The following is a 230,686-nucleotide window of genomic DNA, read 5'->3' as shown; positions in this document are numbered from 1 at the left end:
GTCGGAAACCAACAGGTAGCGGCTGCCTAAAATTAACGCGAAGATAATATTAAACAGGGCAAACCAGTGCCCCCAGCTGATCATCTGGGAGACTTTTTCACGGTAGCGCTGCCGGTTGGTTACCATATTATAAGGTCAAATCTGCAAATTAATGGGCGTTGTCATCGCGAACCGATGCTTGCAAAGCCTCGGCAAAAGATCGCGCCAGGCTGCGGCGCTGCGCCGGAGAGACACTGGTGTTGATCAAATTGGTTACCATATTTCCCAGTACCATCAGGGAAAGGTCGGTTGGCGCTTTGTCTTTTTCAAGAACCTGCGCCAGTTGCGCGAGGAGTTTCTCTACGCGTTCGTCACTGTAACGGGATGATTGTGGCATATCGTCGACTAATCAAGTATCAAAAGGCGGTATATTACCGTAACAACGCGATTTTTTCCGCAATTTTATCGAAAGAGAAATGTTCGCGTTATGCATGGAGTTGAAAGCTACGGCGGGCGGTGTTTGAATACGCGCCTGAGCTTAAAGGAGAGTCTATCATGAGTCTGGATATCGACCAGATCGCCCTGCATCAGTTAGTCAAACGTGATGAAAACCAGCTGGAGCTGGTGCTGCGCGACACTCTGCTGCCTGCCACCCAAGCGGTGGAGGCGATGGCAGAGGAGTTACATCGGGTTTATAGCGCCAAAAACAAAGCCTATGGGCTGTTTGATGCGGAAAGCGAGCTGGCTGCTGCATTGCGTAATTGCCGCAAAGGGGAAGATGATTTTCTGGCTTTCAGTCGTGTGGCAACCGGCCGTCTGCGCGATGAGCTGAGCAAATACCCGTTTGCTGAAGGCGGTATTGTGCTGTTTATCCATTATCGTTACCTGGCGGTGGAGTATCTGCTGGTGGCCGTGCTTAACAGCCAGTCCAGTATGCGCGTTAACGAACAGCTGGATATCAGCAGCACCCACTATCTTGATATCAACCATGCGGATATCGTGGCGCGGATTGATCTCACCGAATGGGAAACTAACCCGGAATCCACCCGTTATCTGACGTTTTTGCGTGGGCGAGTCGGGCGCAAGGTCGCTGACTTCTTTATGGATTTCCTTGGTGCCAGCGTCGGTCTGGATACCAAAGCGCAGAACCGTGGTTTGTTGCAGGCGGTAGATGATTATTGCGCGGAATCGAATCTGGATAAAAATGAGCGCCAGAATTATCGTCAGCAGGTCTACAGCTACTGCAACGATCAGCTACAGGCGGGTGAGGAGATTGCGCTGGAAGATCTCTCGAGTGAACTGCCGCCACTGGGCGAGAAAACCTTTCAGGCGTTTACCCAGGAGCAGGGCTATGAACTGGAAGAGCACTTTCCTGCCGACCGCAGCACGCTGCGTCAGTTGACCAAATTTGCCGGTAGCGGGGGTGGCTTAACCCTGAATTTCGATGCCATGCTGTTGGGCGAGCGTATTTTTTGGGACCCGGCGACCGACACCTTGACCATCAAAGGGACGCCGCCGAATCTGCGCGATCAGTTGCAACGTCGCACCGGTGGAAACTGATTTTTGCCCATAAAAAAACGCCGCAGATGCGGCGTTTTTTCTTCAACTCGTCAGGCGATTAAGCGCGAACGAAGTCGATGTGGTGCAGTTTCGGCTTGAACGGGTGACGCTGTACAGCCTGAACTTTAACCTTGGTTTCTTTACCGTCAACAACGATGGTCAGAACTTCAGAGTAAAAACCTTCTTTAGCCTGCATGTTCATGATTGAATCGTGATCCAGTTCGATAGAAACCGGTGCTTCAGTTCCGCCATAAACGATGGCCGGGAACTTGTTAGCGTGGCGCAGGCGGCGGCTCGCACCCTTACCCTGCTCTTTACGTGCTTCTGCGTTGATAGTGAACATCTTAATGTCTCTTCGTTGATTCCTGCTACAGGCGACCCAGCAACAGGACGATTATTCAAACGCTCTTGCGGATGCAAAAGCGGGCGGCATTATAGCCGCTATCCCCGCAGCGGGCAAATGATTCCGTGGTTTATCGCAGCTCGTTGGCGCGCCGAAAACGGCCCTGATAATCAAACACCTTTTCACGCACCTGCCAGAAATGGCCTTTGGCACGCGCCACAACAAAATCAGGGTGACGTAACAAGGGTTGTAACGCCACGACATCAGCGGCGGTCTGCCATCCCAATGGCACGCCAGGCGCGCGTTGGTGCGGGCGCATAAACAGCTGCTCAAAGGCTTTGCGCTGTGCGGGCGTATGCAGACGGAAGCGCTCACTTACGTCCAGCCCATCTTCATCGTAGTAGGTGGCCTTTAACCATTCGCCTTTCTCGTCTCGTCCTTGCGTCAGTGTCATACCGCCACAGCGTAATACCCGGGCATCTTTCAGCTTCAGCGCCGCTTTCAGCATATCGTCGGGATCGACCAGCACCTTGTCACATTGCTGGCAGCGACGCGCAGCAATATCGTTTTCTACGCCACAATCCGGGCAGCTTTTAAAGCGGAAGCGGTAATCACATTGTTCGCGCAGGCCGTCATCATCTTCCAGTACCCCCTGACAGCGGCGACCAAAATGCTCAATCACATGGCCATCGGCGGTGGCTTTGCCCCAGAAGGTGTTGGCGAAGCCGCAGGCCGGACAAAACACCTGCACGGGTTGATTGTCACTGGCACCTTTAGGCGCACCGACTTCTGGCGTAAAAAGATCATGCGGGTTGCCAGCGTAATCGAGGATCAGGCAATCGGTTTTGCCGGGGGCAAGCCGCAGGCCGCGCCCGACAATCTGTTGATACAGGCTGACGGATTCGGTCGGACGCAGGATGGCGATCAGATCGACATGGGGGGCATCGAATCCGGTGGTCAGCACCGCAACATTGACCAGAAATTTCAGTTGCTGTGCCTTGAAAGCGTTAATCAGCCGGTCACGCTCTTTCACGGCGGTTTCTGCCGAGACCAGCGCACTGTTCTCCGGCAGTAACGACAGCACTTCCCGTGCATGCTCGACGGTAGCGGCAAAAATCATCACCCCACGTCGATCTTCGGCAAATTCCACGATCTGCTGGATGATGTGCGGCGTGACGCGTTGTTGTTGTTGTTGCAACTCGCGATTCAGATCGGCTTCGCTAAACAGGCCATTGTTTTGCGGGATCAGGCGACTGAAATCATATTGCACCACCGGCATATCTAATCGCTCCGGCGGCACCAGGAAGCCGTGCTTGATCATATAGCGCAGCGGCAATTCGTAGATGCAGTCACGAAACAACGCGTTTTCGTCACCGCCTACCATGCCGTGATAATGAAACTGATAGATCCAACCCTTACCCAGGCGGAAGGGCGTCGCCGTCAATCCCAGCAGGCGGAGCTGTGGATTATGCTGACGCAGATGGGTGAAGAGTTGCTGATACTGGCTTTCGCTCTGGTCGCTGATGCGATGACACTCATCGACAATCACCAGCGAAAAGGCGCTATCGAAACGGTCAAGATTACGCGCCACCGACTGTATGCTGCCAAACACCACTTTGCGTTCGCTCTGTTTGCGTTGCAGACCGGCGGCAAAGATATCCGCGTCCAGACCCCAGGCCTGATATTTGCTGTGGTTCTGCTCCACCAGTTCTTTCACATGCGCCAGTACCAACACGCGTCCACGCGCCAGCCGGGCCAGTTCGGCGATGACCAGACTTTTACCTGCCCCGGTGGGCAGCACGATGACGGCAGGCGAGGCATGCTGGCGGAAATGGGCGATGGTCGCGTTTACCGCCTCTTGTTGATAGGGGCGTAGGGTGAAAGACATCGGCAAAAACTTTTTTCTGAAACGGACGCGCATTATGCCATGAAAGGGCGTGAAACGCAGGATCAGCTCTGTTAGCCGCCGATGGTTCAGGCTATACTGACCTCACATTTTCAACGGATAAAAACACCGTTTCAGTTTCCCTCCGCAGTAACAGGCAAAGCGAATTCATGCGACTCGACAAATTCATATCTCAGCAACTGGAAATCAGCCGTGCCATCTCCGCACGTGAAATCCGCGCGAAAAAAATCACCATCAATGGCGAAGTGGTGCGCGATACCGCCTATAAGGTACTGCCGGATGACGACGTCGCCTATGACGGCAACCCGTTGGCGCAGCAGCACGGTCCGCGTTATTTCATGCTGAACAAGCCGCAGGGTTATGTCTGCTCCACCGATGACCCGGATCATCCAACCATTCTGTTCTTTATTGAAGAGCCGATGGTCGGGAAGCTGCATGCGGCGGGGCGTCTGGATATCGACACCACCGGACTGGTACTACTGACCGACGACGGCCAGTGGTCACACCGTATTACCTCACCGCGTCACCACTGTGAAAAAGTCTATCGCGTTGGCGTTGAGTCGCCGATAGATCCGTCACTGGTGGAAAAATTTGCTGCCGGGATACAGCTGCACAACGAAAAAGATCTGACCAAACCGGCAACGCTGGAGATTGTGGGGCCGCAGGAAGCCCTGCTGACCATTAGCGAAGGACGATATCACCAGGTAAAACGCATGTTTGCCGCATCAGGTAACCATGTGGTGACGCTGCACCGTGAACGTATCGGCGATATCGTGCTTGATGCGGACCTCGCGGAAGGTGAGTACCGTGAATTGACCGAGGAAGAAGTTGCCAGCATTGGCTTGCCTGACGAACTAAAACAACCGAAATAGCGGGAGCATGTGGTGCCAAAGGAAAAGAACTCACCGGTCGGGTTAGTGGTTATTCTCGGATTGCTGGCGATGTTGATGCCGCTCTCCATCGATATGTATCTGCCAGCCATGCCGCAAATTGCGCGTCAGTTTGCGGTGTCATCCGGCAGCGTACAGATGACGTTAAACCTGTATATCTTCGGTTTCGCGATTGGTCAGTTGGTGTATGGCCCGCTGGCCGACAGCTATGGCCGTAAGCCGGTGATCGCCCTTGGTACGCTAATTTTTGCCTGTGCGGCGGCGGCTTGTGCGTTGTCACAAACCATTGATCAATTGATTTTCATGCGTTTTCTGCACGGGCTGTCGGCGGCGGCGGCCAGCGTGGTGATTAACGCCCTGATGCGCGACAGTTATTCGAAAGAGGACTTCTCGCGCATGATGTCATTCGTCATGCTGATCACCACCATTGCGCCGTTGATGGCACCGATTATCGGTGGCTGGTTGCTGCTGTTGTGGAGCTGGCACGCTATCTTCTGGACCCTGTCGGTGGCCGCTATCGTGACCACGGTATTGGTGGTGACGCAGATCCGCGAGACGCTAAAACCGGAGCAACGACAGCGGTTTCATCTGCGTACCACGCTGGGCAATTTTGTCGCGCTGGTGCGCCATAAACGCGCCTTCAGTTATATGCTGGCGAGTGGCTTCTCCTTTGCCGGGCTGTTTGCCTTTCTCAATGCCGGTCCTTTTGTTTATATCGAGATTAACCACGTTTCGCCGCAGAATTTTGGCTACTACTTCGGCCTCAACGTGGTGTTTCTGTTTGTCATGACGCTGATCAACAGCCGTGCCGTGCGGCGTTTTGGCCCACTGGCAATGTTCCGCATCGGCCTGGTGATCCAGTTCTGCATGGGCATTTGGCTGCTGGTGGTGAGCGCGCTGGGGCTCGGGTTTCTGCCATTGGTGCTGGGCGTGGCGATGTTTATCGGCTGCGTCTCGACCGTCTCTTCCAATGCGATGGCGGTGGTGCTGGATGAGTTCCCGCATATGGCAGGCACCGCATCCTCGCTTGCGGGCACGCTACGTTTCGGCGTTGGCGCGCTGGTCGGAGCCTTGTTATCAATGGTCAATGTCAGCAGTGCCTGGCCGATGGTAGCGACCATTGCGTTGTGCGCCACCGTTTCCATCTTGCTGTTCAGTTACGCGTCACGCCCCCGTCACGCGATTGCCTGATCTGACAAGGCCTCCAGACTCGTAACAGCGCGATTTATCGCGTAATGCTTGTCAGTTAAGGCCATATATGGGGTAAGGCTGTCATTTTTTAAGGAATTGCAGCCTTTTTCATGTGTGCTCTGCTGTGGGCCATAGCCCCTCTGCTGCTGCCGGGCAGTCCTCGCGCCGCTGACGCGGTGCCTTCGGCTCCAACGTCGTGCCGACGGACCGTTCGGGGAAGTCCATCCCTGTCCACCCCGAACTGACACACGCATCCCTGCGTGTGTCTCCTGGCACAACGTCAAAGCCTCAGCGCTGCGGATAGCCCTTTGCAGCAGCAGAGGAGCGATGGCCATCACGATTGTGCCCTTTCTGACAACACACACCGATGCTTTGGAGCAGGCTGGGGCCGCTCAGGGGCAGGCAATCCGCAGCGCTGAACAGAGTGAGTCTGCCAGGAGAGTGCGCATGGATGCGCGCGAAAGGCGGGGTGGGACAGGGATGTGCCATCGCCGCCGGTCCGTCAGGCAGACGAATGACGTGAAGGCACCGCGTCAGCGGCGCGAGGACCGCCAGCCCCTGAGCGACACCAGACGGCGTTATCACCGATTGCTTAACTGACAAGCATTACGCGATTTATCGCGCCGTTACGGTTTATGGAATACCTTTCCCGCCAGTAATGTTTCCATATTGTGAAAATTAATAAGTAAAAAAGTAACGGTATTGCGTCTAAAATGATTGTTAACTGCCGCTGAACAGGGTACATATAGCGATAAATGCGAGCAAACTCGCAAATAATAACTCTGCTATAGGCTTTGTGTTTAAAACGAGAAGGCTAACCTTGACGTCCATATTCTGAGTTAACCAGGAAAAAGGATTCACTGCGTGTACGCCGTTCGTTGTGAATAACGTTAACGTCTCTGGGGATGACATATCTATGCTGCAACTTTCCGTTGTGCATCGACTGCCGCAACACTACCGCTGGTCGGTTGATCATGTGGGTGAGATTGAGCGCCAGGAACCTGCCGATGCTGCTAACGACCAGGACCTGGTCGCATTACGCTTGCTTAGCCATGATGGTCATCCGGCGATGGAAATTCTGCGCCAATTGCAGGACACGCTGGCGCAGATCCAGGTGGAATGCAAAATCGCGCAATGTGAAGGGCAGCCCTGCCTGCTGATTCAGCGCGGCGATGAAAGCGCCACCAACTGCTGCCTGAAGAATCAGGGTGTGGCCATCGCGGAAACCTTTGACGGCCATTAATTCAGGCTTTCACCTTGTGCAGACGCCAATAGCTGACGTGTATACGCTTGCGTCGGCGCGTCAAACAGCGCATCACATGCACCTTGCTCTACCACTTCTCCCTGGCGCAGCACAATCAGCTGATGGCACAGGGCGCGTACCACCTGCAAATCGTGGCTGATAAACAGATAAGCCAACTGATGCTGCTGCTGTAAGCGGCGTAGCAGGTTGAGGATCTGTTTCTGCACCGAACGATCAAGTGACGATGTTGGCTCATCCAGCACCATCAGTTGTGGTTCGAGAATAAGTGCCCGGGCGATGGCAATGCGCTGGCGCTGACCGCCAGAGAATTCCGCCGGATAGCGTGAACGGCTCTCTGCTTCCAGCCCGACTTCTTCCATCACCGCAATCACTTTAGCCTCCTGTTCGGCGGCACTGAGTGACGGGCGATGCACCGCCAGGCCTTCAGCAATAATCTGCTGCACCGTCATCCGTGGATTGAGTGACGAGTTCGGGTCCTGAAACACCACCTGAATTTTTTCCCGTAACGGCAGCAACTGCCTGGCTGACAGTTGGTGCAGCGGCTGCTTGTCGAACCAGATTTCCCCACGCGCCGCAATCAGACGCAGCAGTGCCAGCCCGGTGGTGCTTTTGCCGGAACCAGACTCACCCACCAGGCCAAGGCTTTCACCGCGTCGCAGGGTAAAGCTCAGATCGCTGACCGCCATTTTCTCCGCCACGGTACGTTTTAACAGGCCACGGCGTACCGGAAAGCCGACATGCAGGTTCTTCACCTCTAGCAGCGGATCGCTCTCGCTCAGGGGCGCGGGTCGGCCATCGGGTTCAGCCGCCAGCAATTCGCGGGTATAGGGCTGCTGCGGCTGACTGAACAGGTTCGCACAGCGGTTATGTTCGATTTCCCGGCCATTGCGCATGACGGTCACGTTATGTGCCAGCTGACGCACGATGTTGAGGTTGTGGGTGATAAACAACATCCCCATGTTCAGTTCGCGTTGCAGTTCGCGCAGTAATTGCAGAATCTGCGCCTGCACCGTGACATCCAGCGCCGTGGTCGGTTCATCAGCAATCAACAATTTGGGCTGCGTCAGCAGTGCCATGGCGATCATCACACGTTGACGTTCACCGCCAGAGAGTTGATGGGGGAAATCCTGCAAACGCGTAGCCGCCTGGCGAATACCGACGCGATCAAGGCAACTGAGAATCTCCGCCCGCGCCGCTTCACGTCGCATTCCCCGGTGCAGCGACAGCACTTCATACAGCTGCTTTTCCACGTTATGCAGCGGATTGAGCGACACCATCGGCTCCTGAAAAATCATCGCCATCTGGTTGCCACGCAAACCGCGAAGCGTGCGCTCACTGGCCTGAAGCAGGTTCTGGCCATTAAACAGAATCTCACCGCGCGGATAGTGGACGGGGGGCTGCGGCAGCAGGCGCATAATCGACAGCGCGGTGACGCTTTTACCTGAGCCAGATTCGCCAACCAGCGCCAGGGTTTCACCCGCGTCAACACGCAGCGAAATATCGTCCACCACGGTGCGTTGCTGGAACGCGACGGCGAGGTGATTAACCGTCAATAAGTTGCTCATTTATCTCCCCCGGCTCGGATCGAAGGCGTCACGCACCGCTTCACCAATAAAAATCAGCAGCGACAACAAAATCGCCAGTGCAAAAAAGCCCGCCAGCCCAAGCCACGGTGCCTGCAAATTATTCTTGCCCTGTAACAACAGTTCACCCAGGGAGGGCGAACCCACTGGCAGGCCAAAGCCAAGGAAATCGAGTGAGGTTAGCGTGGTGATGGAGCCACACAGGATAAACGGCAAAAAGGTTAAGGTCGCGACCATCGCGTTGGGCAACATGTGGCGCAGCATGATGCGGCTATCGCTCACGCCCAGTGCCCGGGCAGCACGGATATAGTCAAAGTTACGGGTACGCAAAAATTCTGCACGCACGACACTGACCAGGCTCATCCAGCCAAACACCACGGTTACCAGCAACAACCACCAAAAACCCGGCTGAATAACGCTGGAGAGCAAGATTAATAAAAACAGCGATGGCATACCGGACCACACTTCAATCAGGCGTTGCCCGACTAAATCGACGCGCCCCCCGAAATAGCCCTGTACTGCGCCTACCACAATGCCAATCACGCTGGAGAACAGCGTCAGCAGCAGGCCAAACAACAGCGAAATTCGTGTGCCATACAACAGGCGCGCCAACACATCACCACCGTTAGCATCCGTACCGAGCCAGTTCTGCGCGGAGGGTGGCGAAGGGAAGGGGACGTTGGTGGCAAAGTTGATGGTGCTGTCGCTGAAACGAATCGGTGCCCAGATGGCCCAACCTTGTTGGTCAATACGCTGTTTCAGCCACGGGTCCTGATAATCTGCCGGGGTCGAAAAATCCCCGCCGTAATCGCTTTCGCTGTAGTTAAACAGCAGCGGGACGTACCAGCGCTGCTGATAATGCACCAGTAGCGGTTTATCGTTAGCCAGTAACTCAGCGCCCAACGACAGCAGGAAGATGATCAGGAAAATCCATAACGACCAGTAACCCCGTCGGTTATGGCGAAAACGCTGCCAGCGCTGCTGGTTTAACGGAGACAAGCGCATCAGCGACCCTCAAAATCAATGCGTGGATCGACCAGGGTGTAGGTCAAATCACTGAGAATGTTCATCAGCAAGCCAATCAGGGTGAAAATGTACAGCGTGCCAAACATCACCGGGTAATCGCGCTGGATGGTGGCATCGTAGCCCAACAGGCCAAGTCCGTTCAGCGAGAACATGACTTCAATCAGCACCGAACTGGTGAAAAACATGCTGATAAAGGTGGCGGGGAAACCGGCGATGACCAATAGCATCGCGTTACGGAACACGTGACCATACAGGATGCGTTTTTCATCGAGGCCTTTCGCGCGCGCGGTAACCACATATTGTTTGCGGATCTCATCGAGAAAGGAGTTTTTGGTCAGCATGGTCAGGGTGGCAAAGCCACCGATCACCGTCGCCAGCACCGGCAGCGTGATGTGCCACAGATAATCAGTGATTTTGCCGTACCACGGCAAGGTGTCGAATTGCGGCGATGTCAGGCCACGTAGCGGGAACCAGTCGAGATAGCTGCCCCCGGCAAACAACACAATCAGCATCACGCCGAACAGAAATGCCGGGATGGAGTAACCAATAATAATGAAACTGCTGCTCCAGATATCGAAAGCGCTGCCGTTACGTACCGCTTTTTTAATACCCAGTGGGATCGACACCAGATAAATGATCAGCGTGCTCCATAACCCAAGGCTGACAGAGACCGGCAAACTCTCTTTGATCAACTGCAGCACTGACGAACTGCGAAACAGGCTATCGCCAAAATCAAAGCGCACGTAGTTCCACAGCATCTCCACGTAGCGCTGCCACATCGGTTTGTCGAAACCGTAACGTTTTTTGATTTCGGCAATCACTTCGGGATCGAGACCACGGGCACCGCGATACTGGCTATCACCGGGATTATCGCGACTCAGTGCTCCGCGCGCGCCACCCCCGCTGTCGCCAGCTGCCGCGCCGGGAATCCCGCTACTGTGACCAAACTGGATATTCGCCAGCGCCTGATCCACCGGCCCGCCGGGCGCGATTTGCACGATAAAAAAGTTAAGCGTGATAATTGCCCACAGGGTGGGGATGATCAGCAGTAGTCTGCGCAGGAAATAAGCACCCAAACCGCACTCCTCAGCGTCGATCGGCCGGCAAACGCGCGGCTTTGTTCACATCGTACCACCAGTTTTCCAGCCCGGTGGCGAAGGCGGGCTTAATTTCGGGGTGCGAGAATTTATCCCAGTATGCCAGCCGTTGTTCGGCGTTGTACCACATCGGGATCATGTAAGCGCGCCACAACAGGATGCGATCCAGCGCCTGACCCAACGGCAGCAAGGCTTGCTCATTGCCCTGGTCTGCGACGATCTGCTGCACGAAGTGATCAACGATGGGATCTTTAACCCGGGCGGTGTTCCATGTTGATTCGATATATTCGGACTGCCAGATAGTTTGCAGATCGGTCGATGGCCACGGCATCGCATAATAGGTTGAGGGCGTCATATCGTAATCGCCGTGACGCAGGCGACGCAGATATTGTGAGCTATCCACCTGACGCAGCGAAACCTGGATACCCAGCCGCGCCAGGCTGTGCTGGAACGGCAAGGTCCAGTCATTGGTTGAACCGCTGTTCAGCAGCAGCTCAAAGCGGAATGGCTGACCGGTTTTCGTATTGACCAACTGCTGGTTTTTAATCTCCCAACCGGCCGCTTTCAGCAGGTTCATCGCTTTGAGCAAATTGCCCCGATCGAAACCACTGCCGTCGGAGCGCGGTGGGGTGTATTCATTGTTAAACACCTCGGGCGGCAGCTCGGCTTTGTAAGGTGCCAGCAAAATGAGCTGGGCGGCATCCGGATACCCTTTTGCCGCGTAAGCGGTGTTCTGGAAGTAGCTGCTGGAGCGTTTATACGCGCCGTAAAACAGCGCCTTATTCATCCATTCAAAATCAAAGGCAAGGCTTAGCGCCTGGCGCACCCGCAAATCCTGAAACAGGGGTTTTTCATTATTAAACGCCAGCCAACTGGTATTGGTGGAGACATCATTTGGCGTGACCTGCTTGACGATGGCGCGGTTGTCAAAATTTCGGCCACGATATTGCGTCGCCCACTTCTTCGCGGACCCTTCAACGCGCAGGTCGAAAGCGCCCGCTTTAAAGGCCTCAAACGCCACGTTATCGTCGAGATAATAGTCATAGCGGATGGTGTCGAAATTGAAACGCCCGCGATTGACCGGCAGATTGGCGGCCCAGTAATTTTTCACCCGACTGTACTGAATAAACTGCCCGGATTTATACGACGTAACGCGGTAAGGACCGCTGGCAAGCGGGGGATAACCAATCGGCTCGTTGAATTTTTTATCCTGCCAGAACTTTTGCGCCAACACTGGCAGCGTCAGCCAACTGAGGGCTAAATCTTTATCCGGCTTCGGCAAATCAATGCGCACCGTCAGTCGGTTTAGCGCTTTGACTTCGACGCCGCGAAACGCCACGCGAAACTGCGGTACACCTTCGGTCATAAACTTCTGAAAGGTGAAGGCCACATCCTGCGCAGTAATCGGCGTGCCATCCTGGAACTGTGCGTGTGGGTTAATGGACACTTCCATCCAGTGAAAATCGCTGGGATAACGCGCGGATTCAGCAATCAGGGGATAATAGCTGGCGGGTTCATCATCAGAAGTGGTAAACAGGCCGTCATACAGGGTGTCAGTTGCTGCCCCCGGATTGCCGCGCGAGGCATAGCGGTTGAAGTTATCGAACGTACCGATCATCGCCAGCGTCAGCTTGCCCCCTTTGGGCGCCGCCGGGTTAGCATAATCATAGTGGGCGAAGTTCACCCCGTATTTAGGCTCGCCCAGCTTGGCAAAGGCATAGCTTTCGTTGATGGTTTCCGCATGTACCGACGACATGACACAGCCCAGCAATAATGCTGTGATTAAACGAAGCAGCATAAGAGGGACGCTCTCCTTTCGTTATCCGCACCTTATGGTAGCAGTTTCATGACACGCGCGTGACGTTAACCGGCGGTGGCTAGCTGTTGCTGTTGATAATAATTCACCAGATTTTCCGGTTTCAGCGGGCGACTGAACAGATACCCCTGCAAATGCGTCACCCCACGATTAACCAGCCAGGCTGCCTGGTCACCGGTTTCCACCCCTTCCGCCACGGTTTTCAGATTCAATTTTTTCGCCAGCAGCAGCACCGCATCCAGCACCGGTGACGTAACGGTTTCAGTGCCAATGCTTTGCACAAAACCACGGTCTATCTTGAGATAATCGAAGGGATATTTTTCCAGGTAGATCAACGCGCTGTGTCCGGTACCAAAATCATCAATCGCAATTTTGATGTCGTTTTCATGCAGCCAGGCAAAGATTTCACCGGCATTTTTCTCCTTCACCATGGTGCGTTCGGTAATTTCAAACACGTAGTTGAAGTGATTCGGCGGCATGTCGGCAATCCAGTCTTTCACGTCCTGCTGAAAGCTGTCGGCGGCGAGGTGTAACGGCGACAAGTTCAGGCCCATCCGCGTGCCGCGCGGCAATTGATGACACATTTGGTGAGCGTCGCGCGCGACCAACTTAAACAGATGACGGGTGAGGGGGATAATCAGATTCTGGGCTTCGGCGTAACTGATAAATGCATCAGGCGGGATCATGCCTTCGCTGGGATGAGTCCATCGTAGCAACGCTTCAACACCATAAGGTTTTCCGTCTTTGGCCGTGACCAGAGGCTGATACTCAACATGAAACTGGCCGCGTTTGATCCCCTGCATAATCTCTTTGCGAGGGTGTTGATGCATCATCAACAGCAACCAACAGGCACCGCCCACCAGCAGGGAAAATAACAGACCGCTGAGAATAATCAGATGATAATCACGTGAAGCGAGTGTCGAGCCATAAAGTACAAACTGCATGGTGCCGTGATTTAAGGTGATACTCGCCAGCGCCGCAGGTAAATCGCTGACCCGTACCACCCGGTTACTGCCGCTTAATATCGCCCGATCACCGACAATCAACGCCATACCGGTGATCTCCGGGTGATAAGAGGCGAGTAACTGGTAAGGCGTCAGGCTGAGGTTCATGGTGGTGAGAATGCCGGTCTCCTCATTGCCGGGATTTTTCATCCACAAGGCCAGCGCCGGTTTGGTCGGTTGCAGCGGCGTGCCTTCCAGTAAGCGTAAATCGCTATCACGTTCCAGCTCAGATTCGGGAGAGATATCCCCCACTGGCAGCAGGAAAGCGCCGGTGGCAGACGAGCAATAGGCATTACCACCCCGCACCAACAGAATGGCGCGAATATTACCGGCAAAAGCGGCGCGTGAGGTCAGCTCCCGGCCAACGCTGTTACACTCCAGCTGAGTATATTGCTGCAGCGGATAAAGGGTATTGACCAGGGTTGTCATCACCTGTTGTAAATCGTCCCGGCTGTGTGACAGCAATAATGCATGCTGCTGAACTCTTTTTTGCCAGGTCATCGTTAACAGGACAGTGACAAACAACAGAAAGAACACGGCGCCGACGATCACGCTGCTCCAGGCGATTCGGCGCGAATAGGTTGCATGACGTTTCAACGTCCCCGACAGTGGCATGGAGTGAATTCCCCTTGTCTTGCCATTTTATTATGTTAACCGCGCACTACTGCTATCTGGTGTCTTCCCGTCTTTCGTCCGGTTGCTGCTGCGTTTTTCGTCGCGGTGCAACCCGATTGAGTGAGGGTAAGTAAGTGAACGAGAATATAACGAGAGCGCGAGAAAAGTCTCGTTATATTTTTGATTCTCAATTACTTTTTATCGATTCTGATGGGTAAAAAAAAGCACGGACGAAAAAAAACGCTGCCGGGGCAGCGTTTTCTGATTCTCTGGCTGAGAGGATCTTCAAAGGGGATTGATTAGCTGGGATTGCGCCCTAAAACACGCCGTGCTTCACGATAACGTGCCTTCCAGTAACTCTCGTTGAGACTGGAGATCATCACACCACTGCTGGTGGATGCGTGCACAAAATTGTCGTTACCCAGATAGATGCCGACATGGCGACCGGTGGAACCGGCGCGGAACAGCACTAAATCGCCAGGACGCAGTTTTGTACGAGAAACCTGCTTGCCGGTATCTTCCTGTTCATAGGTGGAACGGGGAAGATCTAACCCAAACTGCTCACGAAAGGTGCGCTGAACAAAAGCGGAACAATCGATGCCACGTTTGGTGTCGCCGCCTAAGCGATAACGCACACCTTTCCAGTCATCGTATTGGTCCATGATGCGGGATTTGATATCCACGTTCCGCACCATCTGTTCGAATTCATCCTGAGACGCCTGAAGTAAAAAACCATTCTGGTTGTTAACTTCATGATTCTCGTTATTCGCGTTCTGCCCGTTATGGGTACTGCTACATGCTGATAAGAGTGTTGCTAATGCTACTGCCGGAATAATCCGTCTGAGGTATCTCAGTATTGGTTGAGACTTGACCATTATGGGTGTTTTCCTTCGAAATCCTTACGACAAAATGTCGCCAGCCAGATGACAAAACGAGTCGAGATTAATAAGAGCGACCAGCTAAGACAATTCCTTATTTACTAAAATGTGTTAAAGCACACATTTTTGTTGCCTTCGGAACCACATTTTATGCTGTTCAGCTACTAATTGCGTTTGAGGTTAACCGATTACAGACCGCGTGGCGAGTGCTTTTATATAAATTTTTATAGGTTTTTTCGATGTGAAATCAATCTGTAACACAATGGCTACTTTATCGACAACTGGCAGTGATTAAACAGGGAAATAGCGGTGGGATCAGGGGCTAATTCTGGCGTTAAGGCCGATTTTAAGAGGGTTCTGACTGGACAGCTTAGGAAAAAGCCGAATCGCCAGTCGATCACATCATAATCTTTTCTTTTCACCGATAACTACTTAGCGAGCTAATAATCTATTTAAGGTTTCATTAAGCGCGAGCGATCACTATTTTGTGGTTTGATCACTCGCGCTAAACAATTACGCCTGTGGCTTATATTTGCCCGGCAAGGTTCGATACAACCAGTTAACTAATTTGTCACTGGCCGGGGTTAATAACCACCAGCTCAGACCCACCAGCACCACCGACAGCGAACCAACAGCGATGTCAGTGAACCAGTGTGCACCGGCCATCACGCGTGGTAGACCAAATACCACCACAATCACCAGCCCCAGCAGGAAAGGGCGGAAGCCGAAATAGCGCCACATAAAGCAGGCGAAGATAATCAGCATCATGCCGTGGTCGCCCGGGAAGCTATTACTGGACGCATCTTTCGCGGGAATACCGGTCAGTTCGCTGACGCGATGGACGTTCTCGAAAAACAGCGTCGGACTGACGTGCTGCACGGGGAGCAGGTGGCCCAATTGGTTCAACACCACCGCGGTCAGCAGCATGGTGATACCGATGGCCAGCATACGTCGACGGCCCGGCGGCGTTTCGCGACGCCAGAACCACAGATAAAGCAGCCCCATTGCCAGCAGCGACACCAGGTCAAAACCGCGAAAGTTGGTGATTGCCACCAGGATGGCAAAACCATGATGCACCACCATTTGATCGTTGAAACCAAAGAAAATGGCTTTATCGAGACCAAACCAGAACCCGTGGTCGGGCGGCAGATACCAGGAAAAGAAAATCACCACACCCAGCACATTCAATAGCAGGATGGTGAAAAGACGAGAAGCGCGCATAGTTCAACTCAAAAAAAGAAAAATAACGGGAAAACCTACCGCAATTATTTTAAACGAATCTTCAACAAGCCGGACTGCAAAATGTTCCAGTCGACAGGCTGATGGTGGATTAATTCAATACGACTATCCGGGGGTGTCGTTGGCCGCGTTTCGATAAACAGGTCTTCGCCCTGGCGATTAACCGTCACTAACCCGTCGGGGGTACGCAGTACGCCTTTAACCCGATCCACCGGCGCAAGCCGCGCCCACTCAAGGGCCGGGAGGGTATCGAACACCGTGTCGGCATCGAAAATCCAGCCACAGGAGGCATAACCCTGGCCTTCATTTAACGCACGTCGCCAGCGCGCCTGACCGTCCAGCTTTAACGCTGCCAGACCTTGCGGTCGTGATTCTGTGTGATGATGTTGCGCGGCAGGAACCGCACGATCCGCCAAAGCCTGCTGCCTGAGCAGCGCGGGATCGATCTGCCCCAGCGCCATCTCCACCCACTGACGATCGCCAAGGTTTGCTTCGCGCCACGTGGTGAGGCGTTGACGATCCTGTTCATTCCAGCGGTCACTTTTGCTGGCAATGACGATATCAGCGGCAATCAGTTGATCGCGGAAGTTTTCATTCTGCACGATACGTTCGTCAGCGAGGTGTTGTGGATCGAGGAGTGTCAGCGTCGCATCCACTTCTATCCACGGCTGATAGACGGCGGCGCGCAACATATCGAGTAATTGTCTGGGATGGCCCAGCCCGGTGGGTTCGATCAGCAGGCGATCCGGTTTGGTCTGCTTCAACAGCATATTCAGGCCAACCTGCAAGGGCAGGCCATTGACGCAACACATACAACCGCCAGGAATCTCTTTCAGCGTGGCTCCGCGATCGGCGAGCAGTGCGCCATCGATGCCTATTTCGCCAAACTCATTCACCAGTACCGCCCAGTTCTCGCTGGCAGGTTTATTGGCGAGCAGATGCAGCAGGGCGGTGGTTTTGCCGCTGCCGAGAAATCCGGTAATAAGGTTTACGTGCGTCACAATTCGGCCTCAATAAAAACGAGAACAACGTGCGCGGGGAAGGACCATCCGGCGCACACCACAGACTGTTATAATATAACGTTTGTGCGGGGCCGGACAGCGAGGAATGCTTAATCAGCACGTCCCATGTAACGACGTTCAGCAATATGAATGCGGATGCGTTCACCGTTGCTGAGATATTCCGGCACCTGGATCACCAGACCCGTGCTCATCCCGGCAGGTTTGGTACGGGCGCTGGCCGACGCACCTTTAATGCCCGGAGAGGTGTCAACGATTTCCAGATCGACGGTTTGTGGCAGTTCCAGGGCCAGCAACTGACCGTCCATCGTCAGTACCTGCATGCCAGGCATGCCGCCTTCAGGAATAAACAGCAGTTCCTCTTCAATCTGATCTTTCTTGAAGGTGTATGGCGTGTAATCTTCATCATCCATAAACACGTATTCGTCACCATCTATATAAGAGAAAGAGACGAAACGGCGGGTCAGGGTGATGGCTTCCAGAATGTCGTCGCCTTTAAAGCGTTCTTCGACTTTCATACCAGTACGTACATCGGTAAAACGCATCTTGTACAGGGTAGACGCGCCACGCGCGCTGGGGCTTTGAATATCGATGTCTTTCACCAGCAACAGTTTGCCGTTCCAGGTGACAGCCATTCCTTTTTTAACTTCGTTTGCCTTTGGCATCGTGTGTTACTCGCTCAGAGAGAAATAGATCGCGCCACGTTACTCGCGCCGGTAAAAACAGGCAAGCGGGCGGGCGCAAATTTTGTTGAGATAAAGAGAATGGCATTCCTTCAGGCAGCCTGCTATTGTCGCCGCGAAATCCCGCAGCAGGAGCCTGTGATGTTGTGTCGTGACCAATGCGGTGCGTGTTGCACAGCCCCTTCCATCTCTTCCCCGATTCCAGGCATGCCCAATGGCAAACCGGCCAACACGCCCTGCGTTCAGCTTGATGCCCAACAACGCTGCAAAATATTCGGTTCACCCCTGCGTCCGACGGTGTGCGCCGGCCTGCAACCCAGCGTCGAGATGTGCCGGAGCAGTCGCGCTGAGGCCATGATTTATCTGCTGAAATTGGAAGCGGATACCGCGCCCTGAAGATTTGCTGATATTTTGCTGAAATATTTGCCTTAAGTGGGGTGGGTGTTACAGCAAAACCGTCAGCCTTGCATCTGGCGAAAGTCCTAAATCACATCTGAAGTGTGCGTAGCGTCAAAAATCTGCTACGTGGTTTACGCATTTTCTTGCCTGGCTGGCAGAGCTGTACCATATTCCCTGAAACGTTTCAGCGTTGTCGTCCCGGCTAAGCCGGTGTCGTACAGCGTATTTTTTCGCCATCAAGCTGAAACGATTCAATTCAGCAAGCGAGGAGAGATATGTTCCAGCTCGAAGTTCAGGCCATTCATACCGGTGCCAGCGCACAGAACAAAGAAGAGGCCATTCGTCAGGTCGCGGCGGCATTGACCGCAGCAGGCAATGTAGCGGAAGGCTACGTTAATGGCATGCTGGCGCGTGAACAGCAAACCACCACCTTTCTGGGGAATGGCATTGCCATCCCGCATGGCACCACCGACACCCGCGATTTGGTGCTGAAAACGGGCGTGCAGGTGTTCCAGTTCCCACAGGGCGTGGCATGGGGCGACGGTCAGACGGCGTATGTCGCTATCGGTATCGCCGCAAAATCCGACGAACATCTCGCCTTATTGCGTCAGCTGACCCATGTACTCAGCGATGACAGCATTGCTGACCAGTTGAAAACCGCCTCAGCGGAAGATCTGCGTGCGCTGCTGATGGGTGAAAAGCAGGCGGCGGAATTTAAGTTCGATACCTCCTTAATTGCGGTCGATGTCGCAGCCAGCGACCTGATCACCTTACAGGCGCTGAATGCCGGTCGTTTGCAGGCCGCAGGCGCAGTGGATGCGGGTTTCGTTGCCAGCGTGGTGTCAAATGCACCGCTGAGCCTCGGCCAGGGGATCTGGTTAAGCGACAGCGCGATGGGCAACCTGAACAGCGCTGTGGCCGTCAGCCGTGCGGCGACGCCCTTTGACCACGCAGGCGAAAACGTGGCTCTGCTGGTCACTGTGGCGGCCAGCGACGATCGTCCGCTGGAAGTGCTGGGTTATCTCAGCAGCTTACTGCATGCCAATAAAGCTGAACGTCTGCTGAAAGCGGATGCCGCCGGGATTCTGGCGTTGCTGACCAGCGAAGTGGACGAGCAGGCCGATATGCTGACTGCCGAATTCACCATCCGTAACGAACACGGTTTGCACGCCCGTCCGGGCACAGCGCTGGTCAGCGTGATCAAACAGTTCAACAGCGACATCACGGTCACCAACCTTGACGGCAGCGGTAAACCGGCTAACGGTCGCAGCCTGATGAAAGTGGTGGCACTTGGCGTGAAGAAAGGTCATCGCCTGCGTTTTACCGCCAGCGGCGAAGATGCACAGCAGGCATTGAATGCCATTGAAGAAGCCATTAATAGCGGTCTTGGCGAGGGGGTAGCATGAGTCGTCGCGTAGCCACCATCACTCTAAACCCGGCTTATGATCTGGTCGGCTATACGCCGGAGATCGAGCGCGGGGAAGTCAACCTGGTCAAAACCACCGGCCTGCATGCCGCAGGTAAGGGCATCAATGTTGCTAAGGTGCTGAAGGACTTAGGCATTGATGTCACCGTGGGCGGTTTTCTCGGCAAAGAGAATCAGGATGGCTTTCAGCAACTGTTCAGCGAGCTGGGTATCGCCAACCGTTTTCAGGTGGTGCAAGGCCGTACCCGTATCAACGTCAAGCTGACGGAAAAAGACGGTGAAGTGACCGATCTGAATTTCTCCGGTTTTGATGTCACTGCGCAGGATTGGGATCGCTTTACCGCAGACTCCCTGACTTGGCTGGGTCAGTTCGACATGGTGTGCGTCAGCGGCAGTCTGCCAGCAGGCGTGGCACCGGAAGCCTTTACCCAGTGGATGAGCGACCTGCGTACCCAATGTCCGTGCATCATTTTCGACAGCAGCCGTGAAGCGTTAGTTGCGGGGCTGAAAGCCGCGCCGTGGCTGGTGAAACCCAATCGCCGTGAACTGGAGATTTGGGCGGGTCGCAAGCTGCCAACGCTGAAAGATGTGATTGATGCCGCGCATGAGCTGCGTGAGCAGGGCATAGCCCATGTAGTGATTTCACTCGGAGCAGAAGGGGCGCTGTGGGTGAATGCTTCAGGCGAATGGATTGCCAAACCGCCTGCGTGTGAAGTGGTCAGCACCGTAGGTGCCGGGGATTCAATGGTTGGTGGACTGATTTATGGCCTGCTGATGCGCGAATCCAGTGAACACACCCTGCGTCTTGCAACGGCAGTGGCGGCCATGGCCGTCAGCCAGAGCAACGTTGGGGTTACCGATCGTACCCAGTTGGCCGCGATGATGGCGCGTGTTGACTTACAACCCGTTAACTAACAGCAGGAGAGGTATAATGAAAACGCTGCTGATTAAAGATTCTTCCCTGGGCCTCGCCTCAGGTCATTTAGCGATGGAAAGTTTGCGTGCAGTCGCGGCGCAGGCTGGTCTTACCCTCACAGAAAATGCCGCTGACGCCGACCTGGTGCTGGTGGCGGGTCACAATGCCCCGAGCGATGCGCAGCTGGCCGGTAAAGCGCTGGCACTGGTGGATGTGCAGCAACTGCTGCGCGATCCGCTGGCGACAATCAGCCAGGCGAAAGCCAACGCCCAGCCGGTGCAGAACGCGGTTGCCGCCCCAGCTGCCGTACAGAGCAGCGGGCAGAAACGCATCGTTGCCGTCACTGCCTGTCCGACCGGCGTGGCGCATACGTTTATGGCTGCCGAAGCCATTGAAGCCGAAGCCAAAAAACGTGGCTGGTGGGTGAAAGTGGAAACCCGCGGTTCCGTTGGTGCTGGCAATGCCATTACCCCGGAAGAGGTGGCAGCTGCCGATCTGGTGGTGGTCGCGGCGGATATCGATGTCGATCTGGCGAAATTCGCCGGTAAGCCAATGTACCGTACCTCAACCAGCCTCGCGCTGAAGAAAACCGCGCAAGAGTTGGATAAAGCCCAGGCCGAAGCCAAAACTTACCAGCCGAGCGGTGCGCGTGCTTCCGGCGGGCAGGAAGATAAGCAGGAGAAAACCGGTGCTTACCGTCACCTGTTGACCGGCGTATCTTATATGTTGCCGATGGTGGTCGCAGGCGGTCTGAGCATTGCGCTCTCGTTCGCCTTTGGTATCACCGCGTTTAAAGAGCAGGGCACCCTTGCCGCTGCCCTGATGCAGATCGGTGGTGGTAGCGCCTTTGCCTTGATGGTGCCGGTGCTGGCAGGCTTTATCGCCTTCTCGATTGCCGACCGTCCGGGTCTGACGCCTGGCCTGATTGGCGGTATGATCGCGACCAGCATTAACGCCGGTTTCCTTGGCGGTATTATCGCCGGTTTCATTGCCGGTTATGCCGCGAAGATGCTCAGCAGCAAAGTGAAGTTGCCGCAGAGTATGGAAGCGTTAAAACCGATTCTGATTATTCCGCTGGTTGCCAGCCTGATCACCGGCCTGCTGATGATTTACGTGGTGGGCAAACCGGTGGCGGGCATCATGAGCGGCCTGACTCACTGGCTGGCGAACATGGGCACGGCGAATGCGGTCCTGCTGGGCGCGATCCTTGGCGGCATGATGTGTACCGATATGGGTGGCCCGGTGAACAAAGTGGCCTACGCGTTTGGTGTGGGACTGCTGAGTTCGCAAACCTATGCACCGATGGCGGCGATCATGGCGGCCGGTATGGTGCCGCCGCTGGCAATGGGTCTGGCGACGATTGTCGCGCGTCGTAAATTCAACAAAGGTCAGCAGGAAGGTGGCAAAGCGGCGCTGGTACTGGGACTGTGCTTTATCTCTGAAGGTGCGATTCCGTTCGCGGCTCGTGATCCGATGCGTGTCCTGCCATGCTGTATCGTTGGTGGCGCGGTGACCGGTGCCATTTCGATGGCGATTGGCGCGAAGCTGATGGCACCACACGGTGGCCTGTTCGTGCTGCTGATCCCGGGTGCGATTACGCCGGTGCTGGGTTATCTGCTGTCCATCGTGATTGGTACGGCGGTGGCGGGTCTTGGCTACGCTATCCTGAAACGTCCGGAAGAAGAGCTGGCAAAAGCCGCCTGATTTAACGCCAACACCAGGAAAAGCAAAGGGGCGAACCGCAAGGTCGCCCCTTTTTTTATCCCTGCTGTTCTGATTTCAGCCACGCAATTTCGTCTTTCCAGATATCCGGATTGATGGTTTCCAGAATCATCGGGATGCCATCAAAGCGCGCATCTTTCATCAGCCAGCTAAACACGGTTTTGCCGATATTGCCCTCGCCGAGGCTGTGGTGACGGTCCACTCGGCTGCCGAGGGTGCTCTTGGCATCATTCAAATGCATACCGCGCAGATACTGAAAACCCACAATGCGTTCAAACTCAGCAAAGGTGGCAACACAGGCTTCTTCCGTGCGCAGATCGTAACCTCCGGCAAAGGCATGGCAGGTATCGATGCACACGCCAACACGTGATTTGTCCTCAACGTGTTCAATAATGGCCGCCAGATGTTCAAAGCGGAAACCGAGGTTGCTGCCCTGACCGGCGGTGTTTTCAATCACCGCGGTGACGTTGTGCGTCTGATCCAGCGCGATATTGATCGATTCCGCGATGCGTTTCAGACAGGCGTCTTCTGCAATTTGTTGCAGATGGCTGCCCGGATGGAAATTCAGCAGTGTCAGGCCAAGTTGTTCAGCACGCTGCATTTCATCAATAAAAGCATCACGGGATTTTTCCAGGGCATCCATCACCGGATGCCCAAGGTTAATCAGATAGCTGTCGTGCGGCAAAATCTGGCCGGGTGTGAAGTGATAAGTCTCACAAGCGGTTTTGAACGCATCTATCACCTCGCCGGAGAGGGGCGCGGCGCGCCACTGGCGCTGATTTTTGGTGAACAGCGCGAAGGCTGTGGCTTCCAGTTCATGGGCACGGATCACTGCCTGGTCTACGCCGCCTGATGCACTGACATGTGCGCCGATATATTTCATGCCGCTCTCCTGAATGGGCTGGGTTTTGCAAAACGCCCATCATAGCGGATGTACCTGGGCCATGAAATGTTGCACCAGCACATTCAGTGCGCCGCCACCGACGATCAGCCAGATAAACACCAGCATGCCGAGCAAAAGCGGTTTGATACCGGCCTGCTTCAGTGCACTAAACCGGGTGGTCAGGCCAAGCGCGGCCATCGCCATGGCCAGCATCAGGTTGGCGAGCTGATTTAAGCCTCCGACGACACTGGCGGGCAGCAGGTGCAGTGAATTAAACAGCGCCACGCCAATAAACAGCAGGGCAAACCACGGAAAGGCCACCGGCTGAGAACGCGTGCTGCTGTGGCTGCGCTGACGACGTAACCAACTGCCCAGCACCAGCAGAAAAGGGGCCAGCATCATCACGCGCAACATCTTAGTGATCACGGCGTTGTTTTCTGTTTCCGCGCCGATGGCATGACCGGCAGCCACCACCTGAGCCACCTCATGCAGGGTTGACCCGGTGTAGACACCAAAATGTGCCTGGCTGACCTGGGGCAACAGTGACCAGATCAGCGGATACAACAGGATGCCGACGGTGCCAAACAGCACCACCGTGGCAACCGCGACAGCCACTTTTGACGGTGCGGCCTTGATGATCGGTTCGCTGGCGAGGACCGCTGCTGCCCCACAGATACTGCTGCCCGCACCAATCAGCCAGACGGTTTCGCGATCCATTTTCAGCAGGCGGATGCCAAGAAAGCAGGTCAGCATGAACGTTGAGCTGAGCACCAGCACATCAATCAACACGCCACTCAGGCCAACATCCCCAATTTGCTGTAGGGTAATGCGAAAGCCATACAGGATGATACCGAAGCGCAACAGACGCTGCTTAGCCAGCAACACGCCACTGTCGCACGGGGTGGCGAGGCGAGGATAGAGGCTATTCCCGAGCAGGATGCCCAAAATAATCGCCAGCGTTAAGGCACCAAAACCCGCTCCCGCCAGCCACGGTTGCTGGGCGAGTAAGGCTGCACAACCCGCAATAGCGGCAGTCAGCAGCAAGCCGGGTAGCCAGTGGTGAAACGGAAACGGGGTTTTGCTAACACTAATCTCAGCCATACTCTTCTCCTTTGTATGGCTTTAGCGTGCGCCTGGCTGGCTTAAAAGTGAAATTGATAATATATTTATAATTAACCATTATAAGTGGTAAGCAATGTGAGGAGGACGCGTGCACATTACGCTGCGTCAGATCGAGGTTTTTACCGAAGTATTGAAAAGTGGCTCGACAACGCAGGCGTCGCAGGTTTTGGCGCTGTCGCAGTCGGCGGTCAGTGCCGCGCTGGCGGATCTGGAAAGCCAGCTTGGCGTACAACTGTTTGACCGCGTCGGCAAACGGTTGGTGTTAAACGAGCATGGCCGACTGCTTTATCCACGAGCGGTGGGGTTGCTGGAGCAGGCCGGGGAAATCGAGCAACTGTTTAAAGAGGACAACGGAGCGATCCGTCTGTTCGCCAGCAGCACCATCGGCAACTACCTGCTGCCGGGGATGATTGCGGCGTACCGGCGCGATTTTCCCACGCTGCCGCTGGAGCTGAGCGTCGGCAACAGCCAGGATGCCATCAATGCGGTGGCCGATTTTCGCGTCGATATCGGTTTGATTGAGGGGCCATGTCATGTGCCGGAACTGATCAGCGAACCCTGGCTGGAAGATGAGTTGGTGGTGTTCGCCGCGCCAGATGCTGCCATCCTGCAACAACCGATCACCCTGGCAAGCCTGGCGGCTGCGCCCTGGATCCTGCGCGAGCGCGGTTCCGGTACACGTGAAATCGTCGATTATTTGCTGTTGTCCCATTTGCCACAGTTCCAGCTGGGCATGGAGTTGGGTAACTCCGAGGCGATCAAACATGCAGTGCGCCATGGGATGGGCATCAGTTGTCTGTCGCGGCGCGTGATTGCCGACCTGCTGGAGGCAGGCACGTTGGTTGAGGTGGCGGTGCCGTTGCCGCGCCTGACGCGCACGCTGTATCGCATCCATCACCGGCAGAAACATCTGTCTAAAGCCCTCAATCGTTTCCTTACCTATTGCCGCGAGTAAACGCGGCTGGCTAATAATTTGGTAACGATTATGAACGTAACTAATAACCCGACGTGAATGCTATACAGAGCAGGCTTAGCTGCTACAATCGCGCCTTATTTTTATTCAGCATAGCGTTTACACATGCATAATGACTCAAAAACAACACAACAACCTGGGCTGCGCCGTGAATTAAAAGCGCGCCATCTCACTATGATCGCCATTGGCGGATCGATTGGCACCGGCCTTTTTGTCGCCTCGGGTGCCACCATTTCCCAAGCCGGTCCGGGCGGCGCGTTGCTCTCCTATGCGCTGATTGGCCTGATGGTTTACTTCCTGATGACCAGCCTCGGCGAGCTGGCTGCCTTTATGCCGGTATCCGGTTCCTTTGCGACCTACGGTGCAAAATACGTGGAAGAGGGCTTCGGCTTCGCGCTGGGCTGGAACTACTGGTACAACTGGGCGGTGACCATCGCGGTTGATCTGGTGGCCTCTCAACTGGTGATGAACTATTGGTTCCCGGATACCCCAGGGTGGATCTGGAGTGCGCTGTTCCTTGGCCTGATGTTCCTGCTCAACTACATCTCGGTCAAAGGTTTTGGTGAAGCGGAATACTGGTTCTCGCTGATTAAAGTCGCTACCGTCATCATCTTTATCGTGATCGGTGTGCTGATGATCGTCGGCATTATGCGCGGTGCGGAAAATGCTGGCTGGCATAACTGGACCGTAGGGGATGCGCCCTTTGCCGGTGGTTTTGCCGCGATGATTGGTGTGGCGATGATTGTCGGTTTCTCCTTCCAGGGCACCGAACTGATCGGTATCGCCGCAGGTGAATCGGAAGATCCGGCGAAGAACATCCCGCGTGCGGTGCGTCAGGTGTTCTGGCGTATTCTGCTGTTCTATGTGTTCGCCATTCTGATCATCAGCCTGATTCTGCCGTATACCGATCCTAAGCTGCTGCACAATGACATCACCGATATCAGCATCAGCCCGTTCACCCTGGTGTTCCAGAATGCCGGTTTGTTGTCGGCAGCGGCGGTGATGAATGCGGTGATCCTGACGGCGGTGCTGTCGGCGGGTAATTCAGGTATGTATGCCTCCACCCGTATGCTGTTCAACCTGGCGCGCGAAGGCAAAGCCCCGCGTATTTTTGCCAAACTGTCAAAAGGCGGGGTGCCGCGTAACGCGCTGTACGCCACCACCGTGGTTGCCGGGCTGTGCTTCCTGACCTCGAAATTTGGCAACCAGGAAGTCTATCTGTGGTTGTTGAACACCTCGGGCATGACTGGCTTTATCGCCTGGCTGGGGATTGCCATCAGCCACTACCGTTTCCGTCGCGGCTATATGGCGCAGGGCAGGGATTTGGCGGATTTACCGTATCGCTCAGGCTTCTTCCCAATCGGACCGATTTTTGCTTTTGTCCTGTGTCTGATTATTACCCTCGGGCAGAACTATCAGGCCTTCCTCGCGGACCGTATTGACTGGTACGGCGTGGCGGCAACCTATATCGGTATCCCGCTGTTCCTGGTGATTTGGTTGGGTTATAAGTTGGTGCGCGGCACCCGTTTGGTGAAATACAGCGAAATGGATTTCCCAACCTTTAAAGAGTGACGGTAATAAAGAGAAAAGCGCGGCAATGTCCGCGCTTTTTTTTTGCCGCTTTGTAACAGAGATAAAATTGATAATTATTATCACCTGCTCTATTGTGGCAGCCGTTATGATTGCAACGGGGAACAGGTAGATCAATGCGTACCACGGAAGCCGCGCTGGTGGCGGAAAACAGCAACGATATCGATACCATGGCGCGCTATCGCCAGGTGCTGCGCCAGCGGATGTTGCTGATTGGCGTACTGGTGCTGGCGATTCTGGCATCATTAATTCTCGACTTTACCCTCGGCCCGGCCGGTCTTTCATTAGACACCCTGTGGCAAACCCTGACGCAACCTGACAGCGTTGATGCGGGGACACGGGTGATTGTCTGGGATATTCGCCTGCCTTATGCGCTGATGGCGATTGTGGTGGGCTTCTCGCTCGGTCTTGCCGGTGCGGAAATGCAAACGATCCTGAATAACCCCCTTGCCAGCCCCTTTACCCTTGGCGTCTCTTCTGCGGCTGCGTTTGGCGCGGCGCTGGCGATTATTCTCGGCATTGGTATTCCCGGTGTGCCAGACCAATGGTTTATCTCGGCAAATGCCTTTATCTTCGCGCTGTTTGCCGCCCTGATGCTGGATGGCGTTACGCGCTGGACACGGGTTTCCACCTCGGGCGTGGTGTTGTTTGGTATCGCGCTGGTATTCACCTTTAATGCGCTGGTGTCGATGATGCAGTTTATCGCCAGCGAAGACACGCTCCAGGGATTGGTGTTCTGGACGATGGGCAGCCTGGCGCGCGCCTCCTGGGAAAAACTGGGGGTGCTGACCGCCGCATTTGCCATTCTGCTGCCTTTCTCAATGCTCAGTAGCTGGAAGCTGACCGCGCTGCGCCTCGGCGAAGATCGTGCCATCAGCTTTGGTATCGACGTGCGTCGTCTGCGCCTCGCGACGCTGCTGCGCATCAGTATCCTTTCCGCGCTGGCGGTGGCGTTTGTCGGGCCGATTGGCTTTATCGGCCTGGTGGCACCGCATATCGCGCGTATGATGTTCGGTGAAGACCATCGTTATTATCTGCCTGCCAGTGCCCTGACCGGCGCGCTGGTGCTGTCGTTGGCTTCTGTGGCATCGAAAAACCTGATCCCCGGTGTCATCATTCCGGTTGGCATCGTGACCTCGCTGGTTGGCGTGCCGTTCTTCCTGAGTATTATTTTGCGTCACCGGGGGAATGTGTGATGGAGCAAGGATTACGTCTCAGCCACTTTTATGCGGGTTACCCCAAACGTAAAGTCATTGAAGACCTCAACGTGCCACAGCTGCCACGCGGCAAAATCACCGTGTTGTTAGGGCCAAATGGTTGCGGCAAATCGACGCTGCTGCGTGCATTGGCAGGGCTGAGCAAAGGCGAGGGTGAGCTGTGGCTGAATGGGGAAGAGCTGATGACGCAGCCGTTTGCCCGCCGCGCTCAGCGTGTGGTGTATCTGCCGCAAACCCTTCCCGCCGGGGTGCATCTGCATGTGCTGGAGTCGATCATTGTGGCGCAGCGCGCCTCGGGTGGCCTGCACAGCGCAGCCAGCGAAGCGGAAATCATGCATCTGCTGGACCAATTGGGCATCGCGCATCTGGCGATGCGTTATCTCGATCAGCTTTCGGGCGGGCAAAAGCAGTTGGTCGGCCTGGCACAGTCGCTGATTCGTCGTCCGGAGTTGTTGTTGCTGGATGAGCCGCTGAGCGCGCTGGATCTTAACTACCAATTCCACGTGATGGATTTGGTGCGCCGCGAAACGCGGTTGCGCAATATCGTGACCGTGGTGGTGGTGCATGATATCAACATCGCGCTACGTCACGCTGATCATGCGCTGATGCTGAAGGATGGCAACCTGTTGGCCGACGGCGAACCGGTGCAGGTGATTACCCCGGAGACGCTGGCGCAGGTTTATGGCGTGCGTGGACGGATTGAATGCTGTTCGCGCGGGATGCCACAGGTGATGATTGATGGGCTGGTCGCTGAGTCGATCGTCTGAGTAATGCGTAACGGCGCGATTAATGGCGCCGCTACGTGTAGGTTTTGTCAGTTACACCAGCAGATGCTTCGCGTGAAAACGCAGATGGTCTTCAACAAAGCTGGCGATAAAGAAGTAGCTATGGTCATAGCCCGGTTGGATACGTAACTCCAGCGGGAAACCCTGCTCACGTGCCACCTCTGCCAGACGTTCCGGACGCAGCTGATCGGCGAGGAACTGATCGCTGTCACCCTGATCGATCAGGATCGGCAGACGATTTTCCACCTCACTCATCAACAGACAGCTATCGTACTCACGCCATGCCGCACGGTCCTCTCCCAGATAAGCGCTGAACGCCTTCTGTCCCCACGGCACTTCCGTCGGATTGACGATCGGCGCAAAAGCGGAAACCGATGAGAAACGACCGCCAAGGCGCAATGCCAGCAGTAAGGCACCGTGGCCCCCCATCGAATGCCCCATGATCGACTGACGCTCGCTGAGCTTGAAATTATCGGCGACCAGCGCCGGTAACTCCGCACTAAGGTAATCGAACATCCGGTAATGCGCCGCCCACGGCTGCTGGGTGGCGTTGAGATAGAATCCTGCCCCCTGGCCCAGATCGTAAGCACTGTCATTCGCCACATCGTCACCGCGCGGGCTGGTGTCCGGCATAATCAACACCAGACCCAACTGCGCCGCCACGCGCTGCGCACCCGCTTTAGTGGTGAAGTTCTCGTCGGTACAGGTCAATCCGGCGAGGAACCACACCACCGGCGGCGGGGTGTCGTCTTTCGGCGGCGGCAAAAAAATGCTGAAGATCATCGGGCAGTTCAGCACCGCTGAATGATGCCGCCAGCGCTGTTGCCAGCCGCCAAACATGCGATGTTCTTCCAACAATTCCAGAGTGGATGCCATAACGCCTCCTGCTTATTTGTTGAAGTGCACCACCGAGCGGATGGATTTTCCTTCGTGCATCAAGTCAAAGGCGTCGTTAATCTCTTCCAGCGGCATGGTGTGGGTGATGAAATCGTTGAGTGCGAATTTACCGTCGAGGTAATCCTGCACGATACCCGGCAGTTGGCTACGGCCTTTCACGCCGCCGAACGCGGAACCACGCCATACGCGACCGGTCACCAGTTGGAACGGACGGGTGGAGATCTCTTCACCGGCACCAGCTACACCAATAATCACGGATTCGCCCCAGCCTTTGTGGCAGCATTCCAGCGCGGAACGCATTACGTTGACGTTGCCGATACACTCGAAGGAGTAATCCACGCCGCCATCCGTCAGCTCAACAATCACATCCTGGATCGGCTTGTCATAATCTTTCGGGTTGATCAGATCGGTCGCACCCAACTTGCGTGCCAGATCAAACTTGCTGGTGTTGAGATCGATACCGATAATGCGTCCGGCTTTTGCCATCTTCGCACCGATAATGGCCGACAGACCGATGCCACCCAGACCGAAGATCGCCACGGTATCGCCTTCTTTCACTTTGGCGGTGTTCATCACTGCGCCCATACCGGTGGTGACGCCACAGCCCAGCAGGCACACTTCTTCCAGCGGCGCTTCTTTGCTGATTTTCGCCAGCGAAATTTCCGGCACCACGGTGTACTCAGAGAAGGTTGAGGTGCCCATGTAGTGGAAAATCGGCTGGCCGTCTTTAAAGAAACGGGTGGTGCCATCCGGCATCAAACCTTTACCCTGGGTGGCGCGGATCGCCTGGCACAGGTTGGTTTTGCCCGACAGACAGAACTTACATTTGCCGCACTCCGGGGTGTACAACGGGATCACGTGATCACCCACGGCCACGCTGGTTACACCCTCGCCAACCGCTTCGACCACACCGCCGCCTTCATGGCCGAGGATCGCCGGGAACACACCTTCCGGATCTTTACCCGACAGGGTGTAGGCATCGGTATGGCAGACACCGGTCGCCACGATGCGTACCAGCACTTCGCCTTTCTGTGGCGGCATCAGATCCACTTCTTCGATTTTCAGCGGTTCACCAGCTGCCCAGGCAACGGCGGCACGGGTTTTAATCATGTTCATGCAATTCCTCTTCCTGTAAAGATGCGGGCCAGACAGACGGCCCGTTGGTCGTGATAACGGTTAAAATTACTCGGCTGCATGCAAAGGATGCATCAACTCATCATTCAGCGGCCGGTCGTCAAATTGTTCAATAATCAAATACTTCAACGCTTCCACATTGGGGGTGAAAGCATCACGTCGCCACATCAGCCAGGTGGCGGTGTCGCGATATTCTGGTGGTAGGGCGTGTTCCTGCACCCGAACTTTACCGGGCATTTGATGCAGTACCGACGCCGGGATCATCGCCACTCCGGCCCCCCCAGCCACACAGGCCATCATCGCGTGATAAGACTGGATTTCCATCACGCTATCCGGCGCGGTTTGGCTGTCGCGATACCAGGATTCAAGTTTGACGCGATACGAACAACTGTTGCGGAAGGCAAACAGCGTATCGCCCTGAGTGTCTCGGGCATTGATAATCGGTTTGTGTTCAAGGCTGGTGATCAGCACCATCTCTTCGCGAAAGGCGATGCAGCCGTTTAAATCATCGTGGGTGACCGGGCCATCTACCAGCGCGGCGGCCAGCGTGCCTTCGCGCACTTTATCGATGATCTCACCCGAAGTGCCGGTGATCAGCGACAGCGCCACCGCAGGAAAACGCTGATGATAGGCCGCCAGCAGACCTGGCAGACGGGTCGCGGCGGTGCTTTCCATCGAACCGAGGGCAAAATTGCCACCGGGTTCGCCTGCGCGTGTCATACTCATCGCCTCGTCGCTCAACGCCAGAATACGCTGGGCGTAATTCAGAAAGTTGTGGCCCATCGGCGACAAACGGATACGTTGTTTCTCGCGGATAAACAGGTCCACGCCCAACTCTTCCTCCAGCTGACGCAGACGGGTAGTGAGGTTGGAGGGGACACGGTGCAGTTGCTCCGCCGCGCGAACCAGCGAGCCGGTTTCGGCCACAGAACAGAACATGCGTAACTGGACTAAATCCATATTCTCTTCTCGTAAACAACTTAGTTAATATTATTCACTTTTCGTGAGTTTAAACATCGCGCATGCTTGAAGCAAGTGATAAAACAATATCAGGGGTTGGTTATGCCATTTCGCGTCGCGCTCAGCGCATTCTTAAGTTTAGTGGTTGCTATGGGGATTGGGCGATTTGCCTTCACCCCGCAGGTACCGTTGATGATTCAGGATCATCAACTGACGCTCACCAGCGCCAGTCTGGTGGCCGCGCTGAACTACCTGGGTTATCTGTGCGGTTCCTTTGATGCGATGCGTGCCCGCAGCCGCGTTGAGTGGCGCTTGCAGATGGGGGTGTGGGGCGCAGTGGTGCTGACGTTGCTCTCCGCGGGTGTCAGTGGGCCGTGGTTACATGGCCTGATCCGTTTCCTGATTGGCTGCGCCAGCGGCTGGGCGATGGTGCTGGTGGCGGCGTGGAGCAATGAGCAACTGCTGCATCATGGCCGTCCGGGGTTGTCAGCCGCGGTCTTTGCCGGGCCGGGCACCGGCATTTTCCTCAGCGGTATGCTGGCGGTTGTGCTGCATGCCAGCGGTGCCAGTGCCGCCCTGGCATGGGGCGCTTATGGTCTGCTGGCGCTGGTATTGATTGCCGCCATCGCCCGTTTTTTACCGCGTAAAGGTCAGCTGCATCGCCCCGATCAGGCACCCGCACCGCTGATCCTGAATGGCAACCTGAAGCGCCTGGTGTTGAGCTACAGCCTCGCCGGGTTTGGTTATATTCTGCCCGCGACCTTTTTATCGCAAATGGCGGCCGCCCGTTTTCCGCACAGCGCGTTTGCACAGTTTGTCTGGCCGGTGTTTGGCGGTGCGGCGGTGATCGGCATTGTGCTGGGCATAGTGACCCGTCACTGGGGCAGCAGCCATATCCGCCTGGCACTGGTGCTCTGGGCGCAGGCGCTGGGGGTGATCGCGGCCAGTGTGATGCCAGGACTGAATGGCCTGATGATCGGTGCTGCGCTCATTGGTGGCGGTTTCCTGTGCGTGGTGCAGCTGGCGTTACAGTATGGCCGTGAGCTGGCACCGCAGCATACGCGCTATCTGGCTGGATTGCTGACCACCGGTTACGCCGTCGGGCAACTCGGCGGGCCACTGTTGTCGTGGATCTCCTCGCTGCTGTGGCATCAACTCGAACCGGCGTTATGGGTCGCCGGCGCGGGCCTACTGTTGGCCGGGGCACTGGTCCTGCGTCGTGCGGCTCCATGAAAAGCTTTCATCTCCAATCGGATTGATTGCTGGATTAAGGGCGCGGAGTGTTTCACAATACGCGCTCAGAATTTCCCCCGCAGGCTCCCACCTGCGGGCGCATCACCTGCCGGAGAAGAGTACGATGAGCACCTTAAGTCAGGAAGCCGCCCTGGTTCATGAAGCGCTGCTGGCGCGTGGCCTGGAAACGCCGTTACGCGCCCCGGTGCGCGAGATGGACGACGAAACCCGTAAGCGTCAGATCGCCGGTCATATGACCGAAATTATGCAGCTGCTGAATCTTGACCTGGAAGATGACAGCCTGATGGAGACGCCACATCGCATTGCCAAAATGTATGTGGATGAAATTTTTTCAGGTCTCGACTATGCCAATTTCCCGAAAATCACCGTTATCGAAAACAAGATGAAGGTCGATGAAATGGTGACGGTGCGCGATATCACGCTGACCAGCACCTGCGAACATCATTTTGTGATTATCGACGGGAAAGCCACCGTGGCTTACATCCCGAAAGATAAGGTGATTGGCCTGTCGAAAATCAACCGTATCGTGCAGTTCTTTGCCCAGCGTCCGCAGGTGCAGGAGCGCCTGACCCAGCAGGTATTGGTGGCGCTGCAAACCCTGCTCGGTACCAACAACGTGGCGGTATCGATCGATGCGGTGCATTACTGCGTGAAAGCGCGCGGCGTCAAGGATGCGACCAGCGCCACCACCACCACATCTCTGGGTGGTTTGTTCAAATCCAGCCAGAATACCCGCCAGGAGTTTCTGCGCGCGGTACGTCACAACTAAATTAATTTGGGCGGCTTTTGCCGCCAGTTTTCATTTCTCTCTCAGGACACCGGATGCAACGCTATCTCGCGCTGGATTTCATTCGTGGTTGCGCCATTCTGGGCATTCTGTTGCTCAATATTGTGGGTTTCGGTTTGCCGTCGGCTGCCTACCTCAACCCGGCCTGGCAGGGTGAGATATCGCTATCTGACGCCTGGACCTGGGCGATCATGGACGGGCTGGCACAGCTCAAATTCCTCACGCTGTTTGCGTTGCTGTTTGGTGCGGGCCTGCATCTGCAAATCCCACGCGGCAGTCGCTGGATAACCTCGCGTTTATCGCTATTGGTGCTGCTGGGGTTTATTCACGCGGTGTTTTTCTGGGAAGGGGATATCCTGCTGGATTATGGCCTGGTCGGGCTGATTATCTGGCGGATGTTGCGCGAAGTGCCATCGGAGCGCGCCTTGCTCCAAACCGGCGTACTGCTCTATCTGGTCGGCTGTGGCGTGCTGCTGGTGTTTGGCGCGATTTCCACGCCACAGCCCAGCCGTTCCTGGTTGCCCGGAGCGGCCGATCTGCAATATGAACGGTACTGGAAACTGCTGGGCGGCTGGGAGACGGTGCAAAACCGGCTTGATCATCTGTCATCCAGCCTGATGGCGTTGGCGTCGCAATACGGTTGGCAGTTGGCGGGGTTAATGCTGATCGGTGCGGCGCTGATGCGCAGTGGCTGGCTGAGCGGCCAGTTTAGCGTGCAGCATTATCGGCGTGCTGCGGTGATCCTGCTCAGTGTCGGCTGGCTGATAGCCATTCCCGGCATCATCGCACAGTGGCATCTGGGCTGGGAATTTATCTGGAGCGGCTTTTATTTACAGGTGCCGCGTGATGTGGCCAGCCCGTTTATCAGCCTCGGCTATGCGGCACTCTGCCTCGGCTTTTGGCCGCAAATCGCCCGCACGCGTCTCAGCTTCGCCATTCAATGTGTCGGGCGCATGGCGCTCAGCAATTACCTGCTCCAGACGCTGATCTGCACCACGTTGTTCTACCGTTTCGGTTGGTTTATGAAGTTTGACCGCCTGCATTTACTCGCCTTCGTCCCGGCTATCTGGCTGGTTAATATCCTGTTTTCCGTTCTGTGGCTTCGTGCGTTCCGCCAGGGGCCGATGGAGTGGTTATGGCGCAAACTGACCGCCCTGGCCGCCGGGAAATCAAGTAACGCGATCTCGTAAAGATAATGACGGCCATCACAAAGGTTGCAGAATTGTATGTAACCGTTTTCATCCGTGTGACGTGATTCACGCTGTGCCCACTAATGCCCTGACAGAATAGCGCCGTTACGCGCACCAGGCGCATTTTCTCCTCTGTGGAACAGCTGCATGATAACGATTCGTGATGTCGCCCGTCAGGCCGGTGTGTCGGTAGCCACCGTCTCACGAGTGCTCAATAACAGCAGTGCCGTTACGCCAGATACCCGCGACGCCGTCCTACAAGCGGTGGAAACCCTGGGCTATCGGCCCAACGCGAACGCTCAGGCGTTGGCAACGCAGGTCAGTGATACCATCGGCGTGGTCGTTATGGACGTGTCCGATCCCTTCTTTGGCGCGCTGGTGAAATCGGTGGATACCGTCGCCCAGCGCATGCACAAACACGTGCTGATTAGCAATTCCTGGCATCAGGAAGAGAAAGAGCGTCATGCCATTGAGGTATTGATCCGCCAGCGTTGTAACGCGCTGGTGGTGCACGCGAAAACGCTTTCAGACGCTGAGCTGGCGCAATTTCTCGAACAAGTTCCGGGTATGGTGTTGATTAATCGCACGATTCCGGGCTATGAAGACCGTTGCGTCTGCCTCGATAATGTGACCGGTGCGCTGGTCGCCACGCGCATGCTGTTACAACAGGGCCACCAACGCATTGGTTTTCTCAGCTCCAGCCATCCGATTGAAGATGTCGCCCAGCGCCGTGAAGGCTGGTTACAGGCGCTGGCAGAGCAGGGGATACGCCCACCGGAAAGCTGGATCGCGCAGGCGGAGCCTGATATGCAAGGCGGTGAAGCGGCCATGGTGGAGTTACTTGGCCGTAACCAACATTTAACCGCCGTTTTTTCCTATAACGACGGCATGGCCGCCGGTGCGCTCACGGCCCTGAAGGACAATGGCATCCAGGTGCCACAGCATTTCTCCGTCATCGGTTTCGATGACATTCCCATCTCACGCTATACCGATCCGCAATTGACAACTGTGCGCTATCCCATTGTTTCTATGGCAAAACTGGCGACTGAGTTGGCGCTGAAAGGCGCAGCCGGTGAGCTTGATCACAACGCCACCCATTGCTTTATGCCCACGCTGGTACGTCGCCATTCCGTGGCCCAGCGGCAAAATGTGGAGTCCGTCACTAATTCAGGCGATGGGCCTGTGTAACCGTTTTCAATCTGTGATTGTATTCACAGTTAATTAACATGGCGCTCACTATGATGGCAGCGTCTTACCGGACTGAAACATTATGTAACGCCGGGTTTTCCTTCCCCGGTATGGTTTCAGCAGCCGATTGAAATGGTTCACAACATTCTTCAGGAAGCGGTTACGTACAGGGAAGTCAGGAAAACGGTGGGGTTCGGCTTAAGCGTAACGCAACCACCCATCAGAGAGTTTCAACCGACTGCGTTGTCTGCCGCAGAGCAGCACGGCGCGATGAAATACCCTGCATAAAAAAACCGGAGATACCATGAATAAGAAGGTTTTCACGCTCACAGCACTGGTTGCCAGCATGATGTTTGGTGCGACTGCACATGCCGCCGATACCCGAATTGGCGTCACCATCTACAAATATGACGACAACTTTATGTCCATGGTGCGTAAGGACATTGAGAGCGAAGCGAAGAAAGTGGGCGGCGTACAGCTGCTGATGAATGACTCGCAGAATGACCAGTCAAAACAGAACGATCAGATTGACGTACTGATGGCCAAAGGCGTGAAAGCACTGGCAATCAACCTGGTGGACCCGGCGGCTGCCGCAGTGGTGATTGATAAAGCGAAAGCGAACGATGTGCCGGTGGTGTTCTTCAACAAAGAACCGAACGCTAAAGTGCTGGCCAGCTATGACAAAGCCTACTACGTAGGGACTGACTCCAAAGAATCTGGCGTTATCCAGGGCAAATTGATTGAGAAGCACTGGAAAGCGACCCCGGCCTGGGATCTGAACAAAGACGGCGAAATTCAGTATGTCCTGCTGAAAGGCGAGCCGGGCCATCCGGATGCGGAAGCCCGTACTAAATACGTTATCGATACGCTGAACAAAGACGGTATCAAAACCCAGCAGTTAGCGATGGATACGGCGATGTGGGATACCGCGCAGGCGAAAGATAAGATGGACGCCTGGTTGTCTGGCCCGAACTCGAAGAAAATCGAAGTGGTGATCGCCAACAACGATGCGATGGCGATGGGTGCGGTTGAAGCGCTGAAAGCGCACAACATGACCTCTATCCCGGTGTTTGGTGTTGACGCCCTGCCGGAAGCGCTGGCGCTGATCAAATCTGGCGCGTTGGCCGGTACGGTGCTGAACGATGCGGAAAACCAGGCCAAAGCCACGCTGGATATGGCGAAAAACCTGGCTGACGGCAAACCTGCTACCGAAGGCACCAACTTCAAGATGGTTGATAAGATCGTCCGCGTTCCTTACGTACCGGTAGATAAAGATAATCTGTCTCAGTTTGTGAAGTAATCCGTCCCGGGCGCGGCGTTTCGCCGCGCCTTATTGCATCTGACCAACGCTTTTTTTAGCCAGGTAAATTATGGCCAGTGATAATCCGACCACACAGCGTGAATATCTGCTGGAGATGACGAATGTCTCAAAATCATTTCCAGGGGTTAAAGCCTTAGATAATGTGAATTTAAAAGTGCGCCCCCACTCGGTTCATGCATTAATGGGTGAAAACGGTGCCGGGAAATCCACATTATTAAAATGCCTGTTTGGGATTTATAAAAAGGATACGGGGAGCATCCTGTTTCAGGGTGAAGAAATTGATTACAAAAGCTCCAAAGAGGCGCTGGAAAACGGCGTGTCGATGGTGCATCAGGAATTAAACCTGGTTCTGCAACGCAGCGTCATGGATAACATGTGGCTGGGCCGCTATCCGCGCAAAGGTGTGTTTGTTGATCAGGATAAAATGTATCGCGATACGAAAGCGATCTTTGAAGAGCTGGATATTGATATTGATCCACGCGACAAAGTGGCCAATCTTTCCGTCTCGCAAATGCAGATGATTGAAATTGCCAAAGCTTTCTCCTATGACGCCAAAATCGTTATTATGGATGAGCCAACGTCGTCGTTGACGGAAAAAGAAGTTAATCATCTGTTCACCATTATCCGTAAGTTAAAAGATCGTGGCTGCGGCATCGTATATATCTCGCATAAGATGGAAGAAATTTTCCAGCTGTGCGATGAAATTACCATTCTGCGCGACGGACAATGGATTGCTACCCAGCCGCTGGAAGGGCTGGATATGGATAGGATCATCGCCATGATGGTGGGGCGTTCGCTTAACCAGCGCTTCCCGGACAAAACCAACGTGCCGGGCGAAGTGATTCTGGAAGTGCGTCATTTGACGTCGCTGCGCCAGCCGTCGATTCGCGATATCTCGTTCGATCTGCACAAAGGTGAAATTCTGGGCATTGCCGGTCTGGTGGGGGCAAAACGTACCGATATCGTCGAGACCCTGTTTGGTATTCGCGAAAAATCGGGCGGCACCATCAAATTGCATGGGAAAGCAATTAATAACCACTCCGCCAACGAAGCCATTAACCATGGCTTTGCACTGGTAACGGAAGAACGTCGCTCAACCGGTATTTATGCTTACCTTGATATTGGTTTTAACTCGCTTATTTCAAATATCAGAAAGTATAAAAACAATATGGGGTTGCTGGACAATAAACGCATGAAAAGCGACACCCAATGGGTGATTGATGCGATGCGGGTAAAAACACCCGGCCATCATACTCAAATTGGATCGCTCTCTGGTGGTAACCAGCAAAAAGTGATTATTGGCCGCTGGTTATTAACTCAGCCGGAAATTCTAATGCTGGATGAACCGACGCGAGGAATTGACGTTGGTGCAAAATTCGAGATTTACCAGTTGATTGCGGAACTGGCGAAGAAAGAAAAGGGCATCATTATTATCTCTTCTGAAATGCCAGAGCTGTTGGGCATTACCGATCGCATTCTGGTGATGAGTAATGGACAGGTAGCGGGCATTGTTGATACCAAAACGACCTCGCAGAATGAAATCCTGCGTTTAGCGTCATTACACCTTTAATGAAGCAAGGGCTTTAACATGAAAGCGACTACTAAAAAGAATGCGCTAACCTGGTTAAAAGAGGGCGGCATTTACGTTGTCCTGTTGGTACTGCTGGCTATTATTATTTTCCAGGACCCGACATTTTTAAGTTTGATGAACCTGAGTAATATTCTGACCCAGTCATCGGTGCGTATTATTATTGCGCTCGGTGTCGCCGGGCTGATTGTCACTCAGGGTACTGACCTGTCGGCTGGTCGTCAGGTTGGCCTCGCGGCGGTGGTGGCTGCCACTCTGTTGCAGGCGATGGATAACGCAAACAAGGTGTTCCCGCACCTCGACACCGTTCCGATTCCGCTGGTGATCCTCACCGTATGCGTGATTGGCGGTATCATCGGCCTGGTAAACGGTGTCATCATCGCTTACCTGAAAGTGACCCCGTTCATCACCACCCTCGGTACCATGATCATCGTTTACGGTATTAACTCACTGTATTACGACTTTGTGGGCGCATCACCGATTGCGGGTTTTGATGCTGGCTTCTCGAAGTTTGCCCAAGGCTTCTTCCGTTTTGGCGATTTCAAACTGTCGTACATTACGTTCTACGCCATCATCGCCATCGTGTTCGTCTGGATTCTGTGGAACAAAACACGTTTCGGTAAAAACATCTTCGCGATCGGTGGGAACCCGGAAGCGGCCAAGGTCTCTGGTGTGAACGTGCCGCTGAACCTGATTCTGGTATATGCACTGTCGGGCGTGTTCTATGCCTTTGGCGGGATGCTGGAAGCGGGGCGCATCGGTAGTGCTACCAACAACCTTGGTTTCATGTATGAACTTGATGCCATCGCGGCCTGTGTGGTCGGCGGTGTCTCCTTCGCCGGTGGTGTGGGTACGGTAGCGGGTGTGGTAACCGGTGTGATCATCTTTACCGTTATCAACTACGGTCTGACTTATATCGGTGTTAACCCTTACTGGCAGTACATCATCAAGGGCGGCATCATTATCTTCGCCGTGGCACTGGATTCACTGAAATACGCACGTAAGAAGTAACCGTCAGCCAGGTGAACAAGGGGTCGGGATTATTTCCCGACCTTTTTTATTTCTTCAGTTTCTGTTCCAGTTCCAGCAACTGTTCCGGTGTGACTGCCGGATAACTCTGCGCATCGTCCGGGACTTCATGTACTGCCGGGATGGGCACCAGCGGCCCCAAAAAACGCGGTTCACGTTTCATCAGATACAGATCCGCCAGCGCGCCGAGGCGGGCACCCACCTCACGGAAACGGACGGTGAGCATATTTTTGGGTGAGGGTACCGCATAACACTGCGCCTGAATTCCCAGATGCAGGGCAATAAACAGCGCCCGCTCGCAGTGGAAGCGCTGGGTAATGATAATGAAATCATTGGTATCGAAAACTTTACGCGTGCGAACGATCGAATCCAGTGTGCGGAAGCCAGCATAATCGAGCACGATATCCGCCGGATCGACACCCGCTTTGATCAAATCCCGCCGCATGGTCATCGGCTCGTTGTAGCTTTGCAGCGCATTGTCGCCACTCAACAGCAGATAATTAACCTTGCCACTGTTGTAAGCGTTAAGCGCGCCCTGAATACGGTACAGGTAATACTGGTTAATGACGCCGGTACGATAATATTTGGCCGTGCCCAACACCACCCCTACCTCGCGATGCGGTAATGCGGCGACATTTTCATAGATGAAGGGAGCCGTTTTCCAGCTAATCCAGCGATCGAGGCCAAGCGCGGTCGCCATCATCAGTAAGATGATGAAAAGCAGACCAATGAAAATGCGTTTAATCATGCACGCAGGCACTCGGTTGGCGAAAAAAGGAATGGTTCAAGGCTACTTTAGCCCTCGGCGGGAAGCAAGTTAACGCCAGTTGGCTGGCGTTTTTTTAAGCATTGCCGGGTCTGTATCACAGCCCGGCAAGGTTACTGCATCAGATAGAGGTACGGCGATAGTGTCGATACTGCGGCAGCCAGAAGTTGTTATTCACTGCCAGCGACAGCACATCTTCAGAGGTCACCACGGCAACACCGGCCAGTTGCGCGGCTTTGCCCACTTCCATCGCAATAATTTTCGATACACCCTGAATATCTTTGATCTCCGGCAGCACCGGGCCTTCGCCGTCATTCACCAGCGGTGAACAATCGGCCAATGCACGGCTGGCGGTCATCAGCATTGAATCGGTGACACGCGACGCACCCGCAGCGATCACGCCCAGACCGATGCCAGGGAAGATATAGGAGTTGTTACACTGCGCAATCGGGTAGGTTTTGCCTTTCCAGCTCACTGGCGCAAACGGGCTGCCGGTGGCGACCAGTGCAGCACCGTCGGTCCAGGCGATGATATCGGCCGGGGTCGCTTCGACACGTGACGTCGGGTTTGACAACGGCATCACAATCGGACGTTTACAGTGCTTGTGCATTTCACGGATGATCTCTTCGGTGAACAAGCCCGGTTGGCCGGAAACGCCAATCAGGATGTCCGGCCTGGCGTTGCGCACCACGTCCAGCAGCGAAATGGAATCACTGGTGATATCCCAGCTTTGCAGATTGTCACTCTTCTGGACCAGACGGCTCTGGAAATCGAGCAGGTTTGGCAATTTGTCGGTCAGCAGACCGAAGCGATCCACCATCAATACCCGGGCACGTGCTTCATCATCGCTCAGGCCTTCCGACTTCATCTGCGCGATGATTTGTTCCGCGATACCGCAGCCTGCTGAACCGGCACCGAGGAAAACCACTTTCTGTTCGCACAGACGGCTGCCTGCGGCGCGGCTGGCGGCAATCAGGGTGCCGACAGTGACTGCTGCGGTGCCCTGGATATCATCGTTAAAGCAGCAGATCTCATCACGATAGCGCTCCAGCAACGGCATAGCGTTTTTCTGTGCAAAATCTTCAAACTGCAACAGCACTTTCGGCCAGCGGCGTTTAACCGCCTGGATAAAATCATTCACAAATGCTTCGTACTCTTCGCCAGAAATACGAGGATGACGCCAGCCCATGTACAGCGGGTCATTCAGCAATTGCTGGTTATTGGTGCCCACATCCAGTACCACTGGCAGCGTGTAGGCCGGACTGATACCGCCACAAGCGGTATACAGCGACAGCTTACCAATTGGAATGCCCATGCCGCCGATGCCGAGGTCGCCAAGACCAAGAATACGCTCACCGTCAGTCACCACGATCACCTTCACATTCTGTTTGGTGGCGTTTTGCAGCATATCTTCGATGCGATCGCGGTTGTTATAGGAAATAAAGACACCGCGCGCGCGACGATAAATTTCCGAGAAATGTTCACAGGCAGCACCGACTGTCGGGGTGTAGATAATCGGCATCATCTCTTCCAGATGATTGTCCAGCAGACGGTAGAACAGGGTTTCGTTGGTGTCCTGGATATTGCGCAGATAAACGTGCTTGTCGTTATTGTTTTTGAAATCCTGGAATTGACGCCAGGCACGTTCTGCCTGTTCTTCAATGGTTTCAACTGCTTCGGGTAGCAGGCCATTAAGATTGAATTCATTACGTTCTTCGAGGGAGAAGGCGCTGCCTTTGTTCAACAGCGGAAATTCCAGCAGGATCGGTCCCGCGTAAGGGATATACAGCGGACGTTTACTTTCGTACTCGAGTTCCATGCAATGTTTGCTCCGGTTGCAGTGTTTTCTGGCGTGTCGCCGGGAAAGGTAACGCCAGCCTTTCTTATTGTGAAGTGATTTCTGGCGCTCGATCCTATGAAATTTCCTGCAGATGTACAGCTTTTGTTAATAAAAGGTCACAAAAGCGGTAAAAGGATCACTTAACTGCGATGGCTGACAAGATTTCTGTTGCAAAGGTATGACATCCCAGCGCTGCCAGGGTGGCGCGCGTGGCATCCTGTTGGCTGAGGGTGGCCGCCTGACACTCTGCCAGCACTGCCTGCTGCACGCTCTCCAGCGCTTCGTTATGCATATTCATCAGAATCAGGGCCGCCTGTAACGGAGGCAGGCTGGGGTTGAATGCGGCATTTTCGGCATAGCGTCCGGTAAAAATTTGCCCACTGCGGCTGCGCAGGGCGACCCCGCTGTAGCTCCGGCTGTAAGGCGCATGGCTATGATTAGCCGCCTCAATGGCGGCCTGTTGCAGGCTATCGCCCTGCAAAACAAAACCATGATTAACCGGACTGAGCAGGCGTTCAGCAATATTCAGATCTGCCGGGCCAAAGGCATCCGGCAGATAATCGCCCAGCGTGCTGATTGCCCGACCCGGCAGGCTGATGCGAATGGCGGTGCCGCTGTTCAGTTCATTCATAAACTGACGGCAGTGGCCACAGGGCGTGTAGTTGACCGTGATGGTCTCCAGCCGGGTTTCACCCCGTAGCCAGGCATGGGTGATGGCACTCTGCTCGGCATGGACCGTCTGCTGCAACGGGGCATCGCGGAACTCCATATTGGCACCGAAATACCAGGTGCCACTGATGCCACGCGCGATAGCACCCACATTAAAATTCGACACCGGCGCTATCGCACAGGAGGCTGCCAGCGGCAACAAGGCGAGGGCGAGGGCATCTGCGTCCAGACCGGTTGTTTGTTGTATCTGCGTCACTTCATGTGGCTGCACCACGCCGTGAAAATCGGCCGCGTCCAGCAAGGGTTGCAACGCCTGCTGTAAATCCTGCGGCAGGGCAGAGAAAGCGGAAGTGAATCTTGGATGCATGATGGCCTCATTACCTCGTCAGCGGCGGCGCGCCGCCTGAAGGTTTATATGTGATCTATATCGCTATGACAATGTAAGACGTTTTGCTTGTTTCAACTTTGCGAGATCTCTCGCAAGTTTCAGCCCAGCCAATGCATCAGAACCGGATACAGGAACGGTGCCAGTAACGACGTAATAATGCCGCAGATCACCAGTGCCAGAGAACTGAAAGCACCTTCCTGATAGTCAATTTCTGCCGCACGTGCGGTGCCCAGCGCATGTGAGGCATTGCCAATGGCTAAGCCGCGTGATGCCTTGCTTTTTACCTTCAGTAAATTCAGCAGCATATGACCGAACACCGCCCCCAGCACGCCGGCGATAAGTACGCAGATAGCGCTGATGGCAGGAATGCCATGCAACGAGCCGGAGACCGCCATGGCAATCGGCGTGGTGACTGATTTTGGCATAATCGTGGCCGCGATTTCCGGTGTCGCACCCAACCATAAGGCAATCGCCGTGCCGGAAATCATCGCGGTCAGGCTGCCGATAAAGCAAACGCTGATGATGGTTTTCCAGCGCGCGCGGATTTGATGCATTTGCTCATACAACGGCAATGCCAGCGCAACGACGGCCGGTTGCAGCAGCTGATTCAGCAGGGCACTGCCAGCAAAGTAACGCGCATAGGGCATATGGGTGACTAACAAAATAGGGATGACTATCGCCATCGCCACCAGCAGCGGATTAATGATGGAGATATTGATTTTCGCCGCCAGCTTACGAGCCAGAAAATAGGCCGCGAGGGTGAGGGGCAATGACCACCAGATATCACTCATCATCTGACTCCTTTAGCGTCTTCGGCCGCTGCATCCGTTCAGCGCTTAAACTCACCACCACCAGTACCAGAAAGGTGCTGACCAGGCAGGAAACCACAATGGGACCGAATTGGGCCGTCAGGATGTCGGTGTAACCCATGACGCCAACGCTTATGGGTACAAACAACAACGCCATGTAGCGAATCATTAAATGGCAGCCTGGTTTGACCCAGTCAACCGGCAGAATTTGCAGCGCCAGCAGCGTAAACAACAGCAACATACCGATGATGCTACCGGGGATAGTGATCGGGAGAAGGGCGGCAATGCCGATTCCGGCATAAAGTGCAGCGTAAATAATGACAAAGGCACGTAAATAGCGCCAGCAGACAGACAGCACGGTGGGCATGACAGGCTCCTGTTTTCTCAGGGCTTCATCATACGCATTAAGCGCTTAGCGTGCCAGAGATCACATTGCGAGACAGATTCCGGGTTTGGCGGCATTTCCAGATTTGTGCGCTAAAAGAGCATAGTCTGGTGGCCTTCATAAGGAGGTGAGGATGAAAAGATCGATTCTGCTACGCCGCGAGCTTCGCAAGAATATGACAGAGGCGGAGCTACTGCTATGGCGTTTTTTGCGTGACCGGAATTTAAGCGGGGTTAAGTTCCGTCGGCAATACGCAATCGGACGTTACATTGTCGACTTTGCCTGTATCGAGCGTTTACTGGTTATCGAGCTTGATGGTGGTCAGCATGCTGAACAATCGACGTTGCACTACGATGAAGTCAGGACAGCCTATTTGCATCGTTGCGGATGGCGGGTGATTCGCTTCTGGAATAATCAGGTGTTTTGCGAATTAGATGCGGTGATGGAGGAGATTTACCGGCAGCTTAATCCGTCACCCTCACCCTAACCCTCTCCCGCTTGCGGGAGAGGGGACGAATCGCGCCGGAGTTGCACATCTCACTCTCCCGCAAGCGGGAGAGGGCCGCACACACATCTCCCTCTCCCGCTTGCGGGAGAGGGCCGGGGTGAGGGTAACAGCAGTGTATTATTTTACCGGCATCCCTGGTTGTGCGCCGCTGTCTACCGACAACACGAACAGGTCTTTGCCACCCGGTCCGGCTGACAGCACCATGCCTTCCGACACACCAAAACGCATCTTACGTGGTGCGAGGTTGGCAACGATGATGGTCATCTTGCCGACCAGCACAGACGGGTCTGGATAGGCGGCACGGATGCCGGAGAAAATCTGGCGCTTCTCACCACCCACATCCAGCTCCAGGCGCAGCAGTTTATCCGAACCTTCCACCAGCTCAGCCTTCTCGATCAACGCTACGCGCATATCGACTTTCGCGAAGTCATCAATGGTGATGGCTTCACCAATCGGTGCATCCGCCAGTGGACCGGTAACGGCCGGTTTGTTGGCTGCGGCAGCGTCTTCTTTGGAGGCTTCGACCAATGCGTCAACTTTTGCCATCTCAATGCGGCCATACAGCGCTTTGAACGGCGCTACGTGGTGATCCAGCAGCGGTTGCTGGATCGCATCCCAGCTCAGTTCACTTTGCAGGAAAGCCTCGGCACGTGCACTCAGCGACGGCAGCACCGGCTTCAGCCAGGTCATCAATACGCGGAACAGATTGATGCCCATGGAGCAGATAGCTTGCAGGTCAGCATCACGGCCTTCCTCTTTCGCCACCACCCACGGTGCCTGTTCATCAACATAACGGTTGGCGAGATCGGCCAGCGCCATGATTTCACGGATCGCACGGTTATATTCACGGCTGGCCCAGGCTTCACCGATCTTCTCAGACGCATCGGTAAAGGTCTGATACAGCGCCGGATCGGCCAGTTCAGCCGACAGTTTGCCGCCAAAGCGTTTGGTCAGGAAGCCCGCATTACGTGACGCCAGGTTCACCACCTTGTTGACGATGTCCGCGTTGACGCGCTGCACGAAATCTTCCAGGTTGAGGTCGATATCGTCGATACGTGACGAGAGTTTCGCCGCGTAGTAATAGCGCAGGCTGTCGGCATCCAGGTGCTGCAACCAGGTGCTGGCTTTGATAAAGGTGCCACGCGATTTCGACATCTTCGCGCCATTCACCGTCACATAACCGTGTACGAACAGGTTGGTCGGTTTACGGTACTGGCTGCCTTCCAGCATGGCTGGCCAGAACAGGCTGTGGAAATAGACAATGTCCTTACCGATAAAGTGATACAGCTCGGTGGTGGAGTCTTTCTTCCAGAACTCGTCAAAATCGATATTGCCGCGTTTGTCACACAGGTTTTTGAACGAGCCCATGTAGCCGATGGGAGCATCAAGCCACACGTAGAAGTATTTGCCTGGCGCGCCAGGGATTTCAAAGCCGAAATACGGCGCATCGCGAGAGATGTCCCATTGTTGCAGACCGGACTCGAACCACTCCTGCATCTTGTTCGCTACCTGTTCCTGCAATGCGCCAGAACGGGTCCACGCTTGCAGCATTTCGCTGAACGACGGCAGATCAAAGAAGAAGTGTTCGGAATCACGCATCACCGGTGTTGCGCCAGAAACCACGGATTTCGGCTCGATCAATTCTGTCGGGCTGTAGGTCGCACCACACACTTCGCAGTTGTCGCCATACTGATCCGGCGATTTACATTTCGGGCAGGTACCTTTTACGAAACGATCAGGCAGGAACATGCCTTTTTCCGGATCGTACAGCTGAGAAATGGTGCGATTTTTGATAAAGCCGTTCTCTTTCAGACGGCCATAAATCAGCTCCGACAGTTGGCGGTTCTCTTCGCCGTGCGTCGAGTGATAGTTGTCATAGCTGATGTCGAAGCCGGCAAAGTCGGTTTCGTGCTCTTGCTTCATCTCAGCAATCATCTGCTCAGGCGCGATACCAAGCTGCTGGGCTTTCAGCATGATCGGCGTACCGTGCGCGTCGTCTGCACAGATGAAATAAACCTGATTGCCACGCATTCGCTGGTAACGCACCCAAATGTCTGCCTGGATATGCTCGAGCATGTGGCCGAGATGGATTGAACCGTTCGCGTATGGCAGCGCGCACGTTACCAGAATTTTTTTAGCGACTTGAGTCATAGTTTGCGTAGCTTTCTGTAAATGAAAAATCGGGCTTAAGATGTTAACCGAAGCACTCTCTGGCGACAACCACGGTCACATTTAGTGCCCATCTGATATTATTGAAAACACATCGCTGAAATTCAGCGCCAGAAGAAAGAGTAAGGAGCGGGGATGACTTCACTATCCCGGGAACAATATTCACCCGAGGCCCTGCGCGCCGTGGTGATGGGCGTGCTGAGTGGCTTTGAACACCCGACACTGCAACACAATCTGACCACCCTGAAAGCGCTGCGTCACGTGGCGCTACTGGATGGCAAACTGCATCTTGAGCTGGTGATGCCTTTCGCCTGGGCGAGTGCGTTTGAAGAATTAAAAGCGCAGACCAGCGGTGAACTGCTGCGCCTGACGCAGAGCAACGCTATCGACTGGCGTCTGCGCCACGACATCGCCACCCTGAAGCGGGTGAAGAATCATCCCGGTGCCACCGGGGTGAAAAACATCATCGCCGTGAGTTCAGGGAAAGGCGGTGTGGGTAAATCGAGCACGGCGGTGAATATGGCGCTGGCGCTGGCGGCAGAAGGGGCGCGCGTCGGAATCCTCGATGCGGATATTTACGGTCCGTCGATCCCCAATATGCTCGGCACAGAAAACGAACGGCCCACTTCGCCGGATGGCACCCATATGGCACCGATCATGGCGCACGGGCTGGCAACTAACTCCATTGGCTATCTGGTGACGGATGATAATGCGATGGTGTGGCGTGGACCAATGGCCAGCAAAGCGCTGATGCAGCTGTTGAATGAAACGCTGTGGCCGGATTTGGATTATTTGGTGCTGGATATGCCGCCCGGTACCGGCGATATCCAGCTGACGCTGGCGCAAAACGTGCCGGTTACTGGCGCGCTGGTGGTCACCACGCCGCAGGACATTGCGCTGATTGATGCCCGGAAAGGGATTGTGATGTTCGAGAAGGTCAACGTGCCGGTACTTGGCGTGGTGGAGAATATGAGCATCCACATCTGTAGCGAATGCGGTCATCATGAGCCAATCTTTGGCACTGGCGGTGCGCAAAAGCTGGCGCAGGACTATAACACCCGCCTGCTGGCTCAACTGCCACTGCATATTAATTTGCGTGAGGATCTCGATGATGGTGAACCCACGGTGATCCGTCGTCCCGACAGCGAATTTACGGCGCTGTATCGCCAACTGGCAGGCCGTGTCGCCGCCCAGCTTTACTGGCAGGGGGAAGTGATCCCTGGCGATATCGCTTTCCGCGCGGTTTAACGGGTCAGACTCCGCTGGTGCCTGTCGCCAGCGGATAGTGCATCAACAGATATTTCCCCTGTTCGCTTTCGCCCTGCGCCACCTTTTGCCAGCCATGGTGCAGGTAAAACCGCTGCGCCGGCAGATTTAGCAGCAAACATTTCAACGCGCCGGTACTGGTAAAACGCGCCTGGACGGCTTGCAGCAACGCGCTGCCGACGCCCTGGCCCTGAAAAGCCGGATCGACATACAGGCTGTGCAGGAAATTATCATTGTCCAGCACCCCGGCAAAACCGGCACGATGCCCCTCCACTTCTGCCACCAGCACAGTTTCACCGAGGATCACCCGGTCAAAATCTTCCAATTGCCACTCTTCACCCTTGAGCCAGGTCCAGTTGGATCGGCGGGTCGCGAGAAACAGCGTGCGTAGAAAAGGGCGATCAGCTTCCTGAAAAAATCGAATAAGCACAGATAAACTCCAACAGGCGATTACCTCAAAAGTAGCAGCGATGCGGTAAAAAGATAAACCACGTTAAATCAAGGTGATTTCTGTGTAGAATGCCGCGGCAGGCCGCACCCTTCGGGCCTTACCGCGTTTGATAGCTTTTGTTTATCTAATTGATAACGGCTGCATATTAGATGTTGGCCCGAAAATTATGTAACCTGCATCACATCTTTTAACGGAGGTCACCCGATGTCTATCATTAACACCAAAATTAAACCGTTCAAAAACGCAGCATTCAAAAACGGCGAATTTATCGACGTAACCGAGAAAGACGTTGAGGGTAAATGGAGTGTTTTCTTCTTCTACCCAGCTGACTTTACCTTCGTTTGCCCGACCGAACTGGGCGACGTGGCTGATCATCACGAAGAATTCCAGAAACTGGGCGTAGATATCTACTCTGTTTCTACTGACACCCACTTTACCCACAAAGCCTGGCACGGTTCTTCTGAAACCATCGCGAAAATCAAATACGCGATGATCGGTGACCCGACTGGCGCACTGACCCGTAACTTCGAAATCATGCGTGAAGCAGAAGGTCTGGCAGATCGTGGCACCTTCATCGTTGACCCGGAAGGCATCATCCAGGCTATCGAAATCACTGCAGAAGGCATTGGCCGTGACGCATCTGACCTGCTGCGTAAAGTGAAAGCAGCCCAGTACGTGGCTTCTCACCCAGGTGAAGTGTGCCCGGCTAAATGGCAGGAAGGCGACGCGACACTGGCTCCGTCACTGGACCTGGTTGGCAAAATCTAAGCAACCTCCCAGCTCTTCGATTTTTCTCCAATCGGGTGCTACGGCACCCGATTTTTCGACCAGCAACAGGAACTTATTATGCTCGACACCAATTTAAAAACCCAACTCAAGGCGTACCTTGAGAAATTAACGAAACCGGTTGAGTTAATTGCCACACTGGATGATGGCGCCAAATCTACAGAGATTCGGACCCTGCTGGCAGATATCGCGACCCTGTCTGACAAAGTCAGCTTCCGCGAAGAGAACGATCGTCCGGTACGTAAACCTTCGTTCCTGATTACTAACCCTGGCAGCCACAGCGGTCCGCGTTTTGCCGGTTCGCCGATGGGCCACGAATTTACTTCACTGGTACTGGCTTTACTGCAGACCGGTGGACACCCTTCTAAAGAAGCGCAAAGCCTGTTGGATCAGGTTGCCTCGCTGGAAGGTGAGTTCCATTTCGAAACTTATTATTCCCTGTCATGCCACAACTGCCCGGATGTAGTGCAGGCGCTGAACCTGATGGCGATCCTCAATCCGAACGTCAGCCACACCGCAATTGACGGTGGCATGTTCCAGAATGAAATCACCGATCGCAACGTAATGGGCGTCCCGGCGGTGTTCCTGAACGGCAAAGAGTTCGGTCAGGGCCGCATGAGCCTGGCGGAGATCGTTGGCAAAGTCGATACCAACGCTGACAAACGCGCGGCGGAAGAGCTGAATAAACGTGATGCTTATGAAGTGCTGATCGTCGGTAGTGGTCCGGCGGGTGCCGCGGCGGCGATCTACTCGGCGCGTAAGGGCATCCGCACTGGCCTGATGGGTGAGCGTTTTGGTGGTCAGGTACTGGATACCGTCGACATCGAAAACTACATCTCTGTGCCAAAAACCGAAGGCGCGAAGTTGGCCGGTTCGCTGCGTGCCCACGTTGATGATTACGATGTGGATGTGATCGACACGCAAAGCGCGATCAAACTTATCCCTGCCGCCAAAGAAGGTGGTCTGCATGCGATTGAAACCGCATCGGGTGCGGTGCTGAAATCACGCAGCATCATCCTGGCGACGGGTGCCCGTTGGCGCAACATGGGCGTGCCGGGTGAAGAAGAATATCGCACCAAAGGCGTAACCTACTGCCCGCACTGTGACGGTCCGCTGTTTAAAGGTAAGCGTACCGCTGTGATCGGTGGCGGTAACTCCGGTGTTGAAGCGGCGATTGACCTTGCCGGTATCGTGGAACACGTGACGTTGCTGGAATTCGCCAGCGAGATGCGTGCAGATAAAGTGTTGCAGGACAAACTGCGCAGCCTGAAAAACGTGGATGTGATCCTCAACGCACAGACCACTGCAGTCAAAGGCGACGGCAGCAAGGTGACCGGTCTTTCCTGGATCGATCGCAACACCCAGACCAGCCATGATATTGCACTGAGTGGCATCTTCGTTCAGATCGGTCTGCTGCCAAACACCACCTGGCTGGAAGGCGCGGTTGAACGTAACCGTATGGGTGAGATTATTATTGATGCCAAATGCGAAACCAGCCTGAAGGGCGTATTCGCTGCGGGCGACTGCACCACGGTGCCGTACAAGCAGATCATCATTGCCAGCGGTGAAGGGGCGAAAGCGTCACTGAGTGCCTTTGATTATCTGATCCGCACCAAACCGGCTGAATAAGTTTTCTTGCGATAGCCACGCAACCGCCCCGCAACCTGTGTTGCGGGGCTTTTTTTATCGCTGGCGCTACCGGATAAAATAACGCGGTTGCTGCTGACGAGCGATTGGTCAAAACGAATCAGACAGAGGCCAAAAATAAGAGGGCTAAAGTGGAGCCACCCGGCAGAACGGATGACTTAATGTCTTGAACAGATAGGCTATCGCAGCAATATTGCCACAGATTGAATATCTTGCAGATTACCATGCCATCCCATTGCGGCAGCCTGAAATCCACCTTTTACTGACCGCTTATCCCAGCCAACGACGTGCTTCTGCATCGCTAATATCGCGGTAATAGATGCGATGAATCCGTTCACCACAGCCTTTGCAATGCGCATGGACATGGGTTGAGTGGTAATGACGACCAGAGGGTGAAACGGCACCTTTACGAGAAACCGTAATATTGCGCCATTTATGGGCATGCGGAATAAAACTGAATAATTTTAATTTCATCATGTCTGCCGGAATTATAAGTTATTAGTCCGGAGCGAAATTAGGCCGTTTTTTGCTCTGTAGTGATTTGATATTAATCAACTTACAGTGATGTCGATCCCATTTCTTTATTGTTTGTTATTCATAAATAAAAATAAGTGACCTGGCTTGATGTGTATCGGTAAGGTTTTTTGATCTTGTCTATTTTAATTATTTAATCTGTCTAACTATTAGTGGTTAATTTATTGTGCCAGCTCTTTTTTGATTTTTCAGGTGGTGAACGGTAATTTGCGCTGGACCCGTTATCGCAGGTCTGTCGATGTCTGGCCTGAATTGATCCAGCGCAATGTAATGATTACAGCATCTCTTCGCGGCTGGTCCGCTTACCGTCTGGGCTGAGACTACGCACCATCACCTTGTCGTTAGCGCCAATCTCAGGATGTATCTGCGGGTTATAATCCAGCCAGTTGCTGCCGTTATCGATACTGTATTGCAGCGGCAGACCGGGTAGGGCGACGTTCATTTCCAGCTTGCCTTCTACAATGCGGGCACCGGGCACCGGCAAACGGTAATGGATACCGGCTTTATCCATTTTGCCGAGTTCGCGTTGTCCCAGCAGGTTGGCAAAACGTTGCCAGTCGCGATTGAGCTGTCGCTGATTGACGTGATGGGTTTCGCCACCTTTAAAGTTGCGACCTTGCTGATAATCCAGCTCCCAATTGGCGCGATGCCAGCCACGTTCAGCCACGGATAGCAGGCGGGGGAAGATCATATATTCCATCTGCTGATCGGTACGCACGGTTTCGCTCCACAGCTGGGCAGAGAGGCCATAAGCGCCACCCCAGGGTTTCTCCGAGGTGGTGGCAAACGTGTTGCCATCGCGGTCGACCGATGTTTCCGCATTTTGCGGCAGGTTATCAGGTGCGAAACTGAACATCTTACGCTCATCACTGAAACGGGTTCCCCAGTAATAACCGCGTTCCAGCGGGTTGACCTCATACGGGAAGTCCATGTAGACGTAATCTGGATTGGAAATGATCACATCGTAATTTTTCTGCGTCCAGTCGTTGGCGCTGGCAAAACCGCCCCAGTAGAGGGTATCCCAGAAATTCACGCGGGTGCGGGAGGTGGCAAAGGCCTGCGCGTTGGCCGCATCTTTCAGACCATCCTGCCATGCCTGCATCACCGGGATACCATGCGCCTTCACCAACTGGCTAACTTCCAACGCGAAGTGACTCGGCAGATGTTCCAGATCCTGTACCTTGCCGGACTTCACCAGAGCCTGGCAAACCTGAGATTTCGCCCAAGGCTTGTCCTCTTTGCTCTGGTCGAGAATACCTTTGCCCGGTTCCGGATGTTTGCTGTCGGTATAACCTGCGCCAAGGCGAATGTTTTTCGCTTCATCGCCGCCAAAATGCCAGGTGGTCAGCGGCTGGCCGGCTTCACGATGCATACGCTGGATCTCACCGATCACCTTATCCACAAAGCGTTGCGACGAGTCGAGGCAAGGATTGAGATAACTGGTGCGATCGTACAGTTGAACTGACGTGGTGTTAGAACTATCGGTGGGATCGACCAGACGGAATTCGCTCGCTTCAAGGGGTTTACCGGCCTTCATCAGAGCGTTATAGCGCGCTTCCATTGCGATGACCGCTGCACGGGCGTGCGCGGGCATATCGATTTCCGGGATCACTTCAATATTGCGTGCCTGGGCATATTTTACGATATCGATGTAGTCGGCGCGGCTGAAATACCCGCTGCCATTGTTATCGCTAAATGGACCGGAACCGAGTTGCGGCACCAGACAGCGTTGTTCGCTCAGATCGTGGCAACGTTTACTGCCGACATCCGTCAATTCCGGCAGGCCTGGGATTTCAATGCGCCACCCCTCATCGTCACTCAAATGGAAATGGAATTTGTTCATCTTCCATGCGGCCATCTGATCCAGCATTGTGAGCACCGCTTGTTTACTGTGGAAATTACGCGCGACATCGAGGAACGCTCCACGATAGGCAAAGCGTGGGGCATCCTGCGCTTCCAGCGTGGCGATCACCGGTTTGCCTTCAGCCGGTATCAGAGACAGCAACGACATCAGCCCATAGAAAACCCCTGCGGTATCGTAGCCGACGATATCAGTACCGCGTGGGGTGATGTTTAACTGATAAGCGCCCGACACCGCCTCTTCGCCCTGGAAGTGCCGGGCATCAATTTGCGTCGTAATACCATATCCTGTTGGGTTCTGATGAATCCCCAACAGGTAAAAACGTTGTTGAACCGCCGCCGCCTGGTTGGTCGGCAGGGTATCCAACCGGAGTGTGACGCCCTGGCTCAGGTCAACATCAGCCGTATGGATTTTCACCGCGCGTGGCGTTGGCGTAATTTGCCCACGTAATGAAGCCGCTGGCAGCAGGTTGATATCGGCATTTTTCGCGAAGCGACTGGTGGGCTGCATCAGTACGTTTTTATCATCAGCAGTGCGTTTCCATTGATCGCCAAACGGCAGCACGAAATCGGCTAAATTTTCGGTGTTGGTGCTGGTGATAATCTTGGGGGATGCACCTTCTGCGCTGACGTACCAGCGGGGCATCACATCGGTAATAAACAATTGCCAGTATTCATTCACGATAGGAATGTCTACCGTTGCTCCGGCGGCAAAGCCGGTGAACTTATCGGTGGGTTCCAGCCGGGTTAAATCTCCGACAATATGCGTCATCTTAAACTGGTCGTTATCAACGCGCAGCGTCTCATGCACGTTGCTCATATAAATCGCCCAGTTTTTGCTGGTGATGGCCGGGCCATGGTTGGTTAATTTGATGGTCGCCCGGTTACACGATGCCCAGTCAGCGCCCAGTTGCGCGCAATCTACGCCATGGCTGGCGGCCTGATTATCGGTGATTTGGTACTGCACCCCGAACTGGCTGATTTGGTCCACGACTTGCTGCTGATTGTGCGGTACGGCACTACAGGCGGTGATGCCCATCATACTGAGTGCCAGAAAGCTTAACTGTAACGTTTTCATGCGGTTATCCTTATGCATGGATGACAAAAGCAGGCAGTGCCCGCTCAGGGTCAGAAAATGGTAAACGGCGCTATGACCATAAATTTGATGTCTTTCTCATCCTGAAAGATATTGCCGTAGCCACCGCTGTAGCTGGGCAGGTCGCTATGGTTGTCATATTGGGTGTAATGCAATTTGAACTGCGTACCTTTGGCGCGTGTATCCTGCAAGGTATACACCAGGTCAAGACTCCAGGCGGACTCTGTCAGCCGCTGCTGCTGGTTGTAGATGGGATTGGTGGAAGGTCTTGCATCCCAGCCATAGGCGTAGGAGCCTCCCACCTGCCAGCCGGGCAGCTGCCAGTGGCCGAGGTCTGCCATCACTCCTGCAAACACCGCTTTTTCGCCGTTGGCGTTCCAGTCCGAGCGTGAATCCCACCATACGTCCATCCGGCCATTAGAGCTGGCGTAAGCCGGGGTCATCCGTTGTAAAAAGAAGCCCTGATTGCCTTCGGCTTTTACCCAGGTGCCTTCCAGGCGGAAATCAAATGCGCCAAGGGTGTAGCCGAACGTCATCGCCTGGAGCCAGGCTAAACCGTCATACACATTGTTGACGTTGCTGCTGCCTCCACCTTCGCGATCCTGTGCCCCATAAAATTGATAACTGGTGCGTAATGGCGAGCCTGCCAGCGGCAATTGATACGACGCTTTCGCGAAGTATTGGTCCATGTAGTCAGCGGCCTGACCGTAAGCCCCCTCCAGCACCAGACTGTTTTTAAAATCGTACTTCGCGCCAAAAGATTGCAGCCACGGAATGTCGGTGGTGCCGTCCGCTTTGCGGAAGTTGTACATATGTTGGTACCAGGGGGCCTTGTATTGATCGGTCCACATCCATGAGAAGGAGAGTGCGCCTGCATCATCGAAGTCATAGGTGGTTCCGGCTTCCACACCACGATACGTTCCCGGCAGGAAACTCCAGTGAGGTGCCAGCAGCGTTTGGCCAGAGGGTTGCAGATAACCCGCACGTAACCAGTAATCCTGCCATTGAGTTTTCAGTGCGGCTTTGTAGAAGCTGACCCCGCTTTTGTCGCCGGTCCATTGTTCATCCCAGCGATTGCTGGCGTCACTGAAACCGATTTCGTTGGGTGCGGCTGGCCCGCCATTCGTCAACTCCAGCGCGCCATAAGCGGCGAGGTCAAGGCCGATGAAATTTGCCAGATAGCCAGACGAAAAATCGAGGCTGGCATTGCCGGTTGCATGGTGCAGGTTGGCATCATACTGACCGTACTTACCGTGTTGGGGGTCCATTTCTTTACGATCACGCTGGCGTTGCCAGTAATAGAGGCCACCGGTAAGGGATGCGTCATCAATGAAGCCTTCCGCTAAAGCGGGGGAGACAGGGACAAACGATGTGATGAGTAGTGCGGCAGTTATGGCGGTGGCGAGCGACGTGCGAACAGTTCTGCGCATGATAAATCCTCCGTGATAATTCCTGTGGTGATGATGCTTTCCATTTACTGTTACTTCATGTAACCAGTGCGCTGATGCTATTTTTCGCTGCGCGAATTATCAATGCTGATCATTAGGATTTATGACGCAGGACGCAAAATAAGCATTTAATGCAATAAAATCATAATGTTAATTAAATGTTGTTTTTGTGTGTTGATTGTTTGCCAGTGCCCGGCTCTGTTGATGCGCTAAAAGCAGAAACAATCGCAACCTCCAGAGGCAGCAAAAAGTTCTATTTTGTTGTGCCTTGGTATAGTGACTATACCTTGATATCGTCAGCTATATTGTCTAGGATTTTTTGCGGAAGCCAGCGCTGTGCTGGCTCCTGGCCTTAAGTAGAGGCTGTGAGGCAGTCATCGAACGACTAACATTCTTCGGTAAAGCTAACGAGTTACTCTTCTTAAGAAGCGATAGTCATGTTTTCAGGATTAACCTCAGGAGCTGCAAAATGGCTGATGATTTAAAGAGAAAACAACCGGAAGACAAACGCTTTATTAGTCTCAGTGAAACCTGGGAAGTTGAGTATTGGACGCATACCCTGGAGGTCAGCGCGACACAATTACGCACCGCGGTTGCAAACGTCGGTAATGGTACTGAGAAAGTTAAGCAGTATCTGAATCAGTATTTGCGTAATTAAGTCTCCTGTCCCGGTATCTGACTAACCCCGTTCTGCGGGGTTTTTTATTACTTATGGTTTTTCAGGTTAAGTTTTCAATCTGATGAAATGGCACAGACTTAAACAGGTAGCCTTGCAGTCCCCATATCTGGGCAACTTTTAATGCTTCCATATGCAGCCGGTTCTCGATGACGGCACACTGTTGATTTAATAGGGTTCGTGTGTTGCTCAAATCCCATGATGAAATCACAACTTCTGGATTCAATGGCCTTTTCTCATCCGAAACCAGGCGGGTCAGGAGTTCTATGCCGAGTAATTTTTCATCAATATTGACTATCGGTTCTGCAATAAATCCTATGTTCATACTGTCCCTCATTCCCTGTGTAACAAGCTGATAATGAACCTTTAAAATTGACTAATCAATATTTTCGATCAATAATTGAAAAATGATCGAGAATAACGATCATTTGTAACATCATGAATTTATTTCATTTTTATAAAATTTACACATTTATGTATTGACATTTCAATATTTTACATTGCGATTTGTGCAGTACCTTGATTCCAAGGAGTGATAGGGAAGATGGTGTGGAAGAAGAGAACCGCAAGTCCCCGTCCTGGTGCCAGGATGGTTGGTTGTTGACAGAACAGCAGCGTCGATTTATTGAATCATTTCCTGAAAACATGCAAATTCATCATGCTGTTAATTACTCAGGTTGTCATATTAAGAAAATGAGATGTGACAAGCGAAAGGAGCAATAAAAAGACGGTAGCGCTTTTAATTTTGTAATCATATCGAAGTTGAAATGATGAAATATTAAAAATGAATAAAGTTATCAATGTGTTGATTTCGCTGGAAAGGTTACGGGTTAACAAACACAGTTCTCGCGAAGAGCTCAGAAAGCAGCTATTTAAATTGGAGAACTCCTCGGCAGCGATCTCTGATGAAATAGAGAGAATCAGAAGAATTAAGCATCAGGCAGAGTTTTCTTCCGCCCCGGTTAAGGGAGGAGAGATATCAAGGTTGGCTTTACATATTTTTTCTATTTTGGCTACGGGTGTTTCCTGGCCTTTTGTTCAGAAATGGCTGGGGTTCTGATTTAATTGCTTTGATATTCTATCTTGTCACATTTAATGATTGCTGCATCCTGGCTTTCTTCAATGCTATATGGGTGGCGTTGGATCTTTGATGTGGTGAGTTTTTTTAATTTATTGTTTTGTATGGGTTTGGTGTGGTGGTTGCAATGGTTTTTATATAAGGGATTGATTGTTGTTTTATAGCGACGCTATGGTGCAAAAGATGATAGTGACTAATGTTGAGAATGGGAAGTACAGGACGATATCTTCCGGAAGCCTGAGAATATTAATTTATTTGACTGGCGCAGTACGAGAGGTCTGTGCTGACAAAAAACAAGAAGGGTGTTTTTTCTTTACACAGAAACAAATTGGTAGCGCACTGGGGTATTCTGCAAGTTGGGCTAACATCCATCTGAGGCCGCTTATCTACATTGGACTGGTCGAAGTCCGGCGTACCGGAAGAGCATCAGTGTTTCGGGTGAGTAAGAATTTTAGGATAACGGATCTCTGTTAATTGTAACCTTGAGAAAACTTAATCATCATTTGCAGAGAACGGGTTATGGTTGGCCCGGTGGTTTTAACTTAATACAATTACCCAGCAGTTATTTGCGCCTTTCTGTGCTGCGAGAAAATGAATCCGGTCAGGTAAGCTTGCTTTGCCAGTCGCATTTCCCTTATTCTTGATAAAAGTAAAGAGAGTGTTGCTTTACTCAATGACTAGGGGTGCCGTTTACGGCTGAGAAATACCCTTCGAACCTGATCTGGATTAATGCCAGCGTAGGGAAGTCAGATGCCTGACCGCATTCGCCTTCTTGATCGCCGGTTGGGAGCCTTATGAAACACCCTAACCTTCTTTCCTCCGCGCAGCTCGCGCAGTCACTTCAATTACTCCATCAGCATGCGCCCTTAGTGCACTGCATGACCAATGACGTGGTGCAGACGTTTACCGCCAATGTGCTGCTGGCGTTACGTGCTTCACCCGCCATGGTGATCGACGTCGAGGAGGCCGCGCAGTTCAGCGCTGTTGCTGATGCTTTGCTCATCAATGTTGGTACTCTGACACGCGAGCGCAGCATCGCTATGCTGGCCGCGGTTGAGGCGGCAAATCGTGCCGCTACACCCTGGACGCTCGATCCGGTTGCTGTCGGTGCGTTAACCTTGCGCACCGAATTTTGCCAGCAGCTGTTAAACCAGCAACCGGCGGCTATTCGTGGCAATGCATCGGAGATTCTTGCTCTGGCAAACCAGGCGGCGGGTGGACGCGGCGTTGACAGTTTGCATCAGGCTGATGCCGCACTGAGTGCCGCGCAACAGTTGGCAAGCGATTACCACTGCATCGTGGCGGTTACCGGGGAGGTGGATTACGTCACTGATGGTCAGCATACCTTTGCCATTCCTGGCGGTAGCGCATTAATGACACGTGTCGTGGGAACGGGCTGTGCACTGTCGGCGGTGGTGGCGGCGTTCGCCAGTCTGCCGGGCGATCGTTTGCAGCATGTGGCGGCCGCCTGCCGCGTGATGTCGCTGGCCGGTGAAAGGGCGGCTCATCAGGCGCAGGGACCAGGCAGCTTTGTGGCCGCTTTTCTTGATCAGTTGTGGACGCTGGAGGTGGCACCATGAAACAGATCAACGCCCTGACCATTGCCGGCACCGATCCCAGTGGTGGTGCAGGCATTCAGGCTGATCTCAAAGCGTTCTCGGCATTAGGCGCTTATGGCACCAGCGTGATCACCGCGCTGGTGGCGCAGAACACCTGTGGTGTGCAGGCGGTATATCGTATCGACCCGGCTTTTGTCGGCGCGCAGTTGGATTCGGTGCTTGATGATGTGCGCATCGACAGTGCGAAAATCGGTATGCTGGCGGAAACGGCGGTGGTGGAGATTGTCGCTGACAAGCTGAAGCGTGCCAGCCTGCCGTTTGTGGTCCTCGACACCGTTATGATTGCCAAAAGCGGTGACGCGTTGTTGTCACCCGATGCCATCGCCAGCCTGCGTGAGTTGTTGCTACCGCAGGTCTCGCTGATCACCCCGAATTTACCGGAAGCCGCGGCATTGCTTGGCCGCAGCGTGGCGCAGGATGAGAAGACGATGCTGATGCAGGGCGATGCATTGCTCGATCTCGGCTGTGAAGCGGTACTGATGAAGGGAGGACATCTGAGTGATGCTGAGAGTCCGGACTGGCTCATCACCCGCAACGGACGCCAGCGTTTTACCGCGCCGCGTGTCAACACTCGCCACACGCACGGCACCGGTTGTTCGCTGTCAGCTGCGCTGGCGGCCTTGCGTCCGCGGCATGATGACTGGGCGGCGACAGTGTCCGAGGCCAAGGCGTGGTTGCAGCAAGCGCTACTGCATGCGGATGCTCTGGAGGTAGGAAAAGGTATTGGGCCGGTGCACCATTTTCATCGTTGGTGGTAGGGCGTAACGCCCAATTGCCATTTTTTGCCTGCGCATCTGTCTGAAAAATGGAGTCAGCAATTTGCCAGTCTGGCGTATCCCGGTCCAGGCTGTTGGGGGCGAATCGGCAGGTGCCGGTTCCAATCCAGCCATTTATCAGGAGCTAGTATGACGGACATCGTTCAGTTATTGGGCAAAGAAGCGGATAGCCTTCTTCAACATCGCTGCATGACCATTCCAGCGGAAAGCCTTTATTTGCCGGGCGCGGATTATGTTGATCGCGTCATGACCGATAACAATCGTTCTCCTGTTGTATTACGTAATATGCAAACGCTGTACAACACTGGCCGTCTGGCGGGCACTGGCTATCTGTCGATCCTGCCGGTGGACCAGGGGGTTGAACACTCCGCAGGAGCGTCGTTTGCTGCCAATCCTCACTACTTCGACCCGAAAAATATTGTTGAGCTGGCAATTGAAGCCGGCTGCAATTGCGTGGCGTCCACCTATGGCGTGCTGGCTTCGGTCGCGCGTCGTTATGCGCACCGAATTCCGTTTATGGTGAAGCTGAACCACAATGAGACGCTAAGCTACCCGACACAATACGATCAGACGTTGTACGCCAGCGTCGAGCAGGCGTTCAATATGGGTGCCATCGCGGTCGGGGCCACCATCTACTTTGGCTCTGAGCAATCACGTCGTCAGATTGAAGAGATCTCTGCGGCATTCGAACGTGCGCATGAACTCGGCATGGTGACCGTGTTATGGGCTTACCTGCGCAATAACGGTTTCAAGAAAGATGGCGTGGATTACCATGCCAGTGCCGATTTAACCGGCCAGGCCAACCATCTGGCAGCCACCATTGGCGCAGATATCGTGAAGCAGAAAATGGCAGAAAATAATGGCGGTTATACCGCAGTGAATTTCGGCCACACCGATGAGCGCGTTTACAGCAAGTTGACCACGGAAAACCCCATCGACCTGGTTCGCTACCAACTGGCGAACTGTTATATGGGTCGTGCCGGGTTAATTAACTCCGGTGGTGCTGCCGCAGGGGCAACCGATGTGGCCGAGTCTGTGCGCACGGCGGTGATTAACAAACGCGCCGGTGGCATGGGGCTGATTCTGGGGCGTAAAGCATTCAAGAAGTCGCTGAAAGAGGGCGTAGAACTGATTAACGCGGTGCAGGATGTCTATCTGTCCAAGGATGTCACCATCGCATAATTAAACCTGGGTTACTGGTCATTTCGCGTCGTAGCGGCGCGATTTATCGCGCGCCCTTTAAAACCGCGCGATAAATCGCACCGCTACGGCACATCATGTGGTTTAAGGTGCCTCAAACCACTCGCTATTGCGTTCCGCAATCGGCGTAATGGTCATTATCATCTCCTGCAAATGGCGACGCATGGCGGATTCTGCGGCCTCGACGTCATGCGCCTTCAGTGCCGCATAAATCTCTTCATGCTGTTGAATCAAGTTCTCCGGCGGAGAAACTTCGCTCAGCGTCAGAAAGCGCACGCGGTCCATGGTCGCCTTGATGTTTTCCACCGTTTCCCAGGCCAGCAGACAGTTAATACTTTCCGCAATCAGGCGGTGGAACTCATCGTCGAGGGCGAGAAAAGCCTGGCTGTCGTGACGTTCGGCCGCTAAACGTTGCAACTGGAGGTTATGTTCCAGCGCCATCAGGGCGACGGGGGCAATCTCCTGCGCGGCTCTGCGTACCACGGCGATTTCCACCGCTTCGCGGATAAAACGGCCATCGGCGACGCGTTGAGCGGAAATCTTGCGTACAAAGGTGCCACGCTGCGGCAATACCTGCACCAGGCCAGCTTCTGCCAGCTTAATAAAGGCTTCGCGCACCGGCTGACGTGAGACGTTAAAGCGCGCAGAAACCTCTTTTTCCGACAGCAGCGAGCCAGGATGAATGGCACAGGTGACGATGTCCCGGCGCAGATAGCGATAAATCTGCTGGTTCACCGGTTCGCTGGTGGTGATGGTATAGGCAATTGACATGCAGCAATATCCGTATTTATGGCTGGTACACACCAGCCCTTATGGGAAAGATTCAGTCTAATCAGCACGCTGCATCTGCGCTACCAGTTTGTTGCAGGCGTTAACCCTGTCGCGTGAGGGCATGCACCGTGGCACGCGCCCCCTCGGCACACAGTTGCTGATAAAGCTGCGTCACACGCGTCACGAAGCCCGCGTGTTGCAGTAAATCTTCGCCGAACACCGCTTTCAGCCCCAGCAAGGCACGGACACGCGCAGCACCCTCATCACTGGTCGCGACAATCCGCGCCAGTTCCTCTTTCAGCGGGTCACGAATCTCAATTGGCTGACCATGTTCATCGACACCGCTGACATAGCGCATCCAGCCTGCGACCCCCAACAGTAAAAAGTCACAGTCAGAGCCATTGCGCAGATGCCAGCGCACGCTATCCAGCATGCGCTGCGGCAGCTTCTGCGTGCCGTCAGTGGCAATCTGATACGTGCGATGTTTGATGGCGCGGTTTTCATAACGGGCAATCAGTGAATCGGCATAGGCAGCCAAATCAACCCCAGTGGTGCGCAGCGTCGGAGCCTGATCTTGCATCATCAACGCGCGGGCAGCGCTGCGGTAATGAACATCGGCCATACAATCGCTGATATGCTCATAGCCCGCCAGATAACCGAGGTAAGCCAGAAAGGAGTGGCTGCCATTCAGCATGCGCAATTTCATCTCTTCGAACGGCAGCACATCGGGCACCAGCTCAGCACCGGCGTTTTCCCACGCCGGGCGGCCACTGACAAAGTTATCCTCGATCACCCACTGGAAAAAGGGTTCGGCTTCCACCGCCACCGGGTCCTGGCTGCCCAGACGGGCTGCCAGCGTTGCAAACGCCTCATCGGTCATCGCCGGGACGATACGATCCACCATGGTGGAAGGGAAGGTGATATGGCGCGTGATCCACTCCGCCAGATCAGCACTGTGCCGCTCTGCCAGCTGTACGATCACGTTGCGTGTCACATGACCATTCTCTGGCATGTTATCGCAGGACATCACGCTAAAGGGCGGCAGCTGGCGTTCGCGACGACGGATAATTGCCGCCAGAATCAGGCCCGGCAATGAGTTCGGCTGCTGCGGATGCGCCAGATCGTGGACGATATCGGGATGATCCGGGTTGAGATTGCCACTGGCGGGCAGGTGGCAGTAGCCTTTTTCGGTGACGGTCATGGAGACAATCGCCACGTCTGGCTGACACATGGCCTCAATGACGGCGTCAATCCCGTCACCTTTGCCGTGCAGCGCGGCGGTCACCACGCCAATCACCCGGGTATGCAGGCTGTCATCAGCCATTTCGGTCAGGGTGTAGAGCAAATCTTGCTGGCGCAACGCCTGAATTAACGCGCCGCTGTTGAGGTTCACCTCGCAATAACCCCAGTCGCTGCCCTGCGCTGCCAGCTTGTCAGTCGCCAGTGCCTGATGGGCACGATGAAAAGCGCCAAACCCGATGTGTACCATGCGGGTTTTCAACTGACTGCGATCATAGTTTGGCCGCTGTACGTCGGCGGGAAGCCTGTCAATCTCTAACATAATCATTCCTTTTAGCAAACGGGGCGGAGAGCCACCCCGTAATGGTCAATCGTTTAGGCTGAGACGGGTTTGTTGCTGGTTTTCGGGCTGCGGATAACAAACAGCACCAGCAATGCGCCCAGACCGGCGACGATACCCGCCAGAATGAAGGCGCTATCAAACTTGCCTGTATGCTGGACGATAAAACCGGTAACGATAGGGCCGATAATGCCTGACAGGCTGCCGATCAGATGAATAAAGCCACTGATGCTGCCAACACGGCTTTTGTGCACCACGTCCTGAATAATCGCCCAATAAATTGCGCCGGTGATGTAGAGGAAGAAGATGGAGATCGACATCATGATCACCGCTGAATTCACTTCTTTTATCGTACCGGCCAGCGCGACACAAATTGCCGCTGCCAGCAGTGAGACCACCAGCACAATTTTGCGTGACAACAGTAACTTACCGGTAATATTGAAAATCTTATCGGAGATCCAGCCACCCAATGCCAGGCCGACGAAACCGACAATCCACGGGATCATGGTGGTGATACTCATGGCTTTAATATCCAGACCATGTGCCTGCACCAGATAGGCCGGGAACCAGCTCAGGAAGAAAAACAGGATGTAGTTGTAGCAGAAGAAGGCGAAGGCGGTGACCAGGATGATTGGCTGGCGCAGGTAATAACCCATACCGTGCGCGGCACCGGACAGGTCGGCTTCTTCGCCGGGCTGTTCCGCTTTCAATTTTTCGACCAGCGCGCGTTCTTCGGGCGACACGCGTTTGCTTTTTGCCGGGTTGTCAGCAGCAAAGAAGAACCAGATGGCCATCCACACCAGACCAATCAGGCAAATTGCCACAAAGGCGGGACGCCAGCCGAATGACAGCGCCAGATAACCGATAATCGGCCCGGCGACCGCACCACCCAGTGGCGAACCGGCACTCAACAGACCCATCGCGGTAGCGGCCTGTTTTTTCGGGAACCAGCCGTTGATGGCTTTATTCGCCGAGGCGCAGATCGGGCCTTCTGCCATGCCGAACAGCACGCGCAGAATCATCATCGACCAGAAGCCGGTGGCCAGCGCCGTCATCCCGCAGAACAGCGACCACATGCCGACCGCAGTGCCGAGTACGATGGTCGGGCCGAATTTATCGGTCGCAAGACCACCGATAAAGTTAAACAGCGCATAGCCGAAGAAGAAACTGCCGAAAATCATGCCGAATTGTTCAGCATTGATCATCAGATCTTTTTCCACCAGCGGTACGGTCAGGGACAGGGCAATACGATCGAGGTAGTTGATCATATAAACCAGAAATAACAGCAGTACGAGGGTCCAGCGCAGATTCTTCAACATAGAAACTCCGACATCTTACTTTATTGTATTGTTGCCGGCGGGTACGCACCGGCAAGAGGACACCTGGTGTGAAGGTTAACTCAACCCATGTGCAGAATCACTTTGCAGCAGGTGCGTGGGTCTTTTTCGAACAAGGTCATGGCACGTTCAATATCTGCCAGCGGGAAATAGTGCGTGACCAGCTTCTCTGGCTGGATCTGGCCTTTCTCCATCCACTCAATCACCTGCGGGAAACGGTTGCTGTTCAGACGTGAGGTGAACAGCGACAGCTCTTTACTGGTCAGGCTTTGCTGCGTAATGCTGCAGGGTTCGCCGGAGAAACCGAGTAAGCCGATGCGCGCAGCCGGAGAGGCGAGGGCGGCGGCTTCCGCCAGAATGCTGGGATGGCAGGCGGCATCGATGATCAGGGTCGGCTGTACGCCTTCTAACTGCGCCGCCAGCGGGATTTCGCTGTTGTTGAAAACCCGATCGGCTCCGTTTTGTTGTGCCAACAGCAAACGTTCCGGCAGGCGATCCACCACCAACACCTGTTCAACGCCATAGACGCCTTTCAGCACCTGAATCGCGGTCAGGCCCATCGGACCCGCACCGTAAATCAGCGCCACATCCTGCGGCTGTGGTTTAAGGAATGCGGTGATGTTGGCGGCAATGGTGAAGGGTTCCACCATGCTGGCGAGTTTATCGGGAATCGCTTCCGGCAGACGGAAGGCGTTTTTAGCTGGCGCGACCGCGAACTCGCTGAAACCACCATCGCGATGGACGCCAATCACCTGAAGTTCTTTGCAAACGTTGGGGCGGCCAATTGAGCAAGGATAACAGTGACCGCAACTGACCACCGGATCGACCGCTACGCGCTCACCAATCCGCTGCGCCGCCACGCCCTCGCCGACGGCATCAATCAGGCCAAAGAATTCATGGCCAATAACCCGGGGATATTTGGCGAAAGGGTTGTGGCCGTGCCAGATATGCACATCAGAACCACAGATACTGGCAAACTGAACTTTCACCCGTACTTCACCGGCCGCGGGTTGGGGTAAGGGACGTTCTGCCAGTACCAGTTCACCCGGTTGTTCAATCACGACACTTTTCATCATAGCTCCTTGCCCTGGGCCGACATTGACGGTCGAGGGGCTGCAACGGGAAATCAATGATGAAAAAATACGTGCTCAAATACTACCATACAAGTCGACGTTGCAGAGTTGTGAAGAAGGTCACAGGTAGCGGTGCGATTTATCGCGCGGGGTTTTCTGGCAACGCGCACAGAACCGCGCGATAACGGCAAAGGTCAAAAACGCGCGATAAATCGCGCGCTACGAAATGTGCCAAAAATTATGCCAGCAGCGGGCACTGCGGTGGCAGACGGCAGCTCAGCGCCCCTGGCAGTATCTCAATCTGGAACTCGCTGCCACTCAGCGGTTCGCCGTCCAGGTTAAAGGTCATCTCATGCGGGGAGCGAATGCTCAGCGATTGCAACGTCGCCGAGACGATATTGGGGTTTTCATCATCGCGCGTTAGCGAATGCAACAAGGTCGGCAGCAATTCCTGGGCGGTCACGATACTCAGGTTGAGCTGTCCATCGTTAATCAGCGCATCCGGGCACAATTTCTGGCCGCCACCGGCCTGACGTCCGTTGCCAATGCCAATGACCAGCGCATCACCCTGCCAGTCAAAACCCGGCCCGTTGATTTCACAGCGGTCCGGTTTGAGTGCATCAACGCGCATCAGACCATGAATGAAATAGGACACCCCACCCAGCGCAGATTTCAATTTTTCCGGCGTTTCGGTGGTGATTCGGGTACCAAAACCCCCGGTTGCCATATTGATAAAGTAACGATCGTCGTTAACACGTGCGAGGTCAATGGCTGTCGCCTTGCCCAGCACCGCCAGACGCAGTGCGGGTTCCATCTCCGGTGGAATACCTGCGCTGGTGGCAAAATCATTTGCGGTACCCAGCGGCAGAATGCCCAGTGCCGGACGCTGGGCTGCGGGTAACGCAGCCAACGCGGTGGCAATTTCATTGATGGTGCCATCGCCACCACCGGCCACCACCGTTTCCGCTTGTAAACTGACGGCCTCCTGCACATAACGGTCGCCGTCACCTTTCTCCCAGGTGACACGGATTGCCAGATTAAAGCCTTCCTCACGGAGTTTATTTACTGCGGTGCGTAATTCTTCGTTTCCGGCACCTTTACCATTGAGGATCAATAACGTAAGCGATGGGTTTTGCATAATCTGTTCCTTGACGCATTCCAGAGAAAATTGGTTATAGCATAGCTGGAACAGGAACTTTATCGGTGAGGGGATGAAAAAAGAAAACCCGCACGGGGGAGCCGGGCGGGTGAATGAGGTGGTTCCTGGTACTACCTGCTGATTATTGTTACTCGTTAGCAGCGGAAGCGAGTTTACGCCAGGGCGAAACGGCGGTCTGTGATCCTGTTCTAATTTCGCCCATTTCTTTTCATTAAGTGCGGTCGTTGGCGTGCGGATCGCGCGTGCTGTTACCGTCGGTGAAATTACGCAGCAGCAGGGCGAAATTGAGATCGACATGCTCAGGCACTGGCAGCCAGACGCGATGACCATCACCCGGTGCGACATCGACGGCGTGGCCTTTATCATTCTGCATGGCTTCCAGACGACAATTCAGGTTGCCGTTGGGCGTCATGATCTCCAGTTGATCGCCCAGCAGGAATTTATTTTTCACCGCCACCTGTGCCCATTCGCCACGGCGTTCACCTGTAAATTCACCGACAAACTGCTGGCGTTCTGACACCGAATAGCCCTGCTGGTAATTCTGGTAGCTGTCATGGGTATGACGCCGCAGAAAACCTTCGGTGTAGCCACGATGCGCCAAGCCTTCCAGGGTTTCCAGCAGTGAAGGATCGAAAGGTTTCCCGGCGGCGGCATCATCAATCGCCCGGCGATACACCTGGGCGGTACGCGCACAGTAATAAAATGATTTGGTACGCCCCTCGATCTTCAGCGAATGGACGCCCATCTGACTCAAACGTTCGACATGTGCCACGGCGCGCAAGTCTTTGGAGTTCATGATATAGGTGCCATGTTCATCTTCGAAGGCGCTCATGACCTCGCCCGGCTTCATCTTCTCTTCTAGCAAAAAAACACGGTCTGTCGGCGCGCCGAGCCCCAGTGTCGGCGTGGTGTCCTGCACGGCAACCGGTTGGTGGAAGCCGACGATATTGCCGACCTCATCCTGCTGACCTTCTGCCACCTTGTACTCCCACCGACAGGCGTTGGTACAGGTGCCCTGATTAGGATCGCGTTTGTTCAGATAGCCGGACAGCAGACAACGGCCAGAATAGGCCATGCACAGCGCGCCATGTACGAAGATCTCGATCTCCATGGCCGGCACCTGTTGGCGGATTTCAGCGATCTCGTCCAGTGACAGCTCGCGTGAGAGAATCACGCGCGTTAACCCCATTTGCTGCCAGAACTTAACGGTCGCCCAGTTAACCGCGTTGGCCTGCACCGAGAGATGAATTGGCATGGCCGGGAAAGCCTCGCGCACCAGCATAATCAAGCCAGGATCGGACATGATCAACGCATCCGGCTGCATGGCGACGACCGGCGTCAGATCACGGATAAAGGTTTTTAGCTTGGCGTTATGCGGCGCGATGTTCACCACCACATAGAATTTTTTCCCCAACGCATGGGCTTCATTGATGCCCTTGGCGAGGTTTTCATGGGTGAATTCGTTATTACGCACGCGCAAGCTGTAGCGCGGTTGTCCGGCATACACCGCGTCGGCACCATAGGCAAAGGCATAGCGCATATTCTTCAGCGTTCCCGCTGGAGAAAGCAGTTCAGGTTTAAACATGGGATCTCACTGATGTCAGGTCAGCATGCCATCGTCGATGGCAGGTGCAGTGGCCGTGTCAGACGGCCCTGCAAAAGGTGGGGAATTTTAGGCAGGGCCAGCCACGAAGTAAATTGACCTGGATCAAGGTAAAGCGCGGTCTGCTACAGGATGCGGCAGACGTCGGCCTCCCAGCGATAGCCCATACCGTACACCGCGCGGATAAACGGTTGTTCGGCGTCGAGGCTTTCCAGCTTACGGCGCAAATTTTTGATATGGCTGTCGATGGTGCGATCCGTGACGACGCGATAGTCGTCGTACAGATGGTTGAGCAGTTGCTCACGTGAAAACACTTTGCCCGGCTCCAGCGCCAGGGTTTTCAGCAGACGAAACTCGGCGGGTGTCAGCTCCAGCTGTTGCTCACGCCAGCTGGCCTGGAAGCGGCTTTCATCAATCAGTAAATGCGAGGCCTGCTGTGCTTCCTCCGGCGAGCGCTTGACGCGACGCAGAATGGTTTTCACCCGCGCCACCACTTCACGTGGGCTAAAAGGCTTACAGATGTAGTCGTCAGCACCAATCTCCAGACCGAGCAGACGATCAATCTCTTCGGTGCGCGCGGTCACCATGATGATCGGCAGATCGGAGAAACGGCGGATTTCACGACACAAGGTTAAGCCGTCGCGACCCGGCAGCATTAAATCCAACAGCATCAAATCGGGTGGTGTTTGCTGCACATAGCTCAGCACTTCGCTGCCGTCGCCAATGTGATGGGTGCGATAGTTGGACGCTTGCAGATAATCAATCATCAGCTGCGCCAGTTTCGGCTCGTCTTCAACAACAAGGATTAAAGGATCGTGCTTTTCCATGCTCATAGGCTGCATTTAATGGGGAACATAAGGCAAGTTTAGCGTGATTTGCAGGCCACCTAAATCAGAGAGATCTGCACTAATGCTGCCGCCATGCGCTTCCGCAATATTTTTGCAGATCGCCAGGCCAAGGCCCGAACCGCCGCTGGCGCGATTGCGCGAACTTTCAGCGCGAAAGAAGCGCTCAAACAGCCGGGCCTGATGGGCAGGATCGACGCCGGGCGCGCTGTCGGCAAAGCAGAGCTGCCAGCTGTCGCCGAGGTTTTTCATCGTCAGACGCACCTGACCACCGGCATCGGTATAACGCAGGCTGTTTTCCAGCAGGTTGGTGAACAACTGCATCAGCCGATCTGGATCGCCAAAACCTGGCGCCTCAGCAGGCAATACCAGTTGCAGGGCTAACTGGCGACTGCGATAGCGTTCACCGAAGCTACCCGCCACCACTTCGAGCAGATGAACCAAATCCACCGCCTGTTTGCGGTAGGCAAGGGCACCGGCATCGGATAGCGACAACTGGTGCAGATCGTCCACCAGTTTGGTCAGCACCACCACTTCGCTTTGCAGCGAGGTGATGGCTTCCGGTGTCAGCTTGCGAACGCCATCCTGCATGGCCTCCAGTTCGCCACGCAGGATCGCCAGCGGCGTGCGCAATTCATGGGAGATATCCGCCATAAAGGCGCGGCGATTGCTCTCGTTTTTTTCCAGCGAACTGGCGAGCTGGTTAAAGTCGCGTGCCAGTTGGCCGAGTTCGTCACTGCTGCCCACTTCAACCCGGGTGGCGAAATCGCCCGCCGCCAGATGATGAGTGCCATCCACCAGGCGTTTCACCGGGGCCAGTAAACCTCGCGCCATCAGCCAGGTCGCCAGCGCGGCCATCAGTGCGGTAAACGCCACAATAATCCAACTGGTACGGCGCTGCTGCTGGTCAAAATTGATGTCTGTGCTGCGGGTTAAGCGCTCGGCCGGTGAGCCAATCACCCAACCGACCACTTTGCCATTGCTGGTGGTGATATTGCGCCGCGTGCCTTCGGGCGGGACCGGGGAACGTGGGCCTGACAGCACCTTGTATTGTTGGTCAATAATCCAGAACTGGGTGCGCCAGCCATGTGGCGGCAGTTGATTTTCACTGCCGGGGTTTTGCTCCAGCGAACGCAGGATGGCGAAAATCAGGCGGTCATTGTTGCGCAGGAAATCCCAGTTGCCGTGCTGTTCGTATTGATCGGCCAGCGCATCGCTCAGCAGAGTCAGCCGCTGCTCGTTCCCTTTGCGGATGTAATCGACGAAGCCATGTTCAAAACTCAGCCGCACGCCCCAGTGCATGATGATAATCACCAGCATGCAGGTGGAGAAAATAGCCATAAACAGTTTGGGACCAATGCCGAGTTTCAGCGCTCGCTTCATCCTTCACTCCTTTTGCGTCGCAGATCGACGTTTTTGCTTACATCTTTCGGCACACGCCAGAACACCAGTGCAGGCAGGATAATCACCAGCGCCATGCTGAGGTAAGCGTAGATAAAGGTTTGATGGGCTGCGGCGCTGTTGGCGATGGCACCATGACCGAACGCACCGAGCAGCAGACCGGCGATGGTGACCCCGATACTGGTGGAAAGCTGCATGATCATCGAGAGCAAACTGTTACCGCTGGAGGCCAATTCATCCGGCAGTTCTTTCAGCGTCAGGGTGTTCATCGAGGAGAAGCGAATGGCGTTAACCATTCCCTGTAGCAACAACACCACCGGCAGCAGCCAGGTCCAGCCCAGCAGCGCGACCGTCGGGAACAGCAGCACCACCAATGCCAGCGCGCAGGTGCCGCCGACCAGCGCATTGCGGTAGCCGAACATATTCACGATGCGCACCACGACACGTTTGATCCCCATATTGCCGAGCACCATCGGGATCATCATCAGGCCAGCATGGAACGGGCTGAAGCCGAGACCCACCTGCAAAAAAATCGGCGTCATAAACGGCAGCATGCCACTACCGATACGGCCAGTAAAACTGCCGAGCAGGCCAATCGAGTAGATACGGTTATCAAATAATTTCAGGCTAAATAAGGCGTTGTCGTTGTTACGGCCATGCATCAAATAAAACAGCAGGGAAAAGACGCCAATCAGAATCAGCAGGCCGAGCAGCAGTGCGGAGCCTGCGGTGCTGCGCTGCCCATCGAGCGCCAGCGTCAGGGTTGCCATACCCACGGCGAGTAAACCGAAGCCGAGAAAATCGAAGCGCCGGGTTTGCATGGTGTAGTTGGGCATGATGGCGAGGGTGGCGATGGCACCCACAATGCCGACCGGAATATTGATCAGAAAGATCCAGTGCCAACTGGCGTACTGCACCAGAATACCGCCCAGCGCCGGACCAAGCAGCGGGCCGACCTGACCGGGCAGCGTCACAAAGGTCATCGCTGACATATATTGTTCGCGCGGGACGATTTTCATCACCGTTAAGCGCCCGACGGGCACCATCATCGCGCCGCCCACCCCTTGAATGACGCGCGCCAATACTAGCTGATCCAGCGTGCTGGAGAAGGCACAGAATATCGAACCGATGCTGAACAACACGATGGCGGTAAAGAAGATATTCCGCACACCAAAACGATCGGCCAGCCAACCGCTCAACGGCAGGGTGACGGCCACGGTCAGGACGTAGGAGACAATCACCGAATGCATATGCAGTGGGCTGACGCTCAGGTCGCGTGCCATGGAAGGAATGGCGGTGTTGACGATGGTGGTATCCAGCGACTGCATAAAAAAGCCAAAAGCGACAATCCACAATTGCCAGCGAACGGTCGCGTTCTGAGTGGTCATAGTCTCTTCATCCCGTTAATTCTCCTGAATATTGATCAGCGCCGGACGTTTCCTGCGGCGCAGCTTATCCATCATCAGATACACTACCGGCGTGGTATACAACGTCAGCAGTTGGCTCATCACCAGCCCGCCAGCGATGGTGATACCGAGCGGCTGGCGCAATTCCGCGCCATCGCCCGTGGTCAGCACCAGTGGCAGCGCACCAAACAGTGCGGCCAGCGTAGTCATCAGAATCGGCCGGAAACGCAACTGGCACGCCTGAAAGATGGCATCACGTGCCGTCAGGTTGCCGTTCCGTTCTGCTTCCAGCGCAAAGTCGACCATCATAATCGCGTTCTTCTTCACGATGCCAATCAGCAGCAGAATGCCGATCAGCGCAATCAGGCTAAACGGCGTGTTAAACAGCTCCAGCGCCAGCAGCGCGCCGACCCCGGCGGAGGGCAGGGTAGAGAGAATGGTCAGGGGATGGACATAGCTCTCATATAAAATCCCCAGCACGATATACACCGCCGCAATCGCCGCCAGAATCAGGTAGAGCTGGCTGGATTGTGACTGCTGGAACACCTGCGCCGTCCCGGCAAAGCTGCCCCGCACGCTGCCGGGTACGCCCAGTGCTGTCATGGTGCGGTCAATAGCATCCGAGGCCTGCGACAAGGATACCCCTTCTGGCAGGTTAAAAGAGATAGTCGAAGCGGCAGATAAGCCCTGATGGTTAACGGAGAGTGGCGCATTGGCCGGTTGCCAGCGGGCAAACCAACTCAGCGGGATAGCTTTGCCGTCACTGTTGATGACAAACATTTGCTCCAGTGCGCTGATATCCTGGGTGTAGCGCGGCTCCACCTCCATCACCACTTTGTACTGGTTCAGCGGTTGATAGATGGTCGAAATCTGCCGCTGACCAAAGGCGTTATTCAACAAGGCGTTGGCGGCGGAAACATCAATCCCCAGCCGCGCCATGCTTTCGCGATCATAGGTTAGCGCCATCTCGCTGCCGTTATCCTGTTGATCGGAGTTGACGTCGGCCAGCTCCGGTAACGCCGCAAATGCGGTGCGGATTTGCGGCTCCCAGGTGCGCAAATCTGCAAGGTTATCGGATAGCAGGCTGTACTGGTAACTGGCGTTTGACTCGCGTCCGCCAATGCGAATGTCCTGCACTGCATTGAGATACAGATTGGCGCCTGGCTCTTTCGCCAGCTTCATGCGCAGGCGGGCAATCACCTGCTGGGCAGTTTCGCTGCGTTCGGAAAGCGGTTTGAGGGAGATAAACATCGAGCCGCTGTTGGTGCGTGAGCCACCGGTGAAACCGGTGACGTTATCCACCGCCGGATCCGCCTTGATGATGTTCATAAAGTCCTGCAATTTCCCGCGCATCGCCTGGAAGGAGATGCTCTGGTCGGCAGAGATAAAGCCGGTCAGACGTCCGGTATCCTGCTCAGGCATAAAGGTTTTGGGTATCGAGATAAACAACCAGATGGTCAGCCCGACCGTTGCCAATAGCACCAACAGGACCCAGCGTGCATGATCCAGCACCCAGCCGAGTGAACGACCATAACCTTGTTGCACCGCCATCAGCACGCGCCCGGCCCCGCGCAGACGTGTTTGCGCGCGCGGTACATGCGGTTTTAGCAGGTACGCGCACATCATTGGCGTCAGGGTGATAGAGATAAACAGCGATATCAGGATCGCCACCGAGAGCGTAATGGCGAATTCGGAGAAGAAGCGACCAATAATACCGCCGAGCATCAGCAGCGGCAGGAACACCGCGATCAGCGACAGGCTCATCGAGAGTACGGTAAAGCCGACTTCACGCACCCCCTGTAGCGCTGCCTGTAACGGTTTCATGCCGGCTTCAACGTGACGCGCGATATTCTCCAGCACCACGATGGCATCATCCACCACGAAACCGGTCGCGATGGTCAGCGCCATTAACGACAGGTTATTCAGACTAAAGCCGCACAGATACATGGCAGCGAAGGTGCCAATCAGTGAGACCGGCACGGCGGCAGCGGGGATCAGGGTGGCACGCCCGTCACGCAGGAAGAAAAACACCACCAGAATCACCAGCGCAACGGCGATGATGAGTGACTGCTCGACTTCCTGTAAGGAAGCGCGGATGGTAGGGGAGCGATCCTGCGCGACTTGCAGATCAATCGATGCCGGAATGACGTCATGCAACTCGGGTAATTCGGCGCGGATGCGATCAACCGTGTCGATCACGTTGGCTTCCGGCGATTTGCGGATCACCAGCAGCACCGCCGGTTTGCCATTGGTCATCCCGGCGTTGCGCACATCCTGCACCGAATCCTGCACGTTCGCCACATCACGCAACCGTACCGCCGCGCCGTTGTTGTAATGCACCACCAGTGGCTGATAATCGCTGGCGGTTTGCAGTTCATCGTTGGTACGCAACTGCCAGCGTTGCTGCTGGTCATCAATCGCGCCTTGCGGACGGCGTTGGTTGGCGTTGGCGATCGCGGTGCGTACCGCATCCAGCGACACTCCCTGATTAAACAACGCCTGTGGGTTCAGTTCGACACGGACTGCGGGCAGTGAGCTACCGCCTACCGTGACATCGCCGACCCCCTCAATCTGCGACAGCTTCTGCGCCAGTTGCGTTGACGCGTAATCATACAGCTGACCGGGATTATAAATATCCGAGGTCAGCGTCAGGATCATAATCGGCGCATCAGAGGGGTTGGCTTTACGGTACGTTGGGCGGCTTGGCATCCCGGTGGGTAACAGGCTTTGTGCGGCGTTGATGGCCGCCTGTACATCACGTGCGGCACCGTTGATGTCGCGGTCAAAATCAAACACCAGAATGATACGCGTGCTGCCCAGCGAGCTGGTGGAGGTCATCTCACTCACCCCGGCGATACGCCCGAGCGAGCGTTCGAGCGGGGTGGCGACGGATGAGGCCATGGTTTCTGGTGAGGCACCCGGCAGCGAGGCAGAGATGACGATCACCGGAAAATCGACCTGCGGCAGCGGCGCGACCGGTAGCAGACGGAAACCGAGAATACCCGCCAGCGCAATCGCCAGCGTTAACAGCGTGGTGGCGACCGGTCGGTGGATGAACAGGGCAAAGAACTTCACGGCTGCGCCTCCGGACGGCGGAAGCGGCGACGGGTGATCTGCGCCAGACGGTCAAACAACAGGTAAATAACCGGGGTAGTGAACAAGGTCAGGATTTGACTGAGGATCAGGCCACCGGCCATGGCAATCCCCAGCGGACGGCGTAACTCCGCCCCCGCACCGGTGCTGAGCATCAGCGGCAGCGCGCCCAGCAGTGCCGCCAGCGTGGTCATCAGTATCGGGCGGAAACGCAGCAGACAGGCCTGATAAATCGCCTCACGTGGGGCCATGCCCTGTTCCCGTTCCGCCGCCAGCGCAAAGTCGATCATCATGATGGCGTTTTTCTTCACGATGCCGATCAGCAAGATGATGCCGATAATCGAGACGATGTCCAACTCGTTGCCGCTGATCATCAGAGCCAGCAGCGCACCCACCCCGGCGGTGGGGAGGGTGGAGAGGATCGTGACCGGGTGAATAAAGCTCTCGTACAACACGCCCAGCACGATATACATCGCCACCACGGCGGCGATGATCAGCCACACCGTGCTGGTGAGCGCAGCTTCAAATGCCAGCGTACTGCCCTGGAACTGGGTCATCATCTCGGCGGGCATCCCCACCTGATCTTCGGCGGCACTGACCGCTTTAACGGCGTCACCGAGCGAGTAGCCGTCGGCGACGTTAAACGAGAACGTGGCCGACGGAAACTGGTCGAGATGGTTGATGCTCAGCGCGGCATGCCGTTCTTCCACTTTGGCGATGGCACTCAACGGCACGCTGCCGCCATCGGTGCTGGTGAGGCGAATACCCTCGAGGCTGGCAAGGCCCGGTGTGGCCTCGTTGTTTTGCCCTAACACCACGCGATACTGATTGGCCTGGGTGTAAATGGTGGAGATCAGGCGCTGGCCGAAGGCGTTGTACAGCGCGTTATCGACATCCGCCATGGTGATACCCAAACGGCTGGCACTGTCGCGATCGACACGGATAAAGGCTTCCAATCCCTGATCCTGCCAGTCGCTGCTGACATCGCGCAGTTCAGGCAGGGTATTGAGCTGATTAAGCAGCACCGGCACCCAGGTGCTCAGCGAGTCAAGCGAACCGGATTGCAGCGTGAACTGATAAGGGGTACGGCTGGCCTGGGTATCGATGGTCAGATCCTGTACCGCTTGCAGCCATAACGAGACACCTGGCACGCTGGCTACCGCGTCCTGCAAGCGTTTCTGTACTGCCGGAATACGATCGTCACGTTCTGCCAGCGGTTTGAGGTTGATTTGTAAGCGTGCGCTGTTCAGGGCGGCATTGGTGCCATCCACCCCGACAAACGAGGTCAGGCTCTGTACCGCAGGATCTTTCATGATGATTGACGCCACATCACGCGTGCGCTGCGCCATGCTGGCATAGGAAACGGACTGCGGTGCCTGTAGGGTGCCCTGAATAATGCCGTTATCCTGCTGCGGAAAGAAACCTTTAGGAATAACGATCCACAATAGAACCGTCAGGAGCAGGGTGCCGAGGGCGACGGACAGCGTCAGCCACGGGTGTTGCAGTACCCGCGTTAGCCAGCGGCCATAACCGGCAACCACCCGGTCAAACATCGCTTCACTGGCGCGCGAAAAGCGGTTCTGTTTGCGCAATGATTCCGCACTGAGCATGCGTGCGCACATCATCGGCGTCAGCGTCAGCGATACCACGGCGGAGATCAGGATCGCCACGGCGAGGGTGACGGCAAACTCACGGAACAGACGACCAATCACATCGCCCATAAACAACAACGGGATCAGTACGGCGATCAGCGAGAAGGTGAGGGAGATAATGGTGAAACCAATTTCACCGGCCCCTTTCAGCGCTGCGGTGAGCGGTTTTTCCCCTTTTTCCAGATAGCGGGAGATGTTCTCAATCACCACGATGGCGTCATCGACCACAAAGCCGGTGGCGATGGTCAGCGCCATTAACGTCAGGTTGTTGATCGAGAAACCGAGAAAATACATCGCAGCGAAGGTGCCCACCAGCGACAGGGGCACGGCCACCGCCGGAATAATGGTCGCTGGCACATTGCGCAGAAACAGGTAGATGATCATCACCACCAGCCCAATCGCCAGCATCAGCTCATGCTGCGTATCGGCCACCGACGCGCGGATATTGGTGGTGCGGTCGGTGAGCATTTTGACTTCAACCGATTTGGGCAGTGTGGCAGTTAACGACGGCAGCAATGCCCGAATATTATCCGCCGTGGCGATAATGTTGGCACCAGGCTGGCGTTGCACATTCAACACAATGGCGGGCTGGCGGTTAGCCCAGGCCCCAAGCCAGCTGTTTTCGGCACCCTGTTCGATGGTGGCGACATCGCCTAAACGTACCGGCGCACCGTTGTTGTAGCTGATGATCAACTGGCGATAATCCTCCGCCGAGGTCATCTGGTCGTTGGCCGACAGGGTGATAGAACGGGTGGGACCGTCGAGGCTACCTTTTGCCGAGTTGACGTTAGCGTTGCTGATGGCGGTACGCACCGTCTCGCTGGTCAGTCCCAATGCCGCCAACGCCTGGGCGTTCATCTGCACGCGCACAGCGGGCCGTTGTCCACCGGAGAGGGTGACAAGACCGACGCCGCTGACCTGAGAAATTTTCTGGGCCACACGGGTTTCCACCATGTCCTGCACCTGGGTTAACGGCATGCTGGTGGTGGTAACGGCGAGGGTCATGATCGGCGGATCGGCCGGGTTAACTTTGCTGTAGACCGGTGGATTGGGCAGATCGCTCGGCAAAAGATTGGTGGCGGAGTTGATCGCGGCCTGCACTTCCTGTTCGGCGACATCCAGTGACAGCGTGAGCTGGAATTGCAGGGTAATCACCGAAGCGCCGCCGGAACTTTGCGAAGCCATCTGCTTCAACCCGGACATCTGGCCGAACTGGCGTTCGAGTGGGGCGGTGATGGAAGAGGTCACCACATCCGGGCTGGCTCCGGGATACAGGGTGACGACCTGGATGGTCGGATAATCCACCTCCGGCAACGCGGAAACCGGCAGGAAGCGGTAACCGAGGATCCCGGCCAGCAGAATGGCGATCATCAACAGGGTGGTGGCGACCGGGCGCAGAATAAACAGGCGTGACGGTCCGCCGCTGGCGTCAGGAGGCATAACCTGCATTATTGACGATCCCCACGTGCCGGTTGTGTGGCACGACTGCTGTGGGTGGCGGTGCTTTGCGGTGCGACAATCTCTACGGTTGCGCCTTCGGTCAGGCGATCCAGGCCGTCGGTCACCACACGTTCACCTGCTTCCAGCCCGGCGCTGATCACCACTTTCTGGCTATCCTGCAAACCGGCGGTCACGCGTTTTTTGCTGACCTTGTTCTCGCTGTTCACCACCCAGACAAAATGTCCGTCGTTGCTCATTTGTAGCGCAGCGGTCGGGATCACCACCGCATCCTGCAAGGTATCGACTTTCAGCCGCGCATTAACAAACTGATTGGGAAATAAGGTGTCATCCTGGTTGCTGAAGCGCGCTTTTAATTTGATGGTGCCGGTGGTGGCGTCGATCTGGTTATCGAGACTCAGCAATGAACCGGAGGTCAGCAGGGTCGTGTTGCTGCGATCCCAGGCATCCACCACCAGCGGCTGACCACTTTTCTGCGCCTTCAGAATCTGGCTGATGTTGTTCTCGGCCACGCTGAATACCACATCAATCGGGTGCGTTTGCGTGATCACCACCAGGCCGGTGGTGTCGCCGGAGGTGATGTAGTTGCCAACATCGACCTGCTTCAGGCCGACACGACCGGAGATGGGAGCGGTAATCCGGCTGTAGGTCAGATTCAGCTGTGCGCTGGCGACGTTACCTTCGTCCGCTTTGATGGTGCCGAGGGTTTCACTCACCAGTGAGCGTTGGGTATCCAGCTCCTGCTGCGAAACCAGTGCCGTTTTTGCCAGCTTTTCATAGCGCGCCAGATCGCGTTTTGCGTTGGCGAGCGTCGCCTGATCTTTGGCTAACTGGCCCTGTGCCTGGATTAGTGCGACCTGATAAGGGCGCGGATCGATCTCTGCCAGCAATGCGCCAGCGTCGACCTGTTGTCCTTCATTGAAATGCAGCGCCATTAACTGACCATCAACCCGGCTGCGTACTGTAACGGTGTTCGCTGCGGTCACGGTGCCTAATCCGCTGAGATAATGCGGCACGCTTTGTAAAACGGCGGTGGCGGCTTGTACCGGAGCCAGGGGACGGCGGTTGGCACCGGCAGCCCCTCCTGCACCGCGCCCATGATGGCGCTGCCCTTCAGCTTGCGGCTGCTTGTTGGGTTCTGCCGGATGCTGCCACCAGTAATAGCCGCCCGCCAGTACAGCAACGATCGCCAGAGTAATAAGGCTTTTTTTCAACAAAGGACGTCGGGTGTTCATGAAGTTATGTGCTCTCCAGCGAATTCGTTTTCCCAAAATGCGCCGCCCAACCTGCCGGAGCGCAAACGAAAGAATTGTAGTCGCCTGGCATGGGCGAAAATTGAAGGAATTAAGAATATCGTCCTGTGCACGCTAAGTATTCATATTCTGTACGAATTTTATCAGGATTTTTTCATAAGCCGTTTCCCCCCTTTGCTAAGCTGGAAAGCTGAGCCGTCTCGTTTCAATTAAGGAGAAATAAAATGAGTCAACAATCAACTCGCCAACTTGGCGACACGGGTATTGCAGTGCCGGTTCTTACTTTTGGTGGGAATGTGTTTGGCTGGACCGTGGATGAGAAAACGTCCTTTTCCCTGCTGGATGCGTTGGTGGAGAAGGGGTTGTGGTTTATCGATACCGCCGATGTGTATTCGCGCTGGGCACCCGGCAATCAGGGTGGTGAATCAGAAACCATTATCGGTAAATGGCTGAAAAAAACCGGCAAGCGCGACAGCATCGTACTGGCGACGAAGGTCGGTATGGAACTGTCGCCGGACAAAAAGGGCCTGAAACCGCAATATATTCGTCAGGCAGTAGAGGATTCACTGCGCCGCCTGCAAACCGATTATATCGACCTGTATCAGGCGCACCGCGATGACCAGGATACTCCGCTGGCCGATACACTGGCTGCGTTTGACTCCCTGATCAAAGAAGGCAAAGTGCGGGCGATAGGTGCGTCAAACTACAGCGCCGAGCGTTTGCAGGAAGCGCTAAGTGTCAGTGAGCAACAAGGGTTGGCGCGTTATGAAACGTTACAGCCAGAGTACAACCTCTACGATCGCCAGGGGTATGAAAGTGCGCTTGAGCAAGTGGCGGTAGCGCATGGGCTGGGCGTGATTAACTACTATTCACTGGCGAGCGGCTTTCTCAGTGGGAAATATCGTACCGCAGCAGATGCCAGCAAGAGTGCGCGTGGTCAGGGCGTGGTAGCCAAATACCTCAATCCGCGTGGTTTGCGCATTCTTGATGCCCTCGACACCGTTGCTGATTCTCATGATGTTTCGCCAACCCAGGTCGCGTTGGCCTGGCAAATTGCCCGTCCCAGCATTACTGCGCCGATTGTGAGCGCCACCTCGCTATCGCAGATTGATGAGTTGGCTAAAGCCACCCAGCTCACGCTGAGTAAACAAGAGATTGAAGAATTATCGCGTGCCAGTGCTGAGTGATCATTGTTTTCGAAGCGGCGCGATTTATCGCGCTGTTTTTTTGCGCTGAAAATAGCGCGATAAATCACCGCGTTACCCTGCGCTGCTGATGTTAACCGGAGTGTGATTTTTTCCAGTCAAAAAATGCCATTTTCGACAAAAGATATTCATTCATAGATCGTTGTCACAATTGCGTTAATTAACTGTCACTTCACGGAACTCTGAGCACATATTTGCAAAAACCACCCCCGCCTCAGCACTATTCTCTGCTCGATCTTTCCAGTAACTCACAAAAGAATAATCATTATGAACAGAAAAGAAGCAGTGCAGCGCATCCCGAGCCGTCTGGCCGCGGGTACTATCATGTTCGCTCTGCTGAGCGCATCTGCCGTGGCAGCGGATGCATTCAGCTACGATTCACCCTACATGTTTGGCGACTGGGGCGGTTACCGAACGCAACTTGAGAATGACGGCGTCAAATTCGACGTTAACTACACGATGGAAAGCGCCTCCAACCTTGGCGGCGGTTATGACAAAAACACCTCAATGCGTTACAGCGACCAATGGGCGTTTGGCGTCAACCTTGACCTGGAAAAACTGCTGAACTGGCAGGATGCTGAATTCCAGATGACCATCACCGACCGTAATGGCCGCAACATCTCCGACCAGGTTGGCGACCCACGTAGCGGAATGCTCTCTTCAGTGCAGGAAGTGTACGGTCGTGGTCAGACCTGGCGTTTAACCCAATTCTGGTTACGTCAGGGATTGTTTAATGATGTGGTCGATATCAAAGCGGGTCGTGTCACCGTCGGTGAAGATTTTGATAACTTCGACAGTAAGTTCCAGAACCTGGCGTTCGGTAGCGGCCAGGCCGGTAACTGGCGTGGCGACCGTTGGTACAACTGGCCGGTTTCTCAATGGGGCGGCCGTATCAAAGTTAACTTCACGCCGGAAGTGTTCTTCCAGGTGGGCTTCTATAACGACAACCCGAAAAACTACGATACCGGCAATGGCTTCCGTCTTGATATGAACAATTCACTCGGCAACATGGTGCCGGTGGAACTGGGCTGGAAACCGACCTTTGGCCCGGACAAACTGCCGGGTAACTACCGTATCGGTTATTACTACTCATCGGTTGATGGCGATGTGTACGGCAGCTGGCGTAACGGCGCTTACCAGGATCAGGCTCACGCCTACGGTGGTTATGTGCTGTTGCAACAACAGTTGACTGCGCAGGGTGGCGATGCCAGCCGTGGTCTGGGTGTTACCGTCCAGGCGGTAATGAACGACCATAAAACCTCAAAAACCGATAACTACCAATCCATCAGCTTTACCTGGAAAGGGCCGTTTGATGCACGTCCTGCCGACGAAATTGGTATTGGTGCGGCGCGTATTCACGTGAACAGTTCCTATACCACCGCCTTACGTCAGCAGAATGCCGCGAATGGCGAAACGGACTATAACAGCCCGACGTATCTGCCGATCCAGGATGGTTCAGAATATAACTATGAAATCTATTACAACGCTCAGCTGACCAAATGGCTGCAACTGCGTCCGAACCTGCAATATGTTGTAGCACCGGGGGCGGTAAGCGAAGTGAAAGATGCGTTTATCGGCGGTATTGCGGCGAATATCAATTTCTGATGTTTTCTGATTGCTGCAAAAACGGTCGCCATTGATGGCGACCGTTTTTTTTAACCGAACAGTATTTCGGCCCAGCGCGCCAGACCGGCGGTGACCGATCCAAAGTCGTCGCCGCTGGCAATCGGCGTATCCGGTAACGCCTGCTGTAAGGCGGCACGGAGTACCGGCGAACGGGCGCTGCCGCCCGTCAGATAGATGACTTCCGGCTTGGTGGTGCACGTCGCCAGCGCCAGGTGGACCTGTTCCAGAATGCGTTCCAGCGGCTGATTGATCGCCTCTTCCAACTGTGCCGCACTGGTTTCTGTCTGCAATTGTGCCGCAATAAATGCCAGCGAGGCTGAGGTAACCGGCTGATCGGAGAGGGCGATTTTGCTCTCTTCCGCCGCACGCACCAGACGATAACTCAGCTTCTGTTGCCATACCTTCAGCAGATGAGCGACCTGTTCAGGATCCTGGGCATCACGAACTAAGTCACGCAGTAGCTTGCCGCAGGCGGCAGAGTAGAACTCGCTTTGCGCCGGGACATCGTTGATCGCGACCGCATTCCACCACGGCAGGGCGGGAAGGGCGATGCCTTTCTGCGTACTGCCACCGAGGCCGAGCAACGGCATCAGGGTTTTAAACGCCAGCATAATATCCAGATCGTTACCGCCCACGCGGCAACCGCTATGGCCCAGCAGACTGTCGCGGCGATCGGCTTTTTTGCGCCACTCCGGCCCCATTAACAACATGGAACAGTCGGTGGTGCCGCCGCCAATATCGACCACCAGCACCCGCGTTTCTTTATTCAGCGTGGCTTCAAAATCCAGCCCTGCGGCCACCGGTTCAAACTGAAATTCCACATCGCGGAAACCCGCGCGTTTGGCTGCGCGCAGCAGAATGCCCTGCGCCTGCTCATTGGCCTCATCGCCGCCCAGTCCCTGGAAGTTGATTGGACGACCAATGACTGCCTGCTCAATCGGCTGATCTAACTGGCTTTCACCCTGTTGACGGATATGCAGCATCATGGCGCAAACCAGATCTTCAAACAGCGCGATTTGCTGCGGCTTCAGGCCGCTGGCACCGAGAAAAGATTTGGGTGATTTAACAAACCACACCTCTTCGGGATCGACCATATAGTTTTGCAGCGCAGTCAGGCCAAACTGGACGCTGCTGGCGGTCACATCAATGTCTTCTTCGCGGTTAAAACGCAATGCCCGTTGCAGCAGCGCCTGTCCTTCGCTGTCGGGGGTCGGCACCTGATGGTGACGATAAAGCCATTCGCTGATGGCTTCGCGCGTTGGCGCGCAGATCATGGAGGGAAGCAGGCGCTGGCCATTCTCCAGCGTCAGCAGCCGTGGTGTGCCTGCATCGCTGACTGCGATGGAACAGTTGGCGGTGCCATAATCGAATCCGATAAACATCATTGTCCCCCATGCCGGAAAAAAGGGGGCGACTTTAGCGCAGCTCGCGTGGGCAGGCAAGGCAGATTACATCTGTATTTCCTGATAAACATGATATTGGCCGCGTCCGGCATGTTTGGCGCTGTAGCAGGCGACGTCGGCTTGCGACATCACCAGATTGCTGATGCAGTTATGCTCGTCAATCTGCGTCATACCGGCGCTGGCACCGACCTGATAGAAGCTGTCCAGCCACATAAAGCGATATTGATTGATCGCCGTCACCAGCCGTTGCACCACATCGCGCACGTCGTCGACGTCGCAGTCAGGCAGCAGCAAGCCAAATTCGTCACCTCCGAGGCGGGCGAGAAAATCACTGCTGCGGATATGGTGTTGCATCAGTTCACCTAGCTCACGCAACAGCGCATCGCCAGCCGCATGGCCTGCGGTATCGTTGACCGCCTTAAATTTATCGAGATCGATAAACACCAGCACGTGCTGATGTTGATTCACGGTCGCATCACTAAGCAGACGTTTCAACTGCCTTTCGAAGCTGAGTCGATTGGGTAAACGCGTCAGCATATCGTGGGAGGCGCTGTAGCTCAGGCGTTTCATCATTTTGCGCGATTCACTGACATCCTGAATGACCATCACCGCACCGATGCTTTCGCCGGTCAGCGTTTTGAGTGGGGTAATGCTGTAATGGATCTCAAATACGCCGCCGTCTGCGGTATGCAGTACCAGTTCTTCTTCCAGGTCCGGGGTGGTTTTTTCTGCGGGTAAATGACAGAGCAGCAAATTTTGGATTCTTGGGCCAGCCGGACCATGCGTGATATTGAGCAGCTCGGAGATCGCCATGCCTGCCGCCGCATCCTGCGTCCAGCCGGTCATCTTTTCCGCCACCGGGTTCATAAAGGTGACCTGCATTTCATCGTTGGTGCTGATCACCGCTTCGCCGATCGAATCCAGGGTAATCGCCATGCGCTCTTTTTCCTGGAATAACGCATCGTTAAGGGCGCGCAGGTGAGTGATATCCTGGCAGATACCCAGCATACGTTCGATTTGTCCATCCTGACTGAGGATGCGGTTGGCTTCGGTACGGACATAACGCATATTGCCGGGCAGGCCAATGCGGTACTCCATGTGAAATGCGCTGCGACGCTCGATGGCTTGCTGCACGGTCAGAGCAACGTATTCCTGATCGGTCGAATGCACGCGCCGTAACCAAAGGTCGTAAGTGGGAAGTTCATGTGGTGCCAGCGCAAACAGCTCATACATGCGTTTGTCCCACATCAGCTCGCCGGTGGCCAGGTTCCATTCCCACACGCCAATGCCGCCCGCTTCATTGGCCAGTGTGATGCGTTCCATCAGGCGGCGATTCACCTGTTCGCTCTGCTTAAGTTCAGAGATATCGACGATTTGCGAGATGAAATAGAGCGGTTGTTGCTGGGTATCGCGTACCACGGAGACCGTCAGACGCGCCCAGACCGTTTCACCGTCTTTGCGGAAATAGCGCTTTTCGAGGGTGTACGTCATAATTTCCCCCCCCAACAGCCGCTTGAGTTGCTGCAAATCGTTGTTCAGATCATCAGGGTGGGTGATTTGCTGAAACGTCAGCTTGCGCAACTCCTCCGCCGGAAACCCCAGGGTGCGACAGAGCGATTGGTTGACCTGCAACCAATTGCCCTGCGGGGAGACCAGCGCCATGCCGATGGCGGAATACTCCATGGCGTTACGGAAGCGGGTTTCGCTTTCCGCAATATGATTTTTTTCGCGCTGGAACGCATCCATCACCAGCGCCATAACATGGCTGGGGATTAACACCAACAGAAAGGGCAGCCAGGTACCGGCCTGGCCCAACATCCGGTCATCGTGGCTGAGGTTGACCAGGTTGAATGCCAGCAGCAGCGAAATAAAGCTGGAGTTGAGCAGGAAAAGTAAAAAGGCTTCGAACTTGGGTAGACGTATCGCGCACCAGAACAGGATCACCACAATGAAGGTGAAGGGCCACGGCAGGTAGCGCAGGCTGAGGTAGCTGGCCAACAGGGTAAACGCCAGGGTCAGAACGGTTTCGATGCTGCGATGGCGTGCGACCGGATTTTCCTGCTTGCCTAACGGCCATAACAGCAACACCGGCCCGAGCGCCAACATACCAATGACTTCGGAAATCACCCACGTGGAGAAGAACGGTAGCGAGGCAGTGCCACTGACTTGTAACAACCACAGCGCCAGCAAACCGCCGACAAAGGGGGCGATCAGGCCAGCACTGACGACATAGCGTCCCCAGTCGAGCAGTGAATCAAGCGGTGCGCGACGATCAAGCAGCACACGCAGCATGATGCCGCCCATCAGCGCCTGTAACAGGTTAAGCAGGGCAAACTTGAGATTACTGATGGCCGGGCCAATCACCATCAAATTGGCTAATGCGGTGCCCAGCAGGCAGCCAAACAACAGCAATGGCACGCGTTGGGCCGGGGCGCGGAACACCACAATGGTCATTAACGCCGTGGAGAACCACAACGGGGAAATGCGCCCACTGACAATGATCAGTTCCAGACAGAACAATGTCAGCAGAAACGCGACTACCCCCAGGTAGAGGGCATTGAGCCAATGTTTCTTTGAGCCATCCTGCGAGGTCAATATTTCGAGGGTCATGCACGAATCCAGCAGCGCGCATTCGCAACACGACGAAAAATGCGCCAGTCATTCTCTAACTGGCATGCTAGCACATCTGGCAAAGATGTCTGCCGCGAATTCACTTTTCTACCTTATTCAATGCATTGAATCGCCCTTTGTTAACAAAGGGCTGACCGTTCACTGTCGAAACAGATCCGCACGGGTATAGGGTTTTTCCAGCCCGGCAAGGTCAGCAGAAAAGCGCTCAAGGAATTGCTGGGTGGTGGCGACGCGGCCATGGCTCATCAATAACAATGGCACCAGGAACGCCACGCCCATCTGTGGCAGGCTAAAGCCTTTCAACGCCGTGTCGCGCTGGCTGAGCAGGAAGGCGCTGCTGAGGGTAAAACCCAGCATCAGGCCGGCAAGCACTTCACTGAGTGAATGTGCGTGAATAACCAGACGCGAAAACCCGACCATCAAGGGGATCAGGTAGCCAATACCGATGGTGATCAGCCGCCCCAGGGTTGACCAGCGGCCGGATACCAGCCACATCATCACCGGCCAGAGCGTGGCAGACATCGCGCTGTGACCGCTAAATCCGGTGAAGTTAAATCTGGCGCTGCCGATGCCAAAACCAAGAAACAGGATTTTAGAAATGCTGACCAGCAAACCGGCGAGGCCAAACGCCAGCAACCAGTACCAGACGGTACGTTGATTGTCGCTTTTCCACGGCAACACCAGTGCGATGATCACCGCTGTGGGGATCAACAACATACTGTCACCGAAATAGGTCAGGGTTTTCCAGCTCATACTTCTCCTTGCGGGATGGCGATCAAACAGGCACAACCCTGGATACAGAGTCGGCAGAATACAGTGTATCCATTAACTGTCCCGCTGCAAAAGGGGATAATCTGAAAAGGCGTCGGCTGCTTTTCTCTGGCATCAAACCGGTGAAATCCCTATAATTGCCGCCAACCAAACCCTCTCATTATCGGCCGGTCGAAGCATGTGCTTCAACAGGCTCCAGTTATCAGGTCTTAAAAAAGTATGACTGACAAGTCTCATCAGTGCGTGATCGTTGGCATTGCAGGTGCATCCGCATCCGGAAAAAGTCTTATCGCCAGCACGCTCTATCGTGAAATCCGTGACCAGGTCGGTGACGAGCATATCGGGGTGATCCCGGAAGATGCCTACTACAAAGATCAAAGTCACCTCACCATGGAAGAGAGGGTAAAAACCAATTATGACCATCCCAGCGCGATGGATCATGACCTGTTGCTGCAACATTTGCAGGCGCTGAAGGCGGGACAAGACATCGATCTGCCGGTTTATAGCTATGTTGAACACACCCGTACCACCGAATGTATCCATCTGAAGCCCAAGAAAGTGATCATTCTGGAAGGGATTTTGTTACTCACCGATGCGCGCTTGCGTCAGGAGATGAATTTCTCCATCTTTGTCGATACCCCGCTGGATATCTGCCTGATGCGTCGTATGAAGCGTGATGTAAACGAGCGTGGTCGTTCGATGGATTCGGTGATGAGCCAGTATCAGAAGACGGTACGTCCGATGTTTCTGCAATTTATCGAGCCTTCCAAGCAATACGCCGACATTATTGTGCCGCGCGGCGGGAAAAACCGCATTGCTATTGATATCCTCAAGGCAAAAATTAACCAGTTCTTCGAATAAACCGCGTCCGGATGGACGTGCGCGGCTGAGGTTGTCACAACAGCGGCAACCTTTCGCTACACTTAAATCATGGAGTCACAGCGATGAGATTATGCGATCGCGATATAGAAACCTGGCTGGACAGCGGTAAGCTGGCGATCTCGCCGCGTCCCCCGGTTGAGCGTATTAATGGGGCCACCGTGGATGTGCGCCTGGGCAATCAGTTCCGCACGTTTCGTGGACACACCGCTGCATTTATCGATTTAAGTGGTCCCAAGCATGAAGTCAGTGCTGCGCTGGACCGCGTGATGAGCGATGAAATTGTGTTACCGGAAGGGGAAGCCTTCTTCCTGCATCCGGGCGAACTGGCCCTGGCGGTCACGCTGGAGTCGGTGACCTTACCGGATGATCTTGTCGGCTGGCTGGATGGACGTTCATCACTGGCGCGTTTGGGCTTGATGGTGCATGTGACCGCACACCGTATTGACCCGGGCTGGCAGGGGCGTATTGTGCTGGAGTTTTACAACTCCGGTAAGCTGCCACTGGCGCTGCGTCCCGGTATGCTGATTGGGGCATTGAGCTTTGAACCGCTCTCCGGCCCGGCAGCGCGTCCGTACAACCGCCGTGAAGATGCGAAATATCGTGGTCAGCAGGGTGCTGATGCCAGCCGTATCGACAAAGATTGATCGTCAAACTTTGAGGATGTAATGAGAAGATTGATAACCACGCTGGCCATCCTGTTAGTGGTGGTCGTCGCGGGAATGACCGCACTGGTGTTACTGGTGAATCCCAACGACTTTCGTACCTATATGGTACAACAGGTGGAACAACGCAGTGGTTATCGGCTTCAGGTTAACGGTGATTTGCGTTGGCATGTGTGGCCGCAACTCAGCATTCTCGCTGGCCGCATGAGCCTGACCGCGCCGGGTGCCAGCCAGCCGGTGATAACCGCAGAGAATATGCGTCTCGACGTCAATCTCTGGCCGTTACTTTCTCACCAACTCAGCGTCAGTCAGGTGATGCTGAAGAACGCCATCATTCGCGTCACCCCGGAGAGTGATGCGCAGAAACCCAGTGGATCGCCGGTGGGGCCACGTGATGCCGAACCGACGGCCAGCAGCAATGGCTGGTCTTTCGATATCGGTAAGCTGCGGCTTGCTGACAGCCTGCTCATCTGGCAACAGCAGGGGGGCGACGAGTACAACTTTCGCGATCTCAACCTCAGTCTGAATCAGGATGCCAGTAAACAGGCCAGCATCGATCTCAGCACGCGCATTTCACGCAATCAGCGTAATCTCACGGTCAGTCTGAAGGGGCAGCTTGATGCGGCGCAGTATCCGCACCGTCTCAATGGCCGTATTGATGCGCTGGATTATACCCTCGACGGTGCGAATCTGCCGACGCAGGGTATCAAAGGCACATTAAGTGGCGATGGCGAGTGGAACAATGACCGTCAGCAATTTGCGTTAAACAAACTGCAACTGAGCGCCAACGACAGCGCGCTGGATGGTAGCGCGGAAGGGAGTTTGCTGCTGCCACAACAGCTCAATTTGAAACTGCATGCGGCGGCGCTTAACCTCGATAACCTGATGGCGAGCGCGCCAGTCAGTGACAGCAGTGCTCCGCAACATGCCAGCGTGATACGTACCCCGGTGATTGCGGAACCGCGTGAACGGGATAATAGCGACTCTCCGCTGACGATGATGGATTTGACCCTCAACCTGACAGCGGATCAGGCGGTATGGCGTGGCCTGACGCTCAATGACCTGCAACTGACGGCCAGTAATCAGGAAGGATTAATGACGCTGAGCCAGCTCCAGGGCAAGTTGGGCGAGGGCGAGTTTTCCATTCCGGGTTCAGTCGATATCCGTCATCCGATCACCACGGTGACGCTCCAACCGGAACTGCGCCAGGTGGCGATTGCACCCTTGTTGAAAGCGTTCGAACTGCCCGAGGCGATCCAGGGAACAGTATCGTTGCAGGGGGATGTGAGCGGCAGCGGTTTAAGCATCGATGATGCTAAGCAGAAGTGGCAGGGGAGTGCAGAGTTGACGGCCAACAACCTGCAACTGGCGCAACTTAATCTACAACAGATGGTCAGCCGCGCGGTGGCGCGCGTCAGCAATCGGGTCAGCAACGATGCGAGTGAGGACCAGAGCATCCAGCAATTAAGCGGCCGTATCAGCCTGAATAAAGGTGTGATCTCGCTGCCTGATTTGCAGGGCGGCAGCAATCACCTGGCGGTGCAGAGCCAGGGGAATATTAATATGCTGACCCGGCAACTGGACGTGACCATCAATATGATGCTGCGTGGCTGGAAAGGGGATGAGAAGTTGGCGGCGGTGATGAATGAGCAGACCATCCCGTTACGTATGTACGGGCGCTGGGATAATTTGCAGTATTCATTGCCGGTGGATCAGGTACTACGTCAGCAGTTGCAAAATGAGGCCAAGAGCCGACTGGATCAGTGGCTGGATCGGCAGCAGCCGTCACAACAGAAACCCTAATTGACCAACGTAGCGGCGCGATTTATCGCGCTGTTTTTCGTAAAAGGCGCGCGATAAAACGCGCCGCTACGCAAGGGGATCGCCGATGCTGTCTACCGGTACAATCTCGACCTTCTGTACGCGGTGATTTTCCACCCGCAGCGTGCGCAGCAAATAATCCCCTACCTGTAGCTCCTCACCTTCCTGTGGCACATGTTGCAGGCTATCCATCAGCAATCCCGCCAGGGTGTGATAACTGCGCTTCTCATCCAACGGCAGCCTGACATAGACCGCTAAATCTTCCAGCGGCATATGCCCGTTGGCAATCCAGCCGCCTTGTGGACCGGGTTGGATGTCGTAGCGGGGATCAATCTCTTCCCCTTCATTAGGCAGATTGCCAGCAATGGTTTCCATCACATCGCTGAGGGTGACGACCCCCTCTACGGAGCCAAATTCATCCACTACAAAGGCAAAATGGGTACGCGCCTGACGGAATTGCTCCAGCGCCTGCAATAACGTGACGCGTTCGGGAAAAACCAGCGGCTGGCGAATCAATGAACGTAAATCCAGCGATTTTTCATGCAGCGACTGATGCATTAAATCAATCACGTGAACGACGCCGAGGGGTTCGTTGCCTTTTTCGGTAATCAGAATACGCGTGTGTTGATTGCGGTCGAGCTTGGCCATGATTTCCACGGGATCTTCCGTCAGATCAATATGCTCGATATCGTGACGTGAGGTCATGATGCTGCTGATTTGGCGCTGTCCCAGCCCCAGCACGCGGGCGATCATGCGTCGCTCCTGACGGTTAAATAGCGCGCCTTCCTCGCTGTCGCTGAGCAATGAGGCGGTATCGGCATCCAGTTCCGCTCGTTGTGCCTCGCCGCGCAGAATACGCAGTACGGCTTCGGCGGTGCGCTGGCGTAACGGGCGGCCTGCGGAGAGGAAACGACGACGATTGAACATCGCCAGCTGGTTGAACATCTCAATCAGAATGGAGAAGCCAATGGCGGCATACAGGTAGCCTTTCGGAATGATAAAGCCGAGTCCCTCAGCGACCAGGCTAAAACCAATCATCAGCAGAAAACTGAGGCACAGAATCACAATGGTGGGATGGCTATTGACGAAGCGGGTGAGCGCTTTGCTGGCCATAAGCATTAGCAGGATAGCGATGGTCACCGCCGTCATCATCACCGGCAATTCATTCACCATGCCCACGGCGGTAATCACCGCATCCAGCGAGAAGATGGCGTCCAGCACCACAATTTGCGCGACCACCGGCCAGAATTTAGCGCCATTTTTAGTTTGACCGTTGTCCTCGTCACTCCCCTCAAGGCGGTCATTCAGTTCGGTGGTGGCTTTATAAAGAAGAAACACCCCTCCGGCGAACAGTAATAAATCGCGGGCGCTGAAGTTGTGTTGCCACAGGGTAAACAGCGGCTGTGTCAGGGTAACCAACCACGAAAGCGATGCCAGCAGGACCAGGCGTAACAACAACGCCAGCAGCAGGCCAATCACGCGCGCGCGATCGCGCACCACCGGCGGTAATTTTTCCACCAGAATGGCAATGAAAACCAGGTTATCAATGCCAAGAACCAGCTCAAGAACGATTAGCGTGACTAATCCTGCCCAGAGCGAGGGATCAGCGATCCACTCCAACATGCTTTCATCACCTGAATGTCTGAGAATGAGCTTAGTCTTATCATAGTTAATCCCCGCAGGGGGAACAAATACCCAGACGTTGTTGTGTTACAGGGGGCTGCCGCGTAATAAGGAATAATCCGAATGGGGTTTTTTGACGGATAAGTTGAATGTATGGATAAACACGCCACACCTGAATTTGCTGCGATTAATTGTTTCTGGCGCATGACAGCGTTCGTTTTTAATGCGAATAGCTCAGAATTTGAATATCGAACTTTTCTGAATTTTAGGTGGGAATGGCCTGAAAGGGATGGCATCAATACTAATGACTGGTAGTCTTTTTCCTAAAATAGAGCAGGGAACACGGGGTCTACTTGTAAACAAGCCAGTAATAACTAGTATAGCAACGTGTTAGTAAATGTCTGCGCTTATGTTGTTAATAGCGTCTTGTTTAGCTTCTTAATGTTGAGAATTGTGATCGTGTCCCGGTTAAGGCCAGTTATTGTCATGGCAAACCGGTAACCACAAACAGGAAATTAGGGCAACCAGAGCGGTATTGGCAGCGACAGCCAAGGGCGGTAGCGTGTCCGAAGTGCTTTTTAAACCGGGAGTCTGGTCGGAAAATATGTTGAAGGAAGTCAGACTAATCTGTTGGTATTTATCACAATTTTCTTGCAGGGCAGGTAAGAAGATTGACATAAACACCGAAGATTCCCCTGCAGATAGCCTGTTCTAAGCCAGTTTCAATATCGCTCGTTTATTACACAGGGTTGAGGCGTTAAGGATTAGGGAAATAAAATAAAGAGTTAATTATGCGCGATAACGAATTTACCTATAAAAGTCTTCTCACTAAAATTTTACTGGCGTGCTCGGATTTAATTTGTTTCAACGCGGCGTTGTTTATTGCTCTGGCGCTCATTAATTCGCTCACGAATTCCCCACTGGCAGATATTTCTGAAAAAGACCTCAATTTAAAAATCGCCACGCACCTCTGTCTGTCGATTATTTGTGTTGGCTGGTTCTGGGTGCGGCTGCGTCATTTCACCTATCGCAAACCTTTTTGGTTCGAGCTGAAAGAGATCTTTCGTACCATTCTTATTTTCTCTGTCATCGATTTGTCCATTACCGCCTTGTCACAGTGGCAGATGTCGCGTTTTGTCTGGGTACTGACCTGGTTGCTGGCGTTAATACTGATTCCGCTGGGACGCGCCATGGCAAAACGCGTACTGAACCGTTTTGGCATGTGGAAAAAGCAGACCATCATCATCGGCAGCAGCAAGAATGCCGTGGAAGCCTGGCAAGCGCTGCAAAGCGAAGAGGTGATGGGATTTGATGTTATTGCCTTTTTCGATGTCGATGGTAGCTGTCCGCAAGCCAGCCTTGAAGGTGTGCCGGTACTGCGCAGTGAGCAAGAGCTCTGGCAGCTCACCAACAATGAAACGCAGTTTATTGTCGCGGTTGAGTTTGAGCAGAGCCAGTACCGCGATAACTGGCTGAAGACGCTGGCTATGCACAACTGTCGCTCGGTATCGGTCATCCCGACCTTACGTGGCGTTCCGCTCTACGGCACCGATATGGCGTATATCTTCAGCCACGAAGTGATGATTTTACGGGTTAACAACAACCTGGCGAAACGGACTTCACGCTGCCTGAAGCGCGCGTTCGATATCGTCGGTGCGCTCAGCATCATTATTGCGCTGTCACCGGCTTTGCTGGTGTTGGGTTTCCTTGTCGGACGTGACGGTGGCAACCCGATTTACGGTCATGAACGTGTTGGTTTTAATGGTCGCAAATTCAAATGTCTGAAATTCCGCTCGATGGTGATTAATTCCAAAGAGGTGCTGGAAGAAGTATTACGCACTGATCCAGTGGCACGCGCTGAGTGGGATAAAGATTTCAAACTGAAAAATGACCCGCGTATTACCAAAGTCGGTCACTTTATCCGCAAAACCAGCCTGGATGAATTACCGCAGCTGTGGAACGTGGTCCGTGGCGATATGAGCCTGGTGGGGCCGCGTCCGGTTATCGAAGATGAACTCTGCCGTTATGCCGGTGACGTTGATTATTACCTGATGGCGAAACCAGGCATGACGGGATTGTGGCAGGTCAGCGGTCGTAACGACGTTGATTATGAAACGCGTGTCTATTTCGATTCGTGGTACGTCAAAAACTGGTCGCTTTGGAATGACATCGCGATTCTGTTTAAGACCATTGGCGTAGTGCTCAAGCGCGATGGCGCCTATTGATAGACGCGAGGGCAGGGTGACAACAGAAAGCATAGGGAGCAAATGATAATGACCCACAGTTTCGGTGTTTAACCCGTCAGACTTTGTTTTGTAAGACGCTTACACAGCGGCGTTTTCGCCTCTATCAATCATTAACTGATAGCGAAGATCCAGATGATTACAATGAAAATTAAAATGATACCGTTACTGGTATCCGCGACGATTCTCTCCGGGTGCACGATCGAACCAGGTCAGCGCCTTTCCACTAGCGGAAAAGATGTCATTGAACAACAGGATAGCAATTTTGACATCGACAAATACGTTAACGTCTTTCCTTTAACGCCGCGTCTGGTCGAGCAGATGCGGCCGAAACCCCTGGTTGCGCAAACCAACCCGATGTTGCAGAACGAAATTCAGGGTTATGAATACCGTGTCGGCATTGGCGACGTGCTTAACGTGACCGTCTGGGATCACCCGGAATTGACCACGCCAGCCGGTCAGTATCGTAGCGCCAGCGACACCGGTAACTGGGTGCAGGCAGACGGTACGATCTTCTACCCGTATATCGGCAAGGTACGCGTCGCCGGTCGAACCGTGACCGAAATCCGTGCGGAAATCGCACGCCGTCTGGCGCAGTACATTGAAAGCCCGCAGGTGGATGTGAATGTCGCGGCCTTCCGCTCACAAAAAACCTACATCAGTGGCTCGGTCACGACCTCAGGTCAACAAGCGATCACCAACGTACCGCTTACCGTACTGGATGCCGTCAACGCCGCCGGTGGCCTGACCGCAGATGCCGACTGGCGCAACGTGGTACTGACCCACAATGGTCGCGAGCAGCGTATTTCGTTGCAGGCATTGATGCAAAACGGCGACCTGAGTCAGAACCACTTGTTGTATCCGGGCGATATTCTCTACGTACCGCGTAACGATGATCTGAAGATTTTCGTGATGGGCGAAGTGAAGCAGCAGACCACGCTGAAGATGGACCGCAGCGGCATGACGCTGGCCGAGGCACTGGGCAATGCTCAGGGTATGGATCAGACCACGGCAGACGCTACCGGCGTGTTTGTTATTCGTCCAATTCGTGGCACCAACCGCACCAAGATTGCCAACATCTATCAGTTGAATACCAAAGATGCGGCATCGATGGTGATGGGAACCGAATTCCAACTGGAGCCGTATGACATTGTGTATGTCACCTCCACTCCGCTCACCCGCTGGAACCGTGTGATTTCCGCGCTGTTACCGACCATTGTGGGTATCGACGATGCCAGCTCCGCAGCACTGCGTTTCCGCAACTGGTCAGACTAAGGTTTAACCATGATTACGTCCGTGTTAGTCGTCTGTGTCGGCAACATTTGCCGCTCCCCAACCGGGGAGCGATTGTTCCAACGCGCTTTACCTGAAACCAGGGTCGCGTCTGCCGGGTTGGGTGCCTTGCGTGGCTCCCCGGCAGACCAGACCGCCAGCGATGTGGCCGCCAAACACGGCCTCTCCCTGGCGGGGCATCATGCTCAGCAGTTAACGGCCGACATGTGCCGGGACTATGACCTGATCCTGGTGATGGAAAAACGTCATGTTGAACAGGTAAATCGCATCGATCCGGCCGCGCGCGGGAAAACCATGCTGCTTGGGCACTGGCTCAACCAACAGGAAATAGCGGACCCGTACAAAAAAAGCCGTGAGGCTTTTGAAGAGGTTTACGGGTTACTGGAACACGCTACCCAGAAATGGGTCAACGTATTAAGCCGATAGTTGGGATTATCCATGAATATAAAAAACAAGGTTATGACAGCGCCGAAAGAGGATTCGAATGGATGGGATCTGGCGCATCTTGTGGGACAGCTCATTGACCATCGCTGGATCATTGTCGCTGTCACCGCCTTCTTCATGTTAGCGGGCACCCTTTACACACTGTTCGCGACACCGATCTACAGCGCCGATGCCATGGTGCAGGTCGAGCAAAAGAATACCAACTCGGTATTGAATGACCTCCAGGACATCCTGCCGTCAACACCGGCCTCTGACACGGAGATTCAGATTCTTGAATCTCGCATGGTGCTGGGTAAGACGGTGAATGACCTCGGTCTGGATACCGTGGTGCAGCAAAACTATTTCCCGATTATTGGTAAAGGCTTGTCGCGCCTGATGGGCAACAAACCGGCGCAAATCGCCATTACCCGTCTGGAAATCCCGCGTTCAATTGAGAAACGCACCGTACAGCTGGAAGTGACCAGCCCACAGACCTACACCGTCACCAGCAATGGCGATGAGCTGTTTAAAGGCCGCGTGGGGCAGTTGGAGCAGCACGGTGAAGTGACCATGTTGGTAAGCGGTATTGAGGCTGATACCGGCACCAGCTTTGATGTCACCAAGCTGAGCGATCTGCAGGCGATCAAAGCGGTGCTGGCTAACCTGACGGTTGCAGACAAAGGGAAAGACACCGGCGTGCTGGGTCTGGAATACCAGGACGAAGATCAGGATCAGGCCAGCCGGGTCCTGAACCAGATTGTGAACAACTATCTGTTGCAGAACGTTGATCGCAAATCGGAGCAGGCGGCGAAGAGTCTCGATTTCCTCAAGAATCAGCTGCCAGAAGTGCGTGACAGCCTGAATGTGGCAGAAGACAAGTTGAACGCTTACCGTCGTGAAAACGAATCGGTTGATATGTCGCTGGAAGCGAAATCGGCGTTGGACTCGTCTGTCAGCGTGCAGAGCCAGCTCAACGAGCTGACCTTCCGTGAAGCGGAAGTGTCACAGCTGTATACCAAAGATCACCCGACTTACCGTGCGCTGCTGGAAAAACGTAAAACGCTGGAAGGTGAGCAGGCCAATCTGAACAAGAAAATTGCACAGATGCCGCAAACCCAACAGGAGATTTTACGTCTGACCCGTGACGTGCAGGCCGGACAAGAAATCTACATGCAGTTACTGAACCGTCAGCAAGAGCTGGGGATCAGTAAAGCCAGTACCGTCGGCGATGTCCGTATTATCGACCAGGCTGAAACGGCCGCTTCACCTGTGGCACCGAAGAAGCTATTGATTATTGCCGCCAGCCTGATTGTCGGTCTGATGTTGTCGGTCGGTCTGGTGCTGCTGAAAGCCCTGTTCCACCACGGTATCGAGAACCCGGAACAGCTGGAAGAGCTGGGCATGAATGTCTACGCCAGTGTCCCCCTGTCGGACTGGCAGCGTAAAAAAGACACCGAAGCACTGGCACGTCGTGGTCACAAAGAGAAAAGCGACCCGCACAACACACTGCTGGCGCTGGGTAATCCGACTGACCTCTCCATCGAAGCGATTCGTAGCCTGCGTACCAGCCTGCACTTCGCCATGATGGAAGCGAAGAACAACATTCTGATGATCACCGGTGCCAGCCCGGGTATTGGTAAAACCTTTATCTGTGCCAACCTCGCAACCCTGGTGTCAAAAGCTGGTCAGCGCGTGTTGTTTATCGATGGTGATATGCGCCGTGGTTATACGCATGAACTGCTGGGGGCGGAGAATAAAGTCGGTCTGTCTAACGTGTTGTCAGGTAAGAGCGAATTCTCACCTGCCATGATTCAGAAAGGCGTGTATGGCTTCGACTTCCTGCCGCGTGGTCAGGTGCCGCCGAACCCGTCTGAGCTGCTGATGCACCGTCGCATGGGCGAGCTGCTGGAGTGGGCCGGTAAGAACTATGACCTGGTGCTGATCGATACCCCACCGATTCTGGCGGTCACCGATGCTTCCATTATCGGTAAGCTGGCGGGCACGTCGCTGATGGTGGCGCGTTTCGAAACCAACACCACCAAGGAGCTGGATGTCAGCTACCGTCGCTTCGCCCAGAACGGTATCGAAATTAAAGGCGTCATCCTCAACGCCGTAGTACGTAAAGCGTCGAATACCTACGGATATGGTTACGACTACTACAACTACGAATACGGCAAAGAAACGAAAAGTTAAGCAAAACTAAAAATTCCGGGGCGGTTTAACCGCCCCGTTTTTATGTAGCGGCGCGATTTATCGCGTGGGTTTAAAACCCATGAAAATGGCGCGATGAATCGCGCCGCTACGGATTGATACAGTTCATCTTTTTTCATGCCATTTGGCATGTCATTTACACACAGCACACGCTTAGGTAATTCCGTAATGGTACGTATCTGCTCATGAAGAATGGAACTAACGGTATGATTTTTAGGAATAAAGCCGATTCCCCTCTTCAGCCTGCGGAGGTTACCGTTGAACCTGGAACAGCTGTTTAAGAGGTGCTGGCAATGCAGGACATCCGTTTCTCAATTGTAATTCCCGCCTATAACGCGTCGAAGTCGATTGTGACGACGCTGGATTGCGTCAATGCGCAAAGCTATCGCAATTTTGAAGTCATCATTGTGGATGACAAATCGGCCGATGCGGCCGAACTGGCGCAGGTAGTACATAGCGATCGCTATCAGGATCTGGACATCAGACTGGAACTCTCTGAGGTCAAACTGAACGGTGCCGGTGCGCGCAATAAGGGCATTGAACTCGCCTGCGGGGATTTTATCAGTTTCCTTGATGCGGATGATGAATGGCATCCGGACAAACTGTTGGAAGTCAGCCGCACGATCGCCAACCTTGAAGCGCAGGGTAAATCCCGCTATGTCATCTTCAGCCAGGTCAATATCCATCAGGATGGCCACTTCCTGAAAGTGATGCCGATGCAGCCGCCCGGTAAAAATGAGACGGTGGCTGAATATCTGTTTGGTTGCTATGGCTTTATTCAGACCAGCACCATCGTGCTGAAACGTTCTGATGCGGAAAAGATCAAGTTTGATGCCCGGTATATTCGCCACCAGGATTATGACTTTTGTATTCGCGCCGATCGCATGGGCTATGCCTTTGTGATGATTGATAAACCGCTGGCGACCTACCATCTGGTGACCAAATTCGGCTCGAAGCATAAAGGGGAGTCAGTGAAATACTCCTTCTTCTGGCTCGACACCATGAAACCCTATCTGACCGCGCGGGATATTCACACTTACAAGGCGTTTAAATTACCGCTGCGTTACAAGATGGACGGTAATTCACTGCAGGCGAGCCTCAGTTTTGCGCGTTACTTCTTCCTGACCAACAAGGACAACCAGGCCTACTTTATGAGCCGTCTGCTGGATAAAGTTAAAGCCCGGTTTTTCGGCAGCAGAGCCGTTTCTTAATTGCGTACTTTTTGACTCCAGTTTCTGGAGCATTTTTTTGGTTCCTGTCATCTCCTCTCACGGGTATTCAGATGAAAAATCATGTTGGTACCATCGGCATTGTCATGCCGATGTATAACGCACGTCAGACCATACTGCGTGCCGTGCAGTCGGTAATGAAGCAAAGCTATAGCGACTGGCACATCTACCTCATCAACGATAAGTCGACCGATGACTCCCTGGCGCTGGTGCGTGAGCACTGCCAGGATGCGCGCATTACCCTGCTGGATAACGAGATGAACCTCGGTGCCGCAGAAACCCGTAATGTCGGCTTGCGTGCCGCGCAGGAAGAGATCATTGCCTTTCTCGACAGTGATGATGAGTGGCATCCGGAAAAACTGGCCGAACAGGCCGCGGCGCTGGCAGCGGGTGACGACTTTGTTATCACCCAGTACCACTACAAAACCAAAAGTGCCGACCACGATATCAACTACAGCAAACCCTATCTGCAACAGGAAAACTTCGTGAAGAAGCAGTACCGCGTCTGCTTTTCTTCCGTCTGTTTTCGCCGTCCCCCGCAGGGCATCTTCTTCCAGCGTAAAGGCCATGAAGATTTCCTGTTCCTCTACGAACTGTTTCTCCGCTACAAGCAAGCCAGGGTGATCCAAAAAACGTTGGTGAACTATTACGAGTTGGGTGATTCGTTGTCTCGTAATAAAAACAAAGCGGCGAAATGGCATCTGGAATTATTAAGAATTATCTATAAAAACAATCCGTTAAAAATTTATTACTATTACGGCTGGTATATGGTGAATGGTGTGCTTTTCACCCTGAAACATCGTTGATACCCGTCATCCTTCACGTTGCAGCTGCGTTGGCTGCGTGAATGATTAGGGTCTCAATTAATCAGAATCAGCCTTTTGAGGTGGAAAGTCTTTCATGAAAAAAATTGCTCTGGTGATTAAGGATGCCTATTCGTATGCGGGGACGGAAAACATCTGCAATTTTATGTCCGAGTGTCTCGGCGAGCAGCATGATGTCACCGTTTATTCGCTGGAAGGCAGTGGTAAGCCGTTCTATCCGTTCACCCATGCGAAAGAAATCGTCAGCTTTGCCGGGCATAGTAACCCGATTAAAAGCGCGGTGGCGCGTATTCAGCAGGAAGGGTTCGACAGCGTTTTCCTGATCAGCATGGGTCGCCTCAGCGTGATGTTCGCGTTCTGGAATCTGATGTCGATGAAGAAAAAAACCTTCAAAGCCTATGCCTGCGAACACATTGCAATTAACTCATTCAGTAAACCAATCAAACTGCTGAAGTGGCTATTGTTGCGCTTCTATGACCAGGTGATTGTGCTAACAGACAAAGACCATCAGGTCTTTAGCCGCTGGAATATTCCCAGCCAGCAAATCCCGAATCCGGTGGTGTACAAATCATTCCAGCGTAACGTGCGCAGCCGCCAGGCGCTGGCGATTGGCCGTCTCGAACACCAGAAAGGTTTCGATTTGCTGCTGGATATCTGGGCTGATTTCAGCAAAACCCACCCGGAGTGGAAACTGGTGATTGCCGGTGATGGCGAATTGCGTCAGACGTTGCAGGATCAGGCTACCCAGCTTGGCCTCAATGGCAGCGTCAATTTTGTCGGCAGGGTCAGCAATATCAACGATTACTACCGCGACAGTGACATGGCGCTGATGACCTCGCGTTATGAAGGCTTGCCGCTGGTGCTGCTGGAAGCGAAATCCTGGTCATTACCGGTGGTGGCTTATGACTGCCCAACCGGACCGCAGGAGATCATCAATCAGGGTGAAGATGGCTTCCTGGTGCCGATGAATGACAAAGCGGCCTTCCTGGCGCGTATGGAGCAGCTCGCCAGCGATGATGCCCTGTTCTATGCCATGAGCGAAAAAACCAAAGACACCGCGCTGAAGTTTGACGGTAAACAGATCAAACAAAGCTGGCTGGCACTTGTTTAGCAAGCCGTAACGATTGACGTGCCTCGGGGATACCTTCACCGCCCATTGACCACGGGATTTGACGCATGAAAAGAAGAGAAGTCTTGCAAACCGCAGCCTCCTCCATTGTTGCTGCACTCTCGGTGAGTGCGTTTTCCAGTTACGCAGCAAAAAATGGCCAACCGGCACTGAAAACGGTAGATCCTGCCAGCCTGCCGCAGGGGGATGTGCCGATTCTCACCCCGGAAAATGTTTACACCATGCCGCCGCAGTTCTGGCAGAACTTCGAGGGCAAATTGTGGATTGGTAAAGCCGGGAGCGATGCCAGTAAAGCGGGGAATCAAATCCCGGTTTATCTGCGCGATGCCAGCGGCAAAGTGTCACAAATCAGTCAGCCCATTGCATTGAATAAGGGCAACTTTGCGCAGTTTATTCACGATAATGCGGCGTTAATTGCCGATCCTGCGCATTCCATGGTGGTGGAAGATAACAATGGCAACACGCTGTTTGCCATTGATGACGTCAGCCGCCCCAACCAAAGCAATTTCAGCCAGCGCCTGGCACAGCCGAACGGCTATCAGCTGATTGGCGAAATCCCTTCGGTTGAAGAGCTACGCAAAACGCGTCCGCTGTTTGCCGGGGCCAAAATCAAGCTGAAAAGCTGGCATGAAGGGCTGGAAGTCGGAGGCGGTGAGTTCGTCGGGGCGTTTGGCGCAGGCAAGGACGATAACGGCGTGAACTTTGCCGGTGAAGGTTTCACCTGGCGTCGCGTGGTGGACGATTTTAATCGCCTGACATTGTTTGATTTCGGTGCGATTGCCGACGGCAAAACCGATGCTGCACCCGCCATCAAAGCGATGTATCAATGGTCGCAGGATGCCAATCAACCGATATGCGTGCAGTTTCCGGCGGGCACGTTCTTCGTGTCTGGTTGCGATTTTGGCGACCAACAGCAGCGCTTCTTCCGCATTTCCGGTGCGATGGTCAACTTTGGCTACTTCCCGGCCACCACACTGGTGTCAGACGGACGTTCCGATTTCCTGTTCCAGGTGAATGCACGTTGGACCGAAATCTCTAACCTGATTTTTAACGGCAACACTGACAAACGCCCCAACAAGCAAGGGTTATTTCGTAACACCTGCCCTGGCGGTCAGTTCTTCCGTGGCGCCTGTTTGCGTTTCAACCAGGTGGGTGGCGTCTCGTTGAGTCTGCTCGATACGCTGGATTGCAAAATCGACCAGTGGTACGCCAATGCCTGTACCGGTGATGTCATCAAAGCCAGTTGGTCCGGGCAGAAAGCCGGTAGCTGGGATCATAGCACCGCGATCGAACTGTCCAACTTCAATGCTCAGCACTGTAAAGGCGGCATGGTGTTGAATCTGCCGCGTTGCAGCCAATCGATTATTCACAATGGCTGGATCGAGCACACGGAACACCCCGGAGATATCTCCAATGGGCAGTGGATCATCGATGCACTGAGCCTTGAGGATTGCAAAAACCCGCTGATCGCCCATAACTCGCGCCTGAATATGCGTCAGACCAATTTGCAGGCGGGGAGTTGGATCGACAATTCGCTGGAAGGCGAGCGCTGGCTGAATATCTGGGAGATGGGGTCGACGCGGGTGGAGTCTTACGGCGTGGCGATCGACGGTAGCCTGAAATACAACTACGTCACGTCGCGTTTCCGTCTCACCAATAACACCAACCAGGAAACCTGGTTTGAGCTGGGGAATTTCTATTCGCCGACAGTGGGGGACAGCTGGGAAATTGAGGTGTTTGGTCAGTCGCAGTTTAACAACGGCACCGACAATCAACCGCTGATGAATCCGATCGACGGCAAAGGGACCGGTGGCAGGGCGGTGATCCATCTGCAACGCAAGACCAGCAAGGCTGAGGCCAGTTGGTCGGCGGAAGGCAGTTCACCGGTGGTGGAGGTGCGCTTTGAACCGCGTACCGACACGGACACCAAAGTGTTCGTCAAACTGGCGGGCTGGACACCGACCAGCGCTGTGCTGATCAAAAGCACCGGCAAAGATCGTTTCCTCGCCGGTCGCTGTGCGCGAGTGGATGCCACCATGACACAAGGTAATCCGACCAGCGCCAGCAAACCTGCTCCGCAGCGTTTCAGCCTGCACAACGGTAAAGCCGGGATTGGCGGTAATGAGCAGGGGGATCTGCTGATGGCATCACGCCTGCTCAAACCTGAACAGGTCGATACGCGTGAGCCAAAAGGTTATGTCTCCGTGGTGATTAATGGGGAGCCGTGCGCGTTGCCGTATTTCGCTATTAAGTCGTAATGATCAAACCGGCCGCACCGGGACGCGGCCGGAATGCCAGGAGCAGGACTTTTCCAGGCGTTTCGCCTCTATTGCAGTCTTTTTAATACAGAGTTCACCTTGCCAGTTCAGGAAATGGCGGCTTGTAGAATTACAAAAATTTATCTGGAGTTTTTATGAAGATTTTATTGGTGGGTAACCATACCTGTGGAAATCGTGGGGATGGCGCGATTTTACGTGGACTGATCGATTCACTTCAGTCTGCGCGTGGTGATCTGGATATCGACGTGATCAGTCGCTATCCAACCAGCTCCGGGTACTTATTACAGCAGGAGATTCAGCAAGATTCTCTGTTTCTGCACAACAGCAAATCAGCGAAAGGGTTGGTAGGCAGCGTCAAGCGTAAAGTGGCGAACCGACTGATGCCGGATATCATGATGGCGCACCTTGGGAAGGGCGGATTATATAAATCCTTCTCCGTGCCGCCGCATCTGGCGGAATTTACCAAAAGCCTTGCTCCTTATGACGCGATTATTCAGGTGGGCGGTTCTTTCTTTGTTGATCTGTATGGGGTGACGCAGTTCGACCATGCACTGTGTGCGCTGATGGCCAAAAAACCGCTGCATATGATCGGTCACTCGGTCGGGCCGTTTGAAAATCCGCGGGTTAACGCCCTGGCAAACTTCGTGTTTGAGCGGGTGGATAGCCTGGTGCTGCGCGAAGAGGTGAGCCATGACCGCCTGAAGCAGGATGGCGTGACCACCAGCAAGGTGAAAAAGGGCGTCGACACGGCCTTCCTGGTGAAAGCCCGCGCCGTGGCGAACCCCAGTCATAACCTGTTGCACTGGCAAGAAATTATCAGCGCACGCAAAACGATCGCCATTACCGTGCGTGAACTGGCACCGTTCGATAAACGTCTCGGCGTGACGCAGCAAGAGTATGAGGCTGCGTTTGGTCGGGTCATCAACGCGATGATCGCCGAGGGGTATCAGGTGGTGGCTTTCTCAACCTGTACCGGTATCGACAGCTATGCCAAAGATGACCGTATGGTCGCGCTACAACTGCGTGATCGTGTCGATCATCCTGAGCATTATCATGTGATTATGGACGAGTTTAACGACCTCGAACTCGGCATTTTGTTAAGTCATTGCCATCTGACGATCGGCACTCGCCTGCATTCCGCCATTATCTCGATGAATTTCGGTACACCTGCCGTTGCCATCAATTATGAGCACAAGTCACTGGGGGTGATGAACCAGCTTGGCTTGCCGCAAATGGCGACCGATGTGCAAAGCCTGATGGATGGCTCGCTCATCGATAAAGTGCAGACGGTACTGGCGGACTACGACAACGTGAAACAGAAAGTTGGCGCAGCGGTGGCGCAGGAGCGTGAGATTGGTAACCGAATCACTGAAGAAATTCTCAACGTCTTAGGGTGAAGTGATGAAGCTAACCTTTTTCACCATGCGTTTCCCGGTTGCCTCTGAGACGTTTGTCCTCAATCAGGTGACGCATTTTATTGATGCCGGTTACGACGTGGAGGTGATCTCCGTGTTTCCGGGCGACATGATTAACCGCCATGCCGCGTTCGATGATTACAATCTGGCCGCGAAAACACACTATTTGCTGCCGGAAGAGAAAGTATCGAATCTCGATAAGCTGACGCAGCGCATCGGATTGATGCTGCCGAAAATTGCTAAGCCCTCGCTGATTAAATCCCTCAATGTGCGCCGTTATGGCGCACAGTCCAGCAAACTGCTGCTGCCGGCGATTGTTGCCAATACCAAACAACCCTTTGTCGCCGATGTGTTTCTGGTGCACTTCGGCTATGCCGGCGCGCTGGCGAACAAACTGCGCGAGCTTGGCGTACTGAAGGGCAAGCAGGCAACGGTGTTCCACGGTGCCGACATCTCGCGGCGTCACATCCTCGAAGAACACAAGCTTGATTACGTCAACCTGTTCCGCCAGAGCGAACTGATGCTGCCAATCAGCCATTTGTGGGAGAACAAGCTGATTGAGATGGGGTGCCCGGCGGAGAAGATCCACGTTACACGCATGGGCATTGAACCGGAAAAGTTTAATTTCCGCCCGCGTGCCGCCTTTCATTCGCCGCTACGCATTGTGTCCGTGGCGCGCCTGACGGAGAAAAAAGGGCTGGATGTGGCGGTGAAAGCCAGTGAAATCCTGCGTGATCAGGGCGGGCAGTTCCAGTTCACTATCATCGGCAACGGGGAGCAGGACGGCATGATGCGTGAACATATTGCGCGCGCCGGTCTGGCAGATTGCGTCAGTATGCCGGGCTTTAAGCCGCAGGATGAGATTCGCCAGGCGCTCAACGAAGCCGACATCTTTTTGCTGCCTTCCAAAACCGCCGCCGATGGCGATATGGAGGGGATCCCGGTGGCGCTGATGGAGGCGATGGCAGTGGGTTTACCGGTTGTCTCAACCTTCCACAGCGGGATTCCTGAGCTGATCCAGAACAACGTGAGCGGCTGGCTGGTTCCTGAGAACAACCCCGATGAACTGGCGCAAACCTTACTGCGCCTGTCGCGCGGGGATGTGGATGTTGCACCGGTTGTCGCCGCTGCCCGCCACAAAGTGGAAACCGAGTTCAATCAGCATATCGCCTATGGCGAGCTGGCAAAAATTCTGGAGCGCATGGTGTGAGCGGATTAAAGTCACAGGCCATTTGGTTATTTGGCAGCACCTGTTTTGCTGCGGTGTTGCAGGTGTTACAGCTCAGCGTGCTGGCACGTAAGCTGGAAGCCCATGAGCTGGGATTGCTGGCGATCATTAACGCCATTCTGGCGGTTGCTTCGGTGCTACAGGACATGGGGATGAGCAGCTACATTGTGCATCGTCAGAACATTACGCGCCGTGAGCAGAGCACCATCTACTGGGTTAACGTCTCGCTGAGTTTCTGTACCGGGTTAATCATGCTGATGATTGCCTGGCCGGTATCCTGGTTCTACCATCTGCCCGAGCTGACCGGGCTGATTATGCTGACCAGCCTTAACTTCCTCGTACTGGGGCATCTCTCGCAATACCAGGCGCATTTTGTCAAAACCAAACGCATGGTCACGCTGGCGAAAATTGAGATGGCCACCAAGTTGTTTGCCTTCCTGTGTACCGTGGCGATGTTGTATTTCACGACGCTGACGGTAGCGGCGGCGATCCTCGGGCTGTTTATCAACGCCTTCACGCGTATCCTCTGCATGATTTACTTCGGGGAGAAATCCTGGCGGCCAACCTGGGAGTTTGACCGGGCAACCTTCATTGCTGCGGTGCGCTACGGTATCTATCAACTGGGATCGCAGACCATCAACCAACTGCGTACCCAGGCAGATGCGCTGATTGTCGGCAAGGTGATGGGTGCCGATATGCTGGGCATCTACTCGTTGGCGAAAGAGCTGATTCTGCAACCGCTGAAGCTGGTTTCGCCGGTGATTAACCGTCTTGCGTTGCCGCGCTTTGCGGAGAAGCAGCATGATCCTGAGCAACTGAAGAAGCTGTTCCTGAAAGGCACTTTCGTCATCATGTTGTTTAGCAGCGTGATGTATCTGGCGATCGGTATTCTGTCACCGGTGATTGTCCGGGTGTTGTACGGCACGTCCCATGAGCAGGTTTACCATCTGATCCCATTGATGCTGCTGTTCGGCATGCTGCGTCCCATGGGGGGACTGACCGGCGCGATTTCTCAGGCCAATGGACGTACCAACGTCGAGTTCTACTGGAATATCGTCGCCAGTTTGGTGGTGGTGGCGGTCCTGGCGACCACCTTGATCTGGCCGAACGTGATCTACGTGGCGCTGACGCTATCGATTTCTCAGGTGTTAATTTCAGCCTTTGCCCATCCGTTCTTCATCAAACCGGTGATTGGCATCCGCTTTATGCCTTATGCCCGTCAGTGGGTCTCGGTTTCGGTGGTCTTTGTCGGCCTGATGCTGCTGGTAAACCATTTTAACCTGTTTGTGATGCCGGAATGGTTTGCGGGCTGGCTGTAACCTCGTGGCGCGATTTATCGCGCCGCGACCCCTCGATCTGTCTGAAAATGACTGGTCTTAGTAAATCCGACTTTCTCTGATCCCTTCTGCTGTTTTACAGTGGTTTAGCGATTTAATTTTCCTGCCAACTGGCGCATCGGTGGGTGCCGAAAAAAGCGATTTTTTATGCTGTGACAGAGAGTTAGTGCCGGTTTTTCAGATAAAGATTATACTTGCTGTTCCGGCCGATCCTGCATAATCGACCCCACGTATTCACTTCATGAAATGGAATAAATATGACCAAGCTTAAAGCTGTAATCCCGGTTGCGGGTCTCGGTATGCATATGCTCCCTGCGACGAAAGCAATTCCAAAAGAGATGCTGCCTGTCGTCGACAAACCGATGATCCAATATATCGTTGATGAGTGCGTGGCTGCAGGCATCAAGGAGATTGTGCTGGTCACTCATGCTTCCAAAAATGCAGTGGAAAACCACTTTGACACCACCTATGAGCTTGAAGCCTTGCTTGAAGCGCGTGTTAAACGTCAACTGCTGAGCGAAGTGCAATCAATTTGTCCTCCGGGCGTGACCATCATGAACGTGCGTCAGGCTAACCCGCTTGGGCTGGGCCACTCCGTTCTGTGCGCACGACCGATGATTGGTGATAACCCGTTTGTTGTGGTGCTGCCGGACGTACTGCTGGACGACTCCACCGCTGACCACCTGCGCTACAACCTGGCGGCCATGGTCGCTCGTTTTGAGGAAACCGGCCGCAGCCAGGTATTGGCAACACATATGCCGGGTGCCGATCTCTCTGAATACTCAGTGATCACCACGGAACAGCCATTGGATAACCCTGGCGACGTCAGCACCATCACCAACTTTGTTGAGAAGCCGGAAGAAGCCAACACGCTGGATTCCGATCTCGCGGCGGTCGGTCGCTATGTGCTCTCTGCCGATATCTGGGCAGAACTGGAGCGCACCGAGCCAGGTGCCTGGGGCCGTATCCAACTGACTGATGCCATCGCTGCGCTTGGCAAGAAAAAACCGGTTGATGCGACGTTGCTCACTGGCACCAGCTTCGACTGTGGCCGTAAACTAGGCTACATGCAGGCTTTCGTCTCTTACGGTCTGCGTAATAACAGCCAGGGCCGTGACTTCCGCGCCGCAATTCAGAAAATCCTGGCGAAATAACCTTTCTCATGATGTGCCGCGCCATTGCGCGGCTTAAAGGAGTACGCATGGCTATTTTGGTAACGGGTGGGGCAGGGTACATCGGTTCTCACACGGTGCTGGCGCTGCTGCAGCGCGGTGACGACGTTGTGGTGCTGGATAACCTCTGCAATGCCTCGCGTGAAGCGATTAATCGCGTGGAAAAACTCGCGGGTAAGAAGGCGGTGTTTGTTGAGGGCGATATTCGCGATCGTGCCTGTTTGCGCGACCTGTTCGCCGCCAATGACATCTCAGCCGTGATCCACTTTGCCGCGCTGAAAGCGGTGGGTGAATCCACCCGTATACCGTTGGAGTACTACGAGAATAATGTGGCAGGCACCGTGGTGTTGCTGGAAGAGATGCGCAGCGCCGGTGTGTGGAACTTTATCTTCAGCTCCTCTGCCACCGTCTATGGTGCCGATGCGCCGGTTCCTTATGTGGAAACCACACCGATTGGCGGCACCACCAGCCCATACGGCACGTCAAAGCTGATGATTGAATTGGTGATGCGCGACTTCGCGAAAGCCGATAGCCGATTCAACGCGATTGCACTGCGTTATTTTAACCCAGTGGGTGCGCATGAGTCGGGGGAGATTGGCGAAGATCCAACGGGTATCCCGAACAATTTACTGCCGTACATTGCTCAGGTCGCCATTGGTCGTCTCGACAAACTGGGCGTGTTTGGTGATGACTACGATACGCCAGATGGTACGTGCCTGCGTGATTACATTCACGTGGTGGATCTGGCCGAAGGCCATCTGAAAGCGCTCGACCATCTGCCAAAAGTGACGGGCTACAAAGCCTACAATCTTGGCGGTGGGAAAGGTTTCTCGGTGCTGGAGATGATTAACGCGTTTGAGAAAGCGTCCGGTAAACAAATTCCGTTTGAGTTTAAGCCGCGTCGTGATGGCGATCTGCCGGCATTCTGGGCGGATGCATCGCTGGCAAATACCGAACTGGACTGGCGTGTGACGCGCGGTATCGATGAAATGATGCGCGATACCTGGAACTGGCAGTCAAAAAATCCTAATGGATTTAAGTAATCCCTTCTTGTTGGCGGGCTGTTTAGCCCGCCCATTCCCCATGATTCCTCGTTATGCCTATACTCCTCTTTCATCAAAATCTGATTGAGTTGATTGTATGACTCAGTAAGCTCCAGTGACGCAAATTGACGCCTGGCATTTACACTAACTCCCCGATAATAATTGCAATTTATTCGTCATTGATCTTCGTGAGTGGTAGAATTCACTATTGCCTTGTGATGATCCTTCTTTATTAATTTCGATAATAAATGATAGGTTATTCAGTGACATAGCTGCATGGGTGTTTGAGGTGCTGCTTCAACATTTTGACATTGTCTCAGCGACGTGGGAGCTGTAAACCCAGGGGCGGTAGCGTGCCTGTTCCACAGGCATTTTCCATTTCATTTGGTGTAAGTCTTACTGAGTAAGTCGGGATAAACGAGACGTTATGAAAATCTTAATTACAGGTGGTGCCGGGTTTATCGGTTCAGCAGTGGTTCGCCACATTATCAACAATACCAATGATGAAGTAATCAACGTTGATAAATTAACCTATGCTGGCAATCTCGAATCTCTTGATGCAGTCAGCCAGAGCGAACGCTATAGCTTTAAAAAAGTGGATATTTGTGATGGCGCGGCCTTACAGGCGGTATTTAACGAATTTGCACCGGATGCGGTCATGCATCTGGCGGCTGAAAGCCATGTTGACCGCTCCATTACCGGACCGGCAGAATTTGTGCAGACCAATGTCGTCGGCACCTATGCGTTGCTGGAAGCCAGCCGCCAGTACTGGTCTGCCTTACCTGCCGACAAGAAAGCCGCTTTCCGCTTCCACCATATTTCGACTGATGAAGTGTATGGCGATCTGCCGCATCCGGATGAAATGGCTGGCGAACTGCCGCTGTTCACTGAAACCACCCCGTATGCGCCAAGCAGCCCTTATTCATCAACCAAAGCAGCCAGCGATCATTTAGTGCGTGCCTGGGGCCGTACTTATGGTCTGCCTGTTATCGTCACTAACTGTTCTAACAACTATGGCCCTTATCACTTCCCGGAAAAACTGATCCCTCTGATTATCAGCAATGCGCTGGAAGGTAAACCGTTGCCAATTTACGGCAAAGGCGATCAGATTCGTGACTGGCTGTATGTTGAAGACCACGCCCGTGCACTCTATACCGTGGTAACCAAAGCCGCGACCGGTACCACCTACAACATCGGCGGACACAACGAAAAGAAAAACCTTGATGTGGTATTGAAGGTGTGTGAACTGCTGGATGAGCTGCGTCCAAAAGAGACGGCCTATGCTGAGCAGATTGTGTATGTTCAGGATCGTCCGGGTCACGACCGCCGTTATGCGATTGATGCCGATAAAATCAAAAAAGAGCTGGGTTGGTCACCGCAGGAAACCTTTGAAAGCGGCTTAAGAAAAACGGTTGAATGGTATCTGCATAATCAGACCTGGGTTGAGCACGTGAAAAGTGGTGCTTATCAGAACTGGCTGAAAGAAAACTATGAGAATCGCAATTAATGAATATTTTGCTTTTTGGTCGCAATGGTCAGGTGGGTTGGGAACTGCAACGTTCGCTTGCGCCACTCGGTAACGTGACGGTGCTGGATCGACATTCTGTCGACTATTGCGGCGATTTTGAAAATCCAGCAGGCATCGCGGAAAGTATCCTGAAAATTAAGCCCGATGTGATCGTCAACGCGACCGCCTACACTGCCGTCGATAAAGCGGAAACTGACGTTGAAAAAGCACGCCTGGTTAACGCGACCAGTGTGCAAGCCATGGCTGAAGCCGCCAAGAAAATCAATGCGTTAGTGGTTCACTACTCAACAGATTACGTCTTTGATGGCAGCGGCACGACGCCCTGGACGGAAACGGATACCACTGCGCCATTGAACACCTACGGCTTGACCAAGCGCGAAGGTGAAGAGGCGATTATTGCGGCGGCCAGCAAATATCTGATCTTCCGCACCAGCTGGGTCTATGCCGCAAAGGGCAATAACTTTGCGAAAACCATGATTCGGCTTGCCCAGGATCGTGAAGCGTTATCCGTTATTGATGATCAGTATGGCGCACCAACCGGTGCCGAGCTGATTGCAGATTGCACAGCGCATGCCATTCAACTCACCCTGGCGGACCCCAATAAATCAGGTGTTTATCACCTTATTGCATCGGGAATCACCACCTGGCACGCTTATGCTGAAACCGTGATTGACTACGTCAGACAAAAAGGTCTGCCGTTGAAAGTTGAGGTCGTGAACAAGGTTGCAACGTCGGCTTTCCCGACGCCGGCAAAACGACCATCCAACTCAAGGCTCAATACTGAAAAGTTCACTTCAGCATTTCAGCTGAACCTGCCGGATTGGAAACTCGGTGTAATACGTATGCTTGACGAGCTATACCATTAAGACGAGTGAAACCAGATTAACAACATGAAGGGTAAACGTTGTGAAAAGTAAAAAAGGAATAATTCTTGCTGGCGGATCAGGAACACGCCTTTATCCTGTGACAATGGCTGTAAGTAAACAGTTATTGCCTATCTATGATAAACCGATGATCTATTACCCGCTCAGTACCCTGATGTTAGCGGGAATTCGTGATATTTTGATTATCAGCACGCCGCAAGACACTCCGCGTTTTGAAAGTTTACTGGGTGATGGTTCCCAGTGGGGCCTGAATCTGCAATATAAAGTCCAGGAAAGCCCAGATGGTCTGGCTCAGGCGTTCATCCTGGGTGAAGATTTCGTGGGCGATGATAATTGCGCACTGATTCTTGGCGACAATATTTTTTACGGACATGATCTGTATAAGCAACTGGAGGAGGCGTCGAATAAAGAGAAAGGCGCGACGGTGTTTGCTTATCACGTTCACGATCCAGAGCGTTACGGCGTTGTCGAGTTTGATAAAACCGGTAAAGCCATTTCACTGGTAGAAAAACCGAAAGAGCCAAAAAGTAATTATGCGGTAACGGGTCTGTATTTCTATGACAACAGCGTTGTCGAGATGGCCAAAAATCTGAAGCCTTCACCGCGTGGCGAATTGGAAATTACAGATATCAACAACCTTTATCTTGAAAAAGGTGAGCTTCAGGTTTCCATCATGGGACGTGGGCATGCCTGGTTAGATACCGGTACCCATCAAAGTTTGATTGAAGCCAATAACTTTATTCAGACTATTGAAACACGCCAGGGTTTGAAGGTTGCATGTCCGGAAGAGATTGCCTATCGCATGGGCTTCATTGGTGCTGAGCAATTGAAAGAACTCGCTCAACCAATGATGAAAAACAACTATGGCAAATATCTGATGGCATTATATGAAGGCAAGCTTTAATGAAAATAATTGAAACCGAGATCCCTGATGTAAAGATCATTGAGCCAGCCGTTTTTGGCGATGAACGCGGTTTTTTCATGGAAACTTGGCAACAGAAAAAATTTGAAGAACTGGTAAGTCCGCGCACCTTCGTTCAGGATAATCACTCTAAATCTTCGAAGGGTATTCTGCGTGGTTTACATTATCAGACCGTCAATACGCAGGGAAAACTGGTGCGTGTGGTGGCCGGTGAGGTTTTTGATGTGGCAGTAGATATGCGCCGATCATCTCCGACCTTTGGTAAATGGGTTGGCGTTTTGCTCTCAGCTGAGAACAAACGTCAGCTTTGGGTGCCGGAAGGATTTGCTCACGGTTTTTATGTCACGTCTGACAGTGCTGAATTTGTTTACAAATGCACCGACTATTACAACCCACAGCATGAACATTCACTGCTCTGGAATGACCGCGAATTAAATATCAACTGGCCGATCAATTCAGATAATCCTCCCTCTTTGTCTGCCAAAGATGCAGTGGGAACGCCATTCTCTGAAGCTGTAAAATTTGATTAATCCAATAAATTAAGGGTGGGAATTTTTCTCATCCTTTTCTATGTATAGCTAATGATGATGAGCGATAAAGGAAATATAAGTATCTTAATGGGTACTTATAATGGCGAGAAATATCTAGAGAGCCAATTGCAATCTATTGCTTCTCAAACCTATAAGAATTGGACATTAATTGTTTCAGATGATGGTTCAACCGATCGCACATGCGAAATGATTGAAGCTTTTGCTAAACAATGCACTGAAAACAAGGTCGTTTTATTAAAGGGGCCGGCTCAGGGTTTTGCCGCTAATTTTCTATACTTACTTAGAAATCCCAGTATTGTTTCAGATTATTATGCTTTTTGTGATCAGGACGATATTTGGTGTGATGATAAACTTGAAGTTGCTATAGAAAAATTATCTTCTCACCCAGCGCCAGAGAATCAACTCCAGTTGTATGGTTCACGTACCAGCCTGGTAAACTCCGAGGGGGAGTTTATTGGTATGTCGCCCTGTTTCGAAAAAGCGTTTAATTTTCAGAACGCGCTTTTGCAGAGTTATGCTGGTGGCAATACGATGGTTTTCAACCGGGCCCTTAAAGAAGTCTTTGAAGGTTTTCCTCCCAATATCACTATCGTATCTCATGACTGGATTCTTTATATTATTTGTAGCGCCATGAATGGTGTCGTGATCTATGATAAAGAACCCAGAATTCTATACAGGCAACATGGTCAGAATCTGGTAGGAAGCAACATTGGCTTCCTTTCGAAAGTGACACGCTTTCGTCGACTTTTCGCGGGGGAGTTTAAATCATGGTGTGCAATAAATTGCGTTGCCCTGGATTTAATTAAGAGTGAAATGCCTGTTGATAATAAAGAAAGATATCTACACTTTCTTAATTTGAATGATAACTTTTTAAAACGCATAAGAAGTTATTTTCTTGGAGGTTTTTATCGGCAAAGCTTTCTGGAAACCTGTGCATTTTTTGTTATGAATTTATTTAGGAAGTTAGTTTAACCATCGATGGTGTAAATATGAAAAGAATTGTTTTCATGACTATCAGATTTTTTCTGAAGATCGTTATCTATATGTACTATGGCGTATTGTCAATACGCGATGATATCAAAACAAAAAAATATACAGATGTTAAGGTAAAAAAGGAGTTTACTGGTGGCAAGGTAATGCTCCTGGCTTTGTATGAAAAACATGCTCTCAGGAATGACACACTGGAGCTACTCAAAGAAGCAAAGCGTAATAATATTTTTATCATCGGTGTGAACACATTAAGACTGGAGAAAGATAATTATCCTCTGGACTTAATCGACGTTTACATTGAACGTGATAATTATGGCCGAGATTTTGGTAGCTATAAAGCTGGCATGAAATACTTCTTCGAGTCTAACTTTCAGGAGAAGTGTGAAAGGCTGCTGATCATTAACGATAGTGTATTCTTTTCCAAAAATACGCTCGCGGATTTTGTACATAACCTGTTTGAGACCAATATTGAGGTGCTTGGCGCTACCGAGAACAGCCAGCACTCGCATCACTTGGGTTCATTTTGTATTTCCGTTGCCGGGAAAATTACCAGAAATAAAAAGTTCAAAGATTTCTGGTATGACTATAAATCCTCGAATGTTCGCCCATTGGTGATTAAAAGAGGTGAGTTTGGTCTGAGTAAACTGCTCAAGTCATTGGTGAGTTCAGAGCAACACTTTAAGTCCTTATTTAATGTTTCTTTTATGGAAAGAAAACTCAGCACGGATGATGAGTTTTATAAAAGTTACTATTATTACCGCCGCGAGGGTGAGCGCTCTTGGGCAAATAAATCCATTACGCAACTGCTGGCAAATGATGAAATTATTTCGTCTTACTATTACCAGTACTTGTTGGAGCATGGTAAACCTGAAGAAGCTACGCTGGTCAGAACAGAAGCGGCGCAAGCCTCAAAAACCAGGAGTCTGGACTCTTATGCTGAAAGGAATAAAGTTGACTACCTGGACGTCGTCAATTTCTTTGAAAGCTACCATCATGAGAAACCTTTGTTAAATGATCAGTTCAAGCAAAGACTGATTTCACTCTATCTTGATGAATTTACGCTTGGCTCGCAGATTCATATTAACTGCCTTGCTCTGCATAAGTGTGGTTTACCGATAATAAAGCTTGATCTCATGTTCAGATGTGTTTGCAGCATGAATGATATTATTAAGCTGAGAGATCAACTTGATGAGTCTCAAAGAGAAGAATTTATGACGCTTATTCTGGCACGCCTGTGCGGTGATAAGTTCCTCGTAGGCTTGAACCGTCTCGCATATCAGTTTGGAATTTTGTAATGTCTAATAAAGTTAAGTCGGTTGGCTGGGATGATTTCACCTCCGCCATCAAAAACTTTCATATCGTCAAAGTGATGGGTGGTCAGGACATACGAATGCGGTATAAGCGGTCCAAAATGGGACCGTTCTGGATTACCATCAGTATGGCCGTCATGATTACCACCATGGGCCTGGTGTTCGGCAACCTGTTTAAGACAGATGTGAAGGAATTCTTGCCCTATCTCACCTTGGGGCTGATCACATGGAGCTTTATTCTCAGCTCAGTATCGGAAGGATGTGATGCACTGATCTCTTCCGAAGGGATTATTAAGCAACTTCCGGTGCCCTTGCATGTGCATGTCATGAGGGTGATTTGGAAAAACTTCATCATTTTTCTCCATAACATTGTGATTTTCCCTCTGGTGCTACTGGCGGTGCAAAAAGGAATTAGCTGGACGGTGTTACTTGCCATTCCGGGTTTCCTGTTACTGACACTTAATCTGACCTGGTTGTTAATGGTCCTGTCGATGATTTGCGCCCGCTTTCGCGATATGACACAAATCGTGTTGAGCATCATGCAGGTCATTTTTTACCTCACGCCAGTCATCTGGATGCCAAAGTTATTGTCACATAGCGCGGCATTGATGTTGCTTAATCTTAATCCGTTATATCACCTGATTGATCTTGTCCGCAGTCCCTTGCTGGGAACTGTGCCAATGATGAGTAGCTATATCGTCGCTGCTGTGATGGCAGTCGTGGGTCTGGCTTTCTCAATTTTCATGACGAGTAAATATAAATACCGAGTTCCTTATTGGGTGTAGGAAAAATGGCACTAATCAAATTTGAAAATGTTGGTATTGATTTTCCTATATTCAATGCCCAGGCTAGATCGATTAAAAAGAACTTTATCAACTTTGCCACCGGTGGCAAAGTTGGCCAGCATGATGGCAAGGTCGTTGTCTCTGCACTGAATAATTTGAACTTTGAAATCAACGATGGTGAGAAAGTTGGCCTGATTGGACATAATGGCGCGGGTAAAACCACGTTACTGCGTATGTTCAGCAAGGTTTATCATCCGACAAGTGGTACCGCAACCATTGAAGGCGATATCGGCTCGTTGATCTCCATTTCTCTGGGTATTAATGCAGAGTTCACGGGCAGAGAAAATATTTATATCCGTGGTGCATTACTCGGTCTGAAGAAAAAAGAGATTGATGCAAAAATCGAAGAGATTATTGATTTTACCGATCTCGGCGATTTTATTGATATGCCCGTTCGAACCTACTCATCAGGCATGCAAATGCGCTTAGGTTTCAGTGTCAGTACCATATTCTCTCCGGAGATTCTGCTGATGGATGAATGGTTATCAGTCGGTGACGAAGGATTTAAAGAAAAAGCAGAAGCACGGTTAACCAAAATTATTAATGCCACGAAGATTTTGATCCTGGCGAGTCATAGTAATGAATTGTTGCGCAAAACGTGCACACGAATTTTGTGGCTTGAGCACGGTACGGTTAAAATGGATGGCAAACCTGAGGATATTCTTCCCCTGTACTTTAAATCGAATATCAAGACAGGTGATTTGTTAACCAATACATAATTTAGCCATGCATTTTATGGCGTTATGTTATCGCACCATTCACTACCTCATCTGGGGCCAGATGAGTTAACATATTTGCCACTTTGCTCACAAACCTGGCTTTGTGATGGTAACTTCAGACAGGAGTAGATGATGTCCAAGCAACAAATCGGCGTTGTAGGTATGGCAGTGATGGGGCGCAACCTGGCGCTCAATATTGAGAGCCGCGGCTACACTGTATCTATCTTCAACCGTTCTCGTGAAAAGACTGACGAAGTCATCGCCGAGAATCCGGGCAAGAAACTCGCACCTTACTACAGCATTGAAGAGTTTGTTGAATCACTGGAAAAGCCACGCCGTATCCTGCTGATGGTTCAGGCTGGTGAAGCAACGGATAAAACGATTGCCTCACTGACCCCGCATCTGGATAAAGGTGACATCCTGATCGACGGCGGTAACACCTTCTATAAAGATACCATCCGTCGTAACAAAGAACTGTCTGATCAGGGCTTTAACTTTATCGGTACCGGTGTTTCAGGTGGTGAAGAGGGGGCCCTGAAAGGCCCATCTATCATGCCTGGCGGCCAGAAAGAAGCGTATGAGCTGGTTGCGCCGATTCTGGATAAAATTGCCGCACGTGCTGAAGATGGCGAAGCCTGTGTAACCTATATCGGTCCGGACGGTGCTGGTCACTACGTTAAAATGGTGCACAACGGCATCGAATACGGCGATATGCAGCTGATTGCTGAAGCTTATGCGCTGCTGAAAGGTGCGCTGGGTCTGACCAACGAAGAGTTGGCGAAAACCTTCACCGACTGGAACAACGGTGAGCTGAGCAGCTACCTGATCGACATCACCAAAGATATCTTCACCAAGAAAGATGAAGACGGTAAATACCTGGTTGATGTGATTCTGGATGAAGCCGCCAACAAAGGTACCGGCAAGTGGACCAGCCAAAGTTCACTGGACCTGGGCGAGCCGCTGTCGCTGATCACCGAGTCAGTTTTTGCGCGTTACCTCTCTTCACTGAAAACGCAGCGTGTTGCCGCGTCTAAAGTGTTGAGCGGCCCGCAGGCAAAAGCCTTCAGCGGTGACAAGGCCGAGTTTGTTGAGAAAGTGCGTCGCGCATTGTATCTGGGTAAAATCGTCTCTTACGCGCAGGGCTTCTCTCAGCTGCGTGCTGCTTCAGAGCAGTACAACTGGGACCTGCAGTATGGTGAGATTGCGAAAATCTTCCGTGCCGGTTGTATCATTCGTGCCCAGTTCCTGCAGAAAATCACCGATGCTTACGCTGAAAACGCGAACATCGCTAACCTGCTGCTGGCTCCGTACTTCAAAAACATCGCTGATGAGTACCAGCAGGCGCTGCGTGATGTGGTGGCTTATGCGGTACAGAACGGTATCCCAACTCCGACCTTCTCAGCAGCGATCGCCTACTACGACAGCTATCGTTCAGAAGTGCTGCCTGCGAACCTGATCCAGGCTCAGCGTGACTACTTCGGTGCGCATACTTATAAGCGTATCGATAAAGACGGTGTGTTCCACACCGAGTGGCTGGACTAATAATGTTAAGGCTTCCTGCGGGAAGCCTTAATTTTTTAACCTACCAGCAAATCGCCTTCACGCCCGGCATTTTCACCTGCCAGACGTACTACCAACATTCCTGCTGTCGCAAATTTCATCAGATTACGTGCATATAAAATGCCGCCGAATTCGGCCAGCAGCGGTGTTACCTGATCCGTAATGGGATCGACAATCTCTGCCACCACTTCACCAGCCTCAATTCTCTCCCCAATCTTGCGCCGGTTAAGAATCAGTCCCGAATGCGGGGCAAAGATATACTCACACCCTGCCAGCGCCGTTGCCGGATTAATCAGGGCAGGGGACTCGCCGATCTCACCAGCAATATATCCACCTTCAATCAGCGCATTAATTATTGCATCAGCATCTCTCTCGGCCTGTTCAGGCGAAACATCAGCCACCCCACGCAGTTCGAGTGTCACGGGCAATAATCCGCGCGGCATCGGGTATTCATCACCATAACGGGCTGCCAGCGTCAGCCATGGCTCGCAGCAGGCTTCATCAAAAGGCTCGCCACCAGAAATTTGTGCCAACAGTTGCACCTCGCTTCCCAGCCAGCGTGCCAGCGGTTCAATGTCTGGCCATGCATGAGGTGTGGTGTAAAGATGCGGGACAGCGTCCCAGTCGCAGTGCAGGTCAATCATCAGATCAGCCTGACTCGCCATGCGCATCAGCGTAAAGCGTTGGGCATCCAACTCTGTTTTGGCAATTTTGTCACGGTAATGGCGATCAATGGCATCGCGAATCAGCCGTTTGTTTTCATACTCACTTTGTGTCAGTGAACCGGCTAACTCAGCGACTAACGTGTCGCCCAGCGCGGGAAAACGACGATTAAAGTCCTGACCAGAGAGCGTATGAAAACGTCCCAGATGCGTACCATGCCAGTGTTGCCCCAGGGCTAACGGATTGGCGACCGGCACCAGCGTAAAGGAGGCTTTAAGTTGCCCGGTCGATTCCAGATTCAGCAGCTTCTGTTTCAGATACCAGGCTACCGCCATGCCCGGCAGCTCATCCCCATGTAAAGCCGCCTGAATATAGACACGTTTATGTGCATCGCCGCTGAAGTGGAAACTATAGATTTCACGTTGTGTACCCAGTGAAGCACTCAACAGGGGGTGATGTTGTTGTTGCATGGCGTTAATAATGTCCTGTTATTCACCTGGCGTGAGATGTGCGCAGGCAATCGTGTTTCGAATGGCAATTATTATAGTGCGACTGAAAAGAAGGGCGGCTAATGCCGCCCTACATTTACTGCTGAATGGAGATATCTGTCGCGAAGTATTTTTTCTGGATCTTGTCAAAGGTGCCGTTCTTTTTGATTTCGGCGAAGGCGTCATCTAACGCTGTTTTCAGCTCGGTATCGCCCTTACGCAGACCAATCGCTGTTCCAGGTCCGATAATAGGATCCTGTACCGTCGGCCCTGCCAGTTCAAAATCTTTACCTTGCGGTTGCTTCAGGAAGCCGATCGCAGCTTGCGCGGCATCAGTAAATACCGCATCAAGGCGGCCAGAAACCAGGTCGCTTTCAACTTGAGCCTGATCGCCGTAAGGGACGACGTTCACCCCGTTAGGTTGCCATTTCGCACGCGCATAGCGTTCCTGCACGGTGCCTTGTTCCACACCAACCGTTTTCCCTTTCAGCGATTCGGCAGTTGGCAACAGCCCGGAGCCTTTACGTGCGATCAACTGAGTTTTGGTATCGTAAAGCGGCACGGTGAAGTCAATCTGCTTCAGACGTTCTTCTGTGACACCCATATCCGAGAGGATCGCATCAAACTTACGCGCTTTCAGGGCCGGGATCATGCCATCGAACTGGCTCTCTACCCATACGCATTTGGTTTTCATCTGCTCACAAAGCGCGTTGCCAAGATCGATGTCAAAACCGACCAGTTTGCCCTGCGGCGTTTTGGATTCAAACGGAGGATAGGTGGGGTCAACGGCGAAACGGACTTGGTCAATTTTCGCCTGTGCGCCAAACGCGCAACCTGCCAGCACAGCCATTGCCAGCGTCTGGCGCAGGCGGGAGGTAAAACGTGAACTTGCCATAAATCGGTCTTCTTTTAACGTGATGTGGAGTCAGGAAGAATACATCGCAGGTAAACTGAGATCAATTTAAGTCATTGTTTCAGTAAGTTACAATAATGCTGGCGGGAGCGTGTCAATCAAATTAAACCTTCTTTGAACGAAATAATGAAATCTCGCATAAAGTTCAGCAGCAAACAGCGTCATCGGGACGTTTTATAATCGCAAGATTCTCCTATTTTCCTAAAAATGGGAGGTCAGTTGCGTCACTATTACGATCATGGTAGAAAGCCACAATTGCAGCGCTTATAATTAGTTCGAAACTGTGAGCACAATAAAGAGACAAAAAATAATGGGATTAAAGGCAACAAATATTCTCTTTGTGCTTGAAAGACCTAAAGGCCAGGGTGGTATGGAAAACGTTACCAGTCAGGTACTATCGCAGTTGAAGTCTGATGGGTCCTTTGATGTTGGTCTTTTTTTATATGATTCAGCTGAAAAAGATGATAGCAACCCTTGGTTGGATGAGCATCTCTGGGGAGTGAGTGCTCATTTTATAAGCAATCCGAAGATTTCTCGTTTTGTCCATGCACTGCGTTTGGCCTGGACCATTTGTAAACGAAAACCCGACCATATCATTGCGCTTAATACGATCCCCTGTCAGATTTCACGTTGGGCAATTATGATGAGTTGCCGCAAAGTGAAACTCTTTTCATGGATGCATCTGCCGCCTAAAGACCGTTATCGGCCACAGTACCTGATGCTGGCTGATGAACATTTGGCGATTAGCCGGGAAATAGGCAAGCAGCTGATTGAGCTGGGTGCGCCACCGTCGCGTGTCCATGTGATTTTCAACCCGGTAAAAGTTTCGCAAACCGTCATCCCCAGACCCAGGGGGGCAGCGCGCTTCCTGTTTGTTGGCCGGGTGCATTTTGAAGAACAGAAGCAACTCAAAGACCTGTTTGATGCACTGCAACAAACGGCGGGTAACTGGTCGCTGGATATTGTGGGGGATGGTGATGATCGCCCACGCTGTGAGGCTTACACCCGTGAGTTGGGTATCGCAGACAAAATTTGTTGGCATGGTTGGCAGGAGAACACCTGGGACTACATTGCGGCTAATATTAAAGAAACCACCAGTCTGGTGTTAACCTCTAATCATGAAGGATTCCCACTCATCTTGCTGGAAGCCATGGCTCGCGGCATCTTTTGTGTATCTTCTGATTGTGTCAGTGGTCCGTCAGAGATAATTGTGGAAGGCATCAATGGTCACCTTTATCCTGTCAATGATACTCATGCGTTGACGAAGTTTTTACAGGCACAGGTTGATGGCGAGCAACTTCCTGGCGCTCAGGTTATCAAGGAAAGTATTGCTGAATTTTATGAGCCACGTTACATGGAAAGAATCAAAGGGATTATAGGACAGGATAATGCTATTGAAAAATTATAAGTCAGCCAGTCAGGGAAATATAATAATTATTGCAGTTAATCTTGTGGTGTTTTTATTGTCCCTTTCAATGCCGCTGACGCTTTTTTCTTATGGCTTTTCTCAAAAGATTTTCTATATCGCATCCTATCTTTCTGTCGTTTTATTTTTCGTTACGCTGGCAAATAAGCATGCCAGAACGTCTATCGACAAATATACCTGGCTATTGTTTATTGCAATTTTTGCGCTGGGTCTGGTCAGGCTTGGGTGGGCGTTGGATATTCGCGCGAATTATACCGACTTTACCGGTCCAACTGCGAATATCATTAGCAATTACCTGCTGGGTGGCAAGCGCTTATTGCTCGGCGCGTTTATCATCAGCGTGATAAGCATTCATCATCAGAAAATTACCCCGGCAATGGTAGGGTGCAGCAAAATCTTTCTTTGGTTGGGAGCCTTAGCGACATTAGGGTTTGGTGTGCATGAGTATTTGCTGACCGGTGACAGAATCAAGCTGACAGCAGACGCGGCCTCCAGCTCTTCCTACATGGTATTGTTTTTATACTGTGCCTACCTCTGGCTTTCCGCCAAAGATGTCAGTCGCTTATGGATTACTATCGATCTGGCGTTCGTTGCTATTATCTTTAGCCTTGTCATTTTAACCGGTACGCGTGTCTCACTGCTGGCATTCCTGTTTATTACGCTGTGTCAGATAAGTCGCTTTTATGGTCTGCTTACGGTATTAAAATCCAGACGTAACCGAGTGATTACCCTGATTCTTGTTGCCGGTCTGGTGATGAGTACCGGTGAACGTTGGATGCAGGCGTTCAATAATATTGAAAATTACAGCAACGATAGCTCCACATCAGTTGGGGCGCGGGTTGCTATCTGGGACAGTGGTTTGCATTTTCTGCCGGAGCATTTAGGGTTCAGCTCGCCAGATGTGCGGACGGTCACTGCCCGCGCCTATATTGCGGCGTTCCATCCTGGTAATACCGAGGGCTATACCAACGTAAAATACAATATGCACAATGAGTTTCTTGAGGTTGTGACATTAGAGGGTATTGTTGGGCTGGTCTGTCTCGTTTTTCTTTACGTCGCGACATTCTGGATTTGGTCTAAACGCAGCGCATTACAGGGTATTTCTCTTCCCGTTGCGGCCCTTTTTATCATGGGCTTAACCGACTCGGTGCTGATTTATCCACAAACCACCACTCTGTTTGTTATTGCGTTGGCGCTCTGTGCCATACGTCCTAAACTACCGCAATCCTAATCGTCAGGATTAAAAGGCGCGCTTAGTTAGCCTCAACTAATTAAACGCGCCAGTTCCCCGCCACAAATTGCACGATAATCCTCGGTATTCAGCACCACGGATTTCTCCAGCAGCCCGGCATTAAAAGCAATTTGCTCATAGCGTTCGAACAGCATCGGATCCACCACCAGCCGCAGGTCCGGGTGAAAGCTGAAAGGCGGAATAGCACCAAACACGCAGCCGGTGAGCACATCAACCTCCGCCGGGCTGGCGAGCGAGGCGCGACGGCCTCCCACCGCTTGAGCAACCTTACTCAGGTCTGCTTGTTGATCGGCAGGGAGCACGGCCAGTACATGTTGCTTGATACCATTACCTTTGACATGACACACCAGCGCTTTCGCACCCTGGCCAACTTCGGTGCCACGGATAGCGGCCACGGCTTCACATTTGCCGGTCGCTTCATGCACCATTAACTGGTAGCGAGCACCATGTTGATCGAGGAGAGCGAGCAGTTTTTCATGGGTGGTCATGCTGTGGGATCCTTTGGCGAGAGGGGCGTATGCTGCTCAATGGTTTTGAGCAGCATACTGCACAGTCACTTACTTATGACGTGCACGCAGATTGTTGATGATGGTGCTCAGATCAAGATCCTGATCCTGCAACAACACCAACAGATGGTAGATCAAATCTGAGGCTTCGTTGGTCAGCTCATGACGATCATTGACGGTCGCAGCCAGCGCGGTTTCAACGCCTTCTTCACCAACTTTCTGTGCGATACGCTTGGTGCCGCTGGCATACAACTTCGCGGTGTAGGAGCTGGCGGGGTCAGCACTTTTACGCTCCGCCAGCAGTTGTTCCAACTGATAGAGGAAAGTCCAGTCCGGTGCTGCCGGAGAGAAACAACTGGAAGTACCGAGATGGCAGGTGGGGCCAATCGGGTTCGCCAGCACCAGCAGCGTATCGTTGTCACAATCGGGAGTAATGCTCACCACTTTCAGGAAGTGGCCTGAGGTTTCACCTTTGGTCCACAGGCGATTTTTGGTGCGCGAGAAGAAGGTGACATTGCCCTCCGCGAGGGTTTTCTGCAACGCTTCCTCGTTCATATAACCGTGCATCAGCACTTCGCCAGAGACGTTGTGCTGGACGATAACGGGCATCATGCCCGCGGTTTTGACCCAATCCAGACGGGTCAGTTGTTCTGCAGTTAACACGCGCGAATCTCCACACCGTTGTCAATCAGGAAGCTTTTCAGCTCGCCGATATTAATAATCTGTTTGTGAAACACCGATGCCGCCAGCGCGCCATCGACGTTAGCTTGTTCAAACGCTTCGAGGAAGTGTGCCATGGTGCCAGCGCCACCGGAAGCAATCAACGGTACCTTACAGACATCGCGGACTTTCTTCAGCTGTACCAGGTCATAACCGTTGCGCACGCCGTCCTGGTTCATCATATTGAGAACGATTTCGCCCGCGCCCAGCTTCTGCACTTCCTGCACCCAATCCAGGGTTTCCCATTGCGTCACACGGGTGCGGGATTCATCACCGGTATACTGATTAACGTGATATTTGCCGGTCGCGTCGTCAAACCAGGTATCGATCCCCACCACAATACATTGCACGCCAAAGCGATCGGCCAGACGGGTAATCAGCGAGGGATCAGCCAGCGCGGGTGAGTTGATGGAGATCTTATCCGCACCAAATTCCAGAATGCGCGCGGCATCCGCTTCGCTCTTGATTCCCCCTGCTACACAGAAAGGAATATCAATCACTTCCGCCACACGCGAGACCCAGCTTTTATCCACGACACGGCCATCAGACGAGGCGGTGATATCATAAAACACCAGTTCATCCGCCCCTTCCTGCGCATAACGTTGCGCCAGTGGCACGATGTCACCAATGATTTCGTGATTGCGGAACTGAACCCCTTTCACCACCTGCCCGTCACGCACATCGAGACAGGGAATTATCCGTTTTGCCAGCATGCAATCGCCTCCGAAACCGTAAATTTACCTTCCAGCAGTGCACGACCGACAATCACACCCTGGGCACCGCTACCGCGCAGGGCGGCGATATCGTCCAGCGAACCAATGCCGCCGGAGGACTGAAATGCGATATCCGGGAAGGCATCAGACACTTCCTGATACAGGGCGACGTTGGAGCCGCTCAGCGTGCCATCACGCGAGATATCGGTGCACAGCACATGCTTCAGACCGACTGGCTGATACCAGCCAATCACCTCTTCCAGCGTCACACCTGCCGCTTCCTGCCAGCCGCTGATCGCCACTTCTTTGCGATTGTCGGCATCAATACGCACATCCAGCGCCAGCACGATGGCATCCGCGCCGAACTCGCGGAACCAGCTTTTCACCTCTTCCGGTTGTTTCACGGCAGTGGAACCCACCACCACGCGGCTGGCACCTGCCGCTAAAAGCGCCGCGACATCCTCACGATTGCGGATACCGCCACCCACTTGCACCGGCACACTGACGCCGCGCAGCAGAGTTTGCAGCAAGGGGATCTGACGTTTGGCCGGATCTTTGGCACCGGTCAAATCCACCAGATGGAGTACCTGCGCCCCCTGGCGTTCGTAATCCTGCAAGCGTGGCAGCGGATCGCTGCCGTAGTCACGCTGCTGGCCGTAATCGCCCTGATGCAGACGCACCACTTTGCCGTCGATTAAATCTAAAGCAGGAATAATCATTACATCTCCAGGAAATTTTTCAGCAGTTGCGCGCCCGCTTTGCCAGAACGCTCCGGATGGAACTGCACGCCAAAGAAATTATCTTTTTGCAGTGCGGCGGTGAAGGGCAGTCCGTATTCGCACTGGGCGATGGTATTGGCGTTGACCGGCATCGCGTAACTGTGCACGAAGTAGAAATAGCTGCCATCGTCGATGCCACGGAACAGATGGTTTCCGGCCTGTGAGGTGATCTGATTCCAGCCCATATGCGGCAGAGGTAAACCTTTGGTATCCATCAGGGTAACGGGTTCATCGAGAATACCCAGCGTGGTGATGCCGCCATTTTCGTCGCTGCCGCGACCCAGCAACTGCATTCCGAGGCAGATACCCAGCACAGGCTGGGTACAGGCTTTCACCAGTTCGATCAGATCACGTTCCTGCAACTGGTTCATGGCCGCCTGGGCGGTACCGACGCCGGGCAAAAACAGTTTGTCGGCGCGCAACACCACATCAGGATCGCGGCTCACTTCCGGTGTATAGCCGAGGCGCTCAACCGCCCACTTTACCGACGACAGGTTGGCGCAGCCGGTGTCGAGAATCACCACGTTCATCACAGCACTCCTTTCGAGCTCGGCAGGGTATTACCGTCGACACGGATGGCCTGGCGCAGGGTACGGCCAAAGGCTTTAAACAGGCTTTCCACCCGGTGATGATCGTTGCGACCTTTGGTTTTCAGGTGCAAGGTGCTCATCATCGCGTAGGAGAGCGAACTGAAGAAGTGCTCAACCATTTCGGTGCTGAGATCGCCAACCCGCTGATAGCTGAACTCGGCTTTGTATTCGAGGTGCGGACGGCCCGAAATATCCAGCGCACAGCGTGCCAGACATTCGTCCATCGGCAGCACAAAGCCAAAACGACCAATGCCGCGTTTATCTCCCAGCGCTTTCAACAGGGCTTCGCCCAGCGCCAGCCCGGTATCTTCCACCGTGTGGTGATCATCGATATACAGGTCGCCTTTCACATCAATATTCATGCGTAAGCCGCCGTGTACTGCAATTTGGTCCAGCATATGGTCAAAGAAGCCGACGCCGGTATTGATCTTGCTGCCGCCTTCACGGTCCAACCACACCTCAACTTTAATCTGCGTCTCTTTGGTGTTGCGATTCACCAGCGCATAGCGATCGCGCTTGGTCAGACGTTGCTGGATGGCATTCCAGTCCTCGCCTTCAGCACCGTAGCGCAGGCCCTGAATCCCCATATTTTGCGCCAGCTGGATATCGGTGTGACGATCGCCGATCACATAGCTGTTAGTCACATCCAGTGCGCCTTCTGCCAGCCAGGCTTCCACCATTTTGGTTTTAGGCTTGCGGCAGTCGCAGTTGTCTTCTGGTTTGTGCGGGCAGATCAGAATGTCACTGAAACGGATGCCCTGCGACGTCAGGATCTGCATCATCAGGTTGTGCGGCCCGTCAAAATCGGCCTGCGGGAAGCTGTCGGTGCCGAGACCATCCTGATTGGTGATCATCACCAGCTGGTAACCGGCGCTTTGCAGCGCCAGCAGGGCAGGGATCACGTTTGGCTCCAGGGCCAGCTTGTCCATGCGGTCCACCTGAAAATCCACCGGGGGTTCAGAGATGATGGTGCCGTCGCGGTCGATAAAAAGGGTCTTCTGACTCATGCTTGCTCCACAGGTAAGGCTTGCAGCGCGGCGATCAAACGCTCGCACTCTTCACGGGTGCCAATAGAGATGCGCAGGCATCCCGCCAGGCCGGGGTTTTTGTTCTGGTCACGCAGGATAATGCCTTTATCCCACAGGGTTTTAAACACTTTCGGTGAATCGGTGAAACGCGCCAGAATATAGTTAGTTTCGCTTGGGAAAACCGCTTCCACACAACCGATCTGCGGCAGTTGTTCCAGCAGCCAGCTGCGGTTGTCATTCAGTTGCAGTGCGTGTTCACGCATCAGCGCCAGTCCCTGATCGCTCAGCGCCTGGGCCGCCACATCGGCTACCGGTGTGGCAAGCGGATAGGGCGCAATCACTTTCAGCAGCAGGTCAATCACCGGTTTGTTCGCCAGCGTAAAGCCACAACGCAGGCCTGCCAACGCAAAGGCTTTCGACAGGGTACGCAGAATCACCAGATGCGGATAATCCTTCAGCCAGCCTGCCAGCGTCGCTTGTGGGCAAAATTCGATATAGGCTTCATCCGCCACCACCAGCGCTTTGCCAGCGGTCATTTCCAGCAGGGCGCGAATGTCATCCGGGTTGATCAGGTTGCCGGTCGGGTTGTTCGGGCTGCACATATACACCACTTTCACCCCGTCGAGCTGATCGGCGATGGCAGGCAGATTCAGCTGCCAGTTGTCCAGTGCAGCCACGGTACGGTATTCAATACCGATGGTTTCGGCACTGACGCTGTACATGCCATACGTTGGCGGGCAGAACAGAATCGCGTCTTTGCCGGGTTCGCAGAAAGCCCGCATCACCAATTCAATACCTTCATCCGCACCACGACTGACCAGCACCTGCTCCGGGCTGACACCGGCATAACCGGCGTAGCGTTCGATTACCAGCTTGGGCTGACATTCCGGGTAACGGTTGAGCGTTTGCTGTGACAGTTCAAACGGCACCGGCAGCGGGAATTCGTTGGCGTTCAGCCACACATCACCATTCCCCCCCAGACGACGGGCTGATTGATACGGCGTCAGCGCACGCACATTGGCGCGGGCCAAATCTTCAACATTCAGGCTCATGCTTGCTCCTTCAGGGCTGCAACTCGCAGGGTAACGGCATTCTTGTGGGCTTCCAGCTGTTCAGCGGCGGCCAGGGTTTCGATGGTGGCTGCAAGGTTAAGGAAACCTTGTGGCGTCAGTTCCTGCACGGTCATACGCTTCTGAAAATCGGCCAGACCGAGGCTGGAGCAGGTCGCTGTGTAGCCATAGGTCGGCAGCACGTGGTTAGTCCCGGAGGCATAATCACCGGCGGATTCCGGCGACCAGTCACCGAGGAACACTGAACCGGCGCTGCTGATGCTATCGACCAGATCGCGCGGGCTACGTGTCTGGATAATCAGGTGCTCAGGGCCGTATTGGTTAGAGATGGCTACGCACTGTGCCAAATCGCGCGCCACAATCAGACGGCTGCTTTCCAGCGCCTGACGTGCCGTTGCCGCACGCGGTAACTGTGCCAGTTGTTCTTCAACCGCAGCGGCAACACCGTTTGCCAGTGCCAGCGAAGGTGTCAGCAGGATCACCTGGGAATCCGGGCCGTGCTCGGCCTGGGACAACAAATCGGAAGCCACAAATGCCGGGGTTGCGCCCTCGTCGGCAATCACCAGCACTTCAGACGGACCGGCAGGCATATCAATCGCTGCACCGTCCAGACGTTGGCTGACCTGACGTTTGGCTTCGGTGACATACGCATTGCCCGGGCCAAAAATTTTGTCCACTTTTGGCACGGTGTCCGTACCGAAGGCGAGGGCGGCGATCGCTTGTGCACCACCCACCTGGAACACTTCCTGTACGCCACACAGCTGCGCGGCATACAGAATCTCATCAGCAATCGGCGGCGGGGAGCACAGCACCACACGGCCACAACCGGCGATGCGCGCCGGGGTTGCCAGCATTAACACGGTGGAAAACAGCGGCGCGGAACCACCGGGAATGTACAGGCCAACCGATTGCACCGGGCGGGTAATTTGCTGGCAGCGCACGCCGGGTTGTGTCTCCACATCCACCGTCGCCAGAATCTGCGCGTTGTGGAAGGTTTCGATATTGCCCACGGCGACGGCCATGGCCTGCTTCAGCGTATCGCTCAGGCGGCCGCTGGCGGCTTGCATCTGCTCGGCGGTCACACGCAGGTTTTCCACCTGCGCTTTATCAAAACGCGCGCTGAATTCACGCAGCGCCGCGTCACCGTTTTCTTTTACTTGTGCCAGCACATCACGCACCACCTGGCTGATGCTGTCGGAGGCGGAAATCGCCGGACGCATCAGTAACGCCTGTTGCTGCTCGGTGCTGCATTGCTGCCAGTCAATCGGGGTCATCAGGGTGCTCATTCGGTCACTCCAGCATTTTTTCAATCGGCAGCACCAGAATTGAGCTGGCACCCAAGGCTTTCAGTTTTTCCATCGTTTCCCAGAACAGTGTCTCGCTGCTCACCATGTGCATCGCCACACGGCTCACTTCACCGGCCAGCGGCAGCACGGTCGGACGTTCCGCGCCTGGCAGCAGGGCGATCACTTCTTCCAGACGTTCGCTTGGGGCGTGCAACATGATGTACTTGGATTCGCGTGCCTTGATGACGCCCTGAATACGCGTCATCAGTTTGTCGACCAGCTCTTGCTTGGCACCCGACAGCTCGCCGTCACGTTGGATCAGCACCGCTTTGGAGCGATAAATGACTTCCACTTCGCGCAGGCCGTTGGCCTCCAGCGTGGCACCGGTGGACACCAGGTCACAGATAGCGTCGGCCAGACCGGCACGAGGGGCGACTTCTACTGAGCCATTCAGCAGACAGGATTTGAACGCAACACCTTGTTTATCGAGATACTTTTTCAGTAAGTGAGGATAAGAGGTGGCAATGCGGGATTTATCGAGGCATTGCGGACCGGTGTACTCGGCATCGACGGGCATCGCCAGTGACAGACGGCAACCGCCGAAATCGAGGCGACGCAGGGTGAAGTAACGGGGGTCTTCGCCCTGGGCGCGACGTGTCAGCAGCTCCTCTTCCAGCACGTTTTCACCCACGATGCCAAGATCCACCACGCCATCCATTACCAGGCCAGGGATATCGTCATCGCGTACACGCAGGATGTCGATCGGCATGTTCTCCGCAAACGCAATCAGACGCTGTTGCTGAAGGTTAATTTTAATGCCACAGCGCGCCAGCAGTTCGCGTGATTCATCACTTAAACGGCCAGATTTCTGCATAGCTATGCGTAAACGGGTGTTATCTAACATGGTTCCTGTCCTCTTATTCATTCCTGTCTGAACTCAGTTGGGTTGCGTCAGCCCATAAAAAAACCCCCGGAAGATGATCTTCCGGGGGCTCTCTTTGCGCTCACACCACTGGAAGATCCTAAACGTCTTCCAGCACACATCGCCTGAAAGACTAGTCAGGATGATGGTGATGATGGTGGTTGAACTGAACGCGTGTCATAAAAAATTCCGTTGCTGAATGGGTATTCATTTGCGTGCTGATTAACCTAACGAAGATAGCGCCGTGTGGCAAGCCTTTTTTAATGTCAGTTTCCGGAATCTCCCGAAACAGTTAGCGCTGGTCTGGCACCCGCGACAGCACTAAGATGAAGTGTCTTTGAGCAGCGAAGCCGGGAGTCAATATGAAAAAGGTCGCGATTGTAGGGCTGGGATGGCTGGGCATGCCGCTGGCGATGGCGCTGGCGACACGCGGCTGGCAAGTGACAGGTAGCAAAACTTCGCCAGACGGCGTGGATGCGGCACGTCGGTGTGGCATCGAAGCATGCCAGCTGGTGCTCACACCGGAGCTGGAGTGTGAGGCGGAGGATCTGGCGGCGCTGATGTCGGTGGACGCGCTGGTGGTGACTTTACCTGCCAGCCGCACGGTGCAGGGCGGCGAGGATTACATGCAGGCGGTACAAAACGTGGTGGATACCGCGCTGGCCTTTAAAGTACCGCGGATTATTTTCACCAGTTCCACCTCAGTGTATGGCCCGGGTCCGGGGGTGATGAAAGAGCACAGCCCGTTACATCCCGAAACCGTGGCCGGTAAAACGCTGGTGGCACTGGAAAACTGGCTACATGATTTGCCGGGAACCTCGGTAGATATCGTTCGCCTGGCCGGGCTGGTGGGGCCAAACCGTCACCCGGGGCGCTTTCTCGCCGGAAAAACCGACTTACGCGATGGCGCGCACGTGGTCAATCTGGTGCATCTGGATGATGTGGTGGATGCGATCGTACTGTTATTGCAGACACCGAAAGGTGGGCGTGTTTATAACCTGTGTGCGCCGAAACATCCGACGCGCGATACCTTCTATCCGGGTGTAACCAAACAATTGGGTTTAACCCCACCGCAATTTATCGCGGAAAGTGAACGTGATGCCGGCAAGGTAATCGATGGGGAAAAAATTTGTAACGAGCTGGGGTTTGAGTACAGCTATGATGACCCGATAAAGATGCCACTGGAGTAGCCGGGTGTTTTAAGTTCAGCAATATAAATTCTCCCTAAAGTGACATCTACTTTAGGGAGAAAGCGTAACCGAAGAGGCGTTATCCGTTATTTCTTGATCAGTTCCATCGTCCACCCAGGTGGATTGATGCGCAATGTCACATGTTCACCCTGACGCGCATTTTCGAACTTAACCAGGTCTTCCTGGTATCCGACGTTCGCCAGCTTCGGAATTCTGAATCCTGATGATACTGTGGCAAGTGTTACTAACGACAACACGACAAGGGCCATATTTTTGTATCGGGTCATTTTGCTTAGCAAATACAGAACAAAACAAAAGAACGCGAAGTTAGTGACAAAGAAATAACGTTCACCATTGCCCGGTCCAAAGAAAACTGGCCACTGTGGGTCAGTGATGCTCATCATAGGCTTTGCCAGCGCGAAGCCTATCATCAGAACAGGGAAAATAGCCGCAGCTTTAAATTGCCAGCCGGATTTGATCAGGAGATAGACTAATGAAATCAGGAAAAGGACGAAAAGAATCAGGCAGAGATAATTATTCTCTGGCATGAACGCAATGACGTCGTTATTAAAGAACGTGCCGCCAATGATTCGATACGAAATGATTTTAATTAATACGCCGACAGAGGCACCAAGGGGCGCAGATGATCGAGCTGTGTCCGGAGAGATCAGTATGGCTGCTACCTGGATGACACAGCAGGTCGCCATAACAATGTCGAACATATTGATTTGGCGAATAGCAGCAATGATCCCACCGCGCGTATAAATTCTCTTTAATAAAAGGCAAGGCGCAATAAACACCACAAACGGACCACTTAGCCCACTGATTATCAGCACTGCAAAATCGTGCACTTTCCCCAGCGTTGATTCCGCATCATTTGCCATGACCACGGCAAGCAGATACATGGAAAGATACCAGTGAACATTGGTGATGTTCACAAATCCTTCTGCAATGTTCGGCATTAAAATCAGATATAGCGCGGCAACCACCCTGAATTTCATGTCAATAAAATTCATTCTGCTGGAGAGAATAAATCCAACAAAGAAGCAGCGAATGAGGATGGCAATTATGTTGGCAACCAGAGCTGCATGAGAAAAGCCAAATAGCAGTGAGATGCCATAAGTCAGGCGAGAAATGGTCTGGTAGTAACCATTTTGTGGCAACAGCAGCGAAGACCAGAAGCCCTCATTATAGATTCCCGCCATCCAAATTTTGCCATCTTCAGCCCAGGGTTGAGCATGAACCACCAAATCCGGTCGACGCAGAACCAGCAAAACAAAAGCCAAAAACATCAATCCAATAAGCGCAGGGGTTTTAAATTGAAAGCGTTCCTTATCCACCGGGATCCTCATCTTATAAGCACTATCCTGAATCTGCATGGGTTATTTTCTATCCTGTGTTCTTTTCACGATATAACGGGGCCGTTTTTTGGTCTCAAGATAAATCCTGCCAATATATTCCCCAAGAACACCAATTCCGATCAGCTGAATACCGCCCAGAAAAAGAATTGAGACGAAAATTGAAGGGTAACCACGTACCGGGTTACCGAAAATAAGGGTGTCCAGCACCATATAGGCACCATAAATAAACGATAAGCCAGCGACAAACAGGCCGATGTAAGTCCACATCCGCAGCGGAAACGTGGAAAAGGAGGTAATACCTTCCAGTGCCAGGTTCCACAGTTTCCAGCCATTAAACTTGGTGGTGCCAGCAACGCGCTCAGCTCGGGTGTATTCAATCACTTCAGTTTTGCCACCGACCCAACTGAGCACCCCTTTCATAAACAGGTTTCTTTCCGGTAGCAGTTTGATGTTCTCCACCACTTCACGTGACATCAGGCGGAAATCACCGACATTTTCCTCAATCTGCGGCTTACTGATTTTATTGTGCAGATGGTAGAACCATTCCGCACTTTTGCGCTTCAGATGGCTGTCTGATGACCTGTCGATACGTTTAGCCAGTACCACATCTGCACCGTTGCGCCACTTCTCAATAAGCTGGGGAATGATATCGATAGGGTCCTGCAAGTCGACATCAATCGGGATAACCACATCTCCCGTAGCGGCTTCAAGCCCGGCGAACAGGGCGGGTTCCTTACCGAAGTTTCGCGTGAAGCAAACATGTTTGACCAGCGGATCGCTGTGTTCAATGTTCTGGAGGATCTGTGCGGTGCCGTCACTGCTGCCATCATCAATAAAGACGATTTCAACATCGTCATCACCAAAGCCGTTGAAATTGCGGATAGCAGCATAAAAGACCGGCAGCGCCTCTTCTTCGTTAAGAACAGGAACTATCAGGGATATCTTCATTTACTCTCCCTGAAGACAAAGAGTTTTGAATAAGCGAACCCACAAACCAGGCTGACGACGGAGAACAGGATCAGGGTGAAGATCGGGTTGATATGGGCATGGTCAGCAGCCCATCCCACAGCCAGCGCCATCGCACCCATAAATACCGTGTAGAAGAGATAACGAGACGTTGTGGCCTGAGCGTTGAATGTCCAACGCGCGTTGGCGAAAAATGAAAAGGTGACAGCAGCGCAAAACGCAATGAAATTCGACACGGACTGTTTAAAACCAAGATTGTACATTGCGCCAAAAATCACCCAATGAATCATGGTGTTAATCACGCCGATAGAGGCATATCTGGTGAAGCGTTTGAACATTTTGCCACCCATAATCAAAAACGACCCCGATCTTGTCACCAGAACACGCATATGGCAAGTTTTGGTAAAGATAGCGTCATTAACTGTAAGACAGGGTGGCATTTACCACGGCATAAGCGAGCCAAACGTCCTTGTCACACTCCCAATCTATCCCGTAACGCGTACCAGGCTGCGCCCATCGCGGTGAGCGGCACCTTAAAGCGTCTTCCGCCAGGAAAGGGCAGATGCGGCAATCTGGCAAAGGCATCAAAGCGTTCGGCCTGGCCGCGCAGCACTTCTGCGATCAGCTTGCCGGACAAGTGTGTACAGGTGACACCATGCCCGCTGTCGCCCTGCATAAAGTACACATTTTTCTCCAACTGGCCGAACTGCGGCATGCGTGACAGGGTCAGCAGGAAATTGCCGCTCCAGCGATAGCTCAGTTTCACCTCGCGTAACTGCGGGAAGGTGCGCAACAGTTTCGGGCGGATCAACGCGTCAATATCCTCCGGTTCACGTGCGCCATACACCACACCGCCACCGTATAACAGGCGGTTATCCGCCGTCAGGCGGAAATAATCGAGCAGATAATTACAATCTTCTACGCAATGATTGTTCGGCAGCAGGCTGAGTGCCAGATCGCGGCTCAGTGGCTCAGTGGTGACGATTTGTGAACCGCACGGCATGCTTTTGCGGCTCAGACGTGGCTCCAGTTGGCTGGGGAGATAGGCGTTGCCCGCGAAAATCACAAAGGTGGCGTTGACATCGCCACGCGCTGTTTTCACGCGATGCGGTGCGCCATATTCCACTTTTAACGCGGCAGATTGCTCATAGATTCGTCCGCCATGTCGGCGGATCGCTTCCGCTTCTCCCAGCGCCAGATTCAAAGGATGCAGATGCCCACCGCGCTTATCCAACAACCCGCCGACATAACGATCGGTCGCCACCTCGCGGCGGATACCGCGCTCATCAAGCAACTCCAGGTCATGGTTGCCATACCGTGTCCAGCTGGCTTTTTGGTTACGCAGATGGCCCATCTGACGATTATTCAGCGCGGCGAAAATGCCGCCAGGGCGGTAGTCACAGGCGATGGCATAGCGATCGATGCGGTCGCGAATAATCTCCGCGCCTTCAAACATCATGCTGCCGAGCATTTGGGCCGTGTCCTTGCCGTAGCGTTGTTCAATCACATCCACATCACGACTGTAAGAATTGACCACCTGACCGCCATTGCGACCACTGGCACCAAAGCCAATTTTTGCGGCTTCCAGCACGACCACATCGTAACCGGCCTCAGTAAGGTAGAGCGCCGATGACAGGCCAGTGAAACCGCCGCCGATGATGCAGACGTCACATTGAATGCTCTCCTGCAATTCGGGCCAGGGTTCATGCGCGTTCGCTGTTGCGGCGTAATAACTCTCCACATGTTGCATTACAACCTCCTTCTGCGCGTGACCTTAGAAATTTGCCGGCGAATGGGCGCTCACAATTCGGCACGGCTGATCGGACGTATTGGTAAAACTGTGCGGCAAACCGGTATCGATAACATAGCTTTCACCGGCATACAGGTGATAACTCTGACCGTTCACCACCAGGGTGATTTCGCCCTCCAGCACCGTTCCGGTCTCTTCACCGGGATGGCGCAGTTTTTCACCGGTACTGGAGCCGGGCGCATAATGCTCCAGCAGCATCGCCAGCGCGCGTTCTGATGCGCCATTATCAATTAGTTGCAACGATACCCCGAGGCTGCCAATTTCCACCCGGTCATTAGGGCGAACAATCACGCGTGGCGTAGGGTCCTGCTTCGGTTCCGAGAAAAATTCCGACAGCGACAGCCCGTACACCTTAAGCAACTTTTGCAGGGTACTCACCGCCGGGCTGACTTTGTCCTGCTCGATGGTGCTGATCGCGCTATGGGTCAAACCTGACAACTCAGCGACGCGACGCTGAGACAATCCCAACTCCTGCCGGATTTGCGATAAACGTCGTCCGGGCGCCAGAGTGGCGTCGTTCATGGTCGTTTTTCCTTGTGATAACGAACAGCGGCGTGAATAAATGCCTCGAACAACTGGCGCGAAACCGGGTCATCGGTCGAATGCCATTCCGGATGCCACTGTACTGCCAGGGCGAACGGGTGGTGACGTAAACTCACCGCTTCTGGCAGGCCATCGGCTGCGCGCGCCTCGATGCGCAATTGGGGGCCGGCTTCACGGACTCCCTGTTGGTGGAGCGAATTCACCGCAAAAGCGGCATCGCTACCGAGCAAGTGGCTGAGCAGGCCATCGGCTTCCGGTTTTACCTCATGGACGGGGGCATACTGTTGCTCCAGCGGCAACGCATCATCCTCGCGATGCTCCTGGAATTGATGAGTGAGGTGGAGATAGCGATGCAGCGCCCCCCCATTCGCCACCACCAGCTCCTGCAAACCGCGACAAATGCCAAATATCGGCATCTTTTTACCCACGGCATGGGTAATCAGTCCGAAGGCGAGGCGGTCGCGTGCCGGATCGGCATGAGGCTCCACACCTTCCTCACCATAATGCCAGGGTTCGATGTTGCTTGGGCTGCCGGTCAGCAGGATGCCATCCAGCAACGTCATACTGTTTTCTAATAGATGAGGGGCCTGCATCAGTTGATGCGGCAAAGGAAGAGGCAAGCCACCGGCGAGCACAATGGCATCAAGATACTTGTTATGGACGGTCTGACCCGGATGGCTGCCGATGTTGTTCTGACACATCACTACGCCAATCAAGGGTTTGTCAAAAATAATGCCCATTGCGTCTCCGCGTCACTGTTCAATATTTTCGCCGATAAAGCGCACCTGACGTAAAAGTGTGCAATATAATGTCAATCTAGCAACCGTCTGGCTAATCTTCAAACAGATTTGTTACATTTGCACACTTTTTCTCCAGGAGCTATCTTAGATTTGTGGCTGTTATTTTGAGCATTGCGCAAACCTGACAAACGGTAAAGGGCGGGTGGGATCATGACGAACCTCGTAGAAGTAGAAGACTTCACGCGACATAGTGAAGAGAAGCGAACCAGCGCGTTCCAGCTGGAGGTGAAAGCCTGGCTGGAACGCCATCCTGAAACGCAGTATGTCGATATTCTTCTTAACGATCTGAATGGGGTATTTCGCGGTAAGCGCATTCCCGTCTCAGCACTGGCAAAACTGGAAAAAGGGTGTTATTTCCCGGCTTCGGTTTTCGCTATGGATATTCTGGGTAACACCGTCGAAGAGGCCGGACTGGGACAGGCACTCGGCGAGCCAGATAACATCTGCTTTCCTGTTCCCGGTTCCTTAACACCTTCCGCTGCCGACCCACAACGCATCGCGCAACTGATGCTGACCATGTGTAACCAAGATGGCACTCCCTTTGACGTTGAACCCCGTAATGTCCTCAACCAATTGTGGCAACAGCTGCGCAATCGGGGACTTTTTCCGGTGGTAGCGGTAGAGCTGGAGTTCTATCTGGTCGATAAAAAACGTGATGCGGAAGGATACATCCAACCGCCATGCGCGCCAGGCAGTGATGAGCGCAACATGCAAAGCCAGGTCTATTCGGTCGATAACCTCGATCACTTTGCTGATGTGCTACGTGATATTGACTCTCTGGCGCAGCAGCAGGGGATACCTGCGGATGGTGCGCTGGCGGAGGCCTCTCCCGGGCAGTTCGAGATCAACTTGCATCACACGCGCGATGTGCTGAAAGCCTGCGATCATGCGATTCAGCTCAAACGTCTGGTCCGCCAGGTGGCAGAAAACCATGGTATGACGGCGACCTTTATGGCGAAACCCTATGAGGAGTACGCCGGAAGTGGCATGCACGTCCATATCAGCATGCTGGATGCAGCTGATCACAACGCTTTTTCGCTGGACGATGGCAGCGATTCACCGTTGCTGAAACGCGCTCTGGCGGGGATGATCGATTTGATGCCCGCTTCAATGGCGCTGCTGGCCCCCAACGTCAATGCCTACCGCCGCTTCCTGCCGGATGCCTTTGTCCCACTACAGGCATCATGGGGACACAATAACCGTACCGTGGCGTTACGTATCCCTTGCGGCGATAGCGATAATCATCGCGTGGAATACCGTGTCGCCGGGGCTGATGCGAATCCTTATCTGGTGGTGTCAACCATTCTTGCCGGTATTGTGCACGGACTGGACAATCAGCTGCCGCTGCCGCATCCGGTGAAAGGCAACGGCCATGAGGCGGAAGGGCTGGCATTGCCGATTCGTCAGAGCGATGCACTGTACGAATTTGAGAACAGCTATCCGCTCCAGAAGCTGTTGGGCGAGCGTTTCAGCGCGGTATGGCACAGCTGCAAACAGTATGAACTGATGCAGTTTGAACGGCTTATCACCGCCACTGAGATTGACTGGATGCTGAAGAACGCCTGACGCGGGAAGATTTACTGCAACATCTTGTATTGATGCCAGTAATTAAGGCAAAATATGCGCCCTGCAAAATGCCAACATAACCGACGCTTATCGCGTCGGTTATTTTTTGCATAGTGATTTTACTCTACTTCAACCGAGGCCGGACACGCATCCGGATAGATAGACACTACAAACACGCGTTGTGCGTGAGATTTTGAGGAAAAAAGATGGGGATGTTTTCAACTGCACCAGCGCTGGCTGGTTCTCGCTTTCGTGATGACTACGGCGCTGTGATGGGCACTCTTGCTTATCAACCCACCTCCTGTCGCAATTTGCGCAGTTTCCCTGTGGTACAACCCAGTCAGGTTGTTGCTGTAGGGGGGCTGAACGATGTCGCTTAATACCTCCGCCGCACCACAGCGTGCACATCTGAAAAAATCCCTGACACTGATCCCGGTAGTCATGATGGGCCTGGCGTATATGCAGCCAATGACCCTGTTTGATACCTTCGGCATCGTATCGGGTTTGACCGACGGCCACGTCGCCACTGCGTATGCGTTCGCGCTGATCGCCATTCTGTTCACTGCTATTAGCTACGGTAAGCTGGTACGCCGCTTCCCATCTGCGGGCTCCGCTTATACCTATGCACAGAAGGCCATTAGTCCCCACGTTGGCTTTATGGTGGGTTGGTCATCCCTGCTGGACTATCTGTTCATGCCGATGATCAATATCCTGCTGGCAAAAAGCTATTTTGAAACGCTGGTGCCGGGTATTCCGTCGTGGATTTTTGTCGTGTTGCTGGTGGGCTTTATGACGCTCTCCAACCTGCGCGGCATTAAGACCGTGGCTAACTTCAACAGCGTGATTGTGGTGTTGCAGGTATTGGTGATGATCGTGATTACCGGCATGGTGATTTACGGTGTTGCCCACGGTGTTGGCGCAGGTACGTTGACCAGCAGCAAACCGTTCTGGTCACAGGATGCCCATGTGGTGCCGATGATCACCGGTGCGACCATTTTGTGTTTCTCGTTCCTCGGTTTTGACGGCATCAGTTCGCTGTCAGAAGAGACCAAAGACGCTGAACGTACCATTCCACGCGCGATTTTCCTCACCGCGTTGATTGGTGGCGTGATCTTTATTGCGGTGTCGTACTTCCTGCAACTGTACTTCCCGGATATCTCGCGCTTCCAGAATCCGGACTCGTCACAGCCAGAAATCATGCTGTTTGTTGCGGGTAAAGCCTTGCAGATTGGTATTCTGATCTTCTCGGTGGTCACCGTGCTGGCATCCGGCATGGCGGCGCACGCCGGTGTATCCCGTCTGATGTATGTGATGGGGCGTGATGGCGTGTTCCCGGAGCGTTTCTTCGGTTATGTTCACCCGAAATGGCGTACTCCATCGCTGAACGTGTTGCTGGTCGGTGCCATTGCGCTACTGGCGATCAACTTTGACCTGGTCACGGCGACTGCGCTGATTAACTTCGGTGCGCTGGTGGCGTTTACCTTTGTGAACCTGTCGGTGATTGCCCAGTTCTGGATCCGTGAGAAGCGCAACAAAACGCTGAAAGATCATCTGCACTATCTGGTGCTGCCGGTGCTGGGCGCGATGACGGTTGGCGCACTGTGGATTAACCTGGAAGAGACGTCAATGGTATTGGGTCTGGTCTGGGCCGCGGTGGGGATTATTTACCTCGCGTTTGTCACGCGCACCTTCCGTAACCCGGTGCCGCAGTACAGCGAAGAAGTTTAATTAGCCTTGGCCCAGCCCTCTCCCGCAAAACGGGAGAGGGTGCTCGATCGGTCCCCTCTCCCGCCTGCGGGAGAGGGTCAGGGTGAGGGCTACGACACCAGTTCCTGCGCATACAAATACAGCGCTTTTAACAAGCCCAGTTTCTCCGCATTCCCTTCATGCAAACTTGCCAACGACTCCAGCTCCAGCAGAAATGCCTGCACGCGCTCAGCATTCAACGCTTCACGACGATGCTGTAACCAGCGTTGCTGCTCGGCGTCATCCAGCGTGCCGGGGAAGTTGCGCGCCCGATAGCGAAACAACAGCCTGGCGATACGCTTGTCATCAAAGGTTAAATCCAGCGCGGGTAAATTCTGTGCCGGGGTCTGGCGCACGATATTCATTGCCGCACGATCGGCATCGCTGAAAAAACCGTTATACAACTGGGCATCGACATCATCCGATGGGGTGAAAGGTTCCGCTTCGGCAAACAGCGTCACCACGTTCTCGCGCACTTCCGCATGCTGGCGCAGCAGGGCGAGGTTGGCGAGGCAGTGTTGACGATCGATATTCAGACGTTCCGCATCTTCCGGGCGCAGGGTATTCGCCGGGGCCAGCACCGGGCATTTGTTGATATGCACCAGTTTGATCGGCACCGCGGCCTGGTCGCCCAACTCACTGTGGCGGGTATACAGCCGTTCGCGTAGTTCATCCGGTGACAGTGTCAGCAGCGGACTCATATCACCCGCCAGATCGGCGACAATCAGCGCATTACGGTTATCCGGATGCCACGCCAGCGGGACCACCCAACTGGTATTGCCGCGTGCCGCGCCGAACATCCCGGAGACGTGCACCAGTGGCTTCATCTGAGGGATATCGATCAATGTCATCAGTTTCTGTTTATTACGGTGGCTAAACAGGAACTCAAACAGTTTGGGTTGTTTCTCTTTCACCAGCTTCGCCATGGCTAATGTGGCGTAGACGTCAGACATCGCATCGTGCGCCTGCTCGTGTGCCACGCCGTTAGCTTTGGTCAGATGCTCCAGTTTAAAGCTGGGGAAGCCGTCATCATTTTCCGGCCAGACAATGCCTTCCGGGCGCAGCGCATAACAGGCGCGCATCACATCGAGCAGATCCCAACGTGAATTGCCGTTTTGCCAGCTCCAGCCGTAGGGATCGAAGAAATTACGATAAAAAATGTTGCGGGTGACTTCGTCATCGAAACGCACGTTGTTGTAACCCACCACACAGGTCTGTGGCTCGCTAAACAGGCCGTGGATACGTTCGGCAAAGGCGGCTTCCGTTACGCCACGTGCCTGCGCGGTTTGTGGCGTAATACCGGTGATCATCACCGCTTCCGGCTGGGGCAGGTAATCATCCGCGGGCTGGCAATAAAACACCTGCGGTTCACCTATGGCATTGAAATCTTTATCGGTACGTAACCCGGCAAACTGTGCCGGACGGTCCAGCGACGGACTCTTGCCGAAGGTTTCATAATCGTGGAACAAAAAGGTGAAGTCGGAGGCGGACACGGCGTTATCCTGGCAGTGGAAAAATCAACGCACAGGATAGTCGCCCGGCCAACGCAGTACAACCTTCCTCCGTTGCTCTGCGTGCCAGCGCGCAGAATTTGTCCTCAGTTCATACTTTTTTTCAATTTATTCAAACCTCTTAAAGCCATTTGCCGTAAAACGTGCGGCGGTAAATTCATTTTTTGAGGAAGAAGTGTTGAAAAGGCGTCTGTTGGTTACTGTTTCTGGAATGATTGTTTGGGCATCGCTGGCGCAGGCTGACGACGGCATGCCGTTCCCCCTGACGCCTCCGTCAATTGATGCGGCTTCCTGGGTCCTGATGGACGCCACTACCGGTCAGATTCTCACCGCCGGGAATCCCGATGAGGAGCGTAACCCGGCCAGCCTCACCAAGCTGATGACCGGCTATGTGGTGGATCGCGCCATCGATCAACACAAAATCAGTCGCGACGATGTGGTGACGGTCGGTAAAGATGCCTGGGCGGCAGGCAACCCGGTATTCAAAGGCTCTTCGCTGATGTTCCTTAAACCGGGCGATAAGGTCACGGTACGTGATCTGAGCCGTGGAGTGATCATCGACTCAGGTAACGATGCCTGTGTGGCGCTGGCCGATTATGTGGCCGGTAGCCAGCAAAACTTCGTCACCATGATGAACAGCTATGTGCAGAAACTCGGCCTGACACATACCCACTTTGAAACCGTCCACGGTCTCGATGCGCCGGGCCAGCACACCACCGCCCGCGACCTCGCCGTACTGTCACGCGCTATCATCAGTGGCGAACCTGATTTTTATGCCATGTACAGCGAGAAAACCCTGACCTGGAACGGCATCACCCAGAACAACCGTAATGGCTTGTTGTGGGATAACAACCTGCACGTTGATGGCCTGAAAACCGGCCATACCGAAACCGCCGGTTTTAACATCATCGCGTCCAGTATCGTCGGTCAGCATCGCCTGATTGCGGTGATCATGGGCGGGAAAAGCTCGAAAGGGCGTGAGGAGCAGGCACGTAAGCTGCTGGTATGGGGACAGAATAGCTTTGATACCGTTCAGTTATTCCACGCCGGAAAGAAAATCGGTACGGAAAACGTGTGGTACGGCAACCCACATCAGGTTGACGTCGGTACCACGCAGGATATCTACCTGTCACTGCCACGCGGTGAAGTGCAGAACGTCAAAGCCAAATACATTATCGACCGCAAAGACCTGGAAGCGCCGTTAAAAGCCAATGAGCAGATTGGCGAAATTCAGGTGATCGATAAAGATAAACAGTTGGCAAGCTATCCGCTCTACGCGCTAAATGCAGTAAATAAAGCGGGTATCGTGACGCGGATTGAAGATTACCTGAAGCAAAAACTGTAAGCATGGGCTAACTTCGGTAGCAGTACCGTATTGGTTCTCTGCTACCGAGGTTCATCATGAAAACGTCTATCGTGGAACGTCCGGCCCAGCATTGGGTCGGGTATCGTCTGCAAGGCCCATGGCAGGAAACGGTGCCGCAGGGGTTTGCTCAGCTGAAAGATTGGGTGGCACGCCACGCGTTGCAAGGGGAGTGGATGGCTATCTATTATGGCAATCCGCAGGTGGTACCCCCGCAAGAACTCAGCGTGGAAACGGTGCTGACCGTCCCGGCTGACTTTGCGTTGGCGGTGGGTGAGGGTATTCAGCATGGCACCTTAGCCGGTGGGCATTATTTCCACACCTGTACGGAAGTGCAGAACAATGACTTCTTTTCGGCGTGGAACGCCTTTTTCGCGCAATTACAGCAACGCAGTGACTGGCAGGTTGATGATCGTCCCTGTTATGAACACTATCTTTCCGACGGATCGCAAAGCGGCAACTGGTTACTGAACATGTACATCCCGGTCAGGCCGGTTTAAAAAACGTCTGGCGTTACATCTATGTTTCTATTGGGAAAAATCGATGTTGCGCTGATGTTGATTTTTGTAAGCAGCGGTCAAAAAGTCAGGAAAAACGCGTGTCAGGTGTTAAGGGATCTGGTTTCGCCAGGGTAACATAGCGCGCAAAATGTTCCCGTTCCCGGATAATCATGTTACGCGCCGACAAGCCCATTTCGCCGATTGAGTTCTGGTTCTACCGCCATTATCGCGCCGTACACGGCGTGCGTATCGCTATCGCTTTTATCCTGAGCTTTTTGTTTGTCCGTCTGACTGACATTCCGGAAGGTACCTGGCCGCTGATTACCCTGGTGGTGGTGATGGGGCCAATCTCAACCTGGGGCAACGTCTTTCCCCGCGTGGTGCAGCGCATCATTGGCACGTTTGCCGGGGCGATCTCCGGGTTGATTGCGCTGAAGCTGGAACTGATGTCGCTGCCGGTGATGTTGGTCTGGTGTTTTGCCGTGATGGTCATCTGCGGCTACCTCACCCTCGGCAAACATCCGTACATGGCGTTGTTAATCGGTATCACCCTCAGCGTGGTGGTTGGCGCGCCAGCGGGCGATTTTACCGTGGCGTTATGGCGTGGTGGCGATGTAATTCTGGGATCGTTGATGGCGCTGCTGTTTACCGCCATCTGGGCACAGCGCGCTTATACCCACTGGCGTATCCAACTGTCGGATGCCTTTATCAGCATGGCGAAAATTCACCACACCGGCTTCTCGGCTAACCTGGTGGATAAACCGCGTCTGAACAAACCGTTCCAGAAGCTGCTCACCAGCGTGATTAAGATGCGCGCCTTACTCGAACCCGCCAGTAAAGAGACGCGGATTCCAAAATCGGTGTTTGAAGCCATTCAGACCATAAACCGTAATATGGTTAACACCATGCAGATGCAAATTGATGCGTGGTGGGCGTCGCGCGAGAGCCACTATTTGCTGCTCAATGCTCCGACGCTGCGCCGCACGCAGCAAATGACGGAAAACACCCTGAATGCGCTGGCGGCGTTGATGGTTAAAGGCGAGACGGAACAGGTCACGGCCAACAGTCACGAACTGGGCAGTATCATGCAGGAACTGGAGCAATTGATTGCCAATGGCAGCCAACAACTGGAAACCACCTCAATCTATGGCTATGTCTGGTTGAGCCTTGAACAGGCACGTCAACTGGAGCGTATGACCGACCTGGTACGTCTGGCGTTACGTAAATAGTTTTTCAGGGCAATGGCTTAATGTGAATCGCCCTTTCTTTGCGCTAAGATAAGTGCCAGTCCGATTCATGCTGTGACAATTGCTTTTAAGGCTGGCAAGCCGCTAAGCTGAGCTTATGACTATTCCGCCTGCCGAGGCAGGCCCAAAGAAAGGTGCCAACATGGAAAATGCCAAGCAATCATTTCAGGACGTTCTGGAGTTTGTGCGTATGTTTCGTCGTAAAAACAAACTACAGCGCGAAATTACGGATAACGAAAAGAAAATCCGTGATAACCAGAAACGTGTGTTGCTGCTGGACAACCTGAGCGAATACATCAAACCGGGCATGAGTGTTGAGGCGATTCAGGAAATTATCGCCAGCATGCGCGTGGATTATGAAGATCGCGTTGACGAATACATCATCAAAAATGCCGACCTCTCCAAAGAGCGTCGCGAGCTGTCGAAAAAGCTCAAAGCGATGGGCGAACCTAAACCGCAATAAGATTCAGGGGCCATTTGGCCCCTGAGTTTTTTGCCGATACTGCACTCACTAACATATTGCACCTCTCCCTCTCCCGTCTTGCGGGTGAGGGTTAGTTGCGCATCAGGCGTCGGGCCAGCGCCTGTAACTGCTGGGCCACCTCTGCCGCATCCAGCCGGTTTTGCTGCGGGGCAGCGGTGGTGGCTCTGATCACCAGTTGCGTTTCCAGCGGGGGCATGTCTGCGTGGACGCCATCGAGTTGTGCCAGCAGCCGATCCACGCTCTCCGCGCCTAACTGCTGTAAATCCTGACGCACCGTAGTCAGAGGGGGCTGATACCAGGCGCTCTCCGCGGTGTCATCATAGCCAATCAACGAGATGTCGCCGGGAATAGCCACGCCATGTTGATGCAGCGCGCGCATCGCGCCCAGCGCCATTTGGTCGTTCGCCACTAACAGCGCCTGTGGCAGGGCGTTAGGCAGCAGGCTGAGTATGGCCTGATAACCTGACGCTGCGCTCCAGTCCCCCTCCAGCACACAACAGGCGTCCAGTTGATGCACCGCCAGCGCCTGTTGCCAGGCCTGAAAACGGGCGCGCGCCGAGGCGGAACGCGCCGGGCCATTCAATACGCCAATCTGTCGATGGCCGAGCGCCACCAGATGATCCACCGCCTGGTGCGCACCTGACTCGCTCAGGTACTGGCATTGTGCCACCCTGGCACGGCGTTCGACATCAAGAAACAGCACGGGTTTTGTGCCACACTGCTGCTGAATTTGCTCCGCTTCGGCCGCATCCAGCGGCAGATTAATCAGCAGCGCATCGACCCGCTGCGCCAGCAGCTCATGTACCGTGTCTTGTGCGTTGCCAGCGGTCATCGCCATCACCAGATGGTAACCGAGTGCCGTCGCGCGTTGCTGGATGGCGGAGGCAATCTGCGCCGGTGCCATCAGCGCCAGATCGCTGGTTGCCAGCCCCAGCGTGCGTGTAGCTTTACCTGCCAGTTGCTGTGCCACCCGGTTCGGCACATAGTTGAGTTGCTGCATCGCCGCTTCCACTTTGGCACGAGTCTGGGGTGAAACCTGAGCGGCGCGGTTAAGTACACGGGAGACAGTCTGGTAAGAAACCCCCGCCAGTTGGGCAACGTCATCGAGGGTTACGGAGCGCGAAGTCATTGATCTCTCCTGAAGATGAAGCTGCGAGTGTAGCAAAATTTCCCAATCGGCGTGGTCTTAAGCCAGTATGAAAACCTAAGGAGAATGGCATGAAGCTTAATGGTGAACATATTCAGGATATCAATACGCTGGCGGCATGGCTGGCGTTGGATCATATCCCGCAGGAAGGCACGCTGGAGGCCGATTTGGCGATACTGGCCGGGCATGCGGTGTTGCCGAATATTGAAGGTGTGGTGGCGCTGGCAAAAAAATACCAGTTACCGTTACTGATCAGCGGTGGCATCGGCCACTCCACGCCACTGCTGGCGCAGATGATGGCAGCGCATCCGCTGTACCGGCAAATCGACACCCAGGGTAAAAGCGAAGCGGAGATGCTCGGTGCGATGGCGCGCCTGTTTGCCGCGCTGCCGGACGACCAACTGTTGCTGGAGGATCAATCACGCAACTGTGGCGAAAATGCCGCCTTCAGCCAGCAGTTATTGGATCAGGTGGCGTGGCAGCCGCAGCGGGTGATTTTGGTTCAGGACCCGCTGATGCAGCGTCGTACCTGGGAAACTTTCCGCTGGCAGTGGCGTGATCGAGCCGATGCGCCAGAATTTATCAGCTGGCCGGTGTTCACCCCGCAGGTAATGATGGACGCCGGTATGCTGCGCATTATCGGTGCGCCGCCACAAGGGTTATGGTCAATGGAGCGTTTCCTCTCGCTGCTGATGGGGGAAGTGCAGCGTCTGCGTGATGATGAAAACGGTTATGGCCCGCGTGGCAAAGGCTTCTTTGGCCATGTTGAGGTGCCGGAAGAGGTTGAGGCGGGCTGGCAAAGATTGATGCGCCTGCCGGGGGTGCAGTCGCGCATCAATGGATAATTAATCGGCTACGCCGTTAACACGATTTTTCCAACGTTCAGGCCCTCTTCCATGCGCTGATGGGCCGCCGCTGCTTCTGCAAGGGGATAGACACTGTCGATAACCGGTGTCAGTCCCTCTTTCCCGAATTCGGACAGCCAGCGTTCACGGAAGCGTTGTGACATCGCATGTTTAACCTCCTGACTGCGCGATTTCATCACCGTGCCGAAAATTTGCAGATGGCGATACAGCAACCGATCCAGCGGGATTTTTGCGTTTTCGATACCGCCCATAATACCGATTTGTACCAGACGGCCACCGAAGTTGAGCGCATTGATGTTGCGTTCGAAGTAGGGCGCTCCGATAAAATCGAGGATCAGGTCAACCCCCCGTTGCTCCGTCAGGCTGTCGACCACCGTGGCAAAATCTTCATGCACGTAATCAATGACATAATCTGCTCCCATGCGCCGTACTAACTGGTGGGCACTGGCCTGAGCGGTAGTGATCACCGTTGCCCCGATGGCATGTGCCAGCTGAACGGCCGCACCGCCCACACCACCGGCACCGGCATGGATCAGCACCGTTTCCCCGGCCTGTAATTTACCGAGATGCACCAGCGCTTCATTCGCGGTGACGAACACTTCGGTGATGGCCGCCGCCTGGACGTAGTTAAGGCTGTCGGGGATCGGCATCGCCATACGGTAATCAATACGCGCCACTTCTGCGTAAGCGCCGCCACCGACAATCCCCATCACCCGGTCGCCGACCTTGAAGCCGGTCACCTCGGCACCGACGGCTATCACATCACCGGCGATTTCGAGGCCCATCAGGGTGGAATCACCGAAATCAGGGCGGCCATAGCCGCCACGGCGATGGGTGAGATCGGCTCGGTTGACGCCAGCGGCACGGGTACGCACCAGTAAATCCTGTGGACGCAGTACCGGTTCTGCGACGTCGCTCAGGGTCAATACCTCGGCCGGTCCAAACTGATCAAATGTAATGGCTTTCATGGTCTTTTCCTTAAATATCAATTGGTCTGGTCGTCGGCAAAGGTCGCGTTGGCATAGGCAGACGCGGTTATGGCGGCCGGGAAACCGGCATAGAACGCCATATGGGTAATCACTGCACTTAACTCAGTTTGTGTCAGGCCATTTTCGATGCCTCGGCGCAAATGCGCGGGCAGTTCATTGGCATGGTTCAGCGCAATCAGGCAGGCGATGGTGATCAGGCTGCGGTCACGCGGGGCCAGATCCGCATCTTTCCAGACGTCTGAATAGAGCGGCTGTTCAACAAAGTCCGCCAGTTTCGGGGTAAACGGACGAGCGGCAGCGCGCGGGCTGGTGAAATCAATCGGTTTCATGGTCATCTCCTTAAATCTGGCTGATAAATTTGTTGGTCAGGTAATGTTCAATGCCTTCAGTGCCGCCCTCTGAACCATGTCCGCTCTCTTTCATCCCGCCGAACGGCAACTCGGTGGCGATGATGCGGTACTGGTTGATGCCGATCATCCCGGCTTCGAGGCCATCGCCGACATCAATGGCGGTACGGGCATCACGGGTAAAGGCATAGGCTGACAACGCGTAGGGCAGGCGATTGGCTTCTGCCAGGCCATCTTCCAGCGCGTCGAAGGGGCGCATTACGGCAATCGGGCCGAACGGTTCTTCATGCATGATGCGGGCGCTCATCGGCACATCCGCCAGCACGGTGGGTTGGAAGAAATAACCGGGACCAGCAATACGTTTCCCGCCGATCAACACTTTGGCCCCCTGGGCGACGGCATCCGCCACCAGCAATTCCATCTTCTCCAGTTGGCGTTGGTTCGCCAGCGGGCCAACCTGGGTTCCGGCCGCCATACCGTCACCGATCACCAGCTTGGCGGTCGCTGCGACGAAGGCCGCGACAAAGCGCTCATACACCGGACGCTGAATCAGAAAACGGGTGGAAGAGATACAGATTTGGCCGGTACCACGAAAACGGTTGGCGGCACCCCCTGCGGCGGCGGCATCGATATCGGCATCGGCAAACACCAGCACCGGACCGTGCCCACCTAATTCCAGGGTGATGGGTTTCACCCCGGCAGCGGCACGTTCTGACAGCAGACGACCGACCGGAACTGAACCGGTAAAGGCCACCTTGCGAATGATCGGTGAAGCGATGAGCTGGGAAGAGACTTTATCCGGCACGCCGAAGACAATTTGCAGCACCCCTTTTGGCAGACCGGCCTCGTCAAGGCAGCGCGCCAGCGCCAGGGCAGTTGCCGGACTTTCTTCGCCAGGCTTCAGGATCACGCTGCATCCGGCGGCCAGCGCGGCAGACAGTTTGCGTGCCGGGGTGATGGCCGGGAAGTTCCACGGGGTGAAGGCGGCTACCGGACCAATTGCCTGACGTTTTACCAGTTGCTGCACCCCTGGGCGGTTGGCGGGCACCACGCGGCCATGAATGCGGCGGGCTTCTTCAGCGAACCATTCGAAATACTCGGCGGCGCGCAGCACTTCATCACGGCTCTCTGTCAGTGGCTTACCTTCTTCGAGTGTCATCTGTGTGGCGATATGTTCAGCGCGGTCACGCATCAGCTCTGCCGCACGTTTCATAATGCGCGCCCGTTCGGCCGGGACGGTGTGACGCCAGACATCAAAGCTGTCACGCGCGACATCCAGCGCCAGCGCCAGGTCGGCTTCGGTTGCCAGTGGCAGGCGGCCTAGTACGCTACCGGTGGCTGGGTTTACCACCGCTGCGGTATCGCGGTCGTCTGCGCTCAGCCATTTGCCATTGATGAACAGGTAAAGTGAATCATAGGTTGGGTTTTGCATGGTCTTCTTCCTCAGATGGATGATGTTGTTGATTTGCGTTGAGAAGAAGGTTAAGCCCGGAGCGCTTCGCTGATAAGATGGCTTCTCCCCACAACAGCTATGCAAGAAATGCACAGATGCAATCAGAGAAATTTGCCGAGTTCCTTGGCGTCTTCGTTGATGTCGCGCGTGAGAGTAGTTTTTCTGCCGCCGGGCGGCGGCGTGGCCGCACGCCCTCGTCGATTGGTCGGCAGATTGATGCGCTGGAAGCCCATCTCGATACGCCGTTGTTTCTGCGATCCACCCGCCATCTCACCCTGACGGATGCTGGTGAGGCCCTGTTGATCCGCGCCCGACAGATTCTGGACTCGCTGGTGGATGTGCAGCAGGAGCTGGCGTCGATGAAAGGGGAAGTCACCGGGATTTTGCGTGTGGCCTGCTACCCGACCTTTGGCAAACGCTATGTGCTACCGGTGATGGGCGAACTGGCCCGCCAGCACCCGGACCTGCGTCTGGAGTTGGATCTCACTGAACGGCTGGCCGACCCGGTCGCTGAGCGACTGGATCTGGTGATCCGCATCGGTGATATGGCGGACAGCACCCTGATCGGTAGCCGCATTGCCATGCAAACCCGCGTGCTGTGCGCCAGTCCGGCCTATCTGGCGCAGCAGGGTATGCCGGCCTCACTGACCGACCTCAACGCGCATCGGCTGATCGACAAATTGCATGGTTCGGACCTGCTGTGTTGGTCTGCGGTGCTGGGGCATCCGACACGGGCATCCAATACCGCCCCGGTATTTGGCTGTGATGATTTTGAAGGGATGCGGCTGGCGGCGGTGGAAGGATTAGGGATCGCTTATCTGCCCGACTGGGTGGTGGGTGAGGATATTCAAGCCGGGGTCTTGCAGCAGATTTTCCCGGAGTGGTCGGCACAACCACAGGCGACAACCGGGATCTATGCATTACGCGCCTTACGCCATCCCCCGGCGCGTGTCACCCTGTTCCTTGATGCGCTGCGCGCCCGTATCGGCAATCCGGCGATCTGGTCAGTGGCGTAGCGGCGCGATTTATCGCGCGGGTATTTCCTGCACAGCACACGAAAATGCGCGATAAATCGCGCCGCTACGGTTGGCGATTACCGATTCTTCAGATACACCTGCAAATTGACATACACGGCATTCAGCAACGGCGCGGCAACACCGTTGCGCGTGGCGCGAGCCACCAGGTCGCCGATGATCTGATCTGCCTCGATATCGAAGCCTTGGGTCAGATCGCGGTACATCGATGACGTCATCGGGGTGGCCGGGTTATTCAGCGTCTCAAAAATCTTCGCCGTCACGGCCGGACGCTCCAGGTAACCCTCGGCGCTGATCACTTGCAGTACCTCACCGAAGATAGCCTGCAACAATGCTTCACCGCCCTGTGAAGTCAGGATCTGCTGGGTATTACCCCGTCCGAGGCAACACACGGCCCCCAGGGTGCTGAGCAGCAGCCACTTCTCCCACAGCTCGCTGCTGATGTTGTCGGCAAACACGGTATTGAACTGCGCACCGCGCAACGTCTCATCCACCCGTTGCAGACGCGCATCGTTAACACCGTTCAGCGCCCCGTAATACAGAATATGCAACGGCGTCATCTGAATCACTTCGCCGTGCTCACCCAGGGTGGCGTTGATTTTACACAGGCCGCCAATCACTTTGTCGCCAAAGCGCTTTTGCAGCGTATCGATATGACGCATCCCGTTGAGGATCGGCATGATCAGGGTGTCAGCACCCACGGCCGGGGCGATATCGTCCATCGCCTGCGCCAGACCAAAACTTTTCACCGTCAGAATAATCAGGTCATAGTGACCGTCCAGCGTACCGGCCTGCACCAGTTGCGGATGCAGCGTCTCGGTGCTGTCGGGGGTTTTCAGTACCATCCCGTGAGTTTTTAACTGTTGAAAACGGCGCTCGCGCACCAGAAAAGTCACATCACGTCCTGCTTGCGCCAGACGCGCACCGAAATACCCGCCGGTTGCGCCGGCGCCGACTACCAGAATGCGCATGGTTATGTTTCCCGTTGTGAATGAGACCCCTACCTTAAAACGCAGCGCAGAGGGATGCCAGCGGTCAAATGCCCAGACAGGTAAAGGATTGATGAAAAACAGCTCAATCTGTTCGCATTTCTTCCGGCGCGAGGTCTAAGCTGATGGGCAACGGCGGGCAATGGTGCCCGCCTTTTTCCGTCAAACTGACTAAGGACGCATCATGCCCCGACCGCTACCCATCGAACGTTATCGCAATATCGGCATTTCCGCGCACATCGATGCCGGTAAAACCACCACCACCGAGCGCATCCTGTTTTACACCGGGATGAGCCATAAGCTGGGTGAAGTGCACGATGGCGCGGCAACCACCGACTGGATGGCACAGGAGCAGGAGCGAGGTATCACCATCACCTCGGCAGCCGTGAGCTGCTACTGGCCCGGTATGGATGGCAGCTTTGCGCCGCACCGTATCAACATTATCGATACCCCCGGACACGTCGATTTCACCATCGAAGTGGAACGATCGATGCGTGTGCTGGATGGTGCCGTGATGGTGTACGACGCCGTCGGCGGCGTGCAGCCGCAATCAGAAACCGTCTGGCGTCAGGCCAACAAATACCATGTGCCGCGCATCGCCTTCGTCAACAAAATGGACCGGCAGGGCGCGGATTTCTTCCGTGTGGTGCAGATGATGAAAGATCGTCTGCACGCCCATCCGGTGCCGATTGTGATCCCGATTGGTGCCGAGGAGCATTTTACCGGCGTGGTGGATCTCACCAAAATGCGCGCCATCTACTGGGACGATGCGACCCAGGGCATGACCTTCAGCTATGCCCCGATCCCGGACGAATTGCAGGCGCTGGCCGCCGAGTGGCGTGAAAACATGGTAGCTGCCGCAGCGGAAGCCAGTGAAGCGTTGATGGATGCGTATCTTGAGCAAGGTGATCTGAGCGAAGAGCAGGTGATTGCCGGTCTGCGCCAGCGCACCTTGCAGAACGAGATCCAGCCGATGTTGTGCGGCAGTGCCTTCAAAAATAAAGGCGTGCAGCGCATGCTGGATGCGGTGATTGAGCTGATGCCGTCACCGATCGATGTGCCGCCGGTGGCGGGAATCGATGAGCGTGGCGAACATGCTGAACGCCATGCCGACGATGACGAGCCGTTCTCCGCACTGGCGTTTAAATTAATGAGTGACCCCTATGTCGGTCAGCTGACCTTTGTGCGCGTCTATTCCGGCGTACTGCGTAAAGGCGACAGCGTATGGAATGCGGTGAAAGGGCGCAAAGAGCGTATTGGCCGCATTGTGCAAATGCAGGCTAACGATCGTATCGAGATCGAAGAAATTCGCGCCGGTGATATCGCCGCCTGCGTCGGCCTGAAAGAGGTCACCACCGGGGAAACCCTGTGTGATCCCAACGCGGTGATCACCCTGGAACGTATGGATTTCCCGGATCCGGTGATTTCGCTGTCGATCGAGCCGAAAACCAAAAGCGACCAGGAAAAAATGGGGCTGGCGTTGCAGCGTCTGGCGGCAGAAGATCCGTCGTTCCGTCTGCATACCGATGAAGAATCGGGCCAGACCATTATCTCCGGTATGGGTGAGTTGCATCTTGAGATCATCGTTGACCGCATGAAGCGCGAGTTTGGGGTGGAAGCCAATATTGGCCGTCCGCAGGTGACTTACCGCGAAACCATCCGTAAAACGGTCCGCGATGTGGAAGGTAAGTTCGTGCGCCAGTCCGGGGGTAAAGGTCAGTACGGCCATGTGGTGCTGACGCTGGAACCGCAGCAGCCAGGCGCCGGTTTTGCCTTCGAAGATGCCACCAAAGGCGGCGTGGTACCGCGCGAATTTATTCCTTCGGTCGAGAAGGGCATTCGTGAAGCGTTAAACAGCGGCGTGCTGGCGGGCTATCCGGTGGTGGATGTGAAAGCGACCCTGACCTTTGGTTCGTATCATGATGTCGACTCCTCGGAGATGGCGTTCCGCATGGCGGCCATTTTCGGCTTCAAAGCGGCAGCAAAACAGGCCGATCCGGTGATTCTGGAGCCGGTGATGCAGGTGGAGGTGGAAACCCCGGAAGAGTATGCCGGTAACGTCATGGGCGATCTCTCTTCACGGCGTGGCACCTTGCAGGGTATGGAAGAACGCTTTGGCGCGCGCATTATTCACGCCGAAGTGCCGCTGGCGGAGATGTTTGGCTACTCCACCACGTTGCGCTCGATGTCGCAGGGCCGGGCGACCTACAGCATGGAATTCAACCACTACGCCGAAGCACCGAAAAACGTCGCGGATGCGATCATCGCGTCACGTCATTAAACTCACAGTGCCGTCACGCCCAGCGTGGCGGCCTGCTGCTCCCACTGCAATACCTCATCATAAAAAGCGCGTTCCGGCGTGGCAAAGCCGCCAATCAGGCTGGCAGTGCACAGTTCCCGATAAGCCTCATCCTGCACCAACTGCGTTAAGGCGCTGCGTAACGCGGCCAGGGTCGGTTGATCGGTGCTGGCGGCGGTGATCAGCGGCAGCGCTGCGCACAACGGCGTTTCACCGATGATCGTCAGCCCGGCCAATTCTGCGGGATGGTGATACTGCAACAACGCCCAGGTGATGCAGTCAATGGCAGCGATATCCGCCTGCCGCTGGCGCAACGCCGCCAGTGACTGGCGATGGCTGCCACTGAAGTGCGTCTGTGCAAAGAAAAGTCCCTGCTGTGCCAGGGGGGCCACCACATAACGCAGCGCGTTGTAGCCGGAGTGCGAATCATCGCTATTGCATACTGCCCGACGGCCACGGAAATCGGCCAGCGTCAGTGCCGCATCTTCCTCGCGCACCACCAGCCAGCTGCGATAACGCCAACCTTCACAACCCGGTGCGCAGGATTGAAATGCGCCCACCAGTTGCACATCCGGCAGCAGTTTGACCAGCGGATAGCCACAGGTCTGGCTCAGCAACAAATCGTTATCGCGCCAGTGCGGCAGCAAGTGGTGGTGCCACTCCACGCTGGCCGCTATATCGCGCGCCGCCAGCAACTGCACCAGTGCATCCGTTAATGCCAGGGTTGTGGTGTGGTTAATATCGTACATCGGTAGCGACAGCCGTTTAGTCATGACGAGCGTCCTGTTTTCGGCCCGGATGGGCGTTAACTTCTACCGGCCTCGCCCAAAAGCGACGCAGCCATTCACCATAGCCCGCGACCCGAAACCCCTGGTTGCGCTGGAAATAGTCATCGCGATTGAGCAGGTAAACACGGCGCAGGCCATACCATGGCAGGCCCGGTAGATCGTGATGTACTGAATGATAGTTGAGGTTGAGAAACAATAAGCGCCACACCAGCCCCGCTTCATTGTTCACTGAACGTGCCAGCGGTTCCTCCTCCGCGCGATGCTCATAGAAAGAACGGACTTTGGTCAGCGCCAGCGCTGGATAACTCACCGCCAGCACCCACCACAGCGGTGAATAACCCCACTGTGCCAGCCACCAGAACAGCGCACCCAACAGGCTAAGATGAATCACCCACATGACGATGGCGGGCCGGTCGCGTTGGCGAAACGCCTGTAACAACGACTGCAACGTGGCAAAGATATCCAGCCAGGGTCCCAGCAGCAGCCGTCCGGGAAAGGTGTTACGCAGATGGATTACCCGACGCTGCCAGGGCCGCAGTCGCGCCCAGTGTTGCGGCGTCAGGTAATAACTCTCTGGATCGTCATCCGGATCGGTCAGGGTGTGGTTACGATGATGGGCCAGATGTGAGTCGCGGTACAGGCCATAGGGATACCACACCGCCAACGGCAGGGTGCCAAACAGCTGATTGAGACGCGGCCAGCGGGTAGGGTGACCGTGAATCAATTCATGCTGCAACGACATATACCAGGTGGTGAAAAGAATCATCAGCAGGGTGGTTGGCAGCCCGCCAAGGGACTGCCCGTAATACAAGGTCGCAAACCAACCGCTATACACTACCAGCATCAGCAGCCAGGTGGGCAGTTCACTGCGCCACCACCAGCTGCGCGCCAGTTGCTGGATCTGTGCACGTTGTTGGGTGCTGAGGTAAGCGGAAGAACCTTTGGGCATGATGATCGCGTTGTCCTGCTGAGTGTGATCGTTGCGTCAGACGATGCGATAAGGTCGAAAAAAAGACAAAGACCTTAATTTTCTTACTTATGTCGAAAAACTTGATGAAGCGGGTGAAAACAATTGGCTATCAGTACGGACGTGGCTGACGTAACCTTTCAGCATCGAAAACGACTTACTTACGCCGGGGCGTAACCCGCCCGCGAGGAGAACAGTTCCATGAAAAAGATTGGCTTTTTATCCTTTGGTCACTGGACGCCATCATCACAGTCCGCCACCCGTTCTGCGCAGGATGTGTTGTTGCAGTCGATTGATTTGGCTGTGGCCGCTGAAGAGTTAGGTGCCGACGGCGCTTACTATCGCGTGCATCACTTTGCCCGTCAGCTGAGTTCTCCGTTCCCATTGCTGGCGGCAGTGGGTGCGCGTACCAAAAACATCGAGATTGGTACTGGCGTGATTGATATGCGTTATGAAAACCCGTTGTACATGGCGGAAGATGCGGGAGCCGCTGACCTGATCTCCAATGGCCGTCTGCAACTGGGTATCAGCCGGGGTTCGCCGGAGCAGGTAATTGAAGGTTATCGCTACTTTGGCTTCAACCCGAAAGACGGTGAAAGCGATGCCGATATGGGACGTCGCCATACCGAAGAGCTGCTGGAAGTGCTGCGTGGTGAAGGTTTTGCTAAACCTAATCCGCAGCCAATGTTCCCGAATCCACCCGGATTATTGCGCCTGGAACCGTTTTCTGAAGGGCTGCGTGAGCGTATCTGGTGGGGTTCTGGCTCGAACGCGACCGCCATCTGGGCTGCACAGCAGGGGATGAATCTGCAAAGTTCTACGCTGAAAGATGATGAGACCGGCGAGCCGTTCCACATCCAGCAGGCGAAACAGATTCGTGCTTACCGCGAAGCCTGGCAGGCGGCGGGGCATCAGCGCACACCGCGTGTCTCGGTGAGCCGCAGTATTTTTGCCCTGACTAACGATATCGACCGTGCCTATTTCGGTCGCAGCGGTCAGGAGCAGGATTCGGTTGGTTTCCTCGATGAGAAAACCCGCGCCATCTTTGGCCGTAGCTATGCGGCGGAACCGGAGCAGCTGATCAAACAGCTGGCGCAGGATGAAGCCATTGCCGAAGCCGACACGCTGCTGCTGACCATTCCGAACCAGCTCGGGGTGGATTACTGTGCCCACGTGATGGAAGCCATCCTGACCCATGTGGCACCGGAACTCGGCTGGCGTTAATCAGGCGGTAGCGGCGCGATTTATCGCGCATTGGTTGGGAGGCTTGCGGGCCTCCCGTTTTATTTATACCGGCGGATATTGGGCAAATATTGCCGTGCCTTCCAGCTGCGCGGCCACCTGCTGCAAACGCGGATACTGTTCTGCTGGCACCACCTGCGGAATAATCGACTGAATAAATCCCCAAATCACCGCACTGCTGATCGCCACCTGATCCGGTTGCTGCGGATTGATATCACGTTGCTCCAGCGCGGCATTCCAGGCGGTGCAGGCGGCCAGTAGTTGTTGTGTCACGCGGTCGAGCCACGGCTGATGCTGCTTCTCTTCCGGTCGCAGCGTGCGCTCGTAATAGAACTGCACCGCTTTATCGCTGGCGGCCAGTGCCAGCCCGAGAATCTGCGTATCTTTAGCCAATGCGGCTGCCGTGATGGGGAGCAACTTGCGCGGCGTATCCGCCAGGCTTTCCAGGTAGTGCAAAATCAGCGACGAATCCATCAGCGTGCTGCCATCTGCCAGCACCAGCGTGGGGGCTTTGACCACCCCATTAATCTGCGCGAACTGATCAAAATGACGAAATACCGACAGCGACTGATGTTCAAACGCCATCCCGTAGTGTGCGAGTGAAATGGCGACCCGGCGTACATAAGGGGAATCCAGCATACCAATAAGTTTCATCGTGACTCCTTGTAAATTCGCGGTTTCTTTGCCCAGACAGTACGCCAGCCCCCGCGATTCAGCCAGCTATTGTTTACCGATACGCTGGTGGTCGTAGCATCCCTTCAGTTTAATGGTGGCAATCTGCCGCAGACGCCACAACAAATTGCCGCCAGTGAACGCCTTTTCATCCTCGAATCCTGGGATAACTGGTGTCAGGCGGCGGGTTTGAGCCAGCCCATCGTCGCGAATGGCCTGTTCACCAATGACTCCAACGTGATTTTACAGGCGGTACGACTTGGGCAAGGCATTGCGCTGGAACGGCGATCGCTGGTTCAGGACGCGCTGGATCGCGGTGAAATGGTGCAACTCAGCCCGGTCAGTGTGGATTAGCCGAGGAGATTGAGCAATTCACAACTTCATAGATATCTAATTGAAACATCAGGATATAGCCAGCGTGGATGGGGTATAACCGGGGGAGCAGCGATGGAGTTGCGCGCTGTTTACAGGAAGTAAACTCTACTTATTCCAGCAAGGAAATGCTTATGATTGATGCACCCTCTACTGCGCAAAATATCAGAAATTCTGGGGCTTCCGACATCGTTGAGAGCGGGAAAAGAGATGATGGTTGGATTAATACTATTCTCGACATTGGCGCATCGCTGGTTCAGCCATTATCCGTTGCCGGTTCATCCATATGTTTGCCCCGATCGCCACATGCAGCGCTACTTTGTTTACTGGACAATATCACCCATTTTTTCGCCCATCCGGCGATTTATGGCGGGGTGACCACCGCCTCGGCACCCTTCGCGATGATCGGGAGTGGTGCACACCTGTTAGCATCCGGTGTACATCGGGCAGGGATCAGCAACGTCAGATCCTTTTTACGTGACCTGCCCGGATTACGTCATTATCAGGTGGCGGTGCGTAAGGCACTTACCGTTGTTGTGGGCAGAATCCGGGACGGACTGCAATCACCTGAAGACGTTAACCCCCAGCTTGATAGTCTGAGCCGTTTTCTTAACCACCCGGATTTGAATCTGCTTAACCTGGTACTGCAAGTCTTTGCTCCGGGCGCAACCCGGCAAAAGCCTGTCTCCATGGATCAACTGGCTTTACGGGCACGGAAAGCGCTGGCGCTGCTTGAGCAACAACAAGAGTGGGTAGCTAAATGCTACCCACAATTAATTGCATTAAATAATCTCCCGCTGAGAACCGGGCGTATTTCCTTTAATAAGCAAAAGAAAAACGCCGAAGTACTGATAGCAATCAAGGAAAGCTGGAATACCTTTATCAACCAGTGGTTCCGACACGCTGAGTTATTAAAAACAATTCTCACCAGGTTAGCTGATTCGAGAACACATACTCATCCACTGCTGCCACTATTAGAGGATGCTTTGCCTTTGGTAAATCACCTTGGTGATGAATCCTATCAACAATCTTTGTCAATATTTAGCCAGCTAAAGGCGCAGCCGGAACCTCAGCACCTGTTTGGTAGCGATAAAAACCCCACACCCACTCAAGAGGATGAATTCCAGGATGCTGAGCTAAACGACTCGCCAGAACAGCATGATATTTACGCAACCGTAATACAACAACCCATAATAGCGATGGGGCATTCGGTTGGGTTTTCCCAGCTGGCTACACCGGGATGGAGTGAAATAATTTTTGCTGAGATTAGCGGTTTGGTCAGTAAAATCTCTTTTCCCACCCTGTTGCCAGCGACAGAATGCTTTGAGATAGACGATCATCTGGCCACCACGGTTGCCTCCTGGTCTGAATCTGGCGATACATTCCCTATCCTCAGCAATGTAACGCAGTCTGCAATCGCGCCGGAAGCCGACCTGCAAGCGATTATCTGGCACGATATTTTTATTACATCACCAACGGAAAAGATTTTCGCGTACTCTCTTCTTTCTCAGAATGGAGAGAATTTACGGCTGCCTGGTTTACAGGACTTTATACTTGATGCATCAGCGATAAAAGTGGCGGATTTACTCAATGCCTATGTAAAGTTGTACCCCAACGCGAATGCAGGTGACTATGAAAATATCAATGAATATGAGTTTGGATTATTCGTGCGGACAGTGGTTGGGCGAGGGAGATTTAATGTTTCTGAAGAAGTGTTGATTAATACCATTATCAACCACTCTGACAGAAATGAATGGGTGGGTGATATATTCCGCCGTGCCATTATTGCGATTGATGAAGACGTCATCAATTATGGAATGCGTTGCTTTTATAACAGTTTGCGTGGGGATGTGAAAATAGCCAATCTGCCACGCTTAAAAAAACAAACATTAGGATCATTACATATCAGCCCCGATATTTCTGAGCGGCATGCCAATATTCAGGCGGAAAAAATAGCAAATTTCAGCGCAAGTCAGTCAGAAGCCATACGAAATCTGATTGGTGAGAAAATCTCTGAACAGTTCCCTCTAGCAGATCTTAATCATACGGACGGGATGAAAAAGGATAGCCATCCTTATATGGATTATAATATCTTCTCTGTTGAGGGGTTTCAGTTGATGTTGGGAGCATCTTTTGCCAGAGCCTTTGGGCTCGACATCGGCCTGGATAATAATCCGCAAACGTTAAATTTAGTGAGTTTGCATACTCTGCTTAATGCGGAACATGAGGTTTTACCGCCAGACAGTGATGTTCTTTTTGACCTTTATTTTGAACACCAGCATAAAATCAACTGGGGAGGCAGCCTGAAGAGCGAAAGGCATGGGGAAAATTTAGCTGTTGCGGGCTGGCAACGGTTTTTATTTGATTTATACCAACGTTATCGTTCCGCCGGTGAACTCTTTTCGGCATTTGAAGAACACGCGTCTTCAATGGGCGGGTTGGATAAAGATCATCCTGATGTTGATCAGGTGGTGGCGATCAGGGAAAAGTTTGCCACACAGTTGTCCACAATCTGTAAAGCAGCGCTTTCTACTCTAAGTAACACGCAAAGAGAGCTTATTAATAGTGCCTTTTACTCTACAGATAATCCGCTGGAAATACATCGTCTGATTATTAGTGTTAATAATGATGAAGGGAATGCGTTATTAAATGCAGGCAGCCTCTTATCGGTTAAAGATGATGGCGGTTTTTTTACTGCGCTTTATCTGTTAAGTCCCTCCATGATAATAAATGATTTAATCAACCCTGGGGTTTGTGAAATTCCGCTTCCGCGCACTAAAGAAAAAGACATAAAAGAATTTATTGCAAACAATAGTCTGTATTTTCTAAATAAATTCCTCCCGCATAGAATGGCAGGGAATGAAAAAATAAATTGTTCATTTGCTGTCTCAGAGAGTCAACGTTTGCAACCAGCTTCGGAGACGGCAACGCATGCAGACTGGTTATCGCAGGCGGCAGATTTCACCGCGGAAACATCCCGTGCAGATATCTTTTCTTCTCCGGAGAAAAAACCGGAAGCTTTGCCGCAGCCAGAAGCACGTATTTATTTCTGGAGTCAGGTCTATCATGAAAGCCCATTGCAGGCGGCACAAGGATTGATTGAACGCTTTTCAAACGAACTGTCAAGTAATACTAAAGAGGTTGTCACGCAAATAGCCCATGCCATCCCTTTCGCAGCCTGTGTCGGTATCTTAGTTGACCTCAAACGCTTCTTCTCTGCAGCCAATAATGTGGCAGAAATAGATGCGGCGCTGGAAGAGAGCGCACAGGATGGGCTAACCTGTGCCATGGATATCACCACCAATGGGATGGCTTCTCCGTTAATCGCCTTTAAGAAATTCAGTGAAGATGTGTTGAAAAAAATTGTGGCGAATAAATATAGCCGGGATAACGATCCGCTGGCGATGAGAAAAAGCAGTAAGTTAAAAAAATCCAAAACCTCCCCCTGGATTGAAAATTTTAAGCAAGATCCACTGATGGTGCCATTTGTGAAGAAAGCTGTCCCTGTTGCTGTGACACCAAAAGAGATGATTACGGCCGACAATATTCCTGCAAGCTACGTTTATAGTGGTGTAATTTACAACCATCCCGATGAATCATGGTCTCTGGTCTTTCGTGAAGGCAATGAGGAAAGGTTTTATCGTATCGGGGACCAGGATAAAGCGCTGACCAGAGAATCGAGCAGTTATGAAATAAAATACTCAAACAGTAAGATGACAAGTGAAAAGATTGATAACACCGTCCGGGCCGTTTTACAAGGTCATGCCAGCTGCGAGACGCTTAAGCAAGTTGGCAGAGAAGAGATAAAGTTGCAACGTCTGGATGGCTACGCCATCCCGGAAGATGCATTTGAAGATGCTTTTCCTTTGGCTAAAAAGTTAAAAAATGTCCCGGTGTTTTTTGATAAAACCTCTGGCAGTTATTTCTTGAAGCGCAATGATGGCTATTTGCGATTTGAGAAAAGTGAAAAAAAATACACCGTGACTGTCACTGGCGAGTATGCGCCAGCGGATCTGTGGCTGACATTAGAGATACGGCCCGATGGTCGTTACCAGGTTACAGATGATGACTTGATAAGATTCAGAACACTGGATGAAGGACTGGAAATCTTAAGCGAAACGCATAAGGCAAAACCTGTCTTTAAGAGTGACATTATTCTTTCCCGAATGGCGGCGGGGCAAGGGCTCGAAATGCAACTGAATGAGGTGGTCCCCTCACCGTTTAAATATGTCAGTGGTTCAACCGGCAACGTAAAGTTCATTCTTACACTAGAAGATTCACAAGGTGCGTTACATCGTCGTATTGGCCCTGATGGGGAGGGCAAGTTCGTTCCTTTAGACGATGAACAAGGGGACGCAATCGGACTTAGCTGTCGGAATACCCGGGGTGGGAAAGGGCGGAGCGTGAATAAGTGCAACGTATTGAGTTCGGCAGGTAAAGCAATCAAAGCGAGCACGACAGCACGCGAGCAAAAATTGAATAAACTTTATAACGCTTTTGAGGAACACAGGAACAGTGAATCAGCGACCTTCGCGGTGCTGCAAAGCCTGAATAAAGTGGATAAGCTTAAGACTGAGCCAGAGATCAATGATCGCATCAGGAATATTATTGATAAAAACAGTGATAGCGAAGGTGCCGAATGGATTAAACATAGCCAGGCTAATGATTACCTCTTCAACGTGATTGATGCTAATCAATATTCTCTACAGCTCAACAAGGATTTTTGGAAGAGCGTGGAAAAAATAAAAAAATGGATGCAAATGATAAGGCGCTGGCGAAAGAACTCCAGGGGATTTGTCACGGTTTTTTGGCGGGTAAAAGTAACAAAAAAACCGCCAAATTCAGGCAGCTATTGGCAGAGTATAAAAAGGAATATTTGAACGCTGAGCAAAATAGCGCATGGCAGGCCGCCGTGGTGGATGCAAAGACAAAAGCGGCTGATGATAACATGGGTGATAAAGGAATCGTCTATGACGAAGATTCAAATGCCTTATATAAGAAGCTGGGGCGCGCCTCTGATGAAACCTTCTCGTCTGAATATCCTGAAGTGAAAAGTCTGATTAATCAAGGGATTGAAAAAACCCGAAAAATTGCTACTGATGCGATTGCGAATGGAAAAAAAGAAGCGGATTTCTGGCAGCGTTTCACCGATTTGACGGCTATCCATCCCGATCATTTGTCACCTAAAACCAAGGCAGATATACGGGGTAAATTTGACGATATCACACGTCTCTCATCCGAGCTGCACCCAGGTCATATCGTGGCTTTTGAAGAATATCATCAGCTCACCACGCACCATTTAGCTGACAAATCGACACTTGCCCTCAAGAAGGAGTTAGAGATTTGTGGTGCTGATGTCTATGGTTATGTTGGGGAAAACAAAAATGATATTCATCTTAGTGTGAATAATTTCAGAGAAGATTTGACCAAAACCTTACTGCATGAAAATGGACATCGTCTCGGTGATAACATGTTAGATGCCGAGTTCTATATCGATTTGGATACCGATATGGCTCCGAATAGCCATCAGAACTTGCCCACGGTGGTAAAAACGCTCTGTCACTCGCCTCTCGCATTCACTCATTATCTCAACGAAATTGGTGAAGGCGTCGATATCATCTGCCAAAAAGTTTTGCATTCTTTGAAGAATGAAATCAACGAAAGGCATGTCGAGCTGGCGAACTTAAGCCGTGACTCAACTCCGGACGGTTTAGCTCGCGCTCATCATCATCGTGAGCGGATAGACTATCTTGAAAAATTTAAAACGGATCTTGTGAAGAAGATTAAAGCGAAAACCTTTGATAAAGGTGCGATCAAAAATTTAATGGAATTTCTTTTCCAGCCGGAGAATCAAGACCACAAGGTGGCAGGGCTGATTAATTATCCCGACATGTTTACGGCATTGATTCAGAATCTTGCCTCCCCTGCACGCGTTCGGAGAGCCATCCAGCATGATGCAACAGCGGAGAGCGGCCCTGATCAATTAGGCAAACGCTTTATACATGCGCTCGCGAGGCGGGTTTTCAGTCATAGTGCGCAGAACAGAAGTATGGCTAATGACGGGCAATTACTGACGCTTAATTTCTTTACCTCACCCTCTGTTGCCGGGTTGACGACAGAGTAGGGAGGAACGGTACCGCGACAGGCAAAAAAAAAGCAGCCTTTGCAGGCTGCTCTTTCTTCGAATTTGGCTCCTCTGACTGGACTCGAACCAGTGACATACGGATTAACAGTCCGCCGTTCTACCGACTGAACTACAGAGGAATCGTTTGAACGGGGCGCATAGTAACGAGCGGGCTGCGCCTTGTCAAAGCCCTTTTGCACAAATTGTTCTGACTGCTGAATAAAGCAGCATCCTCTTAGGCTGGCAGAGAAAAATCCCGATCATGGTCAGTCAGCGAAATGGAATACAAAATCCAGAAAGAAGAAAAATGGCTGGATGAATTGTGATGCTCATCACTAACTATATGAAATATTACATTCTGATTTGTCGGTTTTGTCAGATTCATCGCAGGCATGATCACAGATATTTCATTTGGCCGTTGTGGCTGCACAGGGTGAAATTTATATTCCGTATCACTTCTTCTGTGAACCCAGGATGTGCAGTATGAACAAAGTCAGAATCGGAATGATTGGCAGTGGTTACATCGGTCGTTGTCATGCTATCGCCTATGCGCAGGCACCCACGGTGTTTGCCCTGAAAGGGGAAATCGTGCGTGAGATGCTGGCGGAGGTTAACCCGGAGCTGGCTGCCAAACAGGCGGCAACGTTTGGTTTCGCGCGTTCAACTGGCGACTGGCGTGAGTTGGTCCGCGATCCCAACATCGATGTGGTGGATATCTGTGCCCCAAACTTCCTGCACAAGGAGATGGCGCTGGAAGCCATTCGCAATGGTAAGCATGTCTATTCCGAAAAGCCGCTGTCGCTCTCTGTCGCCGACGCAGAAGAGATGGTCCAGGCTGCACAGCAGGCCGGGGTCAAAACGCTGGTGGGCTTCAACTATATGAAAAACCCCACCAGCCAGCTGGCACACGAAATTATCGCCCGTGGCGAAATCGGTGAGGTGGTGCATTTCTACGGCACGCACAACGAAGATTATCTGGCCAAAGCGACCACGCCACTGGACTGGCACTGCCAGAAAGCGCTGGCAGGGCTGGGTGCACTTGGCGATCTCGCGGCGCATATCGTTAATATGGCGCACTATCTGGTGGGCGATATCGAAGAAGTCAGCGGGGATATGATGACGGTGATTAAACAGCGCCCGGACCCGAAAGATCCCAGCCGTCTGTTGCCGGTAGAAAACGAAGATCAGGCCAGCGCGCTGCTGCGTTTCAAAAATGGTGCGCACGGCGTATTTGAAACCTCACGTATCGCCTGCGGCAGTAAAATGGGGCTGACCTATGTGGTAACGGGCACCAAAGGGACGTTGCGCTATACCCAGGAGCGAATGGCGGAGCTGGAACTGTACATCCACGATGATCCGGCCGGACGTCAGGGCTTTAAAACCATCCTCACCGGCCCGGCGCACCCGGATTATGCCAACTTCTGCGTTTCTGCCGGACATGGCATTGGCTTTAACGATCAGAAAACCGTTGAGATTCGCGATTTGATTAACGGCATCGCCGCTGGCGATCGCATGTGGCCGGACTTTGCCGAAGGATTACAGGTGCAGAAGGTGCTGGAAGCGGTAGCAGTGTCTGCCGCAGAACGCCGCTGGATGACGGTGTAATATTCTGCGTTTCGTCGCGGTGCGATTAATCGCGCCGCGACGAAGCCATCTGCCACCACAACTTATCCAGCGCGTAATAGCGGTCGCGCTCCATCTCCGGTTGACACAGATCCCGTTTCCACGGTTTCGCCAGAATATAATGCAGATTCTTCACCTCATCGGCGTGCCACATCTGTGGATGCTGAAAGGGCAAGGTTTTCAAGGCATTGTAGATGTAAGGCAAGGGTAACCAGCGCCCGGCAAACACTTCATTCAGCAAATCCTGTTCGGAAAACGGATAACGGCGCAGATCGTCAATCGCCGTAACTTTCTCCTGCAACTGGCGGAATACCGCCTCGTCGGGCTTGAGCACTAAAAAACCGCCATTGAGATACAGGTCCAGATTAGCCGGGGCGGGTTGTTGGCGTTCCTGCCAGGTGTAGTGGCAATGCTCTGGCTGCCAACTGGCGGGATAGCTGGCAATCTGATTCGGATTACAGCGGCAGGCATGGCAGGCGGCGAGGGCATAATCACCCAAATCGAGGGTGAAGAGTTCATCCATATTGCGCAGTACCAGCATATCCGCATCGAGAAACACCACGCGCTCACAACCGGTTAATTCCCAGACACGCAGCTTGCTCCATACCTCGCCAAACTGCGCCGAGGCATAGTGCTGTGCCAGATCGTTACGTGGCATCAAGGGAACCACTGGGTGGATGACGCAGCCGTCGGCCTGCAAGGCTTCGCGCGTGCTCTGATTAATCGCGTCAGTGACCATCACCACCAGCGGCCAGCGACTGCCGCTTTTCTTCAGTGAGCGATGCAGGGTTTTTACCCCGACCAGGTAATCGGGTTGTGTTAATAAAGTGACCCAGGCAAACATACTTTCCTCTCGTCAGGCTTAATCGAAAAGGGCGGTAACGTAGTCATTGCTGAAACGGTGTTGGGGATCGAGCTGCTGGCGCACGGCACGAAACGCCTCCCACTGTGGGTAGATAGCACGCCAGTGATAACGTTGTGCATCGTAATATTTCCCCCAATGCGGGCGACCGCCCTCGGCAGCGAGCAGTTTTTCCACTTCGGTGAGAAAATGCAGCCCTTCCTGCGACAATGAGCCGTCATCGGCGTAATACACCACGAAACCAAAAAAGCAGGTGGCCTGTTGCGAGGCCGGGCTGAGCCACGCCGACGATGGCCCGGTACAGCGCAAAATGATCGGATAATGCATATGCGGATGATTGGCCGCGTACCAGCTCTTTATTTTGTCGATGATATGCGGGGTACGTGCCAGCGGAACACCAATCTCCACATTGATCTGCGGCACCGCGATGCCGCGGCAAAATAACTGATAAATATCGCCGCTGATGTCGGTGAAGTCGCGAAAACGCGTCACGGTGCGGAATTGTTTGCCGCCTTTGCCGTGGATCTGCGTATCCCGATGCATCTGCGCCAGTGTCTGTTCGATGGTTTCATTCAGGCTGCTGTCGGTCTCGTCGCCATGCTCAATCACTTCACGCTGGTTGGCGTAATAACGTTGTTGATCGTCTACGTTAGCCTCTTCGGCATTCCACACATGCAGCAGATTGTCGTCAACGAACCACCAGGCTTTGCTCAGTTCATATTGTTGATTCCACGCCAGCAAATCCTGCCCGAGATTATCAGCCGGAACGGCATATTTGTGGCAGGTAAACAGGCGAAAAGGGCGGGTGCGTAACGTAACGGCGGTAATAATGCCTAATGCGCCCAGCCCCACCTGCGCGGCGGGAAAATCGGCATCATCACGGGTAAACTCACGCAGGCTGCCATCTGCCAGCACCATGCGGATGCGTAGCGCTTCGTCTGCCAGTGAACTTTGATCCAGACCCTGGCCGTGGGTGCCGGTCGACATCGCACCTGCCAGCGTTTGTACCGCAATCACGCCAGGTGAGGAGGCCAGCATGCGATCCATCCCGGTCAGGGTGGCATAGATCTGCGCCAGTGGCGTGCCGGCTGCAAAGGTTACGCTCCCTTCATCGACAGCGAGTACCCCCTGCATGGCACTGAGATCCAACAGCAAATCCTCCGCACCGACATTCAGCATTCTGCCGGGTGACAGGCGGCTGCCGAGCACGCGCACTTTGCCGCCAGACTGGCGCAGGATCTGTTGTAATTCAGCTTCATGGGTGGGTCGATGTAACTGGGTACGCAGGCCGACGATGCTGTTTTGTGCCCAGTTCCACAGGCGGCTTTCGTTATCGATATTGGCGGTGTGACGTAACGGATAAAGGTGGGCGTCTTTCACTACGGCGTTCCTTAGTCTGAGGTCTGTGATGGTCCCATTGCCTCACTAAAGCGTAGACCATCACAGCGTAGCCGCAGACTAGGGCGCTTTGCGGATGTAGCGGAGTGTGGCGGTAACAGCCAGTTGGCGATTACGGCGAATACTCTCCTCTTCGGTGTTATCCGGGCTAAACAGCGCATTAAAGGTATAGCGGTTGGACACATGATGGACACAGATACTGCTGATTAAGCGGTGCACATCGATGGTATTGATGTCGGTAATAAACACGCCCTGCTGTTGTCCGCGTGACAAAATATCCTCCAGCAGGTCGAGGGCACTTTTATTCAGCGCCTTGATGCGTTCCGACTGGGTGATATAGCGCCCGCGCAGCAAGTTTTCGGTACAAACCAGCCGCATAAAATCCGGGTGCGAAACGTGGTAATCGAAGCTGGCCTCGACCAGTTTGATCATTGCTTCTTCCGGGGCCATTGCTGCGAGGTTCAACCCGGTTTCATGTTGACGAATCGCCTGATAAACCTGCTCCAGCACTTCGATATACAACTTCTCTTTATTAACGAAGTGATACACCACCATACGTTTGGTGGTCTGAGCATGCTCGGCGATTTGCTCCAGCCGCGCGCCCTGCATACCGAATTCGGCAAAGGTCTTCAGTGCGCCAGCGAGGATGCGTTTTTTTAGCCCTTCAGGGTCATTTTTACGTTTGGTCGTTTCTGACATAGTGCTCAATAACAAGGTGCAAAAGGAAGATGTTAGCACAGCATGACGCGTGATAATGCAGCGCTGTGCGCTTTATATGCTTTTTGTGAATAACAATTCTGAAATCGAGATTAAGCGATAATAAGGTGCTGCGTATACTGCGCTGATTCCCGGCCTGTGAGCCGGGCCATACGTGCCCGATGCAGGATTCGCTATGACACTACTCTTTCCCGATGACATTTCATTATCGCGCCGTGCGGTCAGTGATGCGGCAGACATTGTGCACCGTTCACCGCTGGTGGTTAACGTAAGCGATCTTTCGCGGACGTTTGGTGCAACTCATGCGCTGCGTAAGGTCTCTCTGTCCGTCAATCAGGGTGAAATCCTCGGCATTATTGGCCGCAGCGGTGCCGGAAAATCCACGCTGATTCGTTGTCTTAACGGCCTGGAACAGCCGGACGAAGGAGTGATTGAAATTGAAGGGCGCGCCATCAACGGCTTATCGGAAAAAAACCTGCAAGCGGTGCGCAGTCGGGTTGGCATGGTGTTTCAGCACTTCAATTTGCTGTCAGCGAAAACCGTGGCGCAAAACGTGGCTTTGCCACTGAAAATTGCCGGCGTGGCTAAAGCGCAACGCCAGCAACGTGTTGCCGAGCTATTGCAACTGGTGGGGCTGTCGGACAAAGCAGATCACTACCCAGCGGCATTGTCGGGCGGGCAAAAACAACGAGTGGGCATTGCCCGTGCACTGGCAGCGGAGCCGGCATTGCTGCTGTGTGACGAGGCGACATCGGCGCTTGATCCTGAAACCACCCGATCCATTCTGGCGCTACTGAAATCGCTCAATCAACAGCTCGGCATTACCATTCTGTTGATCACCCATGAAATGGAGGTGATCAAATCCGTCGCCCATCGGGTGGCGGTGATCGATGCCGGTGAAATCATTGAAAGCGGGCCGGTGTGGCAGGTGTTCGCCCATCCGCAAACCCCGCTGACACAAACCTTGCTGCGCGGTCTGTTGCCACAGCTGCCGGAAAATCTGGTGGCGCGTCTCCAGCAACAGCCCGCCGATGAAGCGATTTATCGTGTCAATTTTGCCGGTGAGGACGCCCAGGGGGATTTGCTGACGCGGCTGGCAACGCACTGGCCGGGCGCGTTCCGCTTGTTGCAGGGTGGGGTCGACCATATTCAGCACTACGCCGTAGTGCGCTTCTTTATTGCGCTGCCGCAGGCACAGCAGCAACCCGTCATCAGCTGGCTGCAATTGCAGCAGGCGCAAGTGGAGTTAATTGGCTATGTCACCGGTAATGATTGATTTAATGCTTAACGCCATTGGCGAAACCTTGTTGATGACGCTGGTATCAGGCTTGTTTTCACTGATTGCCGGACTGCCATTGGGGTTGATTTTGGTGGTGACCAGCCCTGGTGGCATTGCCGAGCACCGGTTGGTGAATCGGCTACTCGGGATCATTATCAACGGTTTTCGATCCTTACCGTTCATTATTCTGCTGGTGGCGCTGATCCCCTTTACCCGTTTTCTGGTTGGCACGTCGTTAGGGACCTGGGCAGCAATTGTTCCGCTCTCCATCACCGCAACGCCTTATTTTGCCCGTGTCGCCGAAGTGTCATTGCGTGAGGTGGATCGCGGGCTGATCGATGCCGTGCGTGCGATGGGAGCCAGTAAGATGCGTATCGTCTGGGAAGTGCTGGTGCCGGAAGCGCTACCGGGCATTCTGGCAGGATTCGTTGTTACATTGGTGGCGCTGGTCGGGGCATCCGCGATGGCCGGGGCAATTGGTGCCGGAGGCTTAGGCGACCTCGCGATTCGTTATGGCTATCAGCGGTTTGAAACTAATGTGATGCTGGCGGTGATCGCGGTGTTGATCATTCTGGTGTGTGGTATTCAATGGCTGGGCGATCGTTTGGTCGCTAAAGTGGATAAACGCCGTTAGTGACGATTTCCCTGTAATGGCGCGATTTATCGCGCCATTTTTTTATCTTTCTTCCGTTCATTCCTGCCTGAACCATCCATTCATTTCATTCCCTTCACATTCATGTCGGGCGTTTCTGTCTAAGAGACAGGGCGAAATTCTGCACCTTACAGACTAAATAGCCGCTTCGTAATGTTTTGTAAGTATAAAAACCTGACCTGTCGTACTTAACCCAAATTGAGTAAACACTTCCTCAATCAGTGCCACTTTGTTTGTGAAATTTTATGAATTTTAATGGATGATTTTTCATCTTTAGTGGCAATTTTCTTATGAATTTTATGTTTTTTTGAGAGGATTCTGATTTCACCTGTGCAAAACGAGGTTAATTTCCATTAAATATATTTGTTAAGTATTGTTTATGAATGTTTCCAGGAATACCGCACGTTGATATTTTGTCAGGCTTATGTAAACCTTTGCCGGATGTTTACACATGGATGATGATTTATGCTCACGAGCGGGTTTTGCCAGGCTCGTGCGGTAGCTATGATGCTATCGGTTGATCTTAACTCATTGATTTAGATCGATTGCGATCCATGTTGCTCGCGATTAATATTCGTCACGACTTTTGCACCCTGATTGAGCGGTTTCATTAGGCAGGGTGGATTTCAGACCAGGAATGTCATAAGTAAATCTTGTGTACGCTGCTTTACCCTCTTTGAGTTGCAAATATTGATCACTTTGGTGAATGTTTTGCTTGCGACTCACTAGCCCCCTCCTGGTCTTGCGCTCCCTTTTATTGCATCTGAAATACTTAATTGGAACTGATCAATTTTCTGTTGATATTGGGTCTATTGGTTCCAGTAAAGATTGTGGTCAATTTTTCAAATGGTCCTGAATGTATCGGTACGCCCTGTATTCAGTGATTTATTTTGCTAACAACCGGCCAATGGCCATTTTTTAGAGATTAATGGAACTAAACATGAAGAAAATGGTGAATCTCCGCATTGCGTTAAGCCTGCTGTTTGTCTTTGCTGTTGCAGGTTGTAAAGCGCCACCGCAAATCACTGATGACACCCTGGTAACCAGCACTGTTGACGGTGTGGCGTTGGTCCACCGCCATGCTGTCGCTCCGCCTGCGCAGTTCAGCCCCATCAACGATACCTATCGTGCGCTCTACCCGACCTCGGTTATGACGCGCCCTGACTATGGCGGCAAAGTGGTGACCACGCTGAAAACCGGTGAAACCTACACCGTACTCGGCATGGTAGAGAACAATTGGCTGGCGATCGGCGAACAGCCGCAGGAGGCGCAAGCCGCCCCGGCGGAGGGACAAAAAACTGCCGATGCGCCAGCCGCAGCCACGCCAGCCGCAGCCCAGCTCACCGGTTATGTGCCGTTCCGTGCGCTGGTGAAAAGCGATCTGTACGATCAAACCCTGAAAGCTGACCAACCGAAACGCCGCGTGCGTAGTGCGAAGAAAAAGACCTGCGTCTCGGTTGATGGCGACAGCAAAGCCTGCCAGAACGGTAACAGCGGAACCTGGATCATCAACTAAGTGCGTTGAACATGGAGGGACAGGTGATGTTGCTAAGTCGCCTGAGAAAGTGGTGTTTGCCGCTGTTCGCCTTGCTACTGGCCGCATGCAGTAGCGGGCAGACCTCAGTGGCGCGTTACAACCTGCATTTCCAGGCGCATCCGCAGATCAATGCGGGTGCGCCGCTCAAAGTTCGAGTGATGTTATTAACCTCTGACGCCGCATTTATGTCTGCGGATTTCTATTCGCTGCAAAACCAGCCAGCCACGGTGCTGGGCAGTTCACTGTTGAACAATCAAGAGCTCTTCCTGCGGGCAGGGCAGCTTAGCAACACGCTCAGTGGCAAGAGCCTGGCGGAAGCGCGCTTCATCGGCATCATGGCCGAATATCAGACGTTGGATGGCAAAGTCTGGCGTCTGGCGCTGCCCTTCCCGGATGGGGATGACAGTGCGTTCTGGCAGTTCTGGAAAAGTAATGATGGCGAGCTGGATGCCAACATCGTTGCCGATATCAACGGCCTGCGCCTGGTTAAGCAGTAAAGGATGATTATGAACAGAGCCGAAAAGGTGGTGTGGACGGAAGGTATGTTTCTGCGCCCACATCACTTCCAGCAGTCGGAAAATTTTCTACACAGTACCTTACGTGAATGGGGTCAGTCCCAGCGCGTCTACACCTGGGGATTTTTTGACGTTGAGTTTGACGAGGCGTTGTTGCGTCAGGGCAAGCTGGCCTTAAATGCGGCCAGCGGCTGCCTGCCAGATGGCACTTTTTTTGCCTTCAGCCAGCCTCAGCAGGGACCGGCTCCGTTGGATCTGCCAGACAATGTCGATCGGGCCAAAGTGGTGCTGGCAATCCCGACGCGGCGCAATGGCCGCGAGGCCGTGACCTTTCAGGATTCGCAGGACTCGCTGGCACGTTATCTGGCTTGGGAAAGTGAGGTGGAGGATGACAACGCACTGGCGGTCGGTGCGGCCACGGTTCAATTCGGTAAATTGCGCCTGCGCCTGATGCTGGAGCAGGATCTCACCGCAGAATGGACGGCGATGGGGGTGGCGCGCGTGGTGGAAAAGCGCAGCGATAATCACCTGCGTCTCGACAGCGATTACATCCCGCCGATGCTTACCCTGACCGGGAGTCACGGGCTGCAAAGTATGATGAACGACCTGCATGGCCTGATCCAGCAACGCAGTCAGCAACTGAGTCAGCGCACGCCGGGCACCGGCCGTTTTAACAGCGCCGATATGGTCGACTTCATGCTGCTGGCCTTGTTAAACCGGCAGTTGGGTCTGCATGCACATCTGCAAAGCTTACCGTTACTGCATCCTGAATCCCTGTTTAGCCACTGGCTGCAACTGGCGTCAGAGCTGTGCACCTGGTCACCCGCCCGCACGCCAGATGTCTTCCCGCGTTATGACCATGACGATCTGCATGGCTGCTTTACGCGATTGACCTTACAACTGCGCCAGGCCTTGTCGCAGGTGATGGAGGAGAGCGCCATTCAACTGCCACTGACCCAGCGTTCGCATGGGTTGAATGTGGCAACGGTGCCGGAAAGCAGCATGGTGCGCGAGTTTGGCTTCGTGCTGGCGGTAAAAGCCAGCGTACCTGCCGAGGCGTTAAAAACCCATTTCCCGGCGCAGATGAAAGTCGCGCCTGTCACCAAAATTCGCGATCTGGTGCAACTTCAGTTGCCAGGCCTGTCGCTGATCGCCATGCCGGGTGCGCCACCGCAAATCCCGTGGCATGCCGGCTACAGCTACTTTGAACTGGATAAAAACAGTGAGCTGTGGAAGGAGATGGAGCGATCAGGCGCCTTTGCGCTTCATCTCGCCGGAGAATTTCCAGGCCTGAATATGGAGTTCTGGGCCATTCGCAGTCAGTCAGAATAATCAAAACTGAGCACGCATGATGCAGCCACAACAGAAACCGAATAGCGATGCCGCACAGCCCGATGTTAGCCACCAGAATGTGTTGGTGGCGGCGGCCAACCCGCTGATTAACGCCATCCCGCAGATCCGGCACTCCGTTTCCCATGACGATCCCGCGCGTCTGCGTCAGCAATTGATTGATCAGATCCGTCACTTTGAACTGAGTTGTCAGCAGTCGGGCCTGAGTTATGAAGTGATCATTGGTGCGCGTTACTGCCTGTGCACCGCGCTGGATGAAGCCGCCGCACTGACGCCCTGGGGCAGTCGTGGCGTCTGGACCAGCAACGGTTTGCTGGTCACTTTTCACAATGAAACCTGGGGCGGGGAGAAGTTTTTCCAGTTGCTGGCCAAACTGTCGCAGAATCCGCGTCAGCATATCCTGTTGCTGGAATTGATCTACTTTTGCCTGCTGCTCGGTTTTGAAGGGCGCTATCGGGTGCTGGACAACGGGCGCTCGCAGCTGGAAACCATCAAACAACGACTGTTGCAGATGATCAAAAGCGTGCGCGGCAGCTATGCGGCGGCACTGTCGGTGCATCCGACCGATCAACCGGTGTTGCGCAAGTTGTGGCGTCCGATGATCCCGCTGTGGGCCTTTGCTGCGGTGGCGGCGCTCGGTGCCTGTCTGTTCTATATCATTCTTAACTGGCGGCTGGGTGATTACACCACGCCGGTACTGGCCAACATCTATCAAACCTCATTACCGGAAATGCAGATCCGTAATCCGGCACCGCCGCCGCCTGCTGCGCTTAATCTGAAAACTTTCCTCAAGCCGGAAATTGATGCCGGTCTGGTGGCGGTGCGTGATGAGGCCGATCAAAGCGTCGTGACGCTGAAAGGGGATGGCTTGTTCACCTCCGGCGCGACCACAGTGCGTGGCCGTTATGAAGCGGTTATCCAACGTATTGCGGCGGCGATGAATAACGTCAGCGGCAAGATTCTGGTGGTGGGTTACAGCGATAACGTTCCGATCCGCAGCGCCCGTTTTGCTTCCAACTATGAACTCTCCCTGGCACGCGCTCAGTCGGTTCAAACCTTGTTGCAACAGCAACTCACCCAACCGGCACGCGTGAAAGCAGAAGGGCGCGGCGAGAGCAATCCGCTGGTGCCAAATACCAGTGCCGAGAACCGTGCGCGTAACCGCCGTGTGGAGATCACGCTGCTGGTGGCACCGGATGCGACGCAAGCTGAACTTAACGGCCTGGCGAGAGGGAACTAATCCATGCTGAATCTGCTTTTTGCCGTACTGACCAGCCGCCTCGCCTGGGGTTTTGTCGGTATCACGGCGCTGTCATTTATCATCTGGGTGATTGGCCCGGTGTTCTCGATTGTCGATTCGCGGCCGCTCGAACCGGAGCAGAATCGCGTGATCAGTATTGCCTTGCTGTATCTGGTGTGGGGGTTGAGCCAGGCGATTCCTCGCCTCTACAACATGTGGCTCAACCGTAAACTGATGTCGAGCCTGGAAACCACCCCGACCGGTGAGCCTGAACAGGATCGTAAACGCCTGACCAACGAGGAGCAGGTGCTGGCGAGCCGTTTTGGCGAAGCTACGGAGATGCTGAAAAAAGCGCATTTCCAGCGTCACAACAGCAAAGGTACGCCGTTTTGGGCGCAGCGTTTCAGCCGCCAGTACCTCTATCAACTGCCGTGGTACATGATCATCGGCGCACCGGGTGCCGGAAAAACTACCGCGCTGGTCAATTCCGGTCTGCAATTCCCGCTGGCTGATAAGTTCGGTAAGGCGGCGCTGCGGGGCATTGGGGGTACGCGCAACTGCGACTGGTGGTTTACGAATGACGCGGTGCTGCTGGACACCGCCGGGCGCTACACCACCCAGGAAAGCCAACAGGAGCGCGATGCCAGCGAGTGGCACCATTTTCTGGCGTTGCTTTGCAAATACCGTGGCCGCCAGCCGATCAATGGTGTGATCGTCACCCTGAGCGTGGCGGATTTATTAAGTCAGACGCCGGAAGCCTTGCGCAATCAGGCGCTGGCCTTACGTCAGCGTCTGATGGAACTGCACGACCGTCTCGGTATTCGTTTCCCGGTCTACGTACTGGTCACCAAGGCGGATTTGTTGAAGGGGTTCCGCAGCTATTTTGCCGGGCTGGATAAAACCCAGCGCGAACAAATCTGGGGCTTCACCTTCCCCTGGGCGCAGGCGTCTACGGCAGATTTCGAACTGAGTAGCCAGTTCCAGCAGGAGTATTCGCTGCTGCAACAACGTCTGGATGCCGGGTTAGCCGATACCTTGCTGACGGAAAGCGACGCCCAGGCGCGAGCGGAAAGTTATCTGTTCCCGCAGGAGTTTGCCGCATTACGTCCGTTGCTGGCCGAAGCACTGGATACCTTATTCGCCCGCTCCGATTTTGAAACCCAGTTCGCCCCGCGCGGCATCTACTTTGCCAGTGGCACCCAGGAAGGGCTGCCGTTTGACCGCGTGATGGGGGAGTTAACCCGCGCGTTGCATTTGCCGGGACAACAGGACGGCGAATCAGGCCGCTGGGATCAGGTGGGGAAAGATGCACCAATCCCGCCGACCAAAGGGCAAAGCTTTTTCCTGAAAGACATGCTGGAAGATGTGGTATTTCAGGAGTCCGGTCTGGCAGCCAGCAATCGCTGGTGGGAACTGCGCAATCGCGCGGGATTATGGTCCGGCTATCTGGCGCTGTTGGTCATCGTGGTGATTGCTGGTGCGTTGTGGCTGACCAGTTACAGTAAAAACAAAGCATATTTGCAGGAGATGGCCGCCAAAACGCCGCAGGTTGAGCAACTTGGCGAGCAGTTGCAACGGCAGGGCAGCGGCGATTTGTTTGCGCTGGTACCGTATCTCAACACGCTGTTGCATCTGCCGGAGAGCAAAGACTTTTCATTGCAGGACCCGCCGCTGACGCATCGTATGTGGTTGTACCGTGGCACTGAAGTGAGTGACGCCAGCCAGGCACTGTACAACAAAGCGCTGAAGCAATTGTTGCTGCCACAGGTGGCGCAAAACATCACCCGCTGGCTGCGTAATGACAACGGCAGTGATGCGGATTACAGCTACGAGGCGCTGAAAGCGTATCAGATGCTGTATCAACCGAAGCATTATGATGGCAAGTTCCTGCAAGCCTGGCTGATGCTGAATATCTCGCGTGAGCTGCCGCAGAACGTGACCCAGCAGGAAGTCCAACAGCTGGCGTGGCATCTGCAACAGCTGCTGGAAACGCAAATCCAGTCCTCGCCGTATGCGCAGGATGATGCGCTGGTAAAGCGCGAGCAGGCGCTGATTAATCAGATGCCGCTATCACAGCGCGTTTACGGACGCCTGAAGCGCCTGCTACAACGTGATGGCAGCTTACCCACGGTCACCCTCGCCGCGCTCGGCGGTCCACAAAGCGAACTGGTGTTCTCACGTAAAAGCGGTAAATCGGTCAACGATGGCGTCCCCGGCCTGTATACCCCGGACGGATACTGGCAGCATGTTGATAAGCAAATTGCGCCGGTGACGCAGGCACTGTACCAGGACGATCGCTGGGTACTGGGCGGCACCACGCAGCAGGAAAACAGCCAGCAGACCGACTTAGCGGTGCGCCAGCTTTATATGCAGGATTACATTCGCCAGTGGGAACAATTCCTCAGCGATATTCAGCTCAATAACAGCGCCGACCTTGCACAGCGCATCAACACTGCCCGTCTGCTTTCTGGCAACCACTCACCGTTACGCCAGTTGGTCATCAACCTGAGCAAAGTGCTGACGCTGACGCGTGCATCAACGGATGACAAAGCGGCACAAACTGCGCCGCCAGCGTCAGACAACAGCGCCACCCGCACCTTACAGGCGTTATTCAGTGCGCCGAAGGCCAATGCGGCGCAGAGCGACGCTAACCCGGCACCGGAACAAGTGGTGGGTGCGCATTTTGCCTCGATCATCGAACTGGCGCAGCCGTTACAACAGGGCAGTAAAGTATTGGCGGTGGATGATTTTCTGCACCAGATTGACGATCTCTATCGTTACCTGACGGCGGTGCAGGATGCGGCCAACAGCGGGATGCCACCGCCATCGAGCGATGCCATCAGCCGCGTACAGGCCAGCGCAGGTCGTTTACCCGGAACGTTACAAAACATGGTCTCCAGCATGGCGGTGGGGGCCAGTTCGGACGCCCAGCGTCGCGATATGGATAACGTGCGTAAACGTATCCAGATGGAGGTGGGCAGTTTCTGCCAGCAGGCCATCGCCGGACGTTATCCGCTGGTGCGCACTGGCCGCAACGAAGTGACACCCGACGATCTGGCGCGCATGTTTGCGCCGGGAAGCGGTCTGATGGACAGCTTCTTCCGTGACAATCTGGCGAGCAAAGTCGATACCACCCACGCGGCCTGGCGTTTCACGCCGGGGATTGATGGCAAAACCTTGCCGGGTGGTGAGGCGTTGCTGCGTCCGTTCCAGCAGGCCCAGTCAATTCGCGATGCGTTCTTTACCAATGGTGCCACCACGCCATCCTTCCGCGTCACACTGCGCACGGTGAAAATGGATAACGATATCCTCACCCTGACGCTGGATGTCGATGGACAGATCCTGCGCTACAGCCATGGCCCACAGGCGGTACAGATGGTCAGTTGGCCGGGGCCTGGTGGCACCAGCCAGGTGCGTATGCAGCTTGGCTTAACCAATGGCACCACCTCCACGCTGGTCACCAGCGGTCCCTGGGCACTGAATCGCTTTTTCGATCGCGCCCGGCTGACCCCGTCCGGCGGCCTGACGCGCGAAGCCAGCTTTAACGTCGAAGGACATCAGGTCACGCTGTCGTTTACGCCCGGCAGTATTCGCAACCCGTTCCAGCTTCCCGCTTTTAGCTGCCCCTGAATCGGAGTCTTACGATGACGCAATACGCAGCACCCGGCTGGTACGGCAAACTGCCCAGTGCGGGTGATTTTGTTAAGCGGCGCTTTCCCGATAGCTTGCTACGGCAATGGTCACACTGGTTTCAGGTGGGGTTACACCACTGGCAAACCAGTGCCGAAGGGGAGAGTGCGCCTTCGCGCGCGTTTCTCAGCGCACCGGTATGGAATTTTGTCGTGCCACCGATGCTCGGTACTCAACTGGTGCAGATGGGGAGCCTGACTGCCTCACGCGACAGCGTTGGCCGCCACTATCCACTGTGCGCTCTGCGCCACTTCAGTCCAACAGAATGGTCGCCTGCCATGCTGGGCCGCGCGGGTGACTGGTATCAACAGGTCGGCAATACGTTACTGCGTGTGGTGCGCGACGGCAGCAGCCCGGAGCAGTTGGATCAGGCGCTGCTCAGCATTCCTCTGCCGCAGCCGACGGAGGGGGGAGAGTCATCAGAGATTCTGGCGATTATTGGTGAAGGGAGCAGTGTGTCGAACCTGAGCTGGCAACTGCCTGCCGACAGCTTTGACCCCCAATTTTACACCAGTTTCTGGTGGACCAATCAAAGCGACGGCTTTCCGCTCTACACCCATGTGCATAGCGGCAACTTCACCGCCCAGCTGTTTTCGTTGCTGTTTGATCCGGCAGGCGGCGCGAAGCCCGGACGAAATGGACTTTATCCCCCGATGTTTGAATCCTGAGGTGCAACCCGCATGACAATCAATCTCGATGCGTTGCTGGAGCCGATCAGCAACGACGACCCCTGCGGCGACAACCTGGAATATCACGCCGATTTCCAGGCGATGGAACAAGCCAGCGCCGGTAAAGCTGAGCAACAATTTGGTGAAACCATTATCCCGGCAGAGCCGGCTGACTGGAACCGGGTGGAAAAGCTGGCAACGGAGTTGCTGAGCCGCAGTAAAGATTTGCGCGTAATGCTGTCCCTCACCCAGGCGTGGACCCATCTTAACGGTCTGCCAGGCTATGCGCAGGGGCTGGAACTGATTGAGCAGGCGCTATTGCGCTACTGGGAACCCCTCTGGCCCCGGCTGGAAGAGGACGGCGAACAGGACCCGTTCTATCGCATCAACGCGTTGGCACTGCTTGAGGACGCGTCTACGTTAACGGCAGCGGTGCGGCAGGCCTGGCTGTTACGTCACGCCTCGGACGCCATCACGCTACGTGATGCCATCGCCCTGTGTGATGGCAGCAAAATGGAGACACCTGACTACCCGGGTGGGATGGCGCGTTTGCGCGACGAACTGGCGCAGCAGGGGCAACCTGCCGCCGCCACCTTGCAGCACATTCATCAACACCTGCAAAGCCTGCATGCGCTCCTCGCTGAACGTCTTGGTGAAAGCGCGGTGCCTGATATGGCGCAATTGCAGAAAAGTTTTGCGTTGCTGGTCAGCCTGACGCAATCCGCTGATACCGCGGAAGCACAACCTGATGTCACCGATGATCAGCACGCCGACGCGCCAGCGTCGATGGCGACCCGCCATGCACCGGACTGGCGCACAGCACAGTTAACCAGCCGCGCGGATGCCCAATTGATGCTGGAAAAGGTGAAGCAATACTTCGCCCAGCATGAGCCAAGCCATCCGGCTCCGTTAATGATTGACCGCGTACAGCGGCTGATCGAACTCGATTTTATGGACATCATCCGCGATCTGGCACCGGATGGCGTTCATCAGTTGCAAAACATCTTCGGACGCCACGACTAACGCCGCGTCCAGCGCTTCATCACGCAGTGACACCTGCGCGCCTTAACCCGCGCATCATTTATGGAGAAAATCATGGCCACAATGAAATCCAGCGGGCAGAAATTTATCGCCCGCAATCGCGCGCCCCGCGTTCAAATCGAATATGACGTGGAGATCTATGGCGCGGAACGCAAAATCCAGCTGCCGTTCGTGATGGGTGTGCTGGCAGACCTCGCTGGCAAGCCACTGGAACCGCAGGCTGCCGTCGATGACCGTAAATTCCTTGAGATCGATATTGATAACTTTGACGAGCGCATGAAGGCGATGAAACCGCGTGCGGCGTTTCAGGTTGATAACACCCTGACGGGTGAGGGCAAACTCAATGTCGAACTGACCTTCGAAAGCATGGATGACTTCTCGCCCGATGCGATTGCCCGCCACGTGGAGCCACTGAACAAGCTGCTGGAAGCACGTACCCAGCTTGCCAACCTGTTGACTTATATGGATGGCAAAAACGGTGCGGAAGAGTTGATTGGCAAAATTCTGCATGACCCGACGCTGTTGCAGGCGCTGACGCATCTGCCGAAGCAGGCCGACGTGGCAGAAGGTAAGGAGGAACAATAATGAGCGAGAAATTGCAGCAGCAGCCGCAAGGCGCATCCAGCTTCAGCCAGGATGAATTCAGCGCTCTTCTCAGCAAAGAGTTTCGTCCGAAGAACGATCAGGCACGGGAAGCGGTTGAAAACGCGGTCAAAACCCTGGCACAGCAAGCGCTGGAGAACAGCGTCACCATCTCCAACGATTCGTACCGCACTATCCAGTCACTGATCGCGGAAATTGACGAGAAATTGTCGCAGCAGGTTAACCAGATTATTCACCACCAGGAGTTCCAAAAACTGGAAAGTGCGTGGCGTGGCCTGAGTTATCTGGTGAACAACACCGAAACCGATGAGATGCTGAAAATCCGCTTTATGAGTATCTCCAAGCAGGAACTGGGACGGACCCTGAAGCGTTACAAAGGCGTTGGCTGGGATCGCAGCCCGCTGTTTAAGAAAATCTATGAGCAGGAATATGGCCAGTTTGGCGGTGAACCTTTCGGTTGCCTGGTCGGGGATTACTACTTTGACCATGGTCCACAGGATGTGGAACTGCTGGGTGAGATGGCACGTATTGGCGCAGCGGCCCACTGTCCGTTTATCACCGGTGCGGCACCGGAAGTGATGCAGATGGAATCATGGCAGGAACTGGCGAACCCACGCGATCTGACCAAGATTTTCCAGAACACCGAATATGCCGCCTGGCGCAGCCTGCGTGAGTCGGAGGATTCACGTTACCTTGGCCTGGTGATGCCACGTTTCCTTGCGCGCCTGCCATACGGTATCCGTACCAATCCGGTGGACAGTTATGATTTTGAGGAGCAAACCGATGGCTCTGATCATAACAATTACGCCTGGAGCAACGCCGCCTATGCGATGGCTGCCAACATCAACCGTTCATTTAAAGAGTATGGCTGGTGTACCTCGATCCGTGGTGTGGAGTCGGGCGGGGCGGTCGAAAACCTGCCGTGCCATACCTTCCCCAGTGACGATGGTGGTGTGGACATGAAATGTCCGACCGAGATCGCCATCAGTGACCGTCGTGAAGCTGAGCTGGCAAAAAACGGTTTTATGCCGCTGGTGCATCGTAAGAATTCGGACTTCGCGGCCTTTATTGGTGCGCAGTCACTGCAGAAACCGGCGGAATACCACGATGCTGATGCTACTGCCAATGCGCGTCTGGCGGCACGTCTGCCGTATCTGTTTGCCTGCTGCCGCTTTGCTCACTATCTGAAGTGCATCGTGCGTGACAAAATCGGCTCCTTCCGTGAGCGCGATGAGATGGAGCGCTGGCTGAACGACTGGGTGATGAACTACGTAGACGGCGACCCGGCTAACTCTTCGCAGGAAACCAAATCACGCAAACCGTTGGCCGCAGCCGAGGTTAACGTTGAGGAGCAGGAAGACAATCCGGGTTATTACGCGGCGAAATTCTTCCTGCGTCCGCATTATCAGCTGGAAGGCCTGACGGTATCGCTGCGTCTGGTGTCGAAACTGCCTTCGCTGAAGACCAATGATAAGTAACACGCGCTTTACCCAGAGAACCTGTATCACGGGTTCTCTGAACCTTTTTCTTATTCACTTTCTGTGCAATGAGAACCCCTCTGAATAAACATGTAGCAATCTATTCAGAAAACGAGGCAGAGGTAAAATATGGATGGTTTTATTCAGCCCCATGCTTTCCTGTTTGCCATAACGATGCTTTTTAAAGCAGAACGTAAATCAAGCAAGAGAAGATAATTATGGCTATTGATATGTTTTTAAAAGTTGATGGTGTGACGGGTGAATCTAAAGATTCTAACCACACCGGTTGGACCGATATTACCTCCTTTAACTGGGGCGCAACTCAACCGGGAAATATGGCGGTTGGCGGTGGCGGCGGTGCGGGTAAAGTTAATTTTAATGATCTGAATGTCAATGCGTTGATCGATAAATCCACATCCGCCATTCTGAAATATTGCGCTAATGGTAAGCACGTTACCAAAGTTGAGTTGTCCATTTGCAAAGCGGGTGGTTCTCAGGTTGAGTATGCGCGTATCACCCTTGAAGATGTACTGGTTTCCCGCGTAGATTATACCGGTGCTGATAATGGCGATACACTGAGCATGGCTTACTCATTCCAGGCCGCGAAAGTGAAACAGCAATACTGGGAGCAGAGCTCTTCCGGTGGTAAAGGTGCAGAAAGCAGCGCAGGCTGGAATATCAAGGAAAATAAAGAGGCGTAATGCGCTTTATTTATTAACTCTGCATTAATTTGTAGCGGCGCGATAAATTGCGCCGCTACAGCACCTGATACAAAGTCATTAAAGGCATTGAATTGCAAAAGGAGATTGTGATGAGCGGCAAAAGTATGATCGAACCAGGCTTCTGCGTGGTACAGCGTCCGGGAAGACTTACAGAACAGGCGATGTTTTTGTTTGGCAATCGAAATATTGCAGCCGCAAATTATTTTTTGCAATTAAATGCTGATGTTACCTGGGCAAAACCGGGGCAGATATTGATCGTGGCCGATCCTGAAGGCAACAACAATCCGACAGCGATGAATGTACTGAAGGCGGCGAAAACGACCACGAATAATAGCCTGAATCATCTTTCATCAGATGAGGCGACTTTTTTCCAGCGCCACTTTGCTTCTATCGCCGCGATCACGAATTTTATGGATAAGTCTTCTGGTCTGATTGGCGATGCCGGAGAGAAATACTTTGCTGAGATAGGCAAGAAACTGACAGCCATCGAGACGGCTTACCGTAACCAATATCTCACATCAGGTACGCTATTTGGTGAGCAGTTCTTTATCGAACGCCGCCGCCTGTTTGCTGAGCTAGAAGTATTGTTGAATAAATTCTCTCGCCTGGTATTAAGGTTGCAGCCTTACGAGAAGCTAAAACATGCGTTGAATCTCTCCAGCTCATCGATTGTGCATGATTGGGAGACTGCGGGTGTTGGCGCTATTCGTGGTTACTCCACGTATGTAGATGGGGCAGCTAAGGCTGCTAAATTTATGAAAATGGGTGGATGGGTATCGATTGGTTTTAGTGCACTGAACACGACCAACGATGTCTACAATAGCTGTACTACCGATCGTGAAAATGAATGTGCTAAGGTGGCCGTGAAAAAGTATGCAGAATTTGGTGCGAGTACAGCGGCTGGGATCTATGGGGGGATCGGTGCTGCATTAGCGCTTCGGGGGGCGTGCCTGGCAGTTGGTGCTGTTACTGGACCAGTAGGCCTCCTGACATGTACTATCGTCACTTCAGCTGCCGGGGGCTATCTGGCCGCGAAAGGTGCTGAGGTGACTGTTGGTACATTGATGGAAAAAATTTTATGAATAGGTTTGATTTTTTGTTTTATTTGTCTTTACTACTCTATTTTATTGCTTTTATCTCTCAGGTTGTTTCATACTTTATATTCAAACGTAATCAGGATAAATACGATTCGTTACTTCGCGATTTCAGACAGAGAGGTCTAAGGTTAGATCTGATTACAGATATAGCCTCTTTTCTCGGTCCAATGTTTAATGCGCATAAAATAGCTTATTTTGTCAGTCTGTATCGCGGTCAGAAAATTATCCTGGATAAAAAGAAACCGGCTAATGATGAATCCTGTGCTTTTATCAGGAGTCAACCAATGGAAAGGGTGGGATGGCTATTGTCTCTCCATAAATTAAATGTTGCTAGTTTTGCAGTTCTTTTTCTGGCGGTTGCTTTGAGTCTTATTAATCATTCCCTTCAAGGTTAATTTTTTCTCAGGAAAAGTGAGCGAATGTCACAATCAGATGCATACACGGATGTGAATGATGAGAATTAATTTTTGGTTTGCGATCTTGCTACTATTGTTGAGTAGCCATTTTGCAAGTGCATCTGTCTCTCTCTTACAGCCAAAATCCCTCGCCTATCAAAAAAATATCATCGCAGAAGCTGAACATAGCGGTTTGAGCCGGGTTGAGTTGGACAAGAGCCAGACATTTGATGTCGTTAAAGACGGCAAGTTGCAGGGTACGCTTATTCAGGGCAAAGGATGGGTAAGAGAGGTTCAGCCAGTATGCTTTATAGGCTGGAGCAAAGATGGTGAGAACATCAATCAGTTTATCCAAACGATCGGGCAGGGTGACTGGGAAACGGTAGGTTGCCATAAAGTGGATTCGGTAGGTTTCATTTCTAAGAAAGATGATGAAAATGAAAAAATTGCCGTGATTTATACAATTGAAGCGCCGGATCACTACGGTACTGACTACTATGTTATGGGGCTTAAAGCGGGTGACGGTGTTTACTATGATAATAGTACGACAGAAAAATTCCAAAACTCCTCGCTGAAAACTATTGCTGAATTACGCAAGGCCTATCAAAAGTAAAACCCAGCGGTCTTTATAAGGCCGCTGAATAATTTCAAACGATAAGGATGTTGGCGTGAAAAAGGGAATCATTGTCTTTCTGTTTTTCGGTGTGCTACAGAATTACGCTAATGCTCAGGATGTTTGCGGCAAAGCTGTGAATGATGGTGAGGTTTTCTCCTGCTTTAATTCCGCAAAACAGGCAGCAGAAAAAACGTTAAATGAAGAGTATATCGCAGCAAAGAATAGAATCGCGGCTGAGTATTCCGCCTCACCAGCAGATTTGCAAAGTTATACGTCAACCTTAACCGAGTCACAGCGCGGCTGGCTAAAGTATCGTGATGGTCAATGTAACCTTGAGTCTTTTATGGCTGAGAAAGGAACCGTTACTTACGATACGCTTAAGGATAAATGCGTTGCCAGAGTTGACCTGGAACGTGTTGAGCAACTTAAAGCTATTCCCTATGAATAATAACTGCTAAGTTGTTTTTCATTCTAGTCTCATTTTAAATGGGGCTAATGTATACATTAATGTTGTGTTTTATACAGAGAAGCAGAAAGTGAATAAAATCCTTGTGATGTTCTTTATTTTTCTAACATCCACTTCAGCTTATTCAAAATCCACATCTCATTTTATCGGTAAAAAATTTAAAGCTGAAGTTACATATGCCTGCGAAGAAGGGGAGTTAACTTGTGACAAGGTTTACCTCAAATCAACCAGAATTAAAGATGATTCTGCCATCTCACTAAAAGGCTCGACAGTTAACAGTCATTGCCCAGATGTATGTGATTTCCAGGGATATCGCTTCACTAACGGTAAATATGAGTATTCATTTTATCCATCGATTAAGGGACATGATCTTTGGGACTATGTGATTACTTTAGATGCTAAGGTCATAGCAAGTGATGTGGGTGTGATGAAATAAAAAATATAAATAATCAATGATAATTACTCCCTGATTACTTAGCTCCTTGTTAATACCACGGCAAAACATAAATTCGCTTCCTATATTTCGCCACTTTTCCGAGAGAGGCGAGATATAGATGCCGAACAGCTAACCGCAGGAATCCGTTATGCGCTTTACGATAATAACGACTAAACCCGGCCATCAGCCGCCGCAAACTCTTTTTGACTTCTTACCCCCCGGTGGCACCATTGGTCGTGGTGTGGATAACAATCTGGTATTACCCGATGACGATCGTACTATTTCCCGATTACAGGCAATTGTGCATATTTCTGCTGACGGTGAATGCCGTCTGACGAATCGTGGCAACGTCACTCGCGTGCTTTTGAACGATATTCCATTGGAACGTGGACGTCAGGTGGAATTACAGGACGGCGATATTCTTGGCATTGATGATTATCAGTTGCTGGTCAACGATATGCACGCCGCATCGTCAGCCAGTGCGGTCGCTAAGCCAGCAGCCAAAGCGGCAATCACCGCCGATGAGCCGCCCGCAGTGGTCAGCAGCAACACCGCCGCTATCCCCAGTGAGATCTGGGACAGCCTGGCGAAAGAATTCTCCATCTCTGACGATTTATCGCAACGCAATAAACCTGCGCCAGCGCCAGCCGAAGCCCATCCGTTGACGGCTCCCGCTGCCGTCGAACGCAACCCGGAAGATCCGCTGGCTGCGCTGATCAGTGATGCGCCGCTGGATATCGGCCAGCAGCCGACTAATCGCAGTCTGTTTGATGAAGGTGATGCGTTGTTTGCCCAGGATAGCATTTTTGATGATGCGACCCCGAGCGCGCTGGTGGGACAGAAGAGTGCTGCGGCCTCTGTACCGGTTGAGAACAAGCCCGATGAGCTGGACCCTCTCAGTCTGTTTGGCAGCCAGAACACCCCCGATCCACGTCATCACGATGATCCGTTGGGTTTGATGATGAGCGGGGCGGTACCGCTGGCACAACCCGAGATCCCCCCGCTGGCAACGGCGCAGCCAGAAGCGGAACCCGAGCCTGAGTCGAAGCCGGAGTCAGAGCCAGCGGCAGTCACTCCTGCCGCCGTTAATCTGGCGGAACTCAGCAGCTCACCACTATTTGACGATACCGACACTGCGCCAGCGCCGATCGTTGCTGAGGAAGCTGAAGAGCCGAGCGCAGCCAGCCCGACACCGCTGGAATATGGTGGCATCACCTTGCCGACGCCGCAGGCGGTTCAGCGCACTCCATCACCGACACCGAAAGGGCGTCTGCGCATTGATCCGGTGGCGTCTCACAGCCAGCGCGAGGCGGCGGCTCAGAGCAGTGGTGATGCGTTGAAAGGCGAGTTATTGGATGCCTTGCTGGAAGGGATGGGCCTCCAGGATTTGCAGCCCACGCCCCAGTTCGATCGCGATCAGATGCGCCAGTTCGGCCAGATGCTCAGCATGTTCTCGCAGGGTACCGTCGCTTTGCTCTCGTCACGTTCCATTCTCAAGCGTGGCGTAAAAGCGGATATGACGGTCATCCTCGACGATGCCAACAACCCGTTCAAACTGCTGCCTTCCGGCAAAACCGTGCTGATGCAGATGTTTGGCAGCCGGATGCCCGGTTTTATGCCACCACGCCAGGCGGTACGTGATGCGTTGATCGATCTCCAGGCGCACCAGTTAGGGATGATCGCCGGTATCCGCGCCATCATCGCGTCGATGCTGCAATCCTTTAACCCGGACCAGCTGGAAGAAGAAGCGCGCGAGGCCGGTTCCGTGTCTCGCCTTGGCCTGCCGGGGAGTCGTAAGGCGGCGTTGTGGGAGCATTTTGTCGAGCGCTACGGCGAAACCGCTGGCGAGATCGAAGACGACTTTCACACCCTGTTCGGCGAAGCTTTCCTGCACGCCTACGACATGGAAGTTAATCAGTACAAAGATTCACAAACCCACACGGATGACGCATGAATATCACTATTGCTTCCACGTCGAATCAGGGCGACCGCGCCAGCAATCAGGATCAGACCGGTGAGATTATCGGTGAACGCTCAGCCTGCTTTGTCGTCTGTGACGGCGTGGCCGGTTTCCCGGGTGGAGACGTCGCTGCCACCATCGCCCGCAGCAGTTTAATGGAGACGTTCAACGGCGAAACCCATCTGAATGCGCAGTCGATCCGTGACTATGTCAATCACGCCAATCACGCCATCCGTCAGCAACAGAAAGCCAGCAGCGAGCACAGCCGGATGGGCACCACGCTGGTAAGCCTGTTTATCGATCGTGATTACGCGTTGGCTTACTGGGCACACGCCGGTGACAGCCGCCTCTATCTGTTTCGGCGCGGTTATCTCTACCACGTCACCACCGATCACAGCCTGGTGCAGCAGATGAAAGATGCCGGGCACCAGACCGAGGGCATCAACACCAACTTGCTCTATTTCGCACTCGGTATGGGCGACGAGCAGCGTGATGCCAGCTACAGCGATGTGGTGGCGATCGAAGACGGTGATGCCTTTCTCCTGTGTACCGACGGTTTCTGGCATGGCGTTACGCTGGAACAGATGCAGCAGTCACTGCATATGGTCAACACGCCGCAAGAGTGGCTCACGCTAATGCAGCAAATCATTAAAAACGATCAACCGGAACAGGGCCAGCAGGACAACTTCAGTGCGCTGGCCGTGTGGGTTGGTTCACCTCAGGACACCACCTTACTGCACTCGCTCTCTGATGCGGCGCAGTTTTTCCCTCTTCGCGATTGAGAACGCCAACATGAAATATGGATTACTGGGACTGGCTGCACTGCTGCTGAGTACACAGGCATGGGCCGAGAACTACCGCATTGTGCAGTCCCCGGCACAGAAACTGGATGTCTGGATTGATGACGTCAAAGATAACCAGCTGGCGAGTTGGTGTCAGAAGAGTGTGGATCTGCGCATCGTCAGCAAAGGTGAAAAAAATGCCAGCGTGCTGGATGGCTTCCTGCCACGTGTCGCCGGGTTGATGGCGTCGCAGTGCAAACCGCTGCAACAACTGCACTGGCAATTACAGGATGCAGAAGGTAACGCACTGGCAGAGGGTAATGCTGAGCGGACGCAAAATTGGCAACCGGTGGTTACCCCGGCACCCCAGGCGGCCACCCCGGCACCTGCTGCACCGACGATCAGTTCAGCGCCTGCCGACACCACGCCCTGGCAGCAATTCAGTCTGCTGGACGGTTGCCACTTCCGCACCTGGTGGCAGCAACCGGCGCAATCCAGCGCCATCTTTGTGCCGTCGAAGCAGGGGCTGGTCTGCGGCAAGGATGGCTGGTTGAGCGGTCACAGCAACCTGACGCAGATGGGTAACGGGGCCGCAAAATCGGTCGATGTCACCTTTGTACAAGGCTTTCCGATTGCCGGGTTAAGCAGCGGACAGCCGACCAGCGAGCTGACCATCACCACCGTCAACCGTGAACGCATGGTGCTGGCGAATGAGAAATCACCGGAAAGCTGGCTGGTGCTGCCGTTCAGTGCGCAATTTAATGGCTGGCAGGCACCGGATCAGGTGGTGGTACAGATGCCCGCCAGCGATGCAGCCGATGAAAGCGCGCTGCGCGCCCGCTTGCAGGAAGTGCGTAAAGTCTGGTCACCGTGGTTGAAAAGCGCCTCGCCACTGAAAGTACAACTGGTGGAGCAACTGCATCCGGAATTGAAAGATCCGGCAGCAGCGGCTTACCGCACCCTTAACTAACGCAAAAGGAGTTTGCATGGAGTCGTTACAACAGCGTTTGGCGGATGCATCACTGGCGGAGAATCTGGCCCGTACTACGGCGCAGATCCAGGCGAATCCTGCCGATGCCAATCTGCGCGCCACCTTTGTGCAACTGCTGTGCCTGGCCGGTAACTGGACGCGGGCACAGACACAACTGCATTCCTGGCTGGCGCTAACCCCGCAGGCACAACCCACCATCACTCTGTTGCAACAGGCGATTGCCGGGGAGTTGCAGCGTGCGGCGGTGTTACGCGGCGAGGCACAACCCCAACTGCCGGGCAGTGCCTGGGCATGGTGTGAAACCCTGCTGGCGGCGTTGCAGGCCGAGGTGGCGGGCGATGTGGCACGTGGCGCGGCGCTACGCCAGCAGGCACTGGAGCAAGCCGACGCCAATCCCGGTACGTTAGAACAACAGGATCAGTCAGTGGCGTTCCCGTGGTTGATGGATGGCGACAGCCGTTTTGGTCCGGTATGTGAAGCCATCGTCAATGGCCGTTATTACTGGGTGCCGTTTGCCGCTATCCGGGAAATGCAGTTTCAGGCACCGGCCAGCGTAACGGATCTGGTGTGGCGTCATACGCTGATCCAACTGGTGGATGGCAGCGAACAAGTGTGCCAGATTCCGGTGCGCTATCCCTTACCGGCACAAGCGGAAGAACCCTGGTTGCGCGCCAGCGTCACCGAATGGCAGCCGCTGGGCAACGTAGACAGCCAGTTTATCGGTCTGGGACAGAAAGTCTGGCTGAGCGACAGCGCGGAACTCTCACTGCTGGCACTTCAGCGCCTCACTTTTAACGACATCGGGCCCGCTTATGAGTCGTGAAGACGGCTATGCCCAGCTGCACGGTGGCTATCGTGCGCGCAAAAACCGCGACACGCTGACTTCACGCGACAAGTTGCAATCCTCGTTGCTGGATCGCCTGACCGACGATGCACCGGACAAACGGAGCGAGCCGGGCAACAGTGTGTTGATTACCCATAACACGCTACGCCGTCATGTGCTGCGCGATTTGCAGTGGCTGTTCAACACCATCAATAACGAAGCGCAACAGGATCTCAGCCCTTTTGGTGAGGTGCAGCGCTCGGTATGGAATTTTGGTGTTGCGCCGCTGGCCGGACAAAACATGTCTGATATCGAATGGCAGGACATCCAGCGCAAAATGACCAACGCCATTTTGCATTTCGAACCCCGCATTCTGCCACAGGGCTTGCAGGTCCGTTGTGTCAGCGATCTGGCGGCACTCGACCTGCACAACGTGCTATCGATTGAGATCAAAGGCCGTCTGTGGTGCGTGCCTTATCCGCTGGAGTTTCTGTTTCGTACCCAGGTCGATCTTGAGAATGGCCATTTCGAACTCCAGGATGCGGGGTAATCATGGACAGCAAACTGCTCGACTACTACAACCGTGAACTGGCCTATCTGCGAGAGATGGGAGCCGAGTTTGCCGAACGTTATCCCAAAGTGGCAGGACGGCTGGGAATGCGCGGCATTGAGATCGCCGATCCTTACGTCGAGCGGTTGATGGAAGGCTTCGCGTTTCTCACCTCGCGTGTTCAGCTGAAAATGGATGCGGAATTTCCGCGTTTTTCGCAGCGACTGCTGGAGATGATTGCACCGGGCTATTTAGCGCCAACACCGTCGATGGCGATTGCCCAATTGACACCGGATAGCCGCAAAGGGGACATCAGCAACGGTTTTCTGGTGCCGCGTGGCACCATGATGGAGAGCCAGAGCCTGAAGAAATCGGGCGTCACCTGTAGCTACACCACGGCGCATGACGTGATGTTGCATCCGTTACGCATCAGCGATGTGACGCTCGGTGGCGTGCCCGGTGACATCCCGCTGGGTGAGCTGAAGTTGAGCGGCCTGGGTGCGACCAGCGCGTTGCGCCTGCGGATTGAGTGCGAAGGCGTTTCGTCGCTCAGCCAACTGACGGTCGACGAGTTGATGCTCTACCTGAGCGGCCCGGATATTCAGGCGCTCAGGTTGCTGGAGTTGCTGATGCAGCATCGGGTCGGCATCGTGTTGCAATCGGTGGAGCCACAGCCGCAGCGTCAGGTACTCGCCGATAACGCGCTGCAACAACAGGGTTTTGCGCCGGAACAGGCGTTGTTACCGGACGATCTGCGCAACTTCGATGGCTACCGTCTGTTGCAGGAATATTTTGCCTTTCCGGCACGGTTTCAGTTTATCAGCCTGCATCAACTGGCGGCGCTGCTGCGCCGTTGCGAACATGCCAAAGCCTTCGACATCATTATCCTGCTGGATAAGGCCGATGCTGAACTGGAGAGCGTGGTCGATCGCAGCCATCTGGCGCTGCATTGCACGCCGGTGATTAACCTGTTCCCGAAAATGGCAGAGCGCCTGAAAGTCAGCGACAGTCAGCATGAATATCATCTGGTGGTGGATAATATCCGCCCGCTGGATTACGAAGTGCATTCGGTACAACGTTTGTTTGCCACCGTGCAGGGACAGCGTGAGGAGCAGGTATTCCGTCCTTTCTGGAGCACTTTCAGCGCGGATAACGGTGACTACGGTGCCTATTTTTCCCTGCGTCGCGAGCAGCGCACGTTGTCCGAGCATGCGCAACGCTATGGCACCCGTACCGGTTATATCGGCTCTGAAGTGTTCCTCTCGCTGGTGGATGAACACCACACACCGTGGCGCGACGATATGCGCTACCTCTCCGCTGAGGTGATGTGCACCAGCCGCGATTTACCGCTGATGCTGCTGCAACAGGAGCAGGGGCAGTTCGTGATGCCGGATTCGATCCCGGTGAGTCAACTGACGTTGTGCAAAGGGCCAACGCCGCCGCGTCCGGCACTGGCAGAAGGCTTATCGTCCTGGCGGCTGATCAGCCATCTGCAAATGAACTATCTGAGCCTGATGGACAGCGCCGACGGGGAAGGGGCGGCCGCCTTGCGCCAGCTACTGAGTTTGTATGCCAATCTGGCGGAAGCGCCAGTGGCGCGCCAGATCGAGGGCATTCGTCATTGCCAACTGCGTGCGGTACATCGGCGAGTACCGGAACCGGGACCCGTGGTGTTTGCTCGTGGGGTCAGCATTGCGCTGGAGGTGGATGAGCAGGTGTTCTCCGGGGCCAGTCCGTGGCTGTTTGGCAGCGTGCTGGAACGGGTGTTCTCGCGTCTGGTGGCGCTCAACAGTTTCACCGAACTCACGCTGAGCAGCCAGCAACGTGGCGAAGTGGGTTACTGGCCACCGCGGATGGGCCAGAAGGCGCTGCTATGAGTGATGTCGCACAGATTATCCCATTATCGCGCGCCAGCCGTCTGCCGGACGATTTCTGGTCAGCGGTGATGGCGGCTCCCTGGCGCTACGACCTGTTCCAGCTGTTACGCCGGTTAAATGCGCAAAGTGGTCAGCGTTATGCGCTGGGACGTGCGCCACTGCCTAAGTTCGAAAGCCTGCGTATTGGTCAGAAGCCATCCCTGACCTTCGCCCCCGCGACGCTCGCCTCGGTGCGTGAGCGCGAAGAAGATGGTCGTCATGATGTCGCCATCTACAGCTTTGGCCTGTTTGGCCCGAACGGCCCGCTACCCACGCACCTGACTGAGTATGTGCGCGAACGTATCGACCACCATCAGGATCACAGCCTGGCGGCCTTTGCTGACCTGTTTCACCACCGTGCCACCTTACTGTTTTACCGTGCCTGGGCGGACGCGCAGCCGACCGCTTCTCTCGATCGCGGCGACGACAAACGTTTTCAGGACTATCTGGCCTGTCTGGCCGGGATCGGTTTTCCGGCGCAGCAACAGGCCAGTTCGCTCAGCCTGCACGCGCGCCTGATGTTGGTGGGGCATCTCAGTCGCCACGGACATGATGCGGAAGGTCTGGTGCGTATTCTGCGCCTCTATTTTGGCGTCCCGGTGCGGCTGGAGCAGAACCAGGCGCAGTGGCTGACGCTGGATAGCCGCGATCAGGCGCGTCTGGCCGCCGGACGGCACATGCCACGCTTGGGGGAATCGGCGTTTCTGGGGGTGGCGGTGCGCGATGTGCAGCACCGTTTTCGCCTGCGTTTGGGGCCACTCACCGCCGCGCAATATGCCCACTTCTTGCCCGATGCGCCAGGGGCATGTGAAGTGCGCGACTGGGTGCGGCACTATCTCGGTATTGAAATGCAGTGGGATCTTAGCCTGATCCTCGCCGCGAACGAGGTCCAGGGCGCGACCCTCGGCGGCAGCGCCCGACTGGGTTACACCAGTTGGCTGGGACAAGCGGCCCAGCCTGTCGATCGTGAAGATTTTGTTTTTGAAGTTGAGGCTGCCTCGCGCTAGCCCATCGCCTTTTCCTGTCACATAGCCTGCTTCTTCTATTACAGAGATTCGATATGTCAGAAATCAGCCGAGCCGTGTTATTCGGTAAACTGGACACGCTGTTATTTACCTCGCTGGAAAGCGCCACCGCCTTTTGCAAGCTGCGCGGCAATCCCTATGTCGAGTTGGTGCACTGGTTGCATCAACTGATGCAGCAACAGGACGGTGACTTACAGCAGGTAATCAGCCATTTTTCACTGGATGAAAACGCGCTGACGCGGGATATCGTGGCGGCACTTGACCGTCTGCCACGCGGTGCGAGTGCCGTCTCCGATCTTGCCGAGCACATCGACAGCGCCGTAGAGCGCGCCTGGGTCTATGCCTCGCTCAAATACGGAGCCAGCCGCATTCGTGGCGGTCATCTGCTGATCGGTCTGCTCAAGACCTACAGCCTCGCCAGTGTGCTGAAAGGTATTTCAGCGCAGTTTGCGCGTATTAACGTCGATGCCCTGGTGGATCAATTCGATGCTTTACTCGGCCAGAGCAAGGAGGCGCAACAGGCGCTGACGCAACCTGATGTCGGCGCAGCCCCGGCAGCAGCCGGCAGCAGCACTCTGGCACAGTACGCCCAGGATCTTACCGCGCGTGCGCGTGCGGGCCGTATCGATCCGGTGACCGGGCGCGATGAAGAGATCCGTCAGATGGTGGATATCCTGATGCGCCGTCGTCAGAACAATCCGCTGCTGACCGGCGAAGCCGGTGTCGGCAAGACGGCGGTGGTGGAAGGGCTGGCACTGCGCATTGCGGCGGGTGATGTGCCTGCGCCCTTGCGCGATGTACAACTTTGGCTGCTGGATATCGGCATGTTGCAGGCCGGGGCTGGGATGAAAGGGGAGTTTGAAGCGCGCCTGCAAGCGTTGATCAACGAAGTGCAGTCGAGCGCCACCCCGATTGTGTTGTTTGTGGATGAGATCCACACCCTGGTCGGCGCGGGCGGACAGCAAGGCACGGGGGATGCCGCTAACCTGCTGAAACCGGCACTGGCACGTGGACAGTTGCGCACCATCGGTGCCACTACCTGGGCAGAATATAAAAAATATATCGAGAAGGACCCGGCACTGACACGTCGCTTCCAGACCGTGCAGGTGCAGGAGCCGGACGAAGCCAAAGCCATCCAGATGCTACGTAGCACGGTCAGTGCGCTGGAGAAACATCACCAGGTGCTGCTGCTGGATGAAGCGGTCAGTGCAGCGGTCAAACTGTCGCATCGTTACATCCCGGCGCGGCAGTTACCGGATAAAGCGGTGGCGTTGCTTGATACCGCCTGTGCACGTGTCGCCGTCAGTCAGGGGGCACAGCCTCCGGCGCTGGAAGATTGTTTGCATCGGCTGGCGGCACTCGACATTGAAGCGGAAATTGCCGAGCGCGAGGCGAAAGTGGGGCTGGGTGCCCCCGAGCGCCAGCAGGAAATTGCCCGGCAGCATGCTGCACTCAGCGCCACGCGCGAGGCATTGACCGCGCGCTGGCAGCAGGAACGTGCGCTGGTGGATCAACTCATCGCGTTACGTGCACGTTGTGTCAGCGAAGATGCAACGGCGCTGCGCAGTGAGCTGGACGCCACCCGACAGCAGTTGCGTGAAGTGCAGGGCGAAGAACCGCTGCTGTTTGCCGCCGTGGATGCCAGCGTGGTGGCGGCCGTGGTGGCAGACTGGACCGGCATCCCACTGGGGCGCATGGTGAAAAACGAGATCGATGCGGTGCTGAACCTGGCGGAAACCCTGAACCAACGGGTCATCGGTCAGCGCCATGGGTTGGATCTGATTGCGAAACGTGTGCGCACCTCACGCGCCCGTCTGGATAACCCCAACAAACCGGTCGGGGTGTTTATGTTGTGCGGCCCGTCTGGCGTGGGTAAAACCGAAACCGCGCTGGCGCTGGCCGAATCGCTGTATGGCGGCGAGCAGAACATCATCACCATCAACATGAGTGAATTCCAGGAAGCGCACACCGTCTCCACCTTGAAAGGCGCGCCTCCGGGCTATGTCGGTTACGGCGAGGGTGGTGTGCTGACCGAGGCGGTTCGCCGTCGGCCTTATAGTGTGGTGCTGTTGGATGAAATCGAGAAAGCACACCCGGATGTGCATGAGTTGTTCTTCCAGGTGTTCGACAAAGGCTGGATGGAGGACGGCGAAGGACGTCATATCGATTTCCGTAACACCATCATCATCCTGACCTCCAATGTGGGCACACAGCTGATCAGCGCCTTGTGTGCCGATCCGGAACTGTTACCGCAACCTGACGCACTCAGCACGGCACTGCGCAAACCGCTGCTGGAGGTGTTCCCGCCCGCGTTGCTTGGACGCCTGCTGGTGGTGCCGTACTACCCGCTGAGCGACGCGATGCTGGCACAAATCGTCCGGCTGCAACTGGCACGCATTGTGCGCCGTCTGGAGGAGAACCACGGTATCGCAGCGGACATTGACGCGAGTGTCGTCAGCCAGATCGTGCAGCGCTGCACCGAAGTGGAATCCGGCGGACGTATGGTCGATGCCATCCTCACCAATACCCTGTTGCCGCAAATGAGCCAGATACTGCTCAGCGCCCATGCCCGCGATGAACGTTACCGCCGGGTGCTGGTGCGCTGTGAGCAGGGTGAGTTTGTTTGCCAGTTTGATGTCTAAAGCCGTTCGTTATCAGAGAGTTTTCGTCTATGTCGGAACACGATAATCACCTCAATGTACCCAACGCTTTGCCGCTGGGTTACCGGTTCAATGAGTTTGAGATAAAAGAAGTCATCGGTGGTGGCGGCTTTGGCATCGTCTATCGCGCCTGGGATCATCAGTTGGAGCGCGATATCGCCATCAAAGAGTTTATGCCCGCCTCGTTAGCGGTGCGTAGTGATGGCTTAAACCTGGTGTTGCGCAGCGAGCGATTCAGCAAAACCTTCCACGCCGGTCTGAACAGTTTTATCCAGGAAGCGCGCCTGTTGGCACGTTTTAATCATCCCAACCTGTTACACGTGCTGCGCTTCTGGGTGCAGAACGATACCGCCTATATGGGGACGGCGTTTTACAGCGGTACGACCTTGTCCAATCTGCGTGCGCGCAATCCGCAGCAGATCGACGAAGCCTGGATTCGTCGTCTGTTACCCCCATTGCTGGGGGCGATAAAAACCATTCATGACGCCGGATACCTGCATCGCGATATTTCGCTCGATAACATCCAGATCCAGAGCAATGGCGAACCGGTACTGCTCGATTTTGGTTCCGCACGTAAAACCATCGGTAACCTGTCCGATGAAAGCGAAACCATGTTGCGTCCCGGTTTTGCGCCGATTGAACAGTACAGCGACAACGATGAAAGCGAGCAGGGGGCCTGGACTGACATCTATGCGTTAGGGGCGGTACTGCACATGTTGATCACCGGTGCGCCGCCGCCGGTCAGCGTGGTGCGCAGCATCGAAGATAACTACCAGCCACTGGTGCAACGTCGCCCTGCCGGGTATTCCACGGCGCTGCTGAGTGCGGTCGACAAAGCACTGGCGCTGAAAGCCGAGGATCGTCCACAAAACATCGATGCGTTTGCGGAACTGATGGCGCTGCCCGAGCGCGAATCTGAACCCTTGATCGCGGCGAAAATCAGTGGTCCGGGCACCATGCTGGTGCCGGTCGAAGAGGTGGCAGACGAAGCACCGCCATCACCGGCGAAACGTTTTATGCAACACCGCTTTGCGCTGCCAGGCCTGGTGGCTGCGGGGGTGTTGGTCGGGTTGGGCGTGGGTTTACTGATGGCCGGCGGCAGTGATGACGCACCCGTGCAGGCGCAAACCACCCCTGTGGCTCCACCCGTGACCCCGGCACCGGCCCCGGCTGAAAAACCGGCAGCCCAGGCCGACGTCCAGATGGCACAGCGTAACGTGGAACCCGCACCGCCCCCGGCACCGGTGGCACAGGTCTACATCCGTCTGCAACCGGGTGAGCAGGTGCAGGTCAACGGCAAACAGCAGGCGCTGGTGCCTGCGGCGAATGGTTTTGCCGCGCTGCAACTGGCACCGGGCAACTACACCTTCTCGATCAGCAGCCATAGCGGCGCACGTGAACAGACACTCACCATCAGCGCGGAAGGTGTCTGGTTGCTCGATCCTCACAGTTAATTATTTTCCGGGATTTACTTATGTTCTCACGCATCACCGTCCAGCTGCCCACGGAGGGCCTGCTGTTCTGGAAACTCAGCGGGCGTGAAGCCCTGTCGGAATCATTCACCCTCCAGGCGGATTTGTTGTCGACCGATGCCCGCATCGATCGCCATGCTCTGCTGGGCAAATCGGTGACCTTTACGCTGCCGACCCAGAACCTGCTCACGCCACGTTACCTCAACGGCAAAATCACCCGCGTGGCCGTGCGCAGTGAGGAGCTGAACGGCACGCGCTACGCGGTTTATGCCCTGACCGTCGAGCCGGATGTGTGGCCGATGAAACGTGATCGTAACCTGCGTATTTTCCAGAGCCAGACCGTGCCGCAAATCGTGCAGACGTTGCTGAAAGAGTACAACGTCAACGTCGAATCAAAACTCGCCAGCAGCTACCGGGTGTGGGAATACTGCGTGCAGTACCAGGAGAGCAGCTTCGATTTTATCAGCCGTCTGATGGAGCTGGAGGGGATCTACTACTGGTTCCGCCATGAATCCGATAAGCATACGCTGGTATTGTGCGATGCTGCCGATCAGCACCAGCCGTTCAGTGGCTATGCCACCATTCCCTACCACGTGGCCCCTTCCGGCGGCAGCACAACGGAAGAGGGGATCAGCCAGTGGTCGCTGGCCGAGAGCGTGACGCCGGGGATGTACAGCACGGATGACTATGACTTCCGCAAACCGAATGCCTGGATGTTACAGGCGCGGCAGAACCCGGTTGCGCCCACGCCGGGCACGGTGGATGTCTACGACTGGCCGGGCCATTTTGTTGATCACAGCCACGGCGAGTTTTACACCCGCATCCGCCAGGAAGTCTGGGAAGTGGAGCATCACAGCGTCAGTGGCACGGGGACGGCGACCGGCATTGCGCCGGGTTACACCTTTGGCCTGCTCGATGCGCCGCATTTCAGTGATAACGGCAACTATCTCACCACCAGTGCCGACTATAGCTTCGAGGAAAACAGCTACGCCAGCGGTGATATTACCGCCTCGCATAACATCAACTTTACCGTTCTGCCGACCTCGATCACTTTCCGTGCGCCACCCCGTGCGCCATGGCCAAAAACTCACGGTCCACAGACGGCGAAAGTGGTGGGGCCGCAGGGGGAATCGATCTGGACCGACCGTTATGGCCGGGTCAAGGTGAAGTTTCACTGGGACCGGCTGGCAAAAGGCGACGATACCAGCTCGTGCTGGGTGCGTGTTTCCAGCGCCTGGGCGGGCCAGGGATTTGGTGGTGTGCAGATCCCGCGTGTTGGCGACGAAGTGGTGGTGGATTTTATCAATGGTGACCCGGATCGCCCGCTGATCATTGGCCGCGTGTATAACGAGGCGAGTATGCCGCCCTGGGCACTGCCAGCGGCGGCGACGCAGATGGGTTTCCTCAGCCGTACCAAAGATGGCACCGCAGAAACCGCCAATGCACTGCGCTTCGAGGATAAGTCCGGGCAGGAGCAGTTGTGGATCCAGGCGCAGAAGAACATGGATACCAACGTTAAAAACGACGAAACCCACAGCGTTGGGGGGTCGCGTACCGTCAGTGTCACCCAGGACTACAACGGCACGGTGTCGGGCAGCCACACCGAGGCGACGCAACTGGCCCATTCCCAACTGGTGGGCGGTGGTTTTATCCAGCGTGTGCAGGGGGCGATTGTGCAGGCGTCCGACAGCGGCATTCGTCTGGTGGCGGGCCAATCGGTGCTGGAATTAGGCGCCAACGGTCAGGTCACATTGCAATGCGTGAATTTTAATATCGATGCTTCCGGCACCGGACAGATTAACACTGGCGGTACGCTGGATCTGAACCTGAAACAACCCGGTGCATTACCCGCAGTGGAACCCACCCCGGCGCAAATCCAGGACGCCGTTAAAGCGGCATTTAATCAAGGAAAAGATAACGCATGAAAACCGTCCCTTTTGCGCTTTCTGAAGGCGTACTTAACCTGCCTGCCGCAGTTCAGGATCACAGCATCAATGTGCTGAAATTCGCCGATGCGACATTGGTGATCACCCGGGCATGGGATATCCCGGCGGGAGATGAGGAGAAATACCTCAGCCAGCAACTGGGCAAAATTAAACGCAATATGAAAAAGGTGGTGCTGGGTGAGGTTGCTGATAGCGACATTGCCGGTATACCAGCCCGCGAGGTGGCGCTGCGTTTCGAAAATCAACATCTGATGGTGTATGAAAAACTCGCCGTGGCGCGGGTGGATGACCATTTGCTGGCGTTTACCCTCAGCCGCATGCAGCCGTTTGATGCGGATGCCGATGCCTTCTGGACCGCGATCAAAGCGGGTTTGCAACCGGGGGGCTGAGGATGAGTGATTATCTCGCGGCGCGTATCGGCGATCCGCTGGTACACAGCTCGGCACTGGCGGATTTTGTCGGTGGCCTGGTGGAGGGGGCGATTGTCGCCGGGATCGTTCTTGCCGCCGGGACCGGCGTCGGTGCGCTGCTGGGTGGTGTGGCCATTGCGACGCTGGTGTTCAGTGGCGGTCTGGAGAACATCGGCAACGCGGCGGCATCGCTGGTCGACAGCCTTATCGACCCTGGGCCGCCGGATGCGTTTATTGTCAGCGGGTCCGGCAACGTGCATATCAAAGGTAAGCTGGCAGCGCGTGCAGCGGGCAGCGTATCGCGTGATTATCTCAACGCGCCTGCAGCGGCTGACAATGGTATCGACTGGGCGGCGGTAGGCATGCTGGCGCTGACCGGTGTCGCGGCCGCGATGAACACCGCGCTCAACCCCGGTGCCGCGCTGATGGCAGTCGCAGAGCGCGCCAGCCATCTCTCAATGGATGATGTAAAAGAGTGGGGCAAAAACGTCTGGACCAGCCTGATGCAACCGGTGGTGGAAAGCGCCAGCCCCTATGCGACACCGTTACCGCTCGATACCGTGGCCTGCACCAAAGGTCATATGGTCACCAGCAGCAATTTTATTGCGCAGGGATCGAAAAAGGTGCTGATCAACAATCAGCCCGCCGCACGTAACGGTCACAAAAGTACCTGTGAAGCAGAAATTAAACTGAGTGAAAACCCGCGCGTGCGCATCGGTGGCGATACCATCACGGTGCGCGATATCCATAGCGGTAAAAACATTTGGGCATACATGGCGGGTAACCTGATCGGTGGTGCACTGGTGGGTATCCTGCCGGAGCTATACCGCTTTGGCTTCAGCCGCCTGATTTTACGCGGGCTGGCGAAAGATATCGTCTGTCCCATCGGTGGCGATATCGTCATCGAAGCCGCTGTCCAGACGTTACACCCGGTGAATATCGCGACCGGGGCGAAAATCCTGGCACGCGAAGAGGATCTCGATTTTGTGCTGCCGGATCGCATGCCGCTCTACTGGCAGCGCATCTATCACAGTCGCAATCTGGCTACCGGGATGCTCGGTACTGGCTGGATGCTACCGTTTGAAGTGCGTCTCTGGCGCTTGCCGGATAATCAACTGATCTACCAGGACATGGCTGGCCGTGAGCTGGGCATGGGGGAAGTTCATCCTGGCGATGTGATTGATTTCCAGGGCGAGGGGCTGAAGCTGTTTTGCAGCCCGAACGGCGCGATGGTGATGCAGACCAGTGAAGGTGAGCATCAGTTGTTTGAGCCGGATCCGACACGGCCTGGTGAATGGCGTATCCATCGTATCTATGACCGCCATGAAAACGTGCAGCATTTCAGCTGGAACGATGACGGCAAACTGGTACGCATCTCCAGCGATAACGATGCGCTGGATGTGGAACTGGAATATGGCACGCATTTGGGACGCCTGAGCGCGGTTTATCAGATCGCGGCGGGAGCACGTCATCTGCTGGTTTCCTACGGGTATAACCAGCAGGGGCAATTGACGACGGTGACGGATGCCGACGCTATCGTCACCCGTCGTTACGGCTGGGATCAGGCAAGCGATATGCTGGCGTGGCATAGCTATGCTACCGGGTTGAAGATCCAGTATCAGTGGCGGCCTGCAATCAACTCGCGGCACTGGCGCGTGCATGCTTATCAGGTCTGTGATGAGCAGGGTGAAGTGCTGGAGAGCTGGCGCATTGAGACGGACGAGCAGCAGCGGGTTGCGCGTGTCAGCAATGATGAAGGCGTTAGCAGCGAGCACCACTGGGATGCACTGAGCCGCATCACCGCATGGACCGATGCCCACGGTGGACACTGGTCGTTTAATTGGGGTGGCGATAGCGAGCAGTTGCTGGCGATGACGCAGCCGGGTGGCGCACGCTGGGAATACGCCTGGGATGAACGCGGCAATCTGACGATGGAGCGTGATCCGCTGGATCGCACCCGTATCACCACCTGGCATCCGCTGTACGCGTTGCCACTCAAGGAAGTGTTACCGGATGGCGCGCAGTGGCAGTACGAGTACAACCTGGCTGGTGATGTCGTCGCGCTGACCGATCCCGCAGGTGGCGTTACCCGTTTCGAGTGGAATGAACAGGGTGATCTGACGCGACGTATCGATGCGCTGGAAAACAGCCATCAATTCTGGTGGGACATGCGCGGGCAGTTGATCCGTGAAGAGGATTGCTCGGGCTACCAAAGCCAGCGCCAGTACGACGCCTGCGGAAAACTGCTCAGCACCACCGATGCCTTGGGCAACACTGACCGCTACCAGTGGAGCGCAGCGGGACGCCTGCACAGCTATGTGCGCGCCGATGGGCGGGAAACCCTGTTTAAATACAACAAAGCCGGGTTGCTGTGCGGTCAGAACATCGATGGCATGCTGGAGCGCAAGGTAACGCTTAATGCGCGCGGGCAGGTAATTGAGGCGATTGATCCCGCCGGACAGGTGACACGCTATGACTTCAACCGCGCCGGACGGCTGGTGACACTGACCAACGGCAACCGACAGCAGTGGCGCTTTGACTACACGCCCGCCGGGCTGTTGATGCAGCAGCAGGATTACGCCGGGCGTAAAACCGAATACCAGTACAACGGTGTGCAGCAGGTGGAGACCTTGATCCGTCACCCGGTGCGCGACAGCCAGCTGGCACCGCTGGTGGTGAATTACGAATACGATGTGCTGGGCAGGATGGTGGCACGCGAAACGGCACAGCATCGCACCGAATATCACTACCACGCTCTAAGCACCGAGATCCATCGCTTCCCCTACGATGCATGGCGGCAGGCCATCATCAACGAGTGTGAACCGACGGATGCGGAGGTGGTGGTTTTTCAGCGTGACACGTTGGGCAGACTGGTCAGCGAGCAGAACCATTCTGGCGCATATCACCATCGGTATGATGCGTTGGGCAACCTGAGCGCATCGGTCTATCCCGACGGGCGGGAAATGCAGTTCCTGCGTTACGGCACCGGCCATCTGCTGGAGATGCGGCTAACGTCGGGAGGCCGCACGCATTCGCTGGCGAGTTATCAGCGTGACCGTCTGCATCGCGAAACGCATCGCACCCAGGGTGAACTGGAACTGGAGACGCAGTACGACATTGCCGGGCGCATCACCCAACGGCGCAGCGTCGATAATCTGCGCCAGCGACTGGTGTCGGAACGGCGCTACCAGTGGGACCGCGCCGATCAGATCATTCGCCAGATTGTCACTGACGGCGCACCTTCCAGCCCGGCAGAAAAATATAGCCAGTCATTATGGGGTTACGATGCAGCGGGTAGAATGACGCGTAGCATTCAGCCGGGCGGCGAGGAACGCTTCTGGTATGACGCGGCGGATAACCGTACCAGCGAGGATCTGCACCCGGTGTGGGATAACCTGTTGAAGCGTCTGGAGGGCATCCGCTGGGAGTACGACGGTTTCGGTCGTATGAGCGAACGACATGATAGCCAGCGTGGTGTCGTGCAGCGTTTTAGCTATGACGATGAACACCGCATACGTGAGGTGTTGATTGAAGGGGATGCCGAATACACCCGCGCGCAGTATCAGTACGATGCATTGGGCCGCCGCATCGGCAAACAGGTTTGGCGACGTCATGTTGCACAACCGGAATGCACGCATTACGCGTGGTCCGGGATGCAGATGGTCGGGGAGCATAGCGACAGCAAACCCGAGGCCGCCGTGCAGTATGTGTATGCGGAAAACAGCTACGAACCGATTGCACGCGTCGACAGCTATCAGCAGCACGCTGAGGTTTACTGGTATCACACCGAGATCAATGGCCTGCCAGACCGGGTGACGGATATCCGTGGCGATACCGTCTGGCAGGGCGCATTTGCCGCCTGGGGGCGCACGACGCGGGAAAGCACCGGCGTTGACTGGGAAGTGCCGCAGAACCTGCGCTTTCAGGGGCAGTACCTTGACCGCGAAACCGGTCTGCACTATAACACTTTTCGGTACTATGACCCGTGCGGCGGGCGTTACACCCAGTTGGACCCGATAGGGTTGATGGGTGGGTTGAATTTGTATCAATATGCTCCTGATGTACTGACTGGCATCGATCCATTAGGTTTAGCAACCCGGTTGAATAATGGGCAATATAATGTATTCCAGGAGCATACGATTAACGCCGAACATATATATTCTAGCGATGGTGTACAGTTTAACAGAGCGAACACTGAGTTTATTAACAGGATGAACACTGATGCGACCTTTAGACGAGATATGTTAGGAAGATATCCAGAGTTATCGGATTGGATGAAAAATCCTAATAAAGCATCGAGTCCTCCAGGGTTAACGTGGCACCATCATGAAGACTATGGTCGATTAACATTGGTTGACCGCGCAGACCATGCGGATAATCATTCTCTCTATCATCCAACAGGTAAGGGAGGACGTGAAATGTGGGGTGGTGGTGAACCTGGGCGCCGTGGAAAATTAGATGGAAAAACCGGTAGTCCTAAAGTCAAAAAAGGTGGTTGCATATGAAAGAGTTAGAATATAAAAAACCCTATGATTTAAATAGCCTCATTATTGCCATTGCTATTAATAACTATAAGAAAGACAACTTTTGTGTATATACAAAAGATTATACTGAAAAAGCAACTGCAGAACTTATCTGTTATTTGGATAAGTACCCAGTTATTGATGACAATGATGAAGAAATTTTCCCAGATTATGTCTTAGATAACGATCTTGAGTTGTTTTTCTATGGGGAGCAATTTGAAGATGTGCTTCGCAATATATTAAGTCAGAAAAGTAATCCGGTGATAGATGATTTTATTGCGGGGTTGAATTATTACTTGAAGAATGATGCTTTTATAACCTTGTAATAATATGCCGGAAGAAACCCTTCCGGCTTTTGTCCTTACACCTATCCAGAACCTCGCTGATTTCGCTCTCACCTCAACACCTTCCTTTATCGCATCAAAATCCCGAAACTCTTTTCCAGCATTTATCACTACTGCTCTTCTTTACATTAACTCTTGTGCTCTATACAGCTAGCAATCTTGCAGAGATTATAGGCTATGTACTATATTTTACGTTGGAGCATGTTATTAAATCGTGCAGTTTAAGGTCAGATCCTTAGACTCACATCTCCAGCAACTGACAGAGAAGGAGTGATGTATGGGGCGCACGCTGGAACAATTACTGGCTGATGAAAAACCGTCAGTCGTGGCAAAGGCGGAGAAGATTGCCACCGAGACGCTTTTGCATATCCACCTCGCAGAACTGCGTGAGAAGGTGGATAAAACCCAGGTGGAAATGGCGAAATCCCTTGGGGTGAAGCAACCGACCGTGGCGGAAATGGAGAAGCCAGGGCGGGATGTGAAGCTGTCCACATTAAAACGTTATGTAGAAGCGGCAGGCGGCAAGCTGCGTGTTGATGTTGAGTTGCCAGACGGATCACATTACGGTTTTCTGTTGTGATACAGAGCCTGCGTTCCGTAGCGGTGCGATTTATCGCGCGTTTTGCTGACAGGGTACATCACCGAACAGCACGTGATAAATCACACCGCGAATAATATGTTTTTCCATCATATTGGTTGAAATCCCCATTCTTACAGAGACCTCGCGAAAACTGTTCCACTGAGGAAGCGGAACAGTTCTGTGTAAAAACGCTCAAGCGCTGACAAGTTTGCTTTCCAGCAACCACGCATGGCTGCGAGTATGAAAGAGTTACTGAGCGGATTTATAGTAATGATTATCATTATCACTTAAAGAAGTGAACAGTAGAAAAAACGTGTGGCAAACTGTTTTTTGCACAGTAGGTTTGAATAATATATTAAGGTGAAAACTTTCTCATATTAATGAATTAATTTTAGAATTGTTTGTTAGCTTCACGTCTTGCAGCGTAAAATCTTGCAAAGATAAATGTTTGTTGTTGCATTTCAACGTGTTGAAATTTACAGGCGTGCCGTTGTCACGGTTGGAAAAGAAACCGGGGCTGACTAATAATAATGCCGTTGTTCTAGAGAGTTTCGGAGGGATTGCTACTATTGAGATTGTTGTAAATATCGTATTTTGAAAACCCATTGCAGTAAATAACTATAGAAACAGAATAGAAATACTATTTCATCTGAAATCATAAGTTTTTTATCAACCTGTGGGGTATATATGTCCGAGTTCATTGCCAGTTTATTGTCAATATGTAAAGATGAATATGCCATATTCCATTTCGGCCAACTAAAAGAGAGCGATAATGCTGTCTATAATCGTGTCGGAGATTATTGGAAATCAATTCCTGTTTATGATATTGACGGTCGCACGACCCTAATAGATAAAAAAGGCCATCCCTATAACCCGGCATGGTCCGCTGCATTTATTTCTTTTATCATCAGGACTGCAGGCGCAGGAGAGACTTTCAAATATGCGCAAGCACATTGTCATTATATTGAGTTTTCGCGCAAGGCTAAAAAAAATAATATTCCGAGTGCTTACTATGCAGTGGCTCCAGATTCAGCCGTACCGTCCGTAGGTGATATTATTTGTTCAGGCCGGGAATATGCAACGAACTATAGTTTTGAGCAAGCTGAGCTGGCTTATAAAGCCGACGGTCACTATCCATCGCATGGTGATATTGTTGTCGATGTCAATCGTGAACATGGCTATGTATTAACCATTGGTGGGAATGTGAGTAATTCAGTCAACCAGAAAAAATTACCTCTTTCTGATGCAGGGATTTTATTAGATCGCGTTGATGGTAAAAACTTCCTGCCGTGGCTCGCTTTATTACAGTGCAACCTGTGAGGATGATTAAATGGCAACGAAACAATTACAGTCATACCATCCCATCATCTATGTCAGAGGTTTCGCCGCAACCCAGGATGAAATAGAGGAGACTGTTGCAGACCCTTATATGGGGTTTAACCTTGGTTCGACGAAATCGCGGATGGCCTGGACAGGTGACGTTAAACGCTTTTATTTTGAATCCCCTCTGGTGCGTCTGATGTCTGAGCACGGTTATTCCGACGTGTTCGAAGAAGGCGAGGATCTGGTTGCGTCCGATCGACCAGACAGCGTGATCCCCTACAAAAGTATTATTATCTACCGATATTATGACGAGGCGAGTCAGGATTTTGGCACCGGAAACACGCCACCTATTGAGCATTTCGCTACAGGATTAGGTGAGTTAATTTTGCGCCTGAGAGATAAGGTTTGCGCAAAAAATCAAGTTGATCCGGCTGATTTCAAAGTGTACTTAGTCGCCCATTCGATGGGGGGATTGGTGTGTCGGGCGTTTTTACAAAATACCCGGTTAAGTACGGCTGAGGCACGTGCATTAGTCGCTAAGCTGTTTACCTATGCAACGCCGCATAACGGTATTGATATGCGCATCGTGCGTAATGTACCTGGCTGGCTTTCCTTTGGTGATGCGAATAATTTTAACCGGGAACGCATGGCAGCATATCTTGACTTGCCACAAAGTGATGATGTGTCAGTCGTATCAAACTTTCCCCCCGATCGCATTTTCAATCTTATAGGTACGGATTCGCGAGATTATACGGTGTTTAAAGGGATCTCAGCCTGGGGGGCAGGGGAAGCGAGTGACGGGCTGGTGCGTATTGATAATGCCACGACGCATGGACCGGGCGTCGATGGCAAAGATGTGGGCTCGCCGCGTGCCTATGTACATCGTAGTCACTCTGGTTACTACGGCATTGTGAATTCGGAAGAGGGGTATCAGAATCTTGTTCGTTTTCTCTTCGGTTCATTAAGGGTGGACGGCAGGCTGGATATTGATGACATTACGTTACCGGCAGAGGTGATGACCGATCTCAAGGCAGGTAAGGAAGTAAAAGCTTCTTATCAATTTGAAGTTGCGGTCAGTGTACGCGGTTGTCAGTGGCAAATGACCCGCCGTGAAATCAGAGAACATTCAGCCATCTTTCGTACCTATGACCAACTGTTTCCGGGTAAACCCGGAGAGAACCGTCCGCCCGACCGCGAGCAAAGCCCGTACCTTTTCTCGATTTTCCTCGATCCGACTAAAAGCGTAAAAGCTTCTGGTTCTGTCAGTTTCGCACTCGATCTTAAAGTGCTTGTACCTGATTATGTGGTTGATGGCATGCTTTTTATGAAACGCCATTATGAAGGTGGGTACATCATGCGAGAACTGATCTTGATTGAGGCATTTCCCGACGAGGATGTGCTTGGAGGTTGGCGCATCAAATATGGCTATCAGGATGATAATCCAGGTAAACCGGGGGTTAATGCCACGACGACAAAATTAGAACATGGGGAGGGTATTTTCTTCACCATTCCCATCAATCAGAAAACGCGTCCGGGTTTGACTGGCCGTTTGTATATTGAAGCGCGGCCGACAGATTAACGTTATCAACGTTGCGGACTGTCCCAGCGATGTTATGTCCATAACGAACGAAGCCCGCTCAGGTTTCCCTGAGCGGGCTTCTTAAATATGGCTCCTCTGACTGGACTCGAACCAGTGACATACGGATTAACAGTCCGCCGTTCTACCGACTGAACTACAGAGGAATCGTTGGAACGAGGCGCATATTAGCGATGCCGATCCCCGTTGTCAAAGCCCTCCTGCACACTTTTGGTTTAAGTGCGCGGAAAAGCAGCGGATTGCCGTTTTTCTGCCTTGAATGACCACAATTCAAACTGCCAGCAAGATCTCACTTTAAACGCAATTCCTCGCAGATGTTAGAGGCGTGTCAAAGTTTTGTTATTTGCCGATTTTAAAACAAGCGTTTCAGTGCTTTTATGATGAAAATTTCAAATGGCGTCGAGATGGAATAAATGAACTGCTTATCATCACGGGCGGAACAACTTTTACAACCCGAAACGCTGTTTTGAAAATAACTTGTTGATAAGGAACAAGTTACAAAAAGGAGTTGTTAGCAACCGATAACGTTAAACCAGAAGCCTTACCTCTACAACCAGATAAAAAACGCCAGCGACGTTGAGTGAATGTAAAAGAATTTTTTCATTCGAGGTATCAGCCAACCTGCGCATGTTAACGATAAAGAAGGGTTACCTATGAACATTAAAAAAGCGTTAGTGACTTCCCTGTTAGCTTGCATGTTACCTGCCGCTGTAATGGCAAAAGATATCCAGGTTGGCGTCTCTATGGCGTTGTTTGATGACAACTTTCTGACCATCCTGCGTACCGCGATGCAGAAAGAGATGACCAAAGACAACGTCAAAGGGCAGGTTGAAGACGCGAAAGGCGACGTATCACAGCAGCTGCAACAGGTGCAAAACTTTATCGGACAGGGCGTGGACGCCATCATCGTGAACCCGGTCGATACCAATGCGGTGAAACCCGTGATGGATGCGGCCAGCAAAGCGGGTATCCCGCTGATCTTCGTTAACCGTAAACCAGCAGGCGAGCTGACCGACAAAATGGCTTATGTCGGCTCTGATTCCGAGCTGGCGGGTCGCCTGCAAATGGAAGCACTGGCGAAAGCCATGAACGGTAAAGGTAACGTCGCGATTCTGATGGGTGACCTGGCCAACGAATCGACCCGCGACCGCACCAAAGGTGTTGAAGCGGTAGTGGCGAAATATCCGGGCATCAAAGTGGTGCAGAAGCAGACCGCCAAATTTATGCGTAACGATGCTGTCGACGTGGTGAGTAACTGGTTGACGGCCGGTGATGATATCCAGGCCATTGCCTCCAACAACGATGAAATGGCGATCGGTGCTCTGCAGGCGCTGGGCAAAAACCCGAACCACATCCTGATTGCTGGCGTTGACGGCACCCCTGACGCGCTGCAAATGCTGAAGAACGGCAAAATGGTTGCCACCGTATTCCAGGATGCAAAAGGTCAGGGTGAAGGCGCAGTGCAGACGGCCATCAAACTGGTTAACGGCGAGAAAGTTGAGAAAGTCATCAACATCCCGTACCAGCTGATCACCAAAGACAACATGGCACAGTTCGAAAACCGTAATCAGAAATAAACCGATCCCGACAAAGCCGTACGGAGGTGATGTATGACCGCTTTTGCGCTTGAAGCCGAAGGCATCAGCAAGTTCTTCCCTGGAGTGAAGGCACTCGACAACGTCTCACTGCGAGTGAAACCGGGGTCGGTACATGCCCTGATGGGCGAAAATGGCGCGGGCAAATCCACTTTAATGAAATGCCTTATCGGGATGTATCGTCCCGATAAGGGCACCATCCGCATTAAAGGGGAGCCAGTGCAGTTTCAGGACACGATGGACGCGTTGCGCTCCGGGATTTCCATGATCCACCAGGAATTGAATCTGGTGCCTTACATGACCGTGGCCGAGAACATCTGGTTGGGTCGCGAACCGATGAAATACGGCTTTGTCGATCACGCCTTACTCAATAAGCAGACGCAACAGCTGCTGAACAAACTGAATATCCGCCTGAAAGCCGACCGGATGGTCGGTGAGCTGAGCATCGCGGCGCAGCAAATGGTGGAGATTGCTAAAGCGGTGTCGTGGAACTCGGACATCGTGATTATGGACGAACCAACTTCCGCACTGACGGAAACCGAAGTCTCGCATCTGTTTACCATCATTCGTGACCTGCGTGAACAGGGGAAAGCCATCATCTATATCAGTCACAAAATGGATGAGATTTTCTCTATTACTGACGAGATCAGCATCTTCCGTGATGGTGCCTGGGTGGGCAGCAACAGCACCACCCAATTTACCCGTCAGTCGCTGATTACCCAGATGGTGGGACGTGAACTGACCCAGTTGTTCCCGAAATTCAACAACGCGATTGGTGAAGAGGTGCTGACTGTCCGCAACCTCAACAGTAAAGGTCGCTTTCAGGATATCAATTTCACCCTGCGCAAAGGCGAAATCCTCGGCGTCGCCGGGTTGGTGGGTGCCGGACGCAGTGAGGTGATGGAAAGTCTGTTCGGTATGGAAAGTTTCGACAGCGGCGAAGTGCTGATCGACGGCGTACCGGTGAAGATTGATTCTCCCTCCACGGCGATTGAGAAGGGCATGGCGTTCCTGACCGAAGACCGCAAAAAGTCCGGGCTATTCCTGGTGCTGTCGGTGCTGGAGAACATGAGCATCGTCAACATGCCGGATTACATCGGCAAAAGCGGCTTCGTCAGCCATATGAAAATGGCGCAGGACTGCATGGAGCAGATCCGCAAGCTGAACATCAAAACGCCGACGATGGACCAAATCATCAACAACCTCAGCGGGGGGAACCAGCAGAAGGTGCTGATTGCCCGCTGGCTGTTGGCGCAGCCGAAGATCCTGATTCTCGACGAACCGACGCGCGGTATCGACGTCGGCGCGAAAGCAGAGATTTATCGTCTGATCAGTGAACTGGCTAACCGTGGCGTCGCCATCATTATGGTGTCGTCAGAATTGCCGGAAATCCTCGGCATGAGTGACCGCGTGATGGTGATGCACGCAGGACGTATAACCGGCATCCTCGATAAAGAAGAAGCCGACCAGGAAACCATTTTGTCGCTGGCATCCGAGTGAGGCGTGAGACGACCATGAGCAACATTAAAGTGACGGCCCCCCAGGCCACTGAGCAGACTTCGTTCTTCGGCAATTTGCGTCACAAATTGCCCAAAGACACCGGTATTTTTGTCGTGATGCTGGGCATTGCCCTGATTTTCGAAATTGCAGGTTGGTATGTGCGCGACCAGTCCTTCCTGATGAACACCAACCGTCTGGTGCTGATTGTGTTGCAGGTGGCGATTATCGGTATTATCGCGGTGGGGGTGACTCAGGTCATTATCACCACCGGCATCGACCTTTCCTCAGGGTCGGTGATTGCACTGACGGCGGTAGTGGCGGCCAGTCTGGCGCAAACCTCCGATAGCCTGACGCCGATGTATCCTTCACTGGTTAACCTGCCTGCCGCGATTCCGATTGTCGCAGGAATTGGGGTCGGGCTGCTGTGTGGCCTGGTCAACGGGGTGTTGATCACCCGCACCGGCATCCCGCCGTTTATTGCGACGCTCGGGATGATGGTATCCGCTCGTGGTCTGGCGCAGTACTACACCCAGGGTAACCCGATCAGCTTCCTGTCAGATGGATTCACCTCAATTGGTCAGGGTGCCATGCCGGTTATCATCTTCCTGGTGGTGGCGTTTCTGTTCCATATCGCGCTGAAACATACCCGCTACGGCAAATATGTTTACGCGATTGGCGGCAACATGACCTCTGCCAAAGTGTCAGGCATCAACGTGAATAAGTACCTGATCATCGTCTACACCATTGCCGGTGCGTTGTCTGGCCTGGCTGGAGTGGTACTGGCGGCGCGCGTTAGTAGCGGACAGTCCAGTATGGGTCTGGCCTACGAACTGGATGCCATCGCCGCAGCGGTTATCGGGGGTAGCAGCCTGATGGGGGGCGTAGGGCGTATTACCGGTACGTTGATCGGTGCAGTGATCCTCGGTCTGATTAAAAGTGGCTTTACCTTCGTCGGCGTGGATGCTTACGTGCAAGATATTATCAAAGGCATCATTATTGTAGCGGCGGTTTCAATCGATATGCATCGCAACCGCAAAAAACGCTGATACGCGTCGTCCTTCGTGCCGTAGCGGCGTTGGCGGCTCTCGCTTACCCTGGTCACATAGTGATCTATGCTCCCAGGGATAAGCGTGAGCCGCTGCCTTGCTACAGCGCGAATGCCTTAGCGTATCATCCGGCCAGTACCGATAAGTTTTACTGCTGGTGTTGTCATAATTCCTTCATTTAACTCCCTGATTCTGCCCGTCTTTGTGCATGCTGACGCCTTTCACTGCACTAAAAGGAGTCGTCGGGTCATCACTTTTTTGCACACCTGCCTCGCATTTTATGCACCATGCCAGTGCATTCCGCGCATTCTTTCAACAATCCGTGCCATGCTTTACGCTTATTAACTCTTATGGGGTAATCAGAAACGCTTATTTTCCGCGCCGTTAGGAAAAATCTGGTAAAGCTTTTTCGTGAACTGATAAAACCTGGCCTGCATATTGCAATCTTTATTACACAAGCCAGCAGGCTAAGAGCTCCAATCATAATTGGGCATTCGGGGATCCGTGACGGAGGCAAAATGAACTTAAGACGACTGAAATACTTTGTAAAAATCGTCGATATCGGCAGCCTGACTCAGGCAGCAGAAGTGTTGCATATTGCGCAGCCCGCGCTTAGCCAGCAGGTGGCAACGCTGGAGAACGAACTTGATCAGCAACTGCTGATCCGTACCAAGCGCGGCGTAACGCCGACTGAAGCCGGTAAAATTCTTTATGCCCACGCACGCACCATCCTGCGTCAGTGTGAACAGGCACAGACGGCAGTGATCAATGCCGGTCAGGCGCTGAATGGCCAGGTGTCGATTGGTCTGGCACCGGGTACCGCAGCCTCATCGCTGACCATGCCGCTGCTGCAAACCGTGCGCGAGCAGTACCCGGATGTGTTGGTCTATCTGCATGAAAATAGTGGCACCTCACTGAATGAAAAAGTGATGAACGGTCAGTTGGATATGGCGGTGCTGTATGACCGCGCCCCGACAGCAGGTATCAACAGCATTCCGCTGATGAAAGAAGAACTCTATCTGGTCGGTGCCACTGACTGCCCGGGCGCGACGGTAGATCTGGCCGAGGTAGCACAGATGAACCTGTTCCTGCCACGTGACTACAGCGCCGTGCGTAAACGTGTGGATGAAGCCTTCTCCCTGCGTCGCCTGAGTGCACGCATTATCGGTGAGATTGAATCGATTTCGACGCTGACGGCGGCGGTATCGAGCGGTATGGGTGTAACCGTACTGCCGGAATCGGCTGCGCGTGCGCTGGTGAGTTCCACCCATGCGTGGATGGCGCGTATCAATAGCCCGTCACTGAACCTGCCATTGTCGCTGAATGTTTCAGCACGCCTGCCGTTGTCTCCGTCGGCTCAGGCGGTGAAAAATATTCTGCTGTCGCTGCTCAATAAGCCGATGGTGGAAGATCGCGAATTGATGCTGGTGAGCTGATTGCGACCGGGGCGGTCGGTCAGGCTGCGCCCGACACGTGCTTGTGCGTACTTTTCTGATTGTTCGTTCGCCCTGAGGTGATTTCGTTCGCTCTGAGCGGGTTTCGTTCGCCTCAGGCTGATGCAGTTGCAGTTCGCCGGTGCGGCGACCGAGCAAAGGGTGCCTGGCCGCACCCTTTGCAATCCCGGGCCTCGCGCCAGCCTCCCGCGCCGCTTCGCGGTGCCTTCGCTCATTCACGCTGCCGACGGACCGGCGTCGATTCGCTCCTGCTCAACGCCGCCTTTCGCCGCATCCATGCGGCTCATCCTGGCAGCCTTCATTCGCTCAGCGAGTCCGGATGGCGCCCCACGCTTGCTGCACGCCTTTTACTTATCTGTTTTATTCTTTTCGCTTTTGATTTTTATTTTTAGCTTTTTGTTTATTCCTGCGGGATTGCGGGCGGTGGGGTGGGCGGCATCCGCAGCGCCGAGTGCAGAGGGAAGGCCAGGGCGAGCCGCATGGATGCGGCGAGAGAGCGGAATGAGCCATGGATGGCGAATCCGCGCGGTCCGTATGGCCTGAGTGATAAGCGAGGGGACAGCGCTATGCGCTGCGCGAGGACGCCGCAGGGCGCGGATTGTTAAGGCCCGCGCCTTCGGGCCTTAACCCGTCCGCCTGCACGTTGCAGCTGAAACTGCCTAATGCCTGGCGGGCGGAACCTTCTCAGAGCTAAACCGCTGCTGGCGGACGGGTCAGCCCGCTGCTGCCAGCAGGCGGGCACAACTCAATCCTTATTACCATTCCGCATAACAAACCGTTTTTTATTATTTGTTGTACTGCCAGCAACTTCATAACATGGATGAAACAGGGGCAGGAATAAGGAGAAAAGGGTGTGAATTTCCAGCAACTTAAAATTATACGTGAAGCAGCCCGTTGCGAGTTCAACCTGACCGAAGTGGCGAATACGCTCTTTACCTCGCAATCCGGGGTGAGCCGTCATATACGCGATCTGGAAGATGAACTGGGCGTTGAAATTTTCATCCGCCGCGGCAAACGTCTGCTGGGAATGACCGAACCCGGTAAAGCGCTGCTAACCATTGCTGAACGTATCCTTGATGAAGCGGGCAAAGTGCGTCGCCTCGCGGATGTGTTTACCAATGAAACCAGCGGGGTGCTGACCATCGCCACCACCCACACGCAGGCGCGTTACAGCCTGCCACGGGTGATTAAAGCCTTCCGCCAGCTCTATCCCAATGTGCGACTGGAGCTGAACCAGGGATCGCCGCAGGAAATTGTTGCCATGCTGCTGGCGGGTGAAGCGGATATCGGTATCGCCAGTGAGCAATTGGTGAACAACGCCAGTCTGGCGGCCTTCCCGTGGTTCAGTTGGCATCACTCACTGCTGGTGCCGCACGATCATGAACTGTTGCAGAGTGAACCGGTTTCCCTCGGTCAGCTGGGGCGTTACCCACTGATCACCTATCGGCAGGGCATCACCGGACGTTCGCGTGTCGATCGTGCTTTCCAGGCTGCCGGATTAAAGCCGGATATCGTGCTCAGCGCCCAGGATTCTGATGTGGTAAAAACCTATGTCGAACTGGGACTGGGTGTCGGTATCCTCGCTGACCAGGCTTGCGACATCTACGATGGCGAGGATCTGGTAAAAATCGATGCAGGTCATCTGTTCGATGCCAATACGGTATGGCTTGGTTTGAAGCGCGGTCAGCTGCAACGCAATTATGTCTGGCAGTTCCTCGAATTGTGTAACGCGAACCTGTCGCTGGAAGAGATCAAACGCCAGGCACTCTCCTACGAAACCGGCGACGAACCGGCGATCGATTTCCAGATCTAATCTTCCTGCTGCGGCTCATCCGGGCCGCACAGCATAAAATTTCTTTTCCCGTCGCAAAACGCGTACCTCGGTTTTTTCCCCGTCGTAGAAAAACATCCTGCGCTGTGTCGCCGCGTTACAGTGAAATGACACAGACACAGGGGAAAAGCATGTCGCGTATTCAACTGAAAGATGCAGATTTACTGCGCCAGCAGGCGTTGTTTGGCGGTCGCTGGCAGGATGCGCTGGCCGGGGCAACGCTGCCGGTGATTGATCCTTCGACCCAGACAACGCTGGCCACCATCCCGGCATTGGGTGCTGCTGAAACGGAGCAGGCGATAGATTATGCCGAGTCAGTGCGTATCAGCTGGGGCAAGACCCCAAACGCGACCCGTGCGGCGCTGCTGGAAAAATGGCATCAGCTGATTCTGGACCACGCCGATGATCTGGCGATCATCATGACTGCCGAGCAGGGCAAACCGCTGGCCGAAGCCAAAGGCGAAGTACTGTACGGTGCCAGCTTTGTGAAATGGTTTGCCGAAGAAGCCCGTCGTATCTATGGCGATACCATTCCGGCCCCGAGTGAAGATCGTCGCATTCTGGTGCTGAAGCAGCCAGTCGGAGTGGCGGCGGCGATTACGCCGTGGAACTTCCCGATTGCGATGATCACCCGCAAAGTGGCCCCGGCGCTGGCAGCAGGTTGTCCGATCATTGTTAAACCTTCGGAACTGACACCGCTCTCGGCGCTGGCACTGGCGGTACTGGCGGAACGCGCTGGCTTCCCGAGTGGGGTGCTACAGGTGCTGACGGGACTGCCGACTGAGATTGGCAGCACGCTGACCGCCAGCCGCACGGTGCGCAAAATCTCCTTTACCGGTTCAACCCGTGTCGGACAGCTGTTAATGCAGCAAAGTGCCGACAGCATCAAACGTCTGAGTCTTGAACTGGGCGGTAACGCGCCGCTGATCATCTTTGATGATGCCGATTTGGACATTGCGGTGGCGGGGGTGATGGCGAGTAAGTTCCGCAACGCCGGTCAGACCTGCGTCTGCGCCAACCGCATTCTGGTGCAACGTGGTATCTATGAACGTTTTAGCCTCCGTCTGCTGGAGGCCGTAGCCACCCTGAAAGTGGGTGATGGCTTTGATGCACAAAGCACCATCGGCCCGTTGATCAACGATTGTGCCGTCGAGAAGGTGAACAGCCATATTGATGATGCCCTCAGTCAGGGCGCAACCTTGCTGAGTGGTGGTATCAGCCAGCCTAATGGCACCTTTGTGCAGCCAACGGTGTTAGGCAATGTCACTAGCAAGATGCGCATTGCCCATGAAGAAACCTTTGGTCCGGTCGCACCGTTGTTTATTTTTGACGAAGAAGACGAAGCGATCGCCATGGCGAATGATACGCCCTATGGGCTTGGCGCTTATTTCTTCACCGAAAATATTCGCCGGGCCTGGCGCGTTGCCGAGTCGCTGGAATTTGGGATGGTCGGATTTAATACCGGTGCAATTTCTTTAGACGCCGCACCATTCGGCGGAATTAAATTATCCGGATTAGGACGCGAAGGTTCGCGCTACGGAATTGAAGAGTATCTGGAGCAGAAAACTTTCCATATTGGCAGTCTCTGATTAAAAATTAACAAATGGTCAGCGCAACGCCTGTTACCTTTGGTAACAGGCGTTTTTTTATTTTGTGCGTAATGTCATGTTTTTGCGGCCATTCGCCGTTTTAGTGCAAGTTTCATGCGCAGTGCACCAAAGAGATGCGCATAATTTGTGAGCTAAATCATCTGTTTAATGCTTCGGCAATTCCGCAAAATTTCCCTCATCAATACGGCAGAAAATTTTTTTGGGCTGTTTTTTACGCATTATTATTTTTTGCCGGGCTGGCATACTTTCTGCATTAGCTTATTAACAGCACACATAAGTGTGGCAAGAAAGTTTAATTAGCACGCTAATGACGGGTGTAACAAATAAGGATTTTTCCATGTTAAGTTTCGACCCTGAAAAAGTTTCATTGCCCGCCGGACATTATATTGATGGCCAGCATCAACACACCCAGGGCGCGCCTTTTGCCGTTAAGCGCCCATCGGATGGCAAAGTCTACGCCACGCTGAGCGAGGCCACGGCAGAGGACGTGGATCGGGCGGTGACGGTTGCCCATCGCGCACTGACCGCCAGTGGCTGGCGTAGCTGCCCACCGCGTGAACGCGGCAAGGTATTGCGCCGCTGGGCCGACCTGATCGAAGGCGACCTGCTGCTGGCGCAACTGGAAGCACTGGGTTCCACCCGTCCGATCAGCGACGTGGTGCAGCACGAAATTCCGTTCACCGCTGAAGCTATTCGTTTCTATGCCGAGTGCGCCGACAAATACAGCGGTGACCTGTTCCCGACCAAAGAGAGCAGCCTCGGCATGCTGATCTCTGAACCCTATGGCGTGATCGGTGCGATCACGCCGTGGAATTTCCCACTGTCGATGGCGTCATGGAAATGCGGACCGGCGCTGGCGGCAGGTAATGCCGTGGTGCTGAAACCTTCTGAACTGACGCCATTTTCCACCGTGCGTATGGCTGAACTGGCCGTGCAGGCAGGGTTACCGGCCGGCATCCTCAATATTGTGCAGGGCAGCGGGGCGGTAACCGGCAGTGCGCTGGTCACGCATCCGCTGGTACGCAAAGTCTCCTTTACCGGTTCCACCGTCACTGGCGCACGCATCATGAGCGACGCGGCGCAGCATGGCATGAAGCCTGTCACCCTCGAATTAGGTGGTAAAAGCCCGCAACTGGTGTTCGACGATGCGGGCGATATCGAGGTACTGGCGCAACGTATTTTGCGTGGCTTCACCGCCAACGGCGGCCAGGCCTGTGTGGCCGGTACGCGCCTGATTGTGCAACGCGCTATTGCCCAGCCGCTGCTGGAGCGCCTGGTGGCGCTGTGCCAGCAACCACGTCCGGGCGTGACCTGGCAGGATGACAGTCGCTATGCGCCACTGATTGACGATCGTCAGGGGAAAAAAGTGGCCTCAGTGATTGCCGCAGCCAAAGCCGAAGGGGCTGAAGTGCTGGTGGGCGGTGAACGTTTTGCTGACACCGATGAAGGCTGGTTCTGGCAGCCCACCTTGTTATGCGGCGTGGCAGCGGACAACCCGGCAGTACAGCAGGAAATTTTTGGCCCGGTTCTGACCGTGCAGGAATTCGATGACGAAGAGGAAGGGCTACAGCTGGCGGCGCATGAAACCTACGGCCTGTGCGCCGGGGTGCATACCCTGAGCCTGCCACGCGCCATGCGGGCGATGCGGGCGATTGAATCCGGCACCGTGTGGATCAACCGCTATGGCCGTTCCGGCGATTTTATTATCCCAACCGGTGGCTTCCTTGGCTCCGGCATTGGCAAAGATCTGGGGCGTCAGGCATTTCAGGCCTGCCAGCGTCAGAAAAGCGTATTAATCGATTTTTAATTTCCGTATCAGACAACGACGAGGTCGCGTCATGGCACTGTTTAAACCGAAATACATCACCTTTGATTGCTACGGCACCCTGATCAACTTCGATATGGCCGGTGCGGCTGAGCGTTGCTTCAGTGCGCGTGTTGCGCCGGAAGCGATGTTGGCTTTTACCACCGATTTCGCCCGTTACCGCATGGATGAAGTGCTGGGCGCGTGGCAGCCGTATTACGACGTGGTGAGCAACGCCCTGCAACGTACCTGCAAAAAATGGGGCGTGCAGTGGGACAAGGCCGACAGTGACTTTATCTATACCGACTGCGCCACCTGGGGGCCGCATCCTGATGTCCCGGCCGGTCTGGCAAAAGTGGCACAAGAGTTCCCGCTGGTGCTGCTCTCTAACTCAATGAAAGACCTGCTGCCACACCATATTCCGCGTCTTGGTGCGCCGATTCATATGGCGATCACCGCAGAAGAGGTCGGTGCCTACAAGCCGCAGATGAAGGGCTTCGAATACATGCTGGAGAAACTCGATTGCCGTCCGGACGAGATCCTGCACGTCTCCTCCAGCCTGCGTTATGACCTGATGACCTGCTACGACATGGGCATCACCAACAAAGTATGGGTCAACCGTGGACACGATTTTGGCAACCCGGCTTACGGCTACACCGAGATCAAAGATATCGGCGGACTGCCCGCTGTGGTTGGACTCTAAGCCCGGAGGGCAGCGCAATGAAACTCGAATCTTTCTGGCAGGCGACCGCACCGCAATTCCGTGGCGCAGCAACGGGTGCGCTGCCCACGACTGCCTCGGTGGTGGTGATTGGTGGCGGTTTTACCGGCGTTTCGGCGGCGCTCAACCTGGCACGCAGCGGCATTGATGTCGTGCTGCTGGAGAGCGGCGACATCATGAGCCAGGCCTCGGCGCGTAACGGTGGTCACTGTAATACCGGCGTATCACAAAACTTTGCCTCGCTGGTCGCCAGTCAGGGACTGGAGCAGGCCAGCCGCTTCTACCGAGCCTTTGACGGGGCGGTGAGTTACGTCGAACAGCTGGTGCGGGAAGAACAGATCGATTGCGATTTCCGTCTGTGCGGCAAGCTGAAACTTGCCAGCAAAGCCACGCATTTTCCGGGCTTACGCAGTGCCTGGCAGCTGATGCGCGATACCGTGGACCCGGAAATCGAGCTAATCAGCAAAGATGAGATTCGCCGTGAAGTCGGCAGCGATGCCTTTCACGGTGGCCTGCTGCAAAAACGCGGCGGCCAGATGCATATGGGTAAATTCGGGGTCGGTCTGGCGGAAGCGGCAGCGCGCAGTGGGGCGAAGATTTTCCCACACCATGCAGTGACCGGATTGACCCGGCTTGATGGCTATCGCCATCGCGTCACCACCGCCAAAGGCGAGATCGTCGCCGACAAAGTGCTGATGGCGACCGGCGTCTCCAATGAGGGGCCGTTCCCCTGGTTCCAGCGCCGTATCGTGCCGGTGGGCAGTTTTATCGTGGTGACGGAACCGCTGGGCGACGAGCTGCTCAGTCAGGTGCTGCCCAAAGATCGTACTTATGTGACGTCGCTGAATATCGGCAACTACTTCCGCACCACGGCGGATCGTCGCCTGGTGTTTGGTGGCCGTGCCCGCTTTGCCGTCAGCAATCCGACGTCGGATTCGCGCAGCGGTGAAGTGTTACGCGCCGCGATGACCGCGCTGTTCCCGCAACTGGGTCGCGCGCGCATTGATTACTGCTGGGGCGGCATGGTCGATATGACCGCCGACCGGTTGCCGCGTGCCGGTGAGCACGACGGCGTGTTCTATTCCCTCGGCTACAGCGGGCATGGCACACAGATGTCAACCTGGATGGGGCGGGTGATGGCCGATGTATTGGCGGAAAAAAGCGATGAAAACCCCTGGCAGCGTGAGGCCTGGCCTGCGCTACCCGGTTACCACGGGAAACCCTGGTTTTTGCCTCTCGCGGGCTTGTATTACAAAGCTAAGGATCGGCTCTCCTGATCGTCTGGCGCGATAAATCGCGCAGCTACAAAGCATGGCACCAACCGTAGCGGCGCAATTTATTGCGCAATGCCAGGAGGTGCGGGGTGTCAGTGACGATGATCGAATTAAACAACATTTCATATTGAGGGTGTGCAGATGAGTAAATTTAAGAAAGAATCTGACGCTGTAAATCCGGCCCTGACGCGCGCGCTGACCGAAGGGTCGCTGTCCCGTCGTAGCCTGATGAAGTTGTTGTCCGCCGGTGCGGTGATGAGCACCGGTCTGATCGGTTTTCCTCAGATCGGTCTGGCGGCGGAAACGCCGGTTAAAGGAGGGAAACTGCGCGCGGCGATGTCCAACGCCTCGGCGACCGATACCCTCGACCCCGCTAAAGGCAACAACAGCGGCGACTACACCCGTCAGTTTATGTTCTACAGTGGCCTGACCGAGCTGGATAAAAACCTGCTGGTACAACCGGCGCTGGCCGAATCGGTGGAATCAGGCGATGGCGTCATCTGGCAGATCAAACTGCGCAAAGGCGTCACCTTCCACGACGGCAAACCGCTGACGGCGCAAGACGTGATCTACTCCCTGAGCCGCCACAAAGATCCGGCCGTGGCCTCCAACGCCTTCAAGCTGGCGGATCAATTTAAAACCTTCACCGCCGTCAATGATAATGAAGTCCAGCTGGTACTGAGCCAGGCCAACTTTGACGTACCTTATATGCTGGCGGCGGCCCCGTTCCTGATCGTGCAGGATGGCACCAAAGACTTCAGCAAAGGTATCGGCACCGGCCCGTTCAAACTGAAAGAGTTCACCCCCGGCGTGCGTTCCGTCGGGGTGAAGAACCCCAATTACTTCAAGCCAGGCCTGCCGCATCTCGACGAAGTGGAACTGCTGGGTGTCACCGACCAGGCCGCACGCGTCAATGCCCTGATGTCAGGCGACCTGCACATCATCTCCACCCTGAGCGCCGCTGACTGTAAACGTATCAAAGCCACCTCAGATTTCGCGGTGCTGGAGAGCAAATCCGGCATGTACACCAACCTCATTGTACGCACCGACGTGAAGCCGGGCAGTAGCGAAGATTTCGTGCTGGGCATGAAGTACCTGCAACCGCGTGAGATGGTGGTGAAAACCGTATTGCAGGGCTACGGCGATGTGGCAAACGATACCCCGGTGCCGCCGTGGCATCCGTTCTACAACGCGGATCTCAAGCCGCGTCCGCTGGATGTGGAAAAAGCCAAATTCCACTTCAAAAAAGCCGGCATGGCGGGAGCCAATGTCGAGATCATCACCACGCCAAACATTGAAGGGGCGGTGGAAGGTGGTCAGTTGATTCAGCAGGTGGCGCGTAACACTGGCGTGAACTTCAAAGTGCGTCGCGTACCCTACGACGGTTACTGGTCTACCCACTGGACCAAAGACCCAGTCGGTTATGGCTCGATCAACCCGCGTCCGACGCTGGATATGCTGTTCTCGCAGTTCTATCTCTCCAGCGCCTCCAACAACGAATCCGGCTGGAAGAACGATCAGTTTGACCAACTGGTGGTAGCCGCCCGTGGCGAACGTGATCAGGCGAAGCGTAAGCAGATGTATGGCGATATGCAGACGCTGATCTACGACCACTGCGGCACCATCATCCCGACCTTTATCAGCTCAACCGATGGTTACAGCAAGAAGGTGAAAGGGGTGGAAGCCTGGCCGTCAGGCATGATGATGGGCTACCGCTTCCATGAGTTCGCCTGGCTGTCTGCCTGATCCCTAAACCGTAAGAGGAGCACGCCGATGAACCGATACATGATGTTCCTGATTGCCCGCCGCGCAGGCGCGGGCATCCTGACCTTGCTTATCGTCTCGGCGGTGGTGTTTTTTATCACCAGCCTGCTGCCCGGTGACGCGGCGCAGATGATTCTGGGGCAAAACGCCACACCGGAAACGGTGGCGGCGTTACGCCAGCAGTTGGGGCTGGATCAGCCGCTGCTGGTGCGTTATTTCAGCTGGCTGGGTGGGATGCTGCATGGCGACTTTGGCATCTCTTTTGCCAGCCATTTACCGGTGGCACAGCTGGTGGCGCAACGCATTCCAGCCACCTTTGAACTGGCGGCGATTACCACATTGATCTGTGTTCCGCTGGCGCTGGTGATTGGTATCGCCGCGGCGATGAACCGGGGTTCGCTGATCGATCGATTCCTGGTGGTCAGCACCATGGCTACTGTGGCGGTGCCGGAGTTTCTCGTCGCCACCGTGGCGGTACTGATTTTTGCCGTCAAGTTGCATTGGGTGTCGGCGATGTCATTCGGCAGCCCGAACATGGATCTGCTCAGCTACCTGAAATCCTATGCCTTGCCAGTGCTGACGCTGTGCTGCGTGCTGGTGGCGCAAATGGCGCGTATGACCCGCGCCGCCATCATCAACCAGCTCGACAGTCCGTATCTGGAAATGGCGCGCCTGAAAGGGGTGTCGCCGTTGCGGGCGGTACTGCGCCACGCGCTGCCTAATGCCGTCGGACCGATTGCTAACTCTATCTCGCTCAGCCTGTCGTATCTGTTTGGCGGCGTGATCATTATCGAAACCATTTTCAGCTATCCCGGCCTTGCCAGTGCCCTGGTGGATGCAGTGAGCAACCGTGATCTGCCGGTGGTGCAGTTCTGCGTCATGTTGTTTGCCGCCTGTTACCTGCTGTTGCTGCTGGCGGCTGACATCCTGACCATCGCCTTTAACCCGAAATGGAGAAGCTGATGAATAGCTTGCTACTTCCCTGGCGCTTTTTTCAGTCGCTAACGATCTCTGGTCGCTTCGGCCTGCTGATCTCGCTGTTCTGGGTGTTGATGGCGATCTTCGGTACCCAGCTGGCACCGCACAGTGTCGACGATATTGGTGGCGGCCCGATGCTCGGCGGTATGACGGCAGATAACTGGCTCGGTACCGACTATCTCGGACGCGACATTCTGAGCCGTATTTTATATGGCGCGAAGTTCTCCATCGGCCTGGCGCTGACCGCTGCACTCGGAGCCAGTCTGATTGGTACGCTGCTGGCGCTGTTGGCGGCGGTCACCGGGCGTTGGCTGGAAGAGGTGCTGGGGCGGGTTAACGATGCGCTGCTGGTGCTGCCGGGTAAAGTGCTGTCGCTGATGATCGTCGCGGTGTTCGGTTCCTCGCTGCCGATGCTGATCCTCACCGCCATCTTCACTTACTGGCCGGGTGCCTTCCGTATTGCCTTCGCGATGGCCAGCAGCCTGCGCAATATGGATTACGTCCGCGCCTCAAAATTACGTGGAGAAAGTCGCTGGTATGTGGCGATCCACGACATCCTGCCGAATATGGTGCACCCGATGCTGACCGACTTCGGTCTGCGCTTCGTCTATATCGTGTTGTTGTTGAGCGGCCTGAGCTTCCTCGGTCTCGGCGTGCAACCCCCCTATGCCGACTGGGGCACGCTGGTACGCGAAAACATTCAGGGCTTGTTTGATGGATCTCCGGCGGTGCTGATGCCCGCAGTTGCCATCGCCAGCCTGACCATCGGTGCCAACTTGTTTATCGACAGCCTGCAAGCGATGCGGCCACTGACCCTTGCGAAGGAGGGAGCATGAACGTGACACCCCATACCGCCATGCCCGTGATTGCCGTTGAGAACCTGCGCGTCACCGCGCAGACCGACAAAGGCGAAGAGATCGATCTGGTTTCTGATATTCGTTTTACCGTGCAGAAAGGGGAAGTACTGGCGCTGATTGGTGAATCCGGCTCGGGTAAAACCACCATCGCCATGGCGCTGATGGGCTATGCCCGCCACGGCTGCCGCATTGCCGACGGCATGATCCATGTCGCTGGCACTGATGTGCGTGGCCTGTCGCCAGGGCAATTGCGTGAGTTTCGCGGTAACAAAGTGGCCTATATCGCCCAGAGTGCGGCGGCGTCGTTTAACCCCGGCATGCGCATTCTTGACCAGGTGATTGAACCGGTGGTGATCCACGGCACCATGAAACGTAAAGCGGCAAAAGAGAAGGCGATTGCGCTGTTTCGCGAGCTGGCGTTGCCGAACCCGGAAACCATTGGTGACCGCTTCCCGCATCAGGTCTCTGGCGGCCAGCTGCAACGCCTGATGACGGCGATGGCGTTGATTGGCGACCCTGACGTGGTGATCCTCGACGAACCGACCACGGCGCTGGATGTGACCACCCAGGTCGAAGTGCTGAAGGCATTTCGTCGCGTAGTGGCCCAGCGTGGCGTGACCGCCATCTACGTCAGTCACGATCTGGCCGTGGTGGCGCAAATGGCCGACCGTATCCTGGTGCTGTTGCAGGGCAAAATGGCCGAGTATGGCAGCACTGAACGCTTGATTGGTGCGCCCCAGGCGGAATACACCCAGTTGTTGATGGCTGCCGCGCGCCAGACCGAACGTCCCAGTAGTTGGAGCTGCGCCACGGCGGAGATGCAACCACTGCTGGAAGTGCGTGATCTCTGCGCCGGTTATGGTCCACGCGACAAAGAGGGGCAGCCGAAAATCCGCATCCTTGAAGACATCAACCTGAAGCTGTGGAAAGGGCAGGCGATCGGCATCATTGGTGAATCCGGTTCCGGCAAAACCACGCTGGCGCATGCCATTGCCGGGCTGAATGCCCCGAGCCAGGGGCATATCCTGTTTAACGGCCATTACATCAACGGCGATATGCACCAACGGCCTGATAACGAGTTGCGCCGGATTCAATACGTCTTCCAGATGGCCGACACGGCGCTCAATCCGGCACACAGCGTCGAACGCATCCTGTCACGACCGCTGGCGCTGTTTCACGGCCTGAGCGGTGCGGCGCGCGAACAGCGGCTGCACCAACTGCTCGACCTGGTCAAGCTGCCGCGCAGTGTGTTGTGGCGACGCCCGTGGGCGTTATCGGGTGGGCAGAAGCAACGCGTTAACCTGGCGCGTGCGCTGGCTGCCGAGCCGGATCTGATTCTGTGCGATGAAGTGACGTCCGCGCTCGATACCGTGGTGGCGGCGGCGGTACTGGATCTGAT

General features: G+C 54.0%; 193 protein-coding genes, 2 tRNA genes, 1 riboswitch and 1 other annotated feature (2 of these 197 cut by a window edge). Of the genes, 117 read left to right on the top strand and 78 right to left on the bottom strand.

What is annotated here, in order from left to right; translation table 11 throughout:
* On the bottom strand, positions 1–126 hold the 5' portion of the coding sequence (gene yejM / locus PAT9B_RS13485; RefSeq protein ID WP_013509828.1) for an LPS biosynthesis-modulating metalloenzyme YejM. The gene continues 1,629 nt to the left of window position 1, outside the view; only the first 126 of its 1,755 coding nucleotides appear in the window; the start codon lies at positions 124–126; the stop codon falls past the left edge of the window.
* Between the two features lie 22 nt (positions 127–148).
* Positions 149–376: a YejL family protein gene (locus PAT9B_RS13480; RefSeq protein ID WP_013509827.1), complete on the bottom strand. Its 228-nt coding sequence runs from the start codon at positions 374–376 to the stop codon at positions 149–151.
* A gap of 158 nt (positions 377–534) precedes the next feature.
* Here PAT9B_RS13480 and yejK point away from each other — a divergent pair, with 158 nt between their 5' ends.
* On the top strand, positions 535–1,539 hold the full coding sequence (gene yejK, locus PAT9B_RS13475; protein WP_013509826.1) for a nucleoid-associated protein YejK: 1,005 nt from the start codon (positions 535–537) through the stop codon (positions 1,537–1,539).
* Positions 1,540–1,597: 58 nt separating this feature from the next.
* Here the strand turns inward: yejK and rplY are convergent, their stop codons facing one another.
* Both rplY and PAT9B_RS13465 read right to left on the bottom strand, forming a co-directional pair.
* A complete protein-coding gene (gene rplY / locus PAT9B_RS13470; protein ID WP_013509825.1) occupies positions 1,598–1,882 on the bottom strand; it encodes a 50S ribosomal protein L25 in 285 nt (94 codons plus the stop codon).
* A 130-nt stretch (positions 1,883–2,012) separates the two neighbouring features.
* Positions 2,013–3,770 (bottom strand): DEAD/DEAH box helicase, encoded by a 1,758-nt coding sequence (locus PAT9B_RS13465; protein ID WP_041525822.1) that lies wholly within the window; start codon positions 3,768–3,770, stop codon positions 2,013–2,015.
* 167 nt (positions 3,771–3,937) lie between these two features.
* Between PAT9B_RS13465 and rsuA the strand changes: the two genes are divergently transcribed.
* The 3 genes from rsuA (at position 3,938) to PAT9B_RS13445 (ending at position 7,112) form a co-directional block, all read left to right on the top strand.
* Positions 3,938–4,660 (top strand): 16S rRNA pseudouridine(516) synthase RsuA, encoded by a 723-nt coding sequence (rsuA, locus tag PAT9B_RS13460; protein WP_013509823.1) that lies wholly within the window; start codon positions 3,938–3,940, stop codon positions 4,658–4,660.
* A 12-nt stretch (positions 4,661–4,672) separates the two neighbouring features.
* A complete protein-coding gene (locus PAT9B_RS13455) occupies positions 4,673–5,869 on the top strand; it encodes a Bcr/CflA family multidrug efflux MFS transporter (RefSeq protein WP_013509822.1) in 1,197 nt (398 codons plus the stop codon).
* 916 nt (positions 5,870–6,785) lie between these two features.
* Positions 6,786–7,112: a hypothetical protein gene (locus PAT9B_RS13445; RefSeq protein ID WP_013509820.1), complete on the top strand. Its 327-nt coding sequence runs from the start codon at positions 6,786–6,788 to the stop codon at positions 7,110–7,112.
* Here the strand turns inward: PAT9B_RS13445 and yejF are convergent.
* The 9 genes from yejF to yeiP all read right to left on the bottom strand — a co-directional run bounded on the left by yejF (position 7,109) and on the right by yeiP (position 18,075).
* Complete coding sequence (gene yejF, locus PAT9B_RS13440) at positions 7,109–8,698, bottom strand: microcin C ABC transporter ATP-binding protein YejF (RefSeq protein ID WP_013509819.1); 1,590 nt, start codon at positions 8,696–8,698, stop codon at positions 7,109–7,111. The two genes, PAT9B_RS13445 and yejF, sit on opposite strands and share 4 nt — an antisense overlap.
* Complete coding sequence (locus PAT9B_RS13435) at positions 8,699–9,721, bottom strand: ABC transporter permease (RefSeq protein WP_013509818.1); 1,023 nt, start codon at positions 9,719–9,721, stop codon at positions 8,699–8,701.
* On the bottom strand, positions 9,721–10,818 hold the full coding sequence (locus PAT9B_RS13430; RefSeq protein ID WP_013509817.1) for a microcin C ABC transporter permease YejB: 1,098 nt from the start codon (positions 10,816–10,818) through the stop codon (positions 9,721–9,723). Before PAT9B_RS13430 ends, PAT9B_RS13435 begins: the two co-directional genes overlap by 1 nt.
* Positions 10,819–10,828: 10 nt before the next feature.
* On the bottom strand, positions 10,829–12,637 hold the full coding sequence (locus tag PAT9B_RS13425; protein ID WP_013509816.1) for an extracellular solute-binding protein: 1,809 nt from the start codon (positions 12,635–12,637) through the stop codon (positions 10,829–10,831).
* Between the two features lie 65 nt (positions 12,638–12,702).
* Complete coding sequence (locus PAT9B_RS13420) at positions 12,703–14,274, bottom strand: cyclic di-GMP phosphodiesterase (protein WP_013509815.1); 1,572 nt, start codon at positions 14,272–14,274, stop codon at positions 12,703–12,705.
* A 299-nt stretch (positions 14,275–14,573) separates the two neighbouring features.
* The gene (mepS, locus tag PAT9B_RS13415; protein WP_013509814.1) at positions 14,574–15,149 is read right to left on the bottom strand and encodes a bifunctional murein DD-endopeptidase/murein LD-carboxypeptidase; all 576 of its coding nucleotides are present in this window, start codon (positions 15,147–15,149) and stop codon (positions 14,574–14,576) included.
* Positions 15,150–15,665: 516 nt separating this feature from the next.
* Complete coding sequence (locus PAT9B_RS13410) at positions 15,666–16,373, bottom strand: phosphatase PAP2 family protein (RefSeq protein WP_013509813.1); 708 nt, start codon at positions 16,371–16,373, stop codon at positions 15,666–15,668.
* A 44-nt stretch (positions 16,374–16,417) separates the two neighbouring features.
* A complete protein-coding gene (locus tag PAT9B_RS13405; protein ID WP_013509812.1) occupies positions 16,418–17,392 on the bottom strand; it encodes a GTP-binding protein in 975 nt (324 codons plus the stop codon).
* A gap of 110 nt (positions 17,393–17,502) precedes the next feature.
* Positions 17,503–18,075, bottom strand: coding sequence for an elongation factor P-like protein YeiP (gene yeiP / locus PAT9B_RS13400; protein ID WP_013509811.1), 573 nt, complete (start codon positions 18,073–18,075; stop codon positions 17,503–17,505).
* 159 nt (positions 18,076–18,234) lie between these two features.
* Between yeiP and PAT9B_RS13395 the strand changes: the two genes are divergently transcribed.
* From PAT9B_RS13395 to fruA, 4 genes are all read left to right on the top strand, one after another.
* On the top strand, positions 18,235–18,489 hold the full coding sequence (locus PAT9B_RS13395) for a YkgJ family cysteine cluster protein (RefSeq protein WP_013509810.1): 255 nt from the start codon (positions 18,235–18,237) through the stop codon (positions 18,487–18,489).
* A gap of 278 nt (positions 18,490–18,767) precedes the next feature.
* Positions 18,768–19,898: a fused PTS fructose transporter subunit IIA/HPr protein gene (gene fruB, locus PAT9B_RS13390; RefSeq protein ID WP_013509809.1), complete on the top strand. Its 1,131-nt coding sequence runs from the start codon at positions 18,768–18,770 to the stop codon at positions 19,896–19,898.
* Complete coding sequence (fruK, locus tag PAT9B_RS13385; RefSeq protein ID WP_013509808.1) at positions 19,895–20,833, top strand: 1-phosphofructokinase; 939 nt, start codon at positions 19,895–19,897, stop codon at positions 20,831–20,833. The genes fruB and fruK overlap by 4 nt, the downstream gene beginning before the upstream one ends.
* Positions 20,834–20,849: 16 nt before the next feature.
* On the top strand, positions 20,850–22,538 hold the full coding sequence (gene fruA / locus PAT9B_RS13380) for a PTS fructose transporter subunit IIBC (RefSeq protein ID WP_013509807.1): 1,689 nt from the start codon (positions 20,850–20,852) through the stop codon (positions 22,536–22,538).
* Between the two features lie 55 nt (positions 22,539–22,593).
* Here the strand turns inward: fruA and nfo are convergent, their stop codons facing one another.
* Positions 22,594–23,439 carry a deoxyribonuclease IV gene (gene nfo / locus PAT9B_RS13375; protein WP_013509806.1) on the bottom strand — a complete coding sequence of 282 codons (846 nt, stop codon included), beginning with the start codon at positions 23,437–23,439 and terminating at the stop codon, positions 22,594–22,596.
* 39 nt (positions 23,440–23,478) lie between these two features.
* Positions 23,479–24,540, bottom strand: a complete 1,062-nt coding sequence (locus tag PAT9B_RS13370; RefSeq protein ID WP_013509805.1) for a YeiH family putative sulfate export transporter — start codon at positions 24,538–24,540, stop codon at positions 23,479–23,481.
* 109 nt (positions 24,541–24,649) lie between these two features.
* On the opposite strand from PAT9B_RS13370, the gene yieE reads away from it, so the two are divergent.
* From yieE to PAT9B_RS13350, 4 genes are all read left to right on the top strand, one after another.
* Positions 24,650–25,516, top strand: coding sequence for a DNA-binding transcriptional regulator YeiE (yieE, locus tag PAT9B_RS13365; protein ID WP_013509804.1), 867 nt, complete (start codon positions 24,650–24,652; stop codon positions 25,514–25,516).
* A gap of 123 nt (positions 25,517–25,639) precedes the next feature.
* Positions 25,640–27,106, top strand: a complete 1,467-nt coding sequence (locus PAT9B_RS13360) for an amino acid permease (protein ID WP_013509803.1) — start codon at positions 25,640–25,642, stop codon at positions 27,104–27,106.
* A 134-nt stretch (positions 27,107–27,240) separates the two neighbouring features.
* Positions 27,241–28,320 (top strand): iron ABC transporter permease, encoded by a 1,080-nt coding sequence (locus PAT9B_RS13355; protein WP_013509802.1) that lies wholly within the window; start codon positions 27,241–27,243, stop codon positions 28,318–28,320.
* Entirely contained in the window at positions 28,320–29,108 is a 789-nt protein-coding gene (locus PAT9B_RS13350) for an ABC transporter ATP-binding protein (RefSeq protein ID WP_013509801.1), read from the top strand. The genes PAT9B_RS13355 and PAT9B_RS13350 overlap by 1 nt, the downstream gene beginning before the upstream one ends.
* A gap of 51 nt (positions 29,109–29,159) precedes the next feature.
* Here PAT9B_RS13350 and fghA read toward each other — a convergent pair whose 3' ends face one another.
* The 3 genes from fghA to PAT9B_RS13335 form a co-directional block, all read right to left on the bottom strand.
* Positions 29,160–30,002, bottom strand: coding sequence for an S-formylglutathione hydrolase (fghA, locus tag PAT9B_RS13345; protein ID WP_013509800.1), 843 nt, complete (start codon positions 30,000–30,002; stop codon positions 29,160–29,162).
* 12 nt (positions 30,003–30,014) lie between these two features.
* Positions 30,015–31,139 (bottom strand): S-(hydroxymethyl)glutathione dehydrogenase/class III alcohol dehydrogenase, encoded by a 1,125-nt coding sequence (locus PAT9B_RS13340; protein ID WP_013509799.1) that lies wholly within the window; start codon positions 31,137–31,139, stop codon positions 30,015–30,017.
* A gap of 66 nt (positions 31,140–31,205) precedes the next feature.
* Positions 31,206–32,117 carry a LysR family transcriptional regulator gene (locus tag PAT9B_RS13335; protein ID WP_013509798.1) on the bottom strand — a complete coding sequence of 304 codons (912 nt, stop codon included), beginning with the start codon at positions 32,115–32,117 and terminating at the stop codon, positions 31,206–31,208.
* Between the two features lie 102 nt (positions 32,118–32,219).
* On the opposite strand from PAT9B_RS13335, the gene PAT9B_RS13330 reads away from it, so the two are divergent.
* From PAT9B_RS13330 to mglC, 7 genes are all read left to right on the top strand, one after another.
* Entirely contained in the window at positions 32,220–33,350 is a 1,131-nt protein-coding gene (locus PAT9B_RS13330; protein WP_013509797.1) for a YbfB/YjiJ family MFS transporter, read from the top strand.
* Between the two features lie 124 nt (positions 33,351–33,474).
* The gene (gene folE, locus PAT9B_RS13325) at positions 33,475–34,140 is read left to right on the top strand and encodes a GTP cyclohydrolase I FolE (protein WP_013509796.1); all 666 of its coding nucleotides are present in this window, start codon (positions 33,475–33,477) and stop codon (positions 34,138–34,140) included.
* A gap of 53 nt (positions 34,141–34,193) precedes the next feature.
* Positions 34,194–35,348, top strand: coding sequence for a DUF418 domain-containing protein YeiB (gene yeiB, locus PAT9B_RS13320; RefSeq protein WP_013509795.1), 1,155 nt, complete (start codon positions 34,194–34,196; stop codon positions 35,346–35,348).
* Between the two features lie 147 nt (positions 35,349–35,495).
* A complete protein-coding gene (galS, locus tag PAT9B_RS13315; protein ID WP_013509794.1) occupies positions 35,496–36,536 on the top strand; it encodes an HTH-type transcriptional regulator GalS in 1,041 nt (346 codons plus the stop codon).
* Between the two features lie 304 nt (positions 36,537–36,840).
* A complete protein-coding gene (gene mglB / locus PAT9B_RS13310) occupies positions 36,841–37,836 on the top strand; it encodes a galactose/glucose ABC transporter substrate-binding protein MglB (RefSeq protein ID WP_013509793.1) in 996 nt (331 codons plus the stop codon).
* A gap of 70 nt (positions 37,837–37,906) precedes the next feature.
* Positions 37,907–39,427, top strand: coding sequence for a galactose/methyl galactoside ABC transporter ATP-binding protein MglA (gene mglA, locus PAT9B_RS13305; protein ID WP_013509792.1), 1,521 nt, complete (start codon positions 37,907–37,909; stop codon positions 39,425–39,427).
* Positions 39,428–39,445: 18 nt separating this feature from the next.
* Positions 39,446–40,456 (top strand): galactose/methyl galactoside ABC transporter permease MglC, encoded by a 1,011-nt coding sequence (gene mglC, locus PAT9B_RS13300; protein ID WP_013509791.1) that lies wholly within the window; start codon positions 39,446–39,448, stop codon positions 40,454–40,456.
* A gap of 46 nt (positions 40,457–40,502) precedes the next feature.
* Here the strand turns inward: mglC and sanA are convergent, their stop codons facing one another.
* The 5 genes from sanA to PAT9B_RS13275 form a co-directional block, all read right to left on the bottom strand.
* Entirely contained in the window at positions 40,503–41,222 is a 720-nt protein-coding gene (gene sanA / locus PAT9B_RS13295) for an outer membrane permeability protein SanA (protein ID WP_013509790.1), read from the bottom strand.
* 139 nt (positions 41,223–41,361) lie between these two features.
* Positions 41,362–43,059 (bottom strand): NAD-dependent malic enzyme, encoded by a 1,698-nt coding sequence (locus tag PAT9B_RS13290; protein WP_013509789.1) that lies wholly within the window; start codon positions 43,057–43,059, stop codon positions 41,362–41,364.
* A gap of 157 nt (positions 43,060–43,216) precedes the next feature.
* Positions 43,217–44,116 carry a cytidine deaminase gene (cdd, locus tag PAT9B_RS13285; RefSeq protein ID WP_013509788.1) on the bottom strand — a complete coding sequence of 300 codons (900 nt, stop codon included), beginning with the start codon at positions 44,114–44,116 and terminating at the stop codon, positions 43,217–43,219.
* A gap of 119 nt (positions 44,117–44,235) precedes the next feature.
* Positions 44,236–44,928: a CidB/LrgB family autolysis modulator gene (locus PAT9B_RS13280; protein WP_013509787.1), complete on the bottom strand. Its 693-nt coding sequence runs from the start codon at positions 44,926–44,928 to the stop codon at positions 44,236–44,238.
* Positions 44,921–45,313: a CidA/LrgA family protein gene (locus tag PAT9B_RS13275; protein WP_013509786.1), complete on the bottom strand. Its 393-nt coding sequence runs from the start codon at positions 45,311–45,313 to the stop codon at positions 44,921–44,923. The genes PAT9B_RS13280 and PAT9B_RS13275 overlap by 8 nt, the downstream gene beginning before the upstream one ends.
* A gap of 151 nt (positions 45,314–45,464) precedes the next feature.
* Between PAT9B_RS13275 and PAT9B_RS13270 the strand changes: the two genes are divergently transcribed.
* Positions 45,465–45,818 (top strand): endonuclease domain-containing protein, encoded by a 354-nt coding sequence (locus PAT9B_RS13270; protein ID WP_013509785.1) that lies wholly within the window; start codon positions 45,465–45,467, stop codon positions 45,816–45,818.
* A 138-nt stretch (positions 45,819–45,956) separates the two neighbouring features.
* Here PAT9B_RS13270 and metG read toward each other — a convergent pair whose 3' ends face one another.
* Positions 45,957–47,990, bottom strand: a complete 2,034-nt coding sequence (metG, locus tag PAT9B_RS13265) for a methionine--tRNA ligase (protein ID WP_013509784.1) — start codon at positions 47,988–47,990, stop codon at positions 45,957–45,959.
* Positions 47,991–48,143: 153 nt separating this feature from the next.
* Here metG and apbC point away from each other — a divergent pair, with 153 nt between their 5' ends.
* Entirely contained in the window at positions 48,144–49,256 is a 1,113-nt protein-coding gene (gene apbC, locus PAT9B_RS13260; RefSeq protein WP_013509783.1) for an iron-sulfur cluster carrier protein ApbC, read from the top strand.
* Positions 49,257–49,260: 4 nt separating this feature from the next.
* Here apbC and PAT9B_RS13255 read toward each other — a convergent pair whose 3' ends face one another.
* Complete coding sequence (locus PAT9B_RS13255) at positions 49,261–49,704, bottom strand: GNAT family N-acetyltransferase (RefSeq protein ID WP_013509782.1); 444 nt, start codon at positions 49,702–49,704, stop codon at positions 49,261–49,263.
* Between the two features lie 225 nt (positions 49,705–49,929).
* On the opposite strand from PAT9B_RS13255, the gene ahpC reads away from it, so the two are divergent.
* Positions 49,930–50,493: an alkyl hydroperoxide reductase subunit C gene (ahpC, locus tag PAT9B_RS13250; protein WP_013509781.1), complete on the top strand. Its 564-nt coding sequence runs from the start codon at positions 49,930–49,932 to the stop codon at positions 50,491–50,493.
* A gap of 78 nt (positions 50,494–50,571) precedes the next feature.
* Complete coding sequence (ahpF, locus tag PAT9B_RS13245) at positions 50,572–52,140, top strand: alkyl hydroperoxide reductase subunit F (RefSeq protein ID WP_013509780.1); 1,569 nt, start codon at positions 50,572–50,574, stop codon at positions 52,138–52,140.
* 288 nt (positions 52,141–52,428) lie between these two features.
* Here ahpF and PAT9B_RS13240 read toward each other — a convergent pair whose 3' ends face one another.
* The 3 genes from PAT9B_RS13240 to PAT9B_RS13230 form a co-directional block, all read right to left on the bottom strand.
* The gene (locus tag PAT9B_RS13240) at positions 52,429–52,635 is read right to left on the bottom strand and encodes a yippee family protein (protein ID WP_223300450.1); all 207 of its coding nucleotides are present in this window, start codon (positions 52,633–52,635) and stop codon (positions 52,429–52,431) included.
* A gap of 331 nt (positions 52,636–52,966) precedes the next feature.
* The gene (locus PAT9B_RS13235; RefSeq protein ID WP_013509779.1) at positions 52,967–55,630 is read right to left on the bottom strand and encodes a beta-N-acetylhexosaminidase; all 2,664 of its coding nucleotides are present in this window, start codon (positions 55,628–55,630) and stop codon (positions 52,967–52,969) included.
* Between the two features lie 50 nt (positions 55,631–55,680).
* The gene (locus tag PAT9B_RS13230) at positions 55,681–57,078 is read right to left on the bottom strand and encodes an OprD family outer membrane porin (RefSeq protein WP_013509778.1); all 1,398 of its coding nucleotides are present in this window, start codon (positions 57,076–57,078) and stop codon (positions 55,681–55,683) included.
* 487 nt (positions 57,079–57,565) lie between these two features.
* On the opposite strand from PAT9B_RS13230, the gene PAT9B_RS13225 reads away from it, so the two are divergent.
* Positions 57,566–57,754 (top strand): DUF3606 domain-containing protein, encoded by a 189-nt coding sequence (locus PAT9B_RS13225; protein ID WP_013509777.1) that lies wholly within the window; start codon positions 57,566–57,568, stop codon positions 57,752–57,754.
* A gap of 61 nt (positions 57,755–57,815) precedes the next feature.
* Here the strand turns inward: PAT9B_RS13225 and PAT9B_RS31130 are convergent, their stop codons facing one another.
* Positions 57,816–58,097: a hypothetical protein gene (locus tag PAT9B_RS31130; protein ID WP_013509776.1), complete on the bottom strand. Its 282-nt coding sequence runs from the start codon at positions 58,095–58,097 to the stop codon at positions 57,816–57,818.
* A 459-nt stretch (positions 58,098–58,556) separates the two neighbouring features.
* On the opposite strand from PAT9B_RS31130, the gene PAT9B_RS13215 reads away from it, so the two are divergent.
* The 4 genes from PAT9B_RS13215 to fbaB all read left to right on the top strand — a co-directional run bounded on the left by PAT9B_RS13215 (position 58,557) and on the right by fbaB (position 62,427).
* A complete protein-coding gene (locus PAT9B_RS13215; RefSeq protein ID WP_041525820.1) occupies positions 58,557–58,832 on the top strand; it encodes a hypothetical protein in 276 nt (91 codons plus the stop codon).
* Positions 58,833–59,519: 687 nt separating this feature from the next.
* A riboswitch (TPP riboswitch) is annotated at positions 59,520–59,611 on the top strand.
* Between the two features lie 33 nt (positions 59,612–59,644).
* Positions 59,645–60,430 (top strand): hydroxyethylthiazole kinase, encoded by a 786-nt coding sequence (gene thiM, locus PAT9B_RS13205; protein ID WP_013509775.1) that lies wholly within the window; start codon positions 59,645–59,647, stop codon positions 60,428–60,430.
* Positions 60,427–61,227, top strand: coding sequence for a bifunctional hydroxymethylpyrimidine kinase/phosphomethylpyrimidine kinase (gene thiD, locus PAT9B_RS13200; RefSeq protein WP_013509774.1), 801 nt, complete (start codon positions 60,427–60,429; stop codon positions 61,225–61,227). The genes thiM and thiD overlap by 4 nt, the downstream gene beginning before the upstream one ends.
* Positions 61,228–61,374: 147 nt before the next feature.
* On the top strand, positions 61,375–62,427 hold the full coding sequence (gene fbaB / locus PAT9B_RS13195; protein ID WP_013509773.1) for a class I fructose-bisphosphate aldolase: 1,053 nt from the start codon (positions 61,375–61,377) through the stop codon (positions 62,425–62,427).
* A gap of 102 nt (positions 62,428–62,529) precedes the next feature.
* Here fbaB and PAT9B_RS13190 read toward each other — a convergent pair whose 3' ends face one another.
* The 12 genes from PAT9B_RS13190 to PAT9B_RS13135 all read right to left on the bottom strand — a co-directional run bounded on the left by PAT9B_RS13190 (position 62,530) and on the right by PAT9B_RS13135 (position 81,057).
* Positions 62,530–63,216, bottom strand: a complete 687-nt coding sequence (locus tag PAT9B_RS13190) for a GntR family transcriptional regulator (RefSeq protein ID WP_013509772.1) — start codon at positions 63,214–63,216, stop codon at positions 62,530–62,532.
* A gap of 100 nt (positions 63,217–63,316) precedes the next feature.
* Positions 63,317–64,777 carry a mannitol dehydrogenase family protein gene (locus PAT9B_RS13185; protein ID WP_013509771.1) on the bottom strand — a complete coding sequence of 487 codons (1,461 nt, stop codon included), beginning with the start codon at positions 64,775–64,777 and terminating at the stop codon, positions 63,317–63,319.
* 53 nt (positions 64,778–64,830) lie between these two features.
* Positions 64,831–66,114 (bottom strand): MFS transporter, encoded by a 1,284-nt coding sequence (locus PAT9B_RS13180; RefSeq protein WP_013509770.1) that lies wholly within the window; start codon positions 66,112–66,114, stop codon positions 64,831–64,833.
* Between the two features lie 80 nt (positions 66,115–66,194).
* A complete protein-coding gene (locus PAT9B_RS13175; protein ID WP_013509769.1) occupies positions 66,195–67,205 on the bottom strand; it encodes a Zn-dependent oxidoreductase in 1,011 nt (336 codons plus the stop codon).
* Positions 67,206–67,443: 238 nt separating this feature from the next.
* Complete coding sequence (yegS, locus tag PAT9B_RS13170; protein WP_013509768.1) at positions 67,444–68,343, bottom strand: lipid kinase YegS; 900 nt, start codon at positions 68,341–68,343, stop codon at positions 67,444–67,446.
* A gap of 232 nt (positions 68,344–68,575) precedes the next feature.
* Positions 68,576–69,949: a tRNA 5-hydroxyuridine modification protein YegQ gene (gene yegQ, locus PAT9B_RS13165; RefSeq protein ID WP_013509767.1), complete on the bottom strand. Its 1,374-nt coding sequence runs from the start codon at positions 69,947–69,949 to the stop codon at positions 68,576–68,578.
* Positions 69,950–70,092: 143 nt separating this feature from the next.
* Entirely contained in the window at positions 70,093–70,800 is a 708-nt protein-coding gene (gene baeR, locus PAT9B_RS13160) for a two-component system response regulator BaeR (protein WP_013509766.1), read from the bottom strand.
* Between the two features lie 9 nt (positions 70,801–70,809).
* Positions 70,810–72,195 carry a two-component system sensor histidine kinase BaeS gene (gene baeS / locus PAT9B_RS13155; RefSeq protein ID WP_013509765.1) on the bottom strand — a complete coding sequence of 462 codons (1,386 nt, stop codon included), beginning with the start codon at positions 72,193–72,195 and terminating at the stop codon, positions 70,810–70,812.
* Positions 72,192–73,601 (bottom strand): multidrug transporter subunit MdtD, encoded by a 1,410-nt coding sequence (gene mdtD, locus PAT9B_RS13150; protein WP_013509764.1) that lies wholly within the window; start codon positions 73,599–73,601, stop codon positions 72,192–72,194. The genes baeS and mdtD overlap by 4 nt, the downstream gene beginning before the upstream one ends.
* A 15-nt stretch (positions 73,602–73,616) precedes the next feature.
* On the bottom strand, positions 73,617–76,694 hold the full coding sequence (gene mdtC / locus PAT9B_RS13145) for a multidrug efflux RND transporter permease subunit MdtC (RefSeq protein WP_013509763.1): 3,078 nt from the start codon (positions 76,692–76,694) through the stop codon (positions 73,617–73,619).
* Positions 76,691–79,813 (bottom strand): MdtB/MuxB family multidrug efflux RND transporter permease subunit, encoded by a 3,123-nt coding sequence (locus tag PAT9B_RS13140; RefSeq protein WP_013509762.1) that lies wholly within the window; start codon positions 79,811–79,813, stop codon positions 76,691–76,693. The genes mdtC and PAT9B_RS13140 overlap by 4 nt, the downstream gene beginning before the upstream one ends.
* A complete protein-coding gene (locus tag PAT9B_RS13135; protein ID WP_013509761.1) occupies positions 79,813–81,057 on the bottom strand; it encodes an MdtA/MuxA family multidrug efflux RND transporter periplasmic adaptor subunit in 1,245 nt (414 codons plus the stop codon). Before PAT9B_RS13135 ends, PAT9B_RS13140 begins: the two co-directional genes overlap by 1 nt.
* Before the next feature lie 242 nt (positions 81,058–81,299).
* Between PAT9B_RS13135 and PAT9B_RS13130 the strand changes: the two genes are divergently transcribed.
* Together PAT9B_RS13130 and PAT9B_RS13125 are read left to right on the top strand one after the other, a co-directional pair.
* Positions 81,300–82,262, top strand: a complete 963-nt coding sequence (locus PAT9B_RS13130) for an aldo/keto reductase (protein WP_013509760.1) — start codon at positions 81,300–81,302, stop codon at positions 82,260–82,262.
* A gap of 285 nt (positions 82,263–82,547) precedes the next feature.
* A complete protein-coding gene (locus tag PAT9B_RS13125) occupies positions 82,548–83,885 on the top strand; it encodes a carbohydrate porin (protein WP_013509759.1) in 1,338 nt (445 codons plus the stop codon).
* Positions 83,886–83,935: 50 nt separating this feature from the next.
* Here PAT9B_RS13125 and yegD read toward each other — a convergent pair whose 3' ends face one another.
* The 3 genes from yegD to PAT9B_RS13110 form a co-directional block, all read right to left on the bottom strand.
* Entirely contained in the window at positions 83,936–85,288 is a 1,353-nt protein-coding gene (yegD, locus tag PAT9B_RS13120; protein WP_013509758.1) for a molecular chaperone, read from the bottom strand.
* A 66-nt stretch (positions 85,289–85,354) separates the two neighbouring features.
* Positions 85,355–87,919: a diguanylate cyclase gene (locus PAT9B_RS13115; RefSeq protein WP_013509757.1), complete on the bottom strand. Its 2,565-nt coding sequence runs from the start codon at positions 87,917–87,919 to the stop codon at positions 85,355–85,357.
* A gap of 159 nt (positions 87,920–88,078) precedes the next feature.
* Positions 88,079–88,693, bottom strand: coding sequence for a phosphatase PAP2 family protein (locus tag PAT9B_RS13110; RefSeq protein WP_013509756.1), 615 nt, complete (start codon positions 88,691–88,693; stop codon positions 88,079–88,081).
* Between the two features lie 237 nt (positions 88,694–88,930).
* On the opposite strand from PAT9B_RS13110, the gene udk reads away from it, so the two are divergent.
* The 3 genes from udk to asmA all read left to right on the top strand — a co-directional run bounded on the left by udk (position 88,931) and on the right by asmA (position 92,058).
* Positions 88,931–89,572, top strand: coding sequence for a uridine kinase (gene udk / locus PAT9B_RS13105; RefSeq protein WP_013509755.1), 642 nt, complete (start codon positions 88,931–88,933; stop codon positions 89,570–89,572).
* Positions 89,573–89,655: 83 nt separating this feature from the next.
* A complete protein-coding gene (gene dcd / locus PAT9B_RS13100) occupies positions 89,656–90,237 on the top strand; it encodes a dCTP deaminase (RefSeq protein ID WP_013509754.1) in 582 nt (193 codons plus the stop codon).
* A 21-nt stretch (positions 90,238–90,258) separates the two neighbouring features.
* Positions 90,259–92,058 (top strand): outer membrane assembly protein AsmA, encoded by a 1,800-nt coding sequence (gene asmA, locus PAT9B_RS13095; protein ID WP_013509753.1) that lies wholly within the window; start codon positions 90,259–90,261, stop codon positions 92,056–92,058.
* Positions 92,059–92,124: 66 nt separating this feature from the next.
* On the opposite strand, the gene PAT9B_RS13090 is transcribed toward asmA, so the two are convergent.
* Positions 92,125–93,699 (bottom strand): TerC family protein, encoded by a 1,575-nt coding sequence (locus PAT9B_RS13090; RefSeq protein WP_013509752.1) that lies wholly within the window; start codon positions 93,697–93,699, stop codon positions 92,125–92,127.
* 791 nt (positions 93,700–94,490) lie between these two features.
* On the opposite strand from PAT9B_RS13090, the gene wbaP reads away from it, so the two are divergent.
* The 22 genes from wbaP (at position 94,491) to gndA (ending at position 120,816) form a co-directional block, all read left to right on the top strand.
* Positions 94,491–95,924: an undecaprenyl-phosphate galactose phosphotransferase WbaP gene (wbaP, locus tag PAT9B_RS13085; protein WP_013509751.1), complete on the top strand. Its 1,434-nt coding sequence runs from the start codon at positions 94,491–94,493 to the stop codon at positions 95,922–95,924.
* A 153-nt stretch (positions 95,925–96,077) separates the two neighbouring features.
* Positions 96,078–97,217: a polysaccharide export protein gene (locus PAT9B_RS13080; protein ID WP_013509750.1), complete on the top strand. Its 1,140-nt coding sequence runs from the start codon at positions 96,078–96,080 to the stop codon at positions 97,215–97,217.
* A 9-nt stretch (positions 97,218–97,226) separates the two neighbouring features.
* Complete coding sequence (locus tag PAT9B_RS13075) at positions 97,227–97,661, top strand: protein-tyrosine-phosphatase (protein ID WP_013509749.1); 435 nt, start codon at positions 97,227–97,229, stop codon at positions 97,659–97,661.
* Positions 97,662–97,673: 12 nt separating this feature from the next.
* A complete protein-coding gene (gene wzc, locus PAT9B_RS13070; protein ID WP_013509748.1) occupies positions 97,674–99,851 on the top strand; it encodes a tyrosine-protein kinase Wzc in 2,178 nt (725 codons plus the stop codon).
* A 311-nt stretch (positions 99,852–100,162) separates the two neighbouring features.
* On the top strand, positions 100,163–101,080 hold the full coding sequence (locus PAT9B_RS13065; RefSeq protein ID WP_013509747.1) for a glycosyltransferase family 2 protein: 918 nt from the start codon (positions 100,163–100,165) through the stop codon (positions 101,078–101,080).
* Between the two features lie 71 nt (positions 101,081–101,151).
* The gene (locus tag PAT9B_RS13060) at positions 101,152–101,904 is read left to right on the top strand and encodes a glycosyltransferase family 2 protein (RefSeq protein WP_013509746.1); all 753 of its coding nucleotides are present in this window, start codon (positions 101,152–101,154) and stop codon (positions 101,902–101,904) included.
* A 94-nt stretch (positions 101,905–101,998) separates the two neighbouring features.
* Positions 101,999–103,033 carry a glycosyltransferase family 4 protein gene (locus tag PAT9B_RS13055; protein WP_013509745.1) on the top strand — a complete coding sequence of 345 codons (1,035 nt, stop codon included), beginning with the start codon at positions 101,999–102,001 and terminating at the stop codon, positions 103,031–103,033.
* A 65-nt stretch (positions 103,034–103,098) separates the two neighbouring features.
* Positions 103,099–105,309, top strand: coding sequence for a phage tailspike protein (locus PAT9B_RS13050; RefSeq protein ID WP_013509744.1), 2,211 nt, complete (start codon positions 103,099–103,101; stop codon positions 105,307–105,309).
* A 155-nt stretch (positions 105,310–105,464) separates the two neighbouring features.
* The gene (gene wcaK / locus PAT9B_RS13045; RefSeq protein WP_013509743.1) at positions 105,465–106,727 is read left to right on the top strand and encodes a colanic acid biosynthesis pyruvyl transferase WcaK; all 1,263 of its coding nucleotides are present in this window, start codon (positions 105,465–105,467) and stop codon (positions 106,725–106,727) included.
* 4 nt (positions 106,728–106,731) lie between these two features.
* Positions 106,732–107,955, top strand: a complete 1,224-nt coding sequence (locus tag PAT9B_RS13040; protein WP_013509742.1) for a glycosyltransferase — start codon at positions 106,732–106,734, stop codon at positions 107,953–107,955.
* Positions 107,952–109,292, top strand: a complete 1,341-nt coding sequence (locus PAT9B_RS13035) for an MOP flippase family protein (RefSeq protein WP_013509741.1) — start codon at positions 107,952–107,954, stop codon at positions 109,290–109,292. Before PAT9B_RS13040 ends, PAT9B_RS13035 begins: the two co-directional genes overlap by 4 nt.
* 275 nt (positions 109,293–109,567) lie before the next feature.
* Entirely contained in the window at positions 109,568–110,464 is an 897-nt protein-coding gene (gene galF / locus PAT9B_RS13030) for a UTP--glucose-1-phosphate uridylyltransferase GalF (RefSeq protein WP_013509740.1), read from the top strand.
* A gap of 47 nt (positions 110,465–110,511) precedes the next feature.
* Entirely contained in the window at positions 110,512–111,525 is a 1,014-nt protein-coding gene (gene galE / locus PAT9B_RS13025; protein ID WP_013509739.1) for a UDP-glucose 4-epimerase GalE, read from the top strand.
* A gap of 427 nt (positions 111,526–111,952) precedes the next feature.
* Complete coding sequence (rfbB, locus tag PAT9B_RS13020; RefSeq protein WP_013509738.1) at positions 111,953–113,032, top strand: dTDP-glucose 4,6-dehydratase; 1,080 nt, start codon at positions 111,953–111,955, stop codon at positions 113,030–113,032.
* The gene (gene rfbD / locus PAT9B_RS13015; protein WP_013509737.1) at positions 113,032–113,919 is read left to right on the top strand and encodes a dTDP-4-dehydrorhamnose reductase; all 888 of its coding nucleotides are present in this window, start codon (positions 113,032–113,034) and stop codon (positions 113,917–113,919) included. Before rfbB ends, rfbD begins: the two co-directional genes overlap by 1 nt.
* 40 nt (positions 113,920–113,959) lie before the next feature.
* Positions 113,960–114,841 carry a glucose-1-phosphate thymidylyltransferase RfbA gene (rfbA, locus tag PAT9B_RS13010; RefSeq protein ID WP_013509736.1) on the top strand — a complete coding sequence of 294 codons (882 nt, stop codon included), beginning with the start codon at positions 113,960–113,962 and terminating at the stop codon, positions 114,839–114,841.
* Positions 114,841–115,389 (top strand): dTDP-4-dehydrorhamnose 3,5-epimerase, encoded by a 549-nt coding sequence (rfbC, locus tag PAT9B_RS13005; protein WP_013509735.1) that lies wholly within the window; start codon positions 114,841–114,843, stop codon positions 115,387–115,389. Before rfbA ends, rfbC begins: the two co-directional genes overlap by 1 nt.
* Before the next feature lie 51 nt (positions 115,390–115,440).
* Positions 115,441–116,382: a glycosyltransferase family 2 protein gene (locus PAT9B_RS13000; RefSeq protein ID WP_013509734.1), complete on the top strand. Its 942-nt coding sequence runs from the start codon at positions 115,441–115,443 to the stop codon at positions 116,380–116,382.
* 17 nt (positions 116,383–116,399) lie between these two features.
* Positions 116,400–117,695 carry a rhamnan synthesis F family protein gene (locus PAT9B_RS12995; RefSeq protein ID WP_013509733.1) on the top strand — a complete coding sequence of 432 codons (1,296 nt, stop codon included), beginning with the start codon at positions 116,400–116,402 and terminating at the stop codon, positions 117,693–117,695.
* Complete coding sequence (locus PAT9B_RS12990) at positions 117,695–118,495, top strand: ABC transporter permease (RefSeq protein ID WP_013509732.1); 801 nt, start codon at positions 117,695–117,697, stop codon at positions 118,493–118,495. Before PAT9B_RS12995 ends, PAT9B_RS12990 begins: the two co-directional genes overlap by 1 nt.
* A 5-nt stretch (positions 118,496–118,500) precedes the next feature.
* The gene (locus PAT9B_RS12985; RefSeq protein WP_013509731.1) at positions 118,501–119,274 is read left to right on the top strand and encodes an ABC transporter ATP-binding protein; all 774 of its coding nucleotides are present in this window, start codon (positions 118,501–118,503) and stop codon (positions 119,272–119,274) included.
* Positions 119,275–119,406: 132 nt separating this feature from the next.
* Positions 119,407–120,816 (top strand): NADP-dependent phosphogluconate dehydrogenase, encoded by a 1,410-nt coding sequence (gndA, locus tag PAT9B_RS12980; RefSeq protein ID WP_013509730.1) that lies wholly within the window; start codon positions 119,407–119,409, stop codon positions 120,814–120,816.
* A gap of 35 nt (positions 120,817–120,851) precedes the next feature.
* Here the strand turns inward: gndA and PAT9B_RS12975 are convergent, their stop codons facing one another.
* Positions 120,852–121,967 (bottom strand): succinylglutamate desuccinylase/aspartoacylase family protein, encoded by a 1,116-nt coding sequence (locus tag PAT9B_RS12975; protein ID WP_013509729.1) that lies wholly within the window; start codon positions 121,965–121,967, stop codon positions 120,852–120,854.
* Positions 121,968–122,082: 115 nt separating this feature from the next.
* On the bottom strand, positions 122,083–122,880 hold the full coding sequence (locus PAT9B_RS12970; RefSeq protein ID WP_013509728.1) for an ABC transporter substrate-binding protein: 798 nt from the start codon (positions 122,878–122,880) through the stop codon (positions 122,083–122,085).
* A 328-nt stretch (positions 122,881–123,208) separates the two neighbouring features.
* Here PAT9B_RS12970 and PAT9B_RS12965 point away from each other — a divergent pair, with 328 nt between their 5' ends.
* Positions 123,209–124,306, top strand: coding sequence for a glycosyltransferase (locus PAT9B_RS12965; RefSeq protein WP_013509727.1), 1,098 nt, complete (start codon positions 123,209–123,211; stop codon positions 124,304–124,306).
* On the top strand, positions 124,287–125,555 hold the full coding sequence (locus tag PAT9B_RS12960) for an O-antigen ligase (RefSeq protein WP_013509726.1): 1,269 nt from the start codon (positions 124,287–124,289) through the stop codon (positions 125,553–125,555). Before PAT9B_RS12965 ends, PAT9B_RS12960 begins: the two co-directional genes overlap by 20 nt.
* A 32-nt stretch (positions 125,556–125,587) precedes the next feature.
* Here the strand turns inward: PAT9B_RS12960 and PAT9B_RS12955 are convergent, their stop codons facing one another.
* The 10 genes from PAT9B_RS12955 to hisL all read right to left on the bottom strand — a co-directional run bounded on the left by PAT9B_RS12955 (position 125,588) and on the right by hisL (position 133,371).
* Positions 125,588–126,064 (bottom strand): YbaK/prolyl-tRNA synthetase associated domain-containing protein, encoded by a 477-nt coding sequence (locus tag PAT9B_RS12955; RefSeq protein ID WP_013509725.1) that lies wholly within the window; start codon positions 126,062–126,064, stop codon positions 125,588–125,590.
* A 69-nt stretch (positions 126,065–126,133) separates the two neighbouring features.
* Positions 126,134–126,745, bottom strand: a complete 612-nt coding sequence (hisIE, locus tag PAT9B_RS12950; RefSeq protein WP_013509724.1) for a bifunctional phosphoribosyl-AMP cyclohydrolase/phosphoribosyl-ATP diphosphatase HisIE — start codon at positions 126,743–126,745, stop codon at positions 126,134–126,136.
* Positions 126,739–127,515, bottom strand: coding sequence for an imidazole glycerol phosphate synthase subunit HisF (hisF, locus tag PAT9B_RS12945; RefSeq protein ID WP_013509723.1), 777 nt, complete (start codon positions 127,513–127,515; stop codon positions 126,739–126,741). The genes hisIE and hisF overlap by 7 nt, the downstream gene beginning before the upstream one ends.
* A complete protein-coding gene (hisA, locus tag PAT9B_RS12940) occupies positions 127,497–128,234 on the bottom strand; it encodes a 1-(5-phosphoribosyl)-5-[(5-phosphoribosylamino)methylideneamino]imidazole-4-carboxamide isomerase (protein WP_013509722.1) in 738 nt (245 codons plus the stop codon). Before hisA ends, hisF begins: the two co-directional genes overlap by 19 nt.
* On the bottom strand, positions 128,234–128,824 hold the full coding sequence (hisH, locus tag PAT9B_RS12935) for an imidazole glycerol phosphate synthase subunit HisH (protein ID WP_013509721.1): 591 nt from the start codon (positions 128,822–128,824) through the stop codon (positions 128,234–128,236). Before hisH ends, hisA begins: the two co-directional genes overlap by 1 nt.
* Complete coding sequence (hisB, locus tag PAT9B_RS12930; protein ID WP_013509720.1) at positions 128,824–129,891, bottom strand: bifunctional histidinol-phosphatase/imidazoleglycerol-phosphate dehydratase HisB; 1,068 nt, start codon at positions 129,889–129,891, stop codon at positions 128,824–128,826. Before hisB ends, hisH begins: the two co-directional genes overlap by 1 nt.
* Positions 129,888–130,964, bottom strand: a complete 1,077-nt coding sequence (hisC, locus tag PAT9B_RS12925; RefSeq protein WP_013509719.1) for a histidinol-phosphate transaminase — start codon at positions 130,962–130,964, stop codon at positions 129,888–129,890. Before hisC ends, hisB begins: the two co-directional genes overlap by 4 nt.
* Positions 130,961–132,268, bottom strand: a complete 1,308-nt coding sequence (gene hisD / locus PAT9B_RS12920; RefSeq protein WP_013509718.1) for a histidinol dehydrogenase — start codon at positions 132,266–132,268, stop codon at positions 130,961–130,963. Before hisD ends, hisC begins: the two co-directional genes overlap by 4 nt.
* 4 nt (positions 132,269–132,272) lie before the next feature.
* Positions 132,273–133,172, bottom strand: coding sequence for an ATP phosphoribosyltransferase (gene hisG / locus PAT9B_RS12915; protein ID WP_013509717.1), 900 nt, complete (start codon positions 133,170–133,172; stop codon positions 132,273–132,275).
* A gap of 54 nt (positions 133,173–133,226) precedes the next feature.
* Positions 133,227–133,348, bottom strand: a sequence feature (His leader region).
* A complete protein-coding gene (gene hisL / locus PAT9B_RS30620) occupies positions 133,324–133,371 on the bottom strand; it encodes a his operon leader peptide (protein WP_100396937.1) in 48 nt (15 codons plus the stop codon). (Overlaps the previous feature by 25 nt.)
* Before the next feature lie 181 nt (positions 133,372–133,552).
* Between hisL and PAT9B_RS12910 the strand changes: the two genes are divergently transcribed.
* Positions 133,553–134,380, top strand: coding sequence for an SDR family oxidoreductase (locus PAT9B_RS12910; RefSeq protein ID WP_013509716.1), 828 nt, complete (start codon positions 133,553–133,555; stop codon positions 134,378–134,380).
* 86 nt (positions 134,381–134,466) lie between these two features.
* Here the strand turns inward: PAT9B_RS12910 and PAT9B_RS12905 are convergent, their stop codons facing one another.
* From PAT9B_RS12905 to puuD, 6 genes are all read right to left on the bottom strand, one after another.
* Positions 134,467–135,759, bottom strand: a complete 1,293-nt coding sequence (locus PAT9B_RS12905) for a hypothetical protein (protein WP_013509715.1) — start codon at positions 135,757–135,759, stop codon at positions 134,467–134,469.
* 3 nt (positions 135,760–135,762) lie between these two features.
* A complete protein-coding gene (locus PAT9B_RS12900; RefSeq protein WP_013509714.1) occupies positions 135,763–136,689 on the bottom strand; it encodes a glycosyltransferase family 2 protein in 927 nt (308 codons plus the stop codon).
* Positions 136,686–137,045 carry a GtrA family protein gene (locus tag PAT9B_RS12895; RefSeq protein WP_041525969.1) on the bottom strand — a complete coding sequence of 120 codons (360 nt, stop codon included), beginning with the start codon at positions 137,043–137,045 and terminating at the stop codon, positions 136,686–136,688. The genes PAT9B_RS12900 and PAT9B_RS12895 overlap by 4 nt, the downstream gene beginning before the upstream one ends.
* 134 nt (positions 137,046–137,179) lie before the next feature.
* A complete protein-coding gene (locus PAT9B_RS12890) occupies positions 137,180–138,457 on the bottom strand; it encodes an FAD-binding oxidoreductase (protein ID WP_013509712.1) in 1,278 nt (425 codons plus the stop codon).
* 24 nt (positions 138,458–138,481) lie between these two features.
* On the bottom strand, positions 138,482–139,039 hold the full coding sequence (puuR, locus tag PAT9B_RS12885; protein ID WP_013509711.1) for an HTH-type transcriptional regulator PuuR: 558 nt from the start codon (positions 139,037–139,039) through the stop codon (positions 138,482–138,484).
* The gene (gene puuD / locus PAT9B_RS12880) at positions 139,036–139,800 is read right to left on the bottom strand and encodes a gamma-glutamyl-gamma-aminobutyrate hydrolase (protein ID WP_013509710.1); all 765 of its coding nucleotides are present in this window, start codon (positions 139,798–139,800) and stop codon (positions 139,036–139,038) included. Before puuD ends, puuR begins: the two co-directional genes overlap by 4 nt.
* Positions 139,801–140,007: 207 nt before the next feature.
* Between puuD and PAT9B_RS12875 the strand changes: the two genes are divergently transcribed.
* Together PAT9B_RS12875 and PAT9B_RS12870 are read left to right on the top strand one after the other, a co-directional pair.
* Positions 140,008–141,426: a glutamine synthetase family protein gene (locus PAT9B_RS12875; RefSeq protein ID WP_190274664.1), complete on the top strand. Its 1,419-nt coding sequence runs from the start codon at positions 140,008–140,010 to the stop codon at positions 141,424–141,426.
* 369 nt (positions 141,427–141,795) lie between these two features.
* Positions 141,796–143,154: an APC family permease gene (locus tag PAT9B_RS12870; RefSeq protein ID WP_013509707.1), complete on the top strand. Its 1,359-nt coding sequence runs from the start codon at positions 141,796–141,798 to the stop codon at positions 143,152–143,154.
* Positions 143,155–143,243: 89 nt separating this feature from the next.
* On the opposite strand, the gene sbcB is transcribed toward PAT9B_RS12870, so the two are convergent.
* Complete coding sequence (gene sbcB / locus PAT9B_RS12865; protein ID WP_013509706.1) at positions 143,244–144,665, bottom strand: exodeoxyribonuclease I; 1,422 nt, start codon at positions 144,663–144,665, stop codon at positions 143,244–143,246.
* A 196-nt stretch (positions 144,666–144,861) separates the two neighbouring features.
* Here sbcB and dacD point away from each other — a divergent pair, with 196 nt between their 5' ends.
* From dacD to tmaR, 4 genes are all read left to right on the top strand, one after another.
* On the top strand, positions 144,862–146,028 hold the full coding sequence (gene dacD, locus PAT9B_RS12860; RefSeq protein WP_190274635.1) for a serine-type D-Ala-D-Ala carboxypeptidase DacD: 1,167 nt from the start codon (positions 144,862–144,864) through the stop codon (positions 146,026–146,028).
* 56 nt (positions 146,029–146,084) lie between these two features.
* Positions 146,085–146,546, top strand: coding sequence for a GyrI-like domain-containing protein (locus PAT9B_RS12855; RefSeq protein ID WP_013509704.1), 462 nt, complete (start codon positions 146,085–146,087; stop codon positions 146,544–146,546).
* Positions 146,547–146,716: 170 nt separating this feature from the next.
* The gene (locus PAT9B_RS12850; protein WP_013509703.1) at positions 146,717–147,775 is read left to right on the top strand and encodes an FUSC family protein; all 1,059 of its coding nucleotides are present in this window, start codon (positions 146,717–146,719) and stop codon (positions 147,773–147,775) included.
* Positions 147,776–147,935: 160 nt separating this feature from the next.
* The gene (gene tmaR, locus PAT9B_RS12845; RefSeq protein WP_013509702.1) at positions 147,936–148,256 is read left to right on the top strand and encodes a PTS system regulator TmaR; all 321 of its coding nucleotides are present in this window, start codon (positions 147,936–147,938) and stop codon (positions 148,254–148,256) included.
* A gap of 91 nt (positions 148,257–148,347) precedes the next feature.
* On the opposite strand, the gene PAT9B_RS12840 is transcribed toward tmaR, so the two are convergent.
* Complete coding sequence (locus tag PAT9B_RS12840; RefSeq protein ID WP_013509701.1) at positions 148,348–149,406, bottom strand: LacI family DNA-binding transcriptional regulator; 1,059 nt, start codon at positions 149,404–149,406, stop codon at positions 148,348–148,350.
* An 89-nt stretch (positions 149,407–149,495) separates the two neighbouring features.
* On the opposite strand from PAT9B_RS12840, the gene PAT9B_RS12835 reads away from it, so the two are divergent.
* Positions 149,496–150,269, top strand: coding sequence for a YdcF family protein (locus PAT9B_RS12835; protein WP_013509700.1), 774 nt, complete (start codon positions 149,496–149,498; stop codon positions 150,267–150,269).
* Positions 150,270–150,277: 8 nt separating this feature from the next.
* On the opposite strand, the gene PAT9B_RS12830 is transcribed toward PAT9B_RS12835, so the two are convergent.
* The 3 genes from PAT9B_RS12830 to PAT9B_RS12820 are packed head-to-tail and all read right to left on the bottom strand — an operon-like array spanning position 150,278 to position 153,058.
* Positions 150,278–151,258 carry an NAD(P)H-quinone oxidoreductase gene (locus PAT9B_RS12830; RefSeq protein ID WP_013509699.1) on the bottom strand — a complete coding sequence of 327 codons (981 nt, stop codon included), beginning with the start codon at positions 151,256–151,258 and terminating at the stop codon, positions 150,278–150,280.
* 17 nt (positions 151,259–151,275) lie between these two features.
* Complete coding sequence (locus PAT9B_RS12825; RefSeq protein WP_013509698.1) at positions 151,276–151,608, bottom strand: carboxymuconolactone decarboxylase family protein; 333 nt, start codon at positions 151,606–151,608, stop codon at positions 151,276–151,278.
* 10 nt (positions 151,609–151,618) lie between these two features.
* Positions 151,619–153,058 (bottom strand): NAD-dependent succinate-semialdehyde dehydrogenase, encoded by a 1,440-nt coding sequence (locus tag PAT9B_RS12820; RefSeq protein ID WP_013509697.1) that lies wholly within the window; start codon positions 153,056–153,058, stop codon positions 151,619–151,621.
* A gap of 116 nt (positions 153,059–153,174) precedes the next feature.
* Between PAT9B_RS12820 and PAT9B_RS12815 the strand changes: the two genes are divergently transcribed.
* Positions 153,175–154,095 carry a LysR family transcriptional regulator gene (locus PAT9B_RS12815; protein ID WP_041525818.1) on the top strand — a complete coding sequence of 307 codons (921 nt, stop codon included), beginning with the start codon at positions 153,175–153,177 and terminating at the stop codon, positions 154,093–154,095.
* Between the two features lie 77 nt (positions 154,096–154,172).
* Here the strand turns inward: PAT9B_RS12815 and PAT9B_RS12810 are convergent, their stop codons facing one another.
* Positions 154,173–155,084: a ketopantoate reductase family protein gene (locus tag PAT9B_RS12810; RefSeq protein ID WP_013509695.1), complete on the bottom strand. Its 912-nt coding sequence runs from the start codon at positions 155,082–155,084 to the stop codon at positions 154,173–154,175.
* Positions 155,085–155,286: 202 nt separating this feature from the next.
* Here PAT9B_RS12810 and fusA point away from each other — a divergent pair, with 202 nt between their 5' ends.
* A complete protein-coding gene (gene fusA / locus PAT9B_RS12805) occupies positions 155,287–157,383 on the top strand; it encodes an elongation factor G (RefSeq protein WP_013509694.1) in 2,097 nt (698 codons plus the stop codon).
* Positions 157,384–157,385: 2 nt separating this feature from the next.
* Here the strand turns inward: fusA and PAT9B_RS12800 are convergent, their stop codons facing one another.
* Positions 157,386–158,174 carry a phosphate/phosphite/phosphonate ABC transporter substrate-binding protein gene (locus PAT9B_RS12800; protein WP_013509693.1) on the bottom strand — a complete coding sequence of 263 codons (789 nt, stop codon included), beginning with the start codon at positions 158,172–158,174 and terminating at the stop codon, positions 157,386–157,388.
* Entirely contained in the window at positions 158,167–159,138 is a 972-nt protein-coding gene (locus tag PAT9B_RS12795; protein WP_013509692.1) for a fatty acid desaturase, read from the bottom strand. The genes PAT9B_RS12800 and PAT9B_RS12795 overlap by 8 nt, the downstream gene beginning before the upstream one ends.
* 219 nt (positions 159,139–159,357) lie before the next feature.
* Between PAT9B_RS12795 and PAT9B_RS12790 the strand changes: the two genes are divergently transcribed.
* Positions 159,358–160,380, top strand: coding sequence for an LLM class flavin-dependent oxidoreductase (locus PAT9B_RS12790; RefSeq protein WP_013509691.1), 1,023 nt, complete (start codon positions 159,358–159,360; stop codon positions 160,378–160,380).
* Positions 160,381–160,443: 63 nt separating this feature from the next.
* On the opposite strand, the gene PAT9B_RS12785 is transcribed toward PAT9B_RS12790, so the two are convergent.
* Positions 160,444–161,052 carry a glutathione S-transferase gene (locus PAT9B_RS12785; protein ID WP_013509690.1) on the bottom strand — a complete coding sequence of 203 codons (609 nt, stop codon included), beginning with the start codon at positions 161,050–161,052 and terminating at the stop codon, positions 160,444–160,446.
* Positions 161,053–161,121: 69 nt separating this feature from the next.
* On the opposite strand from PAT9B_RS12785, the gene PAT9B_RS12780 reads away from it, so the two are divergent.
* Positions 161,122–161,424 (top strand): LysR substrate-binding domain-containing protein, encoded by a 303-nt coding sequence (locus PAT9B_RS12780; protein WP_041525817.1) that lies wholly within the window; start codon positions 161,122–161,124, stop codon positions 161,422–161,424.
* A 152-nt stretch (positions 161,425–161,576) separates the two neighbouring features.
* Entirely contained in the window at positions 161,577–166,322 is a 4,746-nt protein-coding gene (locus PAT9B_RS12775; RefSeq protein WP_013509689.1) for a hypothetical protein, read from the top strand.
* Positions 166,323–167,630: 1,308 nt separating this feature from the next.
* Here the strand turns inward: PAT9B_RS12775 and PAT9B_RS12765 are convergent.
* Positions 167,631–167,706, bottom strand: a tRNA-Asn gene (locus PAT9B_RS12765).
* Positions 167,707–168,049: 343 nt separating this feature from the next.
* Between PAT9B_RS12765 and PAT9B_RS12760 the strand changes: the two genes are divergently transcribed.
* Positions 168,050–169,171, top strand: a complete 1,122-nt coding sequence (locus PAT9B_RS12760; protein ID WP_013509687.1) for a Gfo/Idh/MocA family protein — start codon at positions 168,050–168,052, stop codon at positions 169,169–169,171.
* A gap of 25 nt (positions 169,172–169,196) precedes the next feature.
* On the opposite strand, the gene PAT9B_RS12755 is transcribed toward PAT9B_RS12760, so the two are convergent.
* From PAT9B_RS12755 to PAT9B_RS12745, 3 genes are all read right to left on the bottom strand, one after another.
* Positions 169,197–170,033 (bottom strand): glycosyltransferase family 8 protein, encoded by an 837-nt coding sequence (locus tag PAT9B_RS12755; protein WP_013509686.1) that lies wholly within the window; start codon positions 170,031–170,033, stop codon positions 169,197–169,199.
* An 18-nt stretch (positions 170,034–170,051) separates the two neighbouring features.
* Positions 170,052–171,431 (bottom strand): D-arabinono-1,4-lactone oxidase, encoded by a 1,380-nt coding sequence (locus PAT9B_RS12750; RefSeq protein WP_013509685.1) that lies wholly within the window; start codon positions 171,429–171,431, stop codon positions 170,052–170,054.
* 78 nt (positions 171,432–171,509) lie between these two features.
* Positions 171,510–172,148 (bottom strand): TetR family transcriptional regulator, encoded by a 639-nt coding sequence (locus PAT9B_RS12745; RefSeq protein ID WP_013509684.1) that lies wholly within the window; start codon positions 172,146–172,148, stop codon positions 171,510–171,512.
* A gap of 193 nt (positions 172,149–172,341) precedes the next feature.
* On the opposite strand from PAT9B_RS12745, the gene PAT9B_RS12740 reads away from it, so the two are divergent.
* Together PAT9B_RS12740 and PAT9B_RS12735 are read left to right on the top strand one after the other, a co-directional pair.
* Positions 172,342–173,442: a methionine ABC transporter ATP-binding protein gene (locus PAT9B_RS12740; protein ID WP_013509683.1), complete on the top strand. Its 1,101-nt coding sequence runs from the start codon at positions 172,342–172,344 to the stop codon at positions 173,440–173,442.
* Positions 173,423–174,079, top strand: a complete 657-nt coding sequence (locus tag PAT9B_RS12735; protein ID WP_013509682.1) for a methionine ABC transporter permease — start codon at positions 173,423–173,425, stop codon at positions 174,077–174,079. The genes PAT9B_RS12740 and PAT9B_RS12735 overlap by 20 nt, the downstream gene beginning before the upstream one ends.
* Positions 174,080–174,664: 585 nt before the next feature.
* Here PAT9B_RS12735 and PAT9B_RS30935 read toward each other — a convergent pair.
* Positions 174,665–174,823 (bottom strand): hypothetical protein, encoded by a 159-nt coding sequence (locus tag PAT9B_RS30935; protein ID WP_190274634.1) that lies wholly within the window; start codon positions 174,821–174,823, stop codon positions 174,665–174,667.
* Positions 174,824–175,025: 202 nt separating this feature from the next.
* On the opposite strand from PAT9B_RS30935, the gene PAT9B_RS12730 reads away from it, so the two are divergent.
* From PAT9B_RS12730 to PAT9B_RS12585, 31 genes are all read left to right on the top strand, one after another.
* Positions 175,026–175,613: an SH3 domain-containing protein gene (locus PAT9B_RS12730; protein ID WP_041525814.1), complete on the top strand. Its 588-nt coding sequence runs from the start codon at positions 175,026–175,028 to the stop codon at positions 175,611–175,613.
* Positions 175,614–175,639: 26 nt separating this feature from the next.
* Positions 175,640–176,131, top strand: coding sequence for a type VI secretion system lipoprotein TssJ (gene tssJ / locus PAT9B_RS12725; protein WP_013509680.1), 492 nt, complete (start codon positions 175,640–175,642; stop codon positions 176,129–176,131).
* Between the two features lie 9 nt (positions 176,132–176,140).
* Positions 176,141–177,481 (top strand): type VI secretion system baseplate subunit TssK, encoded by a 1,341-nt coding sequence (gene tssK, locus PAT9B_RS12720; protein ID WP_013509679.1) that lies wholly within the window; start codon positions 176,141–176,143, stop codon positions 177,479–177,481.
* 16 nt (positions 177,482–177,497) lie between these two features.
* Positions 177,498–178,739: a DotU family type VI secretion system protein gene (locus PAT9B_RS12715; RefSeq protein ID WP_083810313.1), complete on the top strand. Its 1,242-nt coding sequence runs from the start codon at positions 177,498–177,500 to the stop codon at positions 178,737–178,739.
* A gap of 3 nt (positions 178,740–178,742) precedes the next feature.
* On the top strand, positions 178,743–182,369 hold the full coding sequence (gene tssM / locus PAT9B_RS12710; protein ID WP_013509677.1) for a type VI secretion system membrane subunit TssM: 3,627 nt from the start codon (positions 178,743–178,745) through the stop codon (positions 182,367–182,369).
* A gap of 14 nt (positions 182,370–182,383) precedes the next feature.
* Positions 182,384–183,097: a type VI secretion system-associated protein TagF gene (tagF, locus tag PAT9B_RS12705; RefSeq protein ID WP_013509676.1), complete on the top strand. Its 714-nt coding sequence runs from the start codon at positions 182,384–182,386 to the stop codon at positions 183,095–183,097.
* Positions 183,098–183,109: 12 nt separating this feature from the next.
* Positions 183,110–184,120, top strand: a complete 1,011-nt coding sequence (tssA, locus tag PAT9B_RS12700; RefSeq protein ID WP_013509675.1) for a type VI secretion system protein TssA — start codon at positions 183,110–183,112, stop codon at positions 184,118–184,120.
* Positions 184,121–184,192: 72 nt separating this feature from the next.
* A complete protein-coding gene (gene tssB, locus PAT9B_RS12695) occupies positions 184,193–184,723 on the top strand; it encodes a type VI secretion system contractile sheath small subunit (RefSeq protein ID WP_013509674.1) in 531 nt (176 codons plus the stop codon).
* Complete coding sequence (gene tssC / locus PAT9B_RS12690; protein ID WP_013509673.1) at positions 184,723–186,219, top strand: type VI secretion system contractile sheath large subunit; 1,497 nt, start codon at positions 184,723–184,725, stop codon at positions 186,217–186,219. The genes tssB and tssC overlap by 1 nt, the downstream gene beginning before the upstream one ends.
* 218 nt (positions 186,220–186,437) lie before the next feature.
* Positions 186,438–186,920, top strand: a complete 483-nt coding sequence (locus PAT9B_RS12685) for a type VI secretion system tube protein Hcp (protein WP_013509672.1) — start codon at positions 186,438–186,440, stop codon at positions 186,918–186,920.
* 110 nt (positions 186,921–187,030) lie between these two features.
* Positions 187,031–188,023: a hypothetical protein gene (locus tag PAT9B_RS12680; RefSeq protein WP_013509671.1), complete on the top strand. Its 993-nt coding sequence runs from the start codon at positions 187,031–187,033 to the stop codon at positions 188,021–188,023.
* The gene (locus PAT9B_RS12675) at positions 188,020–188,433 is read left to right on the top strand and encodes a hypothetical protein (protein ID WP_013509670.1); all 414 of its coding nucleotides are present in this window, start codon (positions 188,020–188,022) and stop codon (positions 188,431–188,433) included. Before PAT9B_RS12680 ends, PAT9B_RS12675 begins: the two co-directional genes overlap by 4 nt.
* A gap of 55 nt (positions 188,434–188,488) precedes the next feature.
* A complete protein-coding gene (locus tag PAT9B_RS12670; protein ID WP_150105791.1) occupies positions 188,489–189,046 on the top strand; it encodes a hypothetical protein in 558 nt (185 codons plus the stop codon).
* Positions 189,047–189,101: 55 nt separating this feature from the next.
* Positions 189,102–189,497 (top strand): lysozyme inhibitor LprI family protein, encoded by a 396-nt coding sequence (locus PAT9B_RS12665; RefSeq protein WP_013509668.1) that lies wholly within the window; start codon positions 189,102–189,104, stop codon positions 189,495–189,497.
* An 88-nt stretch (positions 189,498–189,585) separates the two neighbouring features.
* Entirely contained in the window at positions 189,586–189,951 is a 366-nt protein-coding gene (locus tag PAT9B_RS29710; protein WP_223300449.1) for a hypothetical protein, read from the top strand.
* A 148-nt stretch (positions 189,952–190,099) separates the two neighbouring features.
* Positions 190,100–191,905, top strand: a complete 1,806-nt coding sequence (gene tagH / locus PAT9B_RS12660) for a type VI secretion system-associated FHA domain protein TagH (protein WP_013509666.1) — start codon at positions 190,100–190,102, stop codon at positions 191,903–191,905.
* Positions 191,902–192,693 carry a PP2C family serine/threonine-protein phosphatase gene (locus PAT9B_RS12655; protein WP_013509665.1) on the top strand — a complete coding sequence of 264 codons (792 nt, stop codon included), beginning with the start codon at positions 191,902–191,904 and terminating at the stop codon, positions 192,691–192,693. Before tagH ends, PAT9B_RS12655 begins: the two co-directional genes overlap by 4 nt.
* Positions 192,694–192,703: 10 nt before the next feature.
* Positions 192,704–193,663: a hypothetical protein gene (locus PAT9B_RS12650; RefSeq protein ID WP_013509664.1), complete on the top strand. Its 960-nt coding sequence runs from the start codon at positions 192,704–192,706 to the stop codon at positions 193,661–193,663.
* A gap of 16 nt (positions 193,664–193,679) precedes the next feature.
* Positions 193,680–194,507 (top strand): type VI secretion system accessory protein TagJ, encoded by an 828-nt coding sequence (locus PAT9B_RS12645; protein WP_013509663.1) that lies wholly within the window; start codon positions 193,680–193,682, stop codon positions 194,505–194,507.
* Positions 194,497–195,057, top strand: a complete 561-nt coding sequence (tssE, locus tag PAT9B_RS12640) for a type VI secretion system baseplate subunit TssE (RefSeq protein ID WP_013509662.1) — start codon at positions 194,497–194,499, stop codon at positions 195,055–195,057. The genes PAT9B_RS12645 and tssE overlap by 11 nt, the downstream gene beginning before the upstream one ends.
* Positions 195,058–195,059: 2 nt before the next feature.
* Positions 195,060–196,934 carry a type VI secretion system baseplate subunit TssF gene (gene tssF, locus PAT9B_RS12635; RefSeq protein ID WP_013509661.1) on the top strand — a complete coding sequence of 625 codons (1,875 nt, stop codon included), beginning with the start codon at positions 195,060–195,062 and terminating at the stop codon, positions 196,932–196,934.
* Positions 196,931–197,980, top strand: a complete 1,050-nt coding sequence (tssG, locus tag PAT9B_RS12630; RefSeq protein WP_013509660.1) for a type VI secretion system baseplate subunit TssG — start codon at positions 196,931–196,933, stop codon at positions 197,978–197,980. The genes tssF and tssG overlap by 4 nt, the downstream gene beginning before the upstream one ends.
* A gap of 53 nt (positions 197,981–198,033) precedes the next feature.
* Positions 198,034–200,640, top strand: coding sequence for a type VI secretion system ATPase TssH (gene tssH, locus PAT9B_RS12625; protein WP_013509659.1), 2,607 nt, complete (start codon positions 198,034–198,036; stop codon positions 200,638–200,640).
* A gap of 29 nt (positions 200,641–200,669) precedes the next feature.
* Positions 200,670–202,112, top strand: a complete 1,443-nt coding sequence (locus PAT9B_RS12620) for a serine/threonine-protein kinase (RefSeq protein WP_013509658.1) — start codon at positions 200,670–200,672, stop codon at positions 202,110–202,112.
* A gap of 20 nt (positions 202,113–202,132) precedes the next feature.
* Positions 202,133–204,055, top strand: coding sequence for a type VI secretion system Vgr family protein (locus PAT9B_RS12615; protein WP_013509657.1), 1,923 nt, complete (start codon positions 202,133–202,135; stop codon positions 204,053–204,055).
* Positions 204,052–204,465, top strand: coding sequence for a DcrB-related protein (locus PAT9B_RS12610; RefSeq protein ID WP_013509656.1), 414 nt, complete (start codon positions 204,052–204,054; stop codon positions 204,463–204,465). The genes PAT9B_RS12615 and PAT9B_RS12610 overlap by 4 nt, the downstream gene beginning before the upstream one ends.
* Before the next feature lie 2 nt (positions 204,466–204,467).
* On the top strand, positions 204,468–208,991 hold the full coding sequence (locus tag PAT9B_RS12605; RefSeq protein ID WP_013509655.1) for an RHS repeat-associated core domain-containing protein: 4,524 nt from the start codon (positions 204,468–204,470) through the stop codon (positions 208,989–208,991).
* Positions 208,988–209,335 carry a hypothetical protein gene (locus tag PAT9B_RS12600; RefSeq protein ID WP_013509654.1) on the top strand — a complete coding sequence of 116 codons (348 nt, stop codon included), beginning with the start codon at positions 208,988–208,990 and terminating at the stop codon, positions 209,333–209,335. Before PAT9B_RS12605 ends, PAT9B_RS12600 begins: the two co-directional genes overlap by 4 nt.
* Positions 209,336–209,630: 295 nt before the next feature.
* The gene (locus PAT9B_RS12595) at positions 209,631–209,933 is read left to right on the top strand and encodes a helix-turn-helix domain-containing protein (protein WP_013509653.1); all 303 of its coding nucleotides are present in this window, start codon (positions 209,631–209,633) and stop codon (positions 209,931–209,933) included.
* Positions 209,934–210,620: 687 nt separating this feature from the next.
* Positions 210,621–211,253 (top strand): DUF2272 domain-containing protein, encoded by a 633-nt coding sequence (locus PAT9B_RS12590; protein ID WP_013509651.1) that lies wholly within the window; start codon positions 210,621–210,623, stop codon positions 211,251–211,253.
* A gap of 10 nt (positions 211,254–211,263) precedes the next feature.
* Positions 211,264–212,835, top strand: coding sequence for a hypothetical protein (locus PAT9B_RS12585; protein ID WP_013509650.1), 1,572 nt, complete (start codon positions 211,264–211,266; stop codon positions 212,833–212,835).
* Between the two features lie 88 nt (positions 212,836–212,923).
* Here PAT9B_RS12585 and PAT9B_RS12580 read toward each other — a convergent pair.
* A tRNA-Asn gene (locus tag PAT9B_RS12580) sits at positions 212,924–212,999 on the bottom strand.
* Between the two features lie 507 nt (positions 213,000–213,506).
* Here PAT9B_RS12580 and PAT9B_RS12575 point away from each other — a divergent pair.
* The 13 genes from PAT9B_RS12575 to PAT9B_RS12515 form a co-directional block, all read left to right on the top strand.
* Entirely contained in the window at positions 213,507–214,430 is a 924-nt protein-coding gene (locus tag PAT9B_RS12575) for a sugar ABC transporter substrate-binding protein (protein WP_013509649.1), read from the top strand.
* Positions 214,431–214,463: 33 nt separating this feature from the next.
* Positions 214,464–215,948 carry a sugar ABC transporter ATP-binding protein gene (locus tag PAT9B_RS12570; RefSeq protein ID WP_013509648.1) on the top strand — a complete coding sequence of 495 codons (1,485 nt, stop codon included), beginning with the start codon at positions 214,464–214,466 and terminating at the stop codon, positions 215,946–215,948.
* Positions 215,949–215,971: 23 nt separating this feature from the next.
* Positions 215,972–216,994, top strand: a complete 1,023-nt coding sequence (locus tag PAT9B_RS12565) for an ABC transporter permease (RefSeq protein ID WP_190274663.1) — start codon at positions 215,972–215,974, stop codon at positions 216,992–216,994.
* Between the two features lie 518 nt (positions 216,995–217,512).
* Positions 217,513–218,430 carry a nitrogen assimilation transcriptional regulator NAC gene (gene nac, locus PAT9B_RS12560; protein ID WP_013509646.1) on the top strand — a complete coding sequence of 306 codons (918 nt, stop codon included), beginning with the start codon at positions 217,513–217,515 and terminating at the stop codon, positions 218,428–218,430.
* An 871-nt stretch (positions 218,431–219,301) separates the two neighbouring features.
* Positions 219,302–220,261 (top strand): HTH-type transcriptional regulator Cbl, encoded by a 960-nt coding sequence (gene cbl, locus PAT9B_RS12555; RefSeq protein WP_013509645.1) that lies wholly within the window; start codon positions 219,302–219,304, stop codon positions 220,259–220,261.
* Between the two features lie 149 nt (positions 220,262–220,410).
* Positions 220,411–221,868: an NAD-dependent succinate-semialdehyde dehydrogenase gene (locus tag PAT9B_RS12550; protein ID WP_013509644.1), complete on the top strand. Its 1,458-nt coding sequence runs from the start codon at positions 220,411–220,413 to the stop codon at positions 221,866–221,868.
* Between the two features lie 358 nt (positions 221,869–222,226).
* Positions 222,227–223,696, top strand: a complete 1,470-nt coding sequence (locus tag PAT9B_RS12545; protein ID WP_013509643.1) for an aldehyde dehydrogenase — start codon at positions 222,227–222,229, stop codon at positions 223,694–223,696.
* Between the two features lie 31 nt (positions 223,697–223,727).
* Positions 223,728–224,396 (top strand): haloacid dehalogenase type II, encoded by a 669-nt coding sequence (locus PAT9B_RS12540; protein WP_013509642.1) that lies wholly within the window; start codon positions 223,728–223,730, stop codon positions 224,394–224,396.
* Positions 224,397–224,413: 17 nt separating this feature from the next.
* Complete coding sequence (locus PAT9B_RS12535) at positions 224,414–225,691, top strand: FAD-binding oxidoreductase (RefSeq protein ID WP_013509641.1); 1,278 nt, start codon at positions 224,414–224,416, stop codon at positions 225,689–225,691.
* 138 nt (positions 225,692–225,829) lie between these two features.
* The gene (locus tag PAT9B_RS12530) at positions 225,830–227,434 is read left to right on the top strand and encodes an ABC transporter substrate-binding protein (protein WP_013509640.1); all 1,605 of its coding nucleotides are present in this window, start codon (positions 225,830–225,832) and stop codon (positions 227,432–227,434) included.
* Between the two features lie 27 nt (positions 227,435–227,461).
* Positions 227,462–228,415, top strand: a complete 954-nt coding sequence (locus tag PAT9B_RS12525) for an ABC transporter permease (protein WP_013509639.1) — start codon at positions 227,462–227,464, stop codon at positions 228,413–228,415.
* On the top strand, positions 228,415–229,266 hold the full coding sequence (locus PAT9B_RS12520; protein ID WP_013509638.1) for an ABC transporter permease: 852 nt from the start codon (positions 228,415–228,417) through the stop codon (positions 229,264–229,266). The genes PAT9B_RS12525 and PAT9B_RS12520 overlap by 1 nt, the downstream gene beginning before the upstream one ends.
* On the top strand, positions 229,263–230,686 hold the 5' portion of the coding sequence (locus tag PAT9B_RS12515) for an ABC transporter ATP-binding protein (RefSeq protein ID WP_013509637.1). The gene runs 241 nt beyond the window's last position; the window shows 1,424 of its 1,665 coding nt (coding positions 1–1,424); the start codon lies at positions 229,263–229,265; the stop codon falls past the right edge of the window. The genes PAT9B_RS12520 and PAT9B_RS12515 overlap by 4 nt, the downstream gene beginning before the upstream one ends.

The organism is Pantoea sp. At-9b (assembly GCF_000175935.2).
Lineage (GTDB): Bacteria > Pseudomonadota > Gammaproteobacteria > Enterobacterales > Enterobacteriaceae > Pantoea.
This window is presented reverse-complemented; position numbering and strand designations above follow the sequence as displayed.

Coding starts and splice junctions, on each gene's coding strand:
- PAT9B_RS12755 (WP_013509686.1), bottom strand. CDS start 170,033: ATGTTTGCCTGGGTCACTTTATTAACACAACCCGATTACCTGGTCGGG.
- tssM (WP_013509677.1), top strand. CDS start 178,743: ATGCTGAATCTGCTTTTTGCCGTACTGACCAGCCGCCTCGCCTGGGGT.
- fruK (WP_013509808.1), top strand. CDS start 19,895: ATGAGTCGTCGCGTAGCCACCATCACTCTAAACCCGGCTTATGATCTG.
- PAT9B_RS13420 (WP_013509815.1), bottom strand. CDS start 14,274: ATGCCACTGTCGGGGACGTTGAAACGTCATGCAACCTATTCGCGCCGA.
- PAT9B_RS13110 (WP_013509756.1), bottom strand. CDS start 88,693: ATGAGCTGGAAAACCCTGACCTATTTCGGTGACAGTATGTTGTTGATC.
- PAT9B_RS13240 (WP_223300450.1), bottom strand. CDS start 52,635: ATGATGAAATTAAAATTATTCAGTTTTATTCCGCATGCCCATAAATGG.
- PAT9B_RS12675 (WP_013509670.1), top strand. CDS start 188,020: ATGAATAGGTTTGATTTTTTGTTTTATTTGTCTTTACTACTCTATTTT.
- yejK (WP_013509826.1), top strand. CDS start 535: ATGAGTCTGGATATCGACCAGATCGCCCTGCATCAGTTAGTCAAACGT.
- PAT9B_RS12520 (WP_013509638.1), top strand. CDS start 228,415: ATGAATAGCTTGCTACTTCCCTGGCGCTTTTTTCAGTCGCTAACGATC.
- PAT9B_RS13230 (WP_013509778.1), bottom strand. CDS start 57,078: ATGCGCAGAACTGTTCGCACGTCGCTCGCCACCGCCATAACTGCCGCA.
- PAT9B_RS12960 (WP_013509726.1), top strand. CDS start 124,287: ATGCTATTGAAAAATTATAAGTCAGCCAGTCAGGGAAATATAATAATT.
- PAT9B_RS12890 (WP_013509712.1), bottom strand. CDS start 138,457: ATGCAACATGTGGAGAGTTATTACGCCGCAACAGCGAACGCGCATGAA.
- metG (WP_013509784.1), bottom strand. CDS start 47,990: ATGACTCAAGTCGCTAAAAAAATTCTGGTAACGTGCGCGCTGCCATAC.
- PAT9B_RS12970 (WP_013509728.1), bottom strand. CDS start 122,880: ATGGCAAGTTCACGTTTTACCTCCCGCCTGCGCCAGACGCTGGCAATG.
- PAT9B_RS12525 (WP_013509639.1), top strand. CDS start 227,462: ATGAACCGATACATGATGTTCCTGATTGCCCGCCGCGCAGGCGCGGGC.
- hisF (WP_013509723.1), bottom strand. CDS start 127,515: ATGCTGGCAAAACGGATAATTCCCTGTCTCGATGTGCGTGACGGGCAG.
- PAT9B_RS13000 (WP_013509734.1), top strand. CDS start 115,441: ATGATGATGAGCGATAAAGGAAATATAAGTATCTTAATGGGTACTTAT.
- PAT9B_RS12600 (WP_013509654.1), top strand. CDS start 208,988: ATGAAAGAGTTAGAATATAAAAAACCCTATGATTTAAATAGCCTCATT.
- tssC (WP_013509673.1), top strand. CDS start 184,723: ATGAGCGAGAAATTGCAGCAGCAGCCGCAAGGCGCATCCAGCTTCAGC.
- tssB (WP_013509674.1), top strand. CDS start 184,193: ATGGCCACAATGAAATCCAGCGGGCAGAAATTTATCGCCCGCAATCGC.
- PAT9B_RS12855 (WP_013509704.1), top strand. CDS start 146,085: ATGAAAACGTCTATCGTGGAACGTCCGGCCCAGCATTGGGTCGGGTAT.
- galS (WP_013509794.1), top strand. CDS start 35,496: ATGATAACGATTCGTGATGTCGCCCGTCAGGCCGGTGTGTCGGTAGCC.
- PAT9B_RS12745 (WP_013509684.1), bottom strand. CDS start 172,148: ATGTCAGAAACGACCAAACGTAAAAATGACCCTGAAGGGCTAAAAAAA.
- PAT9B_RS13185 (WP_013509771.1), bottom strand. CDS start 64,777: ATGTTAGAGATTGACAGGCTTCCCGCCGACGTACAGCGGCCAAACTAT.
- PAT9B_RS12835 (WP_013509700.1), top strand. CDS start 149,496: ATGAAGCTTAATGGTGAACATATTCAGGATATCAATACGCTGGCGGCA.
- PAT9B_RS12850 (WP_013509703.1), top strand. CDS start 146,717: ATGTTACGCGCCGACAAGCCCATTTCGCCGATTGAGTTCTGGTTCTAC.
- PAT9B_RS13290 (WP_013509789.1), bottom strand. CDS start 43,059: ATGGAACTCGAGTACGAAAGTAAACGTCCGCTGTATATCCCTTACGCG.
- PAT9B_RS12840 (WP_013509701.1), bottom strand. CDS start 149,406: ATGACTTCGCGCTCCGTAACCCTCGATGACGTTGCCCAACTGGCGGGG.
- rfbC (WP_013509735.1), top strand. CDS start 114,841: ATGAAAATAATTGAAACCGAGATCCCTGATGTAAAGATCATTGAGCCA.
- PAT9B_RS13215 (WP_041525820.1), top strand. CDS start 58,557: ATGAATAAAGTTATCAATGTGTTGATTTCGCTGGAAAGGTTACGGGTT.
- PAT9B_RS13480 (WP_013509827.1), bottom strand. CDS start 376: ATGCCACAATCATCCCGTTACAGTGACGAACGCGTAGAGAAACTCCTC.
- tagH (WP_013509666.1), top strand. CDS start 190,100: ATGCGCTTTACGATAATAACGACTAAACCCGGCCATCAGCCGCCGCAA.
- PAT9B_RS13180 (WP_013509770.1), bottom strand. CDS start 66,114: ATGTTGAAGAATCTGCGCTGGACCCTCGTACTGCTGTTATTTCTGGTT.
- PAT9B_RS12540 (WP_013509642.1), top strand. CDS start 223,728: ATGGCACTGTTTAAACCGAAATACATCACCTTTGATTGCTACGGCACC.
- rfbB (WP_013509738.1), top strand. CDS start 111,953: ATGAAAATCTTAATTACAGGTGGTGCCGGGTTTATCGGTTCAGCAGTG.
- PAT9B_RS12910 (WP_013509716.1), top strand. CDS start 133,553: ATGAAAAAGGTCGCGATTGTAGGGCTGGGATGGCTGGGCATGCCGCTG.
- PAT9B_RS12530 (WP_013509640.1), top strand. CDS start 225,830: ATGAGTAAATTTAAGAAAGAATCTGACGCTGTAAATCCGGCCCTGACG.
- PAT9B_RS12670 (WP_150105791.1), top strand. CDS start 188,489: ATGATGAGAATTAATTTTTGGTTTGCGATCTTGCTACTATTGTTGAGT.
- PAT9B_RS12995 (WP_013509733.1), top strand. CDS start 116,400: ATGAAAAGAATTGTTTTCATGACTATCAGATTTTTTCTGAAGATCGTT.
- fbaB (WP_013509773.1), top strand. CDS start 61,375: ATGACGGACATCGTTCAGTTATTGGGCAAAGAAGCGGATAGCCTTCTT.
- hisG (WP_013509717.1), bottom strand. CDS start 133,172: ATGTTAGATAACACCCGTTTACGCATAGCTATGCAGAAATCTGGCCGT.
- PAT9B_RS13225 (WP_013509777.1), top strand. CDS start 57,566: ATGGCTGATGATTTAAAGAGAAAACAACCGGAAGACAAACGCTTTATT.
- fruB (WP_013509809.1), top strand. CDS start 18,768: ATGTTCCAGCTCGAAGTTCAGGCCATTCATACCGGTGCCAGCGCACAG.
- mglB (WP_013509793.1), top strand. CDS start 36,841: ATGAATAAGAAGGTTTTCACGCTCACAGCACTGGTTGCCAGCATGATG.
- yegD (WP_013509758.1), bottom strand. CDS start 85,288: ATGTTTATCGGATTCGATTATGGCACCGCCAACTGTTCCATCGCAGTC.
- PAT9B_RS12900 (WP_013509714.1), bottom strand. CDS start 136,689: ATGAAGATATCCCTGATAGTTCCTGTTCTTAACGAAGAAGAGGCGCTG.
- baeR (WP_013509766.1), bottom strand. CDS start 70,800: ATGAGCATGGAAAAGCACGATCCTTTAATCCTTGTTGTTGAAGACGAG.
- PAT9B_RS12815 (WP_041525818.1), top strand. CDS start 153,175: ATGCAATCAGAGAAATTTGCCGAGTTCCTTGGCGTCTTCGTTGATGTC.
- PAT9B_RS12820 (WP_013509697.1), bottom strand. CDS start 153,058: ATGCAAAACCCAACCTATGATTCACTTTACCTGTTCATCAATGGCAAA.
- PAT9B_RS12575 (WP_013509649.1), top strand. CDS start 213,507: ATGAACATTAAAAAAGCGTTAGTGACTTCCCTGTTAGCTTGCATGTTA.
- PAT9B_RS12775 (WP_013509689.1), top strand. CDS start 161,577: ATGATTGATGCACCCTCTACTGCGCAAAATATCAGAAATTCTGGGGCT.
- PAT9B_RS13275 (WP_013509786.1), bottom strand. CDS start 45,313: ATGCCCACCGTGCTGTCTGTCTGCTGGCGCTATTTACGTGCCTTTGTC.
- PAT9B_RS12760 (WP_013509687.1), top strand. CDS start 168,050: ATGAACAAAGTCAGAATCGGAATGATTGGCAGTGGTTACATCGGTCGT.
- PAT9B_RS12870 (WP_013509707.1), top strand. CDS start 141,796: ATGTCGCTTAATACCTCCGCCGCACCACAGCGTGCACATCTGAAAAAA.
- PAT9B_RS12795 (WP_013509692.1), bottom strand. CDS start 159,138: ATGCCCAAAGGTTCTTCCGCTTACCTCAGCACCCAACAACGTGCACAG.
- PAT9B_RS13065 (WP_013509747.1), top strand. CDS start 100,163: ATGCAGGACATCCGTTTCTCAATTGTAATTCCCGCCTATAACGCGTCG.
- asmA (WP_013509753.1), top strand. CDS start 90,259: ATGAGAAGATTGATAACCACGCTGGCCATCCTGTTAGTGGTGGTCGTC.
- PAT9B_RS13125 (WP_013509759.1), top strand. CDS start 82,548: ATGAACAGAAAAGAAGCAGTGCAGCGCATCCCGAGCCGTCTGGCCGCG.
- PAT9B_RS13330 (WP_013509797.1), top strand. CDS start 32,220: ATGCCATTTCGCGTCGCGCTCAGCGCATTCTTAAGTTTAGTGGTTGCT.
- PAT9B_RS12655 (WP_013509665.1), top strand. CDS start 191,902: ATGAATATCACTATTGCTTCCACGTCGAATCAGGGCGACCGCGCCAGC.
- tssK (WP_013509679.1), top strand. CDS start 176,141: ATGAACAGAGCCGAAAAGGTGGTGTGGACGGAAGGTATGTTTCTGCGC.
- yegS (WP_013509768.1), bottom strand. CDS start 68,343: ATGCAAAACCCATCGCTTACGTTATTGATCCTCAATGGTAAAGGTGCC.
- PAT9B_RS13130 (WP_013509760.1), top strand. CDS start 81,300: ATGAGTCAACAATCAACTCGCCAACTTGGCGACACGGGTATTGCAGTG.
- PAT9B_RS13040 (WP_013509742.1), top strand. CDS start 106,732: ATGAAGCTAACCTTTTTCACCATGCGTTTCCCGGTTGCCTCTGAGACG.
- hisA (WP_013509722.1), bottom strand. CDS start 128,234: ATGATTATTCCTGCTTTAGATTTAATCGACGGCAAAGTGGTGCGTCTG.
- PAT9B_RS12585 (WP_013509650.1), top strand. CDS start 211,264: ATGGCAACGAAACAATTACAGTCATACCATCCCATCATCTATGTCAGA.
- PAT9B_RS13060 (WP_013509746.1), top strand. CDS start 101,152: ATGAAAAATCATGTTGGTACCATCGGCATTGTCATGCCGATGTATAAC.
- PAT9B_RS12785 (WP_013509690.1), bottom strand. CDS start 161,052: ATGAAACTTATTGGTATGCTGGATTCCCCTTATGTACGCCGGGTCGCC.
- tssA (WP_013509675.1), top strand. CDS start 183,110: ATGACAATCAATCTCGATGCGTTGCTGGAGCCGATCAGCAACGACGAC.
- tssG (WP_013509660.1), top strand. CDS start 196,931: ATGAGTGATGTCGCACAGATTATCCCATTATCGCGCGCCAGCCGTCTG.
- PAT9B_RS12975 (WP_013509729.1), bottom strand. CDS start 121,967: ATGCAACAACAACATCACCCCCTGTTGAGTGCTTCACTGGGTACACAA.
- rplY (WP_013509825.1), bottom strand. CDS start 1,882: ATGTTCACTATCAACGCAGAAGCACGTAAAGAGCAGGGTAAGGGTGCG.
- baeS (WP_013509765.1), bottom strand. CDS start 72,195: ATGAAGCGAGCGCTGAAACTCGGCATTGGTCCCAAACTGTTTATGGCT.
- yeiP (WP_013509811.1), bottom strand. CDS start 18,075: ATGCCAAAGGCAAACGAAGTTAAAAAAGGAATGGCTGTCACCTGGAAC.
- PAT9B_RS12570 (WP_013509648.1), top strand. CDS start 214,464: ATGACCGCTTTTGCGCTTGAAGCCGAAGGCATCAGCAAGTTCTTCCCT.
- PAT9B_RS12740 (WP_013509683.1), top strand. CDS start 172,342: ATGACACTACTCTTTCCCGATGACATTTCATTATCGCGCCGTGCGGTC.
- puuR (WP_013509711.1), bottom strand. CDS start 139,039: ATGAACGACGCCACTCTGGCGCCCGGACGACGTTTATCGCAAATCCGG.
- rsuA (WP_013509823.1), top strand. CDS start 3,938: ATGCGACTCGACAAATTCATATCTCAGCAACTGGAAATCAGCCGTGCC.
- PAT9B_RS12730 (WP_041525814.1), top strand. CDS start 175,026: ATGGAACTAAACATGAAGAAAATGGTGAATCTCCGCATTGCGTTAAGC.
- PAT9B_RS12615 (WP_013509657.1), top strand. CDS start 202,133: ATGTTCTCACGCATCACCGTCCAGCTGCCCACGGAGGGCCTGCTGTTC.
- PAT9B_RS12645 (WP_013509663.1), top strand. CDS start 193,680: ATGGAGTCGTTACAACAGCGTTTGGCGGATGCATCACTGGCGGAGAAT.
- tmaR (WP_013509702.1), top strand. CDS start 147,936: ATGGAAAATGCCAAGCAATCATTTCAGGACGTTCTGGAGTTTGTGCGT.
- galE (WP_013509739.1), top strand. CDS start 110,512: ATGGCTATTTTGGTAACGGGTGGGGCAGGGTACATCGGTTCTCACACG.
- cdd (WP_013509788.1), bottom strand. CDS start 44,116: ATGCATCCAAGATTCACTTCCGCTTTCTCTGCCCTGCCGCAGGATTTA.
- PAT9B_RS13280 (WP_013509787.1), bottom strand. CDS start 44,928: ATGAGTGATATCTGGTGGTCATTGCCCCTCACCCTCGCGGCCTATTTT.
- PAT9B_RS12605 (WP_013509655.1), top strand. CDS start 204,468: ATGAGTGATTATCTCGCGGCGCGTATCGGCGATCCGCTGGTACACAGC.
- PAT9B_RS12905 (WP_013509715.1), bottom strand. CDS start 135,759: ATGCAGATTCAGGATAGTGCTTATAAGATGAGGATCCCGGTGGATAAG.
- nac (WP_013509646.1), top strand. CDS start 217,513: ATGAACTTAAGACGACTGAAATACTTTGTAAAAATCGTCGATATCGGC.
- fghA (WP_013509800.1), bottom strand. CDS start 30,002: ATGGCATCCACTCTGGAATTGTTGGAAGAACATCGCATGTTTGGCGGC.
- wcaK (WP_013509743.1), top strand. CDS start 105,465: ATGAAGATTTTATTGGTGGGTAACCATACCTGTGGAAATCGTGGGGAT.
- PAT9B_RS12830 (WP_013509699.1), bottom strand. CDS start 151,258: ATGAAAGCCATTACATTTGATCAGTTTGGACCGGCCGAGGTATTGACC.
- hisC (WP_013509719.1), bottom strand. CDS start 130,964: ATGAGCCTGAATGTTGAAGATTTGGCCCGCGCCAATGTGCGTGCGCTG.
- hisD (WP_013509718.1), bottom strand. CDS start 132,268: ATGAGCACCCTGATGACCCCGATTGACTGGCAGCAATGCAGCACCGAG.
- PAT9B_RS13350 (WP_013509801.1), top strand. CDS start 28,320: ATGGAGCAAGGATTACGTCTCAGCCACTTTTATGCGGGTTACCCCAAA.
- mdtD (WP_013509764.1), bottom strand. CDS start 73,601: ATGACCACTCAGAACGCGACCGTTCGCTGGCAATTGTGGATTGTCGCT.
- PAT9B_RS13435 (WP_013509818.1), bottom strand. CDS start 9,721: ATGCGCTTGTCTCCGTTAAACCAGCAGCGCTGGCAGCGTTTTCGCCAT.
- PAT9B_RS12955 (WP_013509725.1), bottom strand. CDS start 126,064: ATGACCACCCATGAAAAACTGCTCGCTCTCCTCGATCAACATGGTGCT.
- PAT9B_RS12650 (WP_013509664.1), top strand. CDS start 192,704: ATGAAATATGGATTACTGGGACTGGCTGCACTGCTGCTGAGTACACAG.
- PAT9B_RS12595 (WP_013509653.1), top strand. CDS start 209,631: ATGGGGCGCACGCTGGAACAATTACTGGCTGATGAAAAACCGTCAGTC.
- fusA (WP_013509694.1), top strand. CDS start 155,287: ATGCCCCGACCGCTACCCATCGAACGTTATCGCAATATCGGCATTTCC.
- PAT9B_RS13115 (WP_013509757.1), bottom strand. CDS start 87,919: ATGACCCTCGAAATATTGACCTCGCAGGATGGCTCAAAGAAACATTGG.
- PAT9B_RS13055 (WP_013509745.1), top strand. CDS start 101,999: ATGAAAAAAATTGCTCTGGTGATTAAGGATGCCTATTCGTATGCGGGG.
- PAT9B_RS12610 (WP_013509656.1), top strand. CDS start 204,052: ATGAAAACCGTCCCTTTTGCGCTTTCTGAAGGCGTACTTAACCTGCCT.
- PAT9B_RS12620 (WP_013509658.1), top strand. CDS start 200,670: ATGTCGGAACACGATAATCACCTCAATGTACCCAACGCTTTGCCGCTG.
- PAT9B_RS13410 (WP_013509813.1), bottom strand. CDS start 16,373: ATGCGCGCTTCTCGTCTTTTCACCATCCTGCTATTGAATGTGCTGGGT.
- mglC (WP_013509791.1), top strand. CDS start 39,446: ATGAAAGCGACTACTAAAAAGAATGCGCTAACCTGGTTAAAAGAGGGC.
- PAT9B_RS12990 (WP_013509732.1), top strand. CDS start 117,695: ATGTCTAATAAAGTTAAGTCGGTTGGCTGGGATGATTTCACCTCCGCC.
- PAT9B_RS12825 (WP_013509698.1), bottom strand. CDS start 151,608: ATGAAACCGATTGATTTCACCAGCCCGCGCGCTGCCGCTCGTCCGTTT.
- PAT9B_RS13270 (WP_013509785.1), top strand. CDS start 45,465: ATGAAAAGATCGATTCTGCTACGCCGCGAGCTTCGCAAGAATATGACA.
- ahpC (WP_013509781.1), top strand. CDS start 49,930: ATGTCTATCATTAACACCAAAATTAAACCGTTCAAAAACGCAGCATTC.
- yejF (WP_013509819.1), bottom strand. CDS start 8,698: ATGAGCAACTTATTGACGGTTAATCACCTCGCCGTCGCGTTCCAGCAA.
- PAT9B_RS13335 (WP_013509798.1), bottom strand. CDS start 32,117: ATGGATTTAGTCCAGTTACGCATGTTCTGTTCTGTGGCCGAAACCGGC.
- PAT9B_RS13075 (WP_013509749.1), top strand. CDS start 97,227: ATGATTACGTCCGTGTTAGTCGTCTGTGTCGGCAACATTTGCCGCTCC.
- dcd (WP_013509754.1), top strand. CDS start 89,656: ATGAGATTATGCGATCGCGATATAGAAACCTGGCTGGACAGCGGTAAG.
- PAT9B_RS12680 (WP_013509671.1), top strand. CDS start 187,031: ATGAGCGGCAAAAGTATGATCGAACCAGGCTTCTGCGTGGTACAGCGT.
- PAT9B_RS13370 (WP_013509805.1), bottom strand. CDS start 24,540: ATGGCTGAGATTAGTGTTAGCAAAACCCCGTTTCCGTTTCACCACTGG.
- PAT9B_RS12685 (WP_013509672.1), top strand. CDS start 186,438: ATGGCTATTGATATGTTTTTAAAAGTTGATGGTGTGACGGGTGAATCT.
- hisB (WP_013509720.1), bottom strand. CDS start 129,891: ATGAGTCAGAAGACCCTTTTTATCGACCGCGACGGCACCATCATCTCT.
- yegQ (WP_013509767.1), bottom strand. CDS start 69,949: ATGTTTAAACCTGAACTGCTTTCTCCAGCGGGAACGCTGAAGAATATG.
- PAT9B_RS12810 (WP_013509695.1), bottom strand. CDS start 155,084: ATGCGCATTCTGGTAGTCGGCGCCGGCGCAACCGGCGGGTATTTCGGT.
- PAT9B_RS13395 (WP_013509810.1), top strand. CDS start 18,235: ATGTTGTGTCGTGACCAATGCGGTGCGTGTTGCACAGCCCCTTCCATC.
- ahpF (WP_013509780.1), top strand. CDS start 50,572: ATGCTCGACACCAATTTAAAAACCCAACTCAAGGCGTACCTTGAGAAA.
- tssH (WP_013509659.1), top strand. CDS start 198,034: ATGTCAGAAATCAGCCGAGCCGTGTTATTCGGTAAACTGGACACGCTG.
- PAT9B_RS13425 (WP_013509816.1), bottom strand. CDS start 12,637: ATGCTGCTTCGTTTAATCACAGCATTATTGCTGGGCTGTGTCATGTCG.
- folE (WP_013509796.1), top strand. CDS start 33,475: ATGAGCACCTTAAGTCAGGAAGCCGCCCTGGTTCATGAAGCGCTGCTG.
- fruA (WP_013509807.1), top strand. CDS start 20,850: ATGAAAACGCTGCTGATTAAAGATTCTTCCCTGGGCCTCGCCTCAGGT.
- PAT9B_RS12545 (WP_013509643.1), top strand. CDS start 222,227: ATGTTAAGTTTCGACCCTGAAAAAGTTTCATTGCCCGCCGGACATTAT.
- PAT9B_RS12895 (WP_041525969.1), bottom strand. CDS start 137,045: ATGTTCAAACGCTTCACCAGATATGCCTCTATCGGCGTGATTAACACC.
- hisH (WP_013509721.1), bottom strand. CDS start 128,824: ATGAACGTGGTGATTCTCGACACCGGCTGCGCCAACCTGTCGTCGGTA.
- mglA (WP_013509792.1), top strand. CDS start 37,907: ATGGCCAGTGATAATCCGACCACACAGCGTGAATATCTGCTGGAGATG.
- thiM (WP_013509775.1), top strand. CDS start 59,645: ATGAAACACCCTAACCTTCTTTCCTCCGCGCAGCTCGCGCAGTCACTT.
- PAT9B_RS12590 (WP_013509651.1), top strand. CDS start 210,621: ATGTCCGAGTTCATTGCCAGTTTATTGTCAATATGTAAAGATGAATAT.
- gndA (WP_013509730.1), top strand. CDS start 119,407: ATGTCCAAGCAACAAATCGGCGTTGTAGGTATGGCAGTGATGGGGCGC.
- PAT9B_RS13445 (WP_013509820.1), top strand. CDS start 6,786: ATGCTGCAACTTTCCGTTGTGCATCGACTGCCGCAACACTACCGCTGG.
- wzc (WP_013509748.1), top strand. CDS start 97,674: ATGAATATAAAAAACAAGGTTATGACAGCGCCGAAAGAGGATTCGAAT.
- udk (WP_013509755.1), top strand. CDS start 88,931: ATGACTGACAAGTCTCATCAGTGCGTGATCGTTGGCATTGCAGGTGCA.
- PAT9B_RS12800 (WP_013509693.1), bottom strand. CDS start 158,174: ATGACTAAACGGCTGTCGCTACCGATGTACGATATTAACCACACCACA.
- PAT9B_RS12715 (WP_083810313.1), top strand. CDS start 177,498: ATGATGCAGCCACAACAGAAACCGAATAGCGATGCCGCACAGCCCGAT.
- thiD (WP_013509774.1), top strand. CDS start 60,427: ATGAAACAGATCAACGCCCTGACCATTGCCGGCACCGATCCCAGTGGT.
- tssF (WP_013509661.1), top strand. CDS start 195,060: ATGGACAGCAAACTGCTCGACTACTACAACCGTGAACTGGCCTATCTG.
- PAT9B_RS13190 (WP_013509772.1), bottom strand. CDS start 63,216: ATGTCAATTGCCTATACCATCACCACCAGCGAACCGGTGAACCAGCAG.
- yeiB (WP_013509795.1), top strand. CDS start 34,194: ATGCAACGCTATCTCGCGCTGGATTTCATTCGTGGTTGCGCCATTCTG.
- PAT9B_RS13340 (WP_013509799.1), bottom strand. CDS start 31,139: ATGAACATGATTAAAACCCGTGCCGCCGTTGCCTGGGCAGCTGGTGAA.
- mepS (WP_013509814.1), bottom strand. CDS start 15,149: ATGGTCAAGTCTCAACCAATACTGAGATACCTCAGACGGATTATTCCG.
- PAT9B_RS12790 (WP_013509691.1), top strand. CDS start 159,358: ATGAAAAAGATTGGCTTTTTATCCTTTGGTCACTGGACGCCATCATCA.
- tssE (WP_013509662.1), top strand. CDS start 194,497: ATGAGTCGTGAAGACGGCTATGCCCAGCTGCACGGTGGCTATCGTGCG.
- wbaP (WP_013509751.1), top strand. CDS start 94,491: ATGCGCGATAACGAATTTACCTATAAAAGTCTTCTCACTAAAATTTTA.
- PAT9B_RS13050 (WP_013509744.1), top strand. CDS start 103,099: ATGAAAAGAAGAGAAGTCTTGCAAACCGCAGCCTCCTCCATTGTTGCT.
- galF (WP_013509740.1), top strand. CDS start 109,568: ATGACCAAGCTTAAAGCTGTAATCCCGGTTGCGGGTCTCGGTATGCAT.
- nfo (WP_013509806.1), bottom strand. CDS start 23,439: ATGAAATATATCGGCGCACATGTCAGTGCATCAGGCGGCGTAGACCAG.
- PAT9B_RS12985 (WP_013509731.1), top strand. CDS start 118,501: ATGGCACTAATCAAATTTGAAAATGTTGGTATTGATTTTCCTATATTC.
- PAT9B_RS13175 (WP_013509769.1), bottom strand. CDS start 67,205: ATGAAAAGTGTCGTGATTGAACAACCGGGTGAACTGGTACTGGCAGAA.
- PAT9B_RS12550 (WP_013509644.1), top strand. CDS start 220,411: ATGTCGCGTATTCAACTGAAAGATGCAGATTTACTGCGCCAGCAGGCG.
- PAT9B_RS12965 (WP_013509727.1), top strand. CDS start 123,209: ATGGGATTAAAGGCAACAAATATTCTCTTTGTGCTTGAAAGACCTAAA.
- PAT9B_RS13360 (WP_013509803.1), top strand. CDS start 25,640: ATGCATAATGACTCAAAAACAACACAACAACCTGGGCTGCGCCGTGAA.
- PAT9B_RS13235 (WP_013509779.1), bottom strand. CDS start 55,630: ATGAAAACGTTACAGTTAAGCTTTCTGGCACTCAGTATGATGGGCATC.
- PAT9B_RS31130 (WP_013509776.1), bottom strand. CDS start 58,097: ATGAACATAGGATTTATTGCAGAACCGATAGTCAATATTGATGAAAAA.
- PAT9B_RS13090 (WP_013509752.1), bottom strand. CDS start 93,699: ATGTTGGAGTGGATCGCTGATCCCTCGCTCTGGGCAGGATTAGTCACG.
- PAT9B_RS12735 (WP_013509682.1), top strand. CDS start 173,423: ATGTCACCGGTAATGATTGATTTAATGCTTAACGCCATTGGCGAAACC.
- tssJ (WP_013509680.1), top strand. CDS start 175,640: ATGTTGCTAAGTCGCCTGAGAAAGTGGTGTTTGCCGCTGTTCGCCTTG.
- PAT9B_RS13355 (WP_013509802.1), top strand. CDS start 27,241: ATGCGTACCACGGAAGCCGCGCTGGTGGCGGAAAACAGCAACGATATC.
- PAT9B_RS12535 (WP_013509641.1), top strand. CDS start 224,414: ATGAAACTCGAATCTTTCTGGCAGGCGACCGCACCGCAATTCCGTGGC.
- PAT9B_RS13140 (WP_013509762.1), bottom strand. CDS start 79,813: ATGCAGGTTATGCCTCCTGACGCCAGCGGCGGACCGTCACGCCTGTTT.
- PAT9B_RS13080 (WP_013509750.1), top strand. CDS start 96,078: ATGATTACAATGAAAATTAAAATGATACCGTTACTGGTATCCGCGACG.
- tagF (WP_013509676.1), top strand. CDS start 182,384: ATGACGCAATACGCAGCACCCGGCTGGTACGGCAAACTGCCCAGTGCG.
- puuD (WP_013509710.1), bottom strand. CDS start 139,800: ATGGGCATTATTTTTGACAAACCCTTGATTGGCGTAGTGATGTGTCAG.
- PAT9B_RS13135 (WP_013509761.1), bottom strand. CDS start 81,057: ATGAACACCCGACGTCCTTTGTTGAAAAAAAGCCTTATTACTCTGGCG.
- rfbD (WP_013509737.1), top strand. CDS start 113,032: ATGAATATTTTGCTTTTTGGTCGCAATGGTCAGGTGGGTTGGGAACTG.
- PAT9B_RS13465 (WP_041525822.1), bottom strand. CDS start 3,770: ATGTCTTTCACCCTACGCCCCTATCAACAAGAGGCGGTAAACGCGACC.
- sanA (WP_013509790.1), bottom strand. CDS start 41,222: ATGATTAAACGCATTTTCATTGGTCTGCTTTTCATCATCTTACTGATG.
- apbC (WP_013509783.1), top strand. CDS start 48,144: ATGACTTCACTATCCCGGGAACAATATTCACCCGAGGCCCTGCGCGCC.